Annotated in this window: 199 protein-coding genes, 2 tRNA genes and 1 pseudogene (1 of these 202 running past the window's edge); 108 read left to right on the top strand and 94 right to left on the bottom strand. The window is 69.4% G+C overall.

Annotation, left to right across the window (positions count from 1 at the left end):
• The first annotated feature begins 194 nt into the window (after positions 1-194).
• Both msrA and BrevBR_RS09560 read left to right on the top strand, forming a co-directional pair.
• Entirely contained in the window at positions 195-839 is a 645-nt protein-coding gene (gene msrA / locus BrevBR_RS09565; RefSeq protein WP_332640674.1) for a peptide-methionine (S)-S-oxide reductase MsrA, read from the top strand.
• A gap of 61 nt (positions 840-900) precedes the next feature.
• On the top strand, positions 901-1,191 hold the full coding sequence (locus BrevBR_RS09560; protein WP_332640673.1) for a hypothetical protein: 291 nt from the start codon (positions 901-903) through the stop codon (positions 1,189-1,191).
• A gap of 39 nt (positions 1,192-1,230) precedes the next feature.
• On the opposite strand, the gene BrevBR_RS09555 is transcribed toward BrevBR_RS09560, so the two are convergent.
• A complete protein-coding gene (locus BrevBR_RS09555; RefSeq protein ID WP_340000744.1) occupies positions 1,231-1,851 on the bottom strand; it encodes a TlpA family protein disulfide reductase in 621 nt (206 codons plus the stop codon).
• Positions 1,852-1,909: 58 nt separating this feature from the next.
• Here BrevBR_RS09555 and argH point away from each other — a divergent pair, with 58 nt between their 5' ends.
• Genes argH through lysA form a run of 3 tightly spaced genes read left to right on the top strand, consistent with a single transcriptional unit; the run spans position 1,910 to position 4,816 of the window.
• The gene (argH, locus tag BrevBR_RS09550; protein WP_340000781.1) at positions 1,910-3,277 is read left to right on the top strand and encodes an argininosuccinate lyase; all 1,368 of its coding nucleotides are present in this window, start codon (positions 1,910-1,912) and stop codon (positions 3,275-3,277) included.
• 9 nt (positions 3,278-3,286) lie between these two features.
• On the top strand, positions 3,287-3,523 hold the full coding sequence (locus tag BrevBR_RS09545; protein WP_332640671.1) for a hypothetical protein: 237 nt from the start codon (positions 3,287-3,289) through the stop codon (positions 3,521-3,523).
• A gap of 3 nt (positions 3,524-3,526) precedes the next feature.
• Positions 3,527-4,816, top strand: a complete 1,290-nt coding sequence (gene lysA, locus BrevBR_RS09540; RefSeq protein WP_340000743.1) for a diaminopimelate decarboxylase — start codon at positions 3,527-3,529, stop codon at positions 4,814-4,816.
• On the opposite strand, the gene BrevBR_RS09535 is transcribed toward lysA, so the two are convergent.
• Together BrevBR_RS09535 and BrevBR_RS09530 are read right to left on the bottom strand one after the other, a co-directional pair.
• Complete coding sequence (locus BrevBR_RS09535; protein WP_332640669.1) at positions 4,813-5,343, bottom strand: phosphoribosyltransferase; 531 nt, start codon at positions 5,341-5,343, stop codon at positions 4,813-4,815. The two genes, lysA and BrevBR_RS09535, sit on opposite strands and share 4 nt — an antisense overlap.
• Positions 5,336-6,274 carry an MJ0042-type zinc finger domain-containing protein gene (locus BrevBR_RS09530; protein WP_332640668.1) on the bottom strand — a complete coding sequence of 313 codons (939 nt, stop codon included), beginning with the start codon at positions 6,272-6,274 and terminating at the stop codon, positions 5,336-5,338. The genes BrevBR_RS09535 and BrevBR_RS09530 overlap by 8 nt, the downstream gene beginning before the upstream one ends.
• A 67-nt stretch (positions 6,275-6,341) precedes the next feature.
• Here BrevBR_RS09530 and BrevBR_RS09525 point away from each other — a divergent pair, with 67 nt between their 5' ends.
• The 4 genes from BrevBR_RS09525 to BrevBR_RS09510 are packed head-to-tail and all read left to right on the top strand — an operon-like array spanning position 6,342 to position 9,287.
• Positions 6,342-7,052 carry a cell division ATP-binding protein FtsE gene (locus tag BrevBR_RS09525; protein WP_332640667.1) on the top strand — a complete coding sequence of 237 codons (711 nt, stop codon included), beginning with the start codon at positions 6,342-6,344 and terminating at the stop codon, positions 7,050-7,052.
• Positions 7,049-7,930 (top strand): cell division protein FtsX, encoded by an 882-nt coding sequence (locus BrevBR_RS09520; RefSeq protein ID WP_340000742.1) that lies wholly within the window; start codon positions 7,049-7,051, stop codon positions 7,928-7,930. The genes BrevBR_RS09525 and BrevBR_RS09520 overlap by 4 nt, the downstream gene beginning before the upstream one ends.
• A gap of 9 nt (positions 7,931-7,939) precedes the next feature.
• A complete protein-coding gene (locus tag BrevBR_RS09515; RefSeq protein ID WP_340000741.1) occupies positions 7,940-8,581 on the top strand; it encodes a YdcF family protein in 642 nt (213 codons plus the stop codon).
• Position 8,582: 1 nt separating this feature from the next.
• Positions 8,583-9,287: a lysophospholipid acyltransferase family protein gene (locus BrevBR_RS09510; protein WP_340000740.1), complete on the top strand. Its 705-nt coding sequence runs from the start codon at positions 8,583-8,585 to the stop codon at positions 9,285-9,287.
• A gap of 16 nt (positions 9,288-9,303) precedes the next feature.
• Here the strand turns inward: BrevBR_RS09510 and BrevBR_RS09505 are convergent, their stop codons facing one another.
• The 3 genes from BrevBR_RS09505 to BrevBR_RS09495 are packed head-to-tail and all read right to left on the bottom strand — an operon-like array spanning position 9,304 to position 13,295.
• Positions 9,304-9,939, bottom strand: a complete 636-nt coding sequence (locus tag BrevBR_RS09505) for a hypothetical protein (RefSeq protein ID WP_340000739.1) — start codon at positions 9,937-9,939, stop codon at positions 9,304-9,306.
• Between the two features lie 54 nt (positions 9,940-9,993).
• Entirely contained in the window at positions 9,994-10,737 is a 744-nt protein-coding gene (pdeM, locus tag BrevBR_RS09500; protein ID WP_340000738.1) for a ligase-associated DNA damage response endonuclease PdeM, read from the bottom strand.
• Entirely contained in the window at positions 10,734-13,295 is a 2,562-nt protein-coding gene (locus BrevBR_RS09495) for a ligase-associated DNA damage response DEXH box helicase (RefSeq protein ID WP_445214751.1), read from the bottom strand. Before BrevBR_RS09495 ends, pdeM begins: the two co-directional genes overlap by 4 nt.
• A gap of 91 nt (positions 13,296-13,386) precedes the next feature.
• Here BrevBR_RS09495 and BrevBR_RS09490 point away from each other — a divergent pair, with 91 nt between their 5' ends.
• Positions 13,387-16,212 (top strand): ATP-dependent DNA helicase, encoded by a 2,826-nt coding sequence (locus BrevBR_RS09490; RefSeq protein WP_445214755.1) that lies wholly within the window; start codon positions 13,387-13,389, stop codon positions 16,210-16,212.
• Positions 16,213-16,218: 6 nt separating this feature from the next.
• Here BrevBR_RS09490 and BrevBR_RS09485 read toward each other — a convergent pair whose 3' ends face one another.
• On the bottom strand, positions 16,219-16,653 hold the full coding sequence (locus tag BrevBR_RS09485) for a VOC family protein (protein ID WP_332640660.1): 435 nt from the start codon (positions 16,651-16,653) through the stop codon (positions 16,219-16,221).
• A gap of 211 nt (positions 16,654-16,864) precedes the next feature.
• Between BrevBR_RS09485 and BrevBR_RS09480 the strand changes: the two genes are divergently transcribed.
• The 3 genes from BrevBR_RS09480 to hisC are packed head-to-tail and all read left to right on the top strand — an operon-like array spanning position 16,865 to position 19,685.
• A complete protein-coding gene (locus BrevBR_RS09480) occupies positions 16,865-17,902 on the top strand; it encodes a DUF2125 domain-containing protein (protein WP_340000736.1) in 1,038 nt (345 codons plus the stop codon).
• A complete protein-coding gene (locus tag BrevBR_RS09475) occupies positions 17,902-18,585 on the top strand; it encodes a hypothetical protein (protein WP_332640658.1) in 684 nt (227 codons plus the stop codon). The genes BrevBR_RS09480 and BrevBR_RS09475 overlap by 1 nt, the downstream gene beginning before the upstream one ends.
• An 8-nt stretch (positions 18,586-18,593) precedes the next feature.
• Complete coding sequence (gene hisC / locus BrevBR_RS09470; RefSeq protein WP_332640657.1) at positions 18,594-19,685, top strand: histidinol-phosphate transaminase; 1,092 nt, start codon at positions 18,594-18,596, stop codon at positions 19,683-19,685.
• Here hisC and BrevBR_RS09465 read toward each other — a convergent pair whose 3' ends face one another.
• From BrevBR_RS09465 to BrevBR_RS09455, 3 genes are all read right to left on the bottom strand, one after another.
• A complete protein-coding gene (locus BrevBR_RS09465) occupies positions 19,686-20,495 on the bottom strand; it encodes a TIGR02186 family protein (RefSeq protein ID WP_332640656.1) in 810 nt (269 codons plus the stop codon). It abuts the gene before it with no gap.
• Positions 20,492-21,415, bottom strand: coding sequence for a sulfite exporter TauE/SafE family protein (locus tag BrevBR_RS09460; protein WP_332640655.1), 924 nt, complete (start codon positions 21,413-21,415; stop codon positions 20,492-20,494). The genes BrevBR_RS09465 and BrevBR_RS09460 overlap by 4 nt, the downstream gene beginning before the upstream one ends.
• Before the next feature lie 124 nt (positions 21,416-21,539).
• Positions 21,540-24,311 (bottom strand): hypothetical protein, encoded by a 2,772-nt coding sequence (locus BrevBR_RS09455; RefSeq protein WP_340000734.1) that lies wholly within the window; start codon positions 24,309-24,311, stop codon positions 21,540-21,542.
• A 224-nt stretch (positions 24,312-24,535) separates the two neighbouring features.
• Here BrevBR_RS09455 and BrevBR_RS09450 point away from each other — a divergent pair, with 224 nt between their 5' ends.
• Both BrevBR_RS09450 and BrevBR_RS09445 read left to right on the top strand, forming a co-directional pair.
• Positions 24,536-24,736, top strand: coding sequence for a hypothetical protein (locus tag BrevBR_RS09450; protein ID WP_340000732.1), 201 nt, complete (start codon positions 24,536-24,538; stop codon positions 24,734-24,736).
• Positions 24,737-24,831: 95 nt separating this feature from the next.
• Complete coding sequence (locus BrevBR_RS09445; protein WP_340000730.1) at positions 24,832-25,341, top strand: pyridoxamine 5'-phosphate oxidase family protein; 510 nt, start codon at positions 24,832-24,834, stop codon at positions 25,339-25,341.
• A gap of 3 nt (positions 25,342-25,344) precedes the next feature.
• Here BrevBR_RS09445 and argF read toward each other — a convergent pair whose 3' ends face one another.
• The 4 genes from argF to BrevBR_RS09425 all read right to left on the bottom strand — a co-directional run bounded on the left by argF (position 25,345) and on the right by BrevBR_RS09425 (position 29,345).
• The gene (gene argF, locus BrevBR_RS09440; protein ID WP_340000779.1) at positions 25,345-26,268 is read right to left on the bottom strand and encodes an ornithine carbamoyltransferase; all 924 of its coding nucleotides are present in this window, start codon (positions 26,266-26,268) and stop codon (positions 25,345-25,347) included.
• Positions 26,265-27,458, bottom strand: coding sequence for an aspartate aminotransferase family protein (locus BrevBR_RS09435; RefSeq protein ID WP_340000729.1), 1,194 nt, complete (start codon positions 27,456-27,458; stop codon positions 26,265-26,267). Before BrevBR_RS09435 ends, argF begins: the two co-directional genes overlap by 4 nt.
• A 92-nt stretch (positions 27,459-27,550) precedes the next feature.
• Entirely contained in the window at positions 27,551-28,450 is a 900-nt protein-coding gene (locus BrevBR_RS09430; RefSeq protein ID WP_340000728.1) for a M28 family metallopeptidase, read from the bottom strand.
• 67 nt (positions 28,451-28,517) lie between these two features.
• Positions 28,518-29,345: an ABC transporter permease gene (locus BrevBR_RS09425; protein WP_340000727.1), complete on the bottom strand. Its 828-nt coding sequence runs from the start codon at positions 29,343-29,345 to the stop codon at positions 28,518-28,520.
• Positions 29,346-29,713: 368 nt separating this feature from the next.
• Between BrevBR_RS09425 and gcrA the strand changes: the two genes are divergently transcribed.
• The gene (gene gcrA, locus BrevBR_RS09420) at positions 29,714-30,226 is read left to right on the top strand and encodes a cell cycle sigma 70 cofactor GcrA (RefSeq protein WP_332640647.1); all 513 of its coding nucleotides are present in this window, start codon (positions 29,714-29,716) and stop codon (positions 30,224-30,226) included.
• Positions 30,227-30,492: 266 nt separating this feature from the next.
• Here gcrA and apaG read toward each other — a convergent pair whose 3' ends face one another.
• Positions 30,493-30,900: a Co2+/Mg2+ efflux protein ApaG gene (gene apaG, locus BrevBR_RS09415; RefSeq protein ID WP_340000725.1), complete on the bottom strand. Its 408-nt coding sequence runs from the start codon at positions 30,898-30,900 to the stop codon at positions 30,493-30,495.
• Between the two features lie 93 nt (positions 30,901-30,993).
• Between apaG and BrevBR_RS09410 the strand changes: the two genes are divergently transcribed.
• The gene (locus tag BrevBR_RS09410; RefSeq protein WP_340000724.1) at positions 30,994-32,025 is read left to right on the top strand and encodes a 2'-deoxycytidine 5'-triphosphate deaminase; all 1,032 of its coding nucleotides are present in this window, start codon (positions 30,994-30,996) and stop codon (positions 32,023-32,025) included.
• A gap of 4 nt (positions 32,026-32,029) precedes the next feature.
• Here BrevBR_RS09410 and BrevBR_RS09405 read toward each other — a convergent pair whose 3' ends face one another.
• Together BrevBR_RS09405 and BrevBR_RS09400 are read right to left on the bottom strand one after the other, a co-directional pair.
• A complete protein-coding gene (locus tag BrevBR_RS09405; protein WP_340000722.1) occupies positions 32,030-33,313 on the bottom strand; it encodes an MFS transporter in 1,284 nt (427 codons plus the stop codon).
• Positions 33,310-33,780 carry a cupin domain-containing protein gene (locus BrevBR_RS09400; protein WP_332640643.1) on the bottom strand — a complete coding sequence of 157 codons (471 nt, stop codon included), beginning with the start codon at positions 33,778-33,780 and terminating at the stop codon, positions 33,310-33,312. Before BrevBR_RS09400 ends, BrevBR_RS09405 begins: the two co-directional genes overlap by 4 nt.
• 48 nt (positions 33,781-33,828) lie before the next feature.
• On the opposite strand from BrevBR_RS09400, the gene dapE reads away from it, so the two are divergent.
• A complete protein-coding gene (gene dapE / locus BrevBR_RS09395) occupies positions 33,829-34,989 on the top strand; it encodes a succinyl-diaminopimelate desuccinylase (protein ID WP_332640642.1) in 1,161 nt (386 codons plus the stop codon).
• Here the strand turns inward: dapE and BrevBR_RS09390 are convergent.
• Entirely contained in the window at positions 34,986-35,123 is a 138-nt protein-coding gene (locus BrevBR_RS09390) for a hypothetical protein (RefSeq protein ID WP_332640641.1), read from the bottom strand. The two genes, dapE and BrevBR_RS09390, sit on opposite strands and share 4 nt — an antisense overlap.
• A gap of 89 nt (positions 35,124-35,212) precedes the next feature.
• Positions 35,213-36,535, bottom strand: coding sequence for an amidohydrolase (locus BrevBR_RS09385; protein ID WP_340000721.1), 1,323 nt, complete (start codon positions 36,533-36,535; stop codon positions 35,213-35,215).
• Positions 36,536-36,618: 83 nt separating this feature from the next.
• On the opposite strand from BrevBR_RS09385, the gene BrevBR_RS09380 reads away from it, so the two are divergent.
• Genes BrevBR_RS09380 through BrevBR_RS09370 form a run of 3 tightly spaced genes read left to right on the top strand, consistent with a single transcriptional unit; the run spans position 36,619 to position 38,752 of the window.
• On the top strand, positions 36,619-36,963 hold the full coding sequence (locus BrevBR_RS09380; RefSeq protein ID WP_340000720.1) for a hypothetical protein: 345 nt from the start codon (positions 36,619-36,621) through the stop codon (positions 36,961-36,963).
• Positions 36,964-36,972: 9 nt separating this feature from the next.
• The gene (locus BrevBR_RS09375; protein WP_332640637.1) at positions 36,973-38,274 is read left to right on the top strand and encodes an MFS transporter; all 1,302 of its coding nucleotides are present in this window, start codon (positions 36,973-36,975) and stop codon (positions 38,272-38,274) included.
• Between the two features lie 43 nt (positions 38,275-38,317).
• Positions 38,318-38,752: an SRPBCC domain-containing protein gene (locus BrevBR_RS09370; RefSeq protein ID WP_332640636.1), complete on the top strand. Its 435-nt coding sequence runs from the start codon at positions 38,318-38,320 to the stop codon at positions 38,750-38,752.
• Between the two features lie 3 nt (positions 38,753-38,755).
• On the opposite strand, the gene BrevBR_RS09365 is transcribed toward BrevBR_RS09370, so the two are convergent.
• The 5 genes from BrevBR_RS09365 to nepR all read right to left on the bottom strand — a co-directional run bounded on the left by BrevBR_RS09365 (position 38,756) and on the right by nepR (position 43,372).
• Entirely contained in the window at positions 38,756-40,420 is a 1,665-nt protein-coding gene (locus BrevBR_RS09365; protein ID WP_340000719.1) for an MFS transporter, read from the bottom strand.
• A 175-nt stretch (positions 40,421-40,595) separates the two neighbouring features.
• Positions 40,596-40,733 (bottom strand): entericidin EcnA/B family protein, encoded by a 138-nt coding sequence (locus BrevBR_RS09360; RefSeq protein WP_332640634.1) that lies wholly within the window; start codon positions 40,731-40,733, stop codon positions 40,596-40,598.
• Positions 40,734-40,774: 41 nt separating this feature from the next.
• Positions 40,775-42,466, bottom strand: coding sequence for a sensor histidine kinase PhyK (phyK, locus tag BrevBR_RS09355; protein WP_340000718.1), 1,692 nt, complete (start codon positions 42,464-42,466; stop codon positions 40,775-40,777).
• Between the two features lie 97 nt (positions 42,467-42,563).
• On the bottom strand, positions 42,564-43,175 hold the full coding sequence (locus tag BrevBR_RS09350) for a sigma-70 family RNA polymerase sigma factor (RefSeq protein WP_056615750.1): 612 nt from the start codon (positions 43,173-43,175) through the stop codon (positions 42,564-42,566).
• The gene (gene nepR, locus BrevBR_RS09345; protein WP_332640676.1) at positions 43,172-43,372 is read right to left on the bottom strand and encodes an anti-sigma T factor NepR; all 201 of its coding nucleotides are present in this window, start codon (positions 43,370-43,372) and stop codon (positions 43,172-43,174) included. Before nepR ends, BrevBR_RS09350 begins: the two co-directional genes overlap by 4 nt.
• A gap of 195 nt (positions 43,373-43,567) precedes the next feature.
• On the opposite strand from nepR, the gene phyR reads away from it, so the two are divergent.
• Positions 43,568-44,365 (top strand): anti-anti sigma factor/receiver protein PhyR, encoded by a 798-nt coding sequence (phyR, locus tag BrevBR_RS09340; protein ID WP_332640631.1) that lies wholly within the window; start codon positions 43,568-43,570, stop codon positions 44,363-44,365.
• Between the two features lie 63 nt (positions 44,366-44,428).
• Here the strand turns inward: phyR and BrevBR_RS09335 are convergent, their stop codons facing one another.
• A complete protein-coding gene (locus BrevBR_RS09335; RefSeq protein WP_332640630.1) occupies positions 44,429-44,788 on the bottom strand; it encodes a hypothetical protein in 360 nt (119 codons plus the stop codon).
• Positions 44,789-45,145: 357 nt separating this feature from the next.
• Between BrevBR_RS09335 and BrevBR_RS09330 the strand changes: the two genes are divergently transcribed.
• Complete coding sequence (locus tag BrevBR_RS09330; protein WP_340000717.1) at positions 45,146-46,168, top strand: NADP-dependent oxidoreductase; 1,023 nt, start codon at positions 45,146-45,148, stop codon at positions 46,166-46,168.
• Positions 46,169-46,179: 11 nt separating this feature from the next.
• Complete coding sequence (locus BrevBR_RS09325; protein WP_332640628.1) at positions 46,180-46,587, top strand: acyl dehydratase; 408 nt, start codon at positions 46,180-46,182, stop codon at positions 46,585-46,587.
• A gap of 215 nt (positions 46,588-46,802) precedes the next feature.
• Here BrevBR_RS09325 and BrevBR_RS09320 read toward each other — a convergent pair whose 3' ends face one another.
• Both BrevBR_RS09320 and BrevBR_RS09315 read right to left on the bottom strand, forming a co-directional pair.
• Complete coding sequence (locus BrevBR_RS09320; protein ID WP_332640627.1) at positions 46,803-47,594, bottom strand: SapC family protein; 792 nt, start codon at positions 47,592-47,594, stop codon at positions 46,803-46,805.
• 108 nt (positions 47,595-47,702) lie between these two features.
• Positions 47,703-49,742, bottom strand: coding sequence for a TonB-dependent receptor (locus BrevBR_RS09315; RefSeq protein ID WP_340000716.1), 2,040 nt, complete (start codon positions 49,740-49,742; stop codon positions 47,703-47,705).
• A 107-nt stretch (positions 49,743-49,849) separates the two neighbouring features.
• Between BrevBR_RS09315 and BrevBR_RS09310 the strand changes: the two genes are divergently transcribed.
• From BrevBR_RS09310 to BrevBR_RS09300, 3 genes are all read left to right on the top strand, one after another.
• Entirely contained in the window at positions 49,850-50,332 is a 483-nt protein-coding gene (locus BrevBR_RS09310) for a Fur family transcriptional regulator (protein WP_340000715.1), read from the top strand.
• A gap of 54 nt (positions 50,333-50,386) precedes the next feature.
• On the top strand, positions 50,387-51,277 hold the full coding sequence (locus tag BrevBR_RS09305; RefSeq protein WP_340000714.1) for an alpha/beta fold hydrolase: 891 nt from the start codon (positions 50,387-50,389) through the stop codon (positions 51,275-51,277).
• An 82-nt stretch (positions 51,278-51,359) separates the two neighbouring features.
• Positions 51,360-52,862 carry a CoA-acylating methylmalonate-semialdehyde dehydrogenase gene (locus BrevBR_RS09300; RefSeq protein WP_332640623.1) on the top strand — a complete coding sequence of 501 codons (1,503 nt, stop codon included), beginning with the start codon at positions 51,360-51,362 and terminating at the stop codon, positions 52,860-52,862.
• 24 nt (positions 52,863-52,886) lie between these two features.
• Here the strand turns inward: BrevBR_RS09300 and BrevBR_RS09295 are convergent, their stop codons facing one another.
• Positions 52,887-53,783, bottom strand: coding sequence for an alpha/beta fold hydrolase (locus tag BrevBR_RS09295; protein ID WP_340000713.1), 897 nt, complete (start codon positions 53,781-53,783; stop codon positions 52,887-52,889).
• A 180-nt stretch (positions 53,784-53,963) separates the two neighbouring features.
• On the opposite strand from BrevBR_RS09295, the gene BrevBR_RS09290 reads away from it, so the two are divergent.
• Positions 53,964-54,836, top strand: a complete 873-nt coding sequence (locus BrevBR_RS09290; RefSeq protein WP_340000712.1) for a hypothetical protein — start codon at positions 53,964-53,966, stop codon at positions 54,834-54,836.
• 62 nt (positions 54,837-54,898) lie between these two features.
• Here the strand turns inward: BrevBR_RS09290 and BrevBR_RS09285 are convergent, their stop codons facing one another.
• Together BrevBR_RS09285 and secA are read right to left on the bottom strand one after the other, a co-directional pair.
• The gene (locus BrevBR_RS09285; protein ID WP_340000711.1) at positions 54,899-56,065 is read right to left on the bottom strand and encodes an aminotransferase class V-fold PLP-dependent enzyme; all 1,167 of its coding nucleotides are present in this window, start codon (positions 56,063-56,065) and stop codon (positions 54,899-54,901) included.
• A 143-nt stretch (positions 56,066-56,208) separates the two neighbouring features.
• Positions 56,209-59,103 carry a preprotein translocase subunit SecA gene (gene secA / locus BrevBR_RS09280; protein ID WP_340000710.1) on the bottom strand — a complete coding sequence of 965 codons (2,895 nt, stop codon included), beginning with the start codon at positions 59,101-59,103 and terminating at the stop codon, positions 56,209-56,211.
• A gap of 240 nt (positions 59,104-59,343) precedes the next feature.
• On the opposite strand from secA, the gene BrevBR_RS09275 reads away from it, so the two are divergent.
• The 4 genes from BrevBR_RS09275 to BrevBR_RS09260 are packed head-to-tail and all read left to right on the top strand — an operon-like array spanning position 59,344 to position 62,311.
• Positions 59,344-60,315 carry a peptidylprolyl isomerase gene (locus BrevBR_RS09275; RefSeq protein WP_340000709.1) on the top strand — a complete coding sequence of 324 codons (972 nt, stop codon included), beginning with the start codon at positions 59,344-59,346 and terminating at the stop codon, positions 60,313-60,315.
• Positions 60,312-61,703: a bifunctional glutamate N-acetyltransferase/amino-acid acetyltransferase ArgJ gene (gene argJ, locus BrevBR_RS09270; RefSeq protein WP_340000708.1), complete on the top strand. Its 1,392-nt coding sequence runs from the start codon at positions 60,312-60,314 to the stop codon at positions 61,701-61,703. Before BrevBR_RS09275 ends, argJ begins: the two co-directional genes overlap by 4 nt.
• 2 nt (positions 61,704-61,705) lie before the next feature.
• The gene (locus BrevBR_RS09265; protein ID WP_332640675.1) at positions 61,706-62,110 is read left to right on the top strand and encodes a (deoxy)nucleoside triphosphate pyrophosphohydrolase; all 405 of its coding nucleotides are present in this window, start codon (positions 61,706-61,708) and stop codon (positions 62,108-62,110) included.
• An 18-nt stretch (positions 62,111-62,128) separates the two neighbouring features.
• Positions 62,129-62,311 carry a Flp family type IVb pilin gene (locus BrevBR_RS09260; protein ID WP_332640615.1) on the top strand — a complete coding sequence of 61 codons (183 nt, stop codon included), beginning with the start codon at positions 62,129-62,131 and terminating at the stop codon, positions 62,309-62,311.
• A gap of 36 nt (positions 62,312-62,347) precedes the next feature.
• On the opposite strand, the gene BrevBR_RS09255 is transcribed toward BrevBR_RS09260, so the two are convergent.
• On the bottom strand, positions 62,348-63,232 hold the full coding sequence (locus BrevBR_RS09255; protein ID WP_332640614.1) for a methyltransferase domain-containing protein: 885 nt from the start codon (positions 63,230-63,232) through the stop codon (positions 62,348-62,350).
• Here BrevBR_RS09255 and BrevBR_RS09250 point away from each other — a divergent pair.
• Genes BrevBR_RS09250 through BrevBR_RS09220 form a run of 7 tightly spaced genes read left to right on the top strand, consistent with a single transcriptional unit; the run spans position 63,231 to position 67,421 of the window.
• Positions 63,231-64,037 (top strand): ComF family protein, encoded by an 807-nt coding sequence (locus tag BrevBR_RS09250; protein ID WP_340000707.1) that lies wholly within the window; start codon positions 63,231-63,233, stop codon positions 64,035-64,037. The two genes, BrevBR_RS09255 and BrevBR_RS09250, sit on opposite strands and share 2 nt — an antisense overlap.
• Before the next feature lie 25 nt (positions 64,038-64,062).
• Positions 64,063-64,320 (top strand): glutaredoxin 3, encoded by a 258-nt coding sequence (gene grxC / locus BrevBR_RS09245; RefSeq protein WP_332640611.1) that lies wholly within the window; start codon positions 64,063-64,065, stop codon positions 64,318-64,320.
• Entirely contained in the window at positions 64,320-65,183 is an 864-nt protein-coding gene (locus BrevBR_RS09240) for a carbon-nitrogen hydrolase family protein (RefSeq protein WP_340000706.1), read from the top strand. Before grxC ends, BrevBR_RS09240 begins: the two co-directional genes overlap by 1 nt.
• On the top strand, positions 65,180-65,611 hold the full coding sequence (locus BrevBR_RS09235; RefSeq protein ID WP_332640609.1) for a DUF1178 family protein: 432 nt from the start codon (positions 65,180-65,182) through the stop codon (positions 65,609-65,611). Before BrevBR_RS09240 ends, BrevBR_RS09235 begins: the two co-directional genes overlap by 4 nt.
• 3 nt (positions 65,612-65,614) lie before the next feature.
• Entirely contained in the window at positions 65,615-66,430 is an 816-nt protein-coding gene (locus tag BrevBR_RS09230; RefSeq protein ID WP_340000705.1) for an AraC family transcriptional regulator, read from the top strand.
• Between the two features lie 29 nt (positions 66,431-66,459).
• Positions 66,460-66,927, top strand: a complete 468-nt coding sequence (locus BrevBR_RS09225) for a DUF6265 family protein (RefSeq protein ID WP_332640607.1) — start codon at positions 66,460-66,462, stop codon at positions 66,925-66,927.
• On the top strand, positions 66,882-67,421 hold the full coding sequence (locus BrevBR_RS09220) for a GNAT family N-acetyltransferase (protein WP_340000704.1): 540 nt from the start codon (positions 66,882-66,884) through the stop codon (positions 67,419-67,421). Before BrevBR_RS09225 ends, BrevBR_RS09220 begins: the two co-directional genes overlap by 46 nt.
• Here the strand turns inward: BrevBR_RS09220 and BrevBR_RS09215 are convergent.
• Positions 67,418-67,639, bottom strand: coding sequence for a hypothetical protein (locus tag BrevBR_RS09215; protein WP_332640605.1), 222 nt, complete (start codon positions 67,637-67,639; stop codon positions 67,418-67,420). The two genes, BrevBR_RS09220 and BrevBR_RS09215, sit on opposite strands and share 4 nt — an antisense overlap.
• Before the next feature lie 97 nt (positions 67,640-67,736).
• Positions 67,737-68,540, bottom strand: coding sequence for a bifunctional 2-polyprenyl-6-hydroxyphenol methylase/3-demethylubiquinol 3-O-methyltransferase UbiG (ubiG, locus tag BrevBR_RS09210; RefSeq protein WP_340000703.1), 804 nt, complete (start codon positions 68,538-68,540; stop codon positions 67,737-67,739).
• 55 nt (positions 68,541-68,595) lie between these two features.
• Here ubiG and BrevBR_RS09205 point away from each other — a divergent pair, with 55 nt between their 5' ends.
• From BrevBR_RS09205 to BrevBR_RS09175, 7 genes are all read left to right on the top strand, one after another.
• Positions 68,596-69,882 (top strand): aspartate kinase, encoded by a 1,287-nt coding sequence (locus tag BrevBR_RS09205; protein ID WP_340000702.1) that lies wholly within the window; start codon positions 68,596-68,598, stop codon positions 69,880-69,882.
• The gene (locus tag BrevBR_RS09200) at positions 69,882-70,232 is read left to right on the top strand and encodes a DUF3147 family protein (RefSeq protein ID WP_332640602.1); all 351 of its coding nucleotides are present in this window, start codon (positions 69,882-69,884) and stop codon (positions 70,230-70,232) included. The genes BrevBR_RS09205 and BrevBR_RS09200 overlap by 1 nt, the downstream gene beginning before the upstream one ends.
• Before the next feature lie 9 nt (positions 70,233-70,241).
• Entirely contained in the window at positions 70,242-72,509 is a 2,268-nt protein-coding gene (gene ptsP / locus BrevBR_RS09195) for a phosphoenolpyruvate--protein phosphotransferase (protein WP_332640601.1), read from the top strand.
• Positions 72,510-72,704: 195 nt separating this feature from the next.
• Positions 72,705-73,784, top strand: coding sequence for a helix-turn-helix domain-containing protein (locus BrevBR_RS09190; protein WP_332640600.1), 1,080 nt, complete (start codon positions 72,705-72,707; stop codon positions 73,782-73,784).
• 56 nt (positions 73,785-73,840) lie between these two features.
• Positions 73,841-74,995, top strand: a complete 1,155-nt coding sequence (gene ispG / locus BrevBR_RS09185; protein ID WP_332640599.1) for a flavodoxin-dependent (E)-4-hydroxy-3-methylbut-2-enyl-diphosphate synthase — start codon at positions 73,841-73,843, stop codon at positions 74,993-74,995.
• 25 nt (positions 74,996-75,020) lie between these two features.
• Positions 75,021-75,617: a glutathione S-transferase N-terminal domain-containing protein gene (locus BrevBR_RS09180; protein ID WP_340000701.1), complete on the top strand. Its 597-nt coding sequence runs from the start codon at positions 75,021-75,023 to the stop codon at positions 75,615-75,617.
• Between the two features lie 100 nt (positions 75,618-75,717).
• Positions 75,718-76,209, top strand: a complete 492-nt coding sequence (locus BrevBR_RS09175; protein WP_332640597.1) for a translation initiation factor 2 — start codon at positions 75,718-75,720, stop codon at positions 76,207-76,209.
• A 58-nt stretch (positions 76,210-76,267) separates the two neighbouring features.
• Here BrevBR_RS09175 and BrevBR_RS09170 read toward each other — a convergent pair whose 3' ends face one another.
• Both BrevBR_RS09170 and BrevBR_RS09165 read right to left on the bottom strand, forming a co-directional pair.
• Entirely contained in the window at positions 76,268-77,047 is a 780-nt protein-coding gene (locus BrevBR_RS09170) for a sulfite exporter TauE/SafE family protein (RefSeq protein ID WP_332640596.1), read from the bottom strand.
• A gap of 62 nt (positions 77,048-77,109) precedes the next feature.
• Positions 77,110-77,733, bottom strand: coding sequence for a response regulator (locus BrevBR_RS09165; protein ID WP_332640595.1), 624 nt, complete (start codon positions 77,731-77,733; stop codon positions 77,110-77,112).
• Positions 77,734-78,092: 359 nt separating this feature from the next.
• Between BrevBR_RS09165 and prfA the strand changes: the two genes are divergently transcribed.
• Entirely contained in the window at positions 78,093-79,160 is a 1,068-nt protein-coding gene (gene prfA, locus BrevBR_RS09160) for a peptide chain release factor 1 (RefSeq protein ID WP_340000700.1), read from the top strand.
• A complete protein-coding gene (locus BrevBR_RS09155) occupies positions 79,157-79,561 on the top strand; it encodes a hypothetical protein (RefSeq protein WP_340000699.1) in 405 nt (134 codons plus the stop codon). The genes prfA and BrevBR_RS09155 overlap by 4 nt, the downstream gene beginning before the upstream one ends.
• Here BrevBR_RS09155 and BrevBR_RS09150 read toward each other — a convergent pair.
• On the bottom strand, positions 79,558-80,790 hold the full coding sequence (locus BrevBR_RS09150; protein ID WP_340000698.1) for a YihY/virulence factor BrkB family protein: 1,233 nt from the start codon (positions 80,788-80,790) through the stop codon (positions 79,558-79,560). The genes BrevBR_RS09155 and BrevBR_RS09150 overlap by 4 nt on opposite strands.
• 83 nt (positions 80,791-80,873) lie before the next feature.
• Here BrevBR_RS09150 and BrevBR_RS09145 point away from each other — a divergent pair, with 83 nt between their 5' ends.
• The 7 genes from BrevBR_RS09145 (at position 80,874) to BrevBR_RS09115 (ending at position 87,095) form a co-directional block, all read left to right on the top strand.
• Positions 80,874-81,641, top strand: coding sequence for an MOSC domain-containing protein (locus tag BrevBR_RS09145; protein ID WP_340000697.1), 768 nt, complete (start codon positions 80,874-80,876; stop codon positions 81,639-81,641).
• The gene (gene prmC / locus BrevBR_RS09140; protein WP_340000696.1) at positions 81,638-82,540 is read left to right on the top strand and encodes a peptide chain release factor N(5)-glutamine methyltransferase; all 903 of its coding nucleotides are present in this window, start codon (positions 81,638-81,640) and stop codon (positions 82,538-82,540) included. Before BrevBR_RS09145 ends, prmC begins: the two co-directional genes overlap by 4 nt.
• Before the next feature lie 277 nt (positions 82,541-82,817).
• Entirely contained in the window at positions 82,818-83,777 is a 960-nt protein-coding gene (locus tag BrevBR_RS09135) for a DUF4167 domain-containing protein (RefSeq protein ID WP_332640589.1), read from the top strand.
• A gap of 82 nt (positions 83,778-83,859) precedes the next feature.
• The gene (locus tag BrevBR_RS09130) at positions 83,860-84,507 is read left to right on the top strand and encodes a DUF4893 domain-containing protein (protein ID WP_340000695.1); all 648 of its coding nucleotides are present in this window, start codon (positions 83,860-83,862) and stop codon (positions 84,505-84,507) included.
• Complete coding sequence (locus BrevBR_RS09125) at positions 84,504-85,841, top strand: FAD-dependent oxidoreductase (RefSeq protein WP_340000694.1); 1,338 nt, start codon at positions 84,504-84,506, stop codon at positions 85,839-85,841. Before BrevBR_RS09130 ends, BrevBR_RS09125 begins: the two co-directional genes overlap by 4 nt.
• A gap of 50 nt (positions 85,842-85,891) precedes the next feature.
• Positions 85,892-86,608: a DUF4893 domain-containing protein gene (locus tag BrevBR_RS09120; protein ID WP_332640585.1), complete on the top strand. Its 717-nt coding sequence runs from the start codon at positions 85,892-85,894 to the stop codon at positions 86,606-86,608.
• A gap of 73 nt (positions 86,609-86,681) precedes the next feature.
• Positions 86,682-87,095 carry a hypothetical protein gene (locus tag BrevBR_RS09115; RefSeq protein WP_332640584.1) on the top strand — a complete coding sequence of 138 codons (414 nt, stop codon included), beginning with the start codon at positions 86,682-86,684 and terminating at the stop codon, positions 87,093-87,095.
• Here BrevBR_RS09115 and BrevBR_RS09110 read toward each other — a convergent pair whose 3' ends face one another.
• Together BrevBR_RS09110 and BrevBR_RS09105 are read right to left on the bottom strand one after the other, a co-directional pair.
• A complete protein-coding gene (locus tag BrevBR_RS09110; protein ID WP_340000693.1) occupies positions 87,096-89,048 on the bottom strand; it encodes a hybrid sensor histidine kinase/response regulator in 1,953 nt (650 codons plus the stop codon).
• 83 nt (positions 89,049-89,131) lie between these two features.
• The gene (locus tag BrevBR_RS09105; RefSeq protein ID WP_340000692.1) at positions 89,132-90,745 is read right to left on the bottom strand and encodes a serine hydrolase; all 1,614 of its coding nucleotides are present in this window, start codon (positions 90,743-90,745) and stop codon (positions 89,132-89,134) included.
• A gap of 176 nt (positions 90,746-90,921) precedes the next feature.
• Here BrevBR_RS09105 and clpB point away from each other — a divergent pair, with 176 nt between their 5' ends.
• The 4 genes from clpB to BrevBR_RS09085 all read left to right on the top strand — a co-directional run bounded on the left by clpB (position 90,922) and on the right by BrevBR_RS09085 (position 95,533).
• Complete coding sequence (clpB, locus tag BrevBR_RS09100) at positions 90,922-93,510, top strand: ATP-dependent chaperone ClpB (protein ID WP_340000691.1); 2,589 nt, start codon at positions 90,922-90,924, stop codon at positions 93,508-93,510.
• Positions 93,511-93,600: 90 nt separating this feature from the next.
• Positions 93,601-94,131 carry a hypothetical protein gene (locus BrevBR_RS09095; protein WP_340000690.1) on the top strand — a complete coding sequence of 177 codons (531 nt, stop codon included), beginning with the start codon at positions 93,601-93,603 and terminating at the stop codon, positions 94,129-94,131.
• Positions 94,131-94,505: a hypothetical protein gene (locus BrevBR_RS09090; protein ID WP_340000689.1), complete on the top strand. Its 375-nt coding sequence runs from the start codon at positions 94,131-94,133 to the stop codon at positions 94,503-94,505. The genes BrevBR_RS09095 and BrevBR_RS09090 overlap by 1 nt, the downstream gene beginning before the upstream one ends.
• Before the next feature lie 200 nt (positions 94,506-94,705).
• Positions 94,706-95,533 (top strand): rhomboid family intramembrane serine protease, encoded by an 828-nt coding sequence (locus BrevBR_RS09085; protein ID WP_340000688.1) that lies wholly within the window; start codon positions 94,706-94,708, stop codon positions 95,531-95,533.
• 421 nt (positions 95,534-95,954) lie between these two features.
• On the opposite strand, the gene pnp is transcribed toward BrevBR_RS09085, so the two are convergent.
• The 13 genes from pnp to BrevBR_RS09020 form a co-directional block, all read right to left on the bottom strand.
• Positions 95,955-98,183, bottom strand: coding sequence for a polyribonucleotide nucleotidyltransferase (pnp, locus tag BrevBR_RS09080; RefSeq protein WP_340000687.1), 2,229 nt, complete (start codon positions 98,181-98,183; stop codon positions 95,955-95,957).
• A 245-nt stretch (positions 98,184-98,428) separates the two neighbouring features.
• Entirely contained in the window at positions 98,429-98,698 is a 270-nt protein-coding gene (gene rpsO / locus BrevBR_RS09075) for a 30S ribosomal protein S15 (protein WP_332640574.1), read from the bottom strand.
• A gap of 48 nt (positions 98,699-98,746) precedes the next feature.
• Positions 98,747-99,679 (bottom strand): tRNA pseudouridine(55) synthase TruB, encoded by a 933-nt coding sequence (truB, locus tag BrevBR_RS09070; RefSeq protein WP_332640572.1) that lies wholly within the window; start codon positions 99,677-99,679, stop codon positions 98,747-98,749.
• The gene (locus BrevBR_RS09065; RefSeq protein WP_332640571.1) at positions 99,679-100,173 is read right to left on the bottom strand and encodes a hypothetical protein; all 495 of its coding nucleotides are present in this window, start codon (positions 100,171-100,173) and stop codon (positions 99,679-99,681) included. Before BrevBR_RS09065 ends, truB begins: the two co-directional genes overlap by 1 nt.
• The gene (rbfA, locus tag BrevBR_RS09060) at positions 100,173-100,637 is read right to left on the bottom strand and encodes a 30S ribosome-binding factor RbfA (RefSeq protein WP_332640569.1); all 465 of its coding nucleotides are present in this window, start codon (positions 100,635-100,637) and stop codon (positions 100,173-100,175) included. The genes BrevBR_RS09065 and rbfA overlap by 1 nt, the downstream gene beginning before the upstream one ends.
• A gap of 109 nt (positions 100,638-100,746) precedes the next feature.
• The gene (locus BrevBR_RS09055) at positions 100,747-101,457 is read right to left on the bottom strand and encodes a DUF2459 domain-containing protein (protein WP_332640567.1); all 711 of its coding nucleotides are present in this window, start codon (positions 101,455-101,457) and stop codon (positions 100,747-100,749) included.
• Positions 101,454-102,122, bottom strand: coding sequence for a hypothetical protein (locus BrevBR_RS09050; RefSeq protein WP_340000686.1), 669 nt, complete (start codon positions 102,120-102,122; stop codon positions 101,454-101,456). The genes BrevBR_RS09055 and BrevBR_RS09050 overlap by 4 nt, the downstream gene beginning before the upstream one ends.
• Positions 102,123-102,161: 39 nt before the next feature.
• Positions 102,162-102,692, bottom strand: coding sequence for a hypothetical protein (locus tag BrevBR_RS09045; RefSeq protein WP_332640565.1), 531 nt, complete (start codon positions 102,690-102,692; stop codon positions 102,162-102,164).
• Between the two features lie 81 nt (positions 102,693-102,773).
• Positions 102,774-105,773, bottom strand: coding sequence for a translation initiation factor IF-2 (gene infB, locus BrevBR_RS09040; protein WP_340000685.1), 3,000 nt, complete (start codon positions 105,771-105,773; stop codon positions 102,774-102,776).
• Between the two features lie 82 nt (positions 105,774-105,855).
• A complete protein-coding gene (locus BrevBR_RS09035; protein WP_340000684.1) occupies positions 105,856-106,524 on the bottom strand; it encodes an RNA-binding protein in 669 nt (222 codons plus the stop codon).
• A gap of 18 nt (positions 106,525-106,542) precedes the next feature.
• On the bottom strand, positions 106,543-108,288 hold the full coding sequence (nusA, locus tag BrevBR_RS09030) for a transcription termination factor NusA (RefSeq protein ID WP_340000683.1): 1,746 nt from the start codon (positions 108,286-108,288) through the stop codon (positions 106,543-106,545).
• Between the two features lie 3 nt (positions 108,289-108,291).
• Positions 108,292-108,834, bottom strand: a complete 543-nt coding sequence (gene rimP / locus BrevBR_RS09025; RefSeq protein WP_332639385.1) for a ribosome maturation factor RimP — start codon at positions 108,832-108,834, stop codon at positions 108,292-108,294.
• Between the two features lie 126 nt (positions 108,835-108,960).
• Positions 108,961-109,464 carry a DUF1993 domain-containing protein gene (locus BrevBR_RS09020; protein WP_332639386.1) on the bottom strand — a complete coding sequence of 168 codons (504 nt, stop codon included), beginning with the start codon at positions 109,462-109,464 and terminating at the stop codon, positions 108,961-108,963.
• 61 nt (positions 109,465-109,525) lie between these two features.
• Between BrevBR_RS09020 and BrevBR_RS09015 the strand changes: the two genes are divergently transcribed.
• The gene (locus BrevBR_RS09015) at positions 109,526-110,137 is read left to right on the top strand and encodes a biotin transporter BioY (RefSeq protein WP_340000682.1); all 612 of its coding nucleotides are present in this window, start codon (positions 109,526-109,528) and stop codon (positions 110,135-110,137) included.
• Here the strand turns inward: BrevBR_RS09015 and trmB are convergent.
• The 8 genes and pseudogenes from trmB to hemC form a co-directional block, all read right to left on the bottom strand.
• Complete coding sequence (gene trmB / locus BrevBR_RS09010; RefSeq protein WP_340000681.1) at positions 110,124-110,819, bottom strand: tRNA (guanosine(46)-N7)-methyltransferase TrmB; 696 nt, start codon at positions 110,817-110,819, stop codon at positions 110,124-110,126. The genes BrevBR_RS09015 and trmB overlap by 14 nt on opposite strands.
• Positions 110,820-110,848: 29 nt before the next feature.
• Positions 110,849-112,048, bottom strand: a complete 1,200-nt coding sequence (gene metK / locus BrevBR_RS09005; protein ID WP_332639389.1) for a methionine adenosyltransferase — start codon at positions 112,046-112,048, stop codon at positions 110,849-110,851.
• A 153-nt stretch (positions 112,049-112,201) separates the two neighbouring features.
• Positions 112,202-112,573 (bottom strand): hypothetical protein, encoded by a 372-nt coding sequence (locus tag BrevBR_RS09000; RefSeq protein ID WP_340000680.1) that lies wholly within the window; start codon positions 112,571-112,573, stop codon positions 112,202-112,204.
• A gap of 343 nt (positions 112,574-112,916) precedes the next feature.
• Positions 112,917-113,177, bottom strand: a complete 261-nt coding sequence (locus BrevBR_RS08995) for a hypothetical protein (protein WP_332639391.1) — start codon at positions 113,175-113,177, stop codon at positions 112,917-112,919.
• A gap of 112 nt (positions 113,178-113,289) precedes the next feature.
• Positions 113,290-113,439 (bottom strand): annotated as a pseudogene (locus BrevBR_RS16560) (response regulator transcription factor); the annotation flags it as partial.
• An 82-nt stretch (positions 113,440-113,521) separates the two neighbouring features.
• Positions 113,522-113,597: transfer RNA gene (locus BrevBR_RS08990), tRNA-Thr, on the bottom strand.
• 38 nt (positions 113,598-113,635) lie between these two features.
• The gene (locus BrevBR_RS08985) at positions 113,636-114,304 is read right to left on the bottom strand and encodes a uroporphyrinogen-III synthase (RefSeq protein ID WP_340000778.1); all 669 of its coding nucleotides are present in this window, start codon (positions 114,302-114,304) and stop codon (positions 113,636-113,638) included.
• A 5-nt stretch (positions 114,305-114,309) separates the two neighbouring features.
• Positions 114,310-115,260, bottom strand: coding sequence for a hydroxymethylbilane synthase (gene hemC, locus BrevBR_RS08980; protein WP_340000679.1), 951 nt, complete (start codon positions 115,258-115,260; stop codon positions 114,310-114,312).
• Between the two features lie 43 nt (positions 115,261-115,303).
• Here hemC and tsaD point away from each other — a divergent pair, with 43 nt between their 5' ends.
• From tsaD to BrevBR_RS08965, 3 genes are read left to right on the top strand one after another with little or no spacing between them, the layout of a single operon-like run.
• Positions 115,304-116,446, top strand: coding sequence for a tRNA (adenosine(37)-N6)-threonylcarbamoyltransferase complex transferase subunit TsaD (gene tsaD / locus BrevBR_RS08975; protein WP_445214754.1), 1,143 nt, complete (start codon positions 115,304-115,306; stop codon positions 116,444-116,446).
• Between the two features lie 9 nt (positions 116,447-116,455).
• On the top strand, positions 116,456-117,454 hold the full coding sequence (locus BrevBR_RS08970; RefSeq protein WP_332639394.1) for an NAD(P)H-dependent glycerol-3-phosphate dehydrogenase: 999 nt from the start codon (positions 116,456-116,458) through the stop codon (positions 117,452-117,454).
• Complete coding sequence (locus BrevBR_RS08965; RefSeq protein WP_332639395.1) at positions 117,451-117,831, top strand: Rieske (2Fe-2S) protein; 381 nt, start codon at positions 117,451-117,453, stop codon at positions 117,829-117,831. Before BrevBR_RS08970 ends, BrevBR_RS08965 begins: the two co-directional genes overlap by 4 nt.
• 5 nt (positions 117,832-117,836) lie before the next feature.
• Here the strand turns inward: BrevBR_RS08965 and BrevBR_RS08960 are convergent, their stop codons facing one another.
• Positions 117,837-118,586: an SAM-dependent methyltransferase gene (locus tag BrevBR_RS08960; protein WP_340000677.1), complete on the bottom strand. Its 750-nt coding sequence runs from the start codon at positions 118,584-118,586 to the stop codon at positions 117,837-117,839.
• A gap of 233 nt (positions 118,587-118,819) precedes the next feature.
• Here BrevBR_RS08960 and BrevBR_RS08955 point away from each other — a divergent pair, with 233 nt between their 5' ends.
• The 5 genes from BrevBR_RS08955 to BrevBR_RS08935 are packed head-to-tail and all read left to right on the top strand — an operon-like array spanning position 118,820 to position 122,437.
• Positions 118,820-119,389 (top strand): hypothetical protein, encoded by a 570-nt coding sequence (locus BrevBR_RS08955; RefSeq protein WP_340000676.1) that lies wholly within the window; start codon positions 118,820-118,822, stop codon positions 119,387-119,389.
• Between the two features lie 13 nt (positions 119,390-119,402).
• On the top strand, positions 119,403-120,026 hold the full coding sequence (locus BrevBR_RS08950) for a hypothetical protein (RefSeq protein WP_340000675.1): 624 nt from the start codon (positions 119,403-119,405) through the stop codon (positions 120,024-120,026).
• Positions 120,027-120,028: 2 nt separating this feature from the next.
• Positions 120,029-120,334: a winged helix-turn-helix domain-containing protein gene (locus BrevBR_RS08945; protein WP_332639399.1), complete on the top strand. Its 306-nt coding sequence runs from the start codon at positions 120,029-120,031 to the stop codon at positions 120,332-120,334.
• A gap of 28 nt (positions 120,335-120,362) precedes the next feature.
• Complete coding sequence (locus BrevBR_RS08940) at positions 120,363-121,142, top strand: tyrosine-protein phosphatase (protein WP_332639400.1); 780 nt, start codon at positions 120,363-120,365, stop codon at positions 121,140-121,142.
• Positions 121,139-122,437: an anthranilate synthase component I family protein gene (locus BrevBR_RS08935; RefSeq protein ID WP_340000674.1), complete on the top strand. Its 1,299-nt coding sequence runs from the start codon at positions 121,139-121,141 to the stop codon at positions 122,435-122,437. The genes BrevBR_RS08940 and BrevBR_RS08935 overlap by 4 nt, the downstream gene beginning before the upstream one ends.
• Here BrevBR_RS08935 and BrevBR_RS08930 read toward each other — a convergent pair.
• From BrevBR_RS08930 to BrevBR_RS08920, 3 genes are read right to left on the bottom strand one after another with little or no spacing between them, the layout of a single operon-like run.
• Positions 122,434-122,970, bottom strand: coding sequence for a TadE/TadG family type IV pilus assembly protein (locus tag BrevBR_RS08930; RefSeq protein ID WP_332639402.1), 537 nt, complete (start codon positions 122,968-122,970; stop codon positions 122,434-122,436). The two genes, BrevBR_RS08935 and BrevBR_RS08930, sit on opposite strands and share 4 nt — an antisense overlap.
• A complete protein-coding gene (locus BrevBR_RS08925; RefSeq protein ID WP_332639406.1) occupies positions 122,967-123,515 on the bottom strand; it encodes a TadE/TadG family type IV pilus assembly protein in 549 nt (182 codons plus the stop codon). Before BrevBR_RS08925 ends, BrevBR_RS08930 begins: the two co-directional genes overlap by 4 nt.
• A 15-nt stretch (positions 123,516-123,530) precedes the next feature.
• Entirely contained in the window at positions 123,531-123,953 is a 423-nt protein-coding gene (locus tag BrevBR_RS08920; protein WP_332639403.1) for a pilus assembly protein N-terminal domain-containing protein, read from the bottom strand.
• A 264-nt stretch (positions 123,954-124,217) separates the two neighbouring features.
• Between BrevBR_RS08920 and BrevBR_RS08915 the strand changes: the two genes are divergently transcribed.
• The 11 genes from BrevBR_RS08915 (at position 124,218) to BrevBR_RS08865 (ending at position 134,119) form a co-directional block, all read left to right on the top strand.
• Complete coding sequence (locus BrevBR_RS08915) at positions 124,218-124,397, top strand: Flp family type IVb pilin (RefSeq protein ID WP_332639404.1); 180 nt, start codon at positions 124,218-124,220, stop codon at positions 124,395-124,397.
• Positions 124,398-124,643: 246 nt separating this feature from the next.
• Positions 124,644-124,823, top strand: a complete 180-nt coding sequence (locus BrevBR_RS08910; RefSeq protein ID WP_332639404.1) for a Flp family type IVb pilin — start codon at positions 124,644-124,646, stop codon at positions 124,821-124,823.
• Positions 124,824-125,034: 211 nt separating this feature from the next.
• Positions 125,035-125,214: a Flp family type IVb pilin gene (locus BrevBR_RS08905; RefSeq protein WP_332641476.1), complete on the top strand. Its 180-nt coding sequence runs from the start codon at positions 125,035-125,037 to the stop codon at positions 125,212-125,214.
• 110 nt (positions 125,215-125,324) lie between these two features.
• Positions 125,325-125,837, top strand: a complete 513-nt coding sequence (locus tag BrevBR_RS08900; protein WP_332641477.1) for an A24 family peptidase — start codon at positions 125,325-125,327, stop codon at positions 125,835-125,837.
• Between the two features lie 104 nt (positions 125,838-125,941).
• On the top strand, positions 125,942-126,850 hold the full coding sequence (gene cpaB, locus BrevBR_RS08895) for a Flp pilus assembly protein CpaB (protein WP_332641478.1): 909 nt from the start codon (positions 125,942-125,944) through the stop codon (positions 126,848-126,850).
• Between the two features lie 8 nt (positions 126,851-126,858).
• Entirely contained in the window at positions 126,859-128,286 is a 1,428-nt protein-coding gene (locus BrevBR_RS08890; RefSeq protein ID WP_332641479.1) for a type II and III secretion system protein family protein, read from the top strand.
• Between the two features lie 11 nt (positions 128,287-128,297).
• Entirely contained in the window at positions 128,298-128,966 is a 669-nt protein-coding gene (locus tag BrevBR_RS08885) for a CpaD family pilus assembly protein (RefSeq protein ID WP_332641480.1), read from the top strand.
• A 4-nt stretch (positions 128,967-128,970) separates the two neighbouring features.
• A complete protein-coding gene (locus BrevBR_RS08880; protein ID WP_340000673.1) occupies positions 128,971-130,506 on the top strand; it encodes an AAA family ATPase in 1,536 nt (511 codons plus the stop codon).
• A 3-nt stretch (positions 130,507-130,509) separates the two neighbouring features.
• A complete protein-coding gene (locus tag BrevBR_RS08875; RefSeq protein WP_332641482.1) occupies positions 130,510-132,132 on the top strand; it encodes a CpaF family protein in 1,623 nt (540 codons plus the stop codon).
• 6 nt (positions 132,133-132,138) lie between these two features.
• Positions 132,139-133,116, top strand: coding sequence for a type II secretion system F family protein (locus tag BrevBR_RS08870; RefSeq protein WP_340000672.1), 978 nt, complete (start codon positions 132,139-132,141; stop codon positions 133,114-133,116).
• A gap of 10 nt (positions 133,117-133,126) precedes the next feature.
• Entirely contained in the window at positions 133,127-134,119 is a 993-nt protein-coding gene (locus BrevBR_RS08865) for a type II secretion system F family protein (RefSeq protein WP_340000671.1), read from the top strand.
• 4 nt (positions 134,120-134,123) lie between these two features.
• Here BrevBR_RS08865 and BrevBR_RS08860 read toward each other — a convergent pair whose 3' ends face one another.
• Genes BrevBR_RS08860 through BrevBR_RS08850 form a run of 3 tightly spaced genes read right to left on the bottom strand, consistent with a single transcriptional unit; the run spans position 134,124 to position 136,494 of the window.
• A complete protein-coding gene (locus tag BrevBR_RS08860; protein ID WP_340000670.1) occupies positions 134,124-135,287 on the bottom strand; it encodes a hypothetical protein in 1,164 nt (387 codons plus the stop codon).
• 9 nt (positions 135,288-135,296) lie between these two features.
• Positions 135,297-135,983 carry a helix-turn-helix domain-containing protein gene (locus BrevBR_RS08855; protein ID WP_340000669.1) on the bottom strand — a complete coding sequence of 229 codons (687 nt, stop codon included), beginning with the start codon at positions 135,981-135,983 and terminating at the stop codon, positions 135,297-135,299.
• A 34-nt stretch (positions 135,984-136,017) separates the two neighbouring features.
• Positions 136,018-136,494: an Lrp/AsnC family transcriptional regulator gene (locus BrevBR_RS08850; RefSeq protein WP_332641487.1), complete on the bottom strand. Its 477-nt coding sequence runs from the start codon at positions 136,492-136,494 to the stop codon at positions 136,018-136,020.
• 119 nt (positions 136,495-136,613) lie between these two features.
• On the opposite strand from BrevBR_RS08850, the gene ald reads away from it, so the two are divergent.
• A complete protein-coding gene (gene ald, locus BrevBR_RS08845) occupies positions 136,614-137,732 on the top strand; it encodes an alanine dehydrogenase (RefSeq protein ID WP_340000668.1) in 1,119 nt (372 codons plus the stop codon).
• Positions 137,733-137,800: 68 nt separating this feature from the next.
• On the opposite strand, the gene BrevBR_RS08840 is transcribed toward ald, so the two are convergent.
• Positions 137,801-138,415: a hypothetical protein gene (locus tag BrevBR_RS08840; RefSeq protein ID WP_340000667.1), complete on the bottom strand. Its 615-nt coding sequence runs from the start codon at positions 138,413-138,415 to the stop codon at positions 137,801-137,803.
• A 100-nt stretch (positions 138,416-138,515) separates the two neighbouring features.
• Here BrevBR_RS08840 and obgE point away from each other — a divergent pair, with 100 nt between their 5' ends.
• From obgE to BrevBR_RS08800, 8 genes are all read left to right on the top strand, one after another.
• Positions 138,516-139,574 carry a GTPase ObgE gene (gene obgE, locus BrevBR_RS08835; protein WP_332641489.1) on the top strand — a complete coding sequence of 353 codons (1,059 nt, stop codon included), beginning with the start codon at positions 138,516-138,518 and terminating at the stop codon, positions 139,572-139,574.
• A 63-nt stretch (positions 139,575-139,637) separates the two neighbouring features.
• The gene (locus BrevBR_RS08830; RefSeq protein ID WP_332641490.1) at positions 139,638-140,315 is read left to right on the top strand and encodes a nicotinate-nucleotide adenylyltransferase; all 678 of its coding nucleotides are present in this window, start codon (positions 139,638-139,640) and stop codon (positions 140,313-140,315) included.
• Positions 140,316-140,412: 97 nt separating this feature from the next.
• Complete coding sequence (gene rsfS, locus BrevBR_RS08825; protein ID WP_332641491.1) at positions 140,413-140,817, top strand: ribosome silencing factor; 405 nt, start codon at positions 140,413-140,415, stop codon at positions 140,815-140,817.
• Between the two features lie 12 nt (positions 140,818-140,829).
• Positions 140,830-141,294 (top strand): 23S rRNA (pseudouridine(1915)-N(3))-methyltransferase RlmH, encoded by a 465-nt coding sequence (rlmH, locus tag BrevBR_RS08820; RefSeq protein ID WP_340000666.1) that lies wholly within the window; start codon positions 140,830-140,832, stop codon positions 141,292-141,294.
• A complete protein-coding gene (locus BrevBR_RS08815; protein WP_332641493.1) occupies positions 141,294-142,358 on the top strand; it encodes a murein hydrolase activator EnvC family protein in 1,065 nt (354 codons plus the stop codon). The genes rlmH and BrevBR_RS08815 overlap by 1 nt, the downstream gene beginning before the upstream one ends.
• A 127-nt stretch (positions 142,359-142,485) precedes the next feature.
• Positions 142,486-143,856, top strand: coding sequence for a S41 family peptidase (locus BrevBR_RS08810; protein ID WP_332641494.1), 1,371 nt, complete (start codon positions 142,486-142,488; stop codon positions 143,854-143,856).
• 119 nt (positions 143,857-143,975) lie between these two features.
• On the top strand, positions 143,976-145,175 hold the full coding sequence (locus BrevBR_RS08805; RefSeq protein WP_340000665.1) for a divergent polysaccharide deacetylase family protein: 1,200 nt from the start codon (positions 143,976-143,978) through the stop codon (positions 145,173-145,175).
• Between the two features lie 33 nt (positions 145,176-145,208).
• Entirely contained in the window at positions 145,209-145,688 is a 480-nt protein-coding gene (locus tag BrevBR_RS08800) for an RNA pyrophosphohydrolase (protein WP_332641496.1), read from the top strand.
• Here BrevBR_RS08800 and BrevBR_RS08795 read toward each other — a convergent pair.
• The 9 genes from BrevBR_RS08795 to BrevBR_RS08755 form a co-directional block, all read right to left on the bottom strand.
• Entirely contained in the window at positions 145,685-145,930 is a 246-nt protein-coding gene (locus BrevBR_RS08795; protein WP_332641497.1) for a DUF1272 domain-containing protein, read from the bottom strand. The two genes, BrevBR_RS08800 and BrevBR_RS08795, sit on opposite strands and share 4 nt — an antisense overlap.
• A 51-nt stretch (positions 145,931-145,981) precedes the next feature.
• Positions 145,982-146,311 carry a DMT family transporter gene (locus BrevBR_RS08790; RefSeq protein WP_332641498.1) on the bottom strand — a complete coding sequence of 110 codons (330 nt, stop codon included), beginning with the start codon at positions 146,309-146,311 and terminating at the stop codon, positions 145,982-145,984.
• A 344-nt stretch (positions 146,312-146,655) separates the two neighbouring features.
• Complete coding sequence (locus BrevBR_RS08785) at positions 146,656-146,925, bottom strand: ATP synthase F1 subunit epsilon (protein WP_332641499.1); 270 nt, start codon at positions 146,923-146,925, stop codon at positions 146,656-146,658.
• Positions 146,925-148,478, bottom strand: a complete 1,554-nt coding sequence (gene atpD / locus BrevBR_RS08780; RefSeq protein ID WP_340000664.1) for a F0F1 ATP synthase subunit beta — start codon at positions 148,476-148,478, stop codon at positions 146,925-146,927. Before atpD ends, BrevBR_RS08785 begins: the two co-directional genes overlap by 1 nt.
• A 37-nt stretch (positions 148,479-148,515) precedes the next feature.
• Entirely contained in the window at positions 148,516-149,394 is an 879-nt protein-coding gene (locus tag BrevBR_RS08775) for a F0F1 ATP synthase subunit gamma (RefSeq protein WP_340000663.1), read from the bottom strand.
• A gap of 34 nt (positions 149,395-149,428) precedes the next feature.
• Positions 149,429-150,964, bottom strand: a complete 1,536-nt coding sequence (gene atpA / locus BrevBR_RS08770; protein ID WP_332639623.1) for a F0F1 ATP synthase subunit alpha — start codon at positions 150,962-150,964, stop codon at positions 149,429-149,431.
• Positions 150,965-151,023: 59 nt separating this feature from the next.
• Positions 151,024-151,578 carry a F0F1 ATP synthase subunit delta gene (locus tag BrevBR_RS08765; protein WP_340000662.1) on the bottom strand — a complete coding sequence of 185 codons (555 nt, stop codon included), beginning with the start codon at positions 151,576-151,578 and terminating at the stop codon, positions 151,024-151,026.
• A gap of 244 nt (positions 151,579-151,822) precedes the next feature.
• Positions 151,823-152,023 carry a hypothetical protein gene (locus tag BrevBR_RS08760; RefSeq protein WP_332639270.1) on the bottom strand — a complete coding sequence of 67 codons (201 nt, stop codon included), beginning with the start codon at positions 152,021-152,023 and terminating at the stop codon, positions 151,823-151,825.
• 463 nt (positions 152,024-152,486) lie between these two features.
• A complete protein-coding gene (locus tag BrevBR_RS08755; RefSeq protein WP_340000661.1) occupies positions 152,487-153,431 on the bottom strand; it encodes a DUF808 domain-containing protein in 945 nt (314 codons plus the stop codon).
• A 151-nt stretch (positions 153,432-153,582) separates the two neighbouring features.
• On the opposite strand from BrevBR_RS08755, the gene BrevBR_RS08750 reads away from it, so the two are divergent.
• Together BrevBR_RS08750 and BrevBR_RS08745 are read left to right on the top strand one after the other, a co-directional pair.
• Positions 153,583-154,407: a TerC family protein gene (locus BrevBR_RS08750; RefSeq protein ID WP_340000660.1), complete on the top strand. Its 825-nt coding sequence runs from the start codon at positions 153,583-153,585 to the stop codon at positions 154,405-154,407.
• Between the two features lie 2 nt (positions 154,408-154,409).
• The gene (locus BrevBR_RS08745) at positions 154,410-155,219 is read left to right on the top strand and encodes a glutaminyl-peptide cyclotransferase (protein WP_332639274.1); all 810 of its coding nucleotides are present in this window, start codon (positions 154,410-154,412) and stop codon (positions 155,217-155,219) included.
• Here the strand turns inward: BrevBR_RS08745 and BrevBR_RS08740 are convergent.
• A complete protein-coding gene (locus BrevBR_RS08740) occupies positions 155,216-157,378 on the bottom strand; it encodes a primosomal protein N' (RefSeq protein ID WP_340000659.1) in 2,163 nt (720 codons plus the stop codon). The genes BrevBR_RS08745 and BrevBR_RS08740 overlap by 4 nt on opposite strands.
• A 207-nt stretch (positions 157,379-157,585) precedes the next feature.
• Between BrevBR_RS08740 and fsa the strand changes: the two genes are divergently transcribed.
• The 4 genes from fsa (at position 157,586) to BrevBR_RS08720 (ending at position 160,941) form a co-directional block, all read left to right on the top strand.
• Entirely contained in the window at positions 157,586-158,239 is a 654-nt protein-coding gene (gene fsa, locus BrevBR_RS08735; protein WP_340000658.1) for a fructose-6-phosphate aldolase, read from the top strand.
• A gap of 22 nt (positions 158,240-158,261) precedes the next feature.
• Entirely contained in the window at positions 158,262-158,963 is a 702-nt protein-coding gene (locus BrevBR_RS08730) for a DUF484 family protein (protein ID WP_332639277.1), read from the top strand.
• On the top strand, positions 158,945-159,874 hold the full coding sequence (locus BrevBR_RS08725) for a tyrosine recombinase XerC (RefSeq protein WP_340000657.1): 930 nt from the start codon (positions 158,945-158,947) through the stop codon (positions 159,872-159,874). Before BrevBR_RS08730 ends, BrevBR_RS08725 begins: the two co-directional genes overlap by 19 nt.
• 83 nt (positions 159,875-159,957) lie before the next feature.
• Entirely contained in the window at positions 159,958-160,941 is a 984-nt protein-coding gene (locus BrevBR_RS08720) for an aspartyl protease family protein (RefSeq protein ID WP_340000656.1), read from the top strand.
• 15 nt (positions 160,942-160,956) lie between these two features.
• Here the strand turns inward: BrevBR_RS08720 and lpdA are convergent, their stop codons facing one another.
• The 6 genes from lpdA to BrevBR_RS08690 all read right to left on the bottom strand — a co-directional run bounded on the left by lpdA (position 160,957) and on the right by BrevBR_RS08690 (position 166,432).
• Positions 160,957-162,366: a dihydrolipoyl dehydrogenase gene (lpdA, locus tag BrevBR_RS08715; RefSeq protein WP_340000655.1), complete on the bottom strand. Its 1,410-nt coding sequence runs from the start codon at positions 162,364-162,366 to the stop codon at positions 160,957-160,959.
• A 110-nt stretch (positions 162,367-162,476) separates the two neighbouring features.
• The gene (locus tag BrevBR_RS08710; RefSeq protein WP_332639281.1) at positions 162,477-162,950 is read right to left on the bottom strand and encodes a hypothetical protein; all 474 of its coding nucleotides are present in this window, start codon (positions 162,948-162,950) and stop codon (positions 162,477-162,479) included.
• 64 nt (positions 162,951-163,014) lie between these two features.
• Positions 163,015-164,808 (bottom strand): PAS domain-containing sensor histidine kinase, encoded by a 1,794-nt coding sequence (locus BrevBR_RS08705; protein ID WP_332639282.1) that lies wholly within the window; start codon positions 164,806-164,808, stop codon positions 163,015-163,017.
• A gap of 220 nt (positions 164,809-165,028) precedes the next feature.
• On the bottom strand, positions 165,029-165,184 hold the full coding sequence (locus BrevBR_RS08700; RefSeq protein ID WP_332639283.1) for a hypothetical protein: 156 nt from the start codon (positions 165,182-165,184) through the stop codon (positions 165,029-165,031).
• A 261-nt stretch (positions 165,185-165,445) separates the two neighbouring features.
• Positions 165,446-165,520, bottom strand: a tRNA-Gly gene (locus BrevBR_RS08695).
• A gap of 129 nt (positions 165,521-165,649) precedes the next feature.
• Entirely contained in the window at positions 165,650-166,432 is a 783-nt protein-coding gene (locus tag BrevBR_RS08690) for an SDR family NAD(P)-dependent oxidoreductase (protein ID WP_332639284.1), read from the bottom strand.
• 54 nt (positions 166,433-166,486) lie between these two features.
• Between BrevBR_RS08690 and BrevBR_RS08685 the strand changes: the two genes are divergently transcribed.
• Positions 166,487-166,897: a YkvA family protein gene (locus BrevBR_RS08685; RefSeq protein WP_332639285.1), complete on the top strand. Its 411-nt coding sequence runs from the start codon at positions 166,487-166,489 to the stop codon at positions 166,895-166,897.
• On the opposite strand, the gene BrevBR_RS08680 is transcribed toward BrevBR_RS08685, so the two are convergent.
• Positions 166,894-167,895: an NADPH:quinone oxidoreductase family protein gene (locus BrevBR_RS08680; protein WP_340000654.1), complete on the bottom strand. Its 1,002-nt coding sequence runs from the start codon at positions 167,893-167,895 to the stop codon at positions 166,894-166,896. The genes BrevBR_RS08685 and BrevBR_RS08680 overlap by 4 nt on opposite strands.
• 106 nt (positions 167,896-168,001) lie before the next feature.
• On the opposite strand from BrevBR_RS08680, the gene BrevBR_RS08675 reads away from it, so the two are divergent.
• The gene (locus BrevBR_RS08675) at positions 168,002-168,871 is read left to right on the top strand and encodes an isoaspartyl peptidase/L-asparaginase family protein (RefSeq protein WP_340000653.1); all 870 of its coding nucleotides are present in this window, start codon (positions 168,002-168,004) and stop codon (positions 168,869-168,871) included.
• Positions 168,872-168,968: 97 nt separating this feature from the next.
• Complete coding sequence (locus BrevBR_RS08670) at positions 168,969-169,496, top strand: hypothetical protein (RefSeq protein WP_340000652.1); 528 nt, start codon at positions 168,969-168,971, stop codon at positions 169,494-169,496.
• 10 nt (positions 169,497-169,506) lie between these two features.
• Here BrevBR_RS08670 and BrevBR_RS08665 read toward each other — a convergent pair whose 3' ends face one another.
• Positions 169,507-169,893, bottom strand: a complete 387-nt coding sequence (locus BrevBR_RS08665; protein WP_340000651.1) for a hypothetical protein — start codon at positions 169,891-169,893, stop codon at positions 169,507-169,509.
• A 179-nt stretch (positions 169,894-170,072) separates the two neighbouring features.
• Positions 170,073-172,778 (bottom strand): aconitate hydratase AcnA, encoded by a 2,706-nt coding sequence (acnA, locus tag BrevBR_RS08660; protein WP_340000650.1) that lies wholly within the window; start codon positions 172,776-172,778, stop codon positions 170,073-170,075.
• 201 nt (positions 172,779-172,979) lie between these two features.
• Here acnA and ccmA point away from each other — a divergent pair, with 201 nt between their 5' ends.
• Positions 172,980-173,579: a heme ABC exporter ATP-binding protein CcmA gene (ccmA, locus tag BrevBR_RS08655; RefSeq protein ID WP_340000649.1), complete on the top strand. Its 600-nt coding sequence runs from the start codon at positions 172,980-172,982 to the stop codon at positions 173,577-173,579.
• Positions 173,576-174,241 (top strand): heme exporter protein CcmB, encoded by a 666-nt coding sequence (ccmB, locus tag BrevBR_RS08650; protein ID WP_340000648.1) that lies wholly within the window; start codon positions 173,576-173,578, stop codon positions 174,239-174,241. The genes ccmA and ccmB overlap by 4 nt, the downstream gene beginning before the upstream one ends.
• 7 nt (positions 174,242-174,248) lie before the next feature.
• On the opposite strand, the gene BrevBR_RS08645 is transcribed toward ccmB, so the two are convergent.
• Together BrevBR_RS08645 and BrevBR_RS08640 are read right to left on the bottom strand one after the other, a co-directional pair.
• Positions 174,249-174,473, bottom strand: coding sequence for an alkylphosphonate utilization protein (locus tag BrevBR_RS08645; RefSeq protein WP_055754537.1), 225 nt, complete (start codon positions 174,471-174,473; stop codon positions 174,249-174,251).
• A 9-nt stretch (positions 174,474-174,482) separates the two neighbouring features.
• Complete coding sequence (locus BrevBR_RS08640; RefSeq protein ID WP_340000646.1) at positions 174,483-175,994, bottom strand: peptidase S41; 1,512 nt, start codon at positions 175,992-175,994, stop codon at positions 174,483-174,485.
• Between the two features lie 136 nt (positions 175,995-176,130).
• On the opposite strand from BrevBR_RS08640, the gene ccmC reads away from it, so the two are divergent.
• Genes ccmC through BrevBR_RS08615 form a run of 5 tightly spaced genes read left to right on the top strand, consistent with a single transcriptional unit; the run spans position 176,131 to position 178,727 of the window.
• Positions 176,131-176,853 (top strand): heme ABC transporter permease CcmC, encoded by a 723-nt coding sequence (ccmC, locus tag BrevBR_RS08635; RefSeq protein WP_332639316.1) that lies wholly within the window; start codon positions 176,131-176,133, stop codon positions 176,851-176,853.
• A 17-nt stretch (positions 176,854-176,870) separates the two neighbouring features.
• Positions 176,871-177,053: a heme exporter protein CcmD gene (gene ccmD / locus BrevBR_RS08630; protein ID WP_340000644.1), complete on the top strand. Its 183-nt coding sequence runs from the start codon at positions 176,871-176,873 to the stop codon at positions 177,051-177,053.
• Positions 177,050-177,619: a DsbE family thiol:disulfide interchange protein gene (locus BrevBR_RS08625; RefSeq protein ID WP_340000642.1), complete on the top strand. Its 570-nt coding sequence runs from the start codon at positions 177,050-177,052 to the stop codon at positions 177,617-177,619. Before ccmD ends, BrevBR_RS08625 begins: the two co-directional genes overlap by 4 nt.
• Positions 177,620-177,664: 45 nt before the next feature.
• Positions 177,665-177,889 (top strand): hypothetical protein, encoded by a 225-nt coding sequence (locus tag BrevBR_RS08620; RefSeq protein WP_340000641.1) that lies wholly within the window; start codon positions 177,665-177,667, stop codon positions 177,887-177,889.
• A gap of 43 nt (positions 177,890-177,932) precedes the next feature.
• Positions 177,933-178,727 (top strand): DUF1223 domain-containing protein, encoded by a 795-nt coding sequence (locus BrevBR_RS08615; protein ID WP_340000640.1) that lies wholly within the window; start codon positions 177,933-177,935, stop codon positions 178,725-178,727.
• Positions 178,728-178,730: 3 nt separating this feature from the next.
• On the opposite strand, the gene BrevBR_RS08610 is transcribed toward BrevBR_RS08615, so the two are convergent.
• Together BrevBR_RS08610 and glpK are read right to left on the bottom strand one after the other, a co-directional pair.
• Positions 178,731-179,837 carry a phosphotransferase gene (locus BrevBR_RS08610; RefSeq protein WP_340000639.1) on the bottom strand — a complete coding sequence of 369 codons (1,107 nt, stop codon included), beginning with the start codon at positions 179,835-179,837 and terminating at the stop codon, positions 178,731-178,733.
• Positions 179,834-181,339 (bottom strand): glycerol kinase GlpK, encoded by a 1,506-nt coding sequence (gene glpK, locus BrevBR_RS08605; protein WP_340000638.1) that lies wholly within the window; start codon positions 181,337-181,339, stop codon positions 179,834-179,836. The genes BrevBR_RS08610 and glpK overlap by 4 nt, the downstream gene beginning before the upstream one ends.
• Before the next feature lie 75 nt (positions 181,340-181,414).
• On the opposite strand from glpK, the gene BrevBR_RS08600 reads away from it, so the two are divergent.
• Positions 181,415-182,395 (top strand): threonine ammonia-lyase, encoded by a 981-nt coding sequence (locus BrevBR_RS08600; protein WP_340000637.1) that lies wholly within the window; start codon positions 181,415-181,417, stop codon positions 182,393-182,395.
• A 23-nt stretch (positions 182,396-182,418) separates the two neighbouring features.
• Complete coding sequence (locus tag BrevBR_RS08595) at positions 182,419-182,904, top strand: MaoC family dehydratase (RefSeq protein WP_340000636.1); 486 nt, start codon at positions 182,419-182,421, stop codon at positions 182,902-182,904.
• Between the two features lie 66 nt (positions 182,905-182,970).
• Here the strand turns inward: BrevBR_RS08595 and BrevBR_RS08590 are convergent, their stop codons facing one another.
• The 3 genes from BrevBR_RS08590 to BrevBR_RS08580 are packed head-to-tail and all read right to left on the bottom strand — an operon-like array spanning position 182,971 to position 185,651.
• Positions 182,971-183,555: a GNAT family N-acetyltransferase gene (locus BrevBR_RS08590; RefSeq protein ID WP_340000635.1), complete on the bottom strand. Its 585-nt coding sequence runs from the start codon at positions 183,553-183,555 to the stop codon at positions 182,971-182,973.
• Positions 183,552-184,484: a Gfo/Idh/MocA family protein gene (locus BrevBR_RS08585; protein ID WP_340000634.1), complete on the bottom strand. Its 933-nt coding sequence runs from the start codon at positions 184,482-184,484 to the stop codon at positions 183,552-183,554. The genes BrevBR_RS08590 and BrevBR_RS08585 overlap by 4 nt, the downstream gene beginning before the upstream one ends.
• Before the next feature lie 9 nt (positions 184,485-184,493).
• Positions 184,494-185,651: a DegT/DnrJ/EryC1/StrS family aminotransferase gene (locus tag BrevBR_RS08580; RefSeq protein WP_340000633.1), complete on the bottom strand. Its 1,158-nt coding sequence runs from the start codon at positions 185,649-185,651 to the stop codon at positions 184,494-184,496.
• Positions 185,652-185,818: 167 nt separating this feature from the next.
• Between BrevBR_RS08580 and BrevBR_RS08575 the strand changes: the two genes are divergently transcribed.
• The gene (locus BrevBR_RS08575) at positions 185,819-186,331 is read left to right on the top strand and encodes a D-glycero-alpha-D-manno-heptose-1,7-bisphosphate 7-phosphatase (RefSeq protein WP_332639305.1); all 513 of its coding nucleotides are present in this window, start codon (positions 185,819-185,821) and stop codon (positions 186,329-186,331) included.
• Between the two features lie 69 nt (positions 186,332-186,400).
• Positions 186,401-187,276, top strand: coding sequence for an alpha/beta fold hydrolase (locus BrevBR_RS08570; RefSeq protein WP_332639306.1), 876 nt, complete (start codon positions 186,401-186,403; stop codon positions 187,274-187,276).
• Between the two features lie 133 nt (positions 187,277-187,409).
• On the opposite strand, the gene BrevBR_RS08565 is transcribed toward BrevBR_RS08570, so the two are convergent.
• Positions 187,410-187,857: the 3' portion of an NAD(+) synthase gene (locus tag BrevBR_RS08565; protein WP_340000632.1), read on the bottom strand. 1,595 nt of this gene lie beyond the right edge of the window; only the last 448 of its 2,043 coding nucleotides appear in the window; its start codon lies off the right edge, out of view; the stop codon is at positions 187,410-187,412.

Here is a 187,857-nt window from a genome sequence, read left to right as displayed (position 1 = left end):
TTCCGCTAAAACCGGAAGGCCGATCGGCCAGCCTTCGGCCTCAAGCAGGCCGAAGGCCGGCAGGCCAGACAAAAAGCAGCCCCCGGTCCTCGAAAGAGGGCCGGGGGTTCTTGCTTTGTGGGGTCTTGAAACCTCGCGTCGCGAGGGATCGTATATCCAGGCGGACGCCCGATGCGTCCGCCGGAGATCGTCCCATGTCGCGCCGCGCCCTCGCCAGCCTGATCCTGCTCGCCATCGCGGCCTGTTCGCCCGGCGACCCCGCCGAAAGCGCGCCCTCCCCCCCGGCGGCCGCCCCCCAGGTCCGCGACAGCGGCCGGCGCGAGGTCGCCGTCTTTGCGGGGGGCTGTTTCTGGTCCACGGAGGCCAATTTCGAACACATGCCCGGGGTCGTCTCGGCCGTGTCAGGCTTCGCCGGAGGCGCCGGATCGGCCCCGACCTATGCGCAGGTGGTGCGCGGCGGAACCGGACATCTGGAGGCGGTCCAGGTCACTTTCGATCCGGCCCGCATCACCTATCGCCAACTGGTCGACCGGTTCTGGCTGACCATCGACCCGACCGACCCCGACGGCCAGTTCTGCGATCAGGGCCCCTCCTACGCCACCGCGGTCTTCGCCACCGCGGCGCAGAAGCCGGCGGCCGAAGCATCGCGCCGTGCGGCGGCGGCGCGGATCGGAGCGGCCCGCTTCGTAACGCCGGTGCGCGACGCCGCCCGGTTCTGGCCGGCGGAGGCTTATCATCAGGACTTTGCCCGGCTGAACCCCGAACGCTATGCCGGCTACACGCGGTTCTGCGGCCGGGCGGCGCGTCTGCGCGCGGTCTGGGGCGCCGCTTCGACGTGAGGCGCAACCGCGCCCCCTTCCCCGCGTTTACCGCCAAGGTTCACCGCTGAAGGGGATTCCCATGCGCATCCAGACCATCACGCTCGCCGCCCTCGCCGCCCTGTCGCTGGCCGCCTGCAGCCAGGCCGAGCAGGACAACGCCCAGGCCGACGCCAATGAAGCCGCCGCCGACACCGGACAGGCCGCCGAGGAGGCGGGGTCCGCGCTGAAGGAGGAAGCCGCCCAGGTCGGCTCGGCCATCGCGGCCGGCGCCAGCGAGGTTGCGCAGGAGGTCGATGAGGCCACCGACAAGCTGGAGGAAAAGGCGGACGATCAGAAGGCCGAGACCGCGACCGACACCCGGGGGAACTAGGAGTCCGCGCCCGGGACGGCCGCGACCGCCTCGCGGCCGTCAGCGCCCTTCAGCAAGGAGGGCGTCGATCAGTTCGCGGACCTCGGGGCTGGCCCAGTCGGCCTCGCCCGAGAAATGCGCCCGAATCCGGCCCTGCCGGTCCAGCAGCACGGTCTGGGGCATCTTGCCCTTGCCCGGCAATTCGAACGGCAGCTGGAATTTCGGATCACTGTACAGCGGCAGCGGCTCGTGCACGTCGATGAAGCTCTTGGCGTCGGCGATCTTGTCCGCGTCATTGTCGACATTGATCGGCAGAACGACCAGGTCCCCGCCTTCATAGGCCTCGGCCAGACGGGCCAGGGTCGGCATTTCGGTGCGGCAGGGCAGGCACCACATGGCCCAGACGTTGACCACCACCACCTTGCCGCGGAAGTCCGCCAGCCGGGTGTCGGCGCCGTCACGCGTCTTGAACACATAGGCGGGCGCCGGCTCCAGCGCGGCGGGGGTTTCCAGCGAGGCGATCGAGCCGCGGGCGAACCGCGCCAGCTCGCTTTTCGCGGCGGCCGGCGGCGGCGCTTTGTCGATCGCGCCGGGTTTGGCGTATAGCAGCGCGGCGCCGCCGATCACGCCGATCAGCAGCACGCCCGCCGCAACGCCCAAAACCGCTTTCGAGACCTTCATGTCCGATCCAACGCCGCCCGCCCCGACCAAAGCCGATCCGAATGCGGAAGGTCAAGACATGTGGGGCGGACGCTTCTCGGCGCGCCCCGCCGACATCATGCAGGCGATCAACGTCTCGATCGGCGTCGACCGCCGCCTGTGGGCCCAGGATCTGGCCGGATCGCGGGCCCACTGCCGCATGCTGGCGGCGCGCGGCATTGTGACCCGGGACGACGCGGACGCCATTCTGAACGGGCTGGACGCCATCGAGGGCGAGATCCGCGACGGCTCCTTCCCGTTCCGCGACCAGTTCGAGGACATCCATATGAATGTCGAGGCGCGGCTGGCCGAACTTGTCGGCGAGCCGTCGGGCCGACTGCATACGGCGCGCAGCCGCAACGACCAGGTGGCGACCGATTTCCGCCTGTGGGTCCGGGACGCCTGCGACCGGGCGATCGAGCAGTTCAAGGGGTTGCAGTCCGCCCTGCTGGTCCGCGCCGAACAGCACGCCGGCGACCTGATGCCCGGCTTCACCCATCTGCAGACCGCCCAGCCGGTCACCCTGGGCCACCATCTGATGGCCTATGTCGAGATGTTCGGCCGCGACGCCGGACGTTTCGCCGACGCCCGCAGGCGGATGAACGAGAACCCGCTGGGCGCCGCCGCCCTGGCCGGCTCGCCCTTTCCCATCGACCGGCACATGACGGCCTCGGAGCTGGGCTTCGACCGGCCGATGGCCAATTCGCTGGACGCCGTCTCGGACCGCGATTTCGCGCTGGAGAGCCTCGCCGCCGCCTCGATCGCCGCCGGCCATCTGTCGCGGCTGGCCGAGGAGATCGTGATCTGGATGACGCCGATGTTCGGCTTCGCCAGCCTGCCCGACGACCTGACCACCGGCTCCTCGATCATGCCGCAGAAGCGCAACCCCGACGCCGCCGAACTGGTGCGGGCCAAGACGGGCCGCATCATGGGCTCGCTGGTCGCCCTGTCGATGGTGATGAAGGGCTTGCCGCTGGCCTATTCCAAGGACATGCAGGAGGACAAGCCGCCCGTGTTCGAGGCCTTCGACGCCCTGACCCTGGCGCTCGGCGCCATGACGGCCATGGTCGCGGCCCTGCGGCCCGATACGGAGCGGATGCGAGCCGCCGCCGGTTCGGGCTTCTCGACCGCCACCGATCTGGCCGACTGGCTGGTGCGCGAATTGAACCTGCCGTTCCGCAAGGCGCACCACGTCACGGGCGCGGCGGTGAAGCGGGCCGAGGCCCTGGGCGTGGATTTGTCGCAACTTCCTCTCGCCGAACTGCAATCGCTTGAAGCGGGCGTGACGGAAGCGGTTTACAAGGTGCTGACCCCTGAGGCCTCCTGCGCCAGCCGCCAGAGCTTCGGGGGCACGGCGCCGGAACAGGTCCGCGCGCGCATCGCCGAATGGAAGACGCGTCTCGCGTAGGGGATTGGGATGAAATCGATCGTCAGCCTGGGCGTCCTCGCCCTGTTCGCCCTGTCCGCCGCCGGCTGCGGCCGCATGGCCGATCTCGAGGCTCCGCCCGCGAAGAAGACCGAGCGCAGCCAGCGCGACGCCCGTGCGCCCGGCCTGCCCGAGCCCGCCACCGTCTATCGTCCGCCCAGCACCGCGCCGATCGAAGGGGGGCCGACCAGCCCCTACAACGGCCCGGGCGCCCAGCCGAACCGCTAGGCCTTGCACCATTTCGACCGGATCGACGGCGCGCTTCACGCCGAGGGCGTGCCGCTGGAATCGCTCGCCGAGGCCGTGGGCACGCCGGCCTATGTCTATTCGACCGCGACCCTGACGCGGCACTACGGCCTGCTGCGCGAGGCCGTCGACGCGCATCGGGACGCGCTGGGAGACGCCCTGATCGCCTTTGCGGTCAAGGCCAACTCCAACCTGTCGGTGCTGGCCACCCTCGCGCGGCTGGGCTGCGGCGCCGATACGGTGTCCGAGGGCGAGATCCGGCGGGCTCTGGCCGCTGGCGTTCCGGGCGACCGGATCATCTTCTCGGGCGTGGGCAAGACCGACGCCGAACTGGCCTTCGCCATCGACGCCGGCGTGCGCCAGATCAATGTCGAGAGCGGCGCCGAGCTGGACCGGCTGATCGCCGTGGCTTCTTCAAGGGGCAAGGCCCCGGCCATCGCCATCCGCGTCAATCCGAAGATCGGGGCCGGCGGCCATGCGAAGATCACCACCGGCGGGGCGACCGACAAGTTCGGGGTGCCCGTGGAGGAAGCCATCGACCTCTACGCCCGCGCCTCGGCCTCGCCGCATCTGACGCCGGTCGGTCTGGCCTGCCACATCGGCAGCCAGATCACTTCACTGGAGCCCATGGAGGCCGCCTTCCGCACCCTGCGCGAGGTGGTCCTGACCCTGCGCGCCAACGGCCATTCAGTCAGCCGCCTCGACCTCGGCGGCGGGCTGGGCGTACCCTATCACGGCCAGACCGACACCCCCTCGATCGCCGACTACGCCGCCATGTGCGCGCGGGTGCTGGAGGGACTGGGCGTCGAGGCCGCCTTCGAGCCGGGCCGGCTGCTGGCCGCCAACGCCGGCCTGCTGCTGAGCCGCGTCATCCAGATCAACCAGCGCGCCGGTTCTGCTGGAGAGGACGGCCGCCGTTTCCTCGTGCTGGACGCGGGCATGAACGACCTGATGCGCCCCGCCCTGTACGACGCCTTCCACGACCTGGCGCCGGTGCGTCCGCGCGAGGGTGAGCGTCTGGCCTATGATCTGGTCGGGCCGATCTGCGAATCCACCGACATCTTCGCCCGCGACCGGATGCTGCCGCCGCTTCAGGCCGGCGACCTCGTCGCCTTCATGAGCGCGGGCGCCTATGGGGCGGTGCTGGCCAGCGAATATAATTCGCGGCCTCTGGTCCCGGAAGTGCTGGTGGATGGCGCCCGCTGGGCCGTGGTCCGGTCGCGGCCGTCCTACGATGAGATGTTCGAGCGGGAGCCCCGCGCCGACTGGCTCTAGTCCAGGGCGCAGACGTCCGGCAGGCCGCGCAGGGCCCCGGCGTGGTCGAGGCCGTATCCCACCAGGAACCGGTTCGGCGCCTCCCAGCCGACGAAGTCCGGCTCGGGCGCCCGCGGCAGGGGCCACGGTTTTTTGGCGAAGACCACCGTCAGCACCTCGGACGCGCCCGCCTCGGTGGCGATCCGCACCGCCTCGGCCAGCGACAGGCCGGTGTCGAAGACGTCGTCGATGATCAGGACCCGGCGGCCCGCGATCGGCCGCTGGAAAGGCGCATAGACGTCGATCCGGCCCCGGCTTTCCTTCTCGTCGCCGTATGAGGCCAGCCACAGGGCGTCGAAGCGGACATTGCGGCCCAGACGCGACAGGGCGCGGGTCAGGTCGGCCGCGAACCACAGACCGCCGGTCAGCAGGACGGCGGCGACGGTCTCGTCATCGATGACGGGGGCGATCCGCGCCGCCAGTTCGGCGACGACGCGCTGAACCTCGGCTTCGGGCAGGAGAACGGTCGGCGGGGAGGTCTCAGCCATTCGAGGCGGATAGCGCCTCGACGGCATGCGTGTCCACCACCGGAACGGCGTCGATCGGCTGCATGTCCAACGGGGCGGACGAACCCGACGACAGGGCGGGGCGCAGACCGGCGCCGCCGGTCTCGTGCAGCGGCGCGGAACTGGGCTCATGGACAGCGGGCGGCGCGGCGCGGCGAGTGTCGGCCCGGACCGGCGCGGGTGCGCGCGGTTCGGCGGGATGGGCGGGCGGAGCGTCGAGCACAAAGTCGACGCCGATGCCCTGACCGCGCGCGCCCGGGTCAGCGATCACGGCGGCGAAGCCCTGGACCTTGCCCGGCAACACGGGGGCGGCGTCGATGCGGACCACGGCGTGGCCGATCTCGGCCCCCTGCGCGTCCAGCAGGGCCACGCGCACCGGCGGAGCGGTCCGTTCATTGTCGCGCACGTTCCTGAGCGCGCCCGAGACCAGCACCTTGCCTGGATCGCTTGGCAGGGGTTTGGCGGTGATGGCCTCGAAATCAAGACCCGTCGGGTTCACGGTCAGGCCGACGGCGGCGTAGGCCTGGGCCGCGCGCGGGGCCATTTCGACCACTTCGACCCGGAACAGCCAGGCGCTGGCCAGCAGGGCGGCGAAGCCCGAGGCGATGCCGGCCCAGACAACGCCATGGGTCGCGGCGCGGCGCAGGCGGCGCTGTTGCTCGGCGCGGGCGCGGAAGGCGCGGGGCAGTTCGGGCGCCGGCGTCTCGGCCAGCGATTCGGGCTCGACCTCTTCGCGCGAGGCGAAACTGGCGGCCTCCGCCGCGGCGGTCGAGACCGACAGCTCCAGCGGCTCGTCGAGGGTGGCGCGCCAGGTGTGTTTGCAGTCCTTGCAGCGCACGGTGCGGCCGCCGGGCCCGATCGCCTCATCGGGGGTGAAATAGCTGGTGGCGCAGGACGGGCAGGTCAGTATCATGTCGGCTGACTGCGAGGCTCTTCGCCCCCTCCCGTCGCGGTGCGAACCGCGTCCTGACCCAAAATCGATGTCCGTCCAGCCCCGCCGCGCCACACGATCCGCCGCCTCGACCGACACCGTCCGCCTGTCCGGCGTGGGGTTCGGCTATGGGGCGACGCACCGCGCGCTGCGGGACGTTAACCTCACCTTGCCATCGGGCTCTTTCCACTTCCTTACCGGGCCCTCCGGAGCGGGGAAGTCGACCCTGCTGAAACTGCTGACCTTGCAGGCCCGTCCCGACGCGGGGACGCTGCACCTGTTCGGCGAGGACGCCACAGCGGCGCCGCGCAAGGCCCTGCCCGATTTCCGCCGGCGTATAGGCGTGGTGTTCCAGGATTTCCGCCTGCTCGACCATCTGTCGGTGTTCGAGAATGTCGCCCTGCCCCTGCGGCTCGCGGGAGGGCGCCAGGCCGACTACGCCGCCGACGTCGGGGAGATGCTGGACTGGGTTGGTCTGGGCGACCGGATGGACGACCTGCCGCCGTCGCTATCAGGGGGAGAACAGCAGCGGCTGGCCATCGCCCGCGCCGTGGTGGCTGGTCCAGACCTGATCGTGGCCGACGAACCGACCGGCAGCGTCGATGCGAAGATGGGCGAGCGGCTGCTGAAACTGTTCCAGTCGTTGAACAAACTGGGCGCCACAGTGCTGATCGCCAGCCATGACGAGGCCCTGGCCGAACGGTCGGGCGCGACGATCCTGCGCCTCGACGGCGGCCGGCTGAGCGGAGGAGGGGCGTGATCCGCCGTCTGTTCTCCCGCCGCGCCTCCCTGCTGCCGCGCGATGCGGGCGGCGAGCGCTGGCTGGCGTCGCTGATCGCCGTCCTGTGTTTCCTCGCCTGCCTGTCGGCCGTGGGCGCCGTCTCGGCTGACCGCGCCGCCCACGGCTGGGCCCGTCAGCTGCGCTCGGAAGCCACTGTTCAGGTCCGGCCCCGCGTCGGCGAAACGGGAGCCGAGGCCGCCGCCCGCGCCGCCGAGACCCTGGCCGGGGTCCCCGGCGTGACCGAGGCCGAGGCCATGGACCGCAAGACCGCCGAGGCCCTGCTACGGCCCTGGCTGGGCGACGCCGTCCTGCCCGACCTGCCCATCCCCCATCTGGTCACCGTGCGGCTGGACCGCTCTGCGCCCGCCAGCGCCGTCAGCCTGAGCCGGGCGCTGTCGAGCGCCGGCCTCGACGCCACCGTCGACGACCACAGCCTGTGGCGCGGCGAGGTCGAGCGGTCGGCCGCCCTGATCACCGTGCTGGCGCTTGCGGCCTTCCTGCTGACGGCCGGAGCGGCGGGCGCCGCCGTGGCGTACGCCACCCGCGCCGGCATGGCCGCCCAGAACGGGTTGATCGACACCCTGAGCCTCAACGGCGCCTCGGACAGCGCCATCGCCGGCCTCTATCAGGTCCGCTACGGCCTGGTGGCGGCGGTCGCGGGCGGGATCGGCGCCCTGACCGCCATGATCCTGGTCGCGGGCCTGCGGTTTCTCGGCGGGTCTGAAGGCGTCACCCCGGCCCTGCCGCTGATGTGGAGCGATGTCCTGATCCTCTCGCCATGCCCGCTGCTGGCCGCTACGGTGGCGCTTGCAGCGGCACGCTTCACGGCGCTGGCGCGATTGAAGGGGCGTCACTAGGTTAACCGCATGAAGTTCCTGACTTTCATTGCGATTCTGGCGCTCATCTGGGCGATCGGCCTGTTCGCGTTCGCCGACCGGGTGCGCGGATACACGCCTGCGCCCGAGCCCGAGCGGGCCGACGCCATCGTCGCCCTGACCGGCCCGTCGGCCGAGCGCGTCAACGCCGCCATCCGCCTGCTGGAGCAGGACAAGGGCGAGCGCGTCCTGATCTCGGGCGTCAACCGCGAGGTCCGCCGTCAGGAGCTGCGCGCCCTCACCCCGGGTTCGAACAAGCTGTTCAACTGCTGCGTCGACCTCGGCTTCGAGGCCGAGGACACCCTGGGCAACGCCCAGGAAATCGCCGCCTGGGCCGCCGCCAAGGATTATGACAGCCTGATCGTGGTCACCTCGGACTATCACATGCCCCGCGCCCTGACCGAGATTCGCGCCGCCGCCCCGGGGGTTCGCCTGACCCCCTATGCGGTCGAGACGCCGTCACTGGACAATTCGCGCTGGTGGAAGGCCGCGGTCACCGCCCGGCGGATGACGCTGGAATACATGAAATACCTCGCCGCCCTCGGCCGGGCTGCGATCGGCGGCGGCCGCCCCTCCGCGGAGGCGCCCGCGAACGACACACCCGCCGACGCCCCCGTGGAAAAGGCCGCCTGACGTGACCACCATCCGGTCGCTGCTGTTCGTCGTCTGGCTGTATCTGTCGATGGCCCTGTTCGCCGTCGGCCTGTCGCCGGCCCTGCTGATGCCCTACCGGCAGGCCATGTGGGTGATCCGCGGCTGGGCGAAATTCTGCCTGTTCGGCCTGCGCTGGATCGCGGGGGTCAAGGTCGAGTTCCGCGGGCTCGAGCACCGCCCCGCCGGCGCCGCCCTGATCGCCGGCAAACACCAGTCGATGCTGGACGTGATCGCCCCCTTCGCCGTCCTGCCCGACAACTGTTTCATCATGAAGCAGGAGCTGAAGCCCCTGCCCTTCTTCGGCTGGTTCGCGACGAAGACGAAAATGATCGCCGTCGACCGCTCGGCCCACGCCAAGGCGCTGAAGGACATGGTCCGCCAGGCCCGCGAGCGCCACGCCGAGGGCCGCCAGATCCTGATCTTCCCGGAGGGCACCCGCGCCGGGGTCGGCGCCCCCGCCGACTACAAGCCCGGCATCGCCGCCCTGTACCGCGACCTCGAGGCCGACTGCACCCCCATGGCCACCAACTCCGGCGTCCACTGGCCCGCGCACGGTTTCCGGCGCTATCCGGGCACGATCGTCTACGAATTCCTGCCGGCGATCCCGGCGGGGCTGAAGCGGGCGGAGTTCATGGCGGTTCTGGAGGAGCGGCTGGAGGGGGCGTCGAACGCGCTGCTGATCTGAAGCGACCCGGTAGCCGTCAGTACACCCGGTCGAAGCGCCAACCCGTCATCCCGATCATCGTGAGCCCCAACTCACGGATGGCGCCATCCTGTGGCGTAAAGCGCTGGGCAAACCGGTATCCGCCGTCTTCGGTGGATTCGACGATCCACCGAGCTCCGTCGAGCCCTCCTCCACAGACCTGGGCGGGTGCGGCGAGGGCGGCGCGTCTAACCTCTTCGAGTCGCGTTATCTCAGCGGCCTTCAGGGTTCGCGAAACCTCGCATCCCTCTCCCTGCAAGCTGCAACCGCCTTCCCCCGCCAACCGCTTCGCATTGAGGCGGACGCTGCCGTCTGGAAGGCGATCGGCGCGAACGACGACAGGCGCGTGGAAGCTGCGCAACCATGTGAAGCGAAGCGTGTCGGATTTGGCGTCGAGAACAGGATGAAGGGGCTTCTCGCGCAGCCCCCTCAGTTCTCCCGCAAACCATTCCGCCTCGAAATCATCCAAGACACTGACCTCGTAGTCCGCAAACTGCGGACCTTCCGAGCATTTGAGAATCTGACCTTGGAGAGATGAGGGAAAGAAGGGGACAGAGGCTTCGACGTACCAGGCGACGAACAGCCCCGCCGTGGCGACCAGAAAGGTGAGCGGGATGACGATTGGCCGGAGCATCGGATCAGCCTCCTCGCCAGAATGCTCTCATGCCGAAGGCATCGCGGCAACCAGCTAGCGCAGCGTGTCCCACGCCAGAGCATGCACGCGCTCCCGCCCCAGAGCCGCGGCCATGGGCGGCTCCGCGAACAGCCCCGCGATCGCCGGGTCGCGCACGTCCAGCCCGCCCGTGAACGCCCCGAACGCCGGCAGAACGGCCCGTCTCCCGTCCGTTACGAAACACGGCCGCCGCACGCCGCGTCCATAGGCCGCCACGCGCGCCGCCGGATGCAGGTGGCCCGCGATCTCGCCCGGCCGGACGCCCGCCTGCGGTTCGTGGATCAGCCGCAGGGAGCCGAGGTCCATCGTCTCGACCACCTCGCCGACCAGATCGTTCATGGCTCCGGCCAAAGAGGACCTGAGCGCGGCGATGTCGTGGTTGCCTTCGAGCCAGACCCAGTCGCGGCCCGCAGCCAGCCGGTCCAACCGCGCCCGGTCGTCGGCCGCCATCCGGTCCATCGACTTCGCATCGTGGAAGCTGTCGCCCAGCAGGACCACCGCCGCCGGCTGCAGGGCGTCGATCTCGGCTTCCAGCCGGTCCAGCGTCGCCCGGCTGTCGTAGGGCGGCAGCATCTGGCCGCGCGCGGCGAAGGCCGAGCCCTTCTCCAGATGCAGGTCCGCCGCGATCAGGGTGCGATGGTTCAGCACCCACAGCGCCCCCGAGCAGCGCAGCACGCAGGGCTCGCCCTCGATATGGACGCGCAGCCCGCCGCACGGATGCCGCGCCGGCGACAGCGCTTGTCTGAGGGCCGCGTTCACGACGCCGCCCCCGCCGGCTCGGGCGGCGCGTCCGCCATGACTTCCGCGATCAGATCGGCCTCGTCGAACCCGTAGGCGCTGGCGTCCAGGATCATCTCCGCCGCCTGTCCGCCGCCGACCCGCTCGCGTCCGATCTGCACCAGCACGGGCACGCAGAAGGGCGAGGGCCGGTCCAGCTTCACATGCCGGATCCGGCCCTGGATCCGCGCCAGCATCTGCCCCAGCCGCGCCACATCCAGCAGGCCAGCCGCCGCATCGGCGCGGGCGGTCTTGAGCAGCAGATGATCGGGTTGATGGCGGCGCAGCACGTCGTAGATCAGGTCCGTCGAGAAGGTCACCTGCCGCCCCGTCTTCTCGGTCCCCGGCTGGCGCCGCTCGATCAAGCCCGAGATCAGGGCGCAATTGCGGAAGGTGCGCTTCATCATGAAGCTCTCCTCCAGCCAGCTCTCCAGATCGTCGCCCAGCATGTCGGGCTCGAACAAGCGGTCGAGGTCCAGATCGTCCATCGGCCGGATCGACCAGATGGCCAGCGAATAGTCGGTGACCACGAACCCCAACGGCCCGATCCCCAGCCGGTCCAGCCGCCGCGTCAGCAGCATGCACAGCGTCCCGTGCGCCAGCCCGCCCTCGAACGGATAGGCGACGAGGAAATGCCGGCTGCCCCTCGGAAACGTCTCGACCAGCATGGTCTTCGCGTCCGGAATGACCGACCGCTCCTCCTGCAGCTCCAGCCACTCCTGCACGTCGGGCGGCAGGACGCGCCAGTGGTCGCGGTCCTGGATCATGGCCCGCACCCGGTCGGCCAGCGAGGTCGACATGGGGAATTTGGACCCGCCCCATGAGGGAATCTTGGGGTCCCTGTCCTGGGCGTGGGTGACCAGGGCGTCCATGCCGTTGATGCCCTGGAAGGCCCAGACCTGGCCGGCGAAGACGAAGGTGTCGCCCGGCGTCATCTGTTCGAAATAGCTTTCCTCGGCCTCGCCCACCTTGCGCCCGCCGATCAGCTGTCTGGCCGCCCCGCCGCGCCGCGAGGCGATACGCACGTTCAGCGTCGCCGCCGCCACGATGGCCCCGACGTTCATCCGGTGGCGCTGCGCCGTCTGGGCGTTGCGCACCTTCCATCTACCGTCCCGTGTCCGCACGATCCGCGCGAACCGCTCATAGGTGCGCAGGGCGTAGCCGCCGGTGGCCACCAGATCGACCACCTCCTCGAACTGCTCGTACGTCAACCCGCGATAGGGGCCGCAGCCGATAATCTCCGTATACAGATCATCCATCAGGAACGGTTCGGAACAGGCGCAGCCCATGACGTGCTGGGCCAGGGTGTCCAGCGTCCCCGTATGCACCGGCTCCCAGTCGAAGGCGTTCTCGGCCACCGCCTCGCGCGCGGCCTGGCATTCCAGCATCTCGAACCGGCTGGCCGGGACCATCAGCGCCCGCGACGGCTCGTCCAGCCGGTGGTTGGCCCGGCCGATCCGCTGCACCAGCCGCGAAGCCCCCTTGGGCGCCGCCAGCTGGATGACCAGATCGACGTCGCCCCAGTCGATGCCCAGGTCCAGCGTCGAGGTGCAGACCACGGCGCGCAGCTCGCCCCGCGCCATCGCCGCCTCGACCTTGCGCCGCTGCTCCGCCGCCAGCGAACCGTGGTGCAATCCGATGGGCAGGCTGTCGTCATTGATCGACCACAGCTGCTGGAACACGAACTCCGCCTGCCAGCGCGTGTTGACGAAGATCAGGCTCATCCCCGACCGCTTGATCGCCTCATAGACCTCGGGGATGGCGTGCTGGCCGGTGTGTCCCGCCCACGGCACCTTGCCCTCGCTGACCAGCACGTCCACCACCGGCGGCGCCCCGGGGTCGCCGCGGACGATGGTGACCTGATCTCCCCCCATCGGGAGAGGATTTCCCGGCTTCAGCCAGTCCGCGATCATCTCCGGATCGTCCACCGTCGCCGACAGCGCCACCCGCCGCATCCCCGGCGCGAACCGCTGCAGCCGCCCCAGCCCCAGCGACAGCAGATCCCCCCGCTTGCCGCTCCAGATCGCATGCACCTCGTCCAGCACGACGCATTTCAGGTCGGCGAAATAGGCCCGCGCCCCGTCCCAGGCGCAGAACAGGGCCAGCTGTTCGGGCGTGGTCAGCAGGATGTCGGGCGGAAACTCCCGCTGCCGCGCCTTCTTCGACTGTTTGGTGTCGCCCGTGCGGCTCTCGACATGGATGTTCAGCCCGATCTCGCGGATCGGCGTCATCAGGTTGCGCTCGACGTCCGTGGTCAGGGCTTTCAGCGGCGACAGATACAGGGTGTGGATTCCGCTGCCCGGCCCGATAGCCGGCCTCGGCCCGCGCTCGGCCAGTTCGACCAGCGACGGCAGGAACCCGGCCAGCGTCTTTCCCCCGCCCGTCGGCGCGACCAGCAGGGCGTGCGACCCGGCTGCGGCCGCGGCGATCATCTCCAGCTGATGCCGCCTCGGCGACCAGCCGCGCCGCGCGAACCAGTCGGCGAACAGAGGCGCCAGACCTTGGGGCGAAAGCGTTGCTTGAGCGGGCGGCGGCGTCACATCGCGCCTATAGCATGTTCCCGTTCCGTTTCACCTCACGAACGGCTATCTATCGGTCGTGTCCATCAACTCCCTGACATCCTCCGCCGCCCTGACCGGCGCCGAGCCGTGGTTGGTCCTGCCGCCGGCGCTCGCCATCCCGCCCGGGTCCGGCGCGATCTGCGACGCCGACGGGCCGAGAAGGATCGGGCGCGGCGCGGCCGAGGGGGCCTTCACCACCGCCCCCGTCATGGTGGCGCACGCCAGCCTGACCGCGCGCCGCCTCGGCATCGCGCCGCCGCCGCGCTCGGCCGATCTGCTGGACGTGCTGGAGCTGTTCGCCTTCGTCCGCCCCGCCCGCTTCTGCGCCCCCTCGCCCAGCGGCCTGGCGCTGGCCATGGGGATGAGCGAGCCCAAGGGGGCCGAGGCGCAGGCCCAGGCCTTGACGGACGCAGCCGCGGGCCTGCTGAAGGAACTGGCCGACCCCGCCTATCCGGGACGCGAGGACGCCTTCACGCTCGCCGAGACCCTCGGCCGCGCCGGCTGGCCGTGGGCGTGGCGGGTCTCAGGCGCCCTGCAACATCATCCGGTCCGCGAACGCCAGCATCGCGGCAGCGGCCTCGACGCCTGGTCCCGCCTGCCCGAATGGGAGGACGAGGCTCCGCGCGGCGAAGCCGGCTCGGCCCCGGTCGACAGCGAGTCCGCCCGCATCCGCCTCGAGAAACTGCTTCAGGCCTCGGGCCTTGACGAGACCCGCCCGACCCAGTCCGACTACGCCGCCGAGGCCGCCTTCGCCTTCTCGCCGCGCAATGAGGAGGGCCGCCCCCGCTTCCTGCTGGCCGAGGCCGGCACGGGCACGGGCAAGACCCTCGGCTATCTCGCTCCCGCCAGCCTGTGGGCCGAGCGCAATCAGGGCGCTGCCTGGGTCTCGACCTACACCCGCGCCCTGCAGCGCCAGATCGATCGTGAAAGCGCCGCCCTGTGGCCCGACCCGGTCGAGCGCAAGAAGAAGACCGTCGTCCGCAAGGGGCGCGAGAACTATCTGTGCCTGCTGAACCTGCAGGAGATGGTGCAGGCGGCCCAGCTGGGGAACGGCGATCTGATCGGCATGGCGCTGGCCAGCCGCTGGGCCATGCATTCCCGCGACGGCGACATGACCGGCGGCGACTATCCCGGCTGGCTGCCCGGCCTGTTCGCGACGGGACCGAGCCATCAGGCCAGCGCCGCCAATCTGGTCGACCGGCGCGGGGAATGCGTCCACGCCGCCTGCCCCCACTACCGCAGCTGTTTCGTCGAGAAGACCATTCGGGCCAGCCGTCGGGCGGACCTCGTTGTGGCCAACCATGCCCTCGTCATGACCCAGGCCGCCTTCGACGGCGCCCGCTCGGCGCGCGGCCTGAAACAGGACGGCGAGACGGCCGCGCTGAAGCGCATCGTCTTCGACGAAGGCCACCATCTGTTCGACGCCGCCGACAGCGCCTTCTCGGCCTGCCTGTCGGGTCAGGAGGCCGCCGAGCTGCGCCGCTGGCTGCGGGGGCCCGAGGGCCGCGGCCGGCGCGGCCGCGGTCTGGAACAGCGGCTCGGCGACCTGTGCGCCGACAACGAGGCGGCGACCAAGGCGCTTCAGGACGCCGTCCGCGCCGCCGCCCAGCTTCCGGGCGAGGGCGTCTCCGGCCGCATCGCCCCGGCCTCGGGCGAGGTCAATCCGGTTGGCCCGATCGAACGCTTCCTGCTGGCCGCCCTGGAACAGCTCCGGGCCCGGACCAGCGAGAATGCGTCCGGCAGCGGCGCCGAGTTCGGCATGGAATGTTCACTGCGCCCGGTCACCGAGCCTGTGCTGGAGGCGGCCCGCGAGGCGGCCCAGGCCCTGGCCGCCGTCGAGGCGCCGCTGCTGGCCCTGGCGCGGCATCTGGAGGACATCCTCGACGACGAGGCGTCCGAGCTGGACGGCGCCAGTCGCGCCCGCATCGAGGGCGCCCTGCGCGGCCTCGACCGCCGCGCCCGCATGACCCTGCCCGGCTGGCGCTCGATGCTGGCCGCGCTGGAGGTCTCATCCGACGAGCCAGATCCCGACTTCCTCGACTGGCTGTCGGCCGAGGCCGCCTTCGGCCGCATCATGGACGTGGCCCTGCGTCGGCACTGGATCGATCCGACCGTGCCGCTGGAGGCCGCGGTCATCATGCCGGCCCACGGCGTGCTGGTGACCAGCGCCACCCTGTCCGATCCGAACTCGGACGATCCGTTCGACATGGCGCGCCTGCGAACCGGCTCGGCCCGGCTGATCGAACCGGCGCGGACGCTGAAGGTCGAAAGCCCGTTCGACTACGCCGCCAACAGCCGGGTCATCGTGGTCAACGATCTGATCAAGGACGATACCCGCCAGACGGCGGCGGCGATGCGCGAGCTGTTCCTGGCCGCGGGCGGCGGAGGTCTCGGCCTGTTCACCGCCATCCGCCGGCTGAAGGCGGTCTATGAGCGGCTGGGGCCGGATCTGGCCAAACAGGGCATCCCCCTGTACGCCCAACACGTCGATCCGCTGGAGGTGGGAGCGCTTGTCGACGTGTTCCGCGCCGAACAGGACTCCTGCCTTCTGGGCACCGACGCGGTCAGGGACGGCGTCGACGTCCCGGGCCGGTCGCTGCGCATCCTCGCCTTCGACCGCGTGCCCTGGCCACGCCCCGACCTGCTGCACAAGGCGCGCCGCCTGCGCTTCGGCGGCGAGGGGGCGGGGGGCCGCAATTTCGACGACGCCCTCGCCCGCGCCCGCATGGCGCAGGCGTTCGGCCGGCTGATCCGCCGCGCCGACGACAAGGGCGTCTTCGTCATGCTGGACGCCGCCGCCCCTACGCGCCTGTTCGCCAGCCTGCCCCCGGGCACGGAGGTACAGCGCATGGGCCTGGCCGAGGCGGTAGAGACGGTGGGCAGCTTCCTCAGCTGACTTTCGTCACTGCTCGAACGTGATCTCCACGCTCTTCGCCGAGCGCTCCGCCTCGCCGTGGAACACCGCCTCGATATTGTTTCCGTCCGGATCCAGCAGGAAGGCGGCGTAATAGCCGGGGTGGTAGGGCCGCTCGCCCGGCGCCCCGTTGTCCCTGCCCCCCGCCGCACAGCCCGCCTTGTGGAACGCGTCGACCATGGCCCGGTCCTGCGCCTGGAAGGCGAGGTGGTGCCGTCCCGTCAGCTTGCCTGCCGCCGCCTCGCTGTCGGCGGTCGAGATGAACAGTTCGTCGGCCCAAAAATAGTTGTCGCCTTCGCCCGCCAGCGGCACGCCCAGCGTTTCGAAAACAGCCTCATAGAACCGGCGCGTGGCGGGCAGGTCTCTCACCACCAACTGAATGTGGTCGATCAGCCGACCGCGATACAGGGTCTGGGTTTCCATCTCGGGCTCCCGTTTGTGAATCCGGATCGAACGGTTTGTCCCCCTACGCCGTTCCCTTCCGGGCTTGCCGGACCGCGGCGGCTTCACCATATCGTGGGCCCGCGAGACAGGCCCGATCCGGACTATCCGGACGATCCGGACGGTCTTTTTCTCGGCCCGGTTTCGGGTTTCAGACGTTCAGACCGATCAACCCGTTTTCGCCGGAGCCTCGATGACCACGCCCCCCCGCCACAGCCGCCGCGGCCTGCTGGTCCCCTTCGTGATCGCCGGGGTGCTGCTGGCCGCCTGGACGGGCTGGTGGTTCTATCTGACGCAACAGATCGAGACCCGGCTGGACACCCAGGTCGCGGCCATGCGGCAGGACGGCTGGCGCATCAGCTACGCCTCGCGCACCACCACCGGCTGGCCGTTCCGGGCGCGGGTGTCGATCCCCCACGCCGATATCACAGCCCCCTCCGGCCACGGGATCACCGCGCCGGAACTGGTCGCCGAGACCAACGCCTACAACCCGGACCGGTGGGTGGTCATCGCCCCTGACGGCCTGACCCTGAGCCGCGCCGACAAGGGCAAGGTGGGGATCGCCGGCGATGGCCTGCGTCTCAGCGTCAGCCATCTGCGCGAACGCTTCCCGGACCTGCGCGTCGAGATGATCCGCCCGACCTTCACCGCCCATCAGGACGCCGAGCCCTTCCCCATCGCCTCGGCCGAACGGATCCTGCTCAACGTCCGGCCGCATCTGACGGACGGCCGCGCGGTGACCGACGAGATGGACGTGGCCTTCAACCTGATCGACGCCCGCGGCCGTCCCGGCGGCCCCGTCGAGGGCGCGACGCGGCAGGGCCGCCTGACCGCGCGGATAGAGGGCACCGTCGTCAACGCCAGCAAGCTCAGCGGCATGGACAGCGCCGGGGTCTTCGCCGCCTGGACCGCCTCGGGCGGCCGTTTCACCGCCATCAAGGGCGAGCTGGAGGCCGGCGACAGCCGCGCCCGCATTGACAGCGCCGGCCTGTCCGCCGACGCCGACGGCCGGCTGCAAGGCGAGGTCGCCCTGCGCGCCGAACAGCCCGGGGCCGCCATCGCAGGTCTGGCCCGGTCGCAGTCCGGCGCGGTGAACCGCCTCGGCGCCGCCGGGGCGGCGGCGGCCACCGCCGTCTCGGGAGACCGCGGCGTCGATCTGGTCATCCGCTTCCGCGACGGCCGCACCTGGCTGGGGCCGTTCGCCCTCGCCCCGGCGCCGAAGCTGTTCTGATGCTGACCGAGCCCGAAGAGGACGCCGAACGGCTGGCCCTCGACCGGGCCCTGGCCAACGCCGTCCGCGCCCGTCTGGCCGCCGGCCCGCGCAGGCGGCCCGACGCCGACGCCATCGCCCTGCGCCAGACCCTGGCCGGCGAACCCCCCGCCGGAGCCGCCGTCCTGCGCGCCGTTCTGGGCCGCATGGACGCTGCCGCCGGCGCGCCTCTGGTGGTCTGGGGTTCGGCGAGCCAGACGCTCGCCGCCGACCGCTACGGCCTGACCGCCCGCACGGCCGCCGACCCGGATCAGGCCCTCGCCGTCGTCCGCGAGGGGGCCCGCGCCCTGATGGACCTGACGCCCGCGTCGGCCTGGTGGGGTCGGCTGCTGGCCGAGCCCGCCCTGCGCGTCGTGGCCGCCCTGCCCGATGACCGCCATGGCGTCCCCCGCGCCCTTCTCGTCCAGCAGGCCGAGCCGGGTCCGACCGGCGACGACCGCACCTTCTGGACCACCGACAGCGCCGCTCCGGCCGCCGCCATCGTCGATGCCCTCGCGGCCGCCGGCCTCGCCGCCAGCCCGCTGATCGCGGCGGGCGGCTTGAAGCTGTTCACGCTGGCGGGCTATGTGCAGGCCGAGGACGGGCGGCTCGCATCCGCGCCCGGCGGCCTCAGCGGCGTCATCGGCGCCGCCCCCCTGTTCTGAAAGCGCCCATGACCGACGTCCCGACTCCCAAGCCCGGCATTCTCGACATCGCCCCCTATGTCGGCGGCAAATCCCGCATCGAGGGTGTGGCTGCGCCCATGAAGCTGTCGTCGAACGAGAACGCCCTGGGCGCCGGCGAGAAGGCGCGCGCCGCCTATGAGGCCTCCGTCGCCAATATCCACATGTACCCCGACGGCCGCGCGACAAAGCTGCGCGACGCGGTCGCCGAGCACCACGGACTGGAGCCCGAGCGGCTGATCTTCGGCAATGGTTCGGACGAGGTCTTCGCCCTGCTGAACCAGACCTATCTGACTCCCGGCGACAACATCGTCACGGGTCAGTACGGCTTCCTCGCCTACCGCATCTCGGCCAAGGCCAATCAGGCCGAGGTCAAACTGGCCCCCGAGCCCGGCTTCAAGGCCGAGGTCGACGCCCTGCTGGCCCAGGTCGATGAGCGGACGAAGATCGTCTACATCTCCAGCCCGTCCAACCCGACCGGCAGCTACAACACCGCCGAGGAAACCCGCCGCCTGCACGCGGCCCTGCCGCCGCATATCCTGCTGGTCATCGACGAAGCCTATGCCGAATTCGTCTCCGCGCCCGACTGGGAAACCAGCTTCCCCCTGGCCCGCGACAGCGACAACATCGTCGTCACCCGCACCTTCTCCAAGATCCACGGTCTGGGCGGTCTGCGCATCGGCTTCGGCTATGCGCCGCTGAAGGTGGCCGAGGCGGTCGACCGTATACGCCTGCCCTTCAACGTCTCCGTTCCCGGCCTCGAGGCCGCCGTCGCAGCCCTGGGCGACGAGGCGCATCAGAAGGCCTCGCGCGACCTGGTCGAGGCCTGGCGCCCGCGCCTGACCCAGGCCATCAAGGGCTTCGGCTTCGACGTCTTCCCGTCGGCGGGCAATTTCGTTCTGGTCCGCTTCCCGGATGAGGCCCGCAACGCCGCCGCCGCCAACGACTATCTGAACTCGAAGGGCATCATCGTCCGCCCCGTCGGCGGCTACGGCCTGCCCGACTGCCTGCGCATCACGGTGGGAACCGAGGACCAGAACCGGGCGGTGATCGACGCGCTCAGCGAGTTCGCGGCGCGCTGACTACTGCCGCCGGAACACTCGGCTCGCCGCCCAGCCGGTGAAGGCCGCCAGCAGGACGCAGAGCAGGCCGTAGGTCCACGGCCGGCGATGCGCGAACTCGAAGATGTCGCGCTCGATGCCGACCTTTTCGACCGTCAGGGTCAGGTTGCTGACTGAGACCGGCTCGCCGTCCTGGAACAGCCAGACCTCGGCGAAATACCGGCCCGTCGGCGCGACGGCGGGTAGTTTGACCTCGGCGCGGAACAGGCCGCGGTCGACGAACTCCACCCCCTCGGGATCGGTATTGTACAGGGCCGCCGCCTCCCGCAGCCGGATCACCGCGCGGCGGAAGTCCAGATAGTCCTCGCCCAGCCGGCTGACGACCACGTCGCGCACGCCATAGCGGGTGACGGTGCGGCTCTCCTCCGGGGCGTTGATCCTCAGGTGATCGACGCCGACGCCCAGCCGGCGCAGCTGGCCGAAGTCGGCGATGTCCGACAGGGGTCGCGTCGAGGCGGTCATGTAGAAGCCGGGCGCCCCTTCGAACAGCACCGGCCGGCTGTTCAGCCAGACGCCGGTGTTCCGGGTCTTCTTGACCAGACGCACAGGCCCGTCCGGCCCGCGCACCACGACCACCACGTCGGCGGGCTGGTCGCCCGGGTTGAAGACCGCGCCGTACAGGACGATCGACGCGCCGCGGAAACTGGAATCGACCCTTACCCGGGCGTCGGTCAGGGCGGCGGCGACGCGCACCTGGTCGATCGTGCCGATCGAACGTTCCGGCGCGGGAGCGGAGACGGCCGGCGGTGGCGGCGGAAGCGCGGCGATCATTGGGCGACCCCCGGCGCAAAAGCGAACAGGTCCGACGGCCGCACGAACAGCTCCAGCCCCATGTAGATGCCGACGCCGAGGACGATCAGGCCCAGCAGCAGCCGCAACTCCTCGGCCCGGAACCGGCCGGACAACTTGGCCCCGTACTGGGCGCCGACCACCCCGCCCAGCAGCAACAGGGTCGACAGCACAATGTCGACGGTCTGGTTGCGTCCGGCCTGGAGGATGGTGGTCATGGCGGTGACGATGATGATCTGGAACAGACTGGTGCCCACCACCACCCCGGCCCGCATGCGCAGAACATACAGCATGACGGGAACGAGGATGAAGCCGCCGCCTACCCCCATGATGGCCGACAACACGCCGACGAAGCCGCCAAGGGCGAAGGGCGGAACAGCGCTGATGTAGAGGCCCGAGCGCGGAAAACGCATTTTCAGCGGCAGGCCGTACAGCCACAGCGGGCGCCGCCGCTCCTTGTGCGGAGCGACCTCTCCCCGGACCCTGCGCATGATCTGACCCAAGCTCTCATACAGCATCATCGACCCGATCGAGCCGAGCAGCAGCAGATATGACAGGGCCACCACCAGATCGGCCTGACCCAGCAGGCGCAGGTAGCGGAACAGTTCGACGCCGAGCAGCGCGCCCAGCACCCCGCCCGCCGCCATCAGGGTTCCGATCTTGTAGTCGACCGCCTTCTGGCTGCTGTAGCTGATCACGCCCGAGGTCGAGGAGGCGACGACGTGGCTGGCCTGGCTGGCGACCGCGACCGCTGGCGGAATGCCGAGAAAGATCAGAAACGGGGCCATCAGGAAGCCCCCGCCGATGCCGAACAGACCGGACACGAATCCGACCACCGCGCCCAGCAGAACCAGGAGCGGCCAGTTCACCGAAACCTCGGCGATTGGCAGATAGATATCCAAAGGACGCGCCTTCGGCTGGAACTGAAGTCAGGCGCCGGATAGGCGACGATGGAAGTCTGTCTGTCCTAGACCCACCCGACGGCTCCCGCCACCGGATGCGCCTGAAAAGCCTGGCCGTCCCGTATCAGGCGAGCGGTTCGACCTGGAATTGTTCGGCCTCGGCGCGGACCTGGGTCCGGGTCGCCGCCGCGATCGTCTTGTCCAGCCGTTCGACCGCCGCCTGGGCGTCGCCGTCGCCGGCGCGCGCCGCGATCAGATACCATTTGTAGGCTTGGGCCGCGTCGGCCTGGATGGCCTCGTCGCCGGTCTCGTAGAGCTTGGCGACGTTGTACTGGCTGTCGACCAGACCGCGCTCGGCCGCCTTCTTGAGCCAGACCAGGGCCTCGGCCTGATCACGGGCGCCGCCGACGCCCTCGAACAGATACATGCCGTAGGCGTGCATGCCCTTGGCGTCGCCGCCATCGGCCGCGCGGCGGGCCCAGACCCGAGCCTCGCGCAGGTTCACGGCCACGCCCTTGGCGCCGTCCTGATAAAGGCTGGCGAGGTGCAGCTGGGCCGGGGTGTAGCCGGTCGCGGCCGCGCGCCTCAGCGTATCGACGCCGCTGGGAGCGTCCGCGTCCAGCAGTTCGATCGCCTGCTGGTACAGGTCGGCGCCACGCTCCAGGTCGCCTTCGGTCGGCGCGGTCGGCAGGACGGCCAGAGCCGCGGTGGGCTGCGCCTCCGGCGCCGCCGTCAGGCCGGGGATGTTCAGGCCCGAGCCGGTCAGCTGGCCCGTGGCGTACGCGCCGCCGCCCGTCAGCAGGACGGCGATCGCCGATGCGCCCAGCGCCTTGCGCACCGTCCCGCCGCCGCGCGAGGCCTGTTTGTCGAGGCGTTCCTGCAGCTTGGACTTGCCGCCCTTCTTGAGGCCAAAGCCGGTGCGGGCGGGCGCCTCGGCGGCCTCGGGCGATGCCATGGCCGCGCGGGCCGCATCGATGGCCTGACGGGTCGAAGAGGCGCGGCCCTGCGCCGCCGCGGCGCGCAGGGCGCGTGGATCGACGAAATCGGTCTCGCCGGCGAAGTCCTCCGGGCCGGCGTCAAACGCGGTCGGGGACGTGGCCTGAAGCGCGTCCGAAACATCGGCGCCGCCGAAGCCCTGGCCGAAGGCAGCCGGTTGCGGCGTCGGCGCCATGGGCGCCGGTTCGACGGTCTGGGCGAAGGCGGGTTCGATCGGGCCCTCGAACGCCGACGGCGCGGGACGGCTGCCAAACGGGGTGGCGTCTGCAGGAGCCTCGACCTCGGTCCGGGGACCGCGCATGACGGCGTCGAAGATGGAGTCTGCGCTCAGCGCCTCCTCGCGGGCCGCTGCGGGCCGGGATTCCGGCTCGGGCGGGGCGAGATCGGCGGACCACGCCTGTTGTTCGGCATAGACGGGATCCTCAAAGGCGGTCTCCCCGAACTCCGTATCCGGGAAGGCCGCGTCGGGGAAGGCGGCCGCGCGCCAGTCGGGCTCGGTCGGGGCGGGCCGCGCGGGCTCGGCGCGGCGCTCGATATTGCCGCGCGCCTCGGCGATCAGGGCGGCGGTGCGCTCTTCGGACAGACGCATGCGCTCGGCCAGTTCGCCCGATGCGCGGTCATAGCCCTGTTCGATCTTGCTGGAGCTGTCAGCCAGCCGTCGGCCGATGTCTTCCAGCGCCTGCTGCGAGCGGCGCTCGGACTGGGCGATCCGTTCGCTGAGGCGGTCGGAGATGCGGGTGATCTCGCCGCCCAGCTTCTCCAGCGCCAGGGCGTGGCGGTCGTCGGCGGCGGTCAGCCGCTGCTCCAGTCCCTGGGCCAGCCGGCCCATGTCGCTTTCGACCTTGCGGCTGACGGCGTCCAGTTGCAGCGGGGCCGCACTCTCGATGGCCTGGACCCGGCCGTTCAGATTCTGGGCGATGCGCAGGACTTCGCGGCCCATGGCCTCGACGGCCTTGGCCGAACGCTCTTCGGACGATTTGACCTGTTCGCCGATGGACAGGACGGCGCGTTCGATGCGGTCCATCCGGCCTTCGGTCTCGGCGGTGTCGAGTCGCCGCATCATCTCGGCGCGGTTGCCCTCGACCTGACGGCTCAGGGTCTCGGCCAGCTTTTCGAAGCGGGCGGCCTCGCGGGCGCTCTCGGGCTCGACCCGGCTCTCCGTGGCGCGCAGGCGCTGGTCCAGTCCGGCGAATGAACGCTCCAGCCCGCGCAGGGCCTCGGTGGTGCGGGTCTGGGCCTGATCCAGGCGCTGGCCGACCTGGGCCAGCAGATCGGCGCCGACGCCGGGACCGGCGGCTTTCTCGACCGCGTCCATGCGCTGGCGCAGTTCGTTGGCGCCCGTCCGCTGCCGTTCCTCGATGTCGTAGAGGCGGCCGGCCAGTGCGCCCAGGGTCGTCTCGACCTTGCTGAAGGTCTCGGCGGTCTGCGGCCCGACCTCCTGCTCGAAGCGGCGCAGGCGACGGTGGCCTTCGCGCAGTTCCTCGGCGATGTCGTCGATGCGGCGGACGTGGGCCTTGTCGCTCTGATCCTGATTGTCCAGCCGGCGGACAAGCCCCGAGACAGCCTGGTCGACGCCCTGGATGGCGATGGTCGAACGGCGCTCGGCGGCTTCCAGCCGGGCGGCGATGGCGTCGATCGAGGCGCCCAGACGATCCAGCTGATTGTCGGCGCCGCCGTAGGCGTCGTCCATCCGCCGGCTGCGGCCGCGGCGCTCATAACTTTCGGCGGCGTGCGGACGGCGCGACAGCGGAACGACGCCCTCGTCATCGTCGCCGTCTTCCATGATGATGGTGTTCAGCCACTCGCCCAGCGTCATGCCGGAGCGACGGGCGAGGTCCTTGGCGATCTCGCGCGCCTTGGGCTCGATGCCCTTCACGCTCCACGGCGCGGCTGCGCTCACTGATTCGCCTCCCGACCTACTTGCCGAACGCTAGACGCCAAGATGATGCGTGTAAACGTGTGGTTAACCCCAAGATATGGTGGGGCCTCCATCTTCCTGTGGAAAGCGCCGACCACGGGAAGATTCTCGCCCCCGGGAGGTTAACGACCGGTGAAGATTAACCTGTTGGAAAGGTCTCCCGACTTGCGCAAACCGCCTGTCCGCGCCACTTCGCGCCGATGGACATGACCTTGACCCTCGCCCTCACGGGCGCCGCCATCGCCCTTGCGATCTTCGCCGGCTGGCGGGGCGCGCGGCCCTGGGATCCGAGAGGCGGGGTGCGGATGATGCCCTGGCGGCTGATCATGCTTCTGGCCGGGGCGGGCGTGTTCATTCTGGTGATCCATCTGGGCACCCTGCTGGGCGCGCCGCAGAGACCGTACTGAGGCGTCTCGCGTTCGCTGTGGCCGAATGTCAGGGCCGGGAACCCCGCCACCTCCCGGTCATTCCTGATCGAACCCGATGATCAAGGAGACCCGCCATGGGCGACAGGACCCTCACCGCCGCCGAGGCCGAGAAGGAATTCTGGGACCAGCTCAAGAAATCCAACACCGGCATGCTGGGTCTGGACCAGCCCGGCTATCACGCCCAGCCGATGACCGCCTTCCGCGAGGAGGAGACCGGCACGATCTGGTTCTTCACCCGCGACGACACCGATCTGGCGAAGGACGCCGCGGTCGGCGGCGGTCAGAGCGCCATGTTCCACTACGGTTCGAAGGACCAGAACGTCTGGGCCTGCATCCATGGCCAGCTGTCCGTGCATGGTCAGGACCGCGAGATCATCGACCGCTACTGGAATCCGATCCTCGCCGCCTGGTATCCCGAGGGCAAGGACGACCCCCACCTGACCATCCTGCAGTTCGACGCCGACGACGGCCGCATCTGGGTCAATGAGGGCGGCTTCCTCAAATTCTTCTACGAGGTCGCCAAGGCCAATGTGACGAAGACGCTGCCGGACGCGGGCGGGGTCGTGGACGTCAATTTGCAGTAATCGTCACCCGGCCCCGAAGCACCAGGCCAGCACGGCCTTCTGGGCGTGGATGCGGTTCTCGGCCTCGTCCCAGACCAGCGACCTCGGACCGTCGATGACCGCGTCCGTCACCTCCTCGCCCCGGTGGGCGGGGAGGCAGTGGAGGAAGACGGCGTCGCCGGCGGCGACGTCCATCAAGGCGTTGTCCACGCCATAGCCCTCGAAGGCCTCCAGACGGGCCTCATAGTCGCCGTCGCCCATCGACACCCAGGTGTCGGTCACGACCACGTCGGCGCCGGCCACAGCCTCTCGCGGGTCGCTGGTCAGGGTGACGTGATTGCCGCCCCGCGCCAGGTCGTGAAGGTCGGGGTGGTAGTCAGCGGGACAGGCGACGTTGAAATGGAAGCCCAGTTTCGGCGCCGCGTGCATGAAGCTGTGGCAGACGTTGTTGCCGTCTCCGACCCAGGCGATCGTCTTGCCGGCGATCGGGCCGCGATGCTCCTCGATCGTCATCAGATCGGCGAGGATCTGGCACGGGTGAGAGCGGTCGGTCAGGCCGTTGATCACCGGCACGGTCGCGACGCGGGCGAAGCGTTCGACGTCCTCGTGGCTGTTGGCGCGGATCATCACGGCGTCGACCATGCGCGACAGGACGCGGGCCGTGTCCTCGACCGGCTCGCCGCGCCCCAGCTGCATGTCGCCGGCGTTGGCGATGATCGAGGCCCCGCCCAGCTGGCGGATGGCGGCGTCGAAGCTGAAGCGCGTGCGGGTCGAATTCTTCTCGAACACCATGGCCAGGACGCGCTCCTTCGCCGGAGCGTCCGCGTCGACGCGGCCCTTGGGCCAGCCCTTGCGCGCCGCCTTGCGGGCGTGGGCGTCGTCGAGGATGGCGCGCAACTCCTCGGCCTCAAGCCTGTAGATGTCGAGGAAATGGCGGACCATGGTCAGGCCGCCATCTTCGAGCGGGCGAATTCGCAGGTGCGTTCGAAGCGTTCGACCGCCTCGCGCGCCTCCTCCAGCGTCAGGTTCAGCGGCGGCAGGATGCGGCAGCAGTTGTCGCCGCCGCCGGCCACCAGCAGATGCTGTTCGTCGCGCGCCCAGCCCATGAATTCGCGATTGTTGGGGACCAGTTTGACGCCCAGCAGCAGGCCCTTGCCGCGCACGTCGACGATCACGTCGGGATAGCGCTGGGCCAGGCCGTGCAGCTGCTGTTTCAGATAGCCGGCGGTCTCGTTGACGTGGGCCAGGGTTTCCGGCTTCGAGATCTCGGCGAAGGCGGCCTGGCCGACGGCCATGGCCAGCGGATTGCCGCCGAAGGTCGAGCCGTGGACGCCGACCGTCATCCCCCTGGCCGCCTCGGCCGTGGCCAGACAGGCGCCGATGGGGAAGCCGCCGCCCAGGGCCTTGGCGATGGCCATGATGTCGGGCGTCATGCCGGCCCATTCGTGGGCCCACAGCTTGCCGGTCCGGCCCATGCCGCACTGGACCTCGTCGAAGATGATCAGGACGCCGTTCTCGTCGGCCATCTGCCGCATCCAGCGCAGGTCCTCGTCCGGCGTGGCGCGGCAGCCGCCCTCGCCCTGCACGGGCTCGAGGATGACGGCGCAGGTCGTCGGATTGCGGAACGCGGCCTCGAGAGCCTCCCTGTCGCCCCAGACCAGCTGATGGAAGCCCTCCATCTTCGGCCCGAACCCCTCGGTGTAGCTGGGGTTGGCGGCGGCGTTGATGGCGCCATAGGTGCGCCCGTGGAACGAGCCGTCGAAGCCGTAGATGTCGATCCGCTCGGGCTGGCCGTTGGCCGAGTGATATTTGCGCGCCGTCTTGAGGGCGCACTCGACGGCCTCGGTGCCGGAGTTGGTGAAGAAGACGACGTCGGCGAAGGACTTTTCGCACAGGGCGTCGGCCAGAGCCTCCTGTCCCGGAATCTTGAAGATGTTGGAGACGTGCCAGAGCTTTTCGGCCTGGTCCTTGACCGCCTGAACGAGGATCGGGTTGGCGTGGCCCAGGGCGTTGGTCGAAATGCCCATGACGCAGTCGAGGTATTCGGTCCCGTCCCGGCCCCACAGACGCGCGCCCTGTCCGCGATCCACCTCCAGCGGCGCGCGGTTGTAGACACCCATCAGATGTTCAGTGGACACGGGGCAGGCCTCCAAAAGCGAGACGGCCCCGGCGCCGGATAGCGTCGGGACCGCTTGAAAAAGGGTCAGGCCTTGTCGGACGCAGGGCGGTGTTAGTCAACACCGGCCAGATCGGCGTCCAGCCTTTGGACCACCGCCGCATAGGTGTCTCCGACAAGCCGGATCGTGGCCGGATCGACGTGGGCGATGACGTCGTCGTTCGAATGGATCCGCTGGAACACTTGCGGCACGAAGCCCTCGGTCAGGCCGTTGGCCTCGCCGCCGTTGAAGGCCAGCCACATCTGGTGGGCGCCGACCTGGTCCTGGAAGCCCAGAGAAACCACCGGCGCGCCGGCGGCCGAGAAGGCGCGGTCGTCGGACGGCGGATAGGCGGGATAGCCGACGCACTGCAGGGCCCGCTCCGAGCAGACCGCCTGCACCGCCCGGGTCACGGCGGCCGACTGGGCGCCGTTGTTCTGGCCGTACATCATCGTGTCGCCATAGGCGGCGACGTCCGAGTTCACGACGGCGGCCACATTTGTCAGGCCGTGCGCCTCGATCCATTTCTTCGCGCCGATCAGGCCCAGCTCCTCCTGGTCGAACAGGATGACGCGGACCCGGTGGTTCAGGGTCTTCGTCCGCAGGATCTTCGCCGCCTCGATGACGCCGACCACCGAGGCCGCATTGTCGACCACGCCGTGCGACATCGTTCCGTCGCGCAGCTTCACCGCGTCATAGTGGGCGGTCAGAAGGATTTCGCGTTCACCCTCGCCGATCGTGAAGACCACGTTGCGCCCCTCCATCGGCCCGCTCCGCTCCGTGCCGCCGGCAAAGGCCTCGACGGCCGGCGTGAAACCGGCGGCGCGGATCTGGGCCACGACGACATCGGTGCGGGCTGCGTTGGTGGGCTGGATGAAGGCCGCGACCTGGGCGCGCAGGTCCAGGTCCTGCGCCGCGACGGGCGTGCAGACGGCGAGAAGGGCCGCGGCGGCGGCGAGCGAACGGAACAGCATGGAACCCCCCTTGAGACGAGGCGCCATGGCTAGCGCGGTCAGGCGGACCGCGCACCTTACTTCTGAGTCAGCTCTTGAGCCGCCAGCCCGACCGGAACACCACCCAGCAGGCCCAGGCCATGACCACGGTCAGCAGACCGCTCATGACCGCGCCGATCAGCAGATTCCCCTCGGCGTTCTGAACCCCGATGAAGCCGGCCCGGAAGCCGTCGATCAGATAGAAGAAGGGGTTGAAATGGCTGATGGTCGCGAACGGCTGGGGCAGGTTCTCGACCAGATAGAAGGTGCCGCTCAGAAAGGTCATCGGCATGATGACGAAATTCTGCACCGCGGCCAGCTGGTCGAATTTCTGCGCCCACAGGCCGGCGAAGACGCCCAGCATCCCCATGATCAGACAGGCCAGCAGGCCGAACCACAGGATCAGGCCCAGGTTGGCGACCTCCAGCCGGGCGAACGGCATGACGCAGATCGCGGTCACGATCCCGACCACCAGACCGCGCGTCGCAGCCCCCAGCGAAAAGCCGATGGTCAGCTCCAGCGGGCTGAGCGGCGGGGTCAGGAAGTCGGTCGCCGTATTCATCACCTTGGCCTGGATCAGGCTGGACGAGGCGTTGGCGAAGGCGTTGTTCAGCATCGCCATCATGATCAGGCCCGGGGCCACGAACTCGGCGAAGGGCGTGCCGTGCAAGGGCGGCCGCGTGCCGCGCAGGGCGACCACGAAGACCAGCATGTACAGCAGGGTGGTGACGACCGGCCCGGCCACCGTCTGGGCCCCGACCTTCCAGAACCGCCGCACCTCGCGCAGGTACAGGGTCCTGACCCCGATCCAGTTGACGCCGTTGTAGCTGCGGGGCTCCGGCAGGCCGGCGGGACGGGTGGAGGTCAGATCGGTCATGGGTGGGGAGATGCGGCGGGCGACGGTGGGATGCAAGTGGCTAGCGGCTAGCGGCTGGCCGCCGGCTGCGCGGCGGTACGGACGGCGTCGCCCTTCCGCCGCCGACCAGGCGACAATCACCAGCCACCAGCCACCAGCCACCAGCCACCAGCCACTGGCCACTAGCCACTAGCCACTAGCCACTAGCCACCGGCGATATCAGCCAGCGAAGCCGCCGCTGTTAACCATCTCTACATCTGGTTCCTGTGGACGGACTGATTCGCACATCTTGCGTCTGTTAGGGGGTCGTTTACGATTAGTGGTAGGTCGAGACCCCGGGAGGGACGTCTGGACCCCATATATTGAATCCGACACCCGGAGGGTTGGCTATGACCGCAGGCTGGACAGAAGACCGCGTCGGCGCGCTGAAGAAACTCTGGCTGGAAGGCCAGTCGGCCAGCCAGATCGCCAAACAGCTGGGCGGCGGCGTCACCCGCAACGCCGTCATCGGCAAGGTGCACCGCCTGGGCCTGTCGGGCCGGGCCGCTCCGTCGCAGCCGGCGCGCGCCACCTTCCGCCCGTCGCGTCCCCGCCCCGCCCAGCCGACCCAGGCGCCGTCGGCCCCGCGCCGCATCGAGGCGGTCCAGCCGCGCGCCGTCGCGGCGGCGCCGTCGGTTCCGGCCCCCATGCCCGACCTGCCCGGCACCGCCACCGTGATGACCCTGGGCGCCCATATGTGCAAATGGCCGATCGGCGACCCGTCCTCGAACGAGTTCAGCTTCTGCGGCCGCCGTTCCTCGGAAGGCGTCTATTGCGTCGAACACGCCCGCGTCGCCTATCAGCCGCAGGTCAAGCGCGGCGGAGCGACCGATCTGGCCCGCAGCCTGCGGCGCTACATTTAACCCCTTTCAGCCACACGGCTGTCACTGAAGGCTCCTAGAGAGCCGCCCTCCGCCTCATGGCCGCACCCGCATGCGGCCATGAACGCTGGGGCGGGGCTGCGCTTTTCCGGGTTGACGCAGCCCCTCACCCCGCCCGCTCCGCTACGCGGAGCTCGGTGGCTAGTGGCTAGTGGCTAGTGGCTAGTGGCTAGTGATTGTCGCACGAATGGCGGCGGAAGGGCGGCGCGACGGCGCTGTCGCACAGGCGTTGGCCAGCCACCAGCCACTCAGTTCAGCACCCGGCGGTCGCCCGGCACGTCGAGGCTGAAGGCCGGGATGGCGACCTCGAACATCCGCCCCGCATCGTCGGTCATGGAATAGCCGCCCATCATCGAGCCCGAGGCCGTGCCCAGCGGACAGCCTGAGGCGTAGGAATAGCTGTCGCCCGGCTGGATCGTCGGCTGTTCGCCGACCACCCCGGCGCCGCGCACCTCCTCGACATGGCCGAGCGCGTCGGTGATGACCCAGCGCCGCGCCACAAGCTGAACCGGAACGCCGCTCAGGTTCACGATCTCGACCTGATAGGCCCACACCCAGCGCCCGCCCTCGGGATCGGACTGGCCGGCCAGGTAGCTGGGCCGGACGCGGACCACGATCCCGTCGGTTTCGGCTTCATAGGCGCGTGCGTCATGCATTCCGCAATGGTCGTGCAACCCTCGCTCGCGTCAAGCGGCGCCGTGTATCGCTCGGGAGGGGAGACGCGGCGAAAAATCGTGTAAGCCGAAGGCATGCAGACCTTCGAATCCACGACCCCCGGCATCCTGCCCTGCCAGTCCATCGAGGCCCTGATCGCCGGCGGGGCGATCGCTTCGGACACTCCTTTCGACGCCGATCAGGTGCAGCCGGCCAGTCTGGACCTGCGGCTGTCCGACGAGGCGTGGCGGGTGCGCGCCTCCTTCCTGCCCGGCCAGCGCACGGTCGAGGACCGGATCGCCGACGTGGCCATGCACCGGATCGACCTGTCGGCGGGCGTGGTGCTGGAGCGCGGCTGCGTCTACATCGCCCGGCTTCAGGAGCGGCTCAGCCTGCCGAAAGGCCTGATCGCACGCGCCAATCCCAAGAGCTCGACCGGCCGGGTCGACGTCTTCGTCCGCCTTCTGACGGACCGCGGCGTCAGCTTCGACGACGTGGCCGAGGGCTATGAGGGCGCCCTGTATCTGGAGATCTCGCCCCAGACCTTCCCCATTCTCGTCCGTCCGGGCACCCGGCTGAACCAGCTGCGCCTCAAGGCCGGCGAGCCGCCCAAGCTGGAGACCCGCAGCGTCGGCGTCGAACTCCAGGGCGGCGACGGGGCCGTGGTCGGCTTCCGCGGCCGGCGCCATGCGGGCGTGATCGATCTCGACAACATCGACGGCCACGATCCGCGCGACTTCTGGGAGCCCCTGACCCTGCGCCGCGGCGAACTGCTGCTGGATCCGGGCGAGTTCTACATCCTGGCGTCAAGCGACGACGTCGAGATCCCGGTCGACCAGGCCGCCGAGATGACGCCCATCGATCCGTCGGTTGGCGAGTTCCGGGTGCACTACGCCGGCTTCTTCGATCCGGGCTTCGGCACCGACGAGGCGCACGGCGCCGGGTCCAAGGGCGTGCTCGAGGTGCGGACCCACGACACCCCCTTCCTGCTGGAGCATGGGCAGATCGTCGCGCGGCTGGTCTATGAGCCGCTGACGGAGCGCCCGACCCGCCTCTATGGCGAGGGCGGCAGCCACTACCAGCGGCAGGGGCTGAAGCTGTCGAAACATTTCCGGCCGTGGGGCTGAGGCCCTAGTCCAGCCGGTCTGCCTTTCGCAGGTCGGGGAACCACCGCGCCCAGAGGCCGGTCGCCGTCAGCGCCCCGATCCCGCCGAACACCGCCGCATAGATCGGGCCGAGCAAACGCACCGCCACCCCCGACCAGGCCTCGCCCAGTTCGTTCGAGGCGCCGATGAACAGCATGGACACCGAGCTGACCCGGCCGCGCATATGGTCGGGCGTCGACAGCTGGATCAGGGTCTGGCGGATGTTGACGCTGATCATGTCGGCCGCCCCGCCGATGAACAGGGCCGCGCCGGACAGCCAGACCGCCTTCGACAGGCCGAAGGTCAGGGTGCACAGGCCGAACACGGCGACGGCGGCGAACATCCACCGGCCGCCGTGTTTCACGATGGGGAAGCGGCTCAGATACAGGGCCATCAGCAGCGCCCCCGCGCCGAACGACGCCCGCAGCAGGCCGAAGCCCTCGGGTCCCACATGCAGGATGTCGCGCGCGAAGATCGGCGTCAGCAGGGCGACCCCGGCCAGCAGCACCACGATCAGGTCCAGCGAGATGGCGCCCAGAACGATCTTCGTGTTCCAGACATAGGCCAGCCCCTCCTTCACCTGGGCGACGGCCGATATCCGGGTCGGCGACGGGGCCGGTTTTCCGCTGGTGCGGATCAGCAGCAGGCTGCCGATGCCGACGGCGAACATCGCCAGCGCCGAGGCATAGGCGTACGGCACCGATATGCCGACGATGACCCCGCCCAGCGCCGGGCCCGCGATGGCTCCCGTCTGGAAGGCGATCGACTGGGCCGCGATGGCCGGCGGCAGGGCGCGGCGGCCGACCACCATCGGCAGGAAGGCCTGGCTGGCCGGGGCGAGGAAGGCGCGCGCGGCGCCGAAGACGGCGGCCACCGCCAGCAGGCCCCAGAGCGGCGGATGGCCGTGGACGGCCATGGCGAGGAAGGCCATGGCGCAGCCTGCCTCGACGATGACCGAGATGGTGACGGTGTTCTTGCGGTCGCGCCGGTCGGCCATGGCCCCGGCCGGCAGGGTCAGGGCCAACAGCGGCAGGAACTGGCACAGGCCGACCAGTCCCAGATACAGGCTGGCCTCGGCGATCGGATGGTCCCGGCGCGCGATCTCATAGACCTGCCACAGCAGGGCGGAGGACTGGATCTGGATGCCGAGCACCGCCGCCACCCTTCCGACCCACAGCAGGCGGAAGTCGCGGACGGCCCAGGGACTGGACGGCTCTCCGGGCGGCGGCGTGGGCTGGACCGGTTCGGTCGTCTCGATGGTTTCGGTCACGTGCGCCGATCTTGTTTGGGGTAGGGCGCGCCGTCGCGGTGAAAATAGCCGCCGCCGCGGAAGACCATGTCGATGTCGGAATAGGCGCCGGCGTCCCCGCCCGGCGTGCGCGTCCCGACCTCGAGCAACACCGCCTCGGCGCCGGAGCGGTTCTGCAGCATATGGCCGTTCGGCACGCCGGCCTTCCAGCCCGCGCAGTCGCCGGCGCGCAGCACTGTCTCGCCGTCATCCTCGACCAGCACCACCTCGCCTTCCAGCACCCAGACGAACTCATCCTCGCCCTCGTGCCAGTGCCGCTGGCTGGACCAGGCGCCCGCCGGAAGGCGCAGCAGATTGACGCCGAACTGATCCAGGCCGACCGCATCGCCCAGCCGCCAGCGGCGGCGCGGCTTGCACGGGCCCGCGAATTCCTCGGGATAGGCCGTGCCGTGTCCCGTCGGCGCACTGTCGATGTCGATCTTCGGCATGGGGAGAAGCCTTCTCGCAATCGTTGGAACCCCGTAAAGCACAGCCTTATGAGCGTCGCATCAACTCCCGTTATCGATCCTGTCGACCTGACCCGCGACCTGATCCGCCGACCGTCGGTCACGCCCGCGGACGAGGGCGCGATGGACGTGCTTGAGCGCGCCCTGACCGGTCTCGGCTTCCACTGCCGCCGGATGAAATTCGAGAATATCGAGAATCTGTACGCCCGGCGGGGGACCGTTTCGCCCAACCTCTGCTTCGCCGGCCATACCGATGTGGTGCCGACCGGATCGGAACAGGCGTGGTCCTCCGGCCCGTTCGAGGCCGAGGTGAAGGACGGCGTCCTCTACGGCCGCGGCGCGGTCGACATGAAGGGCGGCATCGCGGCCTGGGTCGCGGCGGTGTCGCGGATTCTGGCCGAGGGCGAGGTCGCCGGCAGTCTGTCCTTCCTGATCACCGGCGACGAGGAAGGCCCGGCCCTGCACGGCACGAAACGGGTGGTCGAAACCCTGATGGCCGAGGGCGAGGTCATCGACGCCTGCGTCGTCGGCGAGCCGTCCTCGCAGCACGCGCTGGGCGACATGATCAAGATCGGGCGGCGCGGCTCGCTGAACAGCTGGATCACCGTCCACGGCAAACAGGGGCACGTCGCCTATCCCGGCCGGGCCGCCAATCCGGCGCCGGTCATGGCGCGGCTGCTGGCCCGGCTGGCCGACCACCGGCTGGATGACGGCTACGAGGGGTTCCAGCCCTCGAACCTCGAGATCACCACCATCGACATCGGCAATCCGGCGACCAACATCATTCCGGCCGAGGCGAAGGCGCGGCTGAATATCCGTTTCAACCCGACCCACACCGGCGACGACCTGATCGCCTGGCTGAACGCCATGGCGGGCGAGGCCCAGGCGGCGTCCGGCCTGCGCATCGAGCTGGAGCATCTGTGCTCGGGCAACGCCTTCCTGACCGAACGGGGCCGCTTCGTCGACGGGGTGCAGGATGCGGTCGAGGCGGCGACCGGACGGCGGCCCGAGGCCTCAACCACCGGCGGCACCTCGGACGCCCGTTTCATCCGGGCCATGTGCCCCGTTCTGGAGCTGGGCCTGGTCGGCCAGACCATGCACCAGATCGACGAACGCGCGCCCGTCGCCGAGATCGAGGCGCTGGCCGAAGTCTACCGCCGCGTGATCGGGACGTTTTTCGAGCGGGCCTAGATCAGCAGGTCCAGCCCCAGCAGGGCGGCGCCGAACATGGCCCCGAAGGCGACCAGAAAGTAGAAGATTTCCCGCAGCGGCCCGCCGCGCCGCTGGAGCCGCATCGGCGGCAGCTGGACCGGCAATTCCCTCACCACAGCCTCCTTGAAGGACGGCGAAGCATGCGCCGTCGTCCTTGCCGGGGGGTTTCGAAACGTGGTTGCCGGTCCGCCCCCCCGGGGGCTCAGGGCGCGGGCCGCTCCAGGAACCGCAGGGCGCTGAGCACATGGGTCTTCACCCCCAGCGGCAGGATCGATTCATTGACGTCGAAACCCGGGGAATGGTTGGGCGGCGAGGTGGTCGGATCGACCCCGTCCTTCGACCCGCCGAGGTGATAGAAGACGCCCGGCACCACCTGCGACAGATAGCTGAAATCCTCGGCCACCGTGGTCGGCGGGCTGGCCGCATTGACGTTGCCCGCGCCGGCCGCCTCGGTCAGCACCGGGGCCAGCCAGGCCGACAGTTCCTCGTTGTTGTAGACCAGGGCCGCGTTCTGGCGGACCGAGAACTCGGCCGTGGCGCCAAAGGTTTCGGCGACATTGTCGATGGCCACGCCGGCGCGCCGGACCAGATCGTCGCGCTGGGCGATGTCGAAGGTGCGCAGGGTGCCCGACAGTTTCGCCTCATCCGGAATGATGTTGTAGCGGACGCCCGCGTCGACCGTCGCGATTGTGAAGACGGTGGGTGTCGTGGTCGGGTCGATGGTGCGCGCCGTCAGAGTGTTGATCGTCTGGACGATCTGGGCCGCCACGGCGATGACGTCGACGCCCTTCCACGGCCAGGCGCCGTGAGTCTGGCGGCCGTGCAGGACGATATCGATCCGGTCCGACGCCGCCATGAATCCCTGCGGCCGGTAGAAGACCGTGCCGGGTCGGCCGGGCACCACATGCAGTCCGAAGATGGCGTCGGGGCGGGGATTCTCCAGCGCCCCGTCCTCGATCATCAGGGCCGCCCCGCCCTTGGGCTCTCCGGGAGGCGCGCCTTCCTCGGCGGGCTGGAAGATGAAGACGACCGTTCCGGCGATGTCGGCCCTCATCCCGGCCAGCACCTCGGCGGCGCCCATCAGCATGGCGATGTGGGCGTCGTGGCCGCAGGCGTGGGCCACTGGCACGGCGGCGCCCATGTAGGTTCCGGTCGCGGTCGAGGCGAACGGAAGCCCCGTCGCCTCCAAGACCGGCAAGGCGTCCATGTCGGTGCGCAGGGCCACCGTGCGGCCCGGCCGCCCGCCCCGCAGCACGCCGACGACCCCGGTCTTGCCGACGCCCGTGCGGACCTCCAGCCCCAGCGCGCGAAGATGTTCGGCGACAAGGGCCGCGGTTCTGGTTTCGGCGAAGCCCAGCTCGGGATGGGCGTGGATGTCGCGCCGCCAGGCCACGACCCGGGGCGTTTCGGCCGCCACCGCCGCCTCGATCCGCCCGAGTGGGATCGGCGCTGTCTGGGCATGGGCCAGTCCGGCGGACAGGACCAGCGCCAGGCTGGAGGCGGCGAACAGGCGGCGGATGGTCATGGGCGTCCCCGATGGCTTGAGCGCCGCAAGGTGCGCAAAGCCGCCGCCCTTGCGCAAGGGCGCGACGCAGGCAAACTGGCGCCATGGCCATCAAGACCGCAAAGACCCAGTGGCGCGACGTGGTGCTGGTCTGCCGCAAATGTTCGAAGCGGCTGAAGGACAAGGGCTTCGGCCCCGACGGCGACAGGACGCTGAAAAAGGCCCTGCGCAAATATCTGAAAGCCGGAAAGGGCAAGAAGGCCGAGCTTATCGTCAAGGAGACCAGCTGTTTCGACGTCTGTCCGAAGAATGCGGTCATCGCCGTCAATGCGGCCAATCCCAAGGCCCTGCTGATCGTGCCGGCGGGCGCCGATCTGTTCGAGGTCAAGGCGCGGCTGGGACTGGACGACGGGCGGCGGCTGAAGCCCTCGCTCAAACTGGTTGAATAGGCCGGCCCGGTGAACCTCCGCTCGCCCGCCTTCGCCATCCTGTTCGCCGTCAGTCTGATCGCGGCGGCGGGCAATATGGCGCTGCAGTCGGTGTTGCCCGCCATCGGACGCGAGTTCCGCCTGTCCGACACCCTGGTCGCCGGGGCCTTCGCCATCTCGGCCCTGATGTGGACCATCGCCTCGCCGTTCTGGGCGCGGCTGTCCGACACCCTGGGCCGCAAGCGGGTCATACTGATCGGACTGGGCGGGTTCGTCGTTTCCATGACCGGCTTCGGCCTGGCCGCCACCTCGGGACTGGAGAAGTGGCTCGGCGCGGGGCTGGCCTTCGCCCTGATGGCGGTTGCGCGCACCATCTATGGCGTGTTCGGCTCGGCCGCGCCGATCGCGTCGCAGGCCTATGTGGCGGACCGCACGACGCCCGAACAGCGCACCCCGGCCATGTCGCTGCTGGCCTCGGCCCAGGGGCTGGGCACGGTGATCGGGCCCGCCCTGGCGCCCTTCTTCGTCCTGCCGCTGGTGGGGCTGGCCGGCCCGATGTACGCCTTCGCCCTCTTCGGCGCGGTCGTGCTGTTCATCGTCTGGCGCCGGCTGCCCAGCGGCGAGGTGGTGCGCGTTCCCTCGCCCAGCGGCCACCGCGACGTCACCGCCAAGGGGCTGTGGCGGGACCGGCGCGTGCGCGACTATCTGCTGTACGGCCTGCTGGTCACCGGGGCCCAGGCGGTGAATATCTCGGTGCTGGGCTTCCACATCATTGACGAGCTGGGCGCGACGGGCATGGCCGCGCGCGCCGCCCAGCCCTTCATCGGCATCGCCATGCTCGCCGGGGCCGCCGCCACCCTCATGGCGCAGTGGGGGCTGATCCCGCTGCTGAAGCTGCAGCCGCGCGACCTGATGCGCTGGGGGGCGGGCATGGCGCTGCTGGGCAATCTGATGAGCATCGCGGCCCCGGGCTACTACGGCGTGGTGGTCGGCTACGCCGTGGTGTCGATGGGCGTGGGCTTCGCCCGGCCGGGCTTCACCGCCGGTTCGTCCCTGTCGGTGCGGCCGCACGAACAGGGCGCGATCGCCGGGCTGATGATGTCGCTGGCGGGCCTCAGCTTCCTCGCGCCGCCGGTGATCGGCGTGGCCCTCTACGAACTGGCGGAGCCCGGGCCCTTCATCGCCAACGCCGTTCTGCTGGCGGCCGCCACGGCCCTGTGCTTCGTCAGCGCCGGGCTGCGCGCCGGACCGCCCGACCTTCCCGACCGCGACGAAACCCCGTCGTCCGACACGCCGCCCGCCTCGCAGCCCGGCCCCGAGGGCAACCGCTGAAGGCGGCCTTTTCTCCGTCCGAAAGCCGTGGCAGAGCGGGACCATGGAAACCGCCCGTATCGAACGCCGCATCGGCGTGCGCGCCACCCCGGAGCAGATCTGGGCCCTGATCGCCGATCTGTCGTACTGGGACCGCTGGAACCCGATCGAGAAGGGGCTGGAGGGAACCATCGCCTTCGGGGCCGGCGTCTCCCTGACCGAGACGATCGAAGGCCTGCCCGAGCGGCGGGCCGCGGCCCGCGTCAGCGAGTGGGAGCCGTATTCCCAGCTGGTCTGGACCGAGAACCGCGGCCTGTGGTTCCGCTCGACGCGCTATTTCGAGATCCAGCGGCTGGACGAGCCCAACGCGTGCATCGTCTCCAACGGCTTCATCTTCTCGGGCCTGCGCGGCGAGATGTTCTTCGACAAACACCGCGCCCCTCTGCGCCACGCCGTCGACGCCGTCGCCGAGGCCATCAAGGCCGCGGCCGAGGCCTGACGGTCAGCGCCCGATCGTATCCAGGTCCCGCCCCCGGGTCTCGGGCAGCCATAGCAGGCTGACGATCACCGCCACGACGGTGAAGGCGACCGAATACCACAGGCCGGAATAGATGTTCCCCGACGCCGCCACCAGGGCGAAGCTGGCGGCGGGCAGCAGCCCTCCGACCCAGCCTGTGCCGATGTTGTAGGGCAGGCTCATCGCCGTATAGCGCACCCGGGTCGGGAACAGCTCGACCAAGGCCGCCGCCTGCGGCCCGTACAGGGCGGTGGCCGCGACCATGAAGATCATCAGGATGGCGAAGACCAGCGGCAGGTTGATCCGCGCCGGGTCGGCCCCGGCCGGATAGCCGGCCTCGACCAGCGCCGCCCTGATGCGGGTCTCGACGTCGGCGCGGGCCGCCTTCAGCTCGGCCGGCGCCATGCCTCCGCCCTCGACCGAGGCCACCTCGGTCGCGCCGATACGCACCGTGGCGACCGAGCCCGCGATCGCCCCGGCGTTGCCGTAGGACACGCCGGCGTTCGACAGCACGCTCTTGGCGATGTCGCAGGAGCTGGCGAAGGCCGCCTTGCCGATGGGGTCGAACTGCAGGGCGCAGGTCGCCGGGTCCGCGATCACTGTCACCGGGGACGAGGCCTGGGCCTCGGCCAGCGCCGGATTGGCGGCGCGGGTCAGGGCGTGGAAGCCGGGGAAGAAGGCGACCAGGGCCAGGATCATGCCGAACAGCATCACCGGCTTGCGCCCCAGCCGGTCGGACAGCCAGCCGAAGAAGACGTACAGCCCCGCCGAGGCCACGGTCACCGCCAGCACCAGCTGATCGACGGTGTTGGTGTCGACCTTCAGCACCCGCTCCATGAAGAAGCGGGTGTAGAAATAGCCGCAGTACCAGACCGCGCCCTGGGCGATCATGATGCCGAACAGGGCGATCAGGACGAACCGGCCGTTCCTCCACTGGAAGAAGGCTTCCTTGTAGGGGGCGCGGTGATCGGTGTCGGACGCCTCGGCCTCCATGCGCTGGTAGGCGGGGCTCTCGTTCAGCTTCAGCCGGATCCACAGCGACACCGCCAGGAGCAGGGCGGACAGGAGGAAGGGAATACGCCAGCCCCATTCGTCGAACGCCCCGGCGCCGACGATCTGGCGGGTGATCAGGATCACGGACAGCGCCCCGATCAGTCCGAAGGCGGCCGTGGTCTGGATCCAGCCCGTCATCAGACCGCGCTTTTTCGGGGGCGAATGCTCGGCCACATAGATGGCCGCCCCGCCGTACTCGCCGCCCAGGGCGAAGCCCTGCAGCATTCGCATGATCAGCAGCAGGATCGGCGCGGCCAGTCCGATCTGGCCGTAGTCGGGCAGCAGGCCGATGGCCACGGTCGCCAGACCCATCAGGGTGATGGTGACAAGGAAGGTGGTCTTGCGTCCCGTGCGGTCGCCGAACCAGCCGAACACCAGCGCGCCCAGCGGCCGGACCACGAAGCCCAGGCCGAAGGTCAGAAGGGCCATGATGTAGGCGACCGTCTCGCCGGCGTCGGCGAAGAAATGCCGCGCGATGATGGTGGTCAGGGAGCCGAAGACGAAGAAGTCGTACCATTCGAACGCGGTCCCCGCCGCCGAGGCGGTGACCACAGTCTTCAGGCCGGGTCCAGCCCGGGTCTCCGCCGCATCCGTCATCGATCGATCGCTCCCCGCGTGTCGGTCCGGCGTCTCTGCGGACGCCTGCGCCGTGATGCTAGCGGGCGGGACGGGGCCCACACAAGCGAAAGCCCGTCAGCGGGGGGATGCTGACGGGCCTTCTTCAACCGATCCGCGTGTCGGGGGGGAAGCGCGGTCGGGATCGGGGGAAACCCTAGTTCTTGGCGTCTTCCGCGGCCGTGGTCACGGCGTCGCCGGCGGCCGAGGCGTCGCGGCCGACGCCCGAAACGGTGTTGCAGGCCGCGGTCGTCAGGGCGGCGGCGGCGGCGAACAGGACAAACAGTTTGCGCATGGGATGAACTCCGTGAGGCCGGGGAGGCGGCGTCTGCGGGATCAACGTTGCGGGTTGGCCGAGGTTCCAAGATCGGCCGGATCCGTGGGCACGACGGCCTCGGGCGTGGCGAAGGTCAGGCGCGCGATCGTGCCTCCCCCGGGGGCCGGAACCATCTCGACCTCGCCCCTCAGCTGTTTGGCGAAGGCCCCCATCAGGGTGCGCCCCACGCCGGCGCGGAAGGTCTCGCTGACCCCCGGCCCGTCGTCCTGAACCTCGAGCACGCTCTTGTCGCCGCGCACATGGAAGCGGACCCTCAGGTCCCCCCCGCGGCCGGCGAAGGCGTGCTTCTGGGCGTTGGTCACGGCCTCGACCAGCCACAGGGCCAGCGGCGCCAGCTTGTCGGGATCGACCACCAGCGAATCCGCCTCGACCGACGACGTCACCACAATTCCGCGGCCCGCCTCGCTGGCCACCAGCTGGCCGACCAGTTCGGTCAGGAAGATGCGCGCGTCGGCGTAGCGCAGGTCATCGCTCTGGTAGAGGGTGCGGTAGATCAGGGCCAGGGCCGAGATCCGCTGGCGGGTGTCGCCCACGGCCGCCTTGGACGCGGGATCGGTCAGGGCCCGCTGCTGCATCGACAGCAGCGAGGAGATGATCTGCAGATTGTTCTTCACCCGATGATGGATCTCGCGCATCAGCGCGTCCTTCTCCGCCAGCGAGGCGGTCAGGGCGGCGTCGCGGGTGACGATGGATTCGGCCAGTTCGTCCAGGGTCCGGGCCAGAACCCGGATTTCCGCGGGCGCGTTCATCGCCTGCAGCGGACGGATGTTGAACCGCCCCCGGGCGTAGATGGCGGCGATCCGCTCCAGATAGTTCAGCCAGCGGATGACGATCCGCTCGCTGACCAGCATCACGGCGCTGAAGGCGATGAACCAGGCCAGCAGCGGCATGAGCAGGGCCCCGACCGGATTCAGCCGGGCCCAGGACAGCAGCCCGGGCGCCGGCGCGGAGAGCAGGGCGTAGACGTCGCGTCCGGCCAGGGCGGCGCCGGCGTAGACGCGGTGGCGCCCCCGGGCGTCATCCGCCTCGAAGATCGCCGAAGCGCCCGAGCGCGCGCGGCCGACCCAGCCGGTCAGGCTTTGACCCCCGGACAGGACGAAGGCGTCGGCCTCGGTCGCCGTCAGCAGCCGCCCGTCGCCATCGGTCAGCGCCGCCTGCGACCCCTCCGGCAGGGCGGGATCGTCGACGTCGGGCTGGAGGCTGCTCAGGGGCAGCAGCGCCACCATGGCGCCGTCGAAGGCGCCCAGCGGTCGCTCCAGCCGGATGGCGACGATCAGGCCGGGCGAACGTCCGGCGATGGTCGGCGCGCGGGCCAGGACCATGCTCTCGCCGGCCTTCAGCCGCAGGAACCACGGACTGACGGGCGCCTGGGCCAGCCAGACGGGCGAGGCCCGGCTGAGGCCGCGCGAGGCGCAGACCGTCGTCCCGGTGGCGGTCAGCCGCGCCAGTCCGTCCAGATCCTCGAGCCGTTCGACGAGGTCTGTCAGGCGGGGCTCGCAGAACACCTCCAACGCCTCGGGGCGCAGGGCCTGGAGCAGCACGCCGGTGCTGTCGAGATGGGATTTGGCGTTGGCCGCGGTGCGTTCGGCGGCCAGCTGAAGGTCGGATCGCCGCTCGATATCCTGCGCCCGGAAGGCCGACTGGGTCTGGAAGGCGCCCAGCACCAGAATGGGCAGCAGGGCGACCGCCATGGCCCATCCGAGACGGAAGCGGATGCCGTGAAACTGCGGCGGGCCCAGACTCCGGCCTACCCGTTTGGCCAGTCCTTTCCCGATCCGGACCACCCGGTCAGTCCTGCCGGACGCTGCTCAGGCGATCGGCGGCGGCCAGGATGGAGCGCATGGCGTCGCCCGCGGCGCGTCCGTCACGGGCGTAACCACCGCGTTCAAGCGTGGCCTGAAGGGCCTTGCGGGCGCGGGAGACGCGGCTCTTCACCGTGCCGACCGCGCACTGGCAGATTTCGGCCGCCTCTTCATAGGCGAAGCCGCCGGCGCCGACGAGGATCAACGCCTCGCGCTGTTCTTCCGGCAGCGTCGCCAGGGCCAGACGCAGTTCGTCCAGAGCCACCGGCGATTCCGGATCGTCGACGGCGACCAGGGTGCGTTCGGCCGCTTCCTGGTCCAGCTGCGACTGGCGCCACGACCGGCGCTTCTCGGAGTAGAACTGGTTGCGCAGGATCATGAAGGTCCAGGCCTTCATATTGGTGCCCATCTGATAGCTGGCGCGGGCGTCCCACGCCTTCATCATGGCGTCCTGCGCCAGATCGTCGGCGGCGGTCGGATCGCCGGTCAGCGTGCGGGCGAAGGCGCGCAGATGCGGAATCAGCGCGACCAGCTCCCGCTTGAAAGCATCGTCGTCGGCTGAAGGAGGCTTGGGCGGCGGGTTGGTCGCACCGCTCATTTGTTGCTCCCGCCCGACGAACGCTCGTCGGCGCGCCGCAGTATGTCCAGGAACTCGTCCGGAACCTGCTCGTTCACGATCTCATCGAACATGTGGCGCAGCTTGACGCCGATCGCCTGCTGACGAAGTCGAGCTTCCTCCAGACTTGCGCCGCCCTTGGGCGGGCCCTTGCCCGGAGGGTTGGAATTATCTGTCATTGAAAAAACGGCCGCCACCCTGACGAAAGACTTGTTGCAGGCCCAAACGCCACTTCGCGCGCCCGGTTCCTGGGTTACCGAGGATTAATGCTCAAGCTTCTTATCCCGAACTGGAACCGTGGCGTATTTGATACGTTGAGCGAAGCTGTTGAGGGTTCCAGATTGGACGGAACCATTGTCGGGGATTTTTATACGATGAGCCTGCTGGCCCGCCTTGCGCCGCACCTGCCCTATGTCCGCCGCTACGCGCGGGCGCTGACCGGCGATCAGACCACCGGGGACAACTATGTCCGCGTCGCTCTCGAGGCGCTCGCCGCCGGCGAACGCCAGCTGCCCGCCGACATGACCCCGCGTGTCGCCCTGTATCACGTGTTCCACGCCATCTGGACCACCACGGGCGCCCAGCTGGAAGACAAGAGCGGGCTTGAAAGCCGCAACGACGACGCCTCGCGCCGTCTGATGCGCATCGCCCCGCGCTCGCGTCAGGCCTTCCTTTTGACCGCGCTGGAAGGGTTCACCCCCTCCGAAGCCGCCCAGATCCTCGACGCCGACGCCTTCGACGTCGAACGGCTGATCTCGGAAGCCCAGTCGGACATCGACGCCGAACTGGCCACCGACGTCCTGATCATCGAGGACGAGGCCATCATCTCGGCCGATATCGAAAGCCTGGTGAAGGAACTGGGCCACCGCGTCACCGGCACCGCCACCACCCATGACGAGGCCGTCGACGCCGTCGCCCGCCACCGTCCGGGCCTGGTGCTGGCCGACATCCAGCTGGCCGACGGCTCGTCCGGCATCGACGCCGTCAAGGACATCCTCAAGCGGATCGACGTGCCGGTGATCTTCATCACCGCCTTCCCCGAACGTCTGCTGACGGGCGAGCGGCCCGAGCCGACCTTCCTGATCACCAAACCCTTCCAGCCGGAAACGGTGAAGGCGGCCATCAGTCAGGCGCTGTTCTTCCACCCGTCGCGCCAGAAGGCGGCGGCGTAGGCTTCTTCCCCCGACAAAGGAAAAGCCCCGGTCGCAGGACCGGGGCTTTTTTGTCGTCTACCGCTAGTTGGCGGTGGTCGACGGCGCCGTCGGCGCATTGACGTTGGGCGTTTCGCCCGTCGGCGGATTGGTCGGCTGGCCGCCGGCTGCGGTGGGAGCGTCAGCGGTCGGCGGCGTGGCCGCGTCGTCATTGAACGCCTGGACGTCGACCGCCTGCTGGCCGCTGTTGGCGTTGGTGTTGGCGAAACCGCCCTGGCTGACGAACCACATCCCAAGCAAAAGGACGGCGACCGCGGCGAGGGAAACGATCAGCAAGGTCAGGATGCGCACGCCGCCACGGCCGCCGCGTACGTACTGGGCTTCGACCGGACGGCCTTCATGGACGGCGTCGGCGGCCTTGTCGTGGGGGGATTCGTGGGTCATGGCGCGGCTCCGTCGAGGCGTGGGTCAGCCTGAGGAACGCGCCGGCCAGCGTGGCCGTTCCGGACCTCGCCGCTGAGGGGAAAAAATCATCGACCGGCCGGAACCGAAGCGCACAGCCTCCGTTATCAGACTGCGGAGGCGGCGACGCCCCCCCGACTTGAGACTGGCCACAGCCAGTCTGTCGCCTCCGCGCCTCATTCTCGATGATGCGACTTCAGGCGGACCGGAAACGGTCCGCCTTTTTCTTTGCCTGGTTGGGCGGACCGGAAACGATCCGGCTTTTTCTTTGCACCGGCTGGACAGTCGGCCCGGCTTGCTGACTATGCGCGGGTCCAGAAAGAAAACCCGGAGATCGTCATGGCTCGCATCAATCGTCAGTGGGTGCTGCGTCAGCGGCCCAAAGGCCTGATCCAGCCCGGCGATCTGGAGCTGGTCGAGTCGCCGGTCCCGGCGCTGAACGAATCGCAGATCCTGGTCCGCACCGTCTATCTGTCTCTGGACCCGACCAACCGCACCTGGATGAACGACGCCGAGGGCTATCTGCCCCCGGTGCCGATCGGCGGGGTGATGCGCGGCCTGACCCTGGGCGTGGTCGAGGAAAGCCGCTCGAGCCGCTTCCGGGCCGGCGATGTGGTCACGCCGCTGTCGGGCGGCTGGTCCGACTACGCCGTCGTCAACGAGATGGAGCTTCGCCCGGTTCATCGCGCGCCCGGCATGCCCCTGACCGCCAATCTCAGCGTCCTGGGCATGACCGGCATGACCGCCTATTTCGGCGTCACCGACGTGTTGAAGGCCCAGGCCGGCGAGACCCTGGTCATCTCCGCCGCCGCCGGCGCCGTCGGCTCGATCGCGGGCCAGGTGGCGAAGGCGCGCGGCTGCCGCGTCATCGGCATCGCGGGCGGACCCGACAAATGCCGCTGGCTGACCGAAGAGCTCGGGTTCGACGCCGCCGTCGACTACAAGAACGAGGACGTCGGGGAGGCGCTGGACCGCCTGGCCCCGGACGGGATCGACCTGAATTTCGAAAACGTCGGCGGCGACATCATGATCGCGGTCTTCAACCGGCTGAAGACCCACGGCCGGATGGCCGTCTGCGGTCTGATCTCGGCCTATAACGCGACGAAGATGCCGCCCGCGCCGAATTTCGGCCGGATCATCACCCACCGCCTGAACATCCAGGGCTTCCTGGTCCTCGACTACGCCCACCGCGGGCGCGAGATGGTCGCCGAGATGGGTCCGTGGCTGGCCGACGGCACCGTGAAGTGGAAGGTCCACGTCGACGACGGACTGGAGGGCGCGCTGGATTCGCTGAACCGCTTGTTCACCGGCGACCATGACGGCAAGCTGCTGGTTCGCGTATCCGAAGAACCGGCCGGCTGACGGGACCTGACATGACTGAGCCGCTGCACGTCCATTTCGAAGACCTGGGCGTCGGCGAGGTCATCTCCCTGGGCGCCTGCATGGTCGATGCGGCGGCGCTGGATGTCTTCGTCGAACGGTTCTCGCCCGGCTGGGACGTCTCGTACGGGGCGCCCGACGCCATGGTCTACGCCCTGTGGAGCCGCATCTTCGCCGACAAGGCCTCGGGCTGGGCCCAGTCCAAGGTGCTGGCTGTCGACGGCCTGCGTTTCATGCGCAATCCGCCCGCCGGCGAGCTGATGCGCGGCCGCATGACGGTGATGGGCAAGGATCCGGTGGGGGATGAAAAAGGCATCGTCATCGCCCAGCACGATCTGCTCGACGAGGCCGGGCGGCTGGTGTTTTCGTGCCTCACGCGGGCGTTGCTGGCGCGGAGGTAGCGGCTGGTGGCTGGTGGCTGGTGGCTGGTGGCTGGTGGCAAGTGGCTAGTGGCTAGTGGCTAGTGGCTAGTGGCTAGTGGCTGGTGTGGTGCGTCCTGGCGCCGGACGTAAAGAAAAGCCCCGCCTGGACGAACCGGGCGGGGCTTCTTTTTTTCATCTGGAAGCGAGAGGCGCGGGCTTCACTAGCCACTAGCCACTAGCCACCAGCCACTCTCTTACGCGTTTCCGGCGGCGGGCTGGCTCGCGGCGGCCTTCTGGAAGGCCATGGCGATCAGGCGATCCCAGCCCAGCAGCGACACGAGGTGGGCGTAGATCTGGCCCAGGGCGCCGTTGTCGCGCAGCTCGGCCAGCTTCTTGGCCGGCAGGGCCTTCAGCTTGTCTTCCGAGACGGCGAAATATTCGGCGATCTTCTGCGGGGTGGCGGCGGTGCCGTCCGGGTTGCGCGGCGTGAAGATGGCCTCGCGCGTGTCCAGCAGATCCAGGTCCTTCAGCAGGGTCAGGAAGGCCTCGGTGCGCAGACGCTCCTGCTCGAAATTGTTGCAGAACTCCATCGCCTGCTGGGTGTAGGGCGACGGCTGGCCGTCGACGAACAGCGGGGTGGCGCCGCCTTCCTTGATGAACGGCGCGGCGCGGTCGACGCACAGGATCATCCGCTTCTGGACGTCGTCGTTGGCGAAGACGAACGGATAACGACGGACATAGGCCGGGATATAGGCCTCGGTGCGGAACTCTCCGTCGTCGCTGACGAACAGGTTCTCGCCGGCGCGCAGCGCCATCACCGCGACCGGCTGCTTGTTCTCGCCGACGAAGATCACCGGGTAGGACAGGGCCGCGGGGGCGAACTCGGTCACCATCAGCGGCACCAGATTGGTCTGGGCGACGAAGGCGTAGGGCTTCTCGACCGCGTCGACGCCCAGGGCCCCATGGGCTTCGAGCGACAGCGGCTCGGGCTGGGCGTAGAACAGAACATTGCCCGACAGGGGCGAGGCGGCGGTTGTATCGGTCATGAACGCGATCGGGCTCTGAAAAAAGGGAAGCGCGCTTCTAGCGCAGTCGCCACACAGCCGCAAACCGGCTCGCCCCCGGCGCGTCGGACGCGGTTAACCGGCCTCCCCTCAGAACCGGTAGCTGACGCCGACCCTGAGGTTCCGGCCCGGCAGGGGCGCGATATCCTTCAGGAAGCTGACGTGCTCGCGCGCCTCTTCGTCCGTCAGGTTGTGGCCCTCGGCGAACAGGGTGACGGCCCTGTCGGCGAACGGCCGCCACGAGCCGGACAGGTTCACCATCGTATAGCCGTCGGTGCCCAGTTCGCCGGCCGCCAATTCGTCCTGCTCGCCGACATGACGGACTTCCAGCGATGCATCGAACGGCGTCGAGGTCCAGTTCAGCCGGCCGGTGACGCTGTAGGGAGGTATGCGCGCCGCGGGGCCCAGATCGGTCTCGGCGTCGACGAAGTCGGCCGCCCCCTCAAGGCTCAGCGAGCGGTCGCCGCTGGTCCACAGGTCATATTCGCCCTCGGCCTCGAAGCCGCGGAATTCGGCGCCGGTCTGGACGAACTGGAAGATGGGGAAGCTCTCGCCGCCGTCCACGAACACCGCACCCGTGTCGCGCTCGTCGATGAAGCCGTCGTATTTCGAGGCGTAGACGTGCAGGTCGCCCCGGAACCGCCCGGCGGTGTAGTGGAGCGTGCCTTCCAGCGTGTTCACCGTCTCATTGTCCAGCGTGACGTCGCCACGCTCGTAGACGCCGGTGGCGACGTGCAGGCCGTCGGCGAACAGCTCGACCTCGGACGGCGCGCGTTCGTTGTGGGCCAGGCTCAGGCCCAGGAACAGGTTGGACGAGGGCCTGATGAAGGCCGCCGCCGATCCCGACCAGTTGCCGAAGTCGCGCTCGATCTCCGATCCGCCCGAGAGCGGCGTGGCCGTCACCGTACGCCGGTCATAGCGCAGGCCACCCTCCAGGCCCCAGCCGGCGCGGTCGAGCCGCTGGACGGTGTAGATTCCCGCCTCCTCGATGTCGCTGCTGGGTACGAAAGCCTCGGCGCCGATGGCTTCGAACGTCCGCGACAGGGCCTGCACCCCCACGGCGCCGTTCCAGCCGTTCCGGTTCTGCTGCACCAGATCGACCCGCGCCTCCTGGCCGTCGGACTGGAAGACGGTGCCGGGATTGCCGGGGCCCTCGAATTCGGTGTGGGTGTAGTCGGCATGGCCGTACGAGCCCGTCAGCTTCCGGAACGGCCCGCCGTCGAAGCGCAGCTCGCCGCGCACATCCTCGCGGGTCTGCTCCAGCTGGATGAAGACGTCCGGTTCCGCCACCGTGCCATAGGTGCTGGACAGGTCCTTGTACGATGCGCCGAGGAAGCCGCGCGAGCCGATCCACGACGCGCCGACGCCCCAGCTTTCCAGTTCCGAGAAGCTGTTGGGCTGGGTCCCGCCCGGTCCGCGCGCAATGCCTTCGGCATCCGTCAGACGCTGCGAGATGGCGGGCGCGGGAATGTCGTAGTCCTCGGCCTCCTTCTTCACGCCATCGATATTGATCGCGAGGGGGCCGAGGCCGAAGGTCGCCCGGCCGGACGCCGACCAGCCGTCATCGACGCTGGAGGTCTGGGCCGACACCAGGCCATCCACGCCATCGGGCATTTCCGTCGGGATGCGGTTGTCCAGCACGTTGACGACGCCGCCGATGGCGGTGCCGCCATAGGCCAGGGTGGCCGGACCGCGCACGATCTCGATGCGGTTGGCCTCGGCCGGGTCGGTGGCGACCTGGTGGTCGGGCGACACCGAGCTGGCGTCGATCAGGCCGATGCCGTTGGTCAGCACCTGCACGCGCGGCCCTGACAGGCCCCGGATCACCGGCCGGCTGGCGCCGGGCGCGAAATCGGTCGAACGCATGCCCGGCAGGCTGGCGACCAGATCGCCCAGGGAGGCGGCGGGCGCGGTGGCCAGGGTTTCCTCGTCGATCACCGTGGTGGCGATGGTCGTGGCCCGCGCGCTGATCCCGAACGGCGCGCCCGTGACGATGACGTCGTCCAGGGTCGCCGGATCCTGCGGCGCCGCCACGGTCTGGGCGGCGGCGGCGGCGGCCATGACGCCCCAGCCCAGAGGGGCGGCGAGGACGGCGGTCAGGGCGGCGCGGGACACGGGAGACAGGGACATGAAGGCATCCGGAACTGAGAAGCGATGACTTGGTGTTACGAGATAACATCACACGCCGTCAAGCCGCTCCGGTTGCGGCGCACGCACCGAGGGCTTAGCTCTGACGCATGAGCGAGCACTGCCATCACCATCACGCTGACGGACCGCCGGCCGCCGCCGACGTCGCCCGCGCCATGGGCGAGGCCGACCGCCGCCTGACCGCCGAAGGCGAGCGGATGACCCCCGCCCGCCTGCGCGTGCTGGAACTGCTGCTGGCCTCCGGCGAGCCGGTGAAGGCCTATGACCTGATCGCCCGCTTCGGCGACGACGGCCAGCCGGCCAAGCCCCCGACCGTCTATCGCGCGCTGGAGTTCCTCGAACGCAAGGGCCTGGCCCATCGCATCGCCTCGATCAGCGCCTATGTGGCCTGCACCTCGGGCAGCGTCGACCACGCCGCGGCCTTCCTGATCTGCGACTGCTGCGGGGCCACCCAGGAGGTGTCAGCCCCGGTCGCCGGCGATCTGGGCCGCGCCGCGGAGGCCGCCGGCTACGCTATCGCCCGCACCACGATCGAGGCCCACGGCCGCTGTCCGGCCTGCATCGCGGGCTGAAGCCTTACCCCGGGTGAACTGGCGCGGACCTTTGTGATCGCCTATCTGCCCTGAATGGACGCGATCCGGCTCTCCCCGCCCCGTCGCCTGAGCCTTCCGGTGTCGAACCGCTGGGGCGAGGGACGCATGAGCGTGCTGGATTTCGGCGACGCCGAACGGCCGGTCGACATCGTCTTCGTCCACGCCAACGGCTTCAACGCCATGACCTACCGCACCCTGCTGGCGCCCCTGTCGGGCAGCCTGCGCATCCAGGCGCCGGACCTGCGCGGCCATGGCGGGACCTCCCTGCCCACCGAGGTCGCGGGCCGCCGGCACTGGCTCGACCACCGCGACGACCTGATCGCCGTGCTGGACGCCATCGACGGCCCGCCCGTCGTCCTGGCCGGCCATTCCATGGGCGGAACCTCGGCGCTGCTGGCCGCCGCCGAACGCCCGGACCGGGTCGCCGGTCTGGTCCTGTTCGATCCGGTTATCTGGGGCCGATTGACGGTCGCCGCCTTCAAGCTCCCCCTTCTCGACCGCCTCGCCTCCCGCATCCCGCTGGTGCGCAACGCCCTGCGCCGCCGCGCCGTCTTCGACAGCCGCGAACAGGCGCTGACCGCCTATGCCGGTCGCGGCGCCTTCAAGGGCTGGCCCGAGATGATGCTGGCCGACTATCTGGCCGACGGGCTGGTCGAGACGGCGGATGGTTTCACCCTCGCCTGCGACCCGGCGTGGGAAGCCTCCAACTACGCCTCGCAGAGCCACGACCCCTGGCGCGCCCTGAAAACGCTCGACCGGCCCGTCCGCATCCTGAAGGCCGAGCACGGCTCGACCTGCTTCCTGACCGGCGCCCCGCGCGGCCTGCCGCATGTCACCGTCCAGACCGTGCCGGGGGGGACCCATTTCTTCCCCATGCTGCGCGCCGACATCGCCCGCGACGCCCTGTTCGACGCGGCCGTCTAGAGGCGCTGGCGCCCGGGCGGGTCAGGGTCTAAACCGCTGCCCACCCGTACAGACTGTTTCGATTTCCAGGACCGTTCCGACCATGCGCGATATCAACCACTTCATCGACGGCGCCAGCTTCACGGGCGCCTCGGGCCGGTTCTCCGACGTCTTCAATCCCAACACGGGCGAGGTTCAGGCCCGCGTGCAGCTGGCCTCGGTCGCCGAGATGGACCGCGCGGTCCAGGCCGCCCAGCACGCCTTCGACGGCTGGTCCTCGACCAACCCCCAGCGCCGCGCGCGGGTCATGTTCGAGTTCAAGCGGCTGGTCGAGGCGAACATGAATGAGCTGGCCGAGCTGCTCAGCTCGGAGCATGGCAAGGTCATCGCCGACTCGAAGGGCGACATCCAGCGGGGTCTGGAAGTGATCGAGTTCGCCTGCGGCATCCCGCATGCGCTGAAGGGCGAATACACCTGGGGCGCGGGCCCCGGCATCGACGTCTATTCGATGCGTCAGCCGCTGGGCGTGGTGGCGGGCATCACGCCGTTCAACTTCCCGGCCATGATCCCGATGTGGATGTTCGGCGTCGCCATCGCCGTCGGCAACACGTTCATCCTCAAGCCGTCCGAGCGCGATCCCTCCGTGCCGGTGCGTCTGGCCGAGCTGATGATGGAGGCGGGCGCCCCGGCCGGGGTGCTGAATGTCGTGCATGGCGACAAGGCGGCCGTCGACGCCATCCTGACCCATCCGCTGATCCACGCCGTCAGCTTCGTCGGCTCGTCCGACATCGCCCACTATGTCTACCAGACCGGCGCCGCCAACCATAAGCGGGTGCAGGCCATGGGCGGGGCCAAGAACCACGGCATCGTCCTGCCCGACGCCGACATGGACCAGGTGATCAAGGACCTGTCGGGCGCGGCCTACGGCTCGGCCGGCGAACGTTGCATGGCCCTGCCGGTCGTGGTGCCCGTCGGCAAGAAAACCGCCGACGAACTGCGCGAGCGGATGGTCGCCGAAATTCCGACCATGCGGGTCGGCGTCTCGACCGACGCCGGGGCCCACTACGGTCCGGTCGTCACGGCCCAGCACAAGGCCCGCGTCGAGGGCTGGATCGACCAGGGCGTCAAGGACGGCGCCGAACTGGTCGTCGACGGCCGCGGCTTCTCCCTGCAGGGGCACGAGAAGGGCTATTTCATCGGCCCGTCGCTGTTCGACCACGTCACGCCCGGGATGGAGTCCTACAAGGAGGAGATCTTCGGCCCCGTGCTGCAGATCGTCCGCGCCGCCAGCTTCGAGGAGGCGCTGTCCCTGCCCTCGAAACACCAGTACGGCAACGGCGTCGCCATCTTCACCCAGAACGGCCGCGCGGCCCGCGACTTCGCCGCCCGCGTCAATGTCGGCATGGTCGGGATCAACGTCCCGATCCCGGTGCCGGTCGCCTATCACACCTTCGGCGGCTGGAAGCGCTCGGCCTTCGGTGACACCAACCAGCACGGCATGGAAGGCGTGAAATTCTGGACCAAGGTCAAGACCATCACCGCCCGCTGGCCTGACAGCGATCTGGAACACGCCGATTCCAGCTTCGTCATTCCGACGATGGGCTGACCCGCCCGTCCAGCGGCCGGAGGCTCAGCCCTCCGGTTCGTCCGGCAGCGCGGCGAGGAATTCGGCCAGCAGGGCGTTGAACCGCTCCGGCTGATCCACGAACAGGGCGTGTCCCGCGTCCTCCACGATCTCGAAGCGCGCGCCGGGAATCCGCTCGGCCAGCGCCCGCTGCCGCGCCAGTTCCGGCGAACTGTCCGAAGCGACGATCAGGGTCGGACGCCGGATCAGGTCCGCCGCCGCCGAATGGTCGTCCCCGAACAGATCGGCGATCATGATCGCCACCCCGATCGCCGGCGGAGTCTTCATCGCGTCGGCGGCCAGCCGCTCCAGCCGCTCGGGGGGTTGGGGCTGTGTGATGATCGCCTCCAGAAAGCCCTGCACATATTCGGCCTGATACTGCTGATAGATCGCCATCCGGACGAAGGTGACGGTGTTGGCCTCGGCGTTCTCGGGCGTCATCGAGCGCGCGCCGCCCGCGATGGCGGAATCGACCAGCACCAGCCCGGCCAGATCGTCGGTCCCGTACAGGGTCACATAGGCCGCGAGGTCCTGAACCCCCTGCGACCAGCCCACCAGCACCGGCCGCCGCACGCCACGGGCCTCAAGCACGGCGCGCAGGTCGCGCGCCCGGGTGGCGGGCGTGTTGCCGTAGCCCGTCTTGGTGGACTCGCCCTGCGACCGCGGATCGATGGCGATGACCCGGCGGCTTCGGGAGAAGTGGTCGATCTGCGTCCGCCAGACCCCGCTCGCCATGCTCCATCCCGGCACGAGGACGAGGGGCGGTTCCGCCGTCTCCTCGCCCGCCTCGACGATGTTCAGCATGACGCCGGGGGCCACCTCCACCAAGTCCTGCGCCGTGGCGGGACCGCCGAGGATCGCCGCCATCACCAAAGCGCGCGCCAGCATCTTCAGACCTCTCAAGGAAACACCCATCGCCTGCCTGTCCGGATCGGGAACCTCGGATCAGGAACGACCCCTTCCGTCCTCGCAAGCGGCGAGAGGGCCGCCGGGACGCGTCACGCGCGTATCCTGTTCGAAAGCGACGAAATTCGATGATAAGCGTTATCCATAGCGAACAGTGAAGCTGGAGCGTCCGTTCACATGCGTCGATTTTTCGTCTGGTCCGCCCTGGCGGCCGTGATCGGTCTGGCCGTCGCCATCGGCGGCTTCTGGGCCTACCACCACTTCTACGCCCGCTTCCAGCCGGTCACTGTCGAGCGCAATCAGAAGCCGATCCAGGACCTGCTCGAACAGTCGTCGTGGATTTCGGCCGGCGGGGGCGGCGAGCCGCTGTACATCATCGGCTATCGCGACTCGGCGGCCATGCAGCGCTACGAAAGGGAGGAAGTCCCCAAATTGCGCGCGGCGGGAGTCGAGGCCCGGATCATCCTGTTCGCCCGGCCAGACCGCGAGGGCCTGGCGCAATCCACAGCCGCCGAGCGCGCGACCGTGGCCGAGCTGTGGCTGACGCGGGACTGGACCCTTTACCAGCGCTGGACAGCCACCCCGGTGCGCAACTGGACCGCCGCGGGCATTCCCGCCGCCGACGGCAATCTGGCGCGCGGCGCCGTGGTCGAGGCGGGCCGGAACTTCATCGCCAGCCTGTCGGAAAAGCTCAGGGAGGAAGGGCTGCAGACCCGCTATCCGCTGGTCATCTGGCGCGACCGCGAGGGCTTCATGAAGGCCTGCGCCTGTTCGGATTCCCGGTCCTGGGCCTTTATCCGCGACGATCTCGACGCGCCGGACCGGATCGATGCGCCGGAGATCGCGCCGGGCGATCCCGCCGCCCCCGGCGTCTATCCCGGTGACGGCAGTCCCGAGACCCTGCCCTATCCGAACCTGCCCGCGCCGGCTGACGGCTCCCTTCCGGCGCCCGCACCCGGAACCGCTCCGGTCGCCCCGCGTCCCGCGACGCCGCCCGTTCCGCGCAAGGCGCCGGAGCCGAAACAGACCGAGGACACGACCTTCTTCTGAGGCCCTGGCGCCTGTCATCCCGGATCGCCGCTTCGCGGCGTCCGGGATGACAGGGTGTTGGCTTACAGAACCCGCCCGCAGGCGGCGATCAGCCGGTCGACGTCGGCGGCGTCCTGATACAGGCCGAAACCGAAACGGATGACGTCGTCGCGCACGTCGGTGACCACGCCGGCGTCGAGCAGCCGCTCCTTCCAGGCCGGTGCCTTGTGGTGGCGGAAGGCGAGAAAGCGCGCGCGGCCGCCGTCGCCCGTCACCGGATTGATCAGTTCGGCCTCGACCAGCTTGCCGGCCTCGCCCTCGGCGACCGCCGTCTGGAACCGCTGCATCAGCCGATGCGCATGAGCCGAGATGTCCGCGGTCGTCAGCTCCGCCCCGTCCAGTGCGCCCCGCACGGCGTTGAACCGGTACAGGGGCGACACGTCGAAGGTCGCGCCCCAGAACCGGCCGCCGTCGCTGCGGTACTGGACCCCGCCCGGCGGCCCCGACAGATCCCCGAACTCGGCGAACCAGCCGGTGATGACCGGCCGCGGGCAGTAGCCGTCCGGCGCGTGCAGGAAACAGACCCCCTCGCCCGACATGGCGTATTTGTAGCCGCCCGCCAGATAGAAGATCCGGTCGGCTGCCGCGCCCAGATCGGTCGGGGCAGCCATGAAGCCGTGATAGCCGTCGACGACCACCCAAGGTCCGGCAGGGTCCGCCAGGGCGGCCAGCTCGGCGACGCCGCCGAACACCTGACCGGTGCGGAAGAAGACCTGGCTGACGACGATCAGATCGAAACCGCCCGCCCGCGCGGCCGCCACGAACCGCGCATCGAAGGTGTCGAACGGCTCCAGCGGCACGCGGGTGATCAGGGCCTCGCCCGCCTCTTCCCAGCGCTGCCCCTGACGCCGGAACGAGTGGAATTCGCCGTCGGTCGACAGGATGCGGACAGGCTTGCGCTCCAGCCCCGAGAAGACGCGCAACAGCAGATCGTGGGTGTTGGGCGCGAACACCACCGTGTTCGGGTCGGGCAGGTTCAGCTCGCGCGCCACCTCGGCCTGCGCCCTCGGCACGACCTCGCCGAAGATCAGATCCCATTTCCGGTCCGCGAAGCGGTTGGCCTCGACCCAGGCCTGCACCTGGCCGTCGAAACTCGCGTCGGGCCACAGGTGATGGCTGTGCGCCGCGAAATGCAGCCGCTCCGGATCCAGCGACAGGGCGCGGGAGAACAGATCCTTGCGAGCGGCCATTAATCTCTCCCGCTGGTGGCGAACACCCACGGTCGATAGCGGCCCCTCATCCCGCGCTCAAGCAGCGAGCCGCCGCGCGGCGAGCGCCAGCGCCACAAAATGCGCTCAAGCAGTGAGCGACTGCGTCGCGAGCGATAGCGCTCTTAAATGAGACTACCGTGGCAGTGTTTGAACTTGCGGCCCGAGCCGCAGGGGCAGTTCGAGTTGCGCGGCGTACGCTCCCAGCCCGCGGGCAGGACGTCGACCGGCAGGCGGGCGCGGTCGTCGCCTTCCAGCGCGCCTTCCGGCAGCTGGGCTAGCGGATTGGACATCTCGTTCTCGCCGGTGCCGGGGTTCAGGTGGATTTCCTGGAATTCGGGCATTTCCATCGCCGGCGGCTGTTCGAAGCGGAACTCCACCGTCATCAGCCAGCGGGTGACGTTGTGGCGCAGCTCGTACAGCAGCGTTTCGAACAGGTTGAAGGCCTCGGTCTTGTACTCGTTCAGCGGATCGCGCTGGCCATAGCCGCGAAGGCCGATGACGCCGCGCAGGTGGTCCAGGTGGACCAGGTGCTCGCGCCACTGCATGTCGATCATCTGCAGCAGGAACTGCTTCTCCAGACCGCGCGTCTGGTCGGCGCCGATCTGCTCCAGCCGTTCGGCGGCGCGGGCGTCGGCGGCGGCGATGACCCGCTCCTCGATCTCCTCGTTGGAGACGCCTTCCTCGGCGGCCCAGTCGGCCAGCGGCAGCTGCAGGCCCAGGGTCGAACGGACCTTCTCGTCCAGACCCTCGATGTCCCACTGCTCGGCATAGGCCTTGGGCGGCATGTGTTTTTCGATCAGGTCCGAGATCACGTCGTTGCGGAACTCGCCGACCAGTTCGGACAGGTCCTCGGAGTCCATGAACTCCTGACGCTGCTCGAACACGGCCTTGCGCTGGTCGTTCACGACGTCGTCGTACTTCAGCAGGTTCTTGCGGATATCGTAGTTGCGGGTCTCGACGCGCTTCTGGGCGGTCTCGACGGCGCGGTTCAGCCACGGGTGCGAGATGGCCTCGCCCTCGGCGACGCCGAAGCTGCGCATGATGGCGTCCAGACGGTCGCCGGCGAAGATGCGCAGCAGGTCGTCCTCGCACGACAGGAAGAATTTCGAGGTGCCGGGGTCGCCCTGACGGCCGGTCCGGCCGCGCAGCTGGTTGTCGATGCGGCGGCTCTCGTGGCGCTCGGTGCCGAGCACGAACAGGCCGCCGGCGGCCAGCGACTTCTGCTTCTGCACGGCGATGTCGGCCTTCAGCCGGGCCTCCTCGGCCGCTTCCATCTCGGGCGTGACCTCGACCGCCATGTTGCGGTTTTCCTGGCGCCACTTCTGCAGCCGCATTTCCAGGTTGCCGCCCAGCTGGATGTCGGTGCCGCGGCCGGCCATGTTGGTGGCGATGGTCACCGCGCCGGGCAGGCCCGCGTCAGCGACGATATAGGCTTCCTGTTCGTGCTGGCGGGCGTTCAGCACGCTGTGCGGAATGCCCTTGCCGCGCCGGACCTCGATGTCGAAATCCTCGTCCTTCAGCGCCGAATAGGCCTTCTTCGCCTCGCGGCGGACCTTCTCGTCCTCGCTGACGACCATCTCCATCAGATGGGCGTGCTGCGGCTTCAGCGTCTTGAGCGTGACCTCGTACTCATGGGTCTCGAGCAGTTTCGACAGGGTCTCGGACTTCTCGATCGAGACGGTGCCGACCAGGATCGGCTGACCCTTGACGTGGCATTCGGCGATCAGGCCGGCGATGGCCAGGTTCTTCTCGGCCTCGGTGCGGAAGATCTCGTCGTCGTGGTCGATGCGTTTGACGGGCCGGTTGGTCGGCACCTCCAGCACGTCCATCTTGTAGATGTCGAGGAACTCCTGCGCCTCGGTCGCGGCCGTGCCGGTCATGCCCGACAGCTTTTCGTACAGGCGGAAATAGTTCTGGATCGTGACCGAGGCCAGCGTCTGGTTCTCGGGCATGATCTTCACGCCCTCCTTGGCCTCGATGGCCTGGTGCAGGCCTTCGGAGAGGCGGCGCCCCTGCATCATCCGGCCGGTGAACTCATCGATCAGCATGACCTCGCCGGCCTTGATGATGTAGTCCTTGTCCTTCTGGTACAGGGTGTTGGCGCGCAGGGCCTGGTTGATGTGGTGGACCAGGGTGATGTTGGCGGCGTCGTACAGGCCGGTGGTGTCGGCCTCGAACAGGCCGCGCGCCTCCATGATCTCCTCGATCTTCTCGGAGCCCTCCTCGGTCAGCAACGCCTGACGCTGCTTTTCGTCGAGATCGAAGGTCGACTTGTCCTGGATCAGTTCCTTGATGATGCCGTCGACGATCAGATACAGGTCCGACCGGTCCTCGGTCGGGCCCGAGATGATCAGGGGCGTGCGCGCCTCGTCGATCAGGATGGAGTCGACCTCGTCGACGATGGCGAAATGGTGCCCGCGCTGCACCATCTCCCTGCGGTCATAGACCAGATTGTCGCGCAGATAGTCGAAGCCGAACTCGTTGTTGGTGCCGTAGGTGATGTCGGCCGCATAGGCCGCCTGCCGCTGGCCCGACGACAGGCCGTTGACGATCACGCCGACCTCCATGCCCAGGAAGCGGTACACCCGGCCCATCCATTCGGCGTCGCGCCGCGCCAGATAGTCGTTGACGGTGATGACGTGGACGCCCTCGCCCGACAGGGCGTTCAGATACACCGGGGCCACCGCGACCAGGGTCTTGCCTTCGCCGGTCCGCATCTCGGCGATGCCGCCGTCGTGCAGGATCATGCCGCCCGCCAGCTGGACGTCGTACTGGCGCTGGCCCAGCACCCGCTTGGAGGCCTCGCGGGCCACCGCGAAGGCCTCGTTCATGATCTTGTCGAGCGTCTCGCCCGCCGCCAGCCGGTCGCGGAAGGCGTCGGTCATCATCCGCAGCTCGTCGTCGCTGAGGGCCGCGTATTTGGGCTCCAGCGCATTGATCTTCTGGACCCGGCCCATGAAGTCCTTGACCTTGCGGTCATTGGAGGAGCCGAAAATCTTCTTGGCGATGCCGAGCATGAATGTTCCGAAGGCGGGCGAGCGACAGGGGCTCTGGTACTGAAGGGGTCCCGAAGGAGCGGCGACGACTTTGCCGAAGGACCTCCGGCGTCGTCGGCCCGGTGCGCCTGTCACAGGCGCGCGCGAGGGCCGCGCGAACGTTCGAAAACCCCTCGACTTGGGCGCAGGCGGGACTTAAGCACCGACCTTATCCCTGTCAACGCGAGGGCCTTTCCGGCCCCGTGACGGAGCGCGCGCCCGATGAGGCTTTCCACCCCCTTCGCACCCGTCCTGATCGCAGCCTGCATGGCGCTGATCCTGGGGGTGGCGGCCTGCGACCGGGGAGCCGGTTCCGACCGTCCGCCCCAGCCGGGCGACCGCGCCGTGGCCCGGGTTCAGGACCAGACCATCTGGGCCTCTGACGTCAAACGCGAGGCGGTGGCCCAGGGTCTGGTCGGCGAGGGCGAGCCGCTGGACGTCACCTCGGACCTGTTCCGGCGCGTGCTGGACGAGGTCATCGACCAGAAGTTGCTGGCCACCGAGGCCGACCGCCGCGGTCTGGACAACTCCCCCCTCGCCCAGCGCCGGCTGGAGGCGACGCGCGAGCGCATCCTCGGCGACATGCTGGTCGAGACCGTCGTCAACGGCACGATTTCCGACAAGGCCGTCGAGACCATCTATCAGGAGCAGGTCCGGCTGGCGCAGACGTCAGAGGAAATCCGCGTCCGCCTGATCCTGTCGCGCACGCGGCCCGAGGCCGACGCCGTCATCGGAATCCTGGCCCAGGGCGCCGCCTTCGAGGCCGTGGCCGCCGAAAGCTCGATCGACGACGCCACCCGCTATTCGGGCGGCGACCTCGGCTACCGGACGCTGGACGTCATGCCCGAGGCCTACGCCAACGCCCTGCGCGACAAGCCGGCCGGCTCGACCGTCGGCCCGTTCCAGACCGAGGGCGGCTGGGCCGTGCTGCGGGTCGAGGATCGCCGTCGCGAGACCCCGCCGACGCTGGAACAGGCCCGGCCGCAGATCGTGCGATATCTGACCTATGAGGGCGTGCGCCAGCTTCTGGAACAGCTGCGCGGCAAGGCCAGGGTGGACATCCTGCTGGAAGGCGACGCCGCCGGTTCGCAGGAACCGGCCTCGGCCCCCCGTCGGGCCGCGGCCGCGGCCGCGACGCCCGCGCCCGCCACGCCCGCGCCCGTCGCCGCTCCTGTCGCAGCGAAGAAATCATGAGCCGTCCGCCCGAGGGCCGCGCCTCGACCGGCCAGAAGATCGAACAGGCGCTGGAAAAGGCGCTGGACCCGTTGGCCACGGCCTTGAAGCGCGCCACAACGCCCGCGCCCAAGCCGGCCGCTCCCGGCAAGCCCGGTCTGGAAATCTCGCCGCTGGCCGTGCCCTTCCCGACCATTCCGCCCATCGGGGGGGTCGAGATCGCCACCGCCCGGGCCGGCTTCTACAAGCACGAGCGCGACGATCTGGTCGTCTTCCGCTTCGCCCGCGGCACGACCTGCGCCGGCGTCTTCACCCGCCACAAGATCGGCTCGGCCCCCGTGGACTGGTGCAAACGGCATCTGGACGCCAGCGACGGCGGTAACGACGTCCGCGGCCTGGTCATCAACGCCGGCTGCGCCAATGCCTTCACGGGCAAAGCCGGGGCCGACGCCGCGCGCCGCACCGCTTCCGAGACCGCCAAACGGTTTGGTTGCCGCCAGCGCGACGTCATGCTGGCCTCGACCGGCGTGATCGGCGTGGTGCTGGACGACCGCAAGATCACCGCCCGCCTGAACGATATCGAGACCGCGCTGGACGGCGACATGCACCCGACCGACCAGTGGGCGCGCGCCGGCCTGGGCATCATGACCACCGACACCTTCCCCAAGGGGTCGTACGCCGAGTGCAGGATCGACGGGCACACCGTCCGCATCGCCGGCATCGCCAAGGGCTCGGGCATGATCGCCCCCGACATGGCCACCATGCTGGGCTTCATCGTCACCGACGCCGCCATCGCCCCGCCGGTGCTGCGCGCCCTGCTGGGCCTGCACGTCCGCACCACCTTCAACAGCGTCACCGTCGACGGCGACACCTCGACCAACGACACCTGCCTGCTGTTCGCCACCGGCTCGTCGGGGGCGCCGCGCATCGGCCGGGTGGGCGACCGGCGACTGAAGGAGTTCTCGGCCGCCCTCGACAAGGTCATGCTGGACCTCGCCCATCAGCTGGTCCGCGACGGCGAGGGCGCGACCAAATTCGTCCGCGTCAGCGTCGAGGGCGCCGCCTCCCCGGCCTCGGCCCGCAAACTGGCCAAGTCGATCGCCGACAGTCCGCTGGTGAAAACCGCCCTCGCCGGCGAGGACGCCAACTGGGGCCGGGTCGTCATGGCCGTTGGCAAGACGGAAGAGCCCGTGGACCGCGACCGCCTCGCCATCCGCTTCGGCCCGCACGTCGCCGCCGTCGACGGCGCGCCGTCCCCGACCTACGACGAGGCGAAGATGAGCGCCTATATGAAGAACGCCGAGATCGACATCACCGTCGACGTCGGCTCCGGCCGCGCCTCGGCGACCGTCTGGACCTGCGACCTGACCAAACGCTACGTCGAGATCAACGGCGACTATCGCTCGTGAGCCTGGCGCTCCCCACCGTCCTCGTCGTCGCCGCGGCCCTGATCGACGCCGACGGCCGCGTGCTGATCGCCCAGCGGCCCGAAGGCAAACAGCTGGCCGGCCTGTGGGAATTCCCCGGCGGCAAGGTCGAGGCGGGCGAACGGCCCGAGGCGGCCCTGATCCGCGAGCTGAAGGAAGAACTCGGGATTGATGTAAGAGAGGCCTGCCTGGCCCCGTTCGTGTTTACCAGCCACGCTTACGAATCCTTTCACCTGTTGATGCCACTGTACCTCTGCCGACGCTGGTCGGGGCAGGTGCAGAACCGCGAGCACGCGGCGCTGAAATGGGTGAGGCCGAACCAGCTTTCGGACTGGCCCATGCCTCCGGCCGATGAACCTCTGGTCGCCTGGTTGCGCGACCTGCTCTAGCCGCCGGAAGGGGGGCCGATGCTGCGACGCTTCCTTTCCCGCCTCAGGCGCGACGACAGCGGAGCCACGGCCATCGAATACGGCCTGATCATCTCCCTGATCTTCCTCGTCATTCTCGGCGCCCTGCAGGCGTTCGGCGCGACGGGCAGCGGCGTCTTCAACGGCGCCATGGACAAGCTGCGGGCGGCGATGGGCGGCTGATTCTTTCGGCCTGTCGCCTTCGGCTGGTTGAGGCCATTAGTCCTCGCCCGTCTGCTCCCTGACGCCCAGCGCATCCGCCAGCCGCATCTTCGCCGAGCCTCTTGGCAGCGGCTTCTGCTGGCTTTCGTGCGGCGCCCAGCCGGCCAGATGGACGATCTCGAACGTCGCCGGAATCCGCCCGTCGGCCTCGCCGTACCGTTCGGCGTAGAGTTCGGCCGCCCGCCCCGCGATGCCGCGGGTCAGCGGCCGCAGCGGCCCGGCCAGCACGTTCGTCTCGCCCATGGCGCGCAGGTCGCGAACCAGGGCGAACAGGTCGGGATAGCGCACCGTCACCCGGTCCACATCCGCCACCGGCAGGGCGAAGCCGGCCCGCTGCAGCAGGGCCGCGCCGTCGAATCCGTCGGCGAAAGGCGACACCCGCGCCTGCGCTCCGCCGCGCGCCTCCAGCTCGGCCTCGGTCAGCACGCCGCGCAACTCCTTCAGCGTCCCCGCCCCGAGCAACGTCCCCAGGAACAACCCGTCCGGTTTCAGCGCCCGCCGTATCTGCGCCAGCGCCCCGGGCAGGTCATTGGCCCAGTGCAGGCTCATCAGCGAGACGATCAGGTCCTGCGACTGGTCGGGAACCCCCAGCGCCGCCGCGCCCGGCGCCGCCCGCGCCGCGCGGTCGCCCGTTTCAACGACCGGTCCGACCCGCCCCTCGGCCGCACTGCCCTTCAGGGCCTCGGCGAAGGGGCCCGGATGGGCCGACAGGTCCAGCACCGTCGGCCAGTCGCGCATCAGGGCCTCCAGACTGCCCACGGCGTTGTCGGCGGCGCGCGCGTGCAGGAAGTCGGCGCGACCGATCGCGGCCTCGCTGCGCGCAAGCCTTGCCGTACGGCGCGGAACGTCGAAGATGCGGGGGGGACCGGAGGAGGCGTTCATGAACCTGCAGGATGGGGGCTGGCGCGACCGATTGAAAGCGGGCGGCGAACAGATCACGCGCGGCGCGCGGTCGCTGGGGCGCGGCCTGACCGACCTTCTGCTGCCGCCGCTGGCGTGGGACAGCCCCGAGTCCGCTGCCTCGGCGGGTCTGACGCCCGACGCCTGGAGCCGCGTCGTCTTCCTGGAAGACCCGGTCTGCGACGGCTGCGGCGCGGGGTTTGAGATGGACGGCGGCGCCTTCGCCTCGCCGCGTTGCGCCGCCTGCCTGGCCCAGCCCTACGCCTTCGACCGGGCCCGGGCGGCCTGCGTCTATGACGCCGCCTCGCGCGGCCTGATCCTGAAGTTCAAACACGGCGACCACCAGCCGTTCGCACCCCTGTTCGCCCGCTGGCTCAGCCGCTCGGCCGCGCCCCTGCTTGAACAGGCCGACGCCGTCGCCCCCGTGCCCCTGCACCGGCTGCGCCTGCTGTCGCGGCGCTTCAACCAGGCCGCCGAGATCGCCCGGCCGCTGGCCCGCGACGCGGGCCTCGACTATCTGCCAGACGCCCTGGTCCGCCAGACCCACACGACCTCGCAGGGCGGCAAGTCCGCGCGCGGCCGCCGGCTGAACGTCGGCAAGGCCTTTTCCGTCAGCGCCGAAGGACGCCGCCGCATCAAGGGCCGCCGCATCCTTCTGGTCGATGACGTGTTGACCACCGGAGCCACCGCCGAGGCCTGCGCTCGCGCCCTGCTCGAGGCCGGGGCGCGCGCCGTCGACCTCGCCGTCGTGGCCCGGGTGCGAACCGCCCGCGAATTGCCTATGTAGGCGGACCGATTTTCAGGAGTGCCCCGTGGCCGACGTCGTCATCTACACCAAGCCCGGCTGCGGCTACTGCCATGCCGCCAAGGACCTGCTGGACCGCAAGGGCGCGGACTACGAAGAGATCGTCGCTTCCAGCGACCCGGCGAAAAAGCAGGAGATGATCCAGCGCTCGGGCGGACGGATGACCTTCCCGCAGATCTTCATCGGCGGAAAGCACATCGGCGGCTCCGACGACCTTCACGCCCTTGACCGCAAGGGCGCGCTGGACGCATTGCTCGAGGCCTGATGGCCCCGCTTCCGATCGCCCCCCTTCCCATCGCCCTGATCCAGACCCGCACGCCGGACTCGGCGGCCGCCTCCTTCGCCCACCTCGCGCCGCTGATCCGCGAGGCGGCGGCGGGCGGGGCGAAGCTGATCCTGACGCCGGAAGCGTCCAATTTCATGATCCGGGACAAGGACCGGCGCCAAGCCGCCCTGACGGACCAGGACCGTGACGAGGCTGTCGTGTCCTTACGCGGTCTGGCCGGCGAACTGGGCGTCTGGCTGCTGATCGGCTCGGCCATCGTCAGCTCGGGCCACGACGGCGACGACCGCGCCGCCAACCGATCCCTGCTGATCGACGACCGGGGCCGGATCGTCTCGAGCTACGACAAGCTGCACGTCTTCGACGTCGACCTGCCCACCGGCGAGCGCTGGCGCGAGAGCGCCACCGTCCGGCCCGGCGACGAAGCGGTCGTGGCCGACACGCCGTGGGGCAAACTGGGCCTGACCATCTGCTACGATATCCGGTTCCCGCACCTGTATCGCGCGCTCGCGAAAGCCGGCGCCGTCATGATCGCCGTGCCCGCCGCCTTCACCGTGCCCACGGGCGAGGCGCACTGGGAGACCCTGCTGCGCGCCCGCGCCATCGAAACCGGCTGCTGGATCCTGGCCCCCGCCCAGGCCGGAACCCACGACGACGGCCGCCGTACCTGGGGCCGTTCGACCGTCATCGCGCCCTGGGGCGAGGTGACGGCGAAACTGGATCACGACCAGCCCGGCGTCCTGTTCGCGACCCTGGATTTCGACGCCGTCGACCGCGCCCGCGCCGCCATTCCCCAGCTGACCCACGACCGCGCGTTCGCGGGGCCCGCCCCGACTGCGTCATGATCCGCTACGCCCTCCAGTGCGAGCACGACCACGGCTTCGAGGCCTGGTTCAGCGCGTCCGCCGATTATGACGACCAGGTCGCGCGCGGCCTGATCGAATGCCCGCACTGCGGCTCGCGCGGCATCTCCAAACAGATCATGTCCCCCGCCGTCGCCGGCACGAAGAAGGCCGTCTTCCAGTCCGAAGCGGCCCGCATGCAGACCCTGATGATGCAGGCCGCGCGCGAGGTGCGCAGCCATGTGGAGGCCAATTTCGACTACGTCGGCGACGCCTTCGCCCGCGAGGCCCGCGACATCCACGAAGGCCGTTCCGAGAGGCGCGAAATCTACGGCGAGGCCACGCCCGCCGAGGTGAAGAAGCTGAAGGAAGACGGCGTCCCCTGCGCGCCCCTGCCCCCGCTGCCGCCCGATCCGGCCAAGGCGCACTGAGTCGTGGACGAGGGGGAACGCTATCAGGAACACGAGCCGCCGGCGGCCCTGCGCCCCTTCGTCCGCACCCTCTGGACCTATGCCGCTCCGGCGCCCGAGCCGACCGTGCAGCGCATCGCCCCGGACGGCTGCCCCGAACTGATCCTCGACATCGGCTCGCCCTATGAGGAGCAGGGCGAGGACGGCGTCTTCCGCCTTCAGCCCCGGGCCCTGTTCGCCGGCCAGATGACGCGGCCCCTGGCCCTGCGCCCCGTCGGCCCGGTCGAACTGGTCGCCGTCCGCTTCGAGCCCGACGGCGCGCGCGACTGGCTGGGCCATGCCGCCTCGGACGCCAAAGACCGCCGCCTCGACATGACAGGGCGGCTGGCGGGCGTCGCGGCTCCGGCCGGCGATCCCGCAGCCCAGGTCGGGATCATGGTCCGGCTGCTGGAGGACCGCCGCCGTCGCGATTCATGGTCGCTGGACCCCGTCGTCCGCGCCGAAATCGAGGCCGCCTTTGCCGACCAGCCTGCGTCCGTCCGGTCCCCGGCGGACCAGCGCGCCCTCCAGCGCCGTTTCGGCGATCGTGTCGGCGTGCCGCCGCGCATGCTGCGTTCGATCCTGCGTTTTCGCCGCGTCTTCGACCACGCCCAGGGGCCCGAGGCTCTCGGCTGGCTGGAGGCCGGTCTGGAGGCGGGGTATTTCGACCAGCCCCAACTGGCCCGGGATTTCCGCCGCTTCCTCGGCTGCACCGCCACCGGATGGGCCCGGGACCAGGTCGGGCTCGCCCGCCGGATCGCGTCGCAATCCTACAAGCCCGGACCGCTGTCGCCGCATTAGGGTCGGCGCTGCAACCGAGGGGATTTTCGATGCTGACCGCACTGCTCGCCGCCGCCCTGATCCAGACCGCGCCCGCCGTAACGACTGGCGCCACGCCCGACATGTCATGGATGGCCGGCTACTGGCTGGACTGTTCCGGCGGCCGCGAGGCCTCCGAGACCTGGAGCGATCCGCGCGGCGGCCTCAGCGTCGGCCACGCCGTCACCATGGAGGACGGCCGCCCGTCGTTCGAGGTCTCGCGCATCGGCCCGACGCCGCAGGGCTTCGCCTATGTCGCCCAGCCGGGCGGCGTCCCGCCCACCGTCTTCGTCCTGGCCCAAAGCGGGCCGGGGCGGGCGGTGTTCGCCAACGCCGAAAACGACTTTCCGACGCGCGTCATCTATGAACGCGACGGCGACGCCCTCAGGGCCCGGATCGAGGGCGAGATCGGCGGCCAGGCGCGGAGCATGGAATGGAATTTCAGGGCGATGCCGTTGAACAGCCGCTGCCCCGCCTGAATTGGCGGGCGATGACGGCCGCCGATCTGGACGCCGTCGCCGACATCGCCGTCCTCGGCTTTCCCGACCATTTCGAGGGCCGCGACTGTTTCGGGAACCGGCTGAGGCTGAACCCGTCCGGCTGTTTCGTCCTCGCGGACGCCGACGACCGGCCGCGCGGTTATCTGGTCGCCTATCCGTGGCGGGCCGAAGCCGCGCCGGCCCTGAACGTCCTGATCGAGGCGATCCCGGCCGACGCCTCGGTCATGTATTTGCACGACCTGGCCCTGCACCCCGATGTGCGCGGCGGCGGCTGGACCCGGACCATGGTCGAACGTCTGGCGGACCAGGCCCGCGACGCCGGCTGGCCCGCGCTGGCGCTCGTTGCGGTCAACGACGCCGCGCCCTTCTGGGAAAGGCGCGGCTTCGCGGTGGTCGAGTCCCCGGCCCTGACGGCCAAACTGGCCAGCTACGGGCCGGACGCCCGCTACATGGTCCGGGACCTGACGGCCTAGCTGCGGGTCCAGCCCTTGGCGGCCATGCAGTCGCGGAAGGCGTCGCTGCGCTGGCCGTGGCTGGTCGAGGCGCGGCATTCGTCTCGCGCGGCGTCGAACGGCTGGGCGTTCTGACCGTGCCAGGCCAGATCGTTGTCGTCGTCCGCGTCGATCACGGTGACGCAGGCCGAGGTCATCAGGGCTGCGGACAGGACGGAAAGGATCAGAAGGCGTTTCATCTTGGGGCTCCGTTTCGGGGATGGCTTTTCATCCCACCGCCAAGCTTCCGTGTCCCGTTACTTCGGCGTCAGGTCCATGAACGCCCGATGAACCGGCTCAGTCCCGCGTGGCGACCATCATGTAGTTGATCCCCGCGTCGTCACTCTCGCTCCATCGGTCCGTGAGCGGATTGTAGACCAGACCCCAGGGCCCGCTGACCGCCACAGGCTCTTCGCTCAACATCAGCCGGATCTCTTCCGGCTTCAGGAACTGGCTCCAGTCGTGCGTCCCCGCGGGCACCCAGCGCAGCACATATTCCGCCGCGACCTTGCCGAGCGCCAGCGACTTCAGCGTCCGGTTCAGTGTGGCCACGATCATCATCCCGCCCGGCTTGACCAGCCGCGAACAGGCGCGGACGAAGGCCTCGGGATCGGTCACGTGCTCGATCACCTCCATGGTCAGGACCACGTCGAACGGTCCCGCTCCCTCAGCCTCCAGCTGTTCGACCGTGGCCGCGCGATAGTCGATATCGAGGCCCTGCTGCGCCGCATGGGCCCGGGCCGTGCCTATGTTTTCCGCCGAGGCGTCGACGGCGGTGACGTCGAACCCCATCCGCCGCATCGGCTCGGCGATCAGCCCGCCGCCGCAGCCGACATCCAGCAGGGTCAGGCCGGCGAACGGCGCGCGCGTCTTCGGATCGCGCCCGAACCGCTCCGCCGCTTTGTCGCGAACGAAGGCCAGTCGCGCCGGATTGAATTTGTGCAGCGGGGCGAAGGGTCCGCGCGCGTCCCACCATTCCGCCGCCTGGGCCGAAAAGCGCGCCACGTCGGCGGGATCGATCGAGGCCCCCTCGGCCTGATCGTTGAATTGCGGGCGGCTTTGGGGTTTGCGCGCCGATACCGTGCCGTTAGAAGCGACCATGGGCCGAGGGATGAACCCGCGCGGCCTTCCACGCAAGACAGGGCGACACGGCACGATGACGCGGCCAAGCACGGCTCACGGCGCCACGCGACTGGTGATGAAGTTCGGCGGCACGTCCATGGGCGACCTCGAACGCATCCGCCGCGCCGCGCGCATTGTCGCCGCCGAGGCCGCTGCGGGCAAACAGGTCGCGGTCGTCGTCTCCGCCATGGCCGGCAAGACCAATGAGCTGGTGGCCTGGACCGATGGCGCCGGCCGACCCGCGAAAGGGATCGAACTGTCCGACGACGAATACGACGTCGTCGTCGCCTCGGGCGAACAGGTTACGGCGGGCCTGCTGGCCCTGACCCTGCGCAACATGGGGCTGAACGCCCGCACCTGGATGGGCTGGCAGATTCCCATCCTCACCGACGACGCCCACGGCCGCGCCCGCATCGACGACGTGCCTGGAGACGTCCTCGGCGCCGCAATGGACAAGGGCGAGATTGCCGTCGTCCCCGGCTTCCAGGGCGTCAGCCGCGCGGGCCGGATCACCACCCTGGGCCGGGGCGGGTCGGACACCTCGGCGGTGGCCGTGGCCGCGGCGCTGAACTGCCCGTGCGACATCTACACCGACGTCGACGGCGTCTACACCACCGACCCCCGCATCGAGAGCCGCGCCCGCCGCCTCGCGAAAATCTCCTATGAGGAGATGCTGGAGATGGCCTCGCTGGGGGCCAAGGTGCTGCAGACGCGCTCGGTCGAACTGGCCATGGCCAAACAGGTGCCGCTGCGCGTGCTATCAAGCTTCATCGAACCCGACGAGAACGGGGCCCTGCCCGCCAACGCCGGCACCCTGATCTGCGACGAGGAGGAAATCGTGGAAAAACGCATCGTGTCCGGCGTCACCATGAGCCGCGACGAGGCCCGTATCACCCTGCTGGGCCTGTCCGACCGGGTCGAGGCGCCGGCCGACGTCTTCACCCGGCTCGCCGACGCCAACGTCAACGTCGACATGATCGTCCAGTCGCAGGCGCGCAGCGAGGGGGCGGTCAATCTGACCTTCACCACGGGCCGCCGTGACGCCGCCCGCGCCGCCGAGCTTATGCGGGCCGCCCAGCACGAGATCGGCTTCGAGGAACTGCGCGTCGACGAGGACGTGGCCAAGGTTTCGGTCGTCGGGGTCGGCATGCGCAGCCACGCGGGCGTCGCCCAGACCATGTTCCGGGCCCTCGCCGACAAGGGGGTCAAGTTCCAGGCCATCTCGACATCCGAGATCAAGATCAGCGTGCTGATCGATGCGGCCTATGCGGAACTGGCTGTCCGCGCCCTGCACGCCGCCTACGGTCTAGAAACCGTCTGATGCTGTACGGGGTCATCAAGGCCCTTCTTTCCGGGCTTCTCGTCGGGCTGGTGTCTGAAACGGCGCGCCGCAACGCCGCGCTCGGCGCCCTGTTCGCCTCGCTGCCCCTCGTCTCGGTCCTCGGGATGATCTGGCTGTGGCGCGATACCCACGATAGCGCCCGCCTGGCCGATCATGCCCAGGCGACCTTCTGGTATGTCATCCCTTCCCTGCCCATGTTCCTCGTTATCCCGATGCTGCTGCGGCGGGGTGTCGGCTTCTGGCCCGCGCTTCTGGCCGGGTGCGCGCTGACGGTAGTTCTGTATGGTGTCACCGTAGCCGTCGCAGCGCGCGCCGGCGTCAGACTGTAGGGCGAGGGCATGCCGGTTGGCGGATTGACGACGAGGGGGCCGCGCAACCTCCTTCGCCAGATCCGCGAGGCCATGGCCGGAGCGGCTCCGGCGCAGGAGCGTCTCGACATGGTCGTGCGCACCATCGCCCAGTCGATGGTCGCCGAGGTCTGCTCCATCTATCTGCGCCGCGCCTCGGGCGAGCTGGAGCTGTTCGCCACCCAGGGTCTGAACCCCGACGCCGTGCACAAGACCCGGCTGCGCCCCGGCGAGGGTCTGGTCGGCGAGGTGGCGCGCAGCGCCGCCCCCATCAGCCTGTCGGACGCCCCGTCCCACCCGAGCTTCGCCTACCGCCCGGAAACCGGCGAAGATCCCTACCACGCCTTCCTCGGCGCGCCCCTGCTGCGCGGCGGCCGGGCCATCGGGGTGCTGGTCGTCCAGAACCGTTCCGAGCGGCGCTATGACGAGGAAGAGGTCGAGGACATCCAGACCATCGCCATGGTGCTGGCCGAAACCGTGGCCTCGGGCGAACTGCTGGCCCAGGACGAACTGCGCGACATCGAGGTCGCCCCGCACCGTCCCGAACGCCTCAAGGGCCAGAGGTTCGCGGAAGGGCTGGCGTACGGCCACGTCGTACTGCACGAGGCGCCCGTGCCGCCGGAAAACCTGCTGGCCGAGAACCAGCAGGTCGAGGAAATCCGCCTGCGCGAGGCCCTGATCGGGCTCAAGGCCAATATCGATTCCATCCTGGACGGCGGTCAGGGCAAGCTGGCGGGGCAGTCCTACGAGGTGCTGGAAACCTACCGCATGTTCGCGGATGACCGCGGCTGGAACCGGTCGCTGGAGGAGGCCGTGCGCACCGGCCTGACCGCCGAGGCCGCCGTGGACCGCGTCCGCAACGAGCACCGCGCCCGCTTCGCCCAGGCCCGCGATCCCTACATCAAGGAACGGCTGCACGACTTCGAGGATCTGGCCAACCGGCTGCTGCGGGTGCTGGCCGGAGACAAGCCGGGCGAGCGCGACCTGCCCGACGACGCCATCCTCGTCGCCCGCAACCTCGGCCCCGCCGACCTGCTGGAATATCCGCGCCACAAGCTGCGCGGCCTGCTGCTGGAGGAGGGCTCGGCCGCCAGCCACGCCGCCATCGTCGCCCGCGCCCTGCAGATTCCCTGCGTCGGCCGCATCATGGGCCTGCGCGACCGGCTGTCCGAGGGCGATCTGGTCATCGTCGACGGCGAGACCGGCGAGACCTATCTGCGCCCCCGTCCCGACATGCTGGCCGCCGTCCAGTCGCGCATGCTGGTGCGCAGCGAACGTCAGGCCCAGTTCGCCAAGCTGCGCGACGTGCCCGCCGTCACCGCCGACGGGATCCGGATCAGCCTGCTGACCAACGCCGGTCTGGCCGTGGACCTCGAGAACCTCGACGCCACCGGGGCCGAGGGCATCGGCCTGTTCCGCACCGAATTCCAGTTCATGGTGTCGGAGGAACTGCCGCGGCTGACCAGCCAGACGGCGCTTTACAGCCTGGTGCTGGACGCCGCCGGCGACCGCCCGGTCACCTTCCGCACCCTCGACATCGGCGGCGACAAGGTCCTGCCGTATCTGGAGACCGAGCGGGAGGAGAACCCGGCGCTGGGCCGCCGCGCCATCCGTCTGGGCCTCGACCGGCCGGGCCTGCTGCGGCTTCAGCTGCGCGCCCTGCTGGCCGCCGCCGCCGGGCGCGAACTGCGCGTCATGTTCCCCATGATCGCCACGGTCGACGAGTTCCGGGCCGCCCGCGAACTGGTCGATGTCGAATGCGAATGGGCCCGCCGCCGCGGCCGTTCCCTGCCGGCCCTGCTGCGCGTCGGGGCGATGATCGAATGCCCCAGCCTGTTGTGGCATCTGGACGCCCTGCTGCCGCTGACGGACTTCGTCTCGATCGGCACCAATGACCTGTTCCAGTACATGTTCGCCGCCGACCGCACGAACCCGCTGGTGTCCGAACGCTACGATCCCCTGTCGCCGCCGGCCCTGCGCGCCCTGGCCGAGATCCAGAAGAAATGCGCCGACACCGGCACGCCCGTCTCCGTCTGCGGCGAGATGGCCGGCAAGCCGCTGGAGGCCTTCGCCCTGCTGACGCTGGGCTACACCCGCCTGTCGGCCCCGGCCGGAGGCGTCGGACCAGTCAAGCGGATGATCCTGTCCGCCGACCTGGGCGCTGCCCGGCGGGGCATGGCCAATCTGCTGGGCTCGTCCGCCGGATCGATCCGCGGCGAGCTGGAATCCCTGGCCCGGAAGTTGAACGTCACGATCTGATCGTCCCGCGCCGAAGCCGGCCGGTACGCCTAACAAATCGTTGATCGGTCAGCTCTAATGGGTTATCCACAAGCCGGAACCGGGTGGTCTGCGGGGGCAGGCCCGAACTGTCATCCCGATATGATACAGGCCCCGAGTTCGAGTACGGCGCCGCATGGGGACACCTCGTGCGCGCCGAGTGTGGGGTCAGACGCCATGGCGTTGGATACAGGCAACGGGTCCGAGGAATTCCGGGCCCATCCTGAATGGAAGGATGTCGTTCCGTCGATCACGGACGCGGCGACGCTGGGCGACGGTCTGCGCGTCGCCCGCGAGCAGTCGGGCCGGTCGCTGGCCGAGCTGTCCGCCGTCACCCGCGTTCCCGCCCGCTATCTGACCGCGCTGGAACAGAACGATTTCTCGACCCTGCCCAACCGCGTCTTCTCCATCGGCTACGTCCGCGCCTACGCCGACGCCCTGGGGCTGGACGAACAGCTGGCCGTCGAACGCTTCAAGCGCGAAACCCCCGATCCCTCGGTGCCGCTTCAGGCGCCGGTCGGCGTCGCCTTCGAGGACGTCCGCCGCTATTCGCCCCGCCTGATCGCCGCCGGCCTGGCCCTGGTCGTCGCCGTGGTCGGCTGGAACGTCTTCCAGCGCGTCAGCCTGATGCGCGCGCCCCAGCCCTCGGACATCGCCTCCGTGCCGGAAAGCTGGACCCTGGGCGAAGTCCCCGGCCAGTCCCTGCGCCTGTCCGCGCCGCAGCCGGCGCCGCCCGACCAGACCATTCCGGCCCTCTATGTCACGCCGGGTCTCGAGGCCGAGCTGACCGGCGTCGACCCGACCTCGCCCGAGGGCCTGGCCGCCGCCGCCTCGTCCGCCTCGCCGGTCCAGCGCGCCTTCAATCCGCGCGGCGCCATCTACGGCGCCTCGGCCAGCGCCTCCCAGGTCGTGATCCAGGCCCGCAAGGCCGCCAGCCTGGTGGTCCGCATGGCCGACGGCCAGGTCCTGTTCGCCCGCCAGCTGGCGCCCGGCGACGCCTGGCGCGCGCCAGTGGGCCTGTCCGCCGTGATCGACGCCTCGTCCGACTTCGCCGATTTCGACGTCTATCTGAACGGCGAGCACGCCGGCTCCCTGACGGCCGAGCAGACGCCGCTCGGCCAGCTGAACGCCCGCGCCCAGACCCTGGCCCGCCAGGCCGCCGCCGAGGCCGCCGCCCGCGTTCACGCCGCCCAGGCCGAGGCCCAGGCCCGCGCCGCCACCGTCCAGCCCGCCATGGTCGTCACCGCCGGCGGCTGAATGCTGCAGCGCGTGTCGTGGCCTTGCCGCATTCGAAAGCCTATGTTGCGCCCGTCATGAGCGCTGACCATTCGCATATCCGTCCCTGGCGTCACATCGAACGCCGCAAGAGCCGCCAGATCATGGTCGGCTCCGTGCCCGTGGGCGGCGATGCGCCGATCAGCGTCCAGTCGATGACCAATACGCCGACCGCGGACGCCGCGGCGACGATCGACCAGATCCGCCAGTTGGAAGAGGCCGGCGCCGACATCGTCCGCGTCTCCTGCCCCGACGAGGACTCCACCGCCGCCTTCCGCCGGATCGTGCGCGAGGCGAAGGTCCCGCTCGTCGCCGACATCCATTTCCACTACCGCCGCGGCATCGAGGCCGCCCAGGCCGGGGCCGCCTGCCTGCGCATCAATCCGGGCAACATCGGCTCGCCCGACCGCGTGCGTGAGGTCATCCAGGCCGCCAAGGACCATGGCTGTTCCATGCGCATCGGCGTCAACGCCGGCTCGCTGGAGCGCGAACTGCTGGAGAAATACGGCGAGCCCTGTCCCGAGGCCATGGTCGAGAGCGCCCTCAGCCACGCCCGCATCCTGCAGGACCACGACTTCCACGAGTTCAAGATCTCGGTGAAGGCGTCCGACCCCTTCCTGACGGTCGCCGCCTATCAGCAGCTGGCCGAGGCCATCGACTGTCCCCTGCACCTGGGCGTCACCGAGGCCGGGCCGTTGCGCTCGGGCACGATCAAGTCCGCCATCGGCATGGGGAACATGCTGTGGGCCGGCATCGGCGACACCATCCGCGTCTCCCTCGCCGCCGATCCGGTCGAGGAGATCAAGGTCGGCTTCGACATCCTCAAGTCGCTGGGTCTGCGCCACCGGGGCGTCAACATCATCGCCTGCCCGTCCTGCGCGCGTCAGGGCTTCAACGTCATCGAGACCGTCGGCATCCTCGAGGAAAAGCTGGCCCATGTGACCACGCCCATGTCGCTGTCGATCATCGGCTGCGTCGTCAACGGACCCGGCGAAGCCCTGTACACGGACGTCGGCTTCACCGGCGGCGGCAAGGGCGCCGGCATGGTCTATCTGAACGGCAAGATGGCCCACAAACAGGCCAATGAGGGCATGATCGACCAGATCGTCCACCTGGTCGAGCAGAAGGCCGCCGAACTGGACGCGGCGAGGGCGCTTCAGGCCCCGGCCCCGGTCCTCGAACCCGCCGAATAGTCCGGCGTCCGCTGGAAAGGCGACCATGAAACTCTACGTCACCGCCCCCTCGCCCTTCGCCCGCAAATGCCGCATCGTCGCGCGTGAGAAGGGGCTGATGGACCGGATCGAGGAGATCATGGTCGATCCCTACGCCAACACGCCCGACCTCGTGGCCTCCAACCCCATCGTCCAGGCCCCGACCCTGATCGCCGAGGACGGCCTTCCGATCACGGACAGTCCGGTCATCTGCGAATATCTGGACGCCATCGGCTCCGGCCCCCGCCTGCTGCCCGCCGAGGGCGCCGACCGTCTGCGGGTGCGGCGCATGGAGACCCTGGCGAACGGGGCGCTCGAAATGGGCGTCAAACTGCTTCTGGAGCTCCGCCGGCCTGAAGACGAGCGTTCGCCGTCCTGGATGGCGCGCTGGACCGACAACATGGCCCGCGCCCTCGACGCGCTCGAGGCCGCCCGCCCGGAGGCCGCCCGGCTGGACATGGGCGTCGTCACCGCCGGCTGCGCCGTGACCTGGATCGGCTTCCGCCATCCCGACTTCGACTGGCGCACGGGACGGCCGCATCTGGTCGCCCTGCACGAGGCGATCGAGACCCGGCCCAGCTTCGCGGAAACCCGGCCCGGTTGAGCTCGCCGATCACGCTCAGGTGATTGACGAGGCCTGACCGCCCTGCCAAACAGGCCCCAGGTCCGCCGGGGGGCGGGCCCGTAATCCTTTGGGGGCTTTCATGATTTCCAACCGTTCCGTGCGCTTCGGCGCGCGTGCGCTCGCGCTTGTCGGCGTGGCGCTTTCGCTTCCCGCCTGCGCCACCATCACGCGCGGCTCCAGCCAGGAATTCACCGTCCAGAGCGAGCCTCCCGGCGCTCGCGTCTCGACCTCCAACGGCTTCCAGTGCGACGCCACGCCCTGCACCTTCCGCATGCCCCGCAAGGACGAGTTCCGCGCGACCGTCTCGATGGACGGCTATGCGACCCAGACGCATGAAATCCAGAGCGGCATCTCGGGCGGCGGCGCCGCCGGTCTCGCCGGCAACGTCATCTTCGGCGGCATCGTCGGCGGCGTGGTGGACGCCTCGTCGGGCGCCCTGAACGACCTGACGCCCAACCCCCTGGTCGTCACCCTGCGTACGCCCGCCGAACAGGCGCGCTGGGACGCCGAACAGGCCGAAGCGTCGCGTCAGGCCGCGGCCGCCGCGGCCGCCACGGGCCGTCCGAACTAGTCTTCGGCGTCACGATACGGGGGCGGGATCGGCGCAGGCCGGTCCCGCCCTTCTCGTATCAGGCCAGCACCCCCGCCAGCTGCAACCCCTGAAACCCGGCCAGCAGCAGCAGCACCGCGCCGACCGCATAGGTCATCGTCTTTCGGGGAACCCGTTTGGTGATCAGCCCGGCGAAGGGGGCGGCCACCAGCCCGCCCGCCACCAGCCCGCCGATCGCCGACGCATGGTGCTCCAGCGCACCGGCCTCGGCCCAGTGGCCGGTCATCAGGGCCCAGACGAAGGTGGCGCTGATCGCCACGGTCAGAAAGAACTCGGCCGTATTGGCCGTGCCGATGGCGCGGCGCGGCTCCTGCCCGGCGCCGACCAGGGTCGAGGACACCGTCGGCCCCCAGCCGCCCCCGCCCACGGCGTCCAGAAACCCGCCGACCAGTCCCAGCGGCCAGGTCACCCATGACGGGATGTGGCGGAGCAGAATGTCATGGCCCGCCCGCCAGAGAATGTAGACGCCCATCGCCGCCAGATAGGCGATAATGAACGGCTTGATGACGTCGCCGTCGATCCCCGTCAGCACATAGGCGCCGACGCAGCCGCCGATCACGCCGGCGATGGCGAGGGGCAGCAGCAGCCGCCAGTCCACGTTCCGATGCGCGATATGGCTGCCGGCCGAGGCGGCGGTGGTGAAGACCTCCGCCCCATGCACGCTGGCCGAGGCCATCGCCGGCGGCACGCCGAAGGCCAGCAGCACCGAGGACGAGATCACCCCATAGGCCATGCCCAGGGCGCCATCGACAGACTGCGCCAGCACCCCGACCACGAAGAACAGCAGAAAGGTTTCCATTCAGTCCGATCGAACAGCCATGACCGTCTCCGCAAAGCTTGGCCGCGTCATTGGTTGCGCGGTCAGGACGCCACCGCTCCCCGGGCGGCCGTGCGGGCGATGGCGTCCAGCACGTCGCGGCCGCCATAGGGTTTCAGCACCAGCGCCGTCGCCAGCCGCGCGTGTCGGGCCGCCGCCTCGACATTGCCGGTCAGGAAAATGACAGGCACGCCCCATGTCTGCGTCAGCGTCCGGGCCAGATCGACCCCATCGTCATCCCCGGCCAGATTGATGTCCAGCAGGGCCAGATCGATTGCGTGCAGGCCCGCGGCCGTCCGCGCCGCGGCCGCCTCCGAGAACGGACCGATCACCCCGTGCCCGGCCCCGACCAGCATTTCTGTCAGGTCGGACGCCATGCCGGGGTCGTCCTCGACAACCATCAGGGTCATTGGCGGCGGGGGCGGAACCTCGTCCCGTCGGGCGTCAGAACCTCCATGGCGCGTCAGCACCGCACGCAGATCGCGCCACACCTCCGCGGGCGATCGCGCGGCGTTGAGATCGAAGATCAGCGCCATGCCGGCCAATTCGGCCAGCGCCTCGTCTCCCGGGTCTGAAGGCGGCTCAGCCAGAAGGCCGTCATACATCGCCCGCAGCCGGTCCAGTTCGGCCCCGTCCCCGATCGTCGCGTTCAGTGTTCCGTCAAACATGCGCCCTCCACTTATCGCCAAGGCACAGCTAGACGCTGCGGCCGCCCGCCGAAACCGCGGCTGACGGGCTTGTGAGGCGGGGTCACAATCACGCCATCGCCGCTTTTCCGTTCCGCCGTCTGTCGGATTCGTACCTGGACTCCCGCGCGGTCCGCGTCCAGCCCGGGGCGGCGGTGCTGGCTGCGGACCAGGCGGCGGTGGGCGCCTGGCCTTCGACGGGCGCGAGGCCGTAGGCATCGGCCAGACCGCGCTCGAAACGACGGCCTGGGCCGGGAAACGGTGCTGGCGCGCCCCGCATCGACAGGAACGCGTCCAGCGGAGTAAAGACCCGCCTCCCCTTCCGAAGAGGCGCTTTTCCCTTGCGACTGCCCCAGGCCCGGCTCGATCAGGTTCTAGACCGCTTCCATCAGGTGGAGGCGCGGATGGGCGCTGCGTCCGACGGAGCCGAGATCGTCCGCCTGTCGAAAGAGCACGCCGAGATGAAGCCCGTGGCCGACGCGGTCATGGCCCTGGCGAAAACCCGCGCCGAAATGGCCGATCTCGAAGCCATGGCCGCCGATCCCGAGATGGCCGAAATGGCCGCCGATGAGCTGGAGACGCTCAAGGAGCGCCTGCCGGAGATGGAGCGGGACGTCGCCCTTCTGCTGGCCCCGCGCGACGCCGACGAGAACGCCTCCGCAGTGCTGGAAGTCCGCGCCGGCACCGGCGGCGACGAGGCCGCCCTGTTCGCGGGCGACCTGTTCCGCATGTACTCCCGGTACGCCGCCAACCGGGGCTGGAAGGTCGAGCTGGACTCGGCCACCGAGGGCGACGCCGGCGGCTACAAGGAGATCATCGCCACCGTCACCGGCGACGGCGTCTTCGGCCGGCTGAAGTTCGAAAGCGGCGTCCACCGGGTGCAGCGCGTGCCCTCGACCGAGGCGCAAGGGCGCATCCACACCTCGGCCGCCACGGTCGCCGTCCTGCCCGAGGTCGAGGACGTAGAGATCGACATCCAGGACAAGGACATCCGCATCGACACCTTCCGCGCCTCGGGCTCGGGCGGCCAGCACGTCAACAAGACCGATTCCGCCGTGCGCATCACCCATTTCCCGTCCGGGATCGTGGTCACCTCGTCGGAGAAGTCGCAGCACGTGAACCGCGACAAGGCGATGAAGAACCTGCGCGTCCGCCTCTACGACATGCAGCGCCAGATGAAGGACAACGCCCGCTCCGACGCCCGCAAGTCGCAGGTCGGCTCGGGCGACCGGTCCGAACGCATCCGCACCTACAACTTCCCGCAGGGGCGGGTGACCGACCACCGCATCGGCCTGACCCTGCACAGCCTGCCGCAGATCCTCGAGGGCGACATCGACCCGCTGCTGAACGCCCTGATCGCCGAGGATCAGGCCGCCCGTCTGGCCGATCTGGAGGCAGAGTTCGGATGACCGCCGCCGACCTCATCGCCCGCGCCGGGGACGTGCGCCGCGAGGGCCGTCCGATGGAGGCCGCCGCGCTGTACGGCCAGGCCGCGGACCTGGCCCGCGCCGCCGCCGATCCCGTCCTGCTCGCCCACGCCCTCAGGCATCAGGGCGAGATCCTCTCCATCGCCGGCGAAACCGCCGCCGCCGAAGCGCCGCTGGCCGAGGCTCTGGAAATCGTCCGCGCGCTTCCGGGGGTGGAGCCGCTCGACCTCGCCAACGCGGTCCGGCCGCTCGGAATTCTCAGGGCGGGGGCCGGTCACGCCAGCGCCGGCGAGCTCCTGACCGAGGCCCGCGGCCTCTATGCGCGCGCCGGCGTCGACGCGGGCGTGGCCGAGATGGACCGCCGGCTCGCGACCCTGGGCTAGAGGTTTTCCGGGTCCTTGCGGGCGCGCCGGCGCAGCAGCCGGTCCGACAGCGCCTCGGCATGCTTCAGCGTGAACGCCAGCGCCGCCGGGGAGCCCCGTTTCGGTCCGACCGTATCGGCCACCACCGCGCCCCGCTCGCCAATGGCGCGCGCTTCCCCCGTGGTGGTGTCCATGGCCGTCTGATGCTCGATCTCGGCGTTCAGCTCGGCTCCCATCAGAATGATCTGCACGCTCAGCCAGGTCCACAACAGGAAGCCCATCATCGCCGCCAGCGGCCCGTAGGAGGCCGTGCGCACGAAGGTCTGCAGATACCAGCTGAAGACCAGGGACAGGATCAGGCTCAGCAGGGCGGCGAAGATCGCCCCCGGCGTCAGCCAGCGCCACCGCGCCTTCTGGCGGCACGGCCCCATACGGTAGATCAGGGTCAGGGCGGCGCCGTACACCAGCAGCAGCACCGGCCAGCGGAACGGCGCCAGATGGCTCCACTCGGCCGCCCAGCCGAACACCCCAAGCACCAGCGGCACGCCCACGATGAGGGCCGCCGTGATCAGGATCGACGCGAGCCCGCCGACGGTGAAGGCCATGCACATCAGGTTGTATTTGACGATGTTGCGCCGCTCGACCTCGTGATAGGCGACGTTCAGCCCGTAGAAGAGCACCTTGATCGCCCCGTTGGCGGTCCACAGGGAGAGGGCCAGGGTCCAGACCAGGGTGAAGGTCAGCTGGGTGTTCGAATTCTCGGCCAGACGCTGCATCTCGCCCGAGAGGAACTGCGCCACGCCCGACGGCATCACCGAATAGAGGAAGGACACCCGCGCCGACGCGTCGGTCGGATCGGCGAACAGGCCGTAGATGGTCACGAAGGCCGCCAGCGTCGGAAACAGCGACAGCATGACGAAGAACGTCACGCCGCCCGCCAGAAAGCCCACCCGGTCGCCGAAATAGGACATGCCAAGCCGCCAGAAGATGTCGACCCAGCCCTTGTGCGGAATATGTTCGGGCCGCTGCGCCAGCCGGCCCCTGCCGGGCTCCCTGGCCTCGAAATCCTCGGGCGCGGGCGCGCGGGGCGGCAGGGGTTCGGGCCGTTTCGCCCTCAGCTCGATCCCGTATTTGTGGCCGCGCGTATAGAGCAGGTGCGCCGCGCCCGCCCCGGCGGCCAGACCGCCCGCTATGGCGCCTATCACGCCCCAGCGGCCCAGGCCGCCCTTCTGTCCCGACCGTCCTTGCATCGTCGCGACAACGGCTCCCGCCGGGATGGTGTTCCGTCCCCCTTCGACTTGAAATCTGCAGGCGTCCGCGTCAAGCGAACAGAATGACCGACGCCGTCGTCGCCGCCCTCTGGCGCCATCCCGTGAAAGGTTTCACGCCCGAGCCCCTGACCGCGGCGCGGCTGCCGACCGGCGGCTGGTTCCCCGGCGACCGGATGTTCGCCGTCGAGGACGGCCCGTCCGGCTTCGACCGCGCCGCGCCCGAACATCTGCCCAAGCAAAGATTCACCGTTCTGATGCGCACCGCCGAGGTGGCGGGCGTCCGCACCCGTTTCGACGACGCCGCCCGCGTGCTCCACGTCAGCGCCGGGGGCCATCGTCCGCTCGCCGTTCATATCGACGACCCCGCCAGCCGCGCGGCGTTCGAAGCCTGGCTGGCCGCAGTGCTGGGCGACGCCGTCGCCGGCCCGTTGAAACTGGTCTCGGCCGAGGGCCTGGACCACCGCTTCATGGATCATCCCCTGGGTCGGCTCTCGATCCTGAACCTCGCCAGCGTCCGCGACTTCGAAGCCCGCGTCGGCCGCCCCGTCGACCCCCTGCGCTTCCGCGCCAATGTCTGGGTCGAGGGCTGGCCGGCCTGGATCGAGAATGACGGCGCCGGGCGCGAACTGATCCTCGGCGGCGCGCGTTTGACCGGGGTGAAGCCCATCGTCCGCTGCGCCGCCACCCATGTGGACCCCGCGACCGCCGAACGTGATTTCGATCTGGTCCCGGCGCTGTTCGAACAGTATGGCCACCGCTGGTGCGGCCTGTACGCGACGATCGCCGATGGCGGTCCGGTGCGGATCGGCGACCGCCTGGAGATGAGATGACCGACCCCGCCAGCCCCACCCCCAATTCCACCCTCGTCACCGCCTGGAAGGCCGCCACCGCGACCCTGAAGGCCGGCCGCATCGACAGCCCCTCGATCGACGCCCGCCTGCTGCTTGAGGTCGCCACCGGCGCGACCCGCACCGACATCCTCGCCGACCCCTATCGCGCCGTGACCGCCGGCCAGCAGGCCGCCCTGGACGCCTATGTCGAGCGCCGCCTGCGCCGCGAACCGGTGTCGCGCATCCTCGGCAGGAAGGGCTTCTGGAAGATCATGCTGAACGTCACCCCCGACGTGCTCAGCCCCCGCCCGGACACCGAGGCCATCCTCGACGTCGTCATGCTGGCCTTCCCGCCCCACCGCGCTTTCGAGATGATCGACCTGGGCACCGGCTCGGGGGCCATCCTGCTGGCCACCCTGGCCGAGCGGGCGGGCGCGCGCGGCGTCGGCACTGACATCTCGTCCGAGGCCCTGGCGGTGGCGAAGGAGAACGCCGCCAACCTCGACCTGGACGACCGTGCGACGTTCCTGCGCACCGAATGGGCCGCGGGCTTCGGCGACGACAGCTTCGACCTCGTGGTGTCCAACCCGCCCTACATCCCCTCGGGCGACATACCGGGCCTCGATCCGGAGGTCCGCGACCATGACCCCCTGCTGGCCCTCGACGGCGGCCCCGACGGCCTGACCGCCTATCGCGAACTGGCCCCCGAAATCCGCCGCATCCTTCGCCCCGACGGTATCTTCGCCGTCGAGATCGGCTGGGACCAGGGCCCGCAGGTCAAGGCCCTGTTCGAGGCGGCCGGTTTCGAAGGCGTCATCGTCGTCAAGGACCTGTCCGACCGCGACCGGGTCGTGACCAACGGCCCCGATCCCCGGACCAATCCCGTTCCGAAGATGTAGGCGGCCGAAAACTTCCCCTTGGAAACCGGCTCCGCCCGCGCTAAGTCTTCGTCTGTCTCCCACCCAAAACGCACGCCTTGGTCCGCTTCTGGCCCATACACGCGCGCATCAGGGCAGTGACGGTCGGGCCAGGTCGCCCGGCGGACCACGGGGAGATACGGATTTCCGATCACATCGTCAGCGGGGATTGGCCCCGGAACGAAGCGGAACGACCAGACGGACAGCGCCGACGGCCATCGCCGCGGACCGTCCCTCATACAAAGCACGGTAGCGTCCGATGAGAGATTTCAAGGGCATGAAGCGTCAGCGCGGACGCAACAGGAAGCCCGGCAGCGGCGGCGGAAACAACAACGCCAACGCCACAAACCCGAACCGGTCCTGGGACTCCCAGGGCCCGGAGAACATCAAGGTCCGCGGCAACGCCCAGACCGTCTACGAACGCTATATGCAGCTGGCGCGCGACGCCTCGGCCGCCGGCGACCGGGTGCTGGCCGAGAACTACACCCAGCACGCCGAACACTATTTCCGCGTCCTGCGCGCGCTTCAGCCCTCGCGTCCCGTCAGTGAAATCGCCCAGCGCGAACTGGCCGGCCAGGGCTTCGACATCGATTTCGAGGACGAGACCGGCGCCCAGGCCGCCGCCATCATGGCCGCCGAAAAGGTCGAGGCCGACCGCCTCGCCCAGATCGAGGCCCGCCAGCGCGAGAACGAGGAGCGCGACCGCTCCAACGATCGGCAGGGAGGCGAACAGCCCCGCCGCGAATGGCGCGACCGGGACGACCAGCCCCGCCCCGACCGTGAGGCGCGCGAGCCCCGCGAACCGCGTCCCGAGGGCGAGGCCGGGACCAACCCCGACGGCAGCCGCCGCGAGACCCGCCGCGAACGCTGGGAGCGCCGCCAGCTGGAACGCAACGCCCGCTTCGACCGCGAAGGCGGGGAACGGCCCGAAGGCGACGCCCCGGCCTCTGACGAAGCGCCCGAAGCCCGCGCCGAATCCATCGAGCCGGCGGATCGTCCCGAGCGGGCCGACCGTCCGGAACGCGCCGCGCGGCCCGAGCGCCGTCCACGCCGCGACGCCGGCGTCGCCGCCGACGACGGGATTGGTTCCGCCCTGCCCGGCTTCCTGACCCGCTCGGCCGCCCCCGCGCCCGTCGAGACCGAAGCGTCCGAAGAGGCGCCCGCGCCCAAACGCCGCGCGCCGCGCCGCAAGGTCGAGGCCGCCCCGGCCGAGGACTGACATCCCGTCCCGCGGCGCCGGCGCGCTTGACGCCGCCGCCGCGGACTGGCCCAAAGATCGCCCGACCCCAAGCGGAGCGCCCATGTCCCGACTGTCGCGATCCCCCGTCCTGATCGCCCTCGCGGCCCTGGCCCTCACGGCCTGCGCCAGCGCCCCGCCGCCCCCGCCGCCGCCGTCCGGGACCGGCGCCGCCCTGCGCGACTGGCGCGGCATCGTCACCTCGACCGACCGCGACCGCTACGTCCGCCGCGACGCCGCCTGGTCCCTGGCCCTGCAGCAGGCGCGCCGCCAGCCCGGCTCGGGCGATCTGCGCGCCCTCGGCGACCTTATCGACCCGGACATTCGCCGCGCCCCCGTCGCCCCGCGCCCCGGCGACTACCGCTGCCGCACCGTCAAACTGGGCTCCCAGGGCGGGGAACAGGGCCTCGGCTATGTCGTCTACGGCTGGTTTGCCTGCCGCATCGAACAGACGCCGCGCGGTCTGAAATTCTCCAAACTGACCGGCAGCCAGCGCCCCTCGGGCCTGCTGTTCCCCGAGAACGACCGTCAGATGGTCATGCTCGGCTCGCTGGCCCTCGCCGAGGAGCCCGCCGCCAACTCCTACGGCCAGCGCCCGGACCGCGACCTGATCGCCGTGCTGGAGCGGATTGGCGACCGCCGCTGGCGCCTGGTCCTGCCCTGGCCGCAGGCGGAATCGAACCTCGACGTGATCGAACTCGTCCCCGCGTGACGAAGGCGCCGGCCCCGAAACCCCGCAAGCCGCGGGCGAAGCCGGCGGCCGTCGAGGCCGACGCCGGGATTCCGAAGACCCGGCGACCGCGCGCCTCCGGAAAGGCGCCGGAAACCCTCGACATCCCGCCGCCGCCGCGCCGGGCCCGCCCCGCCGACATCGCCGTGATCGGCGCCGGCCCCACCGGTCTGGCCGTCGCCCTGATGCTGGTCCGGCAGGGCCGCCGGGTCATGGTCCATGAGCGGTTCGCCACGCCCCGCCCCATCGGCGCCGGCTTCCTGCTTCAGCCCACCGGCCTGCACGTTCTCGACGGGCTGGGCCTGACGCCCCAGGTCGAGGCGGTCGGCCAGCGCATCGACCATATCTTCGGCCGCGAGGCCCGCCGGGGGCGCGTCGTTCTGGACATCCGCTACAGCGACCTGAAACGCCCGCGTCAGGCTATCGGCATCCACCGCGCCGCCATGTTCGACATCCTTTACCGCGCCTGTGTCGAGGCCGGCGTCGACTTCGAAACCGACCGCGAGATCGTCGCCGCCGATGCGGGCCATCTGATCGACAGCGGCGGCCGCCGCAGCGCGGCTCCGTTCAACCTCGTCATTGACGCCTCGGGCGCCCGCTCCGCCATCGCCGCCGGCATGGGCGAGGCGCGGCGCGACCTGGCCTGGGGGGCCCTGTGGACCACCGTCCCCTGGCCCGGCGCCCCCTTCGACCCGACGGCGCTGGAACAGGTCTATCTGGGCGCCAGCCGCATGCTGGGGGTCCTGCCCTGCGGCAGCCTTCCCGGCGATCCGGCTCCGCTGGCCACCTTCTTCTGGAGCCTGAAGACCGAGATCTGGGCCGACTGGCATGCGCTGGGCCTCAACGTTTGGAAGGAACACTGCCTGCGCCTCTGGCCCGAGCTGACGCCGGTCATGGACGCCATCACCGACCGCGAGCAGATGACCCTGGCCTCCTACGGCCACCAGACCCTCGCCCGCCCCGTGGGCGACCGGCTGGCCATACTGGGCGACGCCGCCCATTCGACCAGCCCTCAGCTGGGTCAGGGGGTGAACATGGGCCTGCTGGACGCCCGGGCCCTCGCCGACGCCCTGAAACGGCGCCGCGACCTGCCCACGGCCCTGAACGACTACGCCCGCGCGCGCCGCTGGCATGTGCGGCTGTATCAGGCGCTCAGCCTCGGCTTCACCCCCTTCTATCAGGCCGACGGCCGCCTTCTGCCCTGGGTCCGCGACCATGTGCTGGGCAAGGTCGCGCGCCTGCCGCTCGCTCCGCGCCTGCTGGCCGCCACGGTCGCCGGGGTCCTGCTGGACCCCCGACCGTCGGAAGGCGGCTGAACTCCTCCGGCCCACAACCGTTTGCACGGTTCAGCTCCCAGGGACTCTCCATGCGCAATCCTGTCGTCGCCGCCTCGCTCGCCGTTCTGCTCTCCGCATGCGGAGAAAGCGCCCCGCCCGCCGCCGCTCCTGCGCCCGCCGAGGCGCCCGCCAGCCCGACACCGCCATCCGAAGCACCCGCCGCCCCGGGCCGGACTGCCCCGACCGTCGAGGGCGAGCAGGGAGGAACCGCCGACTGGCGTCAGGTCGTTTCCGCCGCCGACGCCGCCAATCTGGGACGCCTCGACCAGGCTTGGCGCCTGGGCCGCGCCGAGGCCGAGGACAAGGGTTTCGCCGACAAGGTCGAGGCGCTTGGCCCGCTCGTCGACCCCAATGCGGGCCAGACGGGCCGCCTTCAACCCGCGCCGGGCGACTACCGCTGCCGGACCATCAAACTGGGAAGCAATTCTCCGGGCGGTCTCGGCTATCTGGAATATCCGTGGTTCCGCTGCACCGTCGAACTGACCCCCGGCGGCGACCTGATCCTGACCAAGACCACGGGCTCGCAGCGCACCCGCGGGCTGCTTTATCCGGATACGGACAATCGGCTGGTCTTCGTCGGCGCACAGGCGTGGGGCATGGATGAGACGGGTTTCCCCCGCTACGGCCAGCAGCCGATCCGCGATCAGGTCGGCGTCTTCCAGCGCATCGGCTCCGACCGCTGGCGCCTCGTCATTCCCTGGCCGAAGGTCGAGTCCAAGCTGGAGATCCTCGAACTGATCCGCTGACGCCCTTGACCCCCGGACCGCCCGCGACGACTCTCGCCGCGCGGGCATGATCCGCGAAGCTCCGAGGTCCCCAATGCGCGGTTTCAGCATCACCATCGGGGCGGTCGTCGCCGCCGTCATCGTCGCCGCGATCGCCCTCATCGGCCTGCCGACCTACAACGTCTATTCGAAGCAGATGCAGGGCAAGGCGGCCTATGAGCAGGCCGTACAGGACCGCCGCATCCGCGTGCTGGAGGCGCAGGCCGCCCTCGATTCCGCCCAGCTGACGGCCCAGGCCGAGGTGGCCCGCGCCCGCGGCACCAACGAGGCCAACCGCATCATGGCCGAAAGCCTCGGCGGCCCGGACAACTATCTGCGCTGGGCCTATATCGACATGCTCAAGGAAACCGCGGGCAAGTCGGGCCGCGAGACCATCTACATCCCCACCGAGGCCGGCATGCCGGTGCTCGAGGCGGGCCGCGTCTCCGGGCGCCAGACGGCCGAGTGATCAGGCCGGTTCCGCCTCGGCCAGCATGAGCTGATCGACGAAGCTCGCCAGCGCCTCCTGGGTGAAGGGCTTGCCCAGCCGGGGCAGGCCCAGGCTCAGACGGCGTCCCTGATCCGCCAGATCGGCATAGCCGGTGACCATGCCGATGGGCAGGCCGGGCCGGGATTCCAGGATCCGGCCCGCCATCTGCGAACCGCTCATCTTCGGCATGACCTCGTCGGTGATGACCAGATCGATGTCCAGGTCCCGCCGCGCCGCCTCCAGCCCCTCCTTCGCCGACTCCGCGGCGATCACCGAATGGCCGAGGTCCTCGAGCATGGCGACCGTATTGGTCAGCACCAGTCGGTCGTCGTCCACCACCAGTATCCGCAAGCCCCGGCGTCCCGGCGTTCGCGCCGGCGCGTCCGACGCGACGTTCGCCGCCGCCTCCGCGCCGGCTGCCGGCAGCCAGATATGGGCGGTGACGCCTTCGCCCTCGCGGCTGATCAGACCGAAGCGGCCACCCGACTGTTCGGCCAGGCCATGCACCATCGACAGCCCCAGCCCCGTGCCCTTGCCCGCGCCCTTGGTGGTGAAAAAGGGCTCGGTCGCCCGTTTCAGCGTCTCCTCGTCCATTCCCTCGCCCGTGTCCTGAACGCTGATCCGCACGAAGGCGGCCTCGCCGGGGACCGCCGCCGCGAAGTCAGCCCTCGTCTCGGGCTCGGCGGTGATGGTGATCGTCCCGCCTCGCGGCATGGCGTCCCGCGCATTGACCACCAGGTTCAGCAACGCGGCCTCCAGCTGGTAGGGGTCGGTGTGGACCCGGGGCAGGCCGGTCGGAAAGCGCAATGACACCTCGACGTTCGGGCCGATGGTCCGCTCGATGAATTCCGACATCCCCCTGACCAGCATCGGGACATCCACCGCCACGAAGGTCAGTTCCTGCTTGCGGGCAAACGACAGCATGCGCTGCGTCAGAACGGCGCCCCGTTCCGCGCCCTGGATCGCATTGTCGATCAGCGGCGTGATCCGCGGATCATAGTCCAGCCGCTTGCGCACCAGTTCCAGACTGCCCAGCACGGCCATCAGCAGGTTGTTGAAGTCATGGGCGATGCCGCCGGTCAGCTGGCCGATGGCCTCGATCTTCTGCGACTGGAACAGGGCCTCCCGGGCTTCCTCCAGCGCCTGCCGGGCCACGACCCGTTCCGTCACGTCGCGCGTCACCTTGGCGAAGCCCAGAAGCGCGCCGTCGTCGTTGCGGATGGCGTCGATCACGACATGGGCGTGGAAGCTGGCGCCGCCCTTGCGGACCCGCAGGGCCTCGGTTTCGAAACGTCCCTCCCGCGCCGCGATGGCCAGGGCCAGGGCGGGCGCTCCGGCCGCCCGGTCGGCCTCGGTGTAGAAGGTCGAGAAATGCCCGCCGATGATCTCCTCGGGGCGGTAGCCCTTGATCCGCTGGGCGCCGAGGTTCCACGTCGTGACCCGCCCCTCGGGATCGAGCATGTAGATGGCGTAGTCGACGACGCCCTCCACCAGCAGGCGGAATTCCTCCTCGCTCTTGCGCAGGGCCTCGGCCGCCAGTTTTCGCTCGGTCAGGTCGCGGGTTATCTTGGCGAAGCCGATCAGTTCGCCTTCCGGCGACCGGATGGGATCGATGACCACATGGGCCCAGAACCGGCCCCCGTCCTTGCGGACGCGCCACCCTTCCATTTCGAAACGACCCTCGGTCGCGGCCTGGGCCAGCGCCCGGGCCGGCGCGTCGGCGGCCTGGTCCTCGGCCGTATAGAAGCGCGAGAAATGCTGGCCGACGATCTCGGCCGGCGTATAGCCCTTGAACCGCTCGGCCCCGGCGTTCCAGCTGACCACCCGGCCTTCGGGGTCCAGCATATAGATGGCGTAGTCGGTGATGGCGTTGACCAGCAGCCGATAGCGGTCCTCGTCATGGACCGTGTCGTCTCCCGCTGCCTTCGCCATTCACGCCCCTCTCGGCCGCCCCCGCCCCGGGCGTGCGGGGGCAGAACGACGTACGCTGCCGTATGGTTCCCGCGGCGGCTGGCTCAGACCTTCGTCAGCCGCAGGTCCTGATAGTCGTACGAGAAGTCCGCGTCCGGACTGACCGCCTTCATCGTCGCCGAAACGGGCGCGCCGTTCTCGACCTTGAAGGTGATGAAGGCGTCCTCCTCGCGCCGGTCGGTGAACCGGGTCCTCAGGGTGTCGCCGTCATAGGGCTCCAGCGGTCCGTTCAGCGACGGGGTGCGGCTGAACGTCAGCCAGAGCACGACATCGCGGGCCTCGATGACGATGTCGCCATACCATGGATCGCGCCACGTCCCGCGATAGGCCCCCAGCGGCAGCGACGGCGGCGCGCCGGCCGCCTGTTTCGCGTCGATCTCCGCCGCCGCCTCGATCGATTTCGCATCGCCCTCGGTCTTCAGCCGCACGCTGTCGGCGACCCAGTCGAAGTCGGCCTTTCCCATGACGATGTCGGTGATGCCGCTGCGCAGCGCCCGCGTCAGGAAGCCTTCCTCGGCGTTGGTGAAATACGAGAAGCCGGCGTCTCGGCCCGGGATCAGCACCGTGCCCGAGATGAAGCCCGGCGCTCCGCCGCCATGGGTGATCATCCGCTCGCCGCGATAGTCCTGCACCTGCCAGCCCGTCGCATAGGTCGAGGCGATGGCCCGGTTCGGCAGCGCCGCCGTCGGCCCGGCCGAGCTGGAGATCAGGATGTTGGGCCGCCACATCTCGTTGGCGCGGGCTTCCGAATACAGCCGCGTGCCGTCCGGCAACCGGCCGCGCGCCAGCTGCACCGCGATCCATTTGGCCCAGTCGACCGGATTGGTCACGAAGCCGCCGGCCGCCCCCGCCGACGACCAGTTCCACACCTCCTGGATCGACCGGCCGATGGTCTGCATCTCGCCCTGATAGCGCAGCGGCGGCCCGATCCGGCCGTGCGGAAGCGCCGACTTCGCCGGATCCGCCGCCGTCATCAGCGGCAGGGTCTCGGTCATGCCCAGCCGGTCGAGGATCCGCGTCTGGACGAACTGTTCCCACGGCATGCCCGAGGCCGCCGCCACCACCTCCCCGGCGGCCACGAACATCAGGTTGCAGTAGTGGTAGGTGGTGCGGAAACTGTCCTCGATCGGCACATGCGGAATGGCCGCCATGATCTCGGCCCGCGTCCGGTCGCTGTTGGGCCAGAACAGCAGGTCCCCCGCCCCCAGGCCGAAGCCGATCCGGTGGCTGACCAGATCGCGCACCGTCACCATGTCGTTCAGCTCGGGCTTCGACAGGCTGAAGCCGGGCAGATAGGTCCGCACCGGCTCGTCCCATTTCACCTTCCCCTCGTCGATCAGCATGGCCAGGGCGGCGCAGGTCACCGCCTTGGTGTTGGAGGCGATGGCGAACAATGTGTGCTCGTCCACCGCCGCCCCGCCGATCGCCCGCACGCCGTAGCCCCGGGTCAGCACCGGCTGGCCGCCCCTGACCAGCGCCACCGACACGGCCGGCTGATCGGGAAAGGCCGCCATCGCCCGCTTCACAAAGGCGTCCACCTGATCCGCCAGCGCCGCGCTGTCGTTGGCGGGCGCCTGGGCCCAGCCCCGCGACGGCAGGGCGGCCGCTCCGGCCACGGACGAAACCAGCGCCGCGCGGCGGGTGAGACGGATGGACATGCGAAGGGCTCCGGACTGAATTCCGCCCGGACGCTAGCCCGCGCCCCGCCCCCGCGCCAGACCACCCGCCCCCCTTGTGTGGTCCGATCGCCACACCCAGATTTGTGCCATCTCAAGGCGTCGCTTCCTGAAAGGGCGTCGATGAGCGCACACTCCGCCTGATCAGGGGACACGCCGTGAATCTCGACCTCTACTCCGACCGCGCCAAACAGGCCGTCCAGTCCGCCCAGAGCCTCGCGCTGGCCCGCCGCCACCAGCAGTTCGCCCCCGAACACCTGCTCAAGGTCCTGCTGGAAGAGCGCGACGGCCTGGCCCGCAACCTGATCACCGCCGCCGGCGGCGACCCCGCCCGCGCCGAATCCGCGACCGAAACCGCCCTCAAGAAACGGCCGCAGGTCTCGGGCGGCTCGGGCCAGCTCTACCTCGACGGCGACACCGCCCGCGTCTTCTCCTCCGCCGAGGAGGCCTCGAGAAAGGCCGGCGACGCCTTCGTCACCACCGAACGCCTGCTCGGCGCCATCGCCCGCGAGGGCGGGGTCGCGGCCGAGGTGCTGAAATCCGTCGGCGCCACGCCCGAGAAACTCGACGCCGCCATCGCCGACATCCGCAAGGGCAAGACCGCCGACAGCGCCGCCGCCGAAGACGCCTACGACGCCCTCAAACGCTACGCCCGCGACCTGACCCTGGCCGCCCGCGACGGCAAGATCGACCCCGTCATCGGCCGCGACGAGGAGATCCGCCGCACCATCCAGGTCCTCGCCCGCCGCACCAAGAACAACCCCGTCCTGATCGGCGAGCCCGGCGTCGGCAAGACCGCCATCGTCGAGGGACTCGCATTGAGGATCGTCAACGGCGATGTGCCCGAGAGCCTGCGCGACAAGGTCGTCATGGCCCTCGACATGGGTTCCCTGATCGCCGGCGCCAAATACCGCGGCGAGTTCGAGGAGCGGCTGAAAGCCGTGCTGGCCGAGGTCACGGCGGCCGAGGGCGGCATCATCCTGTTCATCGACGAGATGCACACCCTGGTGGGCGCCGGAAAGGGCGACGGCGCCATGGACGCCTCCAACCTGCTGAAACCCGCCCTCGCCCGCGGCGAGCTGCACTGCGTCGGCGCCACCACGCTGGACGAATACCGCAAGCACGTCGAGAAGGACGCCGCCCTCGCCCGCCGCTTCCAGCCCGTCTTCGTGGAAGAGCCCAGCGTCGAGGACACCGTCTCCATCCTGCGCGGCATCAAGGAGAAGTATGAGGTCCACCACGGCGTCCGCATTTCCGACAGCGCCATCGTCGCCGCCGCCACCCTCAGCCACCGCTACATCACCGACCGCTTCCTGCCCGACAAGGCCATCGACCTGATCGACGAGGCCGCGTCGCGCGTGCGCATGGCCGTCGACTCCAAGCCCGAGGCGCTCGACGAGATCGACCGCCGCCTGGTCCAGCTGAAGATCGAGCGCGAGGCCCTGAAGAAGGAGGACGACAACGCGTCGCGCCTGCGCCTCGAAAAGCTCGAGGACGAGATCGCCGACCTCGAGGGCCAGTCCGACGACCTGACCGCCCGCTGGAAGTCCGAGAAGGAAAAGGTCGGCCAGGGCGCCCAGCTGCGCGAAACCCTCGACCGCCTGCGCGCCGAACTGGCCGCCGCCCAGCGCGCCGGCGACCTGGGCCGCGCCTCGGAGATCGCCTACGGCCAGATCCCCCAGATCGAGAAATCGCTCGCCGAGGCCGAGGCCAATGAGGCTGACAAGTCCGGCCCCCTGACCCCCGAGGTGGTCGACGCCGAACAGATCGCCCAGGTCGTCAGCCGCTGGACCGGCGTCCCGGTCGACAAGATGCTGGAGGGCGAGCGCGAAAAGCTGCTCAAGATGGAGGACGCCCTGTCCCGCCGCGTCGTCGGTCAGGACGAGGCCCTGGCCGCCGTCGCCGATGCGGTGCGCCGCGCCCGCGCCGGCCTGAACGACCCGAACCGCCCGCTGGGCAGCTTCCTCTTCCTCGGCCCCACCGGCGTCGGCAAGACCGAGCTGACCAAGGCCCTGGCCGAATTCCTGTTCGACGACGAGGCCGCCATCACCCGCATGGACATGTCGGAGTACATGGAGAAGCACAGCGTCTCCCGCCTGATCGGCGCCCCTCCCGGCTATGTCGGCTACGACGAGGGCGGCGCCCTGACCGAGGCCGTGCGCCGCCGCCCCTATCAGGTCGTCCTGTTCGACGAGGTCGAAAAGGCCCACCCCGACGTCTTCAACGTCCTGCTCCAGGTTCTGGACGACGGCCGCCTGACCGACGGCCAGGGCCGCGTCATCGACTTCAAGAACACCCTGATCATCATGACCAGCAATCTGGGTTCAGAAGCTTTGGCCGGTCAGGGCGAGGGCGACGACGTGGAGACCGTCCGCCCCTATGTCATGGAACAGGTCCGCGCCCATTTCCGCCCCGAGTTCCTGAACCGCATCGACGAGATCATCCTCTTCCGCCGCCTCGGCCGCGGCCAGATGGCGGGGATCGTCCGTATACAGCTTTCCCGCTTCGAGAAGCTGCTGGCCGACCGCCGCCTGACCCTATCCCTCGACGACAGCGCCTACGCCTGGCTGGCCGACAGGGGCTACGACCCGGTCTATGGCGCGCGGCCGCTGAAGCGGGTGATCCAGAAGGAACTGGTCGACCCGATCGCGCGAAAACTGCTGGCAGGCGAGATCGAGGACGGGTCTGTGATCGCCGTGTCAGCGGGCGATGGGGGGCTGGAGATCGGGAAGGCGCGGGTGCATTGAGAAGTCAGCGGTAAGACACGGTTGAATTCCATTCGCCCGCCTTGCTGCTTTACTTACGGTTGCCGAGGCGCGTAGCTTCGCTGCAACGACATGCAGATATTCAACTGGCCCTTCACCCCCGAGAATGCCGCTGCTGTAGCTGGCTGGGGTTTTTGGATCGGCCTACTCGGGCTGCTTGCGTCGGCAATCGGGTTTGCGGTGACCTTTGTGCAGCTCCGGCGCACCCGGACTGCGGCGCAAGAAGCGAAAAGAGCCTCAGAGGAGGCTCGGACCCGCGTTGCTAGCTACGATATGATATTCGAACTGTCCAAGGCTGCTTCCGCGTTGGAAAACACTCAATCCCATATACGTCGTGAAGATTGGGCGGAAGCTTTCCATTCCTACGCTGAAGCTAGAATCGCATTGGTGAAAATTTCTCAACTCCCCTCGAAACTAACCCAGACGACCAAAGATCAAATATCAGCTATCGCCGACCAAATAGAACGAACAGGTAAAAGAATGAGCCTGAATCACACTAAAGGCGTGGACAGGTCAGAACAAATGCGGGCTCTTCAGACCAACACAGATTATCAGGTCGCCTTGACCCGTATAAATGCGAGCTTAGATCGGGTAAATGGATAATGGCCGACACTGTTATTATTGGAAAATATCGTAAGCTTATAGAGTCTCTCTATAAGAAAACTGATTCCGGAAATCTTACTTGGGAACCGTCAGTTCTTTTTGGCGGATTCGAGACACGTGTCGGGGATAAGCTCGTTATATTTGATATGGTCCATACTGGCGCGTCCGTTCCAGACTACGAAATTAAGATCGCCAACGCCGAACTGAAGATCGTCGAATCATTCCGCGATACAGACCTCCACGACGAGGGTGCATCTGATGTTCTTGGATTTCCTACTTATTTCCGCTTGATGGAGGCCATGTACGGCTCGATCCAACGGAAGAATTCTGGTGTCGAAGCCATCCTTGACGACCTAATCGACAACCTCAGCTAGTCCCAGTAGCGGCACCACTCACCCCACCACGCGGGTACGGTGCAGCGCGGATGACCCTCGAACGCCCGCACCCACCGCCTTGTGCTGTGGGACTGGAAGCTGGCGTTGATCGAGACGGCCAATCCCGAATGGCGGGACCTCGCGGCAGACTGGTATTCCGTCAATGATCCCGACTGGAGCCCGTCCCCGGAGGAGGACTGATGCGCCCCCTGTCCAGCCGCCCCATCCTCCGCCACACTCCTTCCATGACCGACGACGCCGCGCCCGCCCCGTCCGCCCTGCAGCGCGCCTCGGACGGCCGGCTGGGCGCCGGGCTGTCGTTCTTCGATCCGCGCCTGTGGCGCGAGGCCGCCACCCTGCAGGCGGCGCCCGCCTATGCGGTGATCGGCGTCTGCATCGTCGGCTCCATCCTCGGCGTCCTGCACGCGATGCGCGGCGGCCCGCCTTGGGACTGGGGCCTGTCGGCGCAGGCCCTGGTCGAGGGACGCTGGTACGCCCTGATCTCTCACATGTTCGAGCACGCCGGCCACTGGCACCTGTTCCTGAACAGCACATTCCTCCTCGGCGTCACCCCCGTAGTCATGGCGCGGTTCGGCGTCGGGCCGGCCGGGTGGCTGCGTTTCGCCCTCCTGTTCCTCGTCTCCGGCCTGCTGGGCGCGGGCCTCTATCTGGCCCTGCATCTGGACAGCGCCGTGCCCATGGTCGGCGCTTCGGGCGCCATCTGCGGCGTCTGGGGCGCCGCCTCGCGGATCGAGCCCGAGGGCGAGATCGTCCCGATCCGCTCGGAACAGGTGTGGGCGCAGGTGAAGGCCTTTGCGAAGATGAACCTCATTCTGTTCGGCCTGCTCTTCGTCCTGGCCCGGATTGCCGGCGGCCCGGGCGGTCTGGCGTGGGAAGCCCACCTCGGCGGCTTCCTGTTCGGCCTGTTCGCCGTTCCGTGGCTGGCGCCGCGAGAGTTTCCCTCTCCCGGTGGGAGAGGGGGCTTGAGCGCACGAACGCGTAGCGGTCGTCCTTGCGCGAAAGGGTGAGGGGCGTCTGTTCAGATGCGGCTTCGCCGCTTCAACCGCCCGACCCTCATCCGGCGCTGCGCGCCACCTTCTCCCAACGGGAGAAGGGACAATGCCTGCAATTCGCCGCCAGCCAGACGACTTCGCGCGCCCAACCCTCTGATCCGTCGCGCGATCTCGCACGCACCAGCGTCATTTCCCCGCCGCAGGAACGGCCCGTGCGACACTCCTGCCCTGACCTTTACCCACGATCTTTGACAATCGAATCCCGCCAGCAACCAGCCGGACCATCCGGACCATCCGGACTGTGTTTTCGGCGCTCCACAGAGTCCGATGTGTCCGCAATGTCCCCTCATTTCCCCGCGGACTCCGGACTCTTCCGCGCAAGAAAAAGGCCCCGGCGTTTCCACCGGGGCCTCCTTCAGTTCAGCTCAGTCGCCGCTTAGCGACGGCTGCGGCCGCGATCACGATCGCCGCCGCCTTCACGCTTCGGACGGCCGCCGGTGTCGTCGGACAGCGGGGGCTCGCCGCGTTCGGCGCGCTCGGCGTTGATCTTGTCGGTGATGTCCTCGCCGGTTTCCTGATCGACGACCTTCATCGACAGCTTGGTCTTGCCGCGGTCGTCCATGCCCAGGAATTTGACCTTCACTTCCTGACCTTCGGTCAGGACGTCGGCCGGGTTGGCGACGCGTTCCAGGCTGATCTGCGACACGTGGACCAGACCGTCCTTGGCGCCGAAGAAGTTCACGAAGGCGCCGAAGTCGACGACCTTCACGACCTTGCCCGAATAGATCATGCCGGGCTCGGGCTCGGACACGATCGACGAGATCCAGTTCTTGGCCGCGTCGATCTTTTCCTGGTCCGAGGCGGCGATCTTCACCGTGCCGTCGTCCTCGATGTTGATCTTGGCGCCGGTCTTTTCGACGATCTCGCGGATGATCTTGCCGCCGGTGCCGATGATGTCGCGGATCTTGTCGGTCGGAACCTTGATCGACTCGATCTTGGGCGCGTACTCGCCCAGCTCGGTGCGGGCGCCGTCGATGGCCTTGTCCATCTCGTCGAGGATGTGCAGGCGGCCGGCCGAGGCCTGGGCGATCGCCTTGCGCATGATCTCTTCGGTGATGCCCGCGACCTTGATGTCCATCTGCAGCGAGGTGATGCCTTCGCGCGTGCCGGCCACCTTGAAGTCCATGTCGCCCAGGTGATCTTCATCGCCCAGGATGTCGGACAGGATGGCGAACTCGCCCGAGGGCTCGAGGATCAGGCCCATGGCGATGCCCGAGACGGGACGCTTCAGCGGCACGCCCGCATCCATCAGCGCCAGCGACGAACCACAGACCGTGGCCATCGAGGACGAACCGTTGGACTCGGTGATCTCCGACACCAGACGGATGGTGTAGGGGAACTCTTCCGAGCTCGGCAGCATCGGACGGATCGCCCGCCACGCCAGCTTGCCGTGACCGATTTCCCGACGGCCCGCGCCGCCCATCCGGCCGGTCTCGCCGACCGAATAGGGAGGGAAGTTGTAGTGGAGAAGGAATTTCTCCTTGTACGTCCCGCTGAGCGCGTCGACGTACTGCTCGTCCTCCCCGGTGCCCAGGGTGGCGACGACGATGGCCTGGGTTTCACCCCGGGTGAACAGGGCCGAGCCGTGGGTGCGCGGGAAGACGCCGACTTCCGAGACGATGTCGCGGACCTTGTCCAGGGCGCGGCCGTCGACGCGGTGGCCGTTGTCGATGATGTCGCGGCGCAGGACGTGGGCTTCGCATTCCTTGAAGGCGACGCCGAATTTGGCGGCGTCGACGCCGTCAGGGTTCTCGTCGGTCTTGACCAGGGCTTCGGCGGCCTTCTTCTTGGCCACGTCGACGCCCGAGCGGCGGTCGTACTTGCCCACGTGGGTGTAGGCGGCCTTGATGTCGTCGCCGACCAGCTTCTGGATCGAGGTCACGATTTCCGACACGTCGTCGGGCTGGAAGTCGAACGGCTCCTTGGCGGCGTGCTCGGCCATTTCGATGATGGCGTCGATCACCGGCTGCATGCCGCGGTGCGCGAACATCAGGGCGTTCAGCATGATCTCTTCCGACAGCTCCTTGGCTTCGGATTCGACCATCATCAGGGCGTCCTGGGTGCCGGCGACGACCAGGTCCAGCTGGCTCTCGGTCAGCTGGTCCAGGGTCGGGTTCAGCACATATTCGCCGTCGATATAGCCGACGCGCGCGGCGCCGATCGGGCCCATGAAGGGCACGCCCGAGATGGTCAGGGCGGCCGAGGCGGCGACCATGCCGACCACGTCCGGGTCGTTCTCCATGTCGTGCTGCAGCACGGTGATGACGACCTGGGTCTCGTTCTTGAAGCCCTTGACGAACAGCGGGCGGATCGGGCGGTCGATCAGGCGGGAGACCAGGGTCTCCTTCTCGGTCGGACGGCCTTCACGCTTGAAATAGCCGCCCGGGATCTTGCCGGCGGCGAAGGTCTTTTCCTGGTAGTTGACGGTCAGCGGGAAGAAATCCAGGCCCGGCTTGGGCGCGCGGCCGTAGACGACGGTGGCGAGGACGACGGTCTCGCCGTAGGTGGCCAGGACGGCGCCGTCGGCCTGACGGGCGATGCGGCCCGTTTCAAGCGTCAGCGGGCGGCCGGCCCAGTCGATCGTCTTGCGTTTGATATCGAACATGTTTCGTCTTTCGTATCCCGCGGGCGGATTCCGCGCGGGGTCCCATCAGTGGGTGGAGCGTCGGGCGTTCAGTCCTTCGGTCCATGGGCGTCCGCGCCATCGCGAACCGCCCGGGAAGAAGAGGACCGGTATGGCCCTCGCGTCATGCGCCCTGGGGTCCCGGGGCGCGCGGGTCGTTCTGGATGCGGAACGAGGCGCGGACATGGCCCGCGCCTCGAAAAACTCTTCCGCTCGTCCCCTTCGCCTTAGCGGCGCAGGTTCAGCTTGCCGATCAGGGCGGCGTAGCGCTCGCGATCGACCTTCGACAGGTGGTCAAGAAGGCGACGGCGCTGCGAGACCATCTTGAGCAGGCCGCGGCGCGAGTGGTTGTCCTTCTTGTGGGTCTTGAAGTGTTCGGTGAGGTTGGCGATGCGTTCCGAGAGGATCGCGACCTGGACCTCGGCCGAGCCGGTGTCGCCGGCGGAGCGGGCGTTATCGGCGATGACTTCGTTCTTGCGTTCGGCAGTAATCGACATCGGGTATCTCCATGTTGGAGCCCCTGCCGGTTCCCTGCTTGAGGGGCGTCAGGGGAGATTAAAAACGCGGTCGGGTTCAAGACGACCGGCCCGCAACTGACCGAGAGCGACGAGGGTCTGTCCGTGAAAGGCTGAAACGGTTCTGGAGCCATCCCGGAGGCGGCTTTTGAGCGTTTCGACCTGTCGGGGGAGCAGAACGATCGGTCGTCCCTGACGAAGCGAGAAGGCGTCCTGGTCCGTCACGGCCAGCTCCGGGATGTCGTCCAGGGCGGTCGCGACGGGAAGCAAGCCTTCCGAGGCGGCGTCCCTATGCACCAGATCGGTCAGGAAATCCAGCGTGACGGCGTTTTCCGTCGAGAACGGCCCGACCCGTTCGCGCCGCAGGGCCGAAACATGCCCCTCGGCGCCCAGCATGACCGCCAGATCGCGGGCCAGGGACCGCACATAGACGCCCTTGCCCGTCCGCATGGTGATCTCGACGTGGTCGGCGTCCGGGGCGCCGGTGACCGCCGCCTCATGGATGGTCACCCGGCGGCTGGCCAGTTCGAACTCGGCCCCGTCGCGGGCCAGGTCATAGGCGCGCTGGCCGTCGACCTTGATGGCGCTGAACTGCGGCGGAACCTGATCGATCTCGCCGACGAAGGCCGGCAGGGCGGCCCGCACCGCCTCCACGTCAGGCCGCACGTCCGACCGGGCCGTGATCTCGCCCTCGCGGTCGAGGCTGTCGGTCGTGACGCCCCAGTTGATGGTGAAGCGATAGACCTTCTGCGCCTCCATCATGAAGGGCACGGTCTTGGTCGCCTCGCCGAGCGCGATGGGCAGGATACCCGAGGCCAGCGGGTCCAGCGTCCCGGCGTGGCCGGCCTTCTGCGCGTCGAACAGGCGGCGAACCTTCGAGACCGCCTCGGTCGAGCCCATGCCGAACGGCTTGTCGAGACAGACCCAGCCGTTGACGACCGCGCCCTTCTTGCGGCGGCCCATCAGCGCCGGTCCAGTATCTGGACGCGAGCGCCCTCTGTCGCCGGACCAAGCCACAACCGGTCGCCCACGCGGCCCGGGGCCCAGTTTCGGCCGGCGGCCAAGGCCAGCAATCGATCACCGGTCCTCAGATCGGACATGCAGCCGGCTTCGATATTTTCGACCCGATAGGTCTGCTGGATCGACGGCGAAGGCGCCCGCCAGGCGTCCGGCGCGCGCTCGCCCGCCCCCCTCACCTTGCCAGCCTGGAATTCACAGTCCGGACTTCGATACCGAAGCCGGTCGCCCGTCAGCCAGACGTCCACCTGCCCCAGTCGGAAATGACCGCCCTCCACAAAGGGATCGCGGCCAGGCAAGACCGTCTGGTCTTCATAGGCTGGCGGCGTCGGATCGCCCTGGCATCCACCCCAGGGACAGCCGTCACCCGTGATCGGCGGCGGAATGAAACAGCCGCCCAGCAGAAGGCCTCCGGCGACAATAAAGGCTGGCGGCCGCATCAGGACTGACCGTCTTCGTCATCCTCGAACGGCGACACATAGACGTCGGCGCGCACCCGCGGGTCGTCCAGCAGGCGGTTCAGACGCTCAGCCGCGGCGAAGCTCTCGTCGTGGCGGAAGCGCAGGTCGGGGGTGAAGCGCATCTCGATATGCCGCCCCAGCGCGCCGCGCAGGAATTTCGCATGAGCGTTCAGCGCCTTGACGATTTCGTCGATATGGCCGGCGACCGGCGCCGTCTCGACGCCCGCGCCCAGCGGCTCCACGAAACAGGTGGCGTGCTTGAGGTCCGGCGACAGCCGCACCTCGGTGACGGTGACGGACACCCCGACCAGGGCCGGGTCGCGGATCTCGTTTTCCCGCATGACCTCGACCAGGGCGTGGCGGATCATTTCGGAGGCGCGCAGCTGGCGTTGGCTGACGGCGCCGGCCTTGGAGGCGGCCTTTTTGGGTTTGCGGTTGCTCATGCTCTGTCCTCGTCGCCTGTCGGGGATCGGACCCGGCCTGAAAAAGCGATGCCGCGTCGGGTCGGAAAGGCGGAGCCTTTCGAACGCGGCGAAATAATGAGCGCGGGGTCTAGTCCCGTGCGGCCCCGGTGTCCAATTGGGCGCGGTCGATCGTGGCCATGACCTCGGCGGACGTGATCGACCGCAGGGGCCGCACAGGCAGGCCCGCCGCGTTCAGAACCCCGGCGCTCCAGTGATTGCACAGGCGCCCGATCGAGAAATGCTCCCGGCTGGCGAAGAAGCGCGCGTCGTCGCCTGCGCGGGCTGCGGCGATCCGCGCATGGCCGTCGCTCAGCTCGAGCGACCCCTGGATGTGGTCCGCCATGGCCTCGAAGCCCGCCGCCGAAAGCCGGAAGGCGCGGCGGCTTTCCGGCGAAAAGGCCGTGCGCGGGTCGCGCTGGGCCGGGTCCAGCATGATGACCGAGGCGTTGCCCGGCTTGAAGAAGGCCCGCAGGCCGTCCGGCAGGCGGCTCTCCATCGGGCTCTGGTCGACGTAGAATTTGGCGTCGCCCCAACCGATCAGGATCCAGTCGCCGGGCGCCAGACCGCGCACGGCGTCCGCCAAGGGTCCTTGCCGCGCCTCGAGGGCTGCGCGCGGAACCGCCAGATCGGTGTGGAAGCCGTTGTCCAGCAGGTGAACCTCAACCCCGGCGTCGTCGGCGCGGGCGGGCCACAGGGCGGGATCGCCCGGCGCCGTCCATGTCCAGACCGCGGCGAGGGCCGCCGCGAGGGCGACGGCCGCAAAACGTTTGAGACCCCAGGATTGCCGACGGCGTTTCATCTCTTGTGGAAGCTCCAGGCGCCGCACACGGCGGCCGGGGGCGCATCAGGTCCGACGATCGTCCGGGCCCGGAACACCAGCATATCCACCCTGTCCCGCCGATGCAGCAGGGCGACCACGCCGGGAACGTCGCCGCCGCACGGGGCCGACGCCGCGACGGGGCGGCTGCGCGTGCCCGGCGCGATCCGGCGGAGCTCGATCTGCGCATCGGCCGGCGCGTCCCATCGTTCGGCGAAGGTCTGGCCCGCGACGAAGGCCTCCCGCCCGGAGGCGATGCGGAGCGGCCGGGTATGGAAGATCTCGCCCGTTTCGAACCGCAGGTCGGCCCCGACAAAGGTCACGGCGCCGACCGCGACGCGGGTCGCCTGGTCGGCCGGGCCGAACTCGCCGCTCAGGACGATGTCGCGCGGATCGGCCGCCACCCGCCGGGGATCCGTGGCGACCGCCGTCTTCAACCCCGTCAGGCCATCGGCCCGACCCGAGGGCAGTCTGGCCGCCCAGTCCGCCACCCGGGCGGCCGCCGGCGCCGCCTCGTCGCGCAGGGCGCGCCAGGCTTCGGTCGCCTGCCGGTTTTCGATGGCCAGCAGGAACAGCACCAGACACAGAAAGGCCAACGCCGCGGCGAGGCGCTTCAGTCCGGTCTGTCGAGAGGCGGCGGCTGGCATCGCCGCAACCTTAGCGAGGCTGTGTGGCGAGGTGAACGCCTATCGCGCGACAGGCGCGTTAGCGTCGTCCGCGGCTCCGCCGGCGGGCGGAAACGCCCACTCTCCGCGCCAGTCGTAGGACAGCTGGACGCAGTGGCGGTAGGTCCCATCCGACCATCGCCCGACCGCATGGACCGTCAGCGGCCGCGCCAGCCGCACCCGCCCCAGCACCATCCAGGCCTCGTCCGACCCCGGGCAGAGGGCCCGCCCCAGCGCCCGGCCACCGCCCTCGGGCGCGATGGAGTAGACCGCCGTCTCCGTCGATCCGGCGGGCAGAACCCGTCGCACCTGATCGGGCCCGCCGCGGCGGATGTCGGCCTGGCCCCGGTTCGAGGTGGAGATGATCCGGCGCACGCTGATCGCGCCGAACAGGCCGCGTTCGGCCTCCAGCGTGACGCCCCGCGTCAGGGCCTGGGTGACCCGGTCCGAGGCGTTGTAGGCGAGATAGCGCGTCTCCGCCGAGGCGGGACCGGCCCGGACAACCTGGGTAAGGACGGACAGGGTCAGGACGGCGATCAGTAAGCTGCGCATGCGGTTTGATCTCCGACAGGTAAGGCGAAAAGGCGGCGCTTGCGCACCGCCTTTCCATTGGTCTCATCGGTGCAGCGCGGACTAGTCCAGCGTGCGCTTGATCTCTTCGACCGTGAAGCACTCGATGTAATCGCCGGCCTTGATGTCCTGGAAGCCCTGGAAATGCATGCCGCACTCCTGGCCCGACGGGACCTCGTTGACCTCGTCCTTGAAGCGCTTGAGCGTCGTGAGGGTGCCCAGTTCCAGAACCACGACGTCGTCGCGGATGATGCGGACCTTGGCGCCCTTGCGGACCACGCCTTCGGACACCCGGCAACCGGCGATCTTCCCGGTCTTGGAGATGTCGAAGACCTGCAGCACGGCGGCGTTGCCCAGGAAGGTTTCCCGTTGCAGCGGCGCCAGCATGCCGGACAGCACGCCCTTCATGTCGTCCAGCAGGTCGTAGATGATCGAATAGTACCGGATCTCCACGCCTTCGCGCTCGGCCAGGTCGCGGGCCTGTTTCGAGGCGCGGACGTTGAAGCCCAGGATCGGCGCGCCGGCCGACTTGGCCAACTGGACGTCGCTCTCTGTGATGCCGCCGGCGCCGGACATGACGGTGCGCGCCCGGACCTCCTCGTTGCCCATCTTCTCGAGCGAGCCGACGATGGCTTCGGCCGAGCCCTGCACGTCGGCCTTGATGACCACCGGCAGTTCCGAGACCTTCTTGGACTGCAGCTTGGACATCATGTCGACCAGGCTGACCTGGTTGATGCCGCCGGTCGCCTTCTCGCGCTTGATGCGGGCGCGGTACTCGGTCAGCTCACGGGCGCGAGCCTCGTTCTCGACCACGGCGAACGGATCGCCGGGGCTCGGCGCCTCGTCCAGACCCAGGATCTCGACCGGCACGGACGGGCCGGCTTCGGTCAGCTGTTCATTGCGCTCGTTCAGCAGGGCGCGAACCTTGCCCCAGGCCGAACCGGCCACGACGATGTCGCCGCGCTTCAGCGTGCCGCGCTTGACCAGAACGGTGGCGACCGGACCGCGGCCCTTGTCCAGCTTGGCCTCGATGACCACGCCTTCCGACGAGCGTTCCGGATCGGCCTTCAGGTCCATGACCTCGGCCTGCAGCAGGATGGCGTCGATCAGACCGTTGAGATTGGTCCGCTCCTTGGCCGACACCTCGATGATCTGGGTGTCGCCGCCCAGGCTCTCGGCGATGACTTCGTACTGCAGCAGTTCGTTGACGACCTTCAGCGGATTGGCGTCCGGCTTGTCGACCTTGTTCACCGCCACGATGATCGGGGCGTTGGCGGCCTTGGCGTGCTGGATGGCCTCGATGGTCTGGGGCATGACGCCGTCGTCGGCGGCCACCACCAGAACCACGATGTCGGTCACATTGGCGCCGCGCGCCCGCATCGCCGAGAAGGCGGCGTGACCCGGGGTGTCCAGGAAGGTGACGCGGTCGCCGCTTTCCAGGCGCACCTGATAGGCGCCGATGTGCTGGGTGATGCCGCCGGCCTCTCCCGAGGCGACATCGGTCGTCCGCAGCGCGTCCAGCAGGCTGGTCTTGCCGTGGTCGACGTGGCCCATGATGGCCACGACCGGCGCGCGCGGCGTGGTCGCCTCGTCGTCGATCGCATCGGACAGGAAGCCCGTCTCGACGTCGGACTCGGACACCCGCTTGACGGTCATGCCGTATTCGTCGGCCACCAGTTCGGCGGTGTCGGTGTCGATGACGTCGTTGATCTTCATCATCAGACCCTGACGCATCAGGAACTTCACGATGTCGACGCCGCGCACGGCCATCCGGTTGGCCAGATCGCCCACGGTGATGACGTCAGGAATGACGACCTCGCGCGGACGGTTCGGCGCATCGGTGGATCCGCCCTTGCGCTTTTCCTTCTCGCGTTCGCGGGCGCGGCGGACCGAGGCCAGCGAGCGCATCCGCTCTGCGGTGTCGCCGTCGCCGGCGACCGACTGGATGGTCAGACGGCCTTCGCGGCGCTTGGGTTCGCCGCGGGTGCGGCTGACGGCCTTGCCCGCATCGGAGAAACGCTTGTCGCGGTCGTCTTCGGGCTTCAGCGGGCGGGCGAAGCCGCCGCCGGGCGCGCGGCTGGGACGGGCCACTTCCGGTGCGACCGGAGGCGCGTTGGGAGCGGCACGGCCGCCCGGGCCGGTGCGCGGACCCGGACGGGCGGCGCCGGGGGCCGGACGCGGGGTCAGCGCCGAATAGCGGACCGGCTCGGCCGGGCGGCCGCCGGTGGGACGGGCAGGCGCCGGACGATCCGAATAGGCGCGTTCACCGCCGCCCATGGCCTCTTCACGGGCCGAACGGCCGCCGAAGGCGGGACCGGCGGGCGCGCGCGAGGGGTTGGGAGCCTTCGGCACCCGCTGGCCGAAATTGACCACCGGGCGCGCAGGCGGAGCCGGACGCGCCGGAGCAGCCGGAGCCGGGGTCGGTGCGGCAGCCTCGACCGGAGCCGGGGTCGGCGCGGCGGGCGCGGCCGGAGCGGGCGTCAGAGCAGCCGGAGCCCGCTTGGCCGGGGCGGCAGGCGCGGCGGCCGTCAGCTTGGCGGCCTCGGCGCGGGCGGCCTCGGCGGCGGCGCGGGCGGCGGCGGCTTCGGCCTGGGCGGCGCTGGCGGCCTGGGCGGTGGCGGCGGCCTGCTCATGCGCGGCCTGGTCGCGGCGCGCCTGTTCGGCGGCGGCGGCCTGGGCGCGCTCGGCCTGGGCCTTGGTGGCCAGTTCGATGGCGCGGCGGCGGGCTTCCTGTTCCTCGTTGGACAGGCGGCCGCCGGCGGGACCGGCGGGCGCAGCCGGACGCGGCGCCTGGGGCGCGGGCGCGTCAGTGCGCGGACGGGCGGCGACGTCGAAACCCTGCGGGCGCTGATGGCCCGGCCCGACGCCGGCGCGGGGGCGTTTGGTCTCGACCACCACGGTCTTGGTGCGGCCGTGGCTGAAGCTCTGGCGCACGGTGCCGGTCGAAACCGATCCCGCCTGCCGGGGCTTCAGGCTCAAGGGCGCACGAGGTCCCGTCGTGGACGGAGTCCCGGTCGGGGCCTGCGGCGCGCCGTCGTTGGTCTTGTCGTTCTCGTCAGTCATCCGGTCGCTTTACTCGGGACAGCGGGAGATCCGCCGTCGTCTCGTTCAAACACAAAAAGCCGCGCGTCGCCCCGCTCCCAAATCAGGGAGCAGAACCCCGCCCGTCCAAAACCTTGTTCGGCATCCCAGCCGCTTCGTCGCCCCACTGCGGAGGCGTCAACGGTCGAAATCCCGCCAGTCGTTCGACCTCTATGGTCCAGCGATCGGCCCGCCCGCCCTCAAGCAGGACGGCGTGTATCGCATTTTCCAGCCCAAGGGCCAAACTCAAATCGTCCGCCGTGAACACGCCGCAGACTTTCGGGCGCGGCGTGATGTGTTGCGCCAGCGAAAGCAGCTTGCCGCGGCCGTCGGCGGAGCCATCCGCCGCCTCGATGATCCACGCGGCCTTGCCCGACCGCACATTGGCCAGGGACTTTTCGAAACCCGAGATAAGCACGCCTTCGCGCCGGGCAAGCCCCAACTGGTCCAGACATCGCCGGATCAGCAGGTTTTCGACCATGTCCGCCAGGTCGACAGCCGGCTTCATCGGCGCCCTGGCGGCCCGCGAGAACAGGTTCTTCTTCACCGCCGTCTCGATCGAGGCGCGGTCGGCTGCGACCCAGAGGCCGCGTCCCGGCAACTTGCGCGCCAGGTCGGGGGCCACCGAACCGTCCGGAGCGGCGACGAAGCGGATCAGACGAGATTCGTCCATGACCTCGTGGGTGACGAGGTCGCGGCGTTCCCTATCGATCGTCGCTTCGCGCAGACTCATGAACGATCCGGTCTCCCATCACGCGTCGGGGGTTTGTTCGGGGTCCCCGGCGAGGACCTCCGCGTCGTCGGCAGTCTCGGCCTCGTCGCCTTCCGGCGCGGCGGCGAAGACGGCGTCGGCGTCGTATTCACCCTCGGCCAGCTCTTCCTCGTATTCCGGCTCGGGCGGCTGCGGCAGTTCCGAGGCGTCGATCCAGCCGGCGGCGACGCGCGCCTGCAGGATCAGCATCTCGGCCTCTTCCTGGGCCAGGTTGAAGCTTTCCAGCACGCCCGGGACCTTGACCCGTTCGCCGTTCTTCACTTCGTAGCCGCCGCGGATTTCGTCCGTGGCCAGATCGGCCAGATCCTCGACGGTCTTCACCCCGCCTTCGCCCAGGGCGACGGCGATGGCGCCGGTCACGCCCGGAACGGCCATGACGCCGTCCTCGACGCCCAGCTCGACGCGTTTCGCATCCAGAATGGCGGCCTGACGGTCGAGGAAGTCGCGGGCGCGGGCCTGCAGTTCCTCGGCGGTCTCCTCGTCGAAGCCTTCGATGTCCGAGATTTCATACGGCTCGACAAAGGCCAGATCCTCGACCGTGGCGAAGCCTTCGGTGACCAGCAGCTGGGCGATGACCTCGTCCACGTCCAGGGCCTCCTGGAACAGGGTAGTGCGCTCGGCGAACTCGCGCTGGCGACGCTCGGAGTCCTGGCTCTCGGTGATGATGTCGATCTGCCAGCCGGTCAGCTGCGAGGCGAGACGGACGTTCTGGCCGCGGCGGCCGATGGCCAGCGACAGCTGCTCGTCCGGCACCACCACCTCGACGCGGTCGGCCTCTTCGTCGAGGACCACCTTGGACACTTCGGCGGGGGCCAGGGCGTTGACGATGAACGTCGGCTCGTCGTTGTTCCACTGGATGATGTCGATCTTCTCGCCCTGCAGTTCGGCGACGACAGCCTGAACCCGCGAGCCGCGCATGCCGACGCAGGCGCCGACCGGATCGATCGAGGAGTCGTTCGACAGCACGGCCATCTTGGCGCGCGAGCCGGCGTCGCGGGCGGCGGCGCGGATCTCGATCACGCCGTCGTAGACCTCGGGCACTTCCTGGGCGAACAGCTTGGCCATGAAGCCGGGGTGCGAGCGCGACAGCATGACCTGCGGGCCCTTGGCCTCGGCGCGGACGTCATAGATGTAGGTGCGGATCCGGTCGCCGATGTTGAACACCTCGCGCGGGATCGAGTCGTTGCGGCGCATGATGCCCTCGCCCCGGCCCAGATCGACGACGGTGTTGCCGTATTCGACGCGCTTGACGGTGCCGTTGACGATCTCGCCGACGCGGTCCTTGAACTCTTCGTACTGGTTGGCGCGCTCGGCCTCTCGGACCTTTCCGGTCACGACCTGGCGGGCCATCTGGGTCTGGACGCGGCCGAACTCGAACGGAGGCAGGGTCTCGACATATTCCTTGCCGACGAAGGCCTCCGGATCGCGCTTGGAGGCGTCGGTCAGGCGGACCATGGCCGAGTCATTGAACTCTTCCAGCTCGTCTTCCGGCTGCCAGTCGTCGGCCACGACGGTGACGTGGCGCGTCAGGGCCAGTTCGCCCGACTTGATGTCGATCCTGGCGCGGATGTCGTGATGGGCGCCGTAACGGGACTTGGCGCCCTTCTGGATCGCCTCCTCGATCGCCTCGACGACGATCTCCTTGTCGATGTTCTTCTCGCGCGCGACCGCGTCAGCGATCTGCAGCAGTTCGAGTCGGTTCGCGGAAACGCCGGCGACAGCCATGGTCTAGTCCTCGGTCTCAGAAGAGTTGTCGTTACGGGCGGCGCGCTTCTCGGCGCCCGCCTTCATCAGTTCGTCGGTCAGCACCAGTTTGGCGTCGACCAGCCATTCGAAGGGAATGAGGGCGGTGTCCTCCTCCCCTTCCAGATCGATGGCGATGTTCTCGCCGTCCGTGCCGGCGATCACGCCCTTGAAGCGCTTGCGGCCCTCGATCATGCGATCGGTTTCCAGCCGCGCCTCATAGCCCTCGAACAGGTCGAAATCCGACTGGCGGGTCAGGGGGCGGTCGACGCCCGGCGACGACACTTCCAGCAGATATTCGCCGTTGATCGGGTCGGCTGCGTCGAACACCTCCGACACGGCGCGGCTCAGGCGGGCGCATTCCTCGACGGCGATGTCGTGGTCGCTCGGACGTTCGGCCATGATCTGCAGCCGCCGGCGCAGGGTGCCGCCCATCAGCCGCACGCGCACAACGTCGAGGCCCAGGCTCTCGGCCACGGGTTCGATGAGCTCCAGCAGAGCGCGGTCTTCGGCGGTCTTGGCCTTCAAAGGCTTTGGTCCAAACAAAAAGCGGCGGGCCATCCGGGCCGCCGCTTCAAACGGCGCCGTTGGACGCCGGTCTAACGATGTGGGAGCGCATATAGCTCCCTTGATCGCCTTTGTCAGCCCCCGTCGTCAGACCAGCGCCAGCTGGCCGAGATAGTCCCGCTTGCCCAGTTCCACCCCCGCATTGCGCAGGATGGCGTAGGCCATGCTGACGTGGAAATAGAAGTTCGGAATGGCGAAGCTGGTCAGATAGCCCGCGCCTTCGAAATTCAGTTCGACGCCGGGGAAGCGCAGCTCGATCCGGCGCGTCTCGCCGCCCTCGAACGCGGCCGGATCCGTCGCCTCGATGAAGGCGATCGACAGGGCGATGGTCGCCTTGAGTTCGGCCAGGGTCGCCTCTGAATCGTCCGTCTTCGGCCACGCCTGACCGGTCAGGCGCGCCACGCAGCTGCGCGCCGAGAACGAAGCCATGCGGATCTGGTCGGGAAACGGCTTCATGTCCGGGGCCAGCCGCGCCTCCATGATCGCCATTTCACCAAGACCGGAGGCCTCGGCCTTGTCGATCAGGCCGGACAGCACACGCAGGCCGCGCAGGAAGATCGGCGCGGAGGCTTCTTTCAGGGTCAGGCTCATGGGCCATTCTCCAATTCATCGTTGATCCGCTCGTGCACCGGTTCCGCCCGGGAATCCAGCGGTGGTCGCCAGCTTGCGCGCCGCAGCGCCGCGTGATCTTGCACCGGCCATGCATCCCGCTCCTGCGCCGCCTCCCGCCCATCCGGTCTCTCCAGCGGTCTGGCTGGCGTCCGTGGCGGGCTTCGCGCTTCTGATGGCCGTCTGCGCCCGGATCGCCATTCCCATGGTCCCCGTTCCGATGACCTTGCAGACCTGGGCCGTGCTGCTGGCGGGAGCGGCGCTGGGGCCCGTTCGAGGCATGGCGGCCGTGTCGCTGTACCTGATCACGGCCATGGCCGGCCTGCCCGTACTCGCCGACGGCGCCTCCGGCCTTGTCGCCTTCAGCGGTCCGACCGCTGGCTATCTGATCGCGTTTGTGCCCGCGGCCGGTCTGGCGGGCGGGGCGTCAGCCCATGGTCGCCTGACGCGGTGCCTGCCGGCCATCGGCTGGATGATCGGCCTGCACCTGCTGATCCTGGCTGTGGGCGCAGCCTGGCTGGCTCTGGACATCGGCGCCGGTCTGGCGCTGGAGCACGGCGTCCTGCCCTTCCTGCCCGGCGTGGTGCTGAAGTCCGTTCTCGTCGTCGCGGCCGTGCAGGCGCTCGCGCGGCTGGCGAGGTTCAGGCGCGCCTGAACTCCATGAACAGCGGCGTCGTGTCGCCCAGCCGCTTTTCCTCGTAGCGGGTCACCACATGGTCCGGCCACGGCGTGGTCCAGTCGTCGCCGGGAGACGAGACGCGCACGAGGTCCGAGGTCTTCCCGAATTTCTCCAGCGCCCATTCGGCGTAATCCGTCCAGTCCGTGACGAACCGCACCACCCCGCCGGGCTTCAGCAGCCGCGCGATCCCGGCCGCCGTCTCCTCCTGGATCAGCCGCCGTTTGTTGTGCCGCGCCTTGTGCCAGGGGTCGGGGAACAGGATCATCACCCGGTCCAGACTGGCGTCCGGCAGGGCCGCCATCACGTCGCGTGCGTCGTCCGCATGCAGGCGGACGTTCTTCAGCCCGCCCTCCTCGATATGGCGCAGGACCGAGGCGACGCCATTGAGGAAGGGCTCGCAGCCGATCATCAGTGTGTCGCGATGGCGCGCCGCCTGTGCGGCCAGATGTTCGCCGCCGCCGAAGCCGATCTCCAGCCAGACTGCCCTCGCCTCCGGCATCAGGGCGGCGGGATCGATCGGTCCGGCCCTGGGGTCCGGCACGGCGATGGACGGCAGCAGTGTGTCGAACAGCGCCGCCTGCCGCGGCTTGATGGCGCGCGACTTGATGCGGCCGAACGAGCGCAGCGGGCGGTGGGCGGTGTCGTCTGAGGAAGCCATGGGCGCGCCTGTTAGACGCGCCCGGTCGATCAGGCCAGCGCCTTCAGCTGGTCGACGAGATCGGTCTTCTCCCAGCTGAACCCGCCATCGGCGTCCGGCGCGCGGCCGAAATGGCCGTAGGCGGCGGTGCGGGCGTAGATGGGCTTGTTCAGACCCAGATGCTCGCGGATGGCGCGGGGCGTGGCGCCGCCGATCAGGTCCAGGATGTTGGCTTCCAGCACCGCCTCATTGATCGGGCCCTTGCCGGTGCCGTGCAGGTCCACGTGGATGGATTGCGGCTTGGCCACGCCGATGGCGTAGCTGATCTGGATCGTGCAGCGCTCGGCCAGGCCCGCGGCCACGACGTTCTTGGCCAGGTAACGGCAGGCGTAGGCGGCCGAGCGGTCGACCTTGGTCGGATCCTTGCCCGAGAAGGCGCCGCCGCCGTGCGGGGCCGCGCCGCCGTAGGTGTCGACGATGATCTTGCGGCCGGTCACGCCGGCGTCGCCGTCGGGCCCGCCGATCTCGAAGATGCCGGTCGGGTTGATGTGCCAGACGGTGTTCTCGTCGGTGAAGCCTTCCGGCAGCACCTCGAGGATGTAGGGCTTCACGATCGCGGCGACGTCGGCGGACGACAGACCGGCGGCATGCTGGGTCGACAGGACGATCGAGGTGGCGCGGACGGGCTTGCCATCCTCGTACTGGATCGTGACCTGGCTCTTGGCGTCGGGCTCGAGCCGCTTGTCGCCGCCGTGGCGCACCTCGGCCAGGCGCTTCAGGATGTTGTGACTGTACTGCAGGGTCGCCGGCATCAGTTCGGGCGTCTCGTTCGAGGCGTAGCCGAACATGATGCCCTGATCGCCCGCGCCCTCGTCCTTGTTGCCGGCGGCGTCGACGCCCACGGCGATGTCGGCCGACTGGCCGTGCAGGCGGTTGATGAATTCGAATTTGTTCCAGTGGAAGCCGGCCTGCTCATAGCCGATGTCGCGGACCGCGGCGCGTACGGCGGCCTCGATCTCGTCCTGCACGCCCGGGGCCCAGTTTCCGTCGGTGTCCATGATGCCCTGGCCGCGGATCTCGCCGGCCAGCACCACCAGATTCGTCGTCGTCAGGGTCTCGCACGCCACCCGCGCATAGGGATCCTTGCTCAGGAACAGGTCCACGACCGTGTCCGAGATGCGGTCCGCGACCTTGTCGGGATGGCCCTCGGAGACGCTTTCAGACGTGAACTGGAACGACGAACGGGACAAGGCGGAGCTCCGGCGGGATGAGAAGGGCGGCAGACATATAAGGATATGTTTATATGTTCAAGGCGCAGCGCCGACACGTCTGCGCCATTACTTCGCCAGCGGGTCGTTCGCCGGCCAGCCAGCGCTCGACGACGCCGGCGAGGAAAAATGCAGTCATGGACCCGGCCTGTCAGGCATCGCCATGCCGACGCGGTCGCTTCCGATCCGGCTGACCGGCGCCTCGCCCGCCATCCAGCGCTCGACCACGCCGGCCAGGACGGCGAGGTTCGCTACGATCCCCAGACCGACCCGCGCCGAAACGGCGGCGCCCCAGGAAATATCGGTGACCATGGTAAGAAGATGGACCAGCACGACCAGCCCCATCGCCGCCGTCGCTGCGAAGGGCCACCAGCGATCTGATCTGAAAGCCATCCAGCCGAAGAAGACCGTCCAGAGAACGTCTTCAATCGCCGAGTCGAGATAGACGTCGCCGATCCGCCATGTGACGAGCGGATTCACGATGACTGGCTGGGTCAGCAGCAGCACAGCCGCGGCGAGCCGCTCCGGATGCCCGCCCCTCAGCCAGCCTGCGACGACCGCCGCGAAGAACGTGGCCGTCAGGACGATCACAAAGGGCGGCGCGCCGGTCAGGTAAGGGGGAATGCGGGTCGCTCCAAAGGCCTGTTCGTCTACCGGTCCGGTCCCGTCCCGTCCGATCGGCCGACCGCGCCCGCCCCTCGCGGCGCGCCCGATCAGCCCTTGCGGCCGCTTTCCACCAGCTCGGGGTTGGTGACGTGTCCGATCTCCTGCGCCTGGCCCGCATAGGCGAGCACCAGGTCCGCCACGGCCTTCATCATCACAGCCGTCACCACGACCAGGACGAGCAGGATCAGGAGCCGGACGACCCAGCTTCGTGGCGGGGGGCGGTAGCCGAGGCGCGGCTCTGGGCTCCCACCTGGGCCATCACCCATCCCGCGCTCAGGACCTGCTGCAGCAGTTCGCGCGGCGTCGCCCGTTGCGCGTCGTCTGTCAGTCCGCGCATGAGATGGGCCCGCACCGGATCGTTCGGCCCCAGCGGGCTGAACCCGTTGAGCGCCGCTTCCAGATCGTCCCACGTCCAGTGGGGAAGCGCCTTGGATTGAGATGCCATCATCAGTCTCCCTGGTAGGGGGGACACTGATGCCGACGGGCGAACCCTTCGCTATGGGGTCTTTCGTAGCCTCTGGTACGTTTCGTTCCAGAATCGCCAGCGCGGCCTTGCGCCGGTTGACCCCCAGACGCCGGCATCCCTCGTGTACGTGTTTCTTGACGGTGGCTTCCGACAGACCGAGACGGGCGGCGATTTCCTTGTCCGTCAGGAAGGCGGTCAGCCGCAGACATTCTTCCTGACGCGCGCTGAGCCGCTGGGACATGATCGCTCCGAGTACCGCGATCTAGCTAGGATGTTCCGGACGGGGCGTCCAGATCATCGTCGTCTGTCAAAGGCCGGAAAAATGGTGCCGCTTAGGTGACTCGAACACCTGACCCCCGCATTACGAATGCGATGCTCTACCAGCTGAGCTAAAGCGGCCCTGGCGCAAGGCCCTGGCCCCGCGCGAGAGGCGCTCTTTATACGCGGGGCGCGGGCTTGCCAAGCGCCTCGATCAGGGCCGACTCCCTGGGCGCGGACGCGACCTGCATTTCCAGACCGGTTCCCCCGCCCAGCGCGCGCGCCACGGCGTCGGACAGGGCCACGGCCCGTCCGCCCGGGAACGGTCCCCGGCCCCGCAAGGCCCGGGCGGCGCGCGCCGACTGGATCAGGACCGCGTCGAACGACGGCGGCGGAGCGACGTCCGTTTCCACAGCTTCATAGATCGGCAGGGCCCGCGCCCGGAGGCGGCCCTCCAGCAGCGCGGCCAGATCCCCCGCCGGCTCCACGGCCCCGGGCGCCAGCAGCAACCCCTCCGTCGGCGCCTCGGCGGCCAACAGCGCCGCCAGATCGGCCAGGGCTCCGTGCGCGGACCGAACCTTCCCGAACCCGCAGAATCTCGCCGCCGCGGCGGTCGCATCGCCGACGGCGAAGACGGGCAGGCCCCGCTCCGGACTCAGGCCTGCGAAGGCTTCGACGCCGTTCCGGCTGGTGAAGGCCAGGGCCGTCACGCCGTCCAGATCGACCCGGGCGGCAAGCGGGCGAATTTCCAGCAGGGGGGCCACCACCGCCTCGAAGCCGAGGGCGGTCAGACGGGCGGCGGTGCGCGTGGCGCCGGGTTCGGCCCGGGTGACCCAGACTGTCCGGATCGGCGTCAGGACAGCGTCCTCTGATCGCCCGCCGCGGCCTGGACCTCGGCCCCCAGCGCCAGCCCGAGGGCCCGCGCCTGCGCCATGGCGTCCGGCCCGTTGATGTCGGCCATCTCCCCGGACCGCCGCCAGCGCGCCGAGCCGTTGGGCGCCAGCATCTCGGTCGTGAGTCGAAGCCGGTCGCCCGCCACATCCGCATAGGCCCCAATGGCTGTGCGGCACGATCCTTCCAGCGCCGTCATCGCCCCGCGCTCGGCCGCCACGGCCAGGGCCGTCATCGGATCGTTCAGCGCCATGACCCATGCCGCGCCCGTATCCTCGACCCGCGTCTGCAGCGCCAGCGCCCCCTGCCCCGGCGCGGGCAGAAAATCGTCAGGCGACAACCGCTCGCGGATCACGCTCTCGAACCCCAGCCGGTTCAGGCCCGAAACGGCCAGCAGGATGGCGTCGAACTCGCCCTCCGCCAGTTTGCGCAGCCGGGTGTCGACGTTTCCGCGCAGCATCTCGATGGTCAGGTCCGGCCGCAGGGCCAGCGCCTGGGCCTGGCGCCGCAGCGAGGCCGTGCCCAGCCGCGCGCCCATCGGCAATTCTGCGAATGAGGCGAAGGTCTCGCTGACGAAGGCGTCGCGGGCGTCCTCGCGCGGCGGCACGGCGGCGATGCACAGGCCGGGCGGTTGCTCGGCCGGGACGTCCTTCATCGAATGGACCGCCACATCGACGCGGCCGTCGGCCAGCGCCTCCTCGATCTCTTTCGTGAACAGCGCCTTGCCCCCGATCTCCATCAGACGGCGGTCCTGCACCCGGTCGCCCGTGGTGACGATCTCGACCAGCGGCACGGCCTCGGCCAGATCGGCGTCCGCGACGCCCAGGGCGTGACCGATGGCGCGCTGCATCATGCCCGACTGGGTCATCGCCAGTTTCGAGCGGCGCGTGCCGATGCGGACGAGGTGAGCCATGAGATACGTTGCGCCGGATGAACGGGGTCGCTACCTCGACCCGATGGACAGGCCCGCCGACTATAGTAGCGAAGGGAGCCGGGCAACCGGCGCGACCCCCGTCCCGCGCGACCTGACGGTGCTCGGCATAGAGACCAGCTGCGACGAAACCGCCGCCTCGGTCGTGCGCCTGAGGCCTGACGGCGAGGCCACGGTCCTGTCGTCCGTTGTGCACAGCCAGATCGACGATCACGCGGCCTTTGGCGGCGTCGTCCCCGAGATCGCGGCCCGCAGCCACGTCGAGATGATCGACGGCGTCGTCCGCCGGGCGATGGATGAGGCCAACCTGAACTACGACGCGCTCGACGGCGTCGCCGCCACGGCCGGGCCCGGTCTGGTCGGCGGCGTCATGGTCGGCCTCAGCTTCGGCAAGGCCGTGGCCCTGGCCCGCGACCTGCCGCTGATCGCCGTCAACCACCTCGAGGGTCACGCGGTTTCGGCCCGGCTGGGCGCCATGGTCGACTACCCTTTCCTGCTGCTTCTGGTTTCCGGCGGCCACTGCCAGCTGCTGGAGGTGCGCGGCGTCGGCGACATGACCCGGCTGGGCACCACCATCGACGACGCGGCCGGCGAGGCCTTCGACAAGATCGCCAAGGCGCTGGGCCTCGGCTATCCGGGCGGCCCGGCCCTCGAAAAGCTGGCCGCGACCGGAGACGGCGCCCGTTTCGACCTGCCGCGCGCCTTGCTGGGCCGCAAGGACTGCGACTTCTCCTTCTCGGGCCTCAAGACCGCCGCCTCGCGCCTCGCCCAGGCCTGCGAGACCGATCAGAACAAGGCCGACCTCGCCGACGCCGTCCAGACCGCCATCGCCCGCCAACTCAGCGACCGGTCGGACCGCGCGCTCAAGGCCTACGCGGAACAACACGATCACAGACTCTTTGTCGTCGCGGGTGGGGTCGCCGCCAATCGGACCGTCCGCGCCACGCTTGAGGCGACCGCCGCGGCCAACGGCTTTTCCTTCCTCGCCCCGCCCATGGCCTACTGCACCGACAACGCCGCCATGATCGCCCTCGCCGGCGCCGAGCGCTTGCAGAAGGGCCTGACCTCGGACATCGATACCGCCGCCCGGCCGCGCTGGCCGCTGGACGAACAGAGCGCGCTCGCCGACCCGGTCCATCCGCCGGGCCGCAAGGGCGCCAAGGCCTAGGGAAGACGCATGCAGTTCAAAACCGCGGGAGTGATCGGCGCCGGCGCCTGGGGCACTGCCCTGGCCCAGGTCGCCGGCTGGGCGGGCCTCCAGGTCCTGCTTCAGGCGCGCGAGCCCGAGGTCGTCGAAAGCATCCGCGCCCGCCGCGTCAATGAAGCCTTCCTGCCCGGGATCACACTGGACGACCACGTCTCGGTCACGTCCGAACTGGCGGATCTGGCCGCCTGTGACGTCATCCTCGCCGTACCGCCGGCCCAGCATATGCGGTCCACCCTGACGGCCTTCGCCGCCCATCACCGGGCTGGCGTGCCCGTCATCCTCTGCTCCAAGGGCATCGAGCGCGGCTCGCTGAAGCTGATGACCGACGTCCTGGCCGAGACCCTGCCGAACGCGCCAGCCGCCGTCCTGTCCGGCCCCAGTTTCGCGGGCGAGGTCGCGCGCGGCCTGCCCAGCGCCGTCACCCTCGCCTGCGCCGACGAGGCCTTGGGCGAGGAGCTGATGTGGACGCTGTCCGCGCCCGGCTTCCGGCCCTATCTGGCCTCCGATCTGATCGGGGCCGAGGTCGGCGGTGCGATCAAGAACGTGCTGGCCATCGCCTGCGGCATGGCCGAGGGCCGCGGTCTGGGCCGCAGCGCCCACGCCGCCCTGATCACCCGCGGTTTCGCCGAGATGACGCGGATGGGCGTCGCTCTCGGCGGCCAGGCCGAGACCGTCGCCGGCCTGTGCGGTCTCGGCGATCTGGTCCTGACCTGCTCCAGCCCCCAGTCCCGCAATATGAGCCTGGGCCTCGCCCTCGGTCAGGGCCAGACGGTCGAACAGGCCCTGGCCGGAAAGCGTTCGGTGGCCGAGGGCTATGAAAGCGCTCCCGCCGTGCGGGAGCTGGCCGCGAAGATGGGCGTCGACATGCCCATCTCCCTCGCCGTCGCCGCCCTGCTGAACGGCGAGACCACGGTCGAGGCCGTGATCGACAACCTGCTGTCGCGGCCGCTCAAGGCCGAGCGGCATTGAGCGCTGCGCCGGCCCCTTCCGAACGCAAACGCGTCTGGGCCACGCCTCCGAACGTGGCCCTGTGCGCCGAGACGGACATCGCCGATCCCGGCTCGCGCGGCTTCGTGCTGCAGATCGGCGAGGCCTTCTTCCACGGCTTCGTCGTGCGCAAGGCAGGTCAGGTCGCCGGCTATGTCGATCGCTGCCCGCATCAGGGTTTTCCGCTGGCGATCGAACTGGACAAATACCTGATCCCGGACGGGTCGCTGATCCTGTGCGGCTGGCATGGGGCGGTGTTCGAACCCCTGTCCGGCGCCTGCGTCGGCGGGCCCTGCGCCGGCGCCCGGCTGACGCCCTGGCCGGTCGAGGCGCGGGACGGAATCATCCGCACCGTCTGAGCCCGTCAGACCCGCTTGCGCAGCAGATACAGGCCGAAGCCGATGTGGCCGCGTCCGTACTCCAGCATGACGCGGACGCGCTCGGCGTTGATCCTGACGGAGGCGGCCTCCGGCGCCGCGGGATTGGCGTCCAGCCATCGCCGCCCCGCAGCCGCCAGACCCTGCGCATAGTCGTCGAACACCGCCTGCGGCGAGATTTCCGCGACAACCACCTCGAAGCCGGCGGTTCGCGCCGCGGCCTGCCATCCCGCGTGATCGGCATAGAGATTGGTCGCCTCGACGATCTGGCGCAGCGGGCCCGGCGGTTCGGCCAACCAGACCAGGTCGCCCCACAACAGCCAGCCGCCCGGCTTGAGAGTCCGGCGCAGCGCACGGAACGACGCCTCCGGCGTCGGTCGGCCTTCGCCAGTGACGTTCGTCGTCCCGAGCGCCGTGATCAGATCGACCGGCGGCGTCCGGGCCAGAACCTCGGCGGAGGCGGCTGCAAGCAGCGCCACCCGATCCTCGGCTCCCGCTGCGGCGATCCGCGACCGCGCCAGCTCCGCCATCCCCGGATCCCGTTCGATCGCGGTGACCCTCATGCCGAAGGCCTTCGCCATCCGGATCGCCACAGCGGCGTTCCCGGCGCCGATATCCAGCGCCTCGGCTCCCGCCGCGAGCCCCGTTTGCGAGACGGCCGCCTCGATCGCGGCCATGGTCACGCCGTTGCAGACCTCGAGCGTTTCATAGGCGATGCGGGAGAAGGTGACGGTCATGGGCGGCCTCCACGCCTGCGTCCAGAACTGACGCATGCGCATGCTTCCATGATCACACCCGTCTGACCCGGTCTTTGACAATCGAATGAAACAGCTGACCCCTCCGGAAGCAGCCCATCCGGACTATCCGGACTGTGTTTTGCGCATCCGGCTAAGATCGCTCAACTTTCGATGAAGTACTTTACATTTTAAAGCTCATGTGGGAGAAGGGGTCGAACAGGGAGATTTCACGCATGTCCGCCGTCACCTTCGATCTCGCCCCCGCCCGCCCTCTGCCCACCGTTTCCGTCTGCGCGGGCCGCGTCCTGGTTCTGGCCGGCGTCACGTTCGGCGCGGCCAACCTGATCCAGTGGGGCGTCATGAGCGGCGCCCTGGGCTGGCATCCCGCGGTGCTGGGCCTCAGTTGGCCGATTGCGGTGGGCGCCTTCCTGACCGGCGTGTTCCGCCTGCGGCGCGCGGGCGGCGAGGCGGCTCGCCGCGTCGGCGGCTGGTCGCGCGTCGCCATCCTGATCCACATCGGCGCGGCCCTGGCCCTGGTCGGCCTGTCGGTCGCCGCCGGCGACTGGGAGCTGATGCGCTGGACCTCGGCCGTCGGCCTGGCGCTCTACGGCCTCGCCTGGACCGTGGCCGCGGCGCGCACGCGGACCGCCAACATGGCGGCCCTGGCCGCGACCGCCTTCGCCGGCGTCGCCGGGATCGCCCTGCGTTTCGGGACCGCGGACCCGTATCTGATCTATGCTTGCGCGCTTGTTCTCGTGGCCCTGATTCCCGGGCTGTGGCTGGCCCTTGGCCGTCGCCTCTAAGGACGAAAGACCGATGATCGACAAGACAGAAGACCCCGCCGCCGACATCGCCTGGATGCGCCGGCTGGCCGAGGAAGGCGCCGAGGCTCCCATGCAGGGCGCGTCCATCCTGATGAGCGCCGGCCTCATCTTTGGCGCAGCGAGCCTGTTCCACTGGGCCCAGATCACGGGTCTTGCGCCATCGTCGGGTCCGATCCAGGGACTGGGCTGGCTCGCTGCGACCGTCCTCTTCCTCCTGGTCCTCGCGGTTCTCATCGCCCGGCTGAAGCGCGCCGGGGGCGTCAGGACCGCCCGAAACCGCGCCACCGATACAGTGTGGAGCGCGCTGGGTTGGGGCATCTTCGCCCTGTTCACCGCCATGATGGCCCTCGGCTGGCGTGTCGGCGACGAGGGCATCGAGGTCGCCTTCGGGCTCATCCCGTCGGTGATCATGGTCTTCTATGGCATCGGCTGGGCCGTCAGCGCCGCCATGTACAAGAGCCGTCCGCTGTGGGGCCTCGCCGTCGGTTCGTTCGCCGCCGCCCCGCTGCTGGCGGCCCTGACCGGAAGCGCGAACCAGTACCTGGCCTATGCCGCCGCCCTGTTCCTGCTGATGGCCCTGCCCGGCTTCCTGCTGATGCGCGGCGCGAGAGGTTGAGCGTGGGCGACGACTTCGACATCAGTCGGCTCGACGAAGTCATCCACGGCCGGGTCAGGCTCGGGATCATGGCGGTGCTGTCCGGCGCCGACAGCGCCGACTTCAACACCCTGAAGGCGCGTCTGCAGACGACTGACGGCAATCTGTCGGTCCATCTGAGAAAGCTGGAGGACGCCGGCTTCGTCGCCGTCAACAAACGGTTCGAGGGCCGCAAGCCCCTGACCGAGGCGTCCATGACCCCCGCCGGCCGCAAGGCCTTCGTCGCCTATCTCGACGCCATGCAGGGTCTGGTCGGCAGGAGTGGTTAGAGGCCCGCGCCTCCGCTAGAAGGCCGCCATGACCGGCCGCATCCTCCGCTTTGACGCCCTCGACAATTTCCGGGATTACGGCGACTACGCCGCCGGCGCGGGCCGCCATGTCGCGCCGGGCCGCCTGTTCCGCTCGGCGCACCAGGCCCGGGCCAGCGCCGCCGACCTGGAACGACTGGACGCCCTGGGCATCGCCGCCATCGTCGATCTGCGCCGCCCCTCCGAGCGGCGCGACCAGCCGTCGAAACGCCCGGCCGGCTTCAGGGGCGCCGTGATCGAAAGCGACCACGACGACGGCGGCGAAGCCCCGCACATCACCTTTCTGAAGACAGCCGACCTGACGCCCGACTCCGGCCGGCGCTTCATGACCGACACCTACCGTCGCCTGCCTTTCGAGCCCTCCCACCTCGACCTGTTCACCCGCTATTTCCGGACCCTGGGCGAGACCGACGGCCCCGTCCTGATCCACTGCGCCGCCGGCAAGGACCGCACCGGCATGCTGGCCGCCCTGACCCACCATCTGCTGGGCGTCCATGCCGACGACATGATCGCCGACTATCTGCTGACCAACACCGCCGTGGATCTGGAGCGCCGCGCCCCGGGCATCGCCCGCCAGCTGGAGGCCATGACCGGGCGGCCCGCCTCGCACGACGCCGTCGTGGCCTTCCTGGGCGTCGAGCCGGTCTATCTGGAGACCGCCCTGACCGAGATCGCCGCCCGGCACGGCTCCGTCGACGCCTATCTGGAACAGGCGCTGGGCGTGGACGCCGCCTTGCGCGACCGCATCGGCGAGCGGCTGGCGGCGTGACCGCTCGCGTCGTTGAAACCCGCAACCGGCCATGGCGCGACCCGCTCGCGGTCGCCGATGGCCTGAAACATCTGGTCGGCCCCCTGGCCCTGCTGTCGGACGGCGGCGCGCTGGGGCGCTGGTCGTTCGTGGCCGCGGAACCGGATCAGGTCCATGTCGGCCCCTTGCCCTCTGACGGCGATCTGCACCGGCTGGGCGCGCCGCCCTTCGAGACCGGCGTGGTCGGCCTGATCGCCTATGACGCCGGCGCCCGCGCGGCGACCGGTCCCCGGCCCGAGGTCTGGCCCGACCTGATGCTGGCCCGCTATCCGGCCATGCTGGCCTTCGACCATCGGAACCGCTCGGTCAGCGTGATCGGGCGGGGCGACGACGCCGCAGCCGCCCGAACGGCCGCCGAACGGGCCGAAGGGTGGCTGACGGCCGCCCGCGATCCGGCTCGGCCCGCGGCCCCCGCCGCATCCTTCGACGCCGAGGCCCCTTCCGGGACCTATACAGACGCCGTGGCCGACGTGGTCGACCGCATCGCCGCCGGCGAGCTGTTCCAGGCCAATATCGCCCGGGCCTGGGCGGGAACCCTGGCTCCCGAGGCCGATCCCTTCGATGTGCTCCTGCGGCTGGCCGACCGGGCCGCCGCCTACGGCGCCTTCTGGCGGCTGGGCGATCTCGCGATCGTTTCCAATTCGCCTGAGCTGTTCCTGACTTTCGACCCGCACACCCGGCGAATCGAGACCCGGCCGATCAAGGGCACACGACCCCGTGACGCCGATCCGGCGCGCGACGCCGCCCTCGCCGTCGAGCTCGAGGCCAGCGCCAAGGACCGGGCCGAAAACCTGATGATCGTCGACCTGATGCGCAACGATCTGGCGCGCGTCGCCCTGCCCGGTTCGGTCGCGGCGGACCGGTTGTTCGAGATCGAAAGCCACCCGACCGTCCATCATCTGGTCTCGACCGTGTCGGGCCTCGCCAAGGAGGGCGCCGGCCCCGCCGATCTGCTGGCCGCGACCTTTCCGCCCGGCTCGATCACCGGCGCGCCCAAGCATCAGGCCATGAAGGTCATCGCCAGCCATGAACCGCCCCGCGGTCCATGGTGCGGCAGCCTGTTTCATATCGAGGACGACGGCCGGATGACGGCCTCGGTCCTGATCCGCACCGCCTCCTTCCGGCGATCCGGCGATGGCTGGCGGTTTCGGGCCCTCGCCGGCGCGGGCATCGTGGCGGATAGCGAGCCCGAGGCCGAACTGGCGGAAACCGACGCCAAGATCCTGGCCCTCCGCGAGGCCCTGAACGGATCCTAGCAGTCCGTGCAGGTCACGTTATCGACGGTGCGGGGGCGCAAATAATAGATGTGCGAGAACCGCGTCACCGCCGGCATCAGATAGTCGACGGGCGAATCGTAGTCGTAGGTGGCTTCTGACACGATGATGCTTTCGCCATCCGAGATCAGTCCGGCCGGCAGGGTGATCGTCTCGTTGACCGCACGCCCGGTCATGCCGCGACCCCGGCTCCAGGTGACCCTGGCGATACCCGCCGTCTGGGTCACGCTGCTGACGCGCTGTTTGAGCGGCGTGGTGGAAAACGGTTTCATGATCAGCCCGCCGATCTGGAAGATGTCATCCAGATTCGTTGTCGCCAAGGTTTCTTCCTGCGCCACCAGGTCCGCCACCATGGCCGAGACGTGGCCCATGCGCTTCTGGGCCATATAGCCCTGACAGAATTCGGCCATGCCGAAATAGAAGGCGATCATGACGGGGGCGATCAGGGCGAATTCGACCGCGGACACGCCCCGCTCGTCGCCTGTCAGGCGGGAGATGAGCCCCCGGCGCCTCATGCCGGCTCATTCCTGAACGCGGTGGTGACGGTCAGCATGGCGGCCCCGTCGTTCATGCGGGACAGCCCTTGCGACAGAAAGGTCGTCACCAGCGGCTGCCGATACCAGACCCGCACCAGGACCAGGTCCCCCGGGTTGCCGTTGGAATAAGTCAGGGAGCCGGCGTCGAACGTACCGCCGGCCATCGGATCCGGCGGTACGACAGCGAACTGTGGGATGACCCGCACATCGACCGAGGCGCGGGCCTCGCAGTCTGACGCGAAGATGCTCATCCGGCCGCACAGGGAGGTCTTGAACTGGGCGGCCGTCATGTTCTGGGCGCTGGCCTGGCCCGTGCGGATCAGCCGTCCCGTCTCGATGGCGGCGTTCTCCAGCACAGAGTCGGTCACGAAGACGAGGCCCAGCTCGAGAATGGCGAACAGCATCAGGCAGAACGGCAGGGCGACCATGCCGAACTCGACCGCGGCCGAACCGTCCCGCGCGGCCAGCAGGCGCGCGGAAAAGCCGCGCCGGATCGCAGGGGGCGTGGATTTGCGGGATCGCATCGGCAACAGCGATCTCTACGGCGTCGGCGGGCCGTCGCTGGTCCCGCGCAACGACGGGGAGCAGGACGCCGCACACGCCATTTCGGTGGCCTGGGCGCCGCGCCAGACGCGGACCCGACCCGCGCCGGAACCGGCCGTGACGATGACTTCGCTCTGGAAGACGGTGCGTCCGATGCTGTCGACGGCGACGATCTCGGTCACGCCATAACCCTTGCCCGTGATATACAGGGTGTTGGCATCCACCACCGTGACGTCAGCGATCAGCGGATTGCCCACGATCACCGAACCGGCGGGGCCCCGCAGTTGCACTCGCGCCGCCTGATCGATCTCGACGCTGAGGCGCGCGGACTGCGCCCCTGCCGCCGCCGGGACGGCCAGGACAGCGAGGGATGCCAGGACGGCGGCCAGCCAGGCGGCGGGTGGAACAGAACGGATCATGACGTCGACTTCCAGTGAACGGGCGCGCGCGTGAGCGTGGTCCGGACACTGCCCCGCAAACCTCAATAAAGTCTGAAATCATGCAACCGCGGGCTCCATCATAGTAAACGCGGCGTCAATAAAGAAATCGAGATTCATCATCGCCGTTTTACTCGTCCTTAATCGGCGACCTGCATGGTGAAGTGGCAAAGGGGGTCAAGCGGGCAAAACCGACGACCCCGGTGGTGTCAACGATTGCTCGCTTAACGCAGAAGGATTTCATCCATGACCAAGTTCGTTTCGAAGTTCATGTCCGACGAGTCGGGCGCCACGGCCATCGAATACGGCCTGATCGCCGCCCTCATCGCGGTCGTCATCATCTCGGCCGTGACGGCCCTGGGTTCGACCATCAAGACCAAGTTCAACGCCGTCGTCACCGGCATGGGCGGCACCGCCGGCACCTGAGGGTTCCGACGAGGTCTGAAAACCGGCGAAGGGCCGGGGCGGAAACGCCCCGGCCCTTCTGCTTTGCGTCAGGCCGCACGGCAGAAATCGGGGTGTGATTATTCAAAGTAAATCGCCGGGTAACTACGCCCGCTGACCCTGTTTTAACCGACATGAGCGACAACGGCCCTGCGTTTGGGGGTCAAGCGGGCTACCGGCTCCCCCCGTCTTGAGTAGCTCGCTTCGCTCCATCCAGAAGGAAATCCAATGACCAAGTTCGTTTCGAAGTTCATGTCCGACGAGTCGGGCGCCACGGCCATCGAGTACGGCCTGATCGCCGCCCTCATCGCGGTCGTCATCATCTCGGCCGTGACGGCCCTGGGTTCGACCATCAAGACCAAGTTCAACGCCGTCGTCACCGGCATGGGCGGCACCGCCGGCACCTGAGGGTTCCGACGAGGTCTGAAAACCGGCGAAGGGCCGGGGCGGAAACGCCCCGGCCCTTCTGCTTTGCGTCACCTCCGACAAGCTTTGCGGTAAACGGTACGGTAATCGACTTTCTGCGGAGTCGCTTAACCTGCCGCTGGCAAACCTTGCCGGTTCCTACTGGCTGCCCGGCGCTTCGCCGGACGGCGGTGGACCCATCGGGAGGCAAGCCATGATCAAATTCGTTTCGCAATTTCTGTCCGACGAGTCGGGCGCCACGGCCATCGAATACGGCCTGATCGCCGCCCTCATCGCGGTCGTCATCATCTCGGCCGTGACGGCCCTGGGTTCGACGATCAAGACCAAGTTCAACGAGGTCGTCACCGGCATGGGCGGCACGGCCGGGACCTGACCCCGGCCAGGTTGGAAACGGCGGAAGGCCGGGACGTTCGTCCCGGCCTTCCTGTTTTCCGGACGCCGTCCGGCAACCCGGTTTTAACCGCGTCCGTGTGAGATGCGGCCATGGACACCCTGACCCTGATCCTTCTCGGCGTGATGCCGGCCCTCGTCATCATCGCGGGGCTGAAGGATCTGACCTCGATGAAGATCCCCAACTGGATCTCAGGCCTGCTGGTGCTCGGCTTCTTTCCCGCCGCCCTGGTCGTGGGTCTGGACCCGATGACGGTCGCGACGAATGCCGGAATCGCCGCCCTGGCGCTGGTGGTGGGCGCAGGCATGTTCGCCCTGCGCTGGATCGGCGGCGGCGACGCCAAGCTGATGGCCGCGGCCTGCCTGTGGCTGGGCCTGGCCGGGTCCGGAATGTTCCTTCTGTGGACCGGGGTGATGGGCGGCGTCTTCTGTCTGGCGTTGCTGTTCGCCCGCTTCCATTCCCGCCCCTACCTGCTCGGCGCCCCGCCGTGGGTCGTGCAGCTGATGGAGCCGCGGGGCGATATTCCCTATGGCGTGGCCATCGCTGCCGGCGCCCTGATGGCCTATCCGGCCTCGCCCCTTCTGGCGACCTTCATCGCCGGGTAACAGCGACTTAGGTCCGCGTTAACCCGCGCCCGGCATGGTCGTTAACGGCAAGGAACCAAAGGACCGACTCAACGGTCCCGACCCGGTCCTGCCGGAGACCGTCGATGAAGCCCGCCCGTATCATCGTGATCTGCGTCGCCGCCGTGGCCGCCATTGGTCTGGCCCTGGTCGTGCGCGCCATGGGATCGCCGTCCAAGACCCCCACCGCCGTCGCCACGGCCGCCGCCGTTCCCGCGCGGCCCATGGCCAAGGTGCTGGTCGCCGCCAAGGATCTGCAGCCCGGACAACGCCTGACCGAAGGCGACCTGGACTGGAAGGACTGGCCTGCCGACGAGGTCAATCCCGCCTTCATCACCGACGGCTCTGTTCCCCTCCCGTCCGCCGAGGCGGCCGCGGACGAGGCTGACAAGCCCGCGGGCGCCGTCGCCTCGGTGACCCGCGCCGCCACGAATCTGGCGACCGGCGGGGCCAAGGCCGACTATGTCGGCTCCGTCGTGCGCGAGCCCATTCTTGCCGGCGAGCCGATCGTCGGACGCAAGATCGTCCGGGCCGGGGACAGCGGCTATATGGCCGCCTATCTGGAGCCGGGCATGCGCGCCATGGCCATCCGCGTCACGGTCGAGACGGCCGCAGGCGGCTTCATCCTGCCCGGCGACCGGGTCGATGTGCTGCTGACCCGCGAAACCAATCTGGCCAACGTCGGCGCCCAGGACTCAGACCGGTCCAAATTCTCTTCGTCCACCGTGATGCAGAACGTGAAGGTGCTGGCGATCGATCAGTCGACGCGCGCCGGCGACGATGAACAGGCTGTGGTCGGCGCGACTGCGACCCTCGAACTGGGGCCCCGCGACGCCGAGGCTCTGGCTCTCGCCAAGTCCGAAGGCGAACTGAGTCTGGTGCTGCGGTCCTACGCCGACACGGGCGGGCCTTCAGGCCGGGTCGCGGTCGCTCGACAATCAACGCCCGTCCGGGTGTTCCGCGGCGGCGCGCCGGAAGTGGTGGTGGTCCAATGAAACGCCCGATGACGCGCCTTGCCGTCCTCGCCCTGGCCGGTCTCACGCTCGCCGCCGCGGCGCCCGTCATGCCTGACGTCGCCCGGGCCCAGTCCCGCGCCGCCCTGCCCATGGGCGCCGGCGCGCAGCTGATCAACCTGCCGCGCGGCTCGTCCATGGCGATCGATCTGCCGTCGGACGCCCGCGACGTCATCGTGCCCAATCCGGTCGTCGCCGAGGCCATGCTGCATTCGCCGCGCCGCATCACCATCATCGGCCTTCAGCCCGGCGAGACCGACGCCGTGGTTCTGGACGCCGCCGGCCGGACCATCCTCTCCCTGCGCGTGCGCGTGGACGCCGGCGTTTCCGCCCTGCAGGACACCCTGAGCCGGGTCATGCCGGGGTCCGAGGTTCGCGCCGAGGCGGTCAACGACAGCATCATTCTGACAGGCCCCGTCAACAGCCCCGGGGAGGCCGACCGCGCCTCCCAGGTCGCCCGGGCCTTCGTCTCGGCCCCGGAAAAGGTCATCAACATGATGACCATCGCCGGTTCGGACCAGGTGATGGTCAAGGCCCGGGTGATCGAGGTGCAGCGCACCGCGATCAAACAGCTGGGCCTCGACGTCGACGCCGTGTTGAACAGCGTCGGCGACGGCCTCTCCTTCGCCCAGCAGGCGACGTTCGCGGTGTCGGGCAGCCAGCTGGGCGGCGGCATCCTCAACTATCTGGACCAGAGCGGCGACGGCAACAGCCTGGACACCAGCATCCGCGCCTTCGAACGCGCCGGACTGGTCCGAATCCTGGCGGAACCCAACCTGACCTCGGTCAACGGCGAGAACGCCGAATTCCTGGCGGGCGGCGAATTCCCCGTTCCGACGGGCCGCGACGTGGACTCCACCACGGGTCAGGTCACGATCGGCATCGAGTTCAAGCCGTTCGGCGTGCGCCTGGCCTTCCGCCCGATCGTCCTGTCGCAGGGCCGCATCTCGCTGCAACTGTCGACCGAGGTTTCCGAGCTGACCCAGGAAGGCGCCTTCACGCTCGGCGGCACCGCCGACGACGCCCTGGTCATTCCCGCCCTGAAGGTGCGCCGCGCCTCTTCCACGGTCGAGCTGCCTTCGGGCGGCTCCATGATGATCGCCGGCCTGTTGCGGGAAGACACCCGCCAGAACATCGACCAGCTGCCGGGCATCGGCAATCTGCCGGTGCTGGGCGCCCTGTTCCGGTCGCGCGACTATCTGTCGGGCGAGACCGAACTGGTGATCATCATCGAAGCCTACATCGTCTCTCCCACCTCGCCCGGGCGGCTGCAAACGCCCGCCGACGGCCTGATCATCGCCAACGACGCCCAGACCCTCCTGTTCGGCCAACTGGACCAGCAGTACCGGCCCGCCGGCGGGGCGGCGGCCGGGACCAACACCGCCTGGACCGGCCCTGTCGGCTATGTGATCGAATGAGGATCCCGTCCATGCGCGCCGCCTCCGCAATGTTCGTCCTGGTTCTCGGCCTTGGAGCTGCAGGCTGCTCCACCATGGCCGGCAGCGATCCGCTTGCGCCCCTCACGCCCCTGTCGCGGTACAGCCTGCAGGTAGAGCCGGGCCTGGACCGGATTGCGCTCGCGGTGCACGACCAGGGCCTTTCCGCCAATCAGCGGGACGCGATCGGCCAGCTGGCTGCGCGTTACGGCGCCGCCGGATACGGAACCGTCATGGTCGAGGCGCCGGCGGGCGAGGACCCCGCCGCGGTCCAGCAGGCCTATGCCGTCCGGGCCGCCCTGCAGGCCGCAGGCGTTCCGGCGGACCGGATCCAGATCGCCGCCTATGCTGCGCCTGATCCGCGCGCGCCGGTGCTGGCGGGGTTCGAGACCGTGCGGGCCGTCGTCCCCAACTGCGCCCTCAGCGCGGGCAACCTGGGTCCACGCTATTCGAACCAGAGCTCGAACGGCTTCGGCTGTTCGGTCAACGCCAACATGGCTGCCCAGATCGCCGACCCGCGCGACATTCTGGGGGCCCGGGCCATGACGCCGGCCGATTCCGGCCGCGCCGCCGTGGTGTTCGACAACTACCGGAAGGGGGAGCCCAGTTCGACGCCGCAGGAGCCCCTCGTGAACGGCCAGATTGCGCGGGCGGTGGACTGACCTGATGAACAACGCCTTCGCCCCTCAGCCGTTTGACGAGTTCGACGACGAGTTCGATGTCGACATGGGCTATGTCACGCCGGAGGCTGCCGCGGCGGGGCCGGTCGTCAATGAACCTGCCGCCTTCCCCGGCGAACCTTCCGCCGACCAGCGTCCGCCCCTGCAGTTCACGCCCCCCGCCGTCGCAGTCCAGCCCGAGGCCGCCCAGCGCGAAACGGACGCCTCGGTTCCCGCGGTGGCCGGGTTCAATCCGGTGGGCGATCTGGTCGCCGGCGCCGCCTCCGCCTTCTCCGCCCCGACGTTCAGCAGCGGCCAGACCGCCGAAGTCTCGGTACCCCGCATCGCCATCCACGTCTTCGCCGAGCGCCAGGACACCCTGGCCGCCGCGGAGCGGGCGGGACAGGACCGCCGCCTGTCGCGCGCCACGACCCAGATCCGCATCGGCGGCGTCGCCGCCGCCGTCGAGGCCTATCAGCACGAGCCGACGCCGCCGCTGATCGTCGTCGAATGCATGAAGGACCCGCAGACCCTGCTGTGGGAAGTCGACCAGCTGGCCGAGGTCTGCGACGCCGGCACCAAGGTCGTCGTCGTGGGCGCCACCAACGACATCCTGCTGTTCCGCGAGCTGATGCGCCGCGGCGTCAGCGAATACCTCGTCGCACCCCTGCAGCCGCTGCAGCTGATCGCCGCCATCGGCGGCCTGTTCGCCGACCCGGCCCAGCCCTTCGTAGGCCGCTCGATCGCCTTCGTCGGCGCGCGGGGCGGCACCGGCGCCAGTTCGGTCGCTCATAACACCGCCTATGCGATGTCCGAGCGGATCGGCGCCAACACCGTCATTGTCGACTACGACCTGCCGTTCGGCACTGCCGGCCTCGACTTCAACCAGGACCCGCTCAGCGGCGTCGCCGACGCGCTCAGCCAGCCTGACCGTCTGGACCCGTTGCTGCTGGACCGGATGATGGTCCGCTGCACCGACAAGCTCAGCCTGTTCGCGGCCCCGGCCACGCTCGACGTGGACTGGGACATCTCGCCCGAGGCCTTCGAGGAGGTCACCACCCAGATCCGCTCGACCGCGCCCTTCGTGGTGCTGGACCTGCCTCATCTGTGGTCGGGCTGGATGCGCCGCACCCTGATCGCGGCCGACGAGGTCGTCATCGTCGCGACGCCGGACCTGGCCTCGCTGCGTAACGCCAAGAACATGATCGACCTGATCAAACAGGGCCGCCCCAATGACGCCCCGCCGCGGCTGGTTCTGAACCAGGTCGGCGTGCCGGGCCGTCCGGAAATCCCGGCCAAGGATTTCGGCGCCGCCCTGGGCGTTCACCCCAGTCTGATCATCCCGTTCGATCCCAAGACCTTCGGCGCGGCCGCCAATAATGGCCAGATGATCCTCGACGCCGGCGCCAAGTCCAAGGCGGCCGAGGCCTTCCAGACCCTGGCCCAGATCGTCTCGCGCCGCGAACTGCCCATGCTCACGGGCCCCAAGACCAAGGCCGAGAGCAAGTCCATGTTCGCCGGCCTCTTCAAGAAGAAGTCGTAACGGGTGTTCGGCAAGCGCACAGGTCAGCCGGGAAATGTCGCAACGGCGCCGCGTCCGGCCGCGCCTGCGCCCCAGCCCGCGCAGCCGCAACAGCCGCCTGCGGGGATCCAGACCGAAGCCTTCGCCTTCGGCGGCGACCAGACCGTCGACCAGGTCCAGGCGGCGGCCCGCAAGGCTGACTCCTATGCCGCCAGGCCCGCCTCTCCGGCCGCCGACCGGCTGGACGCCCTGGCCATGCGCCCCAGGCCGGCGAGCGAGGTGGAGGCGCCCCAGAAGGGTCCCGGCCCCAAGGCCACGCCCGGGTTTGAACAGCTGAAGAAGGCCCAGGCCGTCGCCGAGATCGTCCGCGAACAGTCGGACTATTACCACGCCACCAAGACGACGATCTTCAACGCCCTGATGAACACGATCGATCTGGCCCAGCTGGCCCAGCTCGACACCAAGGCCGCGTCGGAAGAGATCCGCGACATCGTCGCCGAGCTGGTGGCGATCAAGAACGTCTCCATGTCGGTGGCCGAGCAGGAGCACCTGGTCCAGGACATCGTCAACGACGTCCTCGGCTATGGCCCGCTGGAACCGCTGCTGAGCCGCGACGACATCGCGGACATCATGGTCAACGGCGCCGGCCGGGTCTTCATCGAGGTCAACGGCAAGGTCCAGCTGACCAACGTCCGCTTCCGCGACAACGCCCAGCTGATGAACATCTGCCAGCGGATCGTGTCCCAGGTGGGCCGCCGCGTGGACGAGAGCTCCCCGATCTGCGACGCCCGCCTGCCGGACGGCAGCCGCGTCAACGTCATCGCCCCGCCGCTGGCCATCGACGGCCCCACGCTGACGATCCGGAAGTTCAAGAAAGACAAGCTGACGATGAAGAATCTGGTGGAGTACGCCTCCATCAGTCCCGAGGGCGCGCGCGTGCTCGGCGTCATCGGCGCCTCGCGATGCAATCTGGTCATCTCGGGCGGTACGGGCTCCGGCAAGACCACCCTGCTGAACACCCTGACCGCCTTCATCGACCCGACCGAGCGCGTCATCACCTGCGAGGACGCGGCCGAACTGCAGCTCCAGCAGCCGCACGTCGTGCGTCTGGAGACCCGCCCGCCCAACCTTGAGGGCCAGGGCATGATCACCATGCGGGATCTGGTGAAGAACTGCCTGCGGATGCGTCCCGAGCGGATCATCGTCGGCGAGGTTCGCGGACCCGAGGCCTTCGACCTGCTCCAGGCCATGAACACCGGCCACGACGGCTCCATGGGCACGCTGCACGCCAACAGCCCGCGCGAGGCCATCAGCCGGATGGAGTCCATGATCACCATGGGCGGCTACGGCCTGCCGTCCAAGACCATCCGCGAGATGATCGTCGGCTCGGTCGACGTCATCGTCCAGGCCGCGCGCCTGCGCGACGGCTCGCGGCGCATCACTCACATCACCGAGGTGGTCGGGCTGGAAGGCGACGTCATCGTCACCCAGGACCTGTTCGTCTACGAGATCACCGGCGAGGACGAGAACGGCAAGATCATCGGCCGTCACCGTTCGACCGGCATCGCCCGTCCCCGCTTCTGGGACCGCGCCCGCTACTACGGGCTGGAGCGCGAGCTGGCGGAAGCCCTCGACGCGGCGGAGTAGGCCGCCATGCTTCCGATCCTCGCCGCGGTTCTGGCCTTCATCACCATCGGCGGCCTCGGCTGGGCCTTCGTCGGCGGCGGCGATTCCAGCGACGTCGCCCTCAAGCGCGCCGAAGGCTTCGGGGGCCCCAAACAGAACAATGCGGCCTCGAGGAAGGCCGCCGCCGCCAACACCCCCGAGGCGCGCCGCAAACAGATCATGCAGCAGCTCCAGGACTCGGAGCGCGCCGAGCGCAAGGCGCGCATCAGTCTGGCGGCCAAGCTGAAACAGGCCGGACTGAACACCAGGCCGGCGACCTTCTGGATCATCAGCGGCGTGCTGGGCGTATTCGGCTTCCTGCTGCCGCTGCTGTTCGGCCTGAACATCTTCATGGCGCTGGGGCTCGGCTTCGCCGTCGGCCTGGGCCTGCCGCGCTGGTGGGTGGGGATGCTGGGCAAGCGCCGCCGCAAGAAATTCTCGAGCCATTTCGCCGACGCTGTCGACGTCATCGTGCGCGGCATCAAATCGGGCCTGCCGGTCCACGACTGTTTCAAGATCATCGCCCGCGAAAGCCCGCAGCCCCTCGGCGCCGAGTTCCAGAAGCTGGTCGAGGGCCTCGGCGTGGGCCTGACCCTGCAGCAGGCGCTGGACAAGATGTACGAACGGATGCCGACGCCGGAGCTGAAATTCTTCTCCATCGTCATCGGCATCCAGCAGAAGACCGGCGGCAACCTGGCCGAGGCGCTGTCGAACCTCTCGACCGTGCTGCGCGCCCGCAAGATGATGGGCGAGAAGATCAAGGCCCTGTCGTCCGAAGCCACCGCCTCGGCGGGCATCATCGGCTCGCTGCCGCCCGCCGTGATGATCCTCGTCAGCATCACCACCCCGGCCTATATGGCCCGGCTTTTCACCGATCCGCGCGGGCAGTTCATGCTGTTCGTGGCCGTGGCGATGATGGGCTTCGGCATCTTCGTGATGAAGAAGATGATCTCGTTCAAGTTCTAGGAACCGCGCCGTGATTGAGTTCTTCACCAACATCCAGAACCTGCTGAGCATGGGCGTGGGCGTGCTGGTGTTCGCGACCATCGTGACGCTGGCGGGATCGCTCGGCGGCGGGGCGAAGCTGGAGAACCGGATGCAGGCCGTCGCGGTGCGCCGCGAGGAGCTGAAGCGCCGGTCGCGTCAGGCGATCGCCTCCCAGAACGCCGGCCCGCAGGGCCTTCGGCACACCGACGAGGGGTTCAAGAAGCGGGTCGTCGAGCGGCTGAACCTGAACAAGCTGCTGGAAGACCCCAAGGTCGCCGAAAAGATGGCCCAGGCCGGCTATCGCGGACCCAAGCCGCTGACCACCTTCTATTTCTTCCGCTTCTCCATGCCCTTCGTCTTCCTGGGAATCGCGGCCTTCTACCTGTTCGTCTTCAACGATTTCGGCCTGACCTTCATGGTCCGGCTGACCATCACCATGGTCGCCGCCGTGATCGGCTTCTATGCGCCCAACATCTTCCTGGCCAACCGCATCGCCAAGCGCCGCACCTCGATCATGCAGGCCTTTCCCGACGCGCTGGACCTGCTGCTGATCTGCGTCGAGGCCGGCATGTCGATCGAGGCGGCGATCCAGAAGGTCAGTCAGGAGATCGGCGGCTCGTCCATCGACCTGGCCGAGGAGTTGACCCTGCTGTCAGCCGAGCTCAGCTATCTGCCCGACCGGCGCATGGCCTATGAGGGCCTGGCCAAACGCACCAACCATCCAGGCGTCAAATCGGTCGCCACGGCGATGACCCAGGCCGAGACCTACGGCACGCCGCTGGGTTCGGCCCTGCGCACCATGGCCAAGGAAAACCGCGAGATGCGCCTGTCGGCCGCCGAGAAGAAGGCCGCCGCCCTGCCCGCCAAACTGACCGTGCCGATGATCCTGTTCTTCCTGCCGGTTCTGTTCATCGTCATCCTGACGCCGGCGATCATCAGCATCCAGGACACCATGGCCGCCGGGGCCGCGGGCGCCGGCTGACGGCTCAGCTTTCGGGCGTCAGGGGCCACAGCCGGTCGACGGGGCGCTCCAGCACATCAGCCGCCACCGCGTGGAAATGGGCCGGCGCCAGTCGGCCGCGCTGAACCGCATCCGCCAGCCAGGCCTCCAGCGAACCGCCCGTGCGGCTCCAGCGGTCCTGACGCAGCAGGCCGTAGAAGCCCGCCGCGAGCACATGGATGCCGTCATCCGCCATGCGCCAGCGGTCGGCCGGATTGCGCGCCACGCCCAGCGCCTCGCTGACCATCTGGTCCAGCGCCTGGCACAGGTCCTCGTTCAGCATGCCGGGCAGGGTTGTGTAGCCCCAGCGCGGATCATGGTCGGCGACGATCCGGGGGATGAGGGGATCCTTCTCCAGCACCGCCAGCGCCGCAAGGGCCGCGGGCCCGTCCATGGGCACGGGCGGGTGCAGCAGCTCATGCGCGGCGATCCGCACCGTGGTCGCCACGTCGTAGTCGGAAGACTGCAGGAACCGCTGCCCGCGCACCTTGATGCCGTGCGGCTTGACGAAGTGCAGCAGGGTGATGTCGATCGCGGGTTCGAAGGTCCTCCCCGTCAGCTTTTCCTCGACGCGGATGATGTCATAGGTGGCCAGACCGCTGCGCAGGCGTTGCAGTCCCTCCTCCAGCGTCGCCGCGCCCCGCTCCTGCAGGAACTGGCCGAAGCCGGCGGCCTTCAGGCCCTCGAACACGGCGCGGATGCGCGGCGCCTGGGCCACGAACCAGGTCCAGTCGTGCTCGTTCCAGTACGTCCCCGCCTGGAAGGCCGGACGGATGGTCGCCTCGGGATTCCCGAGCGCGGCCAGCACGTCGTCGAGGGTGGCGTCGGTCTCGGCATGGGAGAGGATCAGCGCCAGATTGGGAGACAGCAGGCCGACCCCGTCCTCCCCGGCCTTCGCCCAGAGGGCGGGCACGTCGGCGCGGACCTCTTCGGTCAGCCTCGGCGCGAACAGGGCGACGTCCGCGGCGTAGAAGCGGGTGTAGAGCTCCCGGCCCGAGAGGGGCCCGAGGAAGGCGATGGCGTCCTGTCCCTCGGAGCCGTGCACCCTCCAGACGGTGCGCATGGGCGGGCGCTCCTGCGCCAGCGCGGGCAGGGTGGCGGCGGCGAGCGGAGCGGCGAGGGCGGCGAGCAGAAGCGAGCGACGGTTCATGCCGCCTGACTAGCCGGAGGCGGCGGGTCCCGGATTGTATCGACTTGACCTCAGCCGGCCCGGCGCGAGGCCCGTCAGGGCCGAGACCGCCCGGGTCATATGGGCCTGATCCACGAACCCCAGATCGGCGGCGAGGGCGGCGAGGGCGTCGGCGCGGATCACCAGAGCCTCGGCCGCCATCAGGGCGCGCTGTTCGGCGCGATACCGGCGCGGGCTGGTCCCGAAGGCCTGGCGGAAACCCCGGCTGACCGTCGCGGGCGCCAGGCCGGCGGCCTCGGCCCAGACCTCCAGCGCGGTGTCGGGGTCGCGGCGCAGCGTTGCGGCCAGAAGGTCGGGCCAGTCGTCGAGGGCGGCGTCCAGCGGCCGCATCGTCTCGCGCAACAGCGCCTCCGCCTCGGCGAGATTCCGCTCGGCCGCCCGCGCCACCGCGTCCGGGTCGGCGACCGCGCCGGCGGCGAAGCCGACCGGACCCGCCAGCGGCAGATTCAGCACGCGGGCCCCGGCGCCCGAGAAGGCGTCCATGTGGGATTCCCATGCGCCATGGATCAGGACCTGGCCCGGCCGGGCGTGGAACCGTCCCCGGTCTCCGGCCTCGACATAGCCGCCGGACAGCACCAGGGCGGCGTAGGCCGCCGCGTGGCGGTGCCGCTCCATACGGCCGCCCGCGATACAGGTCTGGAAGGCGCTCTGCTGCATGGGACCTTCAGTTGGGCCTTGATCTGGCCGAAACCTAGACCGGCAAGGCCCCGCGTTTCACCACCGTTCGCATCGCCACGCTGGACGAGACGCGCGTCACCCCCGGAATCCGCGTCAATTCATGGGAATGCACGCGCTCCAGGTCGTCGACATCGCGCACCACCAGCCGCAGCAGATAGTCCGAGCCGCCCGTCATCAGATAGCATTCCACCACCTCGGGCACGGTGGCGATGGCGGTCTCGAAGGCCGTCAGGGAGGCCTCGGCCTGGGACGACAGGGTCACGGTCACGAAGACGCTGATCGGCAGGCCCACGGCGCGTTCGTTGATGATGGCGGCGTAGCGGCTGATGACCTCCGCCGCCTCCAGCGCTCGCAGGCGGCGCAGGCAGGCGCTCTCGGACAGGTTCACGGTGCGGGCCAGATCGGCGTTGGTCATACGGCCGTCGGCCTGGAGGGCGCGGATCATCTTGCGGTCGGTGTCGTCGAGGGCGACGGCGGAAATCGTCTTCATTGGGCGCCTCGTTCGCAGATTCTGCGAGTGTACAGCGTTCAGTCGCTGAAAAGAACAGGAACCTGCGGCCAAACCGCCGCTAGATTGCCGCGCGAAACGGACTGGCAGAGGAAACGGTCATGCGCGTCGGCGTCCCGAAGGAAATCAAGAAGAACGAACACCGCATCGGCCTGACGCCGACGGCGGTGCGCGAATACGTCGCCCACGGCCACACCGTCTCGATCGAGACGGGCGCGGGCCTCGGCGCGGGCTTCACCGACGCGGACTACAGGAAGGCCGGAGCGAAGATCGTCGCCGATGCGAAGACCGTCTTCGCCGACAACGACATGATCGTGAAGGTCAAGGAGCCGCAGAAGGTCGAGTGGGAAATGCTCCGCGAAGGCCAGATCCTGTTCACCTACCTGCACTTGGCGCCCGATCCCGAGCAGACCAGGGGGCTGCTGGCGTCGAAATGCGCCGCCGTCGCCTATGAGACCGTGACCAACGCGCAAGGCGGCCTGCCGCTGCTGGCGCCGATGTCGGAAGTGGCCGGGCGGATCGCCGTCTTCTCCGCCGCCGAGACCCTGCTGAAGCACAACGGCGGCATGGGTCTGCTGTTCTGCGGCGTTCCGGGCGTGGCCCCGGCCCGCGTGCTGGTGCTGGGCGGCGGCGTCGTCGGCCTGAACGCGGCCCGCATGGCCATGGGTCTGGGCGCCGAGGTCGTGGTGCTGGAGCGCTCGATCCCGCGCATGGCCTATATCGACGAAGTCACCCAGGGCCGGGTCATCACCCGCTATTCGGCCATCGGCGCGATCGAGGAAGAACTGGTCAAGGCCGACGTCATCATCGGCGCCGTCCTGGTCCCGGGCGCGGAAGCTCCGAAGCTGATCAAGCGCGAACACCTCAAGCAGATGAAGCCCGGCTCGGTGCTGGTCGACGTGGCCATCGACCAAGGCGGCTGTTTCGAGACGAGCCACGCCACGACCCACGAAGACCCGACCTATGTCATCGACGGCGTCGTCCACTATTGCGTCGCCAACATGCCGGGCGCCGCCCCGCGCACCTCGTCGGAAGCGCTGAACAACGCCACCCTGCCCTTCGGCCTGGCGCTGGCCAACAAGGGTCTGGACGCGCTGAAGTCCAACCCGCATCTGGCGCGCGGCCTGAATGTGCTGAACGGCGAACTGACCTATCCGGCCGTCGCCGAGGCGCTGGACATGCCGTGGAGCGATCCGTTCGGGGTGTGGGCCGAGGGCTGATTGCAGCACATCAAGAATCTGAAAGGGCGGCTTCGGCCGCCCTTTCTATTTCACCGACCGGGGTCGGATTATCGAGAACGAGCCCTTTGGATAAGGGTCGAAAGCTTGGCAAGAGACCAAGTCTTTAGAGATTTTATCGACCGCATAAATCTATGCCGCCAGCTAAACTCAGTCATCACCAGCTCGGCCTCGCTTTCGAAAATACTCTGAAAGTGCCGAAGATATTTTAGCTGATGGCGTAGGTCTTTTTTGGCTACTACGAAGTCCTCTTTCTCCCAATCCTCCAGCCATTTTGGCATTCGCCGCATCCATGCGCGTACGCTGACAAAAGTCTCAGCCGAGGACGGAGTAGGAATATCGGTTAGTTTCAGCTGATCCAAAACCTCCGAAAAATGCGGAACCATCGCCACTTCGGAAGCGGCGCGAAGCTCAATCTTGTAAGTGTTCGCCGTCATTCTTCGGTACATACCCTCATAGACGCCCAAGACGGTTTCCAACGACGCAGCGAGTCCCAACAGAACCGAATATTCCTTGCGGCGAGCTTCGCGCCTCGATCGGTCAGCCAGTTTGATTGTGGCCATCAACGCAACGAACGACATCACAGCGCTGATTGCCGGCCAAACAAACCACGCGCTCACGTTCGCGATAGGCGCCGTCCAGACGGGCGGTTGATCGAACATCATTCTCCCCCTTTTGACAGTTGCGTAACACGAGTGCCGATCCGTGCGCAGCCATCGCTATCCCCGCCTGTAATTCGCCGCTCTCTTGCGGCATAAGCCCGCGATGAAGTTTCTCGACCAGGCCAAGATCTATATCCGCTCGGGCAACGGCGGGGCGGGCGCCGTCTCGTTCCGGCGCGAAAAATTCATCCCGAACGGGGGACCGGACGGGGGCGACGGGGGCAATGGCGGCAACGTCTGGATCACGGCCGTCGAGGGCCTGAACACCCTGATCGACTATCGCTACCAGCAGCATTTCAAGGCCCAGACCGGCGTCCACGGCATGGGCCGCCAGATGCACGGCGCCAAGGGCGAGGACGTGATCCTGAAGGTGCCGGTGGGCACCCAGGTGCTGGACGACGACAAGGAGACGGTGCTGCTGGACATGGACGTGGCCGGCAAGACCGAGATGCTGCTCAAGGGCGGCAACGGCGGCTGGGGCAATGTCCACTTCAAGGGCCCGCAAAACCAGGCGCCGGCCTATGCGAACCCCGGTCAGGAAGGCCAGGAGCGCTGGATCTGGCTGCGGCTGAAACTGATCGCCGACGTCGGTCTGGCCGGCCTGCCCAATGCGGGCAAGTCGACCTTCCTCGCCGCCGCCAGCGCCGCCCGGCCCAAGATCGCCGACTATCCGTTCACCACGCTCGTGCCCAACCTCGGCGTGGTCGACCTGTCGGCCACCGAGCGGTTCGTCATCGCCGACATTCCCGGCCTGATCGAGGGCGCCTCGGAAGGGGCCGGTCTGGGCACCCGCTTCCTCGGCCACGTTGAACGGTCGGGCTGTCTGATCCATCTGATCGACGGCACCCAGGACGACGTCGCCGGCGCCTACCACACCATCCGCAACGAGCTGGAAGCCTATGGCGCCGGCCTGGCCGACAAGGCCGAGGTCCTCGCCCTGAACAAGGTCGACGCCCTGACCCCCGAGGCGCGCGAGGAGAAGGCCGCCGAGCTGGAAGCCGTCGCCGGCCGCCGTCCCATGCTGGTGTCCGGCGTCTCGGGCGAGGGCGTGACCGAGCTGCTGCGCGCCGCCTGGACCGAGGTCCGCAAGGACCGCGGCGAGATCGCCCCGGCCGAGGAAGACGAGACGGTCATGGAGACGCCGGGCGGCTGGGCGCCGTAGCCCCGCCCGTCCCGGCGTGTTAGCTCACTGCTGAGCATAAGTCCGCCCCCGAGCCCCGCCGCCTTGTCCTTCTTCCACGCCGGTTCCGCGCCGAAAGCCCAGGGGCCCAGACCCGGCGCCCTGCGCGACGGGCTGGATCTTCAGCCGGGCATGGCCGTCGGCCTGTTCGGAGGCTCGTTCAATCCCGCCCATGACGGCCATGCCCATGTGGCCGAGACGGCGATGCGGCGGCTGGGGCTGGATCGCGTCGTCTGGCTGGTGTCGCCGCAGAACCCGCTCAAGGACGCCCGCGACAGCGCGCCCCTGGCCGAGCGCATGGCCTCGGCGCGGGCGGCGGCGAAACTGGCGGCGGACGGGCGGTCCATGGTGGTCTCGGATTTCGAGACCCGCGCCGGCACGCAGTGGACCGTCGACACCCTGCGCGCCCTGACGGCGCGGCATCCGGGCGTGCGTTTCGTCTGGCTGATGGGGTCGGACAATCTGGCCGGCTTCCACAAATGGCGCGGCTGGACCGATATCATGCGGATGATGCCCATGGCCGTGATCGCCCGGCCGGGCAGCGAGCTGGACAGCCGCACCGCTCCGGCCGCGGCCCGCTTCGCGGCGGCGCGCATACCGGCCGGCCGCGCGCGGCTGCTGCCGGACCTCGAAGCGCCCGCCTGGACCTATCTGACGGCGCCGCTGAATCCGCGCTCGTCGACCGCCTTGCGCGCAGCCCGTGACGCCGCCGCGCATTTATGATAGGCTTCCGCTTTAGTAATCTCCCTGGAGCCCTCCGCTGACCCCCTCGCCCGCGCACGATGCGCAAGACGCCGCCGTTTCGAACACGGCGCACGAGATGGACGAATTCGAACCCATCCGCTCCGAAGATGGTCCGCAGGCTCCCCTTCCCGTCGGCTCAACCGCGCTGGAAACGGCGATCCTTGCGCGTCTCGACGACGACAAGGCGCAGGACATCGTCCTGATCGACCTGAAGGGCAAAAGCCCGATGGCCGACACCATGATCATCGCCTCCGGGCGGTCGCACCGTCACGTCGGCGCCCTGGCCGATCACCTGCAGCGCGCGCTGAAGGAACAGGGTCTGGGCAAGGTCAAGGTCTCCGGCCTGCCGCACTGCGACTGGGTGCTGCTGGATGCGGGGGACGTCATCGTCCACCTGTTCCGTCCCGAGGTGCGCGCCTTCTACAACATCGAGAAGATCTGGTCGGTCGAGAGCGGCCACCGCATCGACGCGCGCGCCTGATTTTCTGAACCGATGAAGCTGGCCGTCATCGCCATCGGCAAGCCGGGGCGGGGACCCGAGGCCATGCTGGCGGCCGACTACGCCGAGCGGGCGACCCTGGCCGGCCGGGCTCTGGGCCTCGGCCCGCTGGAGCTGGTCGATCTGGAGCCGCGCAAGCCGGGCAAGGCCCCCGAGGCCGAGCTGATCCTCAAGGCCGCCGAGGGCGCGCATCTGATCGCCTGCGACGAGCGCGGCAAGACCTTCTCCAGCCGCGCCTTCGCCGACCATATCGCCAGCTTGCGCGACCGCGGCGAGCGGCGGCTGGTCTTCGCCATCGGCGGGGCCGACGGGCTGGACGACAGCGTTCGCGCGGCGGCGGGATCGACCCTCGCCTTCGGGCCCCAGACCTGGCCGCACGCCCTGGCGCGGGCGATGCTTGCGGAACAGCTGTATCGCGCCGTGACGATTCTGGCCGGATCGCCCTATCATCGCGACTGATGCGTCCGCTGGTCCTGATCCTCTGTCTGAGCCTGACCGCCCTGCCCGTCGGTGCGGCGCCGACGGTCGATGTCGCTCGGCTGCAGGCCGAGTTTCGGGATGAGCAGGCCCGCGCCCGCCGCCTGCGCGCCGAGGCCGCCGAGGCGGCGGCCGAACTGGCGGGGCTGGAGCGGTCGCTGGACCAGCTGCGCGCGTCGGTCGGCGAGGACGACCGGCTGATCCTCGCCCAGCGGGCGCGCTTGCGGGAACTGGGTGCGCGGGAGGCGGCGCTGGTGGCGCAGCTGTCGCAGGCGCGGGGCCGGCAGGGCCGGCTGCTGTCGGCGCTGCAGATGATGAGCCGTCGCCCGCCGCCGCCGCTGCTGGTTCCGGCCGACAAGGCGGTCGACACGGTGCGCGCCTCCATCCTGATCCGCGCCATGGCGCCGACGCTGCAGGCTCGGGCGCAGGGACTGGCCGACCGGCAGGACGAGATCAACCGTGTGCGCCGCATCGCCGCCCTGAACAGCGAACAGCTGTTCACCACCGAAAGCGCCCGCGGCGACCGGCGGGCGCGGATCGAGGCCCTGAGCGCGCGCAAGACCGCGCTTCAGGCCGTGCTGCGCGCCGAGGCCGCGACTGCGGAACGGGCGACGCGGGCGCTGGAGGCCCGGCTCAAGTCGCTGGGCGCCGCCGTGCCGGTCGCGGACGCGGAGGCCCAGCCCGCCGCCGCCCGCCTGCCCGCCGGACGCAGCAGCCTGACGCCGCCCGTCGACGGCGCGCCGTCACAACGGTTCGGAAGCGGCTCCAGCGGCTGGCGCTGGCGGGCGGATCGCACCGAGGCGCGGTCGCCCGCCTCCGGCCGTGTGGCCTTCGCGGGCCCGCTGAGCGGCTGGGGGCAGGTGGTGATCCTCGATCTCGGCCCCGGCTGGCGCGCCGTGGTGTCGGGACTGGACGAGGCCTCGGTGCAGACCGGAGAGCGGGTGATCGACGGCCAGGTGCTGGGCCGTTCGGGCGCGGACGGCGAGATCGCCTTCGAACTGCGCCGCGACGAGCGCCCGATCGATCCCGCGCCGTGGTTGCGTTGAGGGCGAAACCGCTTCCCAAGCCGCGATGACGCTGATTTTATCGCCAAACCGCCGCTCGGCCACGATTTCGTCGTCTCGCGGTTCATATCTGACTGAAGACGCCGCCTGACCCTCTGAAAGAAACCCTATGCGTAAACTGCTTCTGATTGGCGCCGCCGCCGTGGCCATGGTGGGCGTGGGCGCCGCCACCGCGGCCGGCCAGACGCCGCGCAACGAAGCCTTCCGCATGCTGGGGCTGTTCGGAGACGTGCTGGGCATCGTCGAACAGGCCTATGTCGTGCCGGTCGACGACAAGAAGCTGATCGAGGCGGCGCTGCAGGGCATGATGACGGCCCTGGACCCCCACTCCAACTATCTGCCGCCCGATGGCTATGGCGACCTGCAGGAGCGCACCTCGGGCGCATATTCCGGCGTCGGCCTGACCATCCAGTCCGAGGCCGGGATGGTGAAGGTGATCTCGCCCATGGACGGCGGACCGGCCGCGCGCGCGGGCGTGAACGCCGGCGACGTCATCTCCTCGATCGACGGCCAGAACGCCTCGGGCCTGACGGTCAGCCAGGTGTCCGAGAAACTGCGCGGCGCCGTCGGCACCTCGGTCAAGGTCACCTTCCTGCGCGACGGGGAGGAGCCGAGGGAGGTCGTCCTGACCCGCGAGGTCATCAAGATCGAATCCGTCACCGGCCGGGTCGAGGGCGACTTCGGCTATCTGCGCGTGTCGACCTTCAACGAGAACACCGGCCGGGAGCTGAGCGAGACCATCGCCCGGCTCAAGACCGAGAACCCGGCCATCAAGGGCTATGTCCTGGACCTGCGCAACAACGGCGGCGGCCTGCTGGATGCAGCCATCGCCGTGTCCGACGCCTTCCTGGAGCGGGGCGAGATCGTCAGTCAGCGCGGGCGGAAGGCGGACCAGATCCAGCGCTACGCCGCCCGCCCGGGCGACCAGACCGGCGGCCTGCCGCTGGTGGTGCTGATCAACTATGGATCGGCCTCGGCCTCGGAGATCGTGGCCGGCGCCCTGAAGGATCACCAGCGGGCCACGCTGGTGGGCCTGACCAGCTTCGGCAAGGGTTCGGTCCAGACCGTCATCCCGCTGCGCGGCGGCGCCGACGGCGCCCTGTCGATCACCACGGCGCGCTATTACACGCCGTCCGGCGCCTCGATCCAGAAGATCGGCATCGAGCCGGATCTCGAGGTGTCGCGCTCGGCGGCCGAGGCGCGGATCGTGTCGCGGTCCAACTTCATCTATTCAGAGGCCGCCTACGCCACGGCCCTGGACTCCTCGATCGGCGCCGAGCGCAAGGGGCCGCACACGCCCCGCGAGGCCCCGGGCGAGGCCTATGACGAGGACAAGGACTATCAGCTGGAGCGGGCCTTCGACGTGCTGCGCGCGGGTGGAAACCTGGCCCAGCTGGCCGCCGCGCCGGAAGGCATCGTGGTCGCCGAACCGGGCGCGACCCTGGCCGCGGTCGAGCCGGACCCCGTGCCGGAAAACTGAGGCGGGCGCGGGCGTTAGACGCCTAACGCCGCGTTAGGCTTTCTTAACCGACGCCCGCCAATGTGGCGCCTGAAGGAGTCCGCTTCGCGGACCCCCGCATCAAGCGTCCCGTTCTGCCCATGTTCGCCAAGCGCCAGTCCGTTCTAGCCGCCACCGCCGGTATTCCCCCGGTTCGCCGCTCGATGCGCGAAAGCCTCGCGCCCGTGATCCGCTTCGTCAGCAAGCCCCCCGTGGCCGTCGCCGGGGCCGGGTTGATGCTGCTGGGGGCCGCGGCCCTGTTCATCACCGTACTGGGCGATCCCCGAGCCGGCGCTCCCTCGGCCCGCGCGGCGCTGAAACGCGAAGCCCCCGTCGCCGCCCCGGTCCCGACCGGTCTGGAAGCCTTCTCCATGGGCGCCTACGGCTCGTGGCAGGATCTGGCGGCCGAAGGCGGGGCGATCGATCCCGCTCTGGCCGGCGAGGCGGTCATCACCCTGCCCAACGGCGCCACCGTCTCGGGCGCCGGCGCTCCTGTGACGGCGCCGCGCGTCGAGGCCTCGCCCCTGCCCGTCGCCCCCATCGCCGGACTGAGCCAGCCGGGCCCGAACGGCCCCCTGCCGGTCATCGCCAGCGACGGCCGCGTCCCGGCCCAGGCCTACGCCCGCCCGTTCCGCTCGAACGGCCGCCCGCGCGTGGCCCTGATCGTCGGCGGTCTGGGCCTGAACGCCGTCACCACCCGCGCCGCCATCGAACGCCTGCCCCCCGAAGTGACGCTGAGCTTCGTCCCCTATGCCGAGGGTCTGCAGACCTGGATCGACCTGGCCCGGGCGCAGGGCCATGAGGTCATGCTGGAAATGCCGATGGAGCCCACCGGCTATCCCGACAACGACCCCGGCCCCTACACCCTGCTGGCCTCGGGCTCGCCCGCCGACCTCCAGTCCAAGATGAACTGGCTGCTGGGCCGGGCTGTCGGCTATTTCGGCGTGACCAACTATATGGGCGACCGGTTCGCGACCTCGGACGCCGGCATGAACGCCTTCCTCGGCGTCCTGCGCCAGCGCGGCGTGGCCTTCCTCGACGACGGCTCGATGAGCCGCCGGCCAGGCGCCTGGGCCCGCGCCAGCGCCAACCGGATCATCGACGAGCAACAGACCCCCGCCGCCATCGTCGGCCAGCTGAACGCGCTGGAAGCCCTGGCCAAGGGCCGCGGCCAGGCCCTGGGTACGGGCTTCAGCTATCCCGTCACGGTCGAGGCCGTGGCGCGCTGGACCTCCGAGCTCGACGCGCGAGGCCTGCAGCTGGCTCCGGCTTCCGCGATGACGCAGCGGCCGGGACGGTAGCGCGACCGCATCCTTGCTTGCTAAGGCGGGCGTATGACGGCCCCCGACCTCTCCCGCTACCGCCCCAATGTCGGCGTCGTGCTGTTCCATCCGGACGGCCGGGTCTGGTATGGGCGGCGCGCCGGGACCGAGGGTCCGCATAACTGGCAGTTCCCCCAGGGCGGGGTCGACGACGGCGAGGATCTGGAAACCGCCGCCCGCCGCGAACTGGGCGAGGAGACGGGCGTCACCTCCGCCGAACTGATCGCCTCGACCGAGGACTGGATCGTCTACGACTTCCCCGAGGGCTACGGCGGGACCAAGGCCGCGCGCGGCTGGGCCGGGCAGAAGCAGCGCTGGTTCGCCTTCCGCTTCACCGGCGAAGAGTCCGAGATCGATCTGGAAGCTCACGGTGAGATCGAGTTCGACGCCTGGCGCTGGGGGGCGCTCGCCGACGCCCCGGACCTGATCGTGCCGTTCAAACGGGATGTCTACGAACAGGTCGTGGCCGTGTTCGCGCCGCTGGTGATCTAGGCCGCCGCGCAGCCCTGTGGCTTGCGCACCCGTTTCGTCGAGGCCGGGTATTTCGCCATCAGCGCGGCTGGCCGGATCGGGCGGGCGACGAAGCCGCCGCCGCAGTTGGGACAGACGCCCTTCAGCACCCCCTCCGCGCAGGCGGCGCAGAAGGTGCATTCGAAGGTGCAGATGCGGGCCTCGGCGCTGTCGAACGGCAGGTCGCGGTCGCAGCATTCGCAGTTGGGACGCAGTTCCAGCATGAGCCTTCTCCCTGCCGCGATCCTGAGGCGCCCGGCGCCGCCGCGCAACAGTCAGTGCGTCGCGCCGCCCGGGGCCAGACGGAACATCACCAGTCCGGCGAGGACCAGCACGGCCGCGACGACCCGCATCACGCTGAGATGTTCGCCCAGCAGCACCACGCCCACGATGAAGGCGCCGACCGCGCCGATGCCGGTCCACACCACATAGGCGGTGCCCATGGGCAGATTCCTCATGGCCAGCGACAGCAGGGCGAAGCTGACCGCCATGAAGCCGAGCGTCGCCACGCTGGGCCACAGCCGGGTGAAGCCGTGGGACTGCTTCATGAAATAGGCCCAGACGATCTCGAGCAGGCCGGCGATGAGAAGATAGATCCAGGCCATGGCTGCGGCCCTCCTTGCAAAGGGCCGGGCCGTCCCGGACTTTGCCCGCGACCGAAGCCGCCGGGGCGAGGACGTGGCCTCGTCTTCAGGGGCTATCTAGGACCTGGATCGGACGGGTCAAGGCTCGCCGCATTGTCATCCCGGCCGAGCGAAGCGAAGAGCCGGGACGGCAGGCGCTTCACAAACGAAAACTCCCGGGCAGCTCGCAGAGCTGAACCGGGAGACGTGTGGCGTCAGACCTGCTCCCGGACAGTCGCTGCGCGTCTTCCGGGAGGGAGATTGTCGGGGCAGGCGCGTCCCGGATCGCGGCTTCGCCGCGTCCGGGATGACAAGGGTCCGAAGCCTTAAGCCGCAGTCACTTCCGAGGCCTGTTCGGCCAGGATGGTCAGGCCGGCCGGGGTCACGTCGGCGAAGCCGCCGTGGACCTCGAACTGACGGCGCGAACCGCCGTCGATGACCGTGACCACGCCCTCGCGCAGGGCGGTCATGAAGGGCGCGTGGTCGGCCAGAACGCCGAAGTCGCCTTCGGCGCCGGGCGCATCGACCTGATCGACGAGGCCGTTGAAGACCTCGCGCTCAGGCGCCACCAGCGAGAACTGCAGCTTTCCGGCCATCAGGCTTCGGCCGCCATCTTGCCGGCCTTTTCGACGGCCTCTTCAACCGTGCCGACCATGTAGAAGGCGGCTTCCGGCAGGTGGTCGTATTCACCGGCGACGATGCCCTTGAACGAGCGGATGGTGTCGGCCAGCTCGACGAACTTGCCGGGCGAGTTGGTGAACTGCTCGGCCACGAAGAACGGCTGCGACAGGAAGCGCTGGATCTTGCGGGCGCGCGAGACGACCAGCTTGTCCTCTTCCGACAGCTCGTCCATGCCCAGGATGGCGATGATGTCCTTCAGGGCCTTGTACTGCTGCAGCACTTCCTGGACCGAACGGGCCACGTTGTAGTGCTCCTCGCCGATGACCAGCGGGTCCATGATCCGCGAGGTGGAGTCCAGCGGATCCACGGCCGGGAAGATGGCCTGGGCGGCGATGTCGCGGCTCAGCACGGTCGTCGCGTCCAGGTGGGCGAACGAGGCGGCGGGGGCCGGGTCGGTCAGGTCGTCGGCGGGAACGTAGATGGCCTGGACCGAGGTGATCGAGCCCTTCTTGGTCGAGGTGATGCGCTCCTGCAGGTTGCCCATCTCGGTGGCCAGCGTCGGCTGATAGCCCACGGCGGACGGGATGCGGCCCAGCAGGGCGGACACTTCCGAACCGGCTTGGGTGAAGCGGAAGATGTTGTCGACGAACAGCAGAACGTCCTTGCCTTCCTCGTCGCGGAAATATTCGGCTTGGGCCAGGCCGGTCAGGGCGACGCGGGCGCGGGCGCCGGGAGGCTCGTTCATCTGGCCGTAGACGAGGGCGCATTTCGAGCCTTCGGTCGAGCCGCCGTTCTTGGCCGGGTCCACGTTCACATTGGACTCGATCATCTCGTGATACAGGTCGTTGCCCTCGCGGGTGCGCTCACCCACGCCGGCCAGAACCGAATAACCGCCGTAGGCCTTGGCGATGTTGTTGATCAGCTCCTGCATGGTCACGGTCTTGCCCACGCCGGCGCCGCCGAACAGGCCGATCTTGCCGCCCTTGGTATAGGGGCAGATCAGGTCGATGACCTTGATGCCCGTGACGAGGATTTCCGACGAGGTCGACTGCTCTTCGAACGAAGGCGCCTCGCGGTGGATGGGGCGGTACATCTGGGTCTTGATCGCGCCCTGTTCGTCGATCGGATCGCCGACGACGTTCATGATGCGGCCGAGCGTGCCCGGGCCGACGGGGGCCAGGATGGAGGTGCCGGTGTCGGTCACGGCCTGGCCGCGGGTCAGGCCCTCGGTCGTGTCCATGGCGATGGTGCGGACCATGTTCTCACCCAGGTGCTGGGCGACTTCCAGGACCAGGCGGAACGGCTTGCCGGTCTTCTGGTCGACGTTGGTCGTTTCCAGGGCGTTCAGGATGGCCGGCAGCTGGCCCTCGAACTCGACGTCGACGACGGCGCCGATGACCTGGGCGATCCTGCCCACGCCGGTTCCCGCCGTATAGGCGGCGTTACCGGTGGCGGCGGCGGCGGCTTTCGGAGCCTTGGGAGCGGCCTTGCGGGCGGCGGGCTTCTTGGGGGCGGTGGTGTCGGTCATCGTTGCGTTCCGGTTCGGAATGTCGGTCAGGATCGGATCAGAGGGCTTCGGCGCCGGAGATGATCTCGATCAGCTCCTTGGTGATCTGCGCCTGGCGGGATCGGTTGTAGGTCAGGGTCAGGGCGGAAATCATGTCGCCCGCATTGCGCGTCGCGGAGTCCATGGCGCCCATCTGGGCCCCGTAGAAGCCGGCCTGGTTCTCGTACATCGAGGCCAGGATCTGGGTCGTGATGTTGCGCGGCAGCAGGGTCTCGAGGATTTCCTCCTCGGACGGCTCGTAGTCGTAGACCGCGCCGTTCAGGTTGATGGGAGCGGCGCCCCCCTCGACCACGGCGGGGACCAGCTGTTTGGCGGTCGGGACCTGTGAGATCACCGATTTGAACTGGCTGTAGAACAGGGTGACGACGTCCGCGTTTCCGGCCTCGAACTCACTGGCGACCAGCTCGGCGATCGGCTGGGCGGCGGGCAGGCCCAGCACCTTGTGGTCCGACAGTTCGAAGGTCCTGACGACCTTGTCGCCGAACAGACGGGTCAGGCCGTCGCGGGACTTGCGGCCCACGGCGATGATGCGGACGTCCTTGCTCTCGGCGATCAGGCTGTTGATCCGGTCGCGCGCGGCGCGGACGACGTTCGACGAGAAGCCGCCGGCCAGGCCCTTGTCGGCCGTGGCGACGATGACCAGGTGCTTCCGGTCCGAACCCGTGCCGGCCAGCAGCTTGGGCGCGCCGTCGCCGGACACGCCGGCCGCCAGATTGGCGATGACGGCGGCCATGCGCTGGGCGTAGGGCCGGGCCGCGACGGCCTGGTCCTGGGCGCGTTTCAGCTTGGCCGCGGCGACCATCTGCATGGCTTTCGTGATCTTCTGCGTGGCTTTCACGCTTCCGATCCGATTGCGCATTTCCTTGAGGCTTGCCATCCGGTGCTGCTCTTCTAATCCCTACCGGTCGGTCTTACGCGAAGGTCTTGGCGAAGGCCTCGATGGCGGCCTTCAGCTCGGCTTCCAGCTCCTTGGACAGCGCCTTCTGGGTGCGGATGCCGTCCATGATGGAGCTGTGCTTGGAGTGGATGCGGGCCAGCAGCTCGCTCTCGAAGCGGCCGATGTCGGCCACGGCGATATTGTCCAGATAGCCGCGCGTGCCGGCGTAGACCGAAACCACCTGCTCTTCGACCGTCAGCGGCGAATACTGGGGCTGTTTCAGCAGTTCCGTCAGGCGGGCGCCGCGGGCCAGAAGCTTCTGGGTCGAGGCGTCGAGGTCCGAGCCGAATTTGGCGAAGGCGGCCATCTCGCGATACTGGGCGAGCTCGCCCTTGATGGAGCCGGCGACCTGTTTCATCGCCTTGATCTGGGCCGAGGAGCCCACGCGCGACACCGAGATGCCGACGTTCACGGCGGGGCGGATGCCCTGGTAGAACAGGTCCGATTCCAGGAAGATCTGGCCGTCGGTGATGGAGATGACGTTGGTCGGGATATAGGCCGACACGTCGTTGGCCTGGGTCTCGATCAGCGGCAGGGCGGTCATCGAGCCCGAGCCGTTGTCCTCGTTCAGCTTGGCCGAACGCTCCAGCAGGCGGCTGTGCAGGTAGAAGACGTCGCCCGGATAGGCTTCGCGGCCCGGCGGACGGCGCAGCAGCAGGGACATCTGGCGGTACGCAACAGCCTGCTTGGACAGATCGTCATAGACGATCAGGGCGTGCATGCCGTTGTCGCGGAAGAACTCGCCCATGGCCGTGCCCGAGAACGGGGCCAGGAACTGCAGCGGGGCCGGCTCCGAAGCCGTGGCGGCGACGACGATGGTGTAGTCCAGGGCGCCGCGCTCCTCGAGCGTCTTGACGATCTGGGCCACGGTCGAGCGCTTCTGGCCGATGGCGACGTAGATGCAGTACAGCTTCTCGCCTTCGCTGGTCGCGGCGGCGTTGGTGCTCTTCTGGTTCAGGATGGTGTCGATGGCGACGGCGGTCTTGCCGACCTGACGGTCGCCAATGATCAGCTCGCGCTGGCCGCGGCCGATCGGGATCAGGGTGTCGATCGCCTTCAGGCCGGTCTGCATCGGCTCATGCACCGACTTCCGGGGAATGATGCCCGGGGCCTTCACGTCGACGCGACGGCGCTCGGTGAACTGGATCGGGCCCTTGCCGTCGATCGGCTCGCCCAGCGGGTTGACGACGCGGCCCAGCAGGCCCTTGCCGACCGGAACGTCCACGATCTCGCCCAGGCGGCGAACCTCGTCGCCCTCGGCGATCTGGTTGTCCTGGCCGAAGATCACGGCGCCGACGTTGTCGCGCTCGAGGTTCAGGGCCATGCCCTTCACGCCGGCCTTGGGGAATTCGATCATCTCGCCGGCCTGGACATTGTCCAGACCGTGGATGCGGGCGATGCCGTCGCCGACCGACAGCACCTGGCCGACGTCGGACACGTCGGCTTCAACGCCGAAATTGGCGATCTGCGACTTGAGGATGGCCGAGATTTCGGCGGCGCGGATGTCCATGACAGGCTCTCTGTTATCGTCTTGTCAGCGCGACCCCGTCGGGGCCGCATGCGTGGTTGTTAGGCGCGCTTGAGCGCGAACTTCATCTGGTCGAGCTTGGTCTTCAGGGAGGCGTCGAACAGTTTCGAGCCGACCTTGACCTTCAGGCCGCCCAGGATCGACGGATCGACGCGGGCGGTCATCTCCGGATCCTTGCCCAGCGAGGTGCGGAGCGCGGTCTGGATGGATTTCATCTGGGCGGCGGTCAGGGCCTGGGCCGAAACGACCTCGGCGGCGACGACGCCCGTCTTCCTTGCGTACAGCAGATCGAAGCCCGCGATCACGCCCGGCAGGTCGCGCGAGCGGCCGTTCTGGGCCAGCAGGCCGAGGAAATTCCTCGTCACGCCGTTGAAGCCCGCCCTGGCGGCGATGGCGGTCAGACCCTTCTGCTGGTCCTCGGCGGCCATGACCGGCGAAGTGGCCAGCCGGCGCAGGTCGGCGCTCTCGTTCCACGCGGCCCGCAGGGAGGCCAGGTCGGCGCGCACGGCGTCCAGAACCTTCGTCTCGTCAGCGAGGTCGAACAGCGCCTGTGCGTAGCGCTCGCCGACTTCCGTCGTCCTGTAATCGTCAGCCACTTATAAGGTCCGCGCGGGTTAGCGTTCGGGTTTGCGACCGGCGGCGGGGTGCGCACCGATCAAAGGCCTGAAATGCTTGAAGAAAGCACGCCGGCGACGCGTCTTGCAACGCGCCCTCCGGCTCAGCCGGGCGCCTGATAGCACTCATACCCCCGGGGAGCAACCGAGACAGGCCGCCGCACACGCCGCACGAAAAAGAGCGCCCGGCCTTGCGACCGGGCGCTCCTCAGTCAGCCTTCAGACGTCAGCCGTGGCGGCAATGGTCGGCGCAGGCCTCAAGGCAGTCCGCACACGCCGCACAGCAGGCGGCGCAGGCGTCGTGGCAGGCGCCGGCGAGATCGCAGCAGGCGTGAACCAGCTGGGCGACCGCCGCAGGCTCGGCGGCGAGGGCCACGCCGCCCGAAGCGGCCAAGGCCAGCGCGGCCAGGGTAAGAACGCGTTTCATGTCAGTCTCCAATTTCAGATTTGAATGGTTTGCAATTTTGCAGACGCATTCAGGTCCGGGGCGGAGGCGGTTCCGGTCCGATGAGGCGGCCGGCAAGCCGGTCGTCGACCGGCTTCAGGCCGTGGGTCCGCGCCATGGCCGGGACGGGCGGCGCGACGAGGGCGGGAGCCGGCGGGCAAAGAGGGCGGGACAGGCATATCTGGACGCAGGCCGGGACGGTCTCATCAGGCCCGGACGACCCGCAATCGGCCGGCGGCAGGTGATGGACGGGAGTCGCGAGAGCTGGGGCCGGGGCGCCGAGCGCCGCCATGCCGAGGATAAGAACCACAAGGAGCAGTCGCCGCAGGGTCATGCGAACCTTCAGCCATATTCGACGGCTCAGCTTAGCGCATGCGGGGCGGCAGGGGCGCCCGCGCAGGGTGCGACATCTTCCCCCGTCAGGGCGTCGTGCGGGCTTTCGCGGTCAGTGGGCGGCGCGCCTGCCGCGCGGAATCAAGTGAAGGGTCGCCACGATGATCCCGCCGACCACCAGGCCCACGACCGCTGAGGCTGCGGCTGTCGCCAGCCAGCCCGTCACGGGACCGACGAAGGCAACCTGTCCGGCGGCCCGTCCCAATCCCTCGACCACGCCGGGGATGAGGTCGAGATGGTACTCGTGCAGGCCGTGGACCAGGATCCCGCCGCCGACCCACAGCATGGCCGCGGTGCCGATCGTCGCCAGCCCGGTCAGCACCATCGGCATGGCGTGGACCAGACCGCGGCCCACGGCGCGCTTGGCAGGCGAGCGGCGCTCGGCCAGATGCAGGCCGATGTCGTCCATCTTCACGATGAGCGCCACGGCGCCATAGACGCCCACGGTGATCAGCAGGCCGACCAGGGCGAGGGCGGCGGCCTGGGTCGCCAGCGGGCGTTCGGCCAGGTCGGCCAGGGCGATGGCGGTGATCTCGGCCGAGAGGATCAGGTCGGTGCGGATCGCCGAACCCACCATCTTCTTTTCCAGCTCCCCGGACGACAGGGCCAGCTCGTCGGGCGTGGTCTCGCCATGATCGTGACCCGCCAGCTTCTCCCACAGCTTTTCGGACGCCTCGAAACAGAGATAGGCCCCGCCCGCCATCAGAAGCGGCGTCAGCGCCCACGGCGCGAAGGCGCTGATCAGCAGGGCCCCGGGCAGGAGGATCAGGAATTTGTTCTTCAGCGACCCGATGGCGATCTTGCGGATGATGGGCAACTCGCGCTGGGGCGAAAAGCCCATCGCGTAACCCGGCGTCACCGCGGCGTCGTCGACCACCACCCCGGCAGCCTTCATGCTGGCGCGGCCCGCGGCGGCGGACACGTCGTCGACCGAGGCCGCGGCCATTTTGGCGATGGTGGCGACGTCGTCGAGAAGGGCGGCAAGACCTGAGGGCACGCTTCACCTGACAAGACAAAATGCAGTTCGCTCTTGGCTAGGCGAGCCTGCGAGCCGGGTCCAGAGGGGCCGGCCCGGCGCGGCGCCCTGACGCGCCTGGCTGTGGCGGAAAATTCTGGCGTGGCCGCCCCGCCTCGCCTATCCCGGGTCCATGACCGAAATCACCGCACTCATGTCCGATCCCGCCGCCTGGGCCGCCCTGATCACCCTTGTGGTCATGGAGGTCGTCCTCGGCATCGACAATCTGATCTTCATCTCGATCCTGTCGAACAAGCTGCCTCCTGAACATCGTCAGCGCACGCGCCGGATCGGCATCGGCCTGGCCCTGATCATGCGGCTGGGCCTGCTGGCCGCGATCGGCTGGATCATTGGCCTGACAGCCACGGTCGTCGATCTGGGTCTTGCCGGCGCGGGGTGGGACACGGCCTTCAGCTGGCGCGATCTGATCCTGATCGCCGGCGGCCTGTTCCTGGTCTGGAAGGCGACGACCGAGGTTCACCACGCGGTCGACACCTCGATCAGCGACGACCTGCTGGAGAAGAACAAGACCAGCGCCGTCATCAACAACGTCGGCGCCGCCATCGTCCAGATCATCATGCTGGATCTGGTCTTCTCGATAGACTCCATCCTGACCGCCGTCGGCATGACCGACCATGTGCCGATCATGATGGTGGCCGTGATCATCGCCGTGGCGGCCATGCTGTTCGCCTCGGACCCGCTGGCCGAGTTCATCGACAAGAACCCCACCGTGGTCATGCTGGCCCTCGGCTTCCTGCTGATGATCGGCATGGTGCTGATCGCCGACGGATTCGGCGTCCATGTGCCCAAGGGCTATATCTACGCCGCCATGGCCTTCTCGGCCCTGGTCGAAGGGCTGAACATGATGGGCCGCAAGGCGTCGGCGAAGAAGCAGGCGGCGCTTGAGGCGCGGCAGGCGGCGCTGAACAAGGCCGAGACGGCCGAACCGGGAGTGTGACCATGCGGGCGGCCGTCCTTGTTCTTCTTGCGCTGCTGACGCCCCTGCCGGCGGCGGCGCAGACGACGGCCCCGCCCGTTCCCGCTTCGGCGGCCGCATCGGCCCCGATCCGCATCTATGACTTCGAGGTCGTCCGCCGATATCCGCATGACGCCGGCGCCTTCACCCAGGGACTGGAGTTCCACAACGGCGAACTGCTGGAAAGCACCGGCCGTTCGCCCTCGACCGTGCGGCGGGTCCGGCTGGAGGACGGTTCGGTCATCCGCAAGCGCGAACTGGAGCCGTCGTTGTTCGGCGAGGGGCTGACCGCCTTCGGCGACCGCGTCCTGACCCTGACATGGAAGGGCGGAGAGGGCTTTATCTGGGACCCCGTAACGCTCGAGCCCAGAGGCGAATTCAGATATGCCGGGGAGGGTTGGGGCCTGACCCATGACACGACCCGGCTGATCCTGTCCGACGGCACGGCTGCGCTGCGCTTCTTCGATCCGCAGACCCTCACCGAGACCGGCCGGGTCCCGGTGACGCTCGGCGGGCGCCCGCTTGGCCAGCTGAACGAACTGGAGTGGATCGAGGGCGAGGTCTTCGCCAACGTCTGGCAGACCGACTTCATCGTCCGCATCGATCCCGCCACCGGCGTGGTGACGGGCGTGATCGACCTGGCCTCCCTGATGCCGGACCGGTCCGGGCTCGACCCGACGGACGCGGTCCTGAACGGCATCGCCTGGGACCCGGAAGGGCGGCGGCTGTTCGTCACGGGCAAGAATTGGCCGGCCCTGTTCGAGATCCGGCTGATCGAGCGTCAGGCGAACTAGAGAAAACTGTACGGGTCGACGTCGATCGTCACCCGCACCGAAGCCGGCGCCTTCACCCGCGCCAGCCAGGCCCGCAGGAAGCCCTGAAGGTCGACGTCGCGGTCCGCCCGCACCAGCAGCCGCTTGCGCCGCCGCCCGCGCACCAGAGCCAGCGGCGCGTCGGCGGGGCCGTAGACCTCCAGCCGTTCGGCGTTGGGTATGTTCTCGGCGAGGTCGCGGGCGACCTTCTCGACCGCCATGGCGTTCTCGCTGGACAGGACGATGGCCGCCAGCCGGCCGTGCGGCGGCAGGGAGGCGGCCTCGCGCTCGGCCATCTCGGCCTCGACGAAGGCGTCGCGGTCGCCCGCCGCCAGCGCCATCAGCACCGGATGCTCGGGCGTCCAGGTCTGCAGGATCGCCCGTCCCGGCTTGTCGGCCCTGCCGGCCCGGCCCGTGGCCTGTGTCAGAAGCTGGAAGGTCCGCTCTGCCGCCCGCAGGTCGCCGCCGCGCAGGCCGAGGTCGGCGTCGACCACCCCCACCAGCGTCAGGCGCGGGAAATTGTGACCCTTGGCCGCCGCCTGGGTGGCCACCAGGATGTCGATCTCGCCGTCCGCCATCCGCTGGATCAGGGCCCGGGCCGATTTGGCGTCCGGCGCCGTGTCGCTGCTGAACACCGCCGTCCGCGCCTGCGGGAACAGCTGGCGCACCTCCTCCTCGACGCGTTCGACGCCGGGGCCGACCGAGACCAGCGAATCCTCGGCCCCGCAGGCCGGGCAATGCTTCGGCCGGATCATGGAGAAGCCGGTCAGGTGGCAGATCAGCCGCCCGGTGTAGCGGTGCTCGACCAGCCAGCTGTCGGTGTCGGGCGCCGTCAGCCGATGACCGCAGACCCGGCACAGCACCACGGGGGCGTAGCCGCGCCGGTTGAGGAACAGCAGGGTCTGTTCGCCGCGCTGCAGCGTCTCGCCGATGGCCTCGCGAAGCGGCTGGGACAGCCAGGTCTGGGGGTCGGGCGGGTTCTGGCGCAGGTCCAGCAGGGAAATGTCGGGCAGCACCGCCGCCCCGTGCCGCGCCGCCAGCTTCAGCCAGCCGTAGCGGCCCTGATGCGCGTTCCACAACGTCTCCAGCGACGGCGTGGCCGAGGCCAGGACCACCGTCGCCCCCTCGATCCGCGCCCGCGCCACGGCCAGGTCGCGGCCGTGATAGACCAGCCCCTCCTCCTGTTTGAACGAGCCGTCGTGCTCCTCGTCCACGATCACCAGCCGCAGGTTGGCGTAGGGCAGGAACAGGGCCGAGCGGGCGCCGACCACGATGCTGCAGCGGCCGGCGATGACCGCCTCCCACACCTGACGGCGGCGCGGCGGGGCGACGCCCGAATGCCACTCCGCCGGGGCCGCGCCGAAACGGTCGGTGATGCGGGCGATCAGGGCCTGGGTGAGGGCGATCTCGGGCAGCAGGATCAGGATCTGGGCCGACGGATCGGCCTTCAACGTCCGCGCCGCCGCCTCCAGATAGGCCTCGGTCTTGCCCGATCCGGTGACCCCATCCAGCAGGAAGGGGGCGAAGCCGCCTTTCGCCGTAGCCTCGGCCATCTCATGCGCCGCCGCCGCCTGGTCGGGATTGAGGGTCGCGGGCGCATGGTCCGGGTCCGGCGCGTCGAAGGCCGCGACGGCCTCGATCTCGACCACCTCCAGCACCCCCTCGTCGACCAGCCCCTTCACGACGCCGGACGATACAGCAGCCGCCCGCGCCAGATCGGGGCCCGGCATGGACCGCTGGCCCAGCGCCTCCAGCACCGCCGTCCGCGCCGCCGTGGGCCGGGCGGGAGTATTGTCGCCGACGCGCCGCACCCGCCGCTCGGGGCGCGGCCGGGGCGCGCGCAGACCCTTCAGGGCGGCCGCCGCCATCTCGCCCGGCGCGCTCAGCGTCCAGCGCGCGGCCCATTCGACGAAGTCCACGGTCTTTTCGGGCAGACGCGGATCGTCCAGCACATGGTCGATGGCCTTCAGCCGCCGGTTCGATCCCGTGGTCTCGCGCGCCTCCGAGACGATCCCCCGCATCAGGCGCGGGCCCAGCGGCACGGCGACCTGATCGCCCCGGGCGACGTCCAGCCCCTCGGGAACCTCGTAGTCGAAGGCTTCCGGCACCGGCAGGGGAATGAGGACGCTGGCGACTTTCAAATCCTCCCCCCTCGGGAGAGGTGGCGCGTCGCGCCTTCGCGACGTGACGGAGGGGGCTGACCGCACGCGCCGGCGTCAGGGGCAGGCCCCCTCCACCATGCTGCGCATGGTCCGGTCGTCGGATCGGCTCCGCCGACCCCTCCTCCACCCCCGATGGGGGAGGATTTGGCTCGCGCTTCCGCCAGACGGGCGCTAAACACCGGCCCCATGAAACTCTTCCTCGACACAGCCGACGTCGCCGTCATCAAGGACATGCTCCCCACCGGCATGGTGGACGGCGTCACCACCAATCCCTCGCTGATCGCCAAATCCGGTCGCAACATCGCCGAGGTCATCGCCGAAATCTGCGCCCTGGTCGAGGGGCCGATCTCCGCCGAGGCCGTGGCGACCGATTTCGAGACCATGGTCAAGGAAGGCGACAAGCTGGCCGCCATCGCCCCGAACGTGGTCGTGAAGCTGCCCCTGACCTGGGACGGGCTGCGCGCCGCGCGGGCGTTCGCCGACAAGGGGATCAAGACCAACGTCACCCTGTGCTTCTCGGCCGCCCAGGCCATGCTGGCCGCCAAGGCCGGCGCCACCTTCATCTCGCCCTTCGTGGGCCGGCTGGAAGACCACGGCGCCGACGGCATCGGCCTGCTGGAGGAAATCCGGGTCCTGTACGACGTACACGGCTTCGACACGCAGATTCTGGCCGCCAGCCTGCGCAATCCCGGCCATGTCAGCGCCGCCGCCGTCGCGGGCGCGGACGCCGCGACCATCCCGGCCGACGTTTTCAAGGCCCTGGTCAAACACCCGTTAACCGACAAGGGGCTTGATGCTTTCCTGGCGGACTGGGGCAAGACCGGTCAGTCAATTCTCTAGCTGATGCCTCGAGGAGAGGTTTGTGAGCGTTTCGCCTGACCTCTCTGCCAAGCCGGAAGAGCCTCACTGGCCGGAAATCCGGGCGTGGCTGCAGGCCAACGCCCGGATCCTGCTGGACGACCGCTCCCTGCTGGAAGAGATCGGGCTCAAGCCCCACGGCCGCAATGTCGTGGAGTTCGGCCGCGCCGCCCTGACCCGGCTCGAGGAAGTCGCCGAGCGCGAGGCCGACGCCCGCAAGCGGATCGAGAACATCGCGCGCGCCAATTTCGCCGCCCAGACCCAGACCCATGTCGCCGCCCTGGACCTGATGGAGGCGCGCAACCCCTCCGATCTGGCCCGCCGGCTCGATGCGGTGGCGCAGGGCCGGTTCGGCCTGGCCGGGGCCGCCATAGCGCTGGAGAAGCCCGGCGGCGTGCCGTTCGGCTGGCGCGGGCTCGAGGCGGGCGGCGTCGACGCCCTGCTGGGCGACCACGGCCTGACCTGGCTGGGACCCAATTTCGACGGCCTGAACCTGTTCGGCGCGGCCGAGGCGGAGGTGAAGTCCGTCGCCCTGATCCGCATGGCCCCGCAATTCCCCGGCGCCGAGGTTCCGGCGCGCCACGCCATCTGCGCCTTCGGCTCGCCCGAGCCGGACGGTTTCGCCCCGACCATGGGCTGCGAACTGGTGGCCTTCATCGCCCGGGTGGTGGAACGGACCGCCGAACGATGGCCCATTCTCAGCTGACGGCGGACGAGGCCCTTTCGGCCTGGCTGGAGCATCTGGCCCACGAACGCCGTCTGGCCGCCAATACGCTGGAGGCCTACGGCCGCATCGGCCGGACGTATCTGGCCTTCCTGCAGAACCATCGCGGCGAGCCCCAGCGCCTGTCCGATCTGGGAACCGTCACCGCCGCCGAGGTGCGGGCGCATCTGGCCGAGCGGCGCGGGGGCGACCATCCTCTGGCGGCGCGGTCGATCAGCCAGACCCTGTCGGCCATCCGCGCCTTCCACGCCTTTCTGGACCGCCGCTGCGGCACGCCGGCGCCGCAACTGGCCCTGGTGCGCGGGGCCCGCATCAAGGCCTCTCTGCCCCGCCCCGTCAGCGAGGATCAGGCCCGCGGCCTGATGCAGGAAGCCGCCGCCGATCCCGACGCCGAACCCTGGGAGGCCGCGCGCGACCGCGCCGTCCTGACGCTGCTGTACGGCTGCGGCCTGCGGATTTCCGAAGCCCTGGCCCTGACACTCGCCGACGCGCCCCTGCCCGAAACCCTGCGCATCACCGGCAAGGGCGGCAAGACCCGGCTGGCCCCGGTCCTGCCCGCAGTGCGCACGGCGGTGGACGACTATCTGGCGCTGCAGCCCTTTCCGCCGGAACCGGGCGACGCCCTGTTCCGGGCGCGGCGCGGCGGCCCCCTGACGCCCCGGCACGTTCAGGCCATGGTCCAACGGCTGCGCGGACGGCTGGGCCTGCCCGCCTCGGCCACGCCCCACGCCCTGCGCCACAGCTTCGCCACCCATTTGCTTGGGGCTGGCGCGGACCTGCGCGCCATCCAGGAACTGCTGGGCCACGCCAGCCTGTCGACGACCCAGAAATACACCGCCGTCGACGCAAAACACCTGCTGGAAGCATATTCCGCTGCTCATCCGCGGCGCTGAAGACGACGGGCTGGTCAGGGTCGGTTCCCCCAGCCTACAGTGACGGTCCATCCGCTGGGGAGGCGGCGCGGAGCGTGAACTGCATGACAGCCCTGGACCGACGCGTCTTGTTGGCCGGACTGGGGGCCCTGGGCCTGCCTGCCGGACCCGCCGCCGCACAGGACCCATTGGACGCGCTGGTCGAGGACCGGCCTATCCAGCTTCTGAGCAATCTTTTCACCCGCGTCGGCGCGGCGGTCACCGTCGATGGGCGCGGCCCGTTCACCTTCGTGATCGACACGGGCGCGGGCGCCACCTCCATCGCGGACACCCTGGCGGACCGGCTGCAGCTGCCGCCGCTGCCGTCCGTGATCGTTCACGGGATCACCGAGGCCCGGGTGACGCGCAGCGTGGCGATCAACCGGCTGCAGCTCAGCGGACTGGGGTTCCGCAACCTCGCCTGCCCGGTCTTCCCGCGCGACCAGCTGGGCGCGGACGGCCTGATCGGGCTGGATGTGCTGGACAGCTTCCGGCTGAAGTTCAACGTCATGCGGCGCACGGCCAGCCTGAATGTGCGCGGCGTCTCGATCATCATGGGGGGCGACATGATCACCGGCTCGCGCCTGCGTCGTCAGGGCATGCGGTCGGTCCGCGGCCGCTTCGGCCAGATGATCCTGACCCAGGTCAGCGTCGACGGTCAGCCGACGGCGGCCTTCATCGACAGCGGGGCCCAGTATTCAATCGGCAATATGGCGCTGCGGCAGGCCGCGGCCGCGCGCCGCCGGGACGGCGGCCGCGTGGCGCGCCAGGTGCCGCTCTACGGCGTCACGGGCCAGAGCCTGAGCGCGGACCTGGCCATGGTCGACGATCTGCGGTTCGGACCCCAGCGGCTGGGCCCGACGCCCATGCTGTTCGCCGACCTGCATTGTTTCGACACCCTGGGCCTGTCCGACCGGCCCGCCCTGTTGATCGGTGCGGATCTGCTGGGCCGGTTCCGCGAGGTCACCCTGGATTTCCCGGGCAATCTGGTCGTCTTCGAGGGTCTGCGCCGTCAGACCAATCGCCAGCTCGAAATCCCCGGCGTCTGACGGTCGGCGACCGGCTCAGGCCTGCATCGTCCAGCCTTCGACGCCCATGGCCGCCTGTTTGACGGCTTCCGAGCGGGTCGGGTGCGGATGACAGATGCGGGCGACGTCTTCCGACGATCCGCCGAAGGCCATGGCCACGCAGGCCTCGCCGATCATCTCGCCGGCCTGCGGACCGAGGATGTGGACGCCGAGGATCCTGTCGGTGGCGGCGTCGGCCAGCACCTTCACGAAGCCGTCGGTCTCGTGGTTGATCCTGGCGCGGCTGTTGGCGGTGAAGGGGAATTTCCCGGCCTTGTAGGCGACGCCCCCGGCCTTCAGCTGGTCCTCGGTCTTGCCGACCCAGGCCACCTCCGGAGACGTATAGACCACGCTGGGGACCAGGTCGTAGTCGACGTGGCCGGCCTTGCCTGCGATCAGCTCGATCACGGCCACGGCGTCTTCCTCGGCCTTGTGGGCCAGCATCGGGCCGTGGGTCACGTCGCCCATAACCCAGACGCCGTCGGCGACCTTGAAGTGGTCACCGGTGAGGAAACCGCGCTTGTCCGCCTCGACCCCGATGGTCTCCAGCCCCAGCCCCTCGGTGTACGGGCGGCGGCCGATGGCCACCAGGACCACGTCGCCCTTCAGCGTCTCGGCGGCTCCGCCCGCGGCCGGCTCGACGGTCAGTTCGACGCCGTCCTTGCCGGTCTTCGCCGCCGTCACCTTGGCCCCCAGCCTGAAGGTCATGCCCTGTTTGGTCAGGGCGCGCTGGAAGGCGGTCGCCACATCCTTGTCCATGCCCGGGGTGATGCGGTCGAGGAATTCGACCACCGTCACCTGCGCACCCAGACGACGCCAGACCGAGCCCAGCTCCAGGCCGATGATGCCCGCGCCGACCACGATCAGATGTTTCGGCACCGCCGGCAGCGACAGGGCCCCGGTCGAGTCCACGACCCTGCCCTCCTCGAAGGCCACGCCCGGCAGCGGCGTCGGCTCGGAGCCCGTGGCGATGACGATGTTTGTCGCGGTCAGCGTCGACTTCGATCCGTCGGCGGCCGTCACCTCGACCTGGCCCTTCGCAAGGATGCGGCCGCGGCCCTTGATCCATTCGACCTTGTTCTTCTTGAACAGGAATTCGATGCCCTTGGTCAGGGCCCCGACGCTGTCGGCCTTCTGGCTCATCATCTGGCCGAGGTTCAGCTTCGGCGTTCCGACGTCGATGCCCAGCGTCGGAAACTCCTTCGTCGCCGCCTCGAACAGTTCCGAGGCGTGCAGCAGGGCCTTGGACGGCATGCAGCCGACGTTCAGACAGGTCCCGCCCAGGGTTTCGCGCATCTCGATGCAGGCGGCCTTGAGCCCCAGCTGGCCGGCGCGGATGGCCGCATTATACCCGCCCGGTCCGCCGCCGATGATGACGACGTCATAGGTGCTGGAGGAATCGGCCATGGGGTCTCTCGTCTGTCGTGGGCGCGGGAAGGCGCGCGGAACGTAGCGGCCCGCCCGGGAGCGTCAACCGCAGCGCCGCATATAGGCGCGGCGACGCCCCGTCGACAGTCTCAGAAGTTGAGCTGGCCCGCCGTCCGCTTGCGCCGGATGCGGCGGCTGGCGACGATCACCAGCACGCCCAGCACGAACAGGGCGCCCAGCACCATCCACACCGGCTCGATTGGCAGGCCCTGCACCGCCTCGGGCGCAGCCATGGTCGTGGGTCCGGTGGAGCGGGCGGAAATCTCGCCCTGTCCGTTGATGGCCAGACGCAGGACCACATCGGCGGCGAAGCCGAGGAAGTAGGCGATGGCGGCGCGGGTGTTGCCGGCCCCAAGCATCAGGGCGGCGATGAGATACAGGCCGATCGCGCCGACCCACAGGGCCCAGACCGGCAGAAAGCCGAACGCTTCTCCGGCCGGCAGCGCCTGTCCCGCGCGCGCCGCGGCGGCGGAACCCTCGACCAGCGGAGAGATGAAGGGCCAGGCCAGCCATCCGGCATAGCCGAGGACCGCCAGCATAACGATCAGACGCAAGATCTTCATTTCGAGCCTCCCAACTCCCGTTAACCTTATAACGGTCTGTCGGGACAGGCAAAGAGACGGGGCGTCAGGCCGCGGCTGGCAGGGTGATCGAGACCTCGGCGCCTTCGCCGGGAGCGCTGTCGATCGACAGCACGCCGCCCGACTGGCGCGAGAAGGCATAGGCCTGCGACAGGCCAAGGCCCGCCGCGCCCTCGCGGGTGGTGAAGAAGGGTTCGACCGCCCGGGCGGCCAGATCGCGGTCCATGCCCGGCCCGCTGTCGCGGACGCTCAGACGCACCCCGCCCTCCAGCAGGACCTCCAGCCGCACGGCGACCGAGCCCTGACCATCGACGGCGTCGACGGCGTTGCGCGTCAGGCCGCGGATCGCGCCCTCGAAGGCGACGGGGTCCAGCCGCACCGGGGCCTCGACCGAGGGCCCTTCGATCATCAGGTCCACGCCCGGCCCGGCCATGGCGCGCAGCCGGCCCTCCATGCCGCGCAGCAGCACGCCGGCGTCCATCACGCGCAGCACCGGCTCGTCGTCGCCCTGCGAGAAGGCGGTCAGGCGCCGGGTCAACAGTTCGCCCTTCTGGCCGGCGGACAGGGCCGCCTGGCCGATGCGGCGCACGCGCACGGGGTCGTCGGCCTGGCGCAGCATCATGTCCAGCGCCCCCGTCATGACGCCCAGCAGGGCGTTGAAATCATGCGCCAGCCCGCCGGTCAGGCGGCCGACGTTCTCCATTCGGCGTCCGCCCTGAAGCTGGGCCTCGGCGTCCTGTTCGGCCTTCAAGGCGGCGGCGCGGGCGGCCTGGGCCTCCTCGCGGGCGGCGGCGGCGGCGGCCAGGGCCTCTTCGGCCTGCTGACGGGCGGCGGCGGCCTCGGCGCGCAAGGCGTCGGCCTCGGGCGAGGGTTCGGCGGCCGGGGCGATTTCCACCACCGGCGAATTGGTGTCTTCGGCTCGCGCCGCCGCGCCGCCGCGTTCACCGGCCAGCAGCAGGGCGTCGACCACGCCCCCGGCGTTGGTCAGGGGCAGGATCGACCAGCGCACGCCGTCGGCGCCGCCGGTCCGGGACACGATGGGATCGGCCTCGCCCGCCGGCGCCGACAGGGCGGCGCGCAGCGTCTGCCGGCCCTCGACCCGCTCGTCCTCGGCCAGGAACTGGTCGGCGAAGTCGCCGGCGGCGTCATCGCGGCCCAGCAGCAGCAGGGCGGTGTGGTTGGCCTCGCGCACCTGCCCGTCCCTATCGATGACGACCAGGGCGCTCGAGGCCGCGTCGAACACGCGGCGGGTCAGGCCGTCGTGCGAAACGGCGGCAGGCTCGGGCGGGACGACCTCGGGCGTCTGCAGGCTTTCGCTCTCGACGATGGCGGCGGTCGAGCCGGTGATCTGGCCCAGCTCGTTCTCGATCGGCATGGCCGTGACCGAGACCAGCATCTTGCGGCGCGCGGCGGGGTTGGCCAGCAGATGCTGGAATCCCCGGACCGTCTGGCCGCGCAGCGCGCGGGCGCTGGGCAGCAGGTCGGGCGGCACGGGACGGCCGTCCGGGAAGGTGATGCCCCAGGTCGCCGAGTGGAAACGCAGGCCGATCAGCTCGGCGTCCTTGCGTCCCAGCAGCTGGTGGGCGGCGCGGTTGGCGAAGACGAATTTGCCCTGTTTGTCGGTTTCGACAAGGGCCACCGGAATGGCGTTCAGCGTCTCGAACAGCCGCTTCTGCGAATCCTCGGCGACGCGCTGTATCAGATCGAGCTGGTCGGTGGCGCTGCCGTGCTGGGCGCCCTTGCGCACCGCGAACCACAGCGCCACCAGCGCTATGGCCCAGCCGGCCGCGGCGGCGGCGGCCCAAACCCACATCCAGTTGACCTGGCCTTCGAGAAACATGCGACCCGACTGTCCCGTTCTGGCGCCTCGCGCGCCCGTTCGGGAGATACCTTGCAAACGGCGAACCAGACCGGCCCGCTTTCGCCCCTGAGGCGACCTAGCCGGACGCGGGCCCGCGGTCCAGTGCCGGGATCCCGTGTCGGCCCTCTCGGTTGGTCGGCGTTCGGCCGCAGCGCCGGTCGATCAGGCCGAAGGTGGCGATACCGGTCGGTCGCGCCCCTCAGGCCGGCGCGGCCGCAGCCGCCGCGTTATCGGGCGCCAGCAGGATTCGCCGGACGATGTCCGCGCAGCCCAGCATCGGCAGCGGCTGGCCGAACCTTGCGCGCCACTCGCGGTCCAGTTCCATCTCTTCGGCGGTCATCTGCGGGGAGGTCATGCGGCCGGAAACCGCCACGCATCAATATGTTCCGGAATCCGGAATGTGTTTTGTCCGGAGACGCTCCCGATCCGGAGAATGTGAATGGTTACCAGCGAACGCGCGGCGAAATTGAAAAGGCCCGATCCAGGACCGGGCCTCTTCAAATCGACTGGAGCGGGCGAAGAGATTCGAACTCTCGACCCCAACCTTGGCAAACTCACGCCGCCCGGGGCGCAATTGAAAAAGGCCCGATCAGGGACCGGGCCTCTTCAAATCGACTGGAGCGGGCGAAGAGATTCGAACTCTCGACCCCAACCTTGGCAAGGTTGTGCTCTACCACTGAGCTACGCCCGCACTTCAGTCGGAGGCGGGCGTATACCGAGCGCTCTGGTCCCTCGCAAGTCCCCCAACCCAGAATTCGGCGCTCAAGCAGCGAGCGACCGCGTCGCGAGCGGTAGCGCCTGCGCGAAGCGCACCCGCGCGTCAGCGCGGCGCCAGCCTGATAGCCCCGTCCAGCCGGATGCATTCGCCGTTGATGTAGACGTTCCGCGCCAGTTCCAGCACCAGGGAGGCGTAGTCCGCGGGCGTGCCCAGACGGCTGGGGAAGGGGATGGCGGCGGCGAGGGCGTCCTGAATCTTCTGGTCCATTCCGGCCATCATCGGCGTCCACATGATGCCGGGCAGGATGGTGTTGCAGCGGACGCCTTCCTGGGCGAGATCGCGCGCGACCGGCAGGGTCATGGCGTAGACGCCGCCCTTGGACGCCGAATAGGCCGCCTGGCCGATCTGGCCGTCCTGCGCCGCCACCGAGGCCGTGTTGACGATCAGACCCCGCTCGCCGTCGGCCATGGGCTCCAGCGTGACCATGCCGGCCGCCGACTGCGACAGGACGCGGAAGGTGCCGAACAGATTGACCCGCACGGTGCGTTCGAACTGGGCCATGTCGTGGGCGCGGATCTCGCCGGTGTCCTTCTTGCGCGACACGGTCTTCTGGCCCGTGGCGATGCCGGCGCAGTTGACGGTCAGCCGCTCCTGCCCATGGGCGGCGCGGGCTTTTTCGAAGCCGGCGGCGACCGAGGCGTCGTCCGTGACGTCGACGTGGCAGAAGACGCCGCCGATCTCCTTCGCGATCGCCTCGCCCCGCTCGGCGTTCATGTCGAACAGGGCGACGCGGGCGCCCGTGGCCGCGATGGCCCGCGCCGTGCCCTCGCCAAGGCCCGAAGCGCCGCCCGTCACCACCGCCGCAATCGAACTGTCGAGTTTCATGGCCGCAGCCCCTATGTTGTGTGAACCTTGAGATCGCCGCGGGGTTTAGCCGCCATGTCCGCCAAAGCCAATCACGCGCCCGGGCCGATGAGCCCGGAAGACGCGCTGGACCCGTCCCGCGCCCTCGTGCCGTCGATCCAGCGGGTCAACGAGGTGCGGGTGCAGAAGGGGTTCTGGCCCAAGATCCGGCGCACGGCCTCGCGCATCCCCTTCGCCGGGCAGGCCCTGTCGGTCTGGTTCGCCGCCCGCGACCCGGAGACGCCGACCGCGGCAAAGGGAATCATGGTCGGGGCGCTGGCCTATTTCGTCCTGCCGTTCGACGCCATTCCCGACATCTTCGCCGGCATCGGCTTCACCGACGACGCGGCGGTCATCGCGGCCCTGATCGCCACCCTCGGCGCCAATATCAAACGCCGGCACAAGGACCAGGCCCAGGCCGCGCTGGAGCGCCTGCGCGAGGACTAGTTCTCCACCGTCACCACGACCTTGCCCATCACCGACCGGTCGCCCAGCGCCTTGATGGCCTCGTTGGCGCGTTCCAGCGGGAAGGTCCGGCTGACGCGCGGACGAATCTTGCCGTCCTCCCAGAGGCGCAGCAGATCGGCCATGTTGGCGGCGTGGGCGGCCGGGTCGCGCATCACCGCCGCGCCCCAGAACACCCCGATCACCGACACAGACTTCAACAGGGTCAGGTTCAGCGGCAGCGAGGGAATGCCGGCCGGAAAGCCGACCACCAGATAGCGGCCGTTCCAGTCCATCGACCGGATCGCCGGCTCGCAATAGTCGCCGCCGACGGCGTCATAGACCACGTCCGGCCCGTCGCGGCCCGAGGCCAGCTTCAACTCGCCAGACAGTTCCTTCTGGGCCGCCTTGTCCATCTTGCCCGACGGATAGATCAGGCCGTTGTCGGCCCCCGCCTCGAGGGCGAACTGGACCTTGTCGTTGGTCGAGGCGGCGGCGATGACGTGCGCCCCCATGGCCTTGCCCAGCTCCACCGCCGCGACGCCGACCCCGCCCGCGGCGCCCAGCACCAGCAGGCTCTCGCCCGCCTTCAGCTGCGCCCGGTCCTTGAGGGCGTAGTACGACGTGCCGTAGGTCATCACCAGAGCTGCGGCCGTGTTGAAATCCATGGCGTCGGGGATCTTCATCACCGAGGCGGCGGGAACCGCCAGCCGCTCGACCATGCCGCCCCAGCCGGGCACGGCGATGACGCGGTCGCCCTTGCGGACGTTGGTCACGCCCTCGCCGATCGCCTCGACCACCCCGGCCACCTCGCCGCCGGGCGAGAAGGGGCGGGTCGGCTTGAACTGGTATTTGTCCTCGATGATCAGGGTGTCGGGGAAGTTGACCCCGATGGCCCGCACGTCGATCACCACCTCGCCCTTCATCGGCCGGGGGTCCATGACCTCCTCGACCACCAGGGTTTCGGGGCCGCCGGGAGCCTTGGACAGGACAGCGCGCATGGGGAGATCTTTCGTGAGGGCGTCCCGCCCCGGTGGCGCGCGCGTCGGCTTGAGGCTAATCAGCGCCACGCCCGTTTGAAAGAGGCGATCAGGAGACGACCCCGATATGACGGCCCTCATCCTTCACGGCGGCGCGGGCGCGCGGCGCGAGCGCGAGTACGACCGCGAGATCGCCCACATGCGCGAGGTGGTCGAGGCCATGAAGACGCGGCTGGACGCGGGCACCTCGGCGCTGGACGTGGCGGTCGAGGCGACGGTGCTGCTGGAAGACTCGGGCCTCTATGTCGCGGGCCGCGGCGCCTCGCCCAATCTGGCCGGGGCGTATGAGCTGGACGCCAGCCTGATGGACGGCGCGACGCGCAAGGCCGGCGCCGTCGCCGCCCTGCAGGGCTTCCGCAACCCCGTCGTCGCCGCCCGCGCCGTCATGGACCGCACCCCCCACGTCATGCTGGCCGGCGAGGGCGCGGCCCTGTTCGCCCTCGACCAGGGCCTGGACATGATCACCGACGAGGAGGCCTGGTTCACCCGGGCCGGCCAGGGCGAGGACAATCATCCGCCCGGGACGCTCAGCCACGGCACCGTCGGCTGCTGCGTGCTGGACGATCAGGGGCGGCTGGCGGCCGCCACATCGACCGCCGGCGTCTTCGGCAAGATGCCGGGCCGCGTCGGCGACACCCCCATCCCCGGCGCCGGCAGCTGGGCCGACGGCCGCGTCGCCGTCTCGGGTACGGGACAGGGCGAATATTTCATCCGCGTCGCCGCCTGCGCCCAGGTCAGCTGGCGCGTCGGGGCGGGCCAGACCCTCGCCGAGGCCGGCCGCGCCGTCATCGACGAGATCGGAGCCATGGGGGGCGACGGGGGCCTGATCGCCCTGGACCGGGACGGCAATATCGCCCACCCCTTCAACAGTCAGGGCATGAAGCGCGCCTGGCTGACCAAGGACGGCGAGATCGGCGTCGAGGTGTTCGGCCGCTAGCACCCGCCTTACGCCGATGTAATCTCCCGGCGAACGCGGTTCATCCGGCGTTCACCCACTGCTACGCTAAAGCTTGGGGGCCAATCGGGAGCCTCAAATGAAGTCCGCCGCCGTCCTCGCCGCCGCCATCCTGCTGACCACCGCCGCCTGCGCGCCGGTCGTCCAGGGCGGCCCGCCCGTCGCCCTGCCGATCGGCCTGCAGGAAACCGCACAGGTCGGCAGCATCAGCATGTCCAGCGACTGGCTGAACGCGGAGGACGACTTCTCCGAAACCTTCTCCGACGAGGTCCACAAGGAGCTGCAACGCTGCATGTGGGGGACGGCGCCCATCAACGTCCGCATCCACATCGACCAACTTCATCGCGCCGACCGGCTCGGCGTCCTGCTGAACGGCGACGGCGTCCACACCCTTTCGGGCACGGTCGAGTTCGTCGATCCGTCCCACGGCGACCGCGTCGTCGGCCGCTTCCCCGTCTCCGTGGCGACCAGCGCTCAGGGCCGGGTCGGCGGCCTGCTCGGCGACCGTCAGATGATGGTCTCGGAAGAGTTCGGCCGCGCCATCTGCGACCAGGCCTTCGGCCGCAATCCCCGCGACCGCGGCCCGCACAACGCCACGCGGGGCTAAGGGGCGCCGCCTACAGGCTGGAGGGCGTCCGGCTCCGGCCTGCCCTGTCAGCGACAAGGAAAAGCGCCCCCGAGGCCAGCCAGAGCAACGAAAATACACCGCTGAAAACCAGAACCCTCATGGGTCCGCCCGGCAGACTCGCCGTTGAGGGCGCGGTGGCGGTCAGGAGGCCGAGCGCAGCCTGCATGACGGCCACCCCCGCCATCGTCCGCGCCATGCCCGCGGGCTGGAGCATCGTTGCGAACCCTCCGACGCCCGCTGCCAGGATCAGCATGAAATAGCCCGCGCCGGAGCCGTCATCGCGGACGATGGTGGTCCATACGGTCAGAAACGACGTGACGGCCGCCAGGGCGATCCCCGCCCGAAACGCCCAACTCTTCTCGCCTGATCGGCTCATGTCTTCGCTCCTTCGTCCAGCAACGGACCGCCGCCAGTCTGGCCGACGCCATTCGGGGCGTCATGAGGAAACCCTGAGCAATCGCGAGGGGCCGCGCAGGAAAAAGGGCCGGCGGATCGCTCCGCCGGCCCTCGTCTTTTTTTGCCGTCACCCGGCTCGCGGAGCCTTGTTGCCTGAGCCTACTCCGCCGAACCGCGCGCCAGGTTGCGCAGCACATAGGGCATGACCCCGCCGGCCTTGAAATAATCCAGCTCGGTCTGGTTATCGATGCGGCAGCGGACCGGGAAGCGGGCCATCTTGCCATCCGACGGGCGGAACAGCTCGACCCACAGGTCCTGACGCGGACGCAGGCGGCCGACGTTGGCGTCCGACAGGCCGCGGATGGTGACGATCTCCTCGCCGGTCAGGCCCAGACGCAGCCAGCCCTCGGCCTTGAACTGCAGCGGGACCACGCCCATCCCGACCAGGTTGGAGCGGTGGATGCGCTCGTAGCTCTCGGCGATGACCGCGCGCACGCCCAGCAGGCGGGTGCCCTTGGCCGCCCAGTCGCGCGACGAGCCCGTGCCGTATTCCTTGCCCGCGAACACGACCAGCGGCCGGCCCTCGGACTGGTACCTCATCGCAGCGTCGTAGATCGACATCGTGTCCTGAGACGGGAAGTGGCGCGTGACGCCGCCCTCGATGTCAGGGGTGATCTTGTTGCGGATGCGGATGTTGGCGAAGGTGCCGCGCATCATGACTTCGTGGTGGCCGCGGCGGGCGCCGTAGCTGTTGAAGTCCAGCGCATCGACGCCGCGGTTCGACAGATAGACGCCGGCGGGCGAGGTCTTCTTGATCGAACCGGCCGGGCTGATGTGGTCGGTGGTGATCGAGTCGCCGAAGATGGCCAGAACGCGGGCCTCGACGATGTCGGCGACCGGCGCCGGCTCCATCGACAGGCCTTCGAAATAGGGCGGGTTGGCCACATAGGTCGAGGCCTCGTCCCAGGCGTAGGTCTGGCCGCCCTCGACCTGGATGTTCTGCCAGTGCTGGTCGCCCTTGAAGACGTCGCCATAGCGTTTGGCGAACATGGCCGGGGTGACCGACTTCTTCTGGATGTCGGCGATCTCCTTCGAGGTCGGCCAGATGTCCTTCAGGAAGACGTCCTTGCCCTTCTTGTCCTTGCCGATCGGATCCCTGGAGATGTCGATCCGCATCGAACCGGCCAGGGCGTAGGCCACGACCAGCGGCGGGGAGGCCAGGTAGTTGGCCTGGACGTCGGGGTTCACGCGGCCCTCGAAATTGCGGTTGCCCGACAGCACCGAGGTCGCGACCAGGCCGTTGTCGTTGATCGCCTTCGAGATGGTCTCGGCCAGCGGGCCCGAGTTGCCGATGCAGGTGGTGCAGCCGTAGCCGACCAGGTTGAAGCCCAGCGCGTCCAGATCGGCCTGCAGGCCGGCGGTGGTCAGATAGTCGGTGACCACCTGCGAACCGGGGGCCAGCGAGGTCTTGACCCACGGCTTGACCTTCATGCCCAGCTTGTGGGCCTTGCGCGCCACCAGGCCGGCGGCGATCAGGACCGACGGGTTGGAGGTGTTGGTGCAGCTGGTGATGGCGGCGATGACCACATCGCCATCGCCGAGGTCGAACTTTTCACCCTCGACCGGAACGCGCGGGGCGTCGACCGGGCGGTTGAAGACCTCGCCCAGGGCGGTCTCGAAGGCCGGGGCGGCGACGGTCAGCTCGACCTTGTCCTGCGGACGCTTGGGGCCGGCCAGCGACGGCACGACCGTGCCCATGTCCAGTTCCAGCACGTCGGTGAAGACAGGGTCTTCCGAGGTCTCGTCGATCCACAGGCCCTGGGCCTTGGCGTACGCTTCGACCAGCGCGACGCGCGCCTTGTCGCGGCCCGTGGCGGTCAGATAGTCGATGGTCGCGCGCGACACCGGGAAGAAGCCGCAGGTGGCGCCGTATTCCGGGGCCATGTTGGCGATGGTGGCCTGGTCCTCGATCGTCAGGCTGGTCACGCCGGGTCCGAAGAATTCCACGAATTTGCCGACCACGCCCTTCTTGCGCAGCATCTGGGTGACGGTCAGCACCAGATCGGTGGCCGTCGTGCCCTCGGACATGGCGCCGGTCAGTTTGAAGCCGATCACTTCGGGGATCAGCATCGGGATCGGCTGGCCCAGCATGGCCGCCTCGGCCTCGATGCCGCCGACGCCCCAGCCCAGAACGGCCAGACCGTTGATCATGGTCGTGTGGCTGTCGGTGCCCACCACGGTGTCGGGATAGGCGACGGTCTTCTTGCCCTCTTCCAGCGTCCAGACGGTCTGGGCCAGGTTCTCCAGGTTCACCTGGTGGCAGATGCCCGTGCCGGGAGGCACGACGCGGAAATTATTGAAGGCCGACGAGCCCCAGCGCAGGAACTTGTATCGTTCTATGTTGCGCTCGTATTCGCGCTCGACGTTCTGATTGAAGGCGCCCGGCGTGCCGAAATGGTCGACCATGACCGAGTGGTCGATGACCAGATCGACGGGGTTCAGCGGATTGATCTTCGTCGGATCGGCGCCCAGCGCCGACATGGCGTCGCGCATGGCGGCCAGGTCGACCACGGCGGGCACGCCGGTGAAGTCCTGCATCAGGACGCGGGCCGGGCGGAAGGCGATCTCGTGCTCGACCGAGCCCTTGTTCTCGATCCAGGCGGCGACGGCGCGCAGGTCGGCCTCGGTGACCGAAACCCCGTCCTCGTTGCGCAGCAGGTTCTCCAGCAGCACCTTCATCGAGCGCGGCAGACGGGAAATCCCGGCCAGACCGGCTTCCTCGGCGGCCGGAAGGCTGTAATAGGCGTATTTCTTGCGCCCGACGGAAAGGTCCTGACGGGTCTTGAGGCTGTCGTTCGACGGCATGGAGAGGCTTCCTCTGGTCAACGCCGCCCGACAATCCGGTTGCACGAACGCGCGGCTTGCGGCGGGGCGCACAGGTCCCCGTCGCGCGCGACGATCGCCTGCTGCGGCGAGGCCGGATATAACGAGGGTTCCGGGCTCAGTCCATGTACCCGCGTCGTCCGCAAGGGTATTGAGAGAGATTCGCAACTGGAGAGGTCACCGATGCTGACGACCTCCTCCCTGACCGTCTCCCGCGGCGAACGCATCCTGTTCCGCGACCTGTCCCTGTCGCTCGCCTCCGGCGAGGCCCTGGCCCTGACCGGCGCCAATGGCGCGGGCAAGACCAGCCTGCTGCGGACCCTGGCCGGTTTCATCCGCCCCGACGCCGGGGCCATCGCCTTCGCCGAGGTCGAGCCGGCCGAGGCGCGCGCCAGTCACATCCACTGGCTGGGCCATCTGGACGGGCTGAAGACCGGCCGCCGCGCCCGCGACGAGCTGACGTTTCAGGCCCGGTGGTCGGGCGCGACCGCCGACGGGATCGCCGCCGCTGTCGACGTGCTGGCGCTGGAGCCCCTGCTGGATCTGGAGGTGCGCAAACTGTCGGCCGGCCAACGCCGCCGCCTCGCCTTCGCCCGGCTGATCGCCTCGCCGCGCCCGATCTGGCTGCTGGACGAGCCCTTCGCCCCGCTGGACGCCCGCTGGCGCGCCGCGATCGGCCTTTTGATGCAGGCCCATCTGGACAAGGGCGGCGGTCTGATCGCCGCCGTCCACGATCCGTTGCCGTTGCCCGCCCGCTCGCTCGACATAGGGGCGGGTCGATGAGGGCCCTGATGGTCCTGTGGCGGCGCGAGGTCGCCCTCGCCTGGGCCGGCGGCGGCGGCCCCCTGTTGGCCTGCGGCTTCTTCCTGTGCCTGACGGTCCTGGTCCCGCTGGCGGCGGGCGGCGATCCGGCGAGCTTGAAGCCGGTCGCGGGCGGGATCGCCTGGCTGGCCCTGGCCCTGTCGTCGATCCTGTCGCTGGAGCGGCTGTTCGAACGCGACCTCGAGGACGGCGCCCTCGACCTGATCGCGCTCGGCCCCGTCCCGCTGGAACTGGTCGTCCTGACCAAGGCCAAGGCCCAGTGGCTGGCCGTCGGCGCGCCCCTGGCCCTGACAGCCCCCGTCGCCGCCGTCACGCTCGGCCTGCCGCCCGCCCTGGCGCCGCTGGTCGGCCTGTCGGCCCTGATCGGCGCCCTCGGCTTCGCCCTGACCGGCGCCCTCGGCGCGGCCCTCGCCCTCGGCGCCCGCCGCGGCGGCCTGCTGATCGCGGTCGTGGTCCTGCCGCTGTTCATCCCGCCGGTGGTGTTCGGCGCGGGCGCGCTGGAGCGGGCGGCGAACGGTCTGTCGCCCGCCCCGGCCCTCGCCTTCCTTTTCGCCTATGTGCTGTTCGCCGCGGTGGTCACGCCCTTCGCGGCGGCGGCGGCGATCCGCAATGCGCAGGGCTAGCCCCCGCTCAGGCCTTCTTGACGAACTCTGTCCGCAGCACGAGGCCGCGCACCTTTTCGACATTGGCCTCGATCTCGTCGGTGTCGCCGGTCAGCCGGATGTTCTTCACCAGCGTGCCGCGCTTCAGCGTCACCCCGCCCGAGCCCTTGACCTTCAGATCCTTGATCAGGGTCACGCTGTCGCCATCGGCCAGGATGTTGCCGTTGCTGTCTTTTGTCACGTCGTCGGTCATGAATCCGGCCTAACGGCTTGCGGCCGCCTCGTCCAGCTCCGCGAGCCAGGCTTCGATCCCCACGCTGTCTGAAAGATCGCCAGTCCACCTGTGGACCGGAACGAGGGTCTCGTTGTCGCCGCGCGGGCGGCCGCGATAGACCTTCACCGGAATCCGGGCGGTGACGCGACCATCAGGCAGAGGCTCCTCGCGCACCTCCATGTAGACCGTGTCCGCCGAGGTCTCCTGTCCAACATGGGTCGCGCCCAGGGCCTTGAGCAGATCGACGGCGTCGAGGCAGGCCGAGGCGCAGCCGGCGTCGGTCAGGACCCAGGTCCGCGCCTTCATCGGGGTCGGTCCGGCGGGCGGGGCGGGCGGCGCGTCCTCTTCCTCGGGCTCACGCCACAACGGCCGGCCTTCGGCGCGCGCGGCGCGCATGCCGTCGCCGGCCGCGGTCAGCCAGGCCAGGACCTCGGGGTTCGAGCCCATCAGCACCCGGTACTCCTCGATCATGGCGATGTTCTTTTCCGAGGCGCGCCAGTCCACGGCGAGAGACCGGGGCGCCCGGGCCCTGACCTCGGCCTCGCCCCAAAGCGTCCGGGCCAGGGCATTGATCCAGGCCGAGGACCCGCCGCCGTTGCCGCGCAGATCGAATACCACGGCCGACGCGTCGCGAATCTCGTCCGCCCGGGCCTCGACCGCGGCCTGAAGAGTGGTCAGGGCGATGCCGTCGGCGCTGGCCGGATCGCCGTTGAAACCGCCCAGGCCGATCCACTGGCCGCCGCTCCACGTCCGCAATTCGATCGGCGACCTGAAGCGGGGGCTGCGCGCGGCCGCGAAACCCTCGTCGCGGACGGCGTTCGGCAAGTCGCGCCACGTCAGGACGTAGCCGCGCACGTCCGCTCCGACCTGGAACTCGCAGTGTTCGGCGCGCCGCACCCACGGATTGTGCTGATCCACGAACAGGGTGGAGGCGAAGATCGCGCGGCGCGACGCCAGGGACCAGCGGCCGGCGCCCTGGCCGATGATCTCCCCGGCCAGCGCCTCGGCGGGCCGGCCGTCGCAGCCGATCAGGACAGCCCCTTCCGGCGGAGCCGCGGGATCGCGGCTGAACACCACCTCGTGGCGCTCTCCGTCCGGCCCGGAGCGCAGGCCGGTCAGGAAGCCGGGCCAGCCCGCGGTCCAGACATGCCCCATGCCGGCCCAGTCCGACAGTCCCAGATGGCCGTCGTCGAACGAGGCGGCGTAGGCCTGAAGGGCGAAATACCACGCCTCATGGCTGTCCGCCGTCCGCGCCCGGTCCAACGCCGTCGCCAGACCGGCCTCCAGGCGGGCGTTGAAACCGGGGTTCTCGACGTCGACCGGGCCGGGGTGGCTGTCAAGAATGGCGTCGTGGAAGGCCCGGGCGTCCCGCGCCAGGGCCACGCCCCAGTTTTCCGGGGCCGGCGTGGGGCCGGCCGCGGCGTCCTGGGCCAGGACGGGATCGGCGAAGGCGGCGAGTGCGAAAACGGCAGCGGAGGCGGCGGCGAGGTTGCGTGACATCGGGGAGACTGTGCGTGGATGAACGGTGATACGCCTCTACGGCCAGGCTTTCGTCCGCGCCACTTAAGGCTTGGTAATGCAGCCCGCGACCCCGCGCCGCTTGCCGCACGCGCGGCCGACGCGTAATCGGCGCGACATGTTCGGCCTCGCCAATCCCGACCGCTTCCTGCGCTTCACCCGCCCTCTCACGCCGGTTCTGTGGGCGGCGGCCGCCGTGCTGCTGCTGGTCGGGACCTGGCTCGCCTTCGCCGCGCCCGAGGATTACCAGCAGGGCGACACGGCGCGGATCATGTTCGTGCACGTTCCCGCCGCCTCGGTCGGGCTGATGATCTATGCGGCCCTCGGCGTCTCAAGCTTCTTCGCCCTGGTGTTCCGCCATCCTTTGGCCGACGCCGCGGCGCGCGCGGCGGCCCTGCCCGGCGCGGCCTACACCCTGCTGGCCCTGGTCACCGGCAGCCTGTGGGGCAGGCCGATGTGGGGCGCCTGGTGGGCCTGGGGCGACGCGCGGCTGATGTCGGTGCTGATCCTGTTCCTGTTCTACGTCGGCTACATGGCCCTGCGCGCCTCGATCGACGACGAGGCGAAGGCCGCCCGCGCCGCCGCCGTGCTGGGGCTGGTCGGTCTGGTCAATCTGCCGATCGTGAAATTCTCGGTCGACTGGTGGAACACCCTGCACCAGCCCGCGTCGTTGCTGAGAGCGGACGGCCCGTCCATGCCGGCCGTCTTCCTGACCCCCCTGCTGACCATGATGGCGGCCTGGGGCGTCCTCTTCCTCGCCATCTGGATCACCTCGATCCGTACCGAGATCGTCCGGCGCCGGGTGCTGACCCTGCGCGCCCGCCGCGCCATGGACGTCTGAGAAGGGGAGGCCTGAAGATGATCGACCTCGACATGGGCGCCTACGCCGCCTTCGTCTGGCCCGCCTGGGGGATCAGCGCCGCCGTCCTCGCCGGGCTGGCCGTTCGCGCCGTCGTCGCGTCGCGTCGCTGGAACGCCGAACTGAAACAGCTCGACAAGGACGCGCCCGAGGCGCGCGCTCGGACAGCGCCCCAGAAATGAGCCGCTGGCTTTCCGTTATTCCGCTGGTGATCCTCGCCGCCCTGGCCGCCCTGTTCATCGGCTGGTCGCTGAAGCGCGATCCGGCCGTCAAGCCGGACGCCCTCGTCGGCCAGTCGGTCCCCGAGACCGTGCTGCCGATCCTGAACGGCGTCATCCCCGGCCCCGGCCATGTCGATCTCAAGACCGCCGGCGTCGGCAAGCCGATGCTGATCAACGTCTTCGCCAGCTGGTGCCTGCCCTGCCGGGTCGAGCATCCGAAGCTGATGGCGCTGAAGGCGCGCGGCGTCGCCGTCGTCGGCGTGGCCTGGAAGGACGAGCCGGCCGACACCCGCGCCTTCCTCGACGAACTCGGCGATCCCTATTCCATGGTCCTGGTCGACCGCGACGGCCGGGCCGGGCTGGATCTGGGCATCACCGGCGCGCCCGAGACCTTCGCCGTCAACGCCATGGGCCAGGTCGTGGCCAAGTCGTCCGGCCCGCTCGTCGACGACGCCGAGATCGAGCGGATGGTCGCCGCCATCCAGGCCCCGCCTCGCCCCCTGCCCACGGCGACATCCCGCCGATAGGTCCGCGTTAACCCATTTCCGACGGATTTGATTAACCCTGTCGGCATGAGTTCGATTCGTCCCGACCTGCCCTCGACCCTGTTCCCGACCCATCCCGCCGGACAGTCACCGGTGCGCGCCTCGCGCTCGGACTTCTTCAAGGCCGCGCTGGAAAAGGCCGAAGGCCCCGCCGCCGGGCCGAGCTTGGCCACGGCAGCGCCGCAACCGACCCCGGCCGCCTTCGAGGAACGCCCCACCCGTCCGGGCGCCCTGCTCGACATCCGGGTCTAGGGGGCGCGTCTGAGGGTCCCGGCCATTCGGCCTTCACGCGAAAATGAGCGGCGCGTTTTCGCCCGCCGTGATTAACCTCGCCGCCATGACGAGGGGCTGGATCATCCCTGCGGCGGCTTTGGCGGCCGCACTGCTGGCGGCGGGAGCGGGAGCCCAGCCGGCGACGAGGCGCGTCGTCCACCGCGATGCGCCGCGGCCCGAGCCCGTCGTCGTCGAACTGTTCACGGCCCAGGGCTGCGCCGGCTGCCCCGAGGCCAACGCCCGCGTCGAGGCCGTGGCCGACGAGCCCGGCGTCATCGCCCTGACCTACGCCGTCGACTACTGGGACTATCTGGGCTGGCAGGACACCTTCGCCCGGCCCGAGTTCGCCCAGCGTCAGCGCGCCTACCGTCGTTCCCTGCGCCTGCGCGCCGTCTCGACGCCCCAGGTCGTGATCGACGGCCGCCGTCAGGTCGTGGGCGTCGGCGGCGCGGCGCTGCAATCCGCCATCGACGAGGAGGCGGCGCGCCGCATCTTCCCGCCCGAGATCGAATTCCGGGACACCGGCGATCAGGTCGGAGTGGGCTCCGGCCCGGCTCCGGACGGCGGGGCGGAGGTCGTGGCCGTGACCTATACGCCCGGCCCGCAGACGGTGGAGATCGAAGGCGGCGACAACCGCGGCCGCAGCGTGCGCCACACCAATGTCGTGCGTTCGGTCCGGACCCTCGGCGACTGGACCGGCCAGCCGCGCCTCTACGCCCTGCCGGCGACGCGCGAACCCCATCAAGCCGTCGCCATCCTCGTTCAACGCAAGGTCGATCGGCGCATCCTCAACGGCGCCGTCCTGCCGCCGCGCTAGGCTTCAGGCCCCGGCCTTTTTCGCGAAGCTCAACGCCCCTGCCGCCAGCATGGGAACCTGCGCCGCCATGGTGCGCGCGTGTTCGCTGGCGGCGGTGCCGTCGCGCACCCGCCCGGCGATGCCCTGACAGATGGCCGCCAGCCGGAACAGATTGTAGGCGAACAGCCAGTCCAGATTCTGCGGCGCAGCCCCGGTCAGCTGCACATAGCGCCCGACCGTCTGCTCGACCGACGGAATGCCCAGCGCCTCGATATCGGCCCCGGCCAGCCCGTTGCGCGCCGTCGCCGGGATCACCCAGGCGATCAGCAGATAGGAAAAGTCCGCCATCGGATCGCCGAGCGTCGACAGCTCCCAGTCCAGCACCGCCCGCACCTCGGCCGCATCCGGCGCGAGGATCAGATTGTCGAGGCGGAAGTCGCCATGCACGATCCGCGTCGGCCCTTCCGGCGGCAGGGTGGCGGGCAGGAATTCAATCAGCCGGTCCATGGCCGGGATCGGATCGATCTCCGACGCCCGGTACTGTTTCGTCCACCGCCCGACCTGCCGTTCGAAATAGTTGCCGGGCCGGCCATAGTCGCCCAGGCCGATGGCCACGGGGTCGAAGGCGTGCAGCGCCGCCAGCGTATCCACCTGGGCGTCATAGATGGCGCGCCGCTGCGAAGGCTCCATCCCGGGCAGTTTCAGGTCCCACAGCACCCGCCCCTCGACCTTGTCCATGACGTAGAACATCGAGCCGATGACGCCATCATCCGTACACAGAGCATATGGCCGGGCGACCGGATATCCGTGTCTGTGAAGGGCCGAGATGACCGTGAACTCCCGGTCCACCGCATGGGCGCTGGCCAGCAGCGTCCCCGGAGGCTTGCGCCGCAGCACATAGGTCCGGCCCGGCGTCGCCAGCTCATAGGTCGGGTTCGACTGCCCGCCCCTGAACTGCCGTATGGTCAGCGGTCCGGCGTATCCCTCCACGTTCGCCGCCAGCCAGCGGTCCAGCGCCGCCTCGTCCAGCGCATAGCGGGGGTCGACCTCGCGCGTACCGGAGAAGGTCGCCTGGGCGTCGGAAGACGGCGCATCGGAAGACGGGGCGTCGGAAAGGTCTGGTCGGGTCATGCTTCGTCCGGGTTCGCGGCGATGATGGCGGCCCGCACCGCCCCGCGCCAGCCCTTCAGCAGCCGCTCGCGCTCGGCCGCCTCCATGTGCGGCGTCCAGCGCGCGGGCGGATCGACCGGATGATCCTCCAGATCGCCGATCAGGCCGACGCCCAGCGCCGCCAGCTTGGCCGCCCCCAGCGCCGTCATCTCCTGAAACGCCGGCCGCTCGACCACGACGTCGCAGATGTCGGCGACGAACTGCATGGCGAAGGCGTTGGCGGTGACCCCGCCGTCGACCTTCAGCACCTTCAGCGGCGGCGCTCCGTCCTTCGCCAGGGCGTCGAGCAGGTCGCGGGTCTGGTAGGCCAGCGACTCCAGCCCCGCCCGCACGATATGGGCCGGGCCGCTGTCCCGCGTCAGACCGGTGATCGTGCCCCGCGCCTCCGGCTCCCACCACGGCGCGCCCAGTCCCGTGAAACCGGGCACCAGATAGACGCCGCCGTTGTCCTTCAGTCCCTGCGCCATCGCCTCGGACTGGCGCGACTCCGTGATGACCTTCAGCCCGTCGCGCAGCCACTGGATCGCCGACCCGGCCGAGAAGATCGAACCTTCCAGAGCGTATGCGGCGTCCTCCCCGACCGCATAGCCGAGCGTCCCCAGCAGCCGGCTGGTCGAGCCGACCGGCGACGCCCCGACATTGGCGACCAGAAACGCCCCGGTGCCATAGGTGATCTTGGCGTCCCCGGCCTTCAGCGCCCCGTGTCCGACCAGCGCCGCCTGCTGGTCGCCCGCCGCGCCATGGATCGGCAGCACCGCGCCCAGCAGCGACGGCTCGCAATCGCCCATCCTGTCCGCGCAGTTGCGGATTTCCGGCAGGACCGCCATCGGCACATGGAACAGCTCCGCCAGATCGCTTCGCCATTCGCGCGTCGCCAGATCCATCAGCGAGGTGCGGCTGGCGTTCGTCGCATCGGTGACGTGGCTCGTCCCGGCCGTCAGTTTCCAGATCAGCCAGGTCTCGATCGTCCCGACCTTGACCTCGCCCTTCGCCGCCCGGTCCCGCGCGCCCGGGACCGCATCCAGCAACCAGGCGAATTTCGAGGCCGAGAAATAGGGATCGAGGATCAGCCCCGTCGCCGCCTGCACCATCGGCTCATGCCCGGCGGCGGCCAGTTTGCCGGTGGCGGCGGCTGTGCGCCGGTCCTGCCAGACGATGGCGCGGTGCAGCGGCTCGCCGGTCGCCGCATCCCACAGCACCGAGGTCTCGCGCTGGTTGGTGATGCCGATGGCCGCGAACCGCCACACGCCGCCGGCCTTGCGGATGACCTCGCGGCAGGTCTGCAGCGTCGCCGTCCAGATTTCGGCCGCGTCATGCTCGACCCAGCCCGAGTGAGGGAAATGCTGCTCCAGCGCGATCTGGCTGACGGCGACGGGCCTCAGGCCCCCCTCCGGCGCAGCCTCGAACGCGATGGCGCGGGTCGAGGTCGTGCCCTGGTCGATGGCGAGGATGAGAGACTTCATGGGGCGACGTTAGAACGCTCACCCCAAACCTCAAACCGGGGTGATCAAAGCCACGCTTCGCGCTAAACCTCGATGATGCACACCGCCTCCTTCGCCGGCGTTCAGGACGCCGCACGCCAGCTGCTCGGCCACGCCGTCCGCACGCCCCTGATCGAAAGCCCGGCGCTGAACGAACGCCTCGGCGGCCGCGTCCTGATGAAGGCCGAGACGCTGCAGCGCGCCGGCGCCTTCAAATTCCGCGGCGCCTGGAACCGCATCAGCCGGCTGACGCCCGAGGAGCTCAGGCGCGGCGTCGTGGCGTATTCATCGGGCAACCACGCCCAGGCCGTGGCCTGCGCCGCGCGGATGATGGGGACCAGCGCCGTCATCGTCATGCCCGCCGACAGCCCGAAGGTGAAGGTCGACGGCGTCATCGGCTTCGGCGGCGAGGTGCGGATGTACGACCGCTATACCGAAAGCCGCGAGGACATCGGCGAGGAGATCGCCCGCACCCGCGGCTCCATCCTGGTCCGCCCGTTCGACGACCCCTTCGTCATCGAGGGCCAGGGCACCATCGGGCTGGAGATCATGGAACAGGCCGAGGCGCCGCTGGACCAGCTGGTCTGCGGGGCCTCGGGCGGCGGCATGATCGCCGGGATCAACCTGTCCATGGCCGCCCTGTCCCCCAAGACGCCGGTGATCGCGGTCGAGCCGCGCGACTACAACGACATGCAGCTGTCGATCGCCGCGGGCGAACGCCTGACCCACGCCCCGGCGAAGGGCACCATCTGCGACGCCCTGATGACCGACCGGCCGGGCGAGCTGACCTTCCCCATCAACCGCCGCGTCGACCGGGTCGAGACCGTCTCCGACGCCGAGGTGGCCGAGGCCGTCCGCTACGCCTTCCACACGCTGAAACTGGTCGTCGAGCCCGGCGGCGCCGTGTCGCTGGCCGCCGTCCTGTCCGGCAAGGTCGAGGCGAGGGACCGGACCACCGCCGTCATCCTGTCGGGCGGCAATGTCGACCCCGCCCTGTTCGCCGCCATCATCGAAGACCGGTTCACCCCCGTCCCCTGATCCAGATCGCCTGAGGAACCCCAATGAGCCGCACCGAACGCAAGGGTACGCCCACCCCCGTCTCCGACCTGCCCGGCCTGATCGGTCAGGAGATCGGCGTCAGCCGCTGGATCACCGTCGACCAGGCCCGCATCGACGCCTTCGCCGAGGTCACCGAGGACCGTCAGTTCATCCACATCGATCCGGTCGCGGCGGCCCGGACCCCGTTCGGCGGAACCATCGCCCACGGCTTCCTGACGCTCAGCCTGCTGTCGGCCATGACCTATGACGCCGTGCCGCCGCTCGAGGGGGTGGTGATGGGCGTCAACTACGGCTTCGACAAACTGCGCTTCCTCGCGCCGGTGCGGGCGGGCTCGAACGTCCGTGGGCGGTTCAGACTGCTCTCCGCCGAGGACAAGGGCGGCGGTCGCTGGCTGCTCAAGCACGAGGTCACGGTCGAGATCGAGGGCGCGGAAAAGCCGGCCCTGATCGCGGAATGGCTGGGGATGCAGGTGGTGGGGCCAGCTTGAATACAACCCCGATTTGCGCACCTTGAACGGAAACGAGGGGTCCGGTTGCTTCGAACTCGGCGGCGGCTAGCCGAAGGCCGCAAGCCGCTCATCCAGCCGCGCCCGCACGTCCGGCCACTCCTCGGAAAGAATGGAAAAGATCACCGAGCTGCGCACGCGCCCGGTCCAGGTGATCTTGTCGTTGCGCATCACGCCCTCCTCGACCGCGCCCAGCTTTCGCATGGCGGCGCGGCTGCGGGCGTTGATCGCATCGACCTGGAAGGCGACCCGGCCCGCGCCGCAGGCGAAGGCGTGGTCCAGCATCAGCCGCTTCGTCGACGGATTGACGACCCCGCCCCGGGCTTCGGGCCGGTAGTAGGTCGTGCCGATCTCGACCGATGCGTTCTTCGCGTCCGGCGTGATGAAGGTGCTCAGTCCCACGCAGTCGCCGTCGTGGATGATGGCGAACGGAATGCGCCATCCCTTCGCCTGCTGCGTGCGCATGGCCTCCCAGCCGCCGTCGAATTCCTCTCCGCCCAGCGAGTTGTAATAGAGGGCGGCCCACAGATCGGGATCGGCGTCGCAGGCGGCGCGCAACGGCTCCTTGTGACGGTCCTCGAACGGCTCCAGCCGGACGAACCGGTCTTCCAGCACCGCGGGGACCAGCTTCATTCGCCCAGACACCTCAGCGCCACTTCCAGGTTCCGCAGCCCGTCCTCGCCCGTCACCGCCGCCGGTTCGCCGGTGCGGATGGCGTGGGCGAAGGCCTCGAGCTCCTTCTTCAGCGGCTCGGCCGGCCAGCTGTTCACCGCGCGGGTCTGGTACGAGCCGTCCGGCTGCTGGCCGAAATACTCCGTGACCTGACGGGTGATCAGGTCGGCGACGACGAATTTGTTCATCGTGGCCACCTGAAGGGTGCGCACCTTGTAGGGAGTCACCCAGTTGGTCGTGATGTGGGCGATGGTTCCGTTCGCCAGCCGGAACTGCAGCAGGGCCGTGTCCTCGCGCTCGGCGCGGGTGCGGGCCAGCTGGGGCTGGACCTCGACGATCTCCGAATCCGTCAGATGACGGATGATGTCGATGTCATGCACCGCCAGGTCGATGACCACTCCGACCTCGCCCATGCGCGGCGGGAAGGGGCCGACGCGGGTGATCTGGATCGAGATGACCTCGTCGCCGTCGATGGCGCGCTTGACCGCGTCCACCGCCGGATTGAACCGCTCGACCTGGCCGACCATCAGCACCCGGTCGTTCGCCTTCGCCGCATCGATCATCCGCTGGGCGTCGGCGACGGTGGCGGCGATCGGCTTTTCGACCAGGACGTGGACGCCCTTCTCCAGCAGGGCGACGCCCAGTTCGGCGTGGTGCCGGTTGGGCGTGGCGACCACGGCGGCGTCCAGACCCGAGGCGACGAAATCGGCGGCCGTGGTGAAGGCCTGGGCCTCATACAGGGCCGCGATCCCGTCAGCGGTCGCCGCATCGGGATCGAAGACGGCGGTCAGGTCGAAGTCGCGGATGTCCGACAGCACGCGGGCGTGGTTGCGTCCCATGACGCCGACGCCGGCGACGCCGACCTTGAGAGGGGGAAGGTGTTGGGTCATGGGTCTGTCCTAACGGAAGCTGGCGACCGCCGCGATGATCCTGTCCTGCGTCGCCTCGTCGAGGTCGGCGTGCATGGGCAGGCTGATCACCCGCTGCATCAGCCGCTCGGTCACCGGCAGGCCCTGCGGCCCGCGGGGATACATGTCATAGGCCGGCTGCAGGTGCAGCGGGATCGGATAATAGACCGCCGTCGGCACGCCCTGTTCTTTCAGATGGGCGGCCAGACCGTCCCGGTCCTCGTGCTCGATCGTGTACTGGGCCCAGTTGGAGACATTGCCGGCCGGCACGTCCGGCACGGCGGCGACATGGGGACGCAGACCCTCGTTGTAGCGGGCCGCGATCCGGTTGCGCCATTCGATCTCCTCGCCGAACGCCTTCAGCTTCTCGATCAGGACGGCGGCCTGGATGGTGTCCAGACGGCTGTTCAGGCCGATGCGCATGTTCAGATATTTGGGATCGTGGTCGAAGGTCTTGCCCTCCAGATCCCGCACCACGGCCTTGCCGTGCACGCGGATGGAATCGATCAGCTGGGCCAGATCGTCGTCATTGGTCAGCACCGCCCCGCCGTCGCCGTAGCAGCCCAGCGGCTTGGCCGGAAAGAAGCTGGTGGTGGTGATGTCGGCCCACTTCAGCGGATGCTCGCCGTTCAGGGTGCAGCCGAAGCCCTGGGCCGAATCCGCGATCAGCTTCAGGCCATGCCTGTCGCAGATCGCCCTGATGGCCGGATAGTCGGCGGGCTGGCCGAACAGGTCGACGGCGATGACCACGCGCGGCTTCAGCCGGCCTTCCCTGATCGTCGCCTCGATGGCCGCTTCCAGGTGGCCGGGGTCCATGTTGTAGGTCGTCGCGTCCACGTCGATGAAGACCGGCTCGGCGTCAAACCACGGCACGATCTCGGCGGTCGCCGCAAAGGTGAAGCTGGGCACGAAGACGGCGTCCCCGCGCCCGATCCCCCAGGCCATCAGCGGCAGGGCCAGGGCGTCGGTGCCGTTGGCGCAGCCGAGGGCGTGCTTCGCCTGGCCGAAGGCGGCCAGATCGGCCTCGAACTGGCGCACCTGCGGACCCATCACCCAGGCCCCGCCGACGACGGCCTCCTGGACGGCCGCCTCGATCTTTCCGGCCAGACGCAGGCGCTGGGCCTGCAGGTCGATGAAGGGAATGGTCATGAAGGTCTCCGGTCGGTCCGGGCCGCGAACGCGGCGGGACGGCGCTGGCCGAAGCCGCGCCGGGGTGGCGCCTCCTACCAAACGCGGAGCCGCCACGCCAAATCCATAAGGGTCACTTCGCGTGACGGGTTGCAACGGGGGTGTACGGCGGCGTATGCGACCGGACCATGACTACCGGCGTCCCCGCCGTGTTTCTCGATCGCGACGGCGTCCTGATCGAGGACACCGGCTATCCCCATCTGGAAGAACATCTCCGTCTGGTCCCCGGCGCGGCCGAAGCCGTCCGCCGCCTGAACCAGCTCGGCTATCTGTGCGTCATCGTCACCAACCAGTCCGGCGTGGCGCGGGGCCTGTTCACCGAAGACCAGATGAAGGCCTTCAACACCCTGATCGTGCGCCGTCTGGCCGCCCGGGGCGCGATCATCGGCGCCGTCTACGCCTGCCCCTTCCATTCGCACGGCCGGGTCGAGGCCTTCATCCACCCCGACCACCCGGACCGGAAGCCCAATCCCGGCATGCTCCTGCGCGCCATCGCCGACCACCGCATCGACCCGGCCCGAAGCTTCATGATCGGCGACCAGCCGTCGGACATGGAGGCGGCGCGCCGCGCCGGCGTGCCGGGCTTCAAATTCGAGGGCGGCGACCTCGACGCCTTCGTCCGCGACCTGCTGGGGCATTAGGGGAAAGACCGGATGTGGGATTTCCCGCTCCGATGAAATAGGCTGGGGTTCGATCGCCCGGAGCCCTGCATGTCCCAGACCTTCGCCGACCGCCGCTGGACCAGCGCCGACGGCCTCAGCCTCTACGCGCGCGACTACGCAGCGGGCCCCGGCCCGGCGAAGCTGCCGGTCATCGCCATCCACGGCCTGACGCGCAACTCGGCCGATTTCGGCGCCATCGCCCCCCTGATCGCCCGGAACGGCCGCCGGGTGCTGGCCGTCGACATCCGCGGCCGCGGCCAGTCGGACCGCGCTCCCGACCCCATGACCTACCAGCCCGCGACCTACGCCCGGGACGTCCTGGCCCTGCTGAACCAGTCGGGAATCGAGCGCGCCGTCTTCCTGGGCACCTCCATGGGCGGGCTGATCACCATGGCCATCGCCGCCATCCGCTCGAAGGTCATCGCCGGCGCCATCCTCAACGACATCGGCCCGGAGGTGGCGAAGGAGGGGCTGATGCGCATCGCCGCCTATTCCGGCCAGCCCGTCGACACGCCCGGCTGGCCCGAGGCCGCCGCCTATGTGAAGACGCACAACGCCGTCGCCTTCCCCCACTATACGGACGCCGACTGGGACGCCTTCGCCCGCCGCGTCTTCCGCATCGGCACCGAGGGCGCGCCGGTGCTGGACTACGACCCCGACATCGCCGTGCCGATCCGCGCGGCCGGAGCGAAAGCCCTGGTCCCCAATCTGTGGCCCATGTTCACCCGCCTGACGAAGGGCCGCCCGGTCCTGCTGGTGCGCGGCGAGACCTCGGACCTGCTGAGCGCCGACATCGCAGCGAAGATGCGCAAACGCGCCCCGAAGATGGACTATGTCGAGGCCCCCGGCATCGGCCACGCCCCCATGCTGGACGAGCCCGAGGTCAAGGCGGCGATCTTCCCGTTCCTGAACGAGCTGCCGTAGCGAAGTGGCTGGTGGCTGGTGGCTGGTGGCTAGTGGCTGGTGATTGTAGCTTCACTGACGGCGGAAGGGCGACGCGGTCAGCACAGCGACGCAGGCGGTGGCCAGCCACCAGCCACTAGCCACTAGCCACTCTTCAGTCCGGAACGTTCGCGTCCAGCTCATCCAGCCACACCCGCGCCGTGGCGTCCGACGGCGCCCGCCAGTCGCCGCGCGGCGACAGCGAGCCGCCGGTGACCACCTTGGGCCCGTTGGGCAGGGCCGAGCGCTTGAACTGGCTGGTCTGGAAGAAGCGGATCAGGAATTTCCGCAGCCAGGTCTTGATGACCGGCAGGTCGTACGAAATCCGCTCGGCCTCGGGCATGGCGCTGGGCCAGTGGCCGGTCGCCGCGTCCTTCCACGCCTGATGCGCCAGATACGCCACCTTCGACGGCTTCAGCCCGAAGCGGGTGACGTAGAACAGGAAGAAGTCGTTCAGCGCATACGGGCCGACCGTCCCCTCGGTGGACTGGATCTTCCCGTCGGCGCCGGCCGGCACCAGTTCGGGTGAAATCTCCGTATCCAGAATGGCGTTCAGCACCGCC

The organism is Brevundimonas sp. BR2-1 (genome assembly GCF_037626195.1).
In the GTDB taxonomy this organism is placed as follows: domain Bacteria; phylum Pseudomonadota; class Alphaproteobacteria; order Caulobacterales; family Caulobacteraceae; genus Brevundimonas.
This window is presented reverse-complemented; position numbering and strand designations above follow the sequence as displayed.

Excerpts from the sequence above, each read along its gene's own strand:
- BrevBR_RS08805 (WP_340000665.1), top strand. The coding sequence starts at position 143,976 with ATGTTCGCCAAGCGCCAGTCCGTTCTAGCCGCCACCGCCGGTATTCCC.
- BrevBR_RS08900 (WP_332641477.1), top strand. The coding sequence starts at position 125,325 with ATGGACACCCTGACCCTGATCCTTCTCGGCGTGATGCCGGCCCTCGTC.
- BrevBR_RS08995 (WP_332639391.1), bottom strand. The coding sequence starts at position 113,177 with ATGGCATCTCAATCCAAGGCGCTTCCCCACTGGACGTGGGACGATCTG.
- BrevBR_RS09175 (WP_332640597.1), top strand. The coding sequence starts at position 75,718 with ATGATTTCCAACCGTTCCGTGCGCTTCGGCGCGCGTGCGCTCGCGCTT.
- BrevBR_RS09130 (WP_340000695.1), top strand. The coding sequence starts at position 83,860 with ATGTCCCGACTGTCGCGATCCCCCGTCCTGATCGCCCTCGCGGCCCTG.
- BrevBR_RS09305 (WP_340000714.1), top strand. The coding sequence starts at position 50,387 with ATGGACGCGATCCGGCTCTCCCCGCCCCGTCGCCTGAGCCTTCCGGTG.
- BrevBR_RS09020 (WP_332639386.1), bottom strand. The coding sequence starts at position 109,464 with ATGAGCCTGACCCTGAAAGAAGCCTCCGCGCCGATCTTCCTGCGCGGC.
- BrevBR_RS09480 (WP_340000736.1), top strand. The coding sequence starts at position 16,865 with ATGACCACGCCCCCCCGCCACAGCCGCCGCGGCCTGCTGGTCCCCTTC.
- ptsP (WP_332640601.1), top strand. The coding sequence starts at position 70,242 with ATGCCGGTTGGCGGATTGACGACGAGGGGGCCGCGCAACCTCCTTCGC.
- ald (WP_340000668.1), top strand. The coding sequence starts at position 136,614 with ATGCGCGTCGGCGTCCCGAAGGAAATCAAGAAGAACGAACACCGCATC.
- BrevBR_RS09035 (WP_340000684.1), bottom strand. The coding sequence starts at position 106,524 with ATGAGTCTGCGCGAAGCGACGATCGATAGGGAACGCCGCGACCTCGTC.
- BrevBR_RS09360 (WP_332640634.1), bottom strand. The coding sequence starts at position 40,733 with ATGCGCAAACTGTTTGTCCTGTTCGCCGCCGCCGCCGCCCTGACGACC.
- BrevBR_RS09410 (WP_340000724.1), top strand. The coding sequence starts at position 30,994 with ATGCAGACCTTCGAATCCACGACCCCCGGCATCCTGCCCTGCCAGTCC.
- gcrA (WP_332640647.1), top strand. The coding sequence starts at position 29,714 with ATGACCGCAGGCTGGACAGAAGACCGCGTCGGCGCGCTGAAGAAACTC.
- BrevBR_RS08585 (WP_340000634.1), bottom strand. The coding sequence starts at position 184,484 with ATGACCCAACACCTTCCCCCTCTCAAGGTCGGCGTCGCCGGCGTCGGC.
- BrevBR_RS09260 (WP_332640615.1), top strand. The coding sequence starts at position 62,129 with ATGCTGCGACGCTTCCTTTCCCGCCTCAGGCGCGACGACAGCGGAGCC.
- BrevBR_RS08690 (WP_332639284.1), bottom strand. The coding sequence starts at position 166,432 with ATGAAACTCGACAGTTCGATTGCGGCGGTGGTGACGGGCGGCGCTTCG.
- BrevBR_RS08725 (WP_340000657.1), top strand. The coding sequence starts at position 158,945 with ATGGCCCATTCTCAGCTGACGGCGGACGAGGCCCTTTCGGCCTGGCTG.
- BrevBR_RS09365 (WP_340000719.1), bottom strand. The coding sequence starts at position 40,420 with ATGACGGATGCGGCGGAGACCCGGGCTGGACCCGGCCTGAAGACTGTG.
- BrevBR_RS09350 (WP_056615750.1), bottom strand. The coding sequence starts at position 43,175 with ATGAGCGGTGCGACCAACCCGCCGCCCAAGCCTCCTTCAGCCGACGAC.
- BrevBR_RS08970 (WP_332639394.1), top strand. The coding sequence starts at position 116,456 with ATGCAGTTCAAAACCGCGGGAGTGATCGGCGCCGGCGCCTGGGGCACT.
- BrevBR_RS08850 (WP_332641487.1), bottom strand. The coding sequence starts at position 136,494 with ATGAAGACGATTTCCGCCGTCGCCCTCGACGACACCGACCGCAAGATG.
- phyR (WP_332640631.1), top strand. The coding sequence starts at position 43,568 with ATGAGCCTGCTGGCCCGCCTTGCGCCGCACCTGCCCTATGTCCGCCGC.
- BrevBR_RS09465 (WP_332640656.1), bottom strand. The coding sequence starts at position 20,495 with ATGATCGCCGCGCTTCCGCCGCCACCGCCGGCCGTCTCCGCTCCCGCG.
- BrevBR_RS08745 (WP_332639274.1), top strand. The coding sequence starts at position 154,410 with ATGCGGGCGGCCGTCCTTGTTCTTCTTGCGCTGCTGACGCCCCTGCCG.
- BrevBR_RS09225 (WP_332640607.1), top strand. The coding sequence starts at position 66,460 with ATGCTGACCGCACTGCTCGCCGCCGCCCTGATCCAGACCGCGCCCGCC.
- BrevBR_RS08915 (WP_332639404.1), top strand. The coding sequence starts at position 124,218 with ATGACCAAGTTCGTTTCGAAGTTCATGTCCGACGAGTCGGGCGCCACG.
- BrevBR_RS09065 (WP_332640571.1), bottom strand. The coding sequence starts at position 100,173 with ATGCGGCCGCCAGCCTTTATTGTCGCCGGAGGCCTTCTGCTGGGCGGC.
- nepR (WP_332640676.1), bottom strand. The coding sequence starts at position 43,372 with ATGACAGATAATTCCAACCCTCCGGGCAAGGGCCCGCCCAAGGGCGGC.
- BrevBR_RS09240 (WP_340000706.1), top strand. The coding sequence starts at position 64,320 with ATGGCCCCGCTTCCGATCGCCCCCCTTCCCATCGCCCTGATCCAGACC.
- BrevBR_RS08675 (WP_340000653.1), top strand. The coding sequence starts at position 168,002 with ATGACGGCCCTCATCCTTCACGGCGGCGCGGGCGCGCGGCGCGAGCGC.
- BrevBR_RS09385 (WP_340000721.1), bottom strand. The coding sequence starts at position 36,535 with ATGACCATCCGCCGCCTGTTCGCCGCCTCCAGCCTGGCGCTGGTCCTG.
- BrevBR_RS08950 (WP_340000675.1), top strand. The coding sequence starts at position 119,403 with ATGATCGACAAGACAGAAGACCCCGCCGCCGACATCGCCTGGATGCGC.
- BrevBR_RS09425 (WP_340000727.1), bottom strand. The coding sequence starts at position 29,345 with ATGACCGATCTGACCTCCACCCGTCCCGCCGGCCTGCCGGAGCCCCGC.
- ccmD (WP_340000644.1), top strand. The coding sequence starts at position 176,871 with ATGATCGACCTCGACATGGGCGCCTACGCCGCCTTCGTCTGGCCCGCC.
- BrevBR_RS08955 (WP_340000676.1), top strand. The coding sequence starts at position 118,820 with ATGTCCGCCGTCACCTTCGATCTCGCCCCCGCCCGCCCTCTGCCCACC.
- pnp (WP_340000687.1), bottom strand. The coding sequence starts at position 98,183 with ATGTTCGATATCAAACGCAAGACGATCGACTGGGCCGGCCGCCCGCTG.
- BrevBR_RS09400 (WP_332640643.1), bottom strand. The coding sequence starts at position 33,780 with ATGCCGAAGATCGACATCGACAGTGCGCCGACGGGACACGGCACGGCC.
- BrevBR_RS09120 (WP_332640585.1), top strand. The coding sequence starts at position 85,892 with ATGCGCAATCCTGTCGTCGCCGCCTCGCTCGCCGTTCTGCTCTCCGCA.
- BrevBR_RS08750 (WP_340000660.1), top strand. The coding sequence starts at position 153,583 with ATGACCGAAATCACCGCACTCATGTCCGATCCCGCCGCCTGGGCCGCC.
- BrevBR_RS08925 (WP_332639406.1), bottom strand. The coding sequence starts at position 123,515 with ATGCGATCCCGCAAATCCACGCCCCCTGCGATCCGGCGCGGCTTTTCC.
- BrevBR_RS09165 (WP_332640595.1), bottom strand. The coding sequence starts at position 77,733 with ATGTTTGACGGAACACTGAACGCGACGATCGGGGACGGGGCCGAACTG.
- BrevBR_RS09505 (WP_340000739.1), bottom strand. The coding sequence starts at position 9,939 with ATGCTCCGGCCAATCGTCATCCCGCTCACCTTTCTGGTCGCCACGGCG.
- BrevBR_RS08795 (WP_332641497.1), bottom strand. The coding sequence starts at position 145,930 with ATGCTGGAACTGCGTCCCAACTGCGAATGCTGCGACCGCGACCTGCCG.
- dapE (WP_332640642.1), top strand. The coding sequence starts at position 33,829 with ATGAGCGTCGCATCAACTCCCGTTATCGATCCTGTCGACCTGACCCGC.
- BrevBR_RS09450 (WP_340000732.1), top strand. The coding sequence starts at position 24,536 with ATGACCTTGACCCTCGCCCTCACGGGCGCCGCCATCGCCCTTGCGATC.
- BrevBR_RS08960 (WP_340000677.1), bottom strand. The coding sequence starts at position 118,586 with ATGACCGTCACCTTCTCCCGCATCGCCTATGAAACGCTCGAGGTCTGC.
- BrevBR_RS09255 (WP_332640614.1), bottom strand. The coding sequence starts at position 63,232 with ATGAACGCCTCCTCCGGTCCCCCCCGCATCTTCGACGTTCCGCGCCGT.
- BrevBR_RS09315 (WP_340000716.1), bottom strand. The coding sequence starts at position 49,742 with ATGTCCCTGTCTCCCGTGTCCCGCGCCGCCCTGACCGCCGTCCTCGCC.
- BrevBR_RS09485 (WP_332640660.1), bottom strand. The coding sequence starts at position 16,653 with ATGGAAACCCAGACCCTGTATCGCGGTCGGCTGATCGACCACATTCAG.
- msrA (WP_332640674.1), top strand. The coding sequence starts at position 195 with ATGTCGCGCCGCGCCCTCGCCAGCCTGATCCTGCTCGCCATCGCGGCC.
- fsa (WP_340000658.1), top strand. The coding sequence starts at position 157,586 with ATGAAACTCTTCCTCGACACAGCCGACGTCGCCGTCATCAAGGACATG.
- BrevBR_RS09045 (WP_332640565.1), bottom strand. The coding sequence starts at position 102,692 with ATGCGCAGCTTACTGATCGCCGTCCTGACCCTGTCCGTCCTTACCCAG.
- BrevBR_RS09110 (WP_340000693.1), bottom strand. The coding sequence starts at position 89,048 with ATGGCGAAGGCAGCGGGAGACGACACGGTCCATGACGAGGACCGCTAT.
- BrevBR_RS08855 (WP_340000669.1), bottom strand. The coding sequence starts at position 135,983 with ATGCAGCAGAGCGCCTTCCAGACCTGTATCGCGGGCGGCCGTATGGAG.
- BrevBR_RS09530 (WP_332640668.1), bottom strand. The coding sequence starts at position 6,274 with ATGATACTGACCTGCCCGTCCTGCGCCACCAGCTATTTCACCCCCGAT.
- BrevBR_RS08610 (WP_340000639.1), bottom strand. The coding sequence starts at position 179,837 with ATGACCCGACCAGACCTTTCCGACGCCCCGTCTTCCGATGCGCCGTCT.
- BrevBR_RS09300 (WP_332640623.1), top strand. The coding sequence starts at position 51,360 with ATGCGCGATATCAACCACTTCATCGACGGCGCCAGCTTCACGGGCGCC.
- tsaD (WP_445214754.1), top strand. The coding sequence starts at position 115,304 with ATGGACAGGCCCGCCGACTATAGTAGCGAAGGGAGCCGGGCAACCGGC.
- BrevBR_RS09325 (WP_332640628.1), top strand. The coding sequence starts at position 46,180 with ATGACTGAGCCGCTGCACGTCCATTTCGAAGACCTGGGCGTCGGCGAG.
- BrevBR_RS08815 (WP_332641493.1), top strand. The coding sequence starts at position 141,294 with ATGCGTCCGCTGGTCCTGATCCTCTGTCTGAGCCTGACCGCCCTGCCC.
- apaG (WP_340000725.1), bottom strand. The coding sequence starts at position 30,900 with ATGCATGACGCACGCGCCTATGAAGCCGAAACCGACGGGATCGTGGTC.
- obgE (WP_332641489.1), top strand. The coding sequence starts at position 138,516 with ATGAAGTTTCTCGACCAGGCCAAGATCTATATCCGCTCGGGCAACGGC.
- BrevBR_RS08790 (WP_332641498.1), bottom strand. The coding sequence starts at position 146,311 with ATGGCCTGGATCTATCTTCTCATCGCCGGCCTGCTCGAGATCGTCTGG.
- BrevBR_RS08860 (WP_340000670.1), bottom strand. The coding sequence starts at position 135,287 with ATGAACCGTCGCTCGCTTCTGCTCGCCGCCCTCGCCGCTCCGCTCGCC.
- BrevBR_RS09370 (WP_332640636.1), top strand. The coding sequence starts at position 38,318 with ATGGAAACCGCCCGTATCGAACGCCGCATCGGCGTGCGCGCCACCCCG.
- infB (WP_340000685.1), bottom strand. The coding sequence starts at position 105,773 with ATGACTGACGAGAACGACAAGACCAACGACGGCGCGCCGCAGGCCCCG.
- BrevBR_RS08575 (WP_332639305.1), top strand. The coding sequence starts at position 185,819 with ATGACTACCGGCGTCCCCGCCGTGTTTCTCGATCGCGACGGCGTCCTG.
- BrevBR_RS09430 (WP_340000728.1), bottom strand. The coding sequence starts at position 28,450 with ATGCTGTTCCGTTCGCTCGCCGCCGCCGCGGCCCTTCTCGCCGTCTGC.
- BrevBR_RS08810 (WP_332641494.1), top strand. The coding sequence starts at position 142,486 with ATGCGTAAACTGCTTCTGATTGGCGCCGCCGCCGTGGCCATGGTGGGC.
- prmC (WP_340000696.1), top strand. The coding sequence starts at position 81,638 with ATGACCGACCCCGCCAGCCCCACCCCCAATTCCACCCTCGTCACCGCC.
- nusA (WP_340000683.1), bottom strand. The coding sequence starts at position 108,288 with ATGGCTGTCGCCGGCGTTTCCGCGAACCGACTCGAACTGCTGCAGATC.
- trmB (WP_340000681.1), bottom strand. The coding sequence starts at position 110,819 with ATGGCTTCCTCAGACGACACCGCCCACCGCCCGCTGCGCTCGTTCGGC.
- BrevBR_RS08775 (WP_340000663.1), bottom strand. The coding sequence starts at position 149,394 with ATGGCAAGCCTCAAGGAAATGCGCAATCGGATCGGAAGCGTGAAAGCC.
- BrevBR_RS09200 (WP_332640602.1), top strand. The coding sequence starts at position 69,882 with ATGCTGTACGGGGTCATCAAGGCCCTTCTTTCCGGGCTTCTCGTCGGG.
- ispG (WP_332640599.1), top strand. The coding sequence starts at position 73,841 with ATGAGCGCTGACCATTCGCATATCCGTCCCTGGCGTCACATCGAACGC.
- BrevBR_RS09050 (WP_340000686.1), bottom strand. The coding sequence starts at position 102,122 with ATGCCAGCCGCCGCCTCTCGACAGACCGGACTGAAGCGCCTCGCCGCG.
- BrevBR_RS08625 (WP_340000642.1), top strand. The coding sequence starts at position 177,050 with ATGAGCCGCTGGCTTTCCGTTATTCCGCTGGTGATCCTCGCCGCCCTG.
- BrevBR_RS08840 (WP_340000667.1), bottom strand. The coding sequence starts at position 138,415 with ATGATGTTCGATCAACCGCCCGTCTGGACGGCGCCTATCGCGAACGTG.
- cpaB (WP_332641478.1), top strand. The coding sequence starts at position 125,942 with ATGAAGCCCGCCCGTATCATCGTGATCTGCGTCGCCGCCGTGGCCGCC.
- glpK (WP_340000638.1), bottom strand. The coding sequence starts at position 181,339 with ATGAAGTCTCTCATCCTCGCCATCGACCAGGGCACGACCTCGACCCGC.
- BrevBR_RS09115 (WP_332640584.1), top strand. The coding sequence starts at position 86,682 with ATGCGCGGTTTCAGCATCACCATCGGGGCGGTCGTCGCCGCCGTCATC.
- BrevBR_RS08700 (WP_332639283.1), bottom strand. The coding sequence starts at position 165,184 with ATGACCTCCCCGCAGATGACCGCCGAAGAGATGGAACTGGACCGCGAG.
- lpdA (WP_340000655.1), bottom strand. The coding sequence starts at position 162,366 with ATGGCCGATTCCTCCAGCACCTATGACGTCGTCATCATCGGCGGCGGA.
- BrevBR_RS09525 (WP_332640667.1), top strand. The coding sequence starts at position 6,342 with ATGTCCGTCCAGCCCCGCCGCGCCACACGATCCGCCGCCTCGACCGAC.
- BrevBR_RS09215 (WP_332640605.1), bottom strand. The coding sequence starts at position 67,639 with ATGAAACGCCTTCTGATCCTTTCCGTCCTGTCCGCAGCCCTGATGACC.
- rbfA (WP_332640569.1), bottom strand. The coding sequence starts at position 100,637 with ATGAGCAACCGCAAACCCAAAAAGGCCGCCTCCAAGGCCGGCGCCGTC.
- BrevBR_RS08595 (WP_340000636.1), top strand. The coding sequence starts at position 182,419 with ATGAGCCGCACCGAACGCAAGGGTACGCCCACCCCCGTCTCCGACCTG.
- atpD (WP_340000664.1), bottom strand. The coding sequence starts at position 148,478 with ATGACCGACACCACCGCCCCCAAGAAGCCCGCCGCCCGCAAGGCCGCT.
- BrevBR_RS09545 (WP_332640671.1), top strand. The coding sequence starts at position 3,287 with ATGAAATCGATCGTCAGCCTGGGCGTCCTCGCCCTGTTCGCCCTGTCC.
- BrevBR_RS09155 (WP_340000699.1), top strand. The coding sequence starts at position 79,157 with ATGACCGCCGCCGACCTCATCGCCCGCGCCGGGGACGTGCGCCGCGAG.
- BrevBR_RS08785 (WP_332641499.1), bottom strand. The coding sequence starts at position 146,925 with ATGGCCGGAAAGCTGCAGTTCTCGCTGGTGGCGCCTGAGCGCGAGGTC.
- acnA (WP_340000650.1), bottom strand. The coding sequence starts at position 172,778 with ATGCCGTCGAACGACAGCCTCAAGACCCGTCAGGACCTTTCCGTCGGG.
- BrevBR_RS09235 (WP_332640609.1), top strand. The coding sequence starts at position 65,180 with ATGATCCGCTACGCCCTCCAGTGCGAGCACGACCACGGCTTCGAGGCC.
- BrevBR_RS08760 (WP_332639270.1), bottom strand. The coding sequence starts at position 152,023 with ATGAAACGCGTTCTTACCCTGGCCGCGCTGGCCTTGGCCGCTTCGGGC.
- BrevBR_RS09145 (WP_340000697.1), top strand. The coding sequence starts at position 80,874 with ATGACCGACGCCGTCGTCGCCGCCCTCTGGCGCCATCCCGTGAAAGGT.
- BrevBR_RS09055 (WP_332640567.1), bottom strand. The coding sequence starts at position 101,457 with ATGAAACGCCGTCGGCAATCCTGGGGTCTCAAACGTTTTGCGGCCGTC.
- BrevBR_RS09515 (WP_340000741.1), top strand. The coding sequence starts at position 7,940 with ATGAAGTTCCTGACTTTCATTGCGATTCTGGCGCTCATCTGGGCGATC.
- BrevBR_RS09150 (WP_340000698.1), bottom strand. The coding sequence starts at position 80,790 with ATGCAAGGACGGTCGGGACAGAAGGGCGGCCTGGGCCGCTGGGGCGTG.
- BrevBR_RS08600 (WP_340000637.1), top strand. The coding sequence starts at position 181,415 with ATGCACACCGCCTCCTTCGCCGGCGTTCAGGACGCCGCACGCCAGCTG.
- BrevBR_RS09205 (WP_340000702.1), top strand. The coding sequence starts at position 68,596 with ATGACGCGGCCAAGCACGGCTCACGGCGCCACGCGACTGGTGATGAAG.
- BrevBR_RS08800 (WP_332641496.1), top strand. The coding sequence starts at position 145,209 with ATGACGGCCCCCGACCTCTCCCGCTACCGCCCCAATGTCGGCGTCGTG.
- BrevBR_RS08620 (WP_340000641.1), top strand. The coding sequence starts at position 177,665 with ATGAGTTCGATTCGTCCCGACCTGCCCTCGACCCTGTTCCCGACCCAT.
- BrevBR_RS09290 (WP_340000712.1), top strand. The coding sequence starts at position 53,964 with ATGCGTCGATTTTTCGTCTGGTCCGCCCTGGCGGCCGTGATCGGTCTG.
- phyK (WP_340000718.1), bottom strand. The coding sequence starts at position 42,466 with ATGGCGGTCGCCCTGCTGCCCATTCTGGTGCTGGGCGCCTTCCAGACC.
- BrevBR_RS08920 (WP_332639403.1), bottom strand. The coding sequence starts at position 123,953 with ATGATCCGTTCTGTTCCACCCGCCGCCTGGCTGGCCGCCGTCCTGGCA.
- BrevBR_RS08640 (WP_340000646.1), bottom strand. The coding sequence starts at position 175,994 with ATGTCACGCAACCTCGCCGCCGCCTCCGCTGCCGTTTTCGCACTCGCC.
- BrevBR_RS09330 (WP_340000717.1), top strand. The coding sequence starts at position 45,146 with ATGGCTCGCATCAATCGTCAGTGGGTGCTGCGTCAGCGGCCCAAAGGC.
- BrevBR_RS08680 (WP_340000654.1), bottom strand. The coding sequence starts at position 167,895 with ATGCGCGCTGTCCTGTCCAAGGCTCCCGGCGGCCCCGAAACCCTGGTG.
- BrevBR_RS08910 (WP_332639404.1), top strand. The coding sequence starts at position 124,644 with ATGACCAAGTTCGTTTCGAAGTTCATGTCCGACGAGTCGGGCGCCACG.
- BrevBR_RS09380 (WP_340000720.1), top strand. The coding sequence starts at position 36,619 with ATGGCCATCAAGACCGCAAAGACCCAGTGGCGCGACGTGGTGCTGGTC.
- BrevBR_RS08940 (WP_332639400.1), top strand. The coding sequence starts at position 120,363 with ATGACCGGCCGCATCCTCCGCTTTGACGCCCTCGACAATTTCCGGGAT.
- BrevBR_RS09135 (WP_332640589.1), top strand. The coding sequence starts at position 82,818 with ATGAGAGATTTCAAGGGCATGAAGCGTCAGCGCGGACGCAACAGGAAG.
- BrevBR_RS09220 (WP_340000704.1), top strand. The coding sequence starts at position 66,882 with ATGGAATTTCAGGGCGATGCCGTTGAACAGCCGCTGCCCCGCCTGAAT.
- BrevBR_RS08720 (WP_340000656.1), top strand. The coding sequence starts at position 159,958 with ATGACAGCCCTGGACCGACGCGTCTTGTTGGCCGGACTGGGGGCCCTG.
- BrevBR_RS08930 (WP_332639402.1), bottom strand. The coding sequence starts at position 122,970 with ATGAGGCGCCGGGGGCTCATCTCCCGCCTGACAGGCGACGAGCGGGGC.
- BrevBR_RS08615 (WP_340000640.1), top strand. The coding sequence starts at position 177,933 with ATGAGCGGCGCGTTTTCGCCCGCCGTGATTAACCTCGCCGCCATGACG.
- hemC (WP_340000679.1), bottom strand. The coding sequence starts at position 115,260 with ATGGCTCACCTCGTCCGCATCGGCACGCGCCGCTCGAAACTGGCGATG.
- secA (WP_340000710.1), bottom strand. The coding sequence starts at position 59,103 with ATGCTCGGCATCGCCAAGAAGATTTTCGGCTCCTCCAATGACCGCAAG.
- hisC (WP_332640657.1), top strand. The coding sequence starts at position 18,594 with ATGACCGACGTCCCGACTCCCAAGCCCGGCATTCTCGACATCGCCCCC.
- BrevBR_RS09285 (WP_340000711.1), bottom strand. The coding sequence starts at position 56,065 with ATGGCCGCTCGCAAGGATCTGTTCTCCCGCGCCCTGTCGCTGGATCCG.
- BrevBR_RS09250 (WP_340000707.1), top strand. The coding sequence starts at position 63,231 with ATGAACCTGCAGGATGGGGGCTGGCGCGACCGATTGAAAGCGGGCGGC.
- BrevBR_RS09085 (WP_340000688.1), top strand. The coding sequence starts at position 94,706 with ATGCGCCCCCTGTCCAGCCGCCCCATCCTCCGCCACACTCCTTCCATG.
- BrevBR_RS09445 (WP_340000730.1), top strand. The coding sequence starts at position 24,832 with ATGGGCGACAGGACCCTCACCGCCGCCGAGGCCGAGAAGGAATTCTGG.
- BrevBR_RS09560 (WP_332640673.1), top strand. The coding sequence starts at position 901 with ATGCGCATCCAGACCATCACGCTCGCCGCCCTCGCCGCCCTGTCGCTG.
- BrevBR_RS09090 (WP_340000689.1), top strand. The coding sequence starts at position 94,131 with ATGGCCGACACTGTTATTATTGGAAAATATCGTAAGCTTATAGAGTCT.
- BrevBR_RS08665 (WP_340000651.1), bottom strand. The coding sequence starts at position 169,893 with ATGAGCCGATCAGGCGAGAAGAGTTGGGCGTTTCGGGCGGGGATCGCC.
- BrevBR_RS08580 (WP_340000633.1), bottom strand. The coding sequence starts at position 185,651 with ATGACCATTCCCTTCATCGACCTGCAGGCCCAGCGCCTGCGTCTGGCC.
- BrevBR_RS09190 (WP_332640600.1), top strand. The coding sequence starts at position 72,705 with ATGGCGTTGGATACAGGCAACGGGTCCGAGGAATTCCGGGCCCATCCT.
- BrevBR_RS08870 (WP_340000672.1), top strand. The coding sequence starts at position 132,139 with ATGCTTCCGATCCTCGCCGCGGTTCTGGCCTTCATCACCATCGGCGGC.
- ccmC (WP_332639316.1), top strand. The coding sequence starts at position 176,131 with ATGTTCGGCCTCGCCAATCCCGACCGCTTCCTGCGCTTCACCCGCCCT.
- BrevBR_RS09180 (WP_340000701.1), top strand. The coding sequence starts at position 75,021 with ATGAAACTCTACGTCACCGCCCCCTCGCCCTTCGCCCGCAAATGCCGC.
- ccmB (WP_340000648.1), top strand. The coding sequence starts at position 173,576 with ATGAGGGCCCTGATGGTCCTGTGGCGGCGCGAGGTCGCCCTCGCCTGG.
- BrevBR_RS09320 (WP_332640627.1), bottom strand. The coding sequence starts at position 47,594 with ATGACCGATACAACCGCCGCCTCGCCCCTGTCGGGCAATGTTCTGTTC.
- ubiG (WP_340000703.1), bottom strand. The coding sequence starts at position 68,540 with ATGGTCGCTTCTAACGGCACGGTATCGGCGCGCAAACCCCAAAGCCGC.
- rsfS (WP_332641491.1), top strand. The coding sequence starts at position 140,413 with ATGGACGAATTCGAACCCATCCGCTCCGAAGATGGTCCGCAGGCTCCC.
- BrevBR_RS08590 (WP_340000635.1), bottom strand. The coding sequence starts at position 183,555 with ATGAAGCTGGTCCCCGCGGTGCTGGAAGACCGGTTCGTCCGGCTGGAG.
- BrevBR_RS08570 (WP_332639306.1), top strand. The coding sequence starts at position 186,401 with ATGTCCCAGACCTTCGCCGACCGCCGCTGGACCAGCGCCGACGGCCTC.
- BrevBR_RS09535 (WP_332640669.1), bottom strand. The coding sequence starts at position 5,343 with ATGGCTGAGACCTCCCCGCCGACCGTTCTCCTGCCCGAAGCCGAGGTT.
- BrevBR_RS09335 (WP_332640630.1), bottom strand. The coding sequence starts at position 44,788 with ATGACCCACGAATCCCCCCACGACAAGGCCGCCGACGCCGTCCATGAA.
- BrevBR_RS09475 (WP_332640658.1), top strand. The coding sequence starts at position 17,902 with ATGCTGACCGAGCCCGAAGAGGACGCCGAACGGCTGGCCCTCGACCGG.
- BrevBR_RS08710 (WP_332639281.1), bottom strand. The coding sequence starts at position 162,950 with ATGAAGATCTTGCGTCTGATCGTTATGCTGGCGGTCCTCGGCTATGCC.
- BrevBR_RS09105 (WP_340000692.1), bottom strand. The coding sequence starts at position 90,745 with ATGTCCATCCGTCTCACCCGCCGCGCGGCGCTGGTTTCGTCCGTGGCC.
- BrevBR_RS08880 (WP_340000673.1), top strand. The coding sequence starts at position 128,971 with ATGAACAACGCCTTCGCCCCTCAGCCGTTTGACGAGTTCGACGACGAG.
- BrevBR_RS08905 (WP_332641476.1), top strand. The coding sequence starts at position 125,035 with ATGATCAAATTCGTTTCGCAATTTCTGTCCGACGAGTCGGGCGCCACG.
- argH (WP_340000781.1), top strand. The coding sequence starts at position 1,910 with ATGTGGGGCGGACGCTTCTCGGCGCGCCCCGCCGACATCATGCAGGCG.
- BrevBR_RS09275 (WP_340000709.1), top strand. The coding sequence starts at position 59,344 with ATGAGGCTTTCCACCCCCTTCGCACCCGTCCTGATCGCAGCCTGCATG.
- argJ (WP_340000708.1), top strand. The coding sequence starts at position 60,312 with ATGAGCCGTCCGCCCGAGGGCCGCGCCTCGACCGGCCAGAAGATCGAA.
- ccmA (WP_340000649.1), top strand. The coding sequence starts at position 172,980 with ATGCTGACGACCTCCTCCCTGACCGTCTCCCGCGGCGAACGCATCCTG.
- rpsO (WP_332640574.1), bottom strand. The coding sequence starts at position 98,698 with ATGTCGATTACTGCCGAACGCAAGAACGAAGTCATCGCCGATAACGCC.
- BrevBR_RS09095 (WP_340000690.1), top strand. The coding sequence starts at position 93,601 with ATGCAGATATTCAACTGGCCCTTCACCCCCGAGAATGCCGCTGCTGTA.
- BrevBR_RS09310 (WP_340000715.1), top strand. The coding sequence starts at position 49,850 with ATGAGCGAGCACTGCCATCACCATCACGCTGACGGACCGCCGGCCGCC.
- BrevBR_RS08885 (WP_332641480.1), top strand. The coding sequence starts at position 128,298 with ATGCGCGCCGCCTCCGCAATGTTCGTCCTGGTTCTCGGCCTTGGAGCT.
- BrevBR_RS08890 (WP_332641479.1), top strand. The coding sequence starts at position 126,859 with ATGACGCGCCTTGCCGTCCTCGCCCTGGCCGGTCTCACGCTCGCCGCC.
- BrevBR_RS09555 (WP_340000744.1), bottom strand. The coding sequence starts at position 1,851 with ATGAAGGTCTCGAAAGCGGTTTTGGGCGTTGCGGCGGGCGTGCTGCTG.
- BrevBR_RS08645 (WP_055754537.1), bottom strand. The coding sequence starts at position 174,473 with ATGACCGACGACGTGACAAAAGACAGCAACGGCAACATCCTGGCCGAT.
- atpA (WP_332639623.1), bottom strand. The coding sequence starts at position 150,964 with ATGGACATCCGCGCCGCCGAAATCTCGGCCATCCTCAAGTCGCAGATC.
- rlmH (WP_340000666.1), top strand. The coding sequence starts at position 140,830 with ATGAAGCTGGCCGTCATCGCCATCGGCAAGCCGGGGCGGGGACCCGAG.
- truB (WP_332640572.1), bottom strand. The coding sequence starts at position 99,679 with ATGGGCCGCCGCAAGAAGGGCGCGGTCGTCAACGGCTGGGTCTGTCTC.
- BrevBR_RS08705 (WP_332639282.1), bottom strand. The coding sequence starts at position 164,808 with ATGTTTCTCGAAGGCCAGGTCAACTGGATGTGGGTTTGGGCCGCCGCC.
- BrevBR_RS08670 (WP_340000652.1), top strand. The coding sequence starts at position 168,969 with ATGAAGTCCGCCGCCGTCCTCGCCGCCGCCATCCTGCTGACCACCGCC.
- BrevBR_RS08685 (WP_332639285.1), top strand. The coding sequence starts at position 166,487 with ATGTCCGCCAAAGCCAATCACGCGCCCGGGCCGATGAGCCCGGAAGAC.
- BrevBR_RS09170 (WP_332640596.1), bottom strand. The coding sequence starts at position 77,047 with ATGGAAACCTTTCTGCTGTTCTTCGTGGTCGGGGTGCTGGCGCAGTCT.